Origin of the sequence: Nocardia yamanashiensis, from assembly GCF_021183565.1 — a bacterium.
GTDB lineage: Bacteria > Actinomycetota > Actinomycetes > Mycobacteriales > Mycobacteriaceae > Nocardia > Nocardia yamanashiensis.
In genome coordinates, this window is the sequence record NZ_CP089226.1 from 7,599,189 (window position 1) to 7,826,168 (window position 226,980).

At 67.7% G+C, this 226,980-nt stretch carries 218 protein-coding genes, 2 tRNA genes, 5 pseudogenes and 1 riboswitch (2 of these 226 running past the window's edge); of the genes and pseudogenes, 141 read left to right on the forward strand and 84 right to left on the reverse strand.

Annotated features, from left to right (window positions below):
• From LTV02_RS34935 to LTV02_RS34955, 5 genes are all read right to left on the reverse strand, one after another.
• A protein-coding gene (locus LTV02_RS34935) for an aldo/keto reductase (RefSeq protein ID WP_233035840.1) crosses the window boundary here: on the reverse strand, positions 1 to 495 show its 5' portion. The gene continues 393 nt to the left of window position 1, outside the view; only the first 495 of its 888 coding nucleotides appear in the window; the start codon lies at positions 493 to 495; its stop codon lies beyond the left edge, outside the window.
• 63 nt (positions 496 to 558) lie between these two features.
• A complete protein-coding gene (locus tag LTV02_RS34940) occupies positions 559 to 1,560 on the reverse strand; it encodes an ABC transporter substrate-binding protein (protein WP_233035841.1) in 1,002 nt (333 codons plus the stop codon).
• Positions 1,561 to 1,694: 134 nt separating this feature from the next.
• On the reverse strand, positions 1,695 to 2,579 hold the full coding sequence (locus tag LTV02_RS34945; protein ID WP_233035842.1) for an ABC transporter ATP-binding protein: 885 nt from the start codon (positions 2,577 to 2,579) through the stop codon (positions 1,695 to 1,697).
• A complete protein-coding gene (locus tag LTV02_RS34950) occupies positions 2,576 to 3,604 on the reverse strand; it encodes a FecCD family ABC transporter permease (RefSeq protein ID WP_233035843.1) in 1,029 nt (342 codons plus the stop codon). The genes LTV02_RS34945 and LTV02_RS34950 overlap by 4 nt, the downstream gene beginning before the upstream one ends.
• Before the next feature lie 31 nt (positions 3,605 to 3,635).
• Positions 3,636 to 3,751, reverse strand: a riboswitch (cobalamin riboswitch).
• Between the two features lie 111 nt (positions 3,752 to 3,862).
• A complete protein-coding gene (locus LTV02_RS34955) occupies positions 3,863 to 4,447 on the reverse strand; it encodes a TetR/AcrR family transcriptional regulator C-terminal domain-containing protein (RefSeq protein WP_233035844.1) in 585 nt (194 codons plus the stop codon).
• A gap of 107 nt (positions 4,448 to 4,554) precedes the next feature.
• On the opposite strand from LTV02_RS34955, the gene bioB reads away from it, so the two are divergent.
• The 3 genes from bioB to LTV02_RS34970 are packed head-to-tail and all read left to right on the forward strand — an operon-like array spanning position 4,555 to position 6,545.
• Entirely contained in the window at positions 4,555 to 5,592 is a 1,038-nt protein-coding gene (bioB, locus tag LTV02_RS34960; RefSeq protein WP_233035845.1) for a biotin synthase BioB, read from the forward strand.
• A gap of 12 nt (positions 5,593 to 5,604) precedes the next feature.
• Positions 5,605 to 5,826 (forward strand): biotin synthase auxiliary protein BsaP, encoded by a 222-nt coding sequence (gene bsaP, locus LTV02_RS34965; RefSeq protein ID WP_233035846.1) that lies wholly within the window; start codon positions 5,605 to 5,607, stop codon positions 5,824 to 5,826.
• Positions 5,826 to 6,545: a DUF2567 domain-containing protein gene (locus LTV02_RS34970; protein WP_233035847.1), complete on the forward strand. Its 720-nt coding sequence runs from the start codon at positions 5,826 to 5,828 to the stop codon at positions 6,543 to 6,545. The genes bsaP and LTV02_RS34970 overlap by 1 nt, the downstream gene beginning before the upstream one ends.
• 399 nt (positions 6,546 to 6,944) lie before the next feature.
• Here LTV02_RS34970 and LTV02_RS34975 read toward each other — a convergent pair whose 3' ends face one another.
• On the reverse strand, positions 6,945 to 7,790 hold the full coding sequence (locus LTV02_RS34975) for an NUDIX hydrolase (protein WP_269821585.1): 846 nt from the start codon (positions 7,788 to 7,790) through the stop codon (positions 6,945 to 6,947).
• A gap of 77 nt (positions 7,791 to 7,867) precedes the next feature.
• On the opposite strand from LTV02_RS34975, the gene nadA reads away from it, so the two are divergent.
• From nadA to nadC, 3 genes are all read left to right on the forward strand, one after another.
• Entirely contained in the window at positions 7,868 to 8,905 is a 1,038-nt protein-coding gene (gene nadA, locus LTV02_RS34980; protein WP_067717142.1) for a quinolinate synthase NadA, read from the forward strand.
• A 114-nt stretch (positions 8,906 to 9,019) separates the two neighbouring features.
• A complete protein-coding gene (locus tag LTV02_RS34985) occupies positions 9,020 to 10,735 on the forward strand; it encodes an L-aspartate oxidase (RefSeq protein WP_233035848.1) in 1,716 nt (571 codons plus the stop codon).
• 232 nt (positions 10,736 to 10,967) lie between these two features.
• Positions 10,968 to 11,828, forward strand: a complete 861-nt coding sequence (gene nadC, locus LTV02_RS34990; RefSeq protein ID WP_233035849.1) for a carboxylating nicotinate-nucleotide diphosphorylase — start codon at positions 10,968 to 10,970, stop codon at positions 11,826 to 11,828.
• A 3-nt stretch (positions 11,829 to 11,831) separates the two neighbouring features.
• Here the strand turns inward: nadC and LTV02_RS34995 are convergent, their stop codons facing one another.
• On the reverse strand, positions 11,832 to 12,317 hold the full coding sequence (locus LTV02_RS34995; protein ID WP_067717697.1) for a tellurite resistance TerB family protein: 486 nt from the start codon (positions 12,315 to 12,317) through the stop codon (positions 11,832 to 11,834).
• A 170-nt stretch (positions 12,318 to 12,487) separates the two neighbouring features.
• Complete coding sequence (locus LTV02_RS35000; protein ID WP_233041845.1) at positions 12,488 to 13,657, reverse strand: winged helix DNA-binding domain-containing protein; 1,170 nt, start codon at positions 13,655 to 13,657, stop codon at positions 12,488 to 12,490.
• An 824-nt stretch (positions 13,658 to 14,481) separates the two neighbouring features.
• Here LTV02_RS35000 and LTV02_RS35005 point away from each other — a divergent pair.
• Complete coding sequence (locus LTV02_RS35005) at positions 14,482 to 14,769, forward strand: hypothetical protein (protein ID WP_233035850.1); 288 nt, start codon at positions 14,482 to 14,484, stop codon at positions 14,767 to 14,769.
• Positions 14,770 to 14,889: 120 nt separating this feature from the next.
• Here LTV02_RS35005 and LTV02_RS35010 read toward each other — a convergent pair whose 3' ends face one another.
• Entirely contained in the window at positions 14,890 to 15,738 is an 849-nt protein-coding gene (locus LTV02_RS35010) for a helix-turn-helix transcriptional regulator (RefSeq protein WP_233035851.1), read from the reverse strand.
• Positions 15,739 to 15,900: 162 nt separating this feature from the next.
• On the opposite strand from LTV02_RS35010, the gene LTV02_RS35015 reads away from it, so the two are divergent.
• The 10 genes from LTV02_RS35015 to LTV02_RS35060 all read left to right on the forward strand — a co-directional run bounded on the left by LTV02_RS35015 (position 15,901) and on the right by LTV02_RS35060 (position 23,992).
• Entirely contained in the window at positions 15,901 to 16,935 is a 1,035-nt protein-coding gene (locus tag LTV02_RS35015; protein ID WP_233035852.1) for an aldo/keto reductase, read from the forward strand.
• 70 nt (positions 16,936 to 17,005) lie between these two features.
• Positions 17,006 to 17,293: a putative quinol monooxygenase gene (locus LTV02_RS35020; protein ID WP_233035853.1), complete on the forward strand. Its 288-nt coding sequence runs from the start codon at positions 17,006 to 17,008 to the stop codon at positions 17,291 to 17,293.
• A gap of 191 nt (positions 17,294 to 17,484) precedes the next feature.
• Positions 17,485 to 17,835 carry a DUF6412 domain-containing protein gene (locus LTV02_RS35025; protein ID WP_233035854.1) on the forward strand — a complete coding sequence of 117 codons (351 nt, stop codon included), beginning with the start codon at positions 17,485 to 17,487 and terminating at the stop codon, positions 17,833 to 17,835.
• A 93-nt stretch (positions 17,836 to 17,928) separates the two neighbouring features.
• Positions 17,929 to 18,786 (forward strand): membrane protein insertase YidC, encoded by an 858-nt coding sequence (gene yidC / locus LTV02_RS35030; protein ID WP_233035855.1) that lies wholly within the window; start codon positions 17,929 to 17,931, stop codon positions 18,784 to 18,786.
• A 284-nt stretch (positions 18,787 to 19,070) separates the two neighbouring features.
• Entirely contained in the window at positions 19,071 to 20,408 is a 1,338-nt protein-coding gene (hisD, locus tag LTV02_RS35035) for a histidinol dehydrogenase (protein WP_233035856.1), read from the forward strand.
• Positions 20,405 to 21,535, forward strand: a complete 1,131-nt coding sequence (locus LTV02_RS35040) for a histidinol-phosphate transaminase (RefSeq protein WP_233035857.1) — start codon at positions 20,405 to 20,407, stop codon at positions 21,533 to 21,535. The genes hisD and LTV02_RS35040 overlap by 4 nt, the downstream gene beginning before the upstream one ends.
• Before the next feature lie 14 nt (positions 21,536 to 21,549).
• A complete protein-coding gene (hisB, locus tag LTV02_RS35045) occupies positions 21,550 to 22,164 on the forward strand; it encodes an imidazoleglycerol-phosphate dehydratase HisB (RefSeq protein ID WP_233035858.1) in 615 nt (204 codons plus the stop codon).
• Entirely contained in the window at positions 22,161 to 22,796 is a 636-nt protein-coding gene (hisH, locus tag LTV02_RS35050) for an imidazole glycerol phosphate synthase subunit HisH (RefSeq protein WP_067717098.1), read from the forward strand. The genes hisB and hisH overlap by 4 nt, the downstream gene beginning before the upstream one ends.
• A gap of 155 nt (positions 22,797 to 22,951) precedes the next feature.
• Positions 22,952 to 23,485: a hypothetical protein gene (locus LTV02_RS35055; RefSeq protein ID WP_233035859.1), complete on the forward strand. Its 534-nt coding sequence runs from the start codon at positions 22,952 to 22,954 to the stop codon at positions 23,483 to 23,485.
• A 54-nt stretch (positions 23,486 to 23,539) separates the two neighbouring features.
• Complete coding sequence (locus tag LTV02_RS35060) at positions 23,540 to 23,992, forward strand: MarR family winged helix-turn-helix transcriptional regulator (protein ID WP_233035860.1); 453 nt, start codon at positions 23,540 to 23,542, stop codon at positions 23,990 to 23,992.
• Between the two features lie 4 nt (positions 23,993 to 23,996).
• On the opposite strand, the gene LTV02_RS35065 is transcribed toward LTV02_RS35060, so the two are convergent.
• A complete protein-coding gene (locus LTV02_RS35065) occupies positions 23,997 to 24,362 on the reverse strand; it encodes a hypothetical protein (RefSeq protein ID WP_233035861.1) in 366 nt (121 codons plus the stop codon).
• 155 nt (positions 24,363 to 24,517) lie between these two features.
• On the opposite strand from LTV02_RS35065, the gene LTV02_RS35070 reads away from it, so the two are divergent.
• The 8 genes from LTV02_RS35070 to hisI all read left to right on the forward strand — a co-directional run bounded on the left by LTV02_RS35070 (position 24,518) and on the right by hisI (position 30,894).
• Positions 24,518 to 25,519, forward strand: a complete 1,002-nt coding sequence (locus tag LTV02_RS35070; protein ID WP_233035862.1) for a hypothetical protein — start codon at positions 24,518 to 24,520, stop codon at positions 25,517 to 25,519.
• 31 nt (positions 25,520 to 25,550) lie between these two features.
• Positions 25,551 to 26,075, forward strand: a complete 525-nt coding sequence (locus LTV02_RS35075; protein ID WP_233035863.1) for a hypothetical protein — start codon at positions 25,551 to 25,553, stop codon at positions 26,073 to 26,075.
• Positions 26,076 to 26,125: 50 nt separating this feature from the next.
• Positions 26,126 to 26,857 (forward strand): bifunctional 1-(5-phosphoribosyl)-5-((5-phosphoribosylamino)methylideneamino)imidazole-4-carboxamide isomerase/phosphoribosylanthranilate isomerase PriA, encoded by a 732-nt coding sequence (gene priA / locus LTV02_RS35080; RefSeq protein WP_067717073.1) that lies wholly within the window; start codon positions 26,126 to 26,128, stop codon positions 26,855 to 26,857.
• A gap of 5 nt (positions 26,858 to 26,862) precedes the next feature.
• Positions 26,863 to 27,675 carry an inositol monophosphatase family protein gene (locus tag LTV02_RS35085; RefSeq protein ID WP_067717070.1) on the forward strand — a complete coding sequence of 271 codons (813 nt, stop codon included), beginning with the start codon at positions 26,863 to 26,865 and terminating at the stop codon, positions 27,673 to 27,675.
• Complete coding sequence (gene hisF / locus LTV02_RS35090) at positions 27,672 to 28,445, forward strand: imidazole glycerol phosphate synthase subunit HisF (protein WP_067717068.1); 774 nt, start codon at positions 27,672 to 27,674, stop codon at positions 28,443 to 28,445. Before LTV02_RS35085 ends, hisF begins: the two co-directional genes overlap by 4 nt.
• 82 nt (positions 28,446 to 28,527) lie before the next feature.
• Positions 28,528 to 29,940, forward strand: coding sequence for an outer membrane protein assembly factor BamB family protein (locus LTV02_RS35095; protein WP_233035864.1), 1,413 nt, complete (start codon positions 28,528 to 28,530; stop codon positions 29,938 to 29,940).
• Between the two features lie 15 nt (positions 29,941 to 29,955).
• Complete coding sequence (locus LTV02_RS35100) at positions 29,956 to 30,480, forward strand: hypothetical protein (protein WP_233035865.1); 525 nt, start codon at positions 29,956 to 29,958, stop codon at positions 30,478 to 30,480.
• Positions 30,481 to 30,525: 45 nt separating this feature from the next.
• Positions 30,526 to 30,894, forward strand: a complete 369-nt coding sequence (gene hisI / locus LTV02_RS35105) for a phosphoribosyl-AMP cyclohydrolase (RefSeq protein WP_233035866.1) — start codon at positions 30,526 to 30,528, stop codon at positions 30,892 to 30,894.
• A gap of 17 nt (positions 30,895 to 30,911) precedes the next feature.
• On the opposite strand, the gene LTV02_RS35110 is transcribed toward hisI, so the two are convergent.
• The 5 genes from LTV02_RS35110 to LTV02_RS35130 all read right to left on the reverse strand — a co-directional run bounded on the left by LTV02_RS35110 (position 30,912) and on the right by LTV02_RS35130 (position 34,508).
• Positions 30,912 to 31,382, reverse strand: coding sequence for a MarR family winged helix-turn-helix transcriptional regulator (locus LTV02_RS35110; RefSeq protein ID WP_233041847.1), 471 nt, complete (start codon positions 31,380 to 31,382; stop codon positions 30,912 to 30,914).
• A 189-nt stretch (positions 31,383 to 31,571) separates the two neighbouring features.
• The gene (locus LTV02_RS35115; RefSeq protein WP_233041849.1) at positions 31,572 to 32,168 is read right to left on the reverse strand and encodes a permease; all 597 of its coding nucleotides are present in this window, start codon (positions 32,166 to 32,168) and stop codon (positions 31,572 to 31,574) included.
• 50 nt (positions 32,169 to 32,218) lie between these two features.
• Complete coding sequence (locus LTV02_RS35120) at positions 32,219 to 33,439, reverse strand: glycosyltransferase 87 family protein (RefSeq protein WP_233035867.1); 1,221 nt, start codon at positions 33,437 to 33,439, stop codon at positions 32,219 to 32,221.
• A 218-nt stretch (positions 33,440 to 33,657) separates the two neighbouring features.
• Complete coding sequence (locus LTV02_RS35125; protein WP_067717053.1) at positions 33,658 to 34,116, reverse strand: peroxiredoxin; 459 nt, start codon at positions 34,114 to 34,116, stop codon at positions 33,658 to 33,660.
• An 86-nt stretch (positions 34,117 to 34,202) separates the two neighbouring features.
• A complete protein-coding gene (locus LTV02_RS35130; protein ID WP_067717050.1) occupies positions 34,203 to 34,508 on the reverse strand; it encodes a hypothetical protein in 306 nt (101 codons plus the stop codon).
• Between the two features lie 189 nt (positions 34,509 to 34,697).
• Here LTV02_RS35130 and LTV02_RS35135 point away from each other — a divergent pair, with 189 nt between their 5' ends.
• The 12 genes from LTV02_RS35135 (at position 34,698) to LTV02_RS35190 (ending at position 47,768) form a co-directional block, all read left to right on the forward strand.
• On the forward strand, positions 34,698 to 36,242 hold the full coding sequence (locus LTV02_RS35135) for an anthranilate synthase component I (RefSeq protein WP_233035868.1): 1,545 nt from the start codon (positions 34,698 to 34,700) through the stop codon (positions 36,240 to 36,242).
• Positions 36,239 to 37,339, forward strand: a complete 1,101-nt coding sequence (locus tag LTV02_RS35140; RefSeq protein WP_233035869.1) for a TIGR02234 family membrane protein — start codon at positions 36,239 to 36,241, stop codon at positions 37,337 to 37,339. Before LTV02_RS35135 ends, LTV02_RS35140 begins: the two co-directional genes overlap by 4 nt.
• A 150-nt stretch (positions 37,340 to 37,489) precedes the next feature.
• Positions 37,490 to 38,308, forward strand: a complete 819-nt coding sequence (gene trpC, locus LTV02_RS35145; protein ID WP_233035870.1) for an indole-3-glycerol phosphate synthase TrpC — start codon at positions 37,490 to 37,492, stop codon at positions 38,306 to 38,308.
• A gap of 8 nt (positions 38,309 to 38,316) precedes the next feature.
• A complete protein-coding gene (gene trpB, locus LTV02_RS35150; RefSeq protein ID WP_233035871.1) occupies positions 38,317 to 39,597 on the forward strand; it encodes a tryptophan synthase subunit beta in 1,281 nt (426 codons plus the stop codon).
• A complete protein-coding gene (gene trpA, locus LTV02_RS35155) occupies positions 39,594 to 40,394 on the forward strand; it encodes a tryptophan synthase subunit alpha (protein ID WP_067719656.1) in 801 nt (266 codons plus the stop codon). The genes trpB and trpA overlap by 4 nt, the downstream gene beginning before the upstream one ends.
• Positions 40,395 to 40,566: 172 nt before the next feature.
• A complete protein-coding gene (gene glpT, locus LTV02_RS35160; RefSeq protein WP_233035872.1) occupies positions 40,567 to 41,943 on the forward strand; it encodes a glycerol-3-phosphate transporter in 1,377 nt (458 codons plus the stop codon).
• A gap of 67 nt (positions 41,944 to 42,010) precedes the next feature.
• Positions 42,011 to 43,141, forward strand: coding sequence for a prolipoprotein diacylglyceryl transferase (gene lgt / locus LTV02_RS35165; protein ID WP_233035873.1), 1,131 nt, complete (start codon positions 42,011 to 42,013; stop codon positions 43,139 to 43,141).
• 45 nt (positions 43,142 to 43,186) lie between these two features.
• Positions 43,187 to 43,666, forward strand: a complete 480-nt coding sequence (locus LTV02_RS35170) for a TM2 domain-containing protein (RefSeq protein ID WP_233035874.1) — start codon at positions 43,187 to 43,189, stop codon at positions 43,664 to 43,666.
• A gap of 201 nt (positions 43,667 to 43,867) precedes the next feature.
• A complete protein-coding gene (locus tag LTV02_RS39535; RefSeq protein WP_067720041.1) occupies positions 43,868 to 44,623 on the forward strand; it encodes a transporter substrate-binding domain-containing protein in 756 nt (251 codons plus the stop codon).
• Positions 44,624 to 44,629: 6 nt separating this feature from the next.
• A complete protein-coding gene (locus LTV02_RS39540; RefSeq protein WP_233035875.1) occupies positions 44,630 to 45,328 on the forward strand; it encodes an amino acid ABC transporter permease in 699 nt (232 codons plus the stop codon).
• 90 nt (positions 45,329 to 45,418) lie between these two features.
• On the forward strand, positions 45,419 to 46,840 hold the full coding sequence (gene pyk / locus LTV02_RS35185; protein ID WP_084535429.1) for a pyruvate kinase: 1,422 nt from the start codon (positions 45,419 to 45,421) through the stop codon (positions 46,838 to 46,840).
• 13 nt (positions 46,841 to 46,853) lie between these two features.
• Positions 46,854 to 47,768, forward strand: coding sequence for an acyl-CoA thioesterase (locus LTV02_RS35190; RefSeq protein ID WP_233041850.1), 915 nt, complete (start codon positions 46,854 to 46,856; stop codon positions 47,766 to 47,768).
• A gap of 111 nt (positions 47,769 to 47,879) precedes the next feature.
• Here the strand turns inward: LTV02_RS35190 and LTV02_RS35195 are convergent, their stop codons facing one another.
• The 4 genes from LTV02_RS35195 to bla all read right to left on the reverse strand — a co-directional run bounded on the left by LTV02_RS35195 (position 47,880) and on the right by bla (position 50,804).
• Entirely contained in the window at positions 47,880 to 48,242 is a 363-nt protein-coding gene (locus tag LTV02_RS35195) for a hypothetical protein (protein ID WP_233035876.1), read from the reverse strand.
• 168 nt (positions 48,243 to 48,410) lie between these two features.
• Entirely contained in the window at positions 48,411 to 49,106 is a 696-nt protein-coding gene (locus LTV02_RS35200; protein ID WP_233035877.1) for an arsenate reductase/protein-tyrosine-phosphatase family protein, read from the reverse strand.
• A 51-nt stretch (positions 49,107 to 49,157) separates the two neighbouring features.
• Positions 49,158 to 49,817: a monooxygenase family protein gene (locus LTV02_RS35205; RefSeq protein ID WP_084535433.1), complete on the reverse strand. Its 660-nt coding sequence runs from the start codon at positions 49,815 to 49,817 to the stop codon at positions 49,158 to 49,160.
• 87 nt (positions 49,818 to 49,904) lie between these two features.
• Positions 49,905 to 50,804 carry a class A beta-lactamase gene (gene bla / locus LTV02_RS35210; protein ID WP_269821586.1) on the reverse strand — a complete coding sequence of 300 codons (900 nt, stop codon included), beginning with the start codon at positions 50,802 to 50,804 and terminating at the stop codon, positions 49,905 to 49,907.
• Positions 50,805 to 50,983: 179 nt separating this feature from the next.
• Here bla and LTV02_RS35215 point away from each other — a divergent pair, with 179 nt between their 5' ends.
• From LTV02_RS35215 to LTV02_RS35230, 5 genes are all read left to right on the forward strand, one after another.
• Positions 50,984 to 51,790: a ferritin-like domain-containing protein gene (locus LTV02_RS35215; protein ID WP_233035878.1), complete on the forward strand. Its 807-nt coding sequence runs from the start codon at positions 50,984 to 50,986 to the stop codon at positions 51,788 to 51,790.
• Between the two features lie 14 nt (positions 51,791 to 51,804).
• On the forward strand, positions 51,805 to 52,149 hold the full coding sequence (locus tag LTV02_RS35220) for a hypothetical protein (RefSeq protein WP_233035879.1): 345 nt from the start codon (positions 51,805 to 51,807) through the stop codon (positions 52,147 to 52,149).
• A 92-nt stretch (positions 52,150 to 52,241) separates the two neighbouring features.
• Positions 52,242 to 52,442 (forward strand): pentapeptide repeat-containing protein, encoded by a 201-nt coding sequence (locus tag LTV02_RS39730; protein ID WP_408639309.1) that lies wholly within the window; start codon positions 52,242 to 52,244, stop codon positions 52,440 to 52,442.
• 94 nt (positions 52,443 to 52,536) lie between these two features.
• A complete protein-coding gene (locus LTV02_RS35225) occupies positions 52,537 to 53,100 on the forward strand; it encodes a hypothetical protein (protein WP_233035880.1) in 564 nt (187 codons plus the stop codon).
• Positions 53,101 to 53,154: 54 nt separating this feature from the next.
• The gene (locus LTV02_RS35230; RefSeq protein WP_233035881.1) at positions 53,155 to 53,790 is read left to right on the forward strand and encodes a hypothetical protein; all 636 of its coding nucleotides are present in this window, start codon (positions 53,155 to 53,157) and stop codon (positions 53,788 to 53,790) included.
• A gap of 260 nt (positions 53,791 to 54,050) precedes the next feature.
• On the opposite strand, the gene LTV02_RS35235 is transcribed toward LTV02_RS35230, so the two are convergent.
• Positions 54,051 to 54,794, reverse strand: coding sequence for a TRADD-N-associated membrane domain-containing protein (locus LTV02_RS35235; protein ID WP_233035882.1), 744 nt, complete (start codon positions 54,792 to 54,794; stop codon positions 54,051 to 54,053).
• A gap of 316 nt (positions 54,795 to 55,110) precedes the next feature.
• On the opposite strand from LTV02_RS35235, the gene LTV02_RS35240 reads away from it, so the two are divergent.
• Entirely contained in the window at positions 55,111 to 55,788 is a 678-nt protein-coding gene (locus tag LTV02_RS35240) for a hypothetical protein (RefSeq protein WP_233035883.1), read from the forward strand.
• 89 nt (positions 55,789 to 55,877) lie between these two features.
• Here the strand turns inward: LTV02_RS35240 and LTV02_RS35245 are convergent, their stop codons facing one another.
• Complete coding sequence (locus LTV02_RS35245; RefSeq protein ID WP_233035884.1) at positions 55,878 to 57,194, reverse strand: hypothetical protein; 1,317 nt, start codon at positions 57,192 to 57,194, stop codon at positions 55,878 to 55,880.
• 306 nt (positions 57,195 to 57,500) lie between these two features.
• On the opposite strand from LTV02_RS35245, the gene LTV02_RS35250 reads away from it, so the two are divergent.
• The gene (locus LTV02_RS35250) at positions 57,501 to 58,214 is read left to right on the forward strand and encodes a tyrosine-type recombinase/integrase (protein WP_233035885.1); all 714 of its coding nucleotides are present in this window, start codon (positions 57,501 to 57,503) and stop codon (positions 58,212 to 58,214) included.
• 42 nt (positions 58,215 to 58,256) lie between these two features.
• On the opposite strand, the gene LTV02_RS35255 is transcribed toward LTV02_RS35250, so the two are convergent.
• A tRNA-Leu gene (locus LTV02_RS35255) sits at positions 58,257 to 58,343 on the reverse strand.
• Positions 58,344 to 58,563: 220 nt separating this feature from the next.
• Between LTV02_RS35255 and LTV02_RS35260 the strand changes: the two genes are divergently transcribed.
• From LTV02_RS35260 to LTV02_RS35285, 6 genes and pseudogenes are all read left to right on the forward strand, one after another.
• Positions 58,564 to 59,187, forward strand: coding sequence for an ANTAR domain-containing response regulator (locus tag LTV02_RS35260; protein WP_067719675.1), 624 nt, complete (start codon positions 58,564 to 58,566; stop codon positions 59,185 to 59,187).
• Between the two features lie 462 nt (positions 59,188 to 59,649).
• A pseudogene (locus tag LTV02_RS35265) lies at positions 59,650 to 60,645 on the forward strand (branched-chain amino acid ABC transporter substrate-binding protein); the annotation flags it as partial.
• Between the two features lie 98 nt (positions 60,646 to 60,743).
• Positions 60,744 to 61,772: a branched-chain amino acid ABC transporter permease gene (locus LTV02_RS35270; RefSeq protein WP_067719681.1), complete on the forward strand. Its 1,029-nt coding sequence runs from the start codon at positions 60,744 to 60,746 to the stop codon at positions 61,770 to 61,772.
• On the forward strand, positions 61,769 to 62,977 hold the full coding sequence (locus LTV02_RS35275; RefSeq protein WP_067719683.1) for a branched-chain amino acid ABC transporter permease: 1,209 nt from the start codon (positions 61,769 to 61,771) through the stop codon (positions 62,975 to 62,977). Before LTV02_RS35270 ends, LTV02_RS35275 begins: the two co-directional genes overlap by 4 nt.
• 80 nt (positions 62,978 to 63,057) lie before the next feature.
• Positions 63,058 to 63,915: pseudogene (locus LTV02_RS35280) on the forward strand (ABC transporter ATP-binding protein); the annotation flags it as partial.
• Between the two features lie 150 nt (positions 63,916 to 64,065).
• Complete coding sequence (locus LTV02_RS35285; protein ID WP_233041853.1) at positions 64,066 to 64,761, forward strand: ABC transporter ATP-binding protein; 696 nt, start codon at positions 64,066 to 64,068, stop codon at positions 64,759 to 64,761.
• A gap of 126 nt (positions 64,762 to 64,887) precedes the next feature.
• Here the strand turns inward: LTV02_RS35285 and LTV02_RS35290 are convergent.
• Positions 64,888 to 64,960 (reverse strand) — tRNA-Trp (locus tag LTV02_RS35290).
• Positions 64,961 to 65,138: 178 nt separating this feature from the next.
• On the opposite strand from LTV02_RS35290, the gene LTV02_RS35295 reads away from it, so the two are divergent.
• The 5 genes from LTV02_RS35295 to LTV02_RS35315 all read left to right on the forward strand — a co-directional run bounded on the left by LTV02_RS35295 (position 65,139) and on the right by LTV02_RS35315 (position 72,453).
• Positions 65,139 to 65,447 carry a hypothetical protein gene (locus LTV02_RS35295; RefSeq protein WP_233035886.1) on the forward strand — a complete coding sequence of 103 codons (309 nt, stop codon included), beginning with the start codon at positions 65,139 to 65,141 and terminating at the stop codon, positions 65,445 to 65,447.
• On the forward strand, positions 65,447 to 67,963 hold the full coding sequence (locus LTV02_RS35300; RefSeq protein WP_233035887.1) for a TPR repeat region-containing protein: 2,517 nt from the start codon (positions 65,447 to 65,449) through the stop codon (positions 67,961 to 67,963). Before LTV02_RS35295 ends, LTV02_RS35300 begins: the two co-directional genes overlap by 1 nt.
• A gap of 155 nt (positions 67,964 to 68,118) precedes the next feature.
• Positions 68,119 to 68,727 carry a hypothetical protein gene (locus LTV02_RS35305; RefSeq protein ID WP_233035888.1) on the forward strand — a complete coding sequence of 203 codons (609 nt, stop codon included), beginning with the start codon at positions 68,119 to 68,121 and terminating at the stop codon, positions 68,725 to 68,727.
• 58 nt (positions 68,728 to 68,785) lie between these two features.
• Positions 68,786 to 71,524: a DNA polymerase I gene (polA, locus tag LTV02_RS35310; RefSeq protein WP_233035889.1), complete on the forward strand. Its 2,739-nt coding sequence runs from the start codon at positions 68,786 to 68,788 to the stop codon at positions 71,522 to 71,524.
• 506 nt (positions 71,525 to 72,030) lie between these two features.
• Positions 72,031 to 72,453 (forward strand): 2-isopropylmalate synthase, encoded by a 423-nt coding sequence (locus LTV02_RS35315; protein ID WP_067719693.1) that lies wholly within the window; start codon positions 72,031 to 72,033, stop codon positions 72,451 to 72,453.
• Positions 72,454 to 72,625: 172 nt separating this feature from the next.
• Here LTV02_RS35315 and trxA read toward each other — a convergent pair whose 3' ends face one another.
• On the reverse strand, positions 72,626 to 72,991 hold the full coding sequence (trxA, locus tag LTV02_RS35320; RefSeq protein ID WP_067719697.1) for a thioredoxin: 366 nt from the start codon (positions 72,989 to 72,991) through the stop codon (positions 72,626 to 72,628).
• 229 nt (positions 72,992 to 73,220) lie between these two features.
• On the opposite strand from trxA, the gene LTV02_RS35325 reads away from it, so the two are divergent.
• The 4 genes from LTV02_RS35325 (at position 73,221) to LTV02_RS35340 (ending at position 77,116) form a co-directional block, all read left to right on the forward strand.
• Positions 73,221 to 74,303: an isocitrate/isopropylmalate dehydrogenase family protein gene (locus LTV02_RS35325; protein WP_233035890.1), complete on the forward strand. Its 1,083-nt coding sequence runs from the start codon at positions 73,221 to 73,223 to the stop codon at positions 74,301 to 74,303.
• A gap of 153 nt (positions 74,304 to 74,456) precedes the next feature.
• The gene (locus tag LTV02_RS35330; RefSeq protein WP_233035891.1) at positions 74,457 to 75,362 is read left to right on the forward strand and encodes an ABC transporter substrate-binding protein; all 906 of its coding nucleotides are present in this window, start codon (positions 74,457 to 74,459) and stop codon (positions 75,360 to 75,362) included.
• Positions 75,363 to 75,368: 6 nt separating this feature from the next.
• The gene (locus LTV02_RS35335) at positions 75,369 to 76,322 is read left to right on the forward strand and encodes an amino acid ABC transporter permease (RefSeq protein WP_067719706.1); all 954 of its coding nucleotides are present in this window, start codon (positions 75,369 to 75,371) and stop codon (positions 76,320 to 76,322) included.
• 41 nt (positions 76,323 to 76,363) lie between these two features.
• Positions 76,364 to 77,116, forward strand: coding sequence for an amino acid ABC transporter ATP-binding protein (locus LTV02_RS35340; protein ID WP_157762527.1), 753 nt, complete (start codon positions 76,364 to 76,366; stop codon positions 77,114 to 77,116).
• A 54-nt stretch (positions 77,117 to 77,170) separates the two neighbouring features.
• On the opposite strand, the gene LTV02_RS35345 is transcribed toward LTV02_RS35340, so the two are convergent.
• Positions 77,171 to 78,013, reverse strand: coding sequence for an alpha/beta fold hydrolase (locus LTV02_RS35345; protein ID WP_233035892.1), 843 nt, complete (start codon positions 78,011 to 78,013; stop codon positions 77,171 to 77,173).
• Entirely contained in the window at positions 78,010 to 78,441 is a 432-nt protein-coding gene (locus tag LTV02_RS35350; RefSeq protein ID WP_233035893.1) for a helix-turn-helix domain-containing protein, read from the reverse strand. Before LTV02_RS35350 ends, LTV02_RS35345 begins: the two co-directional genes overlap by 4 nt.
• Before the next feature lie 149 nt (positions 78,442 to 78,590).
• Between LTV02_RS35350 and LTV02_RS35355 the strand changes: the two genes are divergently transcribed.
• Positions 78,591 to 79,064: a DUF4383 domain-containing protein gene (locus LTV02_RS35355; protein ID WP_233035894.1), complete on the forward strand. Its 474-nt coding sequence runs from the start codon at positions 78,591 to 78,593 to the stop codon at positions 79,062 to 79,064.
• A gap of 35 nt (positions 79,065 to 79,099) precedes the next feature.
• Here LTV02_RS35355 and LTV02_RS35360 read toward each other — a convergent pair whose 3' ends face one another.
• Positions 79,100 to 80,023, reverse strand: coding sequence for a LysR family transcriptional regulator (locus LTV02_RS35360; RefSeq protein ID WP_233035895.1), 924 nt, complete (start codon positions 80,021 to 80,023; stop codon positions 79,100 to 79,102).
• Positions 80,024 to 80,094: 71 nt separating this feature from the next.
• Here LTV02_RS35360 and LTV02_RS35365 point away from each other — a divergent pair, with 71 nt between their 5' ends.
• The 4 genes from LTV02_RS35365 (at position 80,095) to LTV02_RS35380 (ending at position 83,335) form a co-directional block, all read left to right on the forward strand.
• Entirely contained in the window at positions 80,095 to 81,462 is a 1,368-nt protein-coding gene (locus LTV02_RS35365) for an FAD-binding oxidoreductase (protein WP_233035896.1), read from the forward strand.
• A 139-nt stretch (positions 81,463 to 81,601) separates the two neighbouring features.
• A complete protein-coding gene (locus tag LTV02_RS35370) occupies positions 81,602 to 82,474 on the forward strand; it encodes an SPFH domain-containing protein (RefSeq protein ID WP_233035897.1) in 873 nt (290 codons plus the stop codon).
• On the forward strand, positions 82,474 to 82,638 hold the full coding sequence (locus LTV02_RS35375; protein ID WP_169815404.1) for a hypothetical protein: 165 nt from the start codon (positions 82,474 to 82,476) through the stop codon (positions 82,636 to 82,638). Before LTV02_RS35370 ends, LTV02_RS35375 begins: the two co-directional genes overlap by 1 nt.
• Positions 82,639 to 82,747: 109 nt before the next feature.
• A complete protein-coding gene (locus LTV02_RS35380; protein ID WP_233035898.1) occupies positions 82,748 to 83,335 on the forward strand; it encodes a hypothetical protein in 588 nt (195 codons plus the stop codon).
• A gap of 10 nt (positions 83,336 to 83,345) precedes the next feature.
• Here LTV02_RS35380 and LTV02_RS35385 read toward each other — a convergent pair whose 3' ends face one another.
• Positions 83,346 to 84,896: a serine/threonine-protein kinase gene (locus LTV02_RS35385; RefSeq protein WP_233035899.1), complete on the reverse strand. Its 1,551-nt coding sequence runs from the start codon at positions 84,894 to 84,896 to the stop codon at positions 83,346 to 83,348.
• Between the two features lie 40 nt (positions 84,897 to 84,936).
• Positions 84,937 to 85,809: a class I SAM-dependent methyltransferase gene (locus tag LTV02_RS35390; protein WP_233035900.1), complete on the reverse strand. Its 873-nt coding sequence runs from the start codon at positions 85,807 to 85,809 to the stop codon at positions 84,937 to 84,939.
• Between the two features lie 282 nt (positions 85,810 to 86,091).
• Here LTV02_RS35390 and rpsA point away from each other — a divergent pair, with 282 nt between their 5' ends.
• On the forward strand, positions 86,092 to 87,561 hold the full coding sequence (gene rpsA / locus LTV02_RS35395; RefSeq protein ID WP_067720052.1) for a 30S ribosomal protein S1: 1,470 nt from the start codon (positions 86,092 to 86,094) through the stop codon (positions 87,559 to 87,561).
• 263 nt (positions 87,562 to 87,824) lie between these two features.
• On the forward strand, positions 87,825 to 88,457 hold the full coding sequence (locus LTV02_RS35400; protein WP_233035901.1) for a TetR/AcrR family transcriptional regulator: 633 nt from the start codon (positions 87,825 to 87,827) through the stop codon (positions 88,455 to 88,457).
• Here LTV02_RS35400 and LTV02_RS35405 read toward each other — a convergent pair.
• Positions 88,403 to 90,661: an MMPL family transporter gene (locus LTV02_RS35405; protein ID WP_233035902.1), complete on the reverse strand. Its 2,259-nt coding sequence runs from the start codon at positions 90,659 to 90,661 to the stop codon at positions 88,403 to 88,405. The two genes, LTV02_RS35400 and LTV02_RS35405, sit on opposite strands and share 55 nt — an antisense overlap.
• A 235-nt stretch (positions 90,662 to 90,896) precedes the next feature.
• On the opposite strand from LTV02_RS35405, the gene LTV02_RS35410 reads away from it, so the two are divergent.
• The gene (locus tag LTV02_RS35410) at positions 90,897 to 92,429 is read left to right on the forward strand and encodes a phospholipase C (protein ID WP_233035903.1); all 1,533 of its coding nucleotides are present in this window, start codon (positions 90,897 to 90,899) and stop codon (positions 92,427 to 92,429) included.
• A 595-nt stretch (positions 92,430 to 93,024) separates the two neighbouring features.
• A pseudogene (gene coaE / locus LTV02_RS35415) lies at positions 93,025 to 93,954 on the forward strand (dephospho-CoA kinase); the annotation flags it as partial.
• Positions 93,955 to 93,964: 10 nt separating this feature from the next.
• Here coaE and LTV02_RS35420 read toward each other — a convergent pair.
• Positions 93,965 to 94,489 (reverse strand): DUF402 domain-containing protein, encoded by a 525-nt coding sequence (locus LTV02_RS35420; protein WP_084535443.1) that lies wholly within the window; start codon positions 94,487 to 94,489, stop codon positions 93,965 to 93,967.
• Positions 94,490 to 94,680: 191 nt separating this feature from the next.
• Here LTV02_RS35420 and LTV02_RS35425 point away from each other — a divergent pair, with 191 nt between their 5' ends.
• Positions 94,681 to 95,109, forward strand: a complete 429-nt coding sequence (locus LTV02_RS35425) for an Ig-like domain repeat protein (RefSeq protein WP_067719745.1) — start codon at positions 94,681 to 94,683, stop codon at positions 95,107 to 95,109.
• Between the two features lie 75 nt (positions 95,110 to 95,184).
• On the opposite strand, the gene LTV02_RS35430 is transcribed toward LTV02_RS35425, so the two are convergent.
• Entirely contained in the window at positions 95,185 to 95,712 is a 528-nt protein-coding gene (locus tag LTV02_RS35430) for a DUF402 domain-containing protein (RefSeq protein WP_233035904.1), read from the reverse strand.
• 347 nt (positions 95,713 to 96,059) lie between these two features.
• On the opposite strand from LTV02_RS35430, the gene uvrB reads away from it, so the two are divergent.
• The gene (gene uvrB, locus LTV02_RS35435) at positions 96,060 to 98,225 is read left to right on the forward strand and encodes an excinuclease ABC subunit UvrB (RefSeq protein WP_233035905.1); all 2,166 of its coding nucleotides are present in this window, start codon (positions 96,060 to 96,062) and stop codon (positions 98,223 to 98,225) included.
• Between the two features lie 120 nt (positions 98,226 to 98,345).
• Here uvrB and LTV02_RS35440 read toward each other — a convergent pair whose 3' ends face one another.
• Positions 98,346 to 98,822 (reverse strand): VOC family protein, encoded by a 477-nt coding sequence (locus LTV02_RS35440; protein ID WP_233035906.1) that lies wholly within the window; start codon positions 98,820 to 98,822, stop codon positions 98,346 to 98,348.
• Positions 98,823 to 98,877: 55 nt separating this feature from the next.
• Between LTV02_RS35440 and LTV02_RS35445 the strand changes: the two genes are divergently transcribed.
• The 3 genes from LTV02_RS35445 (at position 98,878) to LTV02_RS35455 (ending at position 101,085) form a co-directional block, all read left to right on the forward strand.
• Positions 98,878 to 99,741: an AraC family transcriptional regulator gene (locus LTV02_RS35445; protein WP_233035907.1), complete on the forward strand. Its 864-nt coding sequence runs from the start codon at positions 98,878 to 98,880 to the stop codon at positions 99,739 to 99,741.
• Between the two features lie 84 nt (positions 99,742 to 99,825).
• Positions 99,826 to 100,242, forward strand: coding sequence for a DoxX family protein (locus LTV02_RS35450; protein WP_233035908.1), 417 nt, complete (start codon positions 99,826 to 99,828; stop codon positions 100,240 to 100,242).
• 390 nt (positions 100,243 to 100,632) lie between these two features.
• Entirely contained in the window at positions 100,633 to 101,085 is a 453-nt protein-coding gene (locus LTV02_RS35455; protein ID WP_233035909.1) for a universal stress protein, read from the forward strand.
• Between the two features lie 143 nt (positions 101,086 to 101,228).
• Here LTV02_RS35455 and LTV02_RS35460 read toward each other — a convergent pair whose 3' ends face one another.
• Positions 101,229 to 103,553: a HelD family protein gene (locus LTV02_RS35460; protein ID WP_233035910.1), complete on the reverse strand. Its 2,325-nt coding sequence runs from the start codon at positions 103,551 to 103,553 to the stop codon at positions 101,229 to 101,231.
• Positions 103,554 to 103,760: 207 nt separating this feature from the next.
• Complete coding sequence (locus tag LTV02_RS35465; protein WP_332909547.1) at positions 103,761 to 105,098, reverse strand: diguanylate cyclase domain-containing protein; 1,338 nt, start codon at positions 105,096 to 105,098, stop codon at positions 103,761 to 103,763.
• A gap of 173 nt (positions 105,099 to 105,271) precedes the next feature.
• On the opposite strand from LTV02_RS35465, the gene LTV02_RS35470 reads away from it, so the two are divergent.
• Positions 105,272 to 106,468 (forward strand): beta-ketoacyl synthase N-terminal-like domain-containing protein, encoded by a 1,197-nt coding sequence (locus LTV02_RS35470; protein WP_233035911.1) that lies wholly within the window; start codon positions 105,272 to 105,274, stop codon positions 106,466 to 106,468.
• On the opposite strand, the gene LTV02_RS35475 is transcribed toward LTV02_RS35470, so the two are convergent.
• Positions 106,465 to 108,195, reverse strand: coding sequence for a sensor histidine kinase (locus tag LTV02_RS35475; protein ID WP_233035912.1), 1,731 nt, complete (start codon positions 108,193 to 108,195; stop codon positions 106,465 to 106,467). The genes LTV02_RS35470 and LTV02_RS35475 overlap by 4 nt on opposite strands.
• Before the next feature lie 302 nt (positions 108,196 to 108,497).
• On the opposite strand from LTV02_RS35475, the gene LTV02_RS35480 reads away from it, so the two are divergent.
• From LTV02_RS35480 to LTV02_RS35490, 3 genes are all read left to right on the forward strand, one after another.
• Positions 108,498 to 109,289, forward strand: a complete 792-nt coding sequence (locus LTV02_RS35480) for a hypothetical protein (protein ID WP_174567228.1) — start codon at positions 108,498 to 108,500, stop codon at positions 109,287 to 109,289.
• Positions 109,290 to 109,452: 163 nt separating this feature from the next.
• Positions 109,453 to 112,509, forward strand: coding sequence for an excinuclease ABC subunit UvrA (gene uvrA, locus LTV02_RS35485; RefSeq protein ID WP_233035913.1), 3,057 nt, complete (start codon positions 109,453 to 109,455; stop codon positions 112,507 to 112,509).
• 146 nt (positions 112,510 to 112,655) lie between these two features.
• Positions 112,656 to 113,009 (forward strand): cupin domain-containing protein, encoded by a 354-nt coding sequence (locus LTV02_RS35490; protein ID WP_233035914.1) that lies wholly within the window; start codon positions 112,656 to 112,658, stop codon positions 113,007 to 113,009.
• A gap of 5 nt (positions 113,010 to 113,014) precedes the next feature.
• Here the strand turns inward: LTV02_RS35490 and LTV02_RS35495 are convergent, their stop codons facing one another.
• From LTV02_RS35495 to LTV02_RS35525, 7 genes are all read right to left on the reverse strand, one after another.
• The gene (locus tag LTV02_RS35495; RefSeq protein WP_233035915.1) at positions 113,015 to 113,806 is read right to left on the reverse strand and encodes an SDR family NAD(P)-dependent oxidoreductase; all 792 of its coding nucleotides are present in this window, start codon (positions 113,804 to 113,806) and stop codon (positions 113,015 to 113,017) included.
• Positions 113,807 to 113,885: 79 nt separating this feature from the next.
• Complete coding sequence (locus LTV02_RS35500) at positions 113,886 to 114,737, reverse strand: helix-turn-helix transcriptional regulator (RefSeq protein ID WP_233035916.1); 852 nt, start codon at positions 114,735 to 114,737, stop codon at positions 113,886 to 113,888.
• Positions 114,738 to 114,806: 69 nt separating this feature from the next.
• Positions 114,807 to 116,822, reverse strand: a complete 2,016-nt coding sequence (locus LTV02_RS35505) for an ATP-binding cassette domain-containing protein (RefSeq protein WP_233035917.1) — start codon at positions 116,820 to 116,822, stop codon at positions 114,807 to 114,809.
• Positions 116,823 to 116,856: 34 nt separating this feature from the next.
• Positions 116,857 to 118,050, reverse strand: coding sequence for a type III polyketide synthase (locus tag LTV02_RS35510; protein WP_408639443.1), 1,194 nt, complete (start codon positions 118,048 to 118,050; stop codon positions 116,857 to 116,859).
• Positions 118,051 to 118,149: 99 nt separating this feature from the next.
• Positions 118,150 to 119,613: a fatty acid desaturase gene (locus LTV02_RS35515; RefSeq protein WP_067719774.1), complete on the reverse strand. Its 1,464-nt coding sequence runs from the start codon at positions 119,611 to 119,613 to the stop codon at positions 118,150 to 118,152.
• A 384-nt stretch (positions 119,614 to 119,997) separates the two neighbouring features.
• Positions 119,998 to 120,825 (reverse strand): LppX_LprAFG lipoprotein, encoded by an 828-nt coding sequence (locus tag LTV02_RS35520; protein WP_067719776.1) that lies wholly within the window; start codon positions 120,823 to 120,825, stop codon positions 119,998 to 120,000.
• A gap of 382 nt (positions 120,826 to 121,207) precedes the next feature.
• Positions 121,208 to 122,719, reverse strand: coding sequence for a DUF6301 family protein (locus LTV02_RS35525; protein WP_233035918.1), 1,512 nt, complete (start codon positions 122,717 to 122,719; stop codon positions 121,208 to 121,210).
• A gap of 132 nt (positions 122,720 to 122,851) precedes the next feature.
• On the opposite strand from LTV02_RS35525, the pseudogene LTV02_RS35530 reads away from it, so the two are divergent.
• From LTV02_RS35530 to LTV02_RS35540, 3 genes and pseudogenes are all read left to right on the forward strand, one after another.
• A pseudogene (locus LTV02_RS35530) lies at positions 122,852 to 123,025 on the forward strand (class I SAM-dependent methyltransferase); the annotation flags it as partial.
• A 49-nt stretch (positions 123,026 to 123,074) separates the two neighbouring features.
• Positions 123,075 to 123,278 carry a hypothetical protein gene (locus LTV02_RS35535; RefSeq protein ID WP_233041928.1) on the forward strand — a complete coding sequence of 68 codons (204 nt, stop codon included), beginning with the start codon at positions 123,075 to 123,077 and terminating at the stop codon, positions 123,276 to 123,278.
• A gap of 5 nt (positions 123,279 to 123,283) precedes the next feature.
• Entirely contained in the window at positions 123,284 to 123,910 is a 627-nt protein-coding gene (locus tag LTV02_RS35540; RefSeq protein WP_233041857.1) for a TetR/AcrR family transcriptional regulator, read from the forward strand.
• Positions 123,911 to 123,989: 79 nt separating this feature from the next.
• Here LTV02_RS35540 and LTV02_RS35545 read toward each other — a convergent pair whose 3' ends face one another.
• Positions 123,990 to 125,450, reverse strand: a complete 1,461-nt coding sequence (locus tag LTV02_RS35545) for a DUF6301 family protein (RefSeq protein ID WP_233035919.1) — start codon at positions 125,448 to 125,450, stop codon at positions 123,990 to 123,992.
• 99 nt (positions 125,451 to 125,549) lie between these two features.
• Entirely contained in the window at positions 125,550 to 125,933 is a 384-nt protein-coding gene (locus LTV02_RS35550; protein WP_233035920.1) for a DUF1844 domain-containing protein, read from the reverse strand.
• 350 nt (positions 125,934 to 126,283) lie between these two features.
• Here LTV02_RS35550 and infC point away from each other — a divergent pair, with 350 nt between their 5' ends.
• The 5 genes from infC to LTV02_RS35575 all read left to right on the forward strand — a co-directional run bounded on the left by infC (position 126,284) and on the right by LTV02_RS35575 (position 130,110).
• Positions 126,284 to 126,958 carry a translation initiation factor IF-3 gene (gene infC / locus LTV02_RS35555; RefSeq protein ID WP_084535447.1) on the forward strand — a complete coding sequence of 225 codons (675 nt, stop codon included), beginning with the start codon at positions 126,284 to 126,286 and terminating at the stop codon, positions 126,956 to 126,958.
• Between the two features lie 66 nt (positions 126,959 to 127,024).
• On the forward strand, positions 127,025 to 127,219 hold the full coding sequence (rpmI, locus tag LTV02_RS35560; protein WP_067719787.1) for a 50S ribosomal protein L35: 195 nt from the start codon (positions 127,025 to 127,027) through the stop codon (positions 127,217 to 127,219).
• Between the two features lie 100 nt (positions 127,220 to 127,319).
• Positions 127,320 to 127,700, forward strand: a complete 381-nt coding sequence (rplT, locus tag LTV02_RS35565; RefSeq protein WP_067719790.1) for a 50S ribosomal protein L20 — start codon at positions 127,320 to 127,322, stop codon at positions 127,698 to 127,700.
• Between the two features lie 40 nt (positions 127,701 to 127,740).
• A complete protein-coding gene (locus LTV02_RS35570) occupies positions 127,741 to 128,538 on the forward strand; it encodes a TrmH family RNA methyltransferase (RefSeq protein WP_233035921.1) in 798 nt (265 codons plus the stop codon).
• A gap of 75 nt (positions 128,539 to 128,613) precedes the next feature.
• A complete protein-coding gene (locus LTV02_RS35575; RefSeq protein WP_233035922.1) occupies positions 128,614 to 130,110 on the forward strand; it encodes an APC family permease in 1,497 nt (498 codons plus the stop codon).
• A gap of 34 nt (positions 130,111 to 130,144) precedes the next feature.
• Here the strand turns inward: LTV02_RS35575 and LTV02_RS35580 are convergent, their stop codons facing one another.
• Positions 130,145 to 130,717 carry a TetR/AcrR family transcriptional regulator gene (locus LTV02_RS35580; protein ID WP_233035923.1) on the reverse strand — a complete coding sequence of 191 codons (573 nt, stop codon included), beginning with the start codon at positions 130,715 to 130,717 and terminating at the stop codon, positions 130,145 to 130,147.
• A gap of 104 nt (positions 130,718 to 130,821) precedes the next feature.
• Between LTV02_RS35580 and LTV02_RS35585 the strand changes: the two genes are divergently transcribed.
• Complete coding sequence (locus LTV02_RS35585; RefSeq protein WP_233035924.1) at positions 130,822 to 132,225, forward strand: MFS transporter; 1,404 nt, start codon at positions 130,822 to 130,824, stop codon at positions 132,223 to 132,225.
• A 57-nt stretch (positions 132,226 to 132,282) separates the two neighbouring features.
• On the opposite strand, the gene LTV02_RS35590 is transcribed toward LTV02_RS35585, so the two are convergent.
• From LTV02_RS35590 to LTV02_RS35605, 4 genes are all read right to left on the reverse strand, one after another.
• Positions 132,283 to 132,867 (reverse strand): TetR/AcrR family transcriptional regulator, encoded by a 585-nt coding sequence (locus tag LTV02_RS35590; RefSeq protein WP_233035925.1) that lies wholly within the window; start codon positions 132,865 to 132,867, stop codon positions 132,283 to 132,285.
• A gap of 17 nt (positions 132,868 to 132,884) precedes the next feature.
• Positions 132,885 to 134,003 carry an agmatine deiminase family protein gene (locus tag LTV02_RS35595; RefSeq protein ID WP_233035926.1) on the reverse strand — a complete coding sequence of 373 codons (1,119 nt, stop codon included), beginning with the start codon at positions 134,001 to 134,003 and terminating at the stop codon, positions 132,885 to 132,887.
• A gap of 119 nt (positions 134,004 to 134,122) precedes the next feature.
• Positions 134,123 to 135,202, reverse strand: coding sequence for an agmatine deiminase family protein (locus LTV02_RS35600; protein WP_233035927.1), 1,080 nt, complete (start codon positions 135,200 to 135,202; stop codon positions 134,123 to 134,125).
• Positions 135,203 to 135,395: 193 nt separating this feature from the next.
• Positions 135,396 to 135,809, reverse strand: coding sequence for a GtrA family protein (locus LTV02_RS35605; RefSeq protein ID WP_233035928.1), 414 nt, complete (start codon positions 135,807 to 135,809; stop codon positions 135,396 to 135,398).
• Between the two features lie 157 nt (positions 135,810 to 135,966).
• Between LTV02_RS35605 and LTV02_RS35610 the strand changes: the two genes are divergently transcribed.
• The 7 genes from LTV02_RS35610 to LTV02_RS35640 all read left to right on the forward strand — a co-directional run bounded on the left by LTV02_RS35610 (position 135,967) and on the right by LTV02_RS35640 (position 143,759).
• On the forward strand, positions 135,967 to 136,155 hold the full coding sequence (locus tag LTV02_RS35610; RefSeq protein WP_233035929.1) for a hypothetical protein: 189 nt from the start codon (positions 135,967 to 135,969) through the stop codon (positions 136,153 to 136,155).
• Positions 136,156 to 136,323: 168 nt separating this feature from the next.
• Positions 136,324 to 137,385 carry a phenylalanine--tRNA ligase subunit alpha gene (gene pheS / locus LTV02_RS35615; protein ID WP_233035930.1) on the forward strand — a complete coding sequence of 354 codons (1,062 nt, stop codon included), beginning with the start codon at positions 136,324 to 136,326 and terminating at the stop codon, positions 137,383 to 137,385.
• Between the two features lie 34 nt (positions 137,386 to 137,419).
• Entirely contained in the window at positions 137,420 to 139,921 is a 2,502-nt protein-coding gene (gene pheT, locus LTV02_RS35620; protein WP_233035931.1) for a phenylalanine--tRNA ligase subunit beta, read from the forward strand.
• Between the two features lie 100 nt (positions 139,922 to 140,021).
• Positions 140,022 to 141,404, forward strand: coding sequence for an MFS transporter (locus LTV02_RS35625; RefSeq protein ID WP_408639310.1), 1,383 nt, complete (start codon positions 140,022 to 140,024; stop codon positions 141,402 to 141,404).
• Between the two features lie 9 nt (positions 141,405 to 141,413).
• Positions 141,414 to 142,172: an alpha/beta hydrolase gene (locus tag LTV02_RS35630; RefSeq protein ID WP_233035933.1), complete on the forward strand. Its 759-nt coding sequence runs from the start codon at positions 141,414 to 141,416 to the stop codon at positions 142,170 to 142,172.
• A gap of 9 nt (positions 142,173 to 142,181) precedes the next feature.
• On the forward strand, positions 142,182 to 142,691 hold the full coding sequence (locus tag LTV02_RS35635) for a PspA/IM30 family protein (RefSeq protein ID WP_233035934.1): 510 nt from the start codon (positions 142,182 to 142,184) through the stop codon (positions 142,689 to 142,691).
• A 36-nt stretch (positions 142,692 to 142,727) separates the two neighbouring features.
• Positions 142,728 to 143,759 (forward strand): hypothetical protein, encoded by a 1,032-nt coding sequence (locus tag LTV02_RS35640; RefSeq protein ID WP_233035935.1) that lies wholly within the window; start codon positions 142,728 to 142,730, stop codon positions 143,757 to 143,759.
• A gap of 60 nt (positions 143,760 to 143,819) precedes the next feature.
• Here the strand turns inward: LTV02_RS35640 and LTV02_RS35645 are convergent, their stop codons facing one another.
• Genes LTV02_RS35645 through LTV02_RS35655 form a run of 3 tightly spaced genes read right to left on the reverse strand, consistent with a single transcriptional unit; the run spans position 143,820 to position 146,058 of the window.
• On the reverse strand, positions 143,820 to 144,230 hold the full coding sequence (locus LTV02_RS35645) for a RidA family protein (protein WP_233035936.1): 411 nt from the start codon (positions 144,228 to 144,230) through the stop codon (positions 143,820 to 143,822).
• On the reverse strand, positions 144,227 to 144,991 hold the full coding sequence (locus LTV02_RS35650; RefSeq protein WP_233035937.1) for an IclR family transcriptional regulator: 765 nt from the start codon (positions 144,989 to 144,991) through the stop codon (positions 144,227 to 144,229). The genes LTV02_RS35645 and LTV02_RS35650 overlap by 4 nt, the downstream gene beginning before the upstream one ends.
• A complete protein-coding gene (locus tag LTV02_RS35655) occupies positions 144,988 to 146,058 on the reverse strand; it encodes a sugar kinase (protein ID WP_233035938.1) in 1,071 nt (356 codons plus the stop codon). The genes LTV02_RS35650 and LTV02_RS35655 overlap by 4 nt, the downstream gene beginning before the upstream one ends.
• An 87-nt stretch (positions 146,059 to 146,145) precedes the next feature.
• On the opposite strand from LTV02_RS35655, the gene LTV02_RS35660 reads away from it, so the two are divergent.
• The 6 genes from LTV02_RS35660 to LTV02_RS35685 all read left to right on the forward strand — a co-directional run bounded on the left by LTV02_RS35660 (position 146,146) and on the right by LTV02_RS35685 (position 153,356).
• Positions 146,146 to 147,786 carry a type III PLP-dependent enzyme domain-containing protein gene (locus tag LTV02_RS35660; protein WP_233035939.1) on the forward strand — a complete coding sequence of 547 codons (1,641 nt, stop codon included), beginning with the start codon at positions 146,146 to 146,148 and terminating at the stop codon, positions 147,784 to 147,786.
• A 10-nt stretch (positions 147,787 to 147,796) separates the two neighbouring features.
• Positions 147,797 to 149,413 carry an N-acyl-D-amino-acid deacylase family protein gene (locus LTV02_RS35665; RefSeq protein WP_233035940.1) on the forward strand — a complete coding sequence of 539 codons (1,617 nt, stop codon included), beginning with the start codon at positions 147,797 to 147,799 and terminating at the stop codon, positions 149,411 to 149,413.
• A 322-nt stretch (positions 149,414 to 149,735) separates the two neighbouring features.
• Positions 149,736 to 150,353 (forward strand): bifunctional 4-hydroxy-2-oxoglutarate aldolase/2-dehydro-3-deoxy-phosphogluconate aldolase, encoded by a 618-nt coding sequence (locus LTV02_RS35670; protein WP_233041859.1) that lies wholly within the window; start codon positions 149,736 to 149,738, stop codon positions 150,351 to 150,353.
• On the forward strand, positions 150,350 to 151,864 hold the full coding sequence (locus tag LTV02_RS35675; RefSeq protein WP_233035941.1) for a GntP family permease: 1,515 nt from the start codon (positions 150,350 to 150,352) through the stop codon (positions 151,862 to 151,864). The genes LTV02_RS35670 and LTV02_RS35675 overlap by 4 nt, the downstream gene beginning before the upstream one ends.
• 73 nt (positions 151,865 to 151,937) lie before the next feature.
• A complete protein-coding gene (locus tag LTV02_RS35680) occupies positions 151,938 to 152,303 on the forward strand; it encodes a DUF6188 family protein (protein ID WP_067719839.1) in 366 nt (121 codons plus the stop codon).
• A 330-nt stretch (positions 152,304 to 152,633) separates the two neighbouring features.
• Positions 152,634 to 153,356 carry a helix-turn-helix domain-containing protein gene (locus LTV02_RS35685; RefSeq protein WP_233035942.1) on the forward strand — a complete coding sequence of 241 codons (723 nt, stop codon included), beginning with the start codon at positions 152,634 to 152,636 and terminating at the stop codon, positions 153,354 to 153,356.
• 8 nt (positions 153,357 to 153,364) lie between these two features.
• On the opposite strand, the gene LTV02_RS35690 is transcribed toward LTV02_RS35685, so the two are convergent.
• Together LTV02_RS35690 and LTV02_RS35695 are read right to left on the reverse strand one after the other, a co-directional pair.
• Positions 153,365 to 153,859 (reverse strand): nitroreductase/quinone reductase family protein, encoded by a 495-nt coding sequence (locus LTV02_RS35690; protein ID WP_233035943.1) that lies wholly within the window; start codon positions 153,857 to 153,859, stop codon positions 153,365 to 153,367.
• A gap of 80 nt (positions 153,860 to 153,939) precedes the next feature.
• Entirely contained in the window at positions 153,940 to 155,403 is a 1,464-nt protein-coding gene (locus LTV02_RS35695) for an LCP family protein (RefSeq protein WP_408639444.1), read from the reverse strand.
• 290 nt (positions 155,404 to 155,693) lie between these two features.
• On the opposite strand from LTV02_RS35695, the gene argC reads away from it, so the two are divergent.
• Genes argC through LTV02_RS35725 form a run of 6 tightly spaced genes read left to right on the forward strand, consistent with a single transcriptional unit; the run spans position 155,694 to position 161,514 of the window.
• Positions 155,694 to 156,761, forward strand: a complete 1,068-nt coding sequence (gene argC, locus LTV02_RS35700) for an N-acetyl-gamma-glutamyl-phosphate reductase (protein WP_233035945.1) — start codon at positions 155,694 to 155,696, stop codon at positions 156,759 to 156,761.
• Complete coding sequence (argJ, locus tag LTV02_RS35705; protein WP_233035946.1) at positions 156,758 to 157,969, forward strand: bifunctional glutamate N-acetyltransferase/amino-acid acetyltransferase ArgJ; 1,212 nt, start codon at positions 156,758 to 156,760, stop codon at positions 157,967 to 157,969. Before argC ends, argJ begins: the two co-directional genes overlap by 4 nt.
• Positions 157,966 to 158,865 carry an acetylglutamate kinase gene (gene argB, locus LTV02_RS35710; protein ID WP_233035947.1) on the forward strand — a complete coding sequence of 300 codons (900 nt, stop codon included), beginning with the start codon at positions 157,966 to 157,968 and terminating at the stop codon, positions 158,863 to 158,865. Before argJ ends, argB begins: the two co-directional genes overlap by 4 nt.
• The gene (locus LTV02_RS35715; RefSeq protein ID WP_233035948.1) at positions 158,862 to 160,058 is read left to right on the forward strand and encodes an acetylornithine transaminase; all 1,197 of its coding nucleotides are present in this window, start codon (positions 158,862 to 158,864) and stop codon (positions 160,056 to 160,058) included. Before argB ends, LTV02_RS35715 begins: the two co-directional genes overlap by 4 nt.
• Positions 160,055 to 160,996 (forward strand): ornithine carbamoyltransferase, encoded by a 942-nt coding sequence (argF, locus tag LTV02_RS35720; RefSeq protein WP_067719862.1) that lies wholly within the window; start codon positions 160,055 to 160,057, stop codon positions 160,994 to 160,996. Before LTV02_RS35715 ends, argF begins: the two co-directional genes overlap by 4 nt.
• Positions 160,993 to 161,514: an arginine repressor gene (locus LTV02_RS35725; protein WP_067719865.1), complete on the forward strand. Its 522-nt coding sequence runs from the start codon at positions 160,993 to 160,995 to the stop codon at positions 161,512 to 161,514. The genes argF and LTV02_RS35725 overlap by 4 nt, the downstream gene beginning before the upstream one ends.
• Here LTV02_RS35725 and LTV02_RS35730 read toward each other — a convergent pair.
• The 6 genes from LTV02_RS35730 to LTV02_RS35755 form a co-directional block, all read right to left on the reverse strand.
• Positions 161,511 to 162,281, reverse strand: a complete 771-nt coding sequence (locus tag LTV02_RS35730) for a helix-turn-helix transcriptional regulator (RefSeq protein WP_233035949.1) — start codon at positions 162,279 to 162,281, stop codon at positions 161,511 to 161,513. The genes LTV02_RS35725 and LTV02_RS35730 overlap by 4 nt on opposite strands.
• On the reverse strand, positions 162,278 to 162,958 hold the full coding sequence (locus tag LTV02_RS35735) for a helix-turn-helix transcriptional regulator (protein ID WP_233035950.1): 681 nt from the start codon (positions 162,956 to 162,958) through the stop codon (positions 162,278 to 162,280). The genes LTV02_RS35730 and LTV02_RS35735 overlap by 4 nt, the downstream gene beginning before the upstream one ends.
• A 272-nt stretch (positions 162,959 to 163,230) precedes the next feature.
• Positions 163,231 to 163,992 carry an MmyB family transcriptional regulator gene (locus LTV02_RS35740; protein ID WP_233035951.1) on the reverse strand — a complete coding sequence of 254 codons (762 nt, stop codon included), beginning with the start codon at positions 163,990 to 163,992 and terminating at the stop codon, positions 163,231 to 163,233.
• Entirely contained in the window at positions 163,992 to 164,792 is an 801-nt protein-coding gene (locus LTV02_RS35745; RefSeq protein ID WP_233035952.1) for a helix-turn-helix domain-containing protein, read from the reverse strand. The genes LTV02_RS35740 and LTV02_RS35745 overlap by 1 nt, the downstream gene beginning before the upstream one ends.
• 176 nt (positions 164,793 to 164,968) lie before the next feature.
• On the reverse strand, positions 164,969 to 167,071 hold the full coding sequence (locus LTV02_RS35750; protein ID WP_233035953.1) for a serine/threonine-protein kinase: 2,103 nt from the start codon (positions 167,069 to 167,071) through the stop codon (positions 164,969 to 164,971).
• A gap of 171 nt (positions 167,072 to 167,242) precedes the next feature.
• Positions 167,243 to 167,995 carry an MBL fold metallo-hydrolase gene (locus tag LTV02_RS35755; RefSeq protein WP_233035954.1) on the reverse strand — a complete coding sequence of 251 codons (753 nt, stop codon included), beginning with the start codon at positions 167,993 to 167,995 and terminating at the stop codon, positions 167,243 to 167,245.
• A 72-nt stretch (positions 167,996 to 168,067) separates the two neighbouring features.
• Between LTV02_RS35755 and LTV02_RS35760 the strand changes: the two genes are divergently transcribed.
• The 7 genes from LTV02_RS35760 to argH all read left to right on the forward strand — a co-directional run bounded on the left by LTV02_RS35760 (position 168,068) and on the right by argH (position 175,201).
• Complete coding sequence (locus LTV02_RS35760) at positions 168,068 to 168,652, forward strand: TetR/AcrR family transcriptional regulator (protein WP_233035955.1); 585 nt, start codon at positions 168,068 to 168,070, stop codon at positions 168,650 to 168,652.
• 54 nt (positions 168,653 to 168,706) lie between these two features.
• Complete coding sequence (locus tag LTV02_RS35765; RefSeq protein WP_233035956.1) at positions 168,707 to 169,276, forward strand: TetR/AcrR family transcriptional regulator; 570 nt, start codon at positions 168,707 to 168,709, stop codon at positions 169,274 to 169,276.
• Positions 169,273 to 169,818, forward strand: a complete 546-nt coding sequence (locus LTV02_RS35770; RefSeq protein WP_233035957.1) for a hypothetical protein — start codon at positions 169,273 to 169,275, stop codon at positions 169,816 to 169,818. Before LTV02_RS35765 ends, LTV02_RS35770 begins: the two co-directional genes overlap by 4 nt.
• Before the next feature lie 67 nt (positions 169,819 to 169,885).
• Positions 169,886 to 171,535, forward strand: a complete 1,650-nt coding sequence (locus LTV02_RS35775; protein ID WP_233035958.1) for a hypothetical protein — start codon at positions 169,886 to 169,888, stop codon at positions 171,533 to 171,535.
• Between the two features lie 85 nt (positions 171,536 to 171,620).
• On the forward strand, positions 171,621 to 172,823 hold the full coding sequence (locus tag LTV02_RS35780) for an argininosuccinate synthase (protein ID WP_233035959.1): 1,203 nt from the start codon (positions 171,621 to 171,623) through the stop codon (positions 172,821 to 172,823).
• 39 nt (positions 172,824 to 172,862) lie between these two features.
• Entirely contained in the window at positions 172,863 to 173,780 is a 918-nt protein-coding gene (locus tag LTV02_RS35785) for an SAM-dependent methyltransferase (protein WP_233035960.1), read from the forward strand.
• The gene (gene argH, locus LTV02_RS35790) at positions 173,777 to 175,201 is read left to right on the forward strand and encodes an argininosuccinate lyase (protein WP_233035961.1); all 1,425 of its coding nucleotides are present in this window, start codon (positions 173,777 to 173,779) and stop codon (positions 175,199 to 175,201) included. Before LTV02_RS35785 ends, argH begins: the two co-directional genes overlap by 4 nt.
• Before the next feature lie 81 nt (positions 175,202 to 175,282).
• Here argH and LTV02_RS35795 read toward each other — a convergent pair whose 3' ends face one another.
• On the reverse strand, positions 175,283 to 176,212 hold the full coding sequence (locus LTV02_RS35795) for a LysR family transcriptional regulator (protein WP_233035962.1): 930 nt from the start codon (positions 176,210 to 176,212) through the stop codon (positions 175,283 to 175,285).
• Between the two features lie 108 nt (positions 176,213 to 176,320).
• Here LTV02_RS35795 and fdxA point away from each other — a divergent pair, with 108 nt between their 5' ends.
• From fdxA to LTV02_RS35810, 3 genes are all read left to right on the forward strand, one after another.
• Positions 176,321 to 176,656 (forward strand): ferredoxin, encoded by a 336-nt coding sequence (gene fdxA / locus LTV02_RS35800; RefSeq protein WP_233035963.1) that lies wholly within the window; start codon positions 176,321 to 176,323, stop codon positions 176,654 to 176,656.
• A 176-nt stretch (positions 176,657 to 176,832) separates the two neighbouring features.
• On the forward strand, positions 176,833 to 178,899 hold the full coding sequence (locus LTV02_RS35805) for a M13 family metallopeptidase (protein WP_269821587.1): 2,067 nt from the start codon (positions 176,833 to 176,835) through the stop codon (positions 178,897 to 178,899).
• Between the two features lie 58 nt (positions 178,900 to 178,957).
• Complete coding sequence (locus LTV02_RS35810) at positions 178,958 to 179,398, forward strand: GNAT family N-acetyltransferase (RefSeq protein WP_233035964.1); 441 nt, start codon at positions 178,958 to 178,960, stop codon at positions 179,396 to 179,398.
• A 13-nt stretch (positions 179,399 to 179,411) separates the two neighbouring features.
• On the opposite strand, the gene LTV02_RS35815 is transcribed toward LTV02_RS35810, so the two are convergent.
• Positions 179,412 to 180,191, reverse strand: coding sequence for a helix-turn-helix domain-containing protein (locus LTV02_RS35815; RefSeq protein ID WP_233035965.1), 780 nt, complete (start codon positions 180,189 to 180,191; stop codon positions 179,412 to 179,414).
• Between the two features lie 151 nt (positions 180,192 to 180,342).
• A complete protein-coding gene (locus LTV02_RS35820) occupies positions 180,343 to 180,744 on the reverse strand; it encodes a DUF4440 domain-containing protein (RefSeq protein WP_233035966.1) in 402 nt (133 codons plus the stop codon).
• Between the two features lie 64 nt (positions 180,745 to 180,808).
• On the opposite strand from LTV02_RS35820, the gene LTV02_RS35825 reads away from it, so the two are divergent.
• On the forward strand, positions 180,809 to 181,456 hold the full coding sequence (locus LTV02_RS35825) for an NUDIX hydrolase (RefSeq protein WP_233035967.1): 648 nt from the start codon (positions 180,809 to 180,811) through the stop codon (positions 181,454 to 181,456).
• Positions 181,457 to 181,506: 50 nt separating this feature from the next.
• On the opposite strand, the gene LTV02_RS35830 is transcribed toward LTV02_RS35825, so the two are convergent.
• Entirely contained in the window at positions 181,507 to 182,475 is a 969-nt protein-coding gene (locus LTV02_RS35830) for an AurF N-oxygenase family protein (RefSeq protein WP_233035968.1), read from the reverse strand.
• A gap of 34 nt (positions 182,476 to 182,509) precedes the next feature.
• On the reverse strand, positions 182,510 to 183,655 hold the full coding sequence (locus LTV02_RS35835; protein ID WP_233035969.1) for an acyl-CoA dehydrogenase family protein: 1,146 nt from the start codon (positions 183,653 to 183,655) through the stop codon (positions 182,510 to 182,512).
• A 107-nt stretch (positions 183,656 to 183,762) separates the two neighbouring features.
• On the opposite strand from LTV02_RS35835, the gene LTV02_RS35840 reads away from it, so the two are divergent.
• Positions 183,763 to 184,305: a TetR/AcrR family transcriptional regulator gene (locus LTV02_RS35840; RefSeq protein WP_233035970.1), complete on the forward strand. Its 543-nt coding sequence runs from the start codon at positions 183,763 to 183,765 to the stop codon at positions 184,303 to 184,305.
• A gap of 128 nt (positions 184,306 to 184,433) precedes the next feature.
• Here LTV02_RS35840 and LTV02_RS35845 read toward each other — a convergent pair whose 3' ends face one another.
• Positions 184,434 to 184,859 carry a hypothetical protein gene (locus tag LTV02_RS35845; RefSeq protein WP_233035971.1) on the reverse strand — a complete coding sequence of 142 codons (426 nt, stop codon included), beginning with the start codon at positions 184,857 to 184,859 and terminating at the stop codon, positions 184,434 to 184,436.
• Between the two features lie 222 nt (positions 184,860 to 185,081).
• On the opposite strand from LTV02_RS35845, the gene LTV02_RS35850 reads away from it, so the two are divergent.
• Complete coding sequence (locus LTV02_RS35850) at positions 185,082 to 186,257, forward strand: serine hydrolase domain-containing protein (RefSeq protein WP_233035972.1); 1,176 nt, start codon at positions 185,082 to 185,084, stop codon at positions 186,255 to 186,257.
• 10 nt (positions 186,258 to 186,267) lie between these two features.
• Here LTV02_RS35850 and LTV02_RS35855 read toward each other — a convergent pair whose 3' ends face one another.
• Together LTV02_RS35855 and LTV02_RS35860 are read right to left on the reverse strand one after the other, a co-directional pair.
• Positions 186,268 to 187,407 carry a serine hydrolase domain-containing protein gene (locus tag LTV02_RS35855; protein ID WP_233035973.1) on the reverse strand — a complete coding sequence of 380 codons (1,140 nt, stop codon included), beginning with the start codon at positions 187,405 to 187,407 and terminating at the stop codon, positions 186,268 to 186,270.
• A gap of 168 nt (positions 187,408 to 187,575) precedes the next feature.
• Positions 187,576 to 187,758 (reverse strand): hypothetical protein, encoded by a 183-nt coding sequence (locus LTV02_RS35860; RefSeq protein WP_067719936.1) that lies wholly within the window; start codon positions 187,756 to 187,758, stop codon positions 187,576 to 187,578.
• A gap of 220 nt (positions 187,759 to 187,978) precedes the next feature.
• Between LTV02_RS35860 and LTV02_RS35865 the strand changes: the two genes are divergently transcribed.
• On the forward strand, positions 187,979 to 188,302 hold the full coding sequence (locus LTV02_RS35865; protein ID WP_233035974.1) for a DMT family transporter: 324 nt from the start codon (positions 187,979 to 187,981) through the stop codon (positions 188,300 to 188,302).
• A 10-nt stretch (positions 188,303 to 188,312) separates the two neighbouring features.
• Here LTV02_RS35865 and ilvA read toward each other — a convergent pair whose 3' ends face one another.
• Entirely contained in the window at positions 188,313 to 189,527 is a 1,215-nt protein-coding gene (gene ilvA / locus LTV02_RS35870; RefSeq protein ID WP_067720097.1) for a threonine ammonia-lyase, read from the reverse strand.
• 96 nt (positions 189,528 to 189,623) lie between these two features.
• Here ilvA and LTV02_RS35875 point away from each other — a divergent pair, with 96 nt between their 5' ends.
• From LTV02_RS35875 to LTV02_RS35890, 4 genes are all read left to right on the forward strand, one after another.
• The gene (locus tag LTV02_RS35875) at positions 189,624 to 190,124 is read left to right on the forward strand and encodes a pyridoxamine 5'-phosphate oxidase family protein (RefSeq protein ID WP_233035975.1); all 501 of its coding nucleotides are present in this window, start codon (positions 189,624 to 189,626) and stop codon (positions 190,122 to 190,124) included.
• Positions 190,121 to 190,561, forward strand: coding sequence for a hypothetical protein (locus tag LTV02_RS35880; protein WP_233035976.1), 441 nt, complete (start codon positions 190,121 to 190,123; stop codon positions 190,559 to 190,561). The genes LTV02_RS35875 and LTV02_RS35880 overlap by 4 nt, the downstream gene beginning before the upstream one ends.
• Positions 190,562 to 190,671: 110 nt before the next feature.
• Complete coding sequence (locus LTV02_RS35885) at positions 190,672 to 191,190, forward strand: hypothetical protein (RefSeq protein WP_233035977.1); 519 nt, start codon at positions 190,672 to 190,674, stop codon at positions 191,188 to 191,190.
• Between the two features lie 156 nt (positions 191,191 to 191,346).
• Complete coding sequence (locus LTV02_RS35890; RefSeq protein WP_233035978.1) at positions 191,347 to 192,849, forward strand: NCS1 family nucleobase:cation symporter-1; 1,503 nt, start codon at positions 191,347 to 191,349, stop codon at positions 192,847 to 192,849.
• Between the two features lie 30 nt (positions 192,850 to 192,879).
• Here LTV02_RS35890 and idi read toward each other — a convergent pair whose 3' ends face one another.
• From idi to LTV02_RS35905, 3 genes are all read right to left on the reverse strand, one after another.
• Complete coding sequence (idi, locus tag LTV02_RS35895; RefSeq protein ID WP_233035979.1) at positions 192,880 to 193,449, reverse strand: isopentenyl-diphosphate Delta-isomerase; 570 nt, start codon at positions 193,447 to 193,449, stop codon at positions 192,880 to 192,882.
• The gene (locus LTV02_RS35900; RefSeq protein WP_067720100.1) at positions 193,446 to 194,318 is read right to left on the reverse strand and encodes a geranyl diphosphate 2-C-methyltransferase; all 873 of its coding nucleotides are present in this window, start codon (positions 194,316 to 194,318) and stop codon (positions 193,446 to 193,448) included. The genes idi and LTV02_RS35900 overlap by 4 nt, the downstream gene beginning before the upstream one ends.
• A gap of 199 nt (positions 194,319 to 194,517) precedes the next feature.
• A complete protein-coding gene (locus tag LTV02_RS35905; protein WP_233035980.1) occupies positions 194,518 to 195,927 on the reverse strand; it encodes a family 2B encapsulin nanocompartment shell protein in 1,410 nt (469 codons plus the stop codon).
• A gap of 404 nt (positions 195,928 to 196,331) precedes the next feature.
• On the opposite strand from LTV02_RS35905, the gene LTV02_RS35910 reads away from it, so the two are divergent.
• From LTV02_RS35910 to LTV02_RS35925, 4 genes are all read left to right on the forward strand, one after another.
• Positions 196,332 to 199,247, forward strand: coding sequence for an AMP-binding protein (locus LTV02_RS35910; RefSeq protein WP_067719972.1), 2,916 nt, complete (start codon positions 196,332 to 196,334; stop codon positions 199,245 to 199,247).
• Between the two features lie 13 nt (positions 199,248 to 199,260).
• A complete protein-coding gene (locus tag LTV02_RS35915; RefSeq protein WP_408639311.1) occupies positions 199,261 to 199,911 on the forward strand; it encodes a class I SAM-dependent methyltransferase in 651 nt (216 codons plus the stop codon).
• 283 nt (positions 199,912 to 200,194) lie between these two features.
• Positions 200,195 to 200,779 carry an RNA polymerase sigma factor gene (locus LTV02_RS35920; RefSeq protein ID WP_233035982.1) on the forward strand — a complete coding sequence of 195 codons (585 nt, stop codon included), beginning with the start codon at positions 200,195 to 200,197 and terminating at the stop codon, positions 200,777 to 200,779.
• Positions 200,780 to 200,820: 41 nt separating this feature from the next.
• Positions 200,821 to 201,273 carry a peroxiredoxin family protein gene (locus LTV02_RS35925; RefSeq protein ID WP_233035983.1) on the forward strand — a complete coding sequence of 151 codons (453 nt, stop codon included), beginning with the start codon at positions 200,821 to 200,823 and terminating at the stop codon, positions 201,271 to 201,273.
• Between the two features lie 56 nt (positions 201,274 to 201,329).
• Here the strand turns inward: LTV02_RS35925 and rffA are convergent, their stop codons facing one another.
• Together rffA and LTV02_RS35935 are read right to left on the reverse strand one after the other, a co-directional pair.
• The gene (gene rffA / locus LTV02_RS35930; RefSeq protein ID WP_233035984.1) at positions 201,330 to 202,469 is read right to left on the reverse strand and encodes a dTDP-4-amino-4,6-dideoxygalactose transaminase; all 1,140 of its coding nucleotides are present in this window, start codon (positions 202,467 to 202,469) and stop codon (positions 201,330 to 201,332) included.
• Positions 202,459 to 203,541 carry a glycosyltransferase gene (locus tag LTV02_RS35935; RefSeq protein WP_233035985.1) on the reverse strand — a complete coding sequence of 361 codons (1,083 nt, stop codon included), beginning with the start codon at positions 203,539 to 203,541 and terminating at the stop codon, positions 202,459 to 202,461. The genes rffA and LTV02_RS35935 overlap by 11 nt, the downstream gene beginning before the upstream one ends.
• Before the next feature lie 296 nt (positions 203,542 to 203,837).
• Between LTV02_RS35935 and LTV02_RS35940 the strand changes: the two genes are divergently transcribed.
• Genes LTV02_RS35940 through LTV02_RS35950 form a run of 3 tightly spaced genes read left to right on the forward strand, consistent with a single transcriptional unit; the run spans position 203,838 to position 206,728 of the window.
• The gene (locus LTV02_RS35940; RefSeq protein WP_233041862.1) at positions 203,838 to 206,030 is read left to right on the forward strand and encodes a hypothetical protein; all 2,193 of its coding nucleotides are present in this window, start codon (positions 203,838 to 203,840) and stop codon (positions 206,028 to 206,030) included.
• The gene (locus LTV02_RS35945; RefSeq protein ID WP_233035986.1) at positions 206,027 to 206,497 is read left to right on the forward strand and encodes a GtrA family protein; all 471 of its coding nucleotides are present in this window, start codon (positions 206,027 to 206,029) and stop codon (positions 206,495 to 206,497) included. Before LTV02_RS35940 ends, LTV02_RS35945 begins: the two co-directional genes overlap by 4 nt.
• A 9-nt stretch (positions 206,498 to 206,506) precedes the next feature.
• The gene (locus LTV02_RS35950; RefSeq protein WP_233035987.1) at positions 206,507 to 206,728 is read left to right on the forward strand and encodes a Trm112 family protein; all 222 of its coding nucleotides are present in this window, start codon (positions 206,507 to 206,509) and stop codon (positions 206,726 to 206,728) included.
• A gap of 22 nt (positions 206,729 to 206,750) precedes the next feature.
• On the opposite strand, the gene LTV02_RS35955 is transcribed toward LTV02_RS35950, so the two are convergent.
• The 4 genes from LTV02_RS35955 to LTV02_RS35970 all read right to left on the reverse strand — a co-directional run bounded on the left by LTV02_RS35955 (position 206,751) and on the right by LTV02_RS35970 (position 210,487).
• A complete protein-coding gene (locus tag LTV02_RS35955) occupies positions 206,751 to 207,359 on the reverse strand; it encodes a TetR/AcrR family transcriptional regulator (protein ID WP_233035988.1) in 609 nt (202 codons plus the stop codon).
• Positions 207,356 to 208,144 carry an ABC transporter permease gene (locus LTV02_RS35960; protein ID WP_233035989.1) on the reverse strand — a complete coding sequence of 263 codons (789 nt, stop codon included), beginning with the start codon at positions 208,142 to 208,144 and terminating at the stop codon, positions 207,356 to 207,358. The genes LTV02_RS35955 and LTV02_RS35960 overlap by 4 nt, the downstream gene beginning before the upstream one ends.
• On the reverse strand, positions 208,141 to 208,881 hold the full coding sequence (locus tag LTV02_RS35965) for an ABC transporter ATP-binding protein (RefSeq protein WP_408639312.1): 741 nt from the start codon (positions 208,879 to 208,881) through the stop codon (positions 208,141 to 208,143). The genes LTV02_RS35960 and LTV02_RS35965 overlap by 4 nt, the downstream gene beginning before the upstream one ends.
• A gap of 85 nt (positions 208,882 to 208,966) precedes the next feature.
• Positions 208,967 to 210,487, reverse strand: coding sequence for a multicopper oxidase family protein (locus tag LTV02_RS35970; RefSeq protein WP_233035991.1), 1,521 nt, complete (start codon positions 210,485 to 210,487; stop codon positions 208,967 to 208,969).
• Between the two features lie 302 nt (positions 210,488 to 210,789).
• Between LTV02_RS35970 and LTV02_RS35975 the strand changes: the two genes are divergently transcribed.
• Positions 210,790 to 211,848: an NAD-dependent epimerase/dehydratase family protein gene (locus tag LTV02_RS35975; protein ID WP_233035992.1), complete on the forward strand. Its 1,059-nt coding sequence runs from the start codon at positions 210,790 to 210,792 to the stop codon at positions 211,846 to 211,848.
• A 199-nt stretch (positions 211,849 to 212,047) separates the two neighbouring features.
• On the opposite strand, the gene LTV02_RS35980 is transcribed toward LTV02_RS35975, so the two are convergent.
• The 3 genes from LTV02_RS35980 to LTV02_RS35990 all read right to left on the reverse strand — a co-directional run bounded on the left by LTV02_RS35980 (position 212,048) and on the right by LTV02_RS35990 (position 215,595).
• Positions 212,048 to 213,082 carry a sensor histidine kinase gene (locus tag LTV02_RS35980; RefSeq protein WP_233035993.1) on the reverse strand — a complete coding sequence of 345 codons (1,035 nt, stop codon included), beginning with the start codon at positions 213,080 to 213,082 and terminating at the stop codon, positions 212,048 to 212,050.
• Between the two features lie 219 nt (positions 213,083 to 213,301).
• Complete coding sequence (locus LTV02_RS35985) at positions 213,302 to 214,018, reverse strand: response regulator transcription factor (protein WP_233041863.1); 717 nt, start codon at positions 214,016 to 214,018, stop codon at positions 213,302 to 213,304.
• Positions 214,015 to 215,595, reverse strand: coding sequence for a hypothetical protein (locus LTV02_RS35990; protein ID WP_408639313.1), 1,581 nt, complete (start codon positions 215,593 to 215,595; stop codon positions 214,015 to 214,017). The genes LTV02_RS35985 and LTV02_RS35990 overlap by 4 nt, the downstream gene beginning before the upstream one ends.
• Before the next feature lie 124 nt (positions 215,596 to 215,719).
• Between LTV02_RS35990 and LTV02_RS35995 the strand changes: the two genes are divergently transcribed.
• The 5 genes from LTV02_RS35995 (at position 215,720) to LTV02_RS36015 (ending at position 220,407) form a co-directional block, all read left to right on the forward strand.
• On the forward strand, positions 215,720 to 216,385 hold the full coding sequence (locus tag LTV02_RS35995; RefSeq protein WP_233035994.1) for a glycosyltransferase family 2 protein: 666 nt from the start codon (positions 215,720 to 215,722) through the stop codon (positions 216,383 to 216,385).
• 455 nt (positions 216,386 to 216,840) lie between these two features.
• Positions 216,841 to 217,551, forward strand: a complete 711-nt coding sequence (locus tag LTV02_RS36000) for a TIGR04282 family arsenosugar biosynthesis glycosyltransferase (RefSeq protein WP_233035995.1) — start codon at positions 216,841 to 216,843, stop codon at positions 217,549 to 217,551.
• A 49-nt stretch (positions 217,552 to 217,600) separates the two neighbouring features.
• Positions 217,601 to 218,740, forward strand: coding sequence for a molybdopterin-dependent oxidoreductase (locus LTV02_RS36005; RefSeq protein ID WP_408639445.1), 1,140 nt, complete (start codon positions 217,601 to 217,603; stop codon positions 218,738 to 218,740).
• The gene (locus tag LTV02_RS36010; protein WP_233035997.1) at positions 218,737 to 219,171 is read left to right on the forward strand and encodes a hypothetical protein; all 435 of its coding nucleotides are present in this window, start codon (positions 218,737 to 218,739) and stop codon (positions 219,169 to 219,171) included. Before LTV02_RS36005 ends, LTV02_RS36010 begins: the two co-directional genes overlap by 4 nt.
• 9 nt (positions 219,172 to 219,180) lie before the next feature.
• A complete protein-coding gene (locus LTV02_RS36015) occupies positions 219,181 to 220,407 on the forward strand; it encodes a low temperature requirement protein A (protein WP_233035998.1) in 1,227 nt (408 codons plus the stop codon).
• A gap of 45 nt (positions 220,408 to 220,452) precedes the next feature.
• Here the strand turns inward: LTV02_RS36015 and LTV02_RS36020 are convergent, their stop codons facing one another.
• Positions 220,453 to 221,172: a DsbA family oxidoreductase gene (locus tag LTV02_RS36020; RefSeq protein WP_233035999.1), complete on the reverse strand. Its 720-nt coding sequence runs from the start codon at positions 221,170 to 221,172 to the stop codon at positions 220,453 to 220,455.
• Between the two features lie 180 nt (positions 221,173 to 221,352).
• Here LTV02_RS36020 and LTV02_RS36025 point away from each other — a divergent pair, with 180 nt between their 5' ends.
• The 3 genes from LTV02_RS36025 (at position 221,353) to LTV02_RS36035 (ending at position 224,214) form a co-directional block, all read left to right on the forward strand.
• Positions 221,353 to 222,540 (forward strand): NAD(P)/FAD-dependent oxidoreductase, encoded by a 1,188-nt coding sequence (locus LTV02_RS36025; RefSeq protein ID WP_233036000.1) that lies wholly within the window; start codon positions 221,353 to 221,355, stop codon positions 222,538 to 222,540.
• 79 nt (positions 222,541 to 222,619) lie between these two features.
• Complete coding sequence (locus LTV02_RS36030) at positions 222,620 to 223,525, forward strand: RNA polymerase sigma-70 factor (RefSeq protein ID WP_233036001.1); 906 nt, start codon at positions 222,620 to 222,622, stop codon at positions 223,523 to 223,525.
• Positions 223,526 to 223,578: 53 nt separating this feature from the next.
• The gene (locus LTV02_RS36035; protein ID WP_233036002.1) at positions 223,579 to 224,214 is read left to right on the forward strand and encodes a DNA-3-methyladenine glycosylase; all 636 of its coding nucleotides are present in this window, start codon (positions 223,579 to 223,581) and stop codon (positions 224,212 to 224,214) included.
• 17 nt (positions 224,215 to 224,231) lie between these two features.
• Here the strand turns inward: LTV02_RS36035 and LTV02_RS36040 are convergent.
• Positions 224,232 to 225,560: pseudogene (locus tag LTV02_RS36040) on the reverse strand (2-isopropylmalate synthase); the annotation flags it as partial.
• A 217-nt stretch (positions 225,561 to 225,777) separates the two neighbouring features.
• On the opposite strand from LTV02_RS36040, the gene LTV02_RS36045 reads away from it, so the two are divergent.
• Both LTV02_RS36045 and LTV02_RS36050 read left to right on the forward strand, forming a co-directional pair.
• On the forward strand, positions 225,778 to 226,449 hold the full coding sequence (locus LTV02_RS36045) for a FadR/GntR family transcriptional regulator (RefSeq protein WP_233036003.1): 672 nt from the start codon (positions 225,778 to 225,780) through the stop codon (positions 226,447 to 226,449).
• Between the two features lie 148 nt (positions 226,450 to 226,597).
• Positions 226,598 to 226,980 carry the 5' portion of a DoxX family protein gene (locus LTV02_RS36050; protein WP_233036004.1) on the forward strand. 43 nt of this gene lie beyond the right edge of the window, so the window shows 383 of its 426 coding nt (coding positions 1-383); its start codon is at positions 226,598 to 226,600; the stop codon falls past the right edge of the window.

The window sequence follows — 226,980 nt, forward strand, 5'->3', positions numbered from 1 at the left end:
GATATGCCGCGCCTTGCCCTCCTCGACGAGCTGCTTCAGCGCGCCGATCTGATCCTCGAGCGGGTACGCCGGATCCAGGCGATGCAGCTGCAACAGGTCGATACGGTCCACTTTCAAACGGCGCAGGCTCAATTCGGTCTGCTGGCGCAGGTAGGCGGGGTGCCCGAGCGGTACCCATTCGACCGGGGAGGGCCGCAGCACGCCGACCTTGGTGGCGATCACGACCTGATCGGCGTACGGGTGCAGCGCCTCCGCCACCAGTTCCTCGTTCTCGCCGAGCGCGTACGAGTCGGCGGTGTCGATGAGGTTCACGCCCAGCTCGACGGCCTTGCGCAGCACGGCCTTCGCCGATTCCCGATCGGCCGGCGCCCGCCAGATATGGCCCATGCCCGCCTCGAACCCCGGCTCCGGGGCGGCGGCCAGCCGCATGGTGCCGTAGCCGAGCCGGTCGACCGTGAGATCGCCGCCGAGTTCGAATGTGTTCGCCATCGCCATATCCCTTCGCACTGTGGTTGCGGTGGGGTTGAACTCGGCGGCGGTCCGGGGCATTCCCGGCGGCTAGCGGACCGTGTCGTCGAATGCCGGGCGGATGCCGGAGCGCGGCGCCAGGTTCCAGGTCTCGAGCTGGACGCGGACCTGTTCGGCGGCATCGATGTTCAGCGGGCCGCTGGTCCACAGCGCGTACGGCAGGTTCAGGAACCGGCCCGCCGTGACCGCGCGCAGATTCTGGATGCCAGGCTTGGCACGCAACAGGTCCACCTTCTGCTGGAAACTCTGCGGCGGATAGTCCACGAAAACGATGGCATCCGGATCGGCCGCCGCCAGCCGCTCCCAAGACACCGCGGTCCAGGTGTCGGATACGTCTTCCAGTGCGTTGCGGGCGCCCGCGGCTTCCAGAATCGCCTGTGGCGCACCGAATTTCCCGCTGGAGAAGACGGTGTCGGAGGCGCTGTCGAACACGAAGATCGTGGGGGTGCGCTCGGGTCGCGGCGCGGCCCGCAATGCCGCGAGCCGGCGGTCGATATCGGCGGTGAGCTGCGCGGCCCGCTCGCTCCTCCCGGTGATGGCCCCCAAATCCGTGAGATCGGTCCGCAGTGCCGTCCACGCGTCGGTGATCCCGCGTTCCCCATCGGCCTGCCGGCAGCTCTCGGTCAGCACATACGGCGCGGCGCCCGCTGTCCGCAGCGAATCCGGCGTCAGGTTCGTCGCCTCGGAGTATCCGTAGTTCCAGCCCGCGACCATCACATCCGGCCGCTGCGCCAGCACCGTCTCCCGCGAAGGGTATTCCGGCGCAACCTGATTCAGCCGGTCCACCGCATCGCCGTAATGCCGCCGCAGCGTGTCGGCATCGCGCTTCAGGCTGGACACCGCCGCCACCTGATCCTGTGCGCCCAGCGCCAGCGCCATGGAGATCAGGTTCCCGTCGTTGACGAACATCCGCTGCGCCGGCGCCGGAAACGCCGCCTCCACACCGCAATTCCGCACGGTCAGATTCCCGCTCGCCGCCTGCGGACTCCCGCACCCCGCCACCGCGATCGCCACCACGGCCGCGGCCCCCACGACTCGCCCCGACCGGGTTCCTTTCGCCGACCTGCGTTTCGCGACTCGCTGCGCGGAGCCGGGCTTCGCTCCGCGTGCTACCGCGCCGCCGTCCGTGATCGGCGTAGCAGTCGCCGCGAATCTCGTAATCCTCTTCACGCCTGAGCCTTTCGCGCAGTGATCAGCAAATGTGTTTCCCCGGTCTCCGGATGCGCGACCCGCGTCGCGCCCACCCCGAAAACCTTCTCGAGCACCTCGTTCCGCAGGGCTACCCCCGGCTCCGCCAGCGGTTCGGCCCGCCCGTCGTGCACGACCAGCACCCGGTCGCAATACCGGTCCGCCAGCGCCAGCTCGTGCAGGCTCATGACCACGGTCCGCCCCAATCCCCGCGCCAGTTCCAGTAATTCGAGCTGATGCGTCACATCGAGGTGATTGGTCGGCTCGTCCAGCAGCAACACCGGCGTCTCTTGCGCCAGCGCCCGCGCCAGCATCACCCGCTGACGCTCGCCGCCCGACAGCCGATGCACCGCCCGTCCTTCGAACCCCGCCAGATCCACCCGCCGCAGCGCCTCCGCCACCACGGCCCGCTCCCCGTCCCCGCCCGCACCCCACGGCGGCAGATACGGCGTCCGCCCCAGCGCCACCAGCTCTCCGGCGAGCAGATCCTCCGGCGGCCGCTCGTCCTGCCCGACCATCGCCACCAGCCGCGCCCGCTCCCGCCCCGAAATCCGATGCACCGCATGCCCGCCCACGCGCACCGCACCGTGGACCGGCGCGGTCAGCCCGGCCAGCGTCCGCAACAGCGTGGTCTTCCCGCACCCGTTCGGCCCGACGATCCCCACCACCTCACCGGGCTCGACGGCGAACTCGACGCCCGCCACCACGGTCTGCCGCCCCGCCGCACAAGCCAGCCCGCGCACCTCGATGCCGACCGCCCCGGCGGATCGGGCCGCGATTTCCGTGGTGGCGTTCGTGTCCGATGCGGCGCGCCGGAACCACCGGTGGGCCGAGGCGCCCGCTGCGTTCCGCCGCCGCCTCATGCCGCACCGAACCGGTAGCGGCGGCGGCCCATCAGGAGCAGGAAGGCCGGTGCGCCGATGAGGCCGGTGAGGACGCCGACCGGGATTTCGGTGGGGCGCACCAGGACCCGGGTGGCGGCGTCGGCGGCCACCAGGAAGATCGCGCCGCAGAGGGCGGAGGTGGGGAGCAGGATGCGGTGGCGGGGGCCGACCAGGAGGCGGGCGGCGTGCGGGACGACCAGGCCGACGAAGCCGATGCCGCCGGAGACCGCCACCAGCACGCCCACCAGGATCGCGAGCAGGATGAACAGGGCGATTCGCAGCTCGCGCACCGGGACTCCGATGGAGGCGGCCGCGTCGGGACCGAGATTGAGTGCGTCGAGCCAGTTGGCGGCCAGCATGAGGGCGGCCGCGCAGGCGGCTACGACCGTGGCGGGGAGCAGGATTCGGGTCCAATCCGCGCCGGAGAGGCTGCCCAGCAGCCAGAACAGCACCGATTGGGCGGCGGCGGGATCACTGCTGCGGAAGATCAGGTAACTGCTGAAGGCGGCGAAGGCCGAGCCGAGCACGGTGCCGGTCAGAACCAGGCGCAGCGGCGTCAATCCGCCTTGGGCCAAGGCGATCACGAACACCGCCGCGGCGGCGAGCAGGGCACCCGCGAGGGCTCCGGCCGACAGCGCCCAGAGTCCGGCGCCGGCGAACACCCCCGAGGTGATGACCGCCGCCGCACCCACTCCCGCGCCGGAGGACACCCCGAGCAGGTAGGGATCGGCGAGCGGATTGCGCACCAGGGTCTGCATGGCCGCTCCGGCGAGCGCGAGGCCCGCGCCCACGATGGCGGCGAGCACGGTGCGCGGCACCCGCAATTGCCACACGATGGTGTCCAGCCCGGAATTCGCGGCGTCCCCGCTGATCCGCCGGACCAGTACGTCGACGACCGAGCGCACCGGCACGATCTCCGCACCGAACCCCGTCGCCACCACCATGGCGACGATCAGCAAACCCCCGAGCAGGGGTATCCACAACGATGTCCGCGCACGGCTCATCGACCTAGCTCCACAGGCAAATCGCGGCCTCTCCAGAGTTCCTTCGGCAGGGGAGGTCTGACTCGCGCGCGAAACCCGCACGCTCACAGTGGCGCGACCGCTCCGGATTCTCACCGGATTCCCGCACCTGCCAACGACAACGCCGAAACTCTACCGTCCGGTCTCGAACGTCCACGCCACCACCTTTATTGAAAACTATTTCCAATAAAGGTGGTGGCGCCCGTCGCGGGGTGCGTGCGGGGGTGATCCCGCCGCGGCTCAGCGCACGCGGGTGCCGAGCAGGTGACGGACGCCCGAGACGAAGAGTTGCAGGCCGAAGTCGAACCGCGCCGTCGCATCCACGGTGTCGTGCAGCGGCGAATTCTCCTCGGTGAGCGCGCCCGCGGAATCCATCTGGATGCGCGACTGCTCGTCCACGGTCTGACCGAGCACGTAGTACAGCAGCGTGAACGCCGCGAGATCGGCTTCCTCCCTGGTCATTCCGGCGCGAATGGCGGCCGAGGCCAGGCGCTCGCGGCCCTTGGAGGTGGTGAGCCGGGAGGCGTAGGTGGACGAAACCAGTTCCGCCCCATCGCGATAGGTGAGCAGGCAGGACCGCAGCCGGTGCGCGAGCTCGGTGATCTGACTCGACCACTCGGTCGCCTCGACGGCCTCGTCCATGGGCGCGAGAATCCGGTCCGCCACCGCGCCCAGCAGCGCCTGCTTATTGGGGAAATGCCAGTACAGCGCCCCGGGCTGGACATGCAGCGATCCGGCCAGCCGTCGCATGGTGAGATCCGCGAGGCCGTACTGATCGAGAATGGCGATGGCCCCGTCGACCACATCCGTGCGGTGCAGTTGCACTGATTCCGACCCCTTCGTGTTCCGGCTCACGTTTCCGGCTGCTAGCCTACCCTGAACACCGTTCAAGTTGCTCGGCCTACGGGGCCGGACGAAGGGATTTGCGCGCCATGACCCAGGCAGCCGTCACCACCGAAGCCGCCGGCCCGGCCGGCGACGACATTCTCGCCATCGCCCGCGAGCAGGTGCTCGAACGCGGCGTCGGCCTGAACCAGGAACAGACCCTCGAGGTGCTGCGGCTGGGCGACGACAAGCTCGAGGAACTGCTCGCCCTCGCGCACGACGTGCGCATGAAGTGGTGCGGTCCCGAGGTCGAGGTCGAGGGCATCATCTCGCTCAAGACCGGCGGCTGCCCGGAGGACTGCCACTTCTGTTCGCAGTCCGGCCTTTTCCAGTCGCCGGTGCGCGCCGCGTGGCTGGACATCCCCTCGCTGGTCGAGGCCGCCAAGCAGACCGCCAAGACCGGCGCGACCGAATTCTGCATCGTGGCCGCCGTGCGCGGACCCGATGAGCGCTTGATGGCGCAGGTCGCGGCCGGCGTGGAGGCCATCCGCAACGAGGTCGACATCCAGGTCGCCTGCTCGCTCGGCATGCTGAACCAGGATCAGGTGAATCAGCTGGCCGCCATGGGCGTGCACCGCTACAACCACAATCTCGAGACCGCGCGCTCGCACTTCCCGAACGTGGTCACCACCCACACCTACGACGAGCGCTGGGAAACCCTGCGCATGGTGCGCGAGGCCGGTATGGAGGTCTGCTGCGGCGGCATCCTCGGCATGGGCGAATCCCTGGAGCAGCGCGCCGAATTCGCCGCCGACCTGGCGTCGCTGGAGCCGGACGAGGTGCCGCTGAACTTCCTCAACCCGCGCCCGGGCACCCCCTTCGGCGACCTCGAGGTGCTGCCGGCCGCCGACGCGCTGCGCGCCGTGGCCGCCTTCCGCCTCGCGCTGCCGCGCACCATCCTGCGTTTCGCGGGCGGTCGGGAGATCACCCTCGGCGACCTCGGCGCCAAGCAGGGCATTCTCGGCGGCATCAATGCCGTCATCGTCGGCAACTACCTGACCACCCTGGGTCGTCCCGCCGAATCGGATATCGATCTGCTCGGCGAACTGAAGATGCCGATCAAGGCGCTGAACGAAACGCTCTGAGATAGTAGGAAGATGGTCGTGGACATCGAGGAGCGATACAACCCGTTCACGGGTAAGCGCGTGGTGCCGGGTCTGGACGACCCGATTCCACCTTCCGCCGCACTGGGATTGGAGCCGCCGCGCTTCTGCCAGCAGTGCGGCCGCCGGATGATCGTGCAGGTCAGCCCCGACGGCTGGTGGGCGAAATGCTCCCGGCACGGGGTGCTCGACTCCAGCGATCTGGAACGCCGCTAGTGGCAGCCACCGTGGCCGGCGCCGCGCCCGGGAGGCTATCCGCCGAGGTCGTCAAGCGGGAGGGCCGGGCCGCGGCGCTGGTCTTCCTCGCTGTCGCCGCGTTCAGCGCGCTGGGCGGGGTGGTGTGGGCGTATCTGGCTCCCGCCGAACAGCTTCTGGTGGTGGAGCCGGATCGCGGGGCGCCGCTGACGGGGGAGAGCACGCATCGGTTCGATGCGGTGGCCATCTACGTGCTGATCGCCATGGTGGTCGCGGTGCTGACCGCGGTGGCGACCTGGCGGTGGCGGCGGGTGCGCGGGCCGATCCTGCTGGTCGGTCTGCTCGCCGGTGCGGCGCTTGGCTCTTCGCTCATGCGCTGGGTGGGGGAGGCGGTGGCCGAGCAATTGCACACCCGGCCGGCGCATCCTCCGGTGAAGTCGATCGTGGAGATCGCGCCCATCGTGGAAGGCTGGCCGGTGCTGCTGGTGCAGCCGCTGCTGGCGGCGCTGGTCGTGCTGATCATGGCCGCGCTCAGCACATCCGACGATCTGGGCAGTGGTGAGTACCTGCCGTTCGGTGGGGAACTGCCGCAGCCCGAGGTCGTCGCACCCGGCTTCGGCACCGCCATGACCTACGGCCCGTATGCCAATGGCGCTCCGGCGCAACCGCTCGGCCCGCGCGATCCCGTGGTGCCGTTCGAGGCTCCCGGCGCCGTGCCGGAATCCGATCGCACCCGCTGAGATTCGCCGCACCGCGATCCGCGCACTGCTCGCCGGGCGCGCGGAAATTCACTGGCACCTGTCGGTGGGCGCCCTTACCGTGGAGCCGGACTTCACGGATGTAAGGGGGACCGGCCATGGGCGCCGTCGCTTCTCAGCCCGGTCCCGCCCCGGAAACCGCCGGGGAGCGACCGGGTCTCACCGCGTGGCGGCAGCGCCACGAACTACGCCGATCCAATGCGGCGCAACCCGTTCCGAGCGGACGGGCATACAAGCGCGCCGACAAACACCGCAAGCGCGATCGCGATTAGTCAGCGCCCGTCATCCCGACCTGTTTCCCCGTCATCCCGGCATGCTTTGAGCCGGGATCCACACGGTATGGATTCCGGCTGAAAGCATGCCGGAATGACGAAGTGGCGGTTAGCTGGGCGGTCGCAGGGCCGCGAATTCGTCCGTCACCCGGATCTCCGAGTCGGTGAATCGGTAGACCGCCGCGGGCCGTCCGCCCGCACGCCCGGGAGAAGCCGTCGCACCGGTCGGAGTGATCACCTTGCGCCGGGACAGGACTCGTTGCAGGTTCGTGGTATCCACGTCGTAACCCAGTGCCGCGCAATAAATCTCGCGCAGCGTGGACATGGTGAATCGCTCCGGCGCGAGCGCGAAGGCGATGTTCGTGTACGAGAGCTTCGCCGCCAGCCGGGTGCGCGCGTGCTCCACGACGATGCCGTGATCGAAGGACATGGCGGGCAATGCCGACACCGGATGCCAGCGGGTGTCCGGCGGCAGTTCCGGCTCCGCCGTCAACGGCACCAATCCCAGATAGGCCGAGGCGATCCGGCGATCCCCGGGCACCCGATGCGGATCGCTGAACACCGACAGCTGCTCCAGATGCGTCAGCTCCCGCACATCGACCTTCTCGGCCAGCTGCCGCGCCGCCGAGGCGTCCAGGTCCTCGTCGTCGCGCAAGCGCCCGCCGGGCAGCGACCAGGTGCCCTTCGCCGGGTCCAGCGCCCGCTCCCAGAGCAGTACCGCGAGTTCGGTGTGCTGGCCGGGCGGGCAGCGCTGGGTGACGGCAGCGGCCTTGCCGTCGGTTCCGGCGGTATTGCGTCCAGCGGCCGCGGAACTTGGCGCTGAACCGCGATTCGCATGTCCTGCACCACTTTCCGATCCGGTGCTAGCACTTCTACCTGCACCGACGGCGTCCGGGAAGCGACGAACCTGGAACACCGCGGTGAGCGTTTCGTGGATGGTGCTACTATGGGGCACGTTTTCGATTCTAAGTCGAAAACCGGTTGTATGCGAATCGGCGAAGCTGCCGGGCGCATGAGAGAAGGAGCCATGCCATGGCTGCACTAGGTGCGACGATCGCGCTGTCCGAGCGCATCGTGGACGGCCCGTCGGGTTTCGCGGGCGTCGAGGCGACGCCCGAGTGGGCGGCGGAGATCAAGCGGCTGGCGCGCGAGCGCAATGCCACCATCCTGGCGCACAACTACCAGCTGCCGGAGATCCAGGACGTGGCCGACCACGTGGGCGACTCCCTGGCGCTGTCCCGGATCGCGGCCGAAGCGCCCGAGGACACCATCATCTTCTGCGGCGTGCACTTCATGGCCGAGACCGCCAAGATCCTCAGCCCCGAGAAGACCGTGCTCATCCCGGATCAGCGCGCGGGCTGCTCCCTGGCGGACTCAATCACCGCCGAACAGCTCGCCGAATGGAAAGCCGAGCACCCGGGCGCGCTGGTGGTCTCCTACGTCAACACCACCGCCGCGGTGAAGGCGCTCACCGACATCTGCTGCACCTCCTCCAATGCCGTCGACGTGGTCGCCTCCATCGACCCCGACCGCGAGGTGCTGTTCCTGCCGGACCAGTTCCTCGGCGCGCACGTCAAGCGCCTCACCGGCCGCGAGAACATGCACATCTGGATGGGTGAGTGCCACGTGCACGCCGGCATCAACGGCGACGAGCTCAACGAGCAGGCCCGCACCCACCCGGATGCCGAACTGTTCGTGCACCCCGAATGCGGTTGCGCCACTTCGGCGTTGTACCTGGCCGGTGCGGGCGAGTTCCCGGCCGACCGCGTGCACATCCTGTCCACCGGCGGCATGATCGACGCCGCCAAGGCCGCCAAGTCCAAGCAGGTGCTGGTCGCCACCGAGGTCGGCATGCTGCACCAGCTGCGGAAAGCGGCCCCGGGCATCGACTTCCAGGCCGTCAACGACCGCGCCTCCTGCGCCTACATGAAGATGATCACCCCCGCCGCCCTGCTGCGCTGCCTGGTGGAGAACCGCGACGAGGTGCACGTCGACCTCGAGACCGCCGCCCGGGCCAAGAGCTCCGTGCAGCGCATGATCGAGATCGGCAACCCGGGCGGCGGCGAGTAGCCATGGCCCCCGCCGGGGCCGTGGGCATCGGCGTGGAAGAACTTCACCAACCTTCGGCCATGCGTCCATCATGGCGGCGGGTACGCACGGTCTCCCCGGGAAGGGGTGGATGTAGTGAACACATCCGTATCGATCACCTGGGAAGCCGAGGCCGACCTGGTGGTGGTGGGCGGCGGCGTCGCGGGTCTGACCGCGGCGCGCACGGCATCGCTGCGCGGGTTGCGCGTGCTGACGCTCAGCAAGGGCGGGCCCACCGACACCTCCACGCAGTACGCGCAGGGCGGGATCGCCGTGGTTGCGCCGCACGGGGATTCGGTGGAATCGCATGTGCACGACACCGTGGTGGCGGGGGCCGGGCTGTGTGATCCGGCGGCGGTGCGCTCCATTGTCGAAGGCGGCGTGGATGCCGTCGCGGCGTTGACCGATCTGGGCGCGGTGTTCGATCTCGGCCGGGACGGGGAGGTTTCGCGGACCCGGGAAGGCGGGCACAGCACCCGGCGAATCATTCACGCCGGGGGCGATGCCACCGGAGCCGAGGTGCAGCGGGCCTTGAACGCGGCCGGGCTGCCGGTGCTGTTCGGGGCCGCCGTCCTGGACATCGTGACCGGACCCGAAGGGGTGCGGGGCGTGATCGCGGTGTCGGAGCAGGGATTCGGCGTGGTGCACACGCCCGCCGTGCTGCTGGCCACCGGCGGGCTCGGGCAGTTGTACGCCTGCAGCACCAACCCCGCCGGGGCCACGGCCGACGGCATCGCGCTGGCGCTGCGGGCGGGTGCGCTGGTGTCGGATCTGGAGTTCCTGCAATTCCATCCGACCGTGCTGTTCACCCCCGGCGGGCTGGGGCGGCGGCCGCTGATCAGCGAGGCCGTGCGCGGCGAGGGCGCGACTCTCGTGGATTCCCAAGGTGAATCGGTCATGGCGGGCGTGCACGAACGCGGAGATCTCGCACCCCGCGATATCGTCTCGCGCGCGATCGCCGCCCGGATGCACACGCTCGGCACCGACCACGTCTACCTCGACGCCCGCCGCCTCGACGGCTTCGCCCAGCGCTTCCCCAACATCACCGCCTCGTGCCTGGCAGCCGGAATCGACCCGCGCAACACCCTCATTCCGGTCGCCCCCGCCGCCCACTACCAGTGCGGCGGCGTAGTCACCGACACCTCCGGCCGCACCGCAGTCCCCGGCCTCTACGCCGCCGGCGAGGTCGCACGCACCGGCCTGCACGGAGCCAACCGCCTCGCCTCCAACAGCCTCCTCGAGGGCCTGGTGGTCGGCGAACGCGCCGGTGCCGCCGCCGCCGAACGCGCCGGCAAAGCCGCCGCCATCTCCGAAGTCGGCCCCCTCCGCTTCCCCCGCGCCGACCGAAAACTCCTGCAAGAACTCATGACCGAACGCGCTTCGGTAGTCCGCGACGGCGACGGCCTCCGCTCCGCCGTCCTCCGCATGGTCGGCCTCATCTCCGACGTCAGCGCCCCCGACCTCCCCGTCCGCTTCGCCCTCGGCAAGGCCACCCCGCCCGCATCGCCGAACGGACAAGCCCCGGACGCCGCCACGGAAAACTCCGATTCGGCCCCAGCACGTTCGGATTCCGCCGCCGCGGTGATCCGCGAACTCGAGGACTCCGCACTGACCCTCACGGCCCGAGCCCTCCTGCTGGCCGCCGCCGCCCGCACCGAAAGCCGCGGCTGCCACACCCGTTCCGACCACCCCGACCCGCGCGAGGAACTCCGCCGCAGCACCGCGGTCCGCCTCGGCGCCGACGGCCGCCCCAAACTGATCACCGACGGCTGGGCGGAAGACCCCGCGCCCTCGATGCGGTCCGCGTCGTGAGTCGCGCTGTCCACCGCAGGTCGGGAGGCGGCGACGCCGCCCGCGCCGGTCTGCACCCCGCCGCGGACTTCGGTGGCCCGTCGGCAGCCCCGCTGCCGACGCCCGTCCCGGGCGGAGGGCCTGCCGCCCGTCACCACCGACCCGGCATACCGACCGGTCGCGGCAGTCGGGTTTCCCGGCGCGGCGACTTCATCCGGCACGCTTCACCTTTCACGCGAGAAGGAACGTTGTAATGGCACTCGATTCCGCATTGGATCGCGACGAGGTCGTCGCGCTGATTCGTACCGCGCTGGACGAGGATCTGCGGTATGGGCCCGATATCACCACGGTGGCGACGGTTCGGGCTGACGCGGTGGCGAAGGCGGCCATGGTGTCGCGGCAGCCGGGGACGGTGGCCGGGCTGGATGTCGGGCTGCTGGTCCTGGACGAGGTGATCGGGGCGGGCAATTATGAAGTGAGCGAGCGGGTCGCGGACGGGACCCGGGTGCAGCCGGGGGATACGGTGTTGCGGCTCGTCGCGCCTACGCGGCAGTTGCTGACCGCGGAACGCACGCTGCTGAACATCGTGTGCCATCTGTCCGGGATCGCCACCGCGACCTCCGCGTGGGTGGATGCGGTCGAGGGGACCGAGTGCAAGATCCGGGACAGTCGTAAGACGCTGCCCGGGCTGCGGGCGTTGCAGAAGTACGCGGTGCGAGTCGGCGGGGGCGTGAATCACCGCATGGGACTGGGTGATGCGGCGTTGATCAAGGACAATCACGTGGTCGCGGCCGGGTCCGTGGTGGCCGCGTTGCGCGCGGTGCGTGAGCTGAATCCGGAGATCGAGTGCGAGGTCGAGGTGGACAGCCTCGAGCAGCTGGACGCGGTGCTGGCCGAGGACGTGCAGCTGGTGCTGCTGGACAACTTCCCGTTGTGGATGACGCAAGCCGCGGTGCAGCGGCGCAACAAGACCGCACCGGGGACGAAACTCGAGTCCTCCGGCGGCCTTTCCCTCGAGATGGCCGCCGACTACGCCCGCACCGGCGTCGACTATCTCGCCGTCGGCGCCCTCACCCATTCGGTGCGGGTGCTGGACCTCGGTCTCGATATGTGAGTCTCAGAGCCCGAACTCGCGCGGGTCCAGGTGCAGCACCTGGCAGGCCTCCTTGACGGCGGCGATCTCGTTGGCATCGAAATTGCCGTCCGCATTGCCGATCATGATGCCCATCTGCACCACCGCGCGGGCCTCGGTGTCCTTACCGGTGGCCTTGGCGATCTGCTGCATGACATAGGCGCGCCCGAACGCCGGATCCATGGTGATCCGATTGCAGTTGTCCTCGAACAACGTCCGCAGTTCGTCGGTGGGGAAATGCTGCAGGATGGAATCCGAGCCGATCAGCTGCGCCACCCGCATGCGCTCACCCGGATCGATGCTGCCGTCCGCCGCCGCGACCAGCGCGCAGATGCCCATGGTGGCGTCCCGGAACGTGCCGCCGCGCAGATCGTTTCGCTTGGCCAGTAGTTGTTCTCGCCATTTCGGCGCGCTGTCCATCAATTTGCTGATGGACGTGGCATGCGAGATGAGGCGATTGAGGAAAGCCATGACACACTCCGAGAATTCTTCCCGGACCGACACCACAACCCCCGTGTCCAGGTCCGGACTGCGCGACGTTACAAGCAGACCCTAACAGCCGGTCGGCCGGTAGGGACACGAAAATTATTCGGCGACAATCCTACTCGTATCGGCCGCGGTACGGGGGCGTGACCAGCGAGTTAAGTGGTGAGTTCGCGTTCGAGCGGAGTACGGAAGCGTGGGATGGGCCGTACTTCGCCGTACCAGGCGCGCAGGCGTTCGGCTTCGGCGGCGATGGCGGCGGTCGCTTCCGCCCCGGCGTCCTCCAATAGCTTCCAGACGATCTCGCCGTCGGCGCGCTGCGCCCAGCCGCCGACAATGTGCCCGTTCCACCAAATGGTCGGTCCGACATTGCCATTGCGATCGAACAGCGCCGGGCCGTGCTCGCCGAGATACCAGTCGCGGGACTGCCAGCCCATCGGCGTCGGATCGAGCGCGGGCAGCAGCGCGGCCCACGGTTCCGGTTCCGGGGTCGGTTCCAGGTCGTCGGACAGCACCAGCCCGGTGGTGCCGTCCAGGTCCACCTCGGTGACATCCAGTGCCGCCAAGGTCTTCTTGACCTCGCCCGCGGTCCAGCCGGTCCACCATTTGATATCGCTCACCGGCGCGGGCCCGAAGGTCCACAGCCACCGCCGCACCAGTTCGGCGCGCGCCCGGTCCGCCGCGAGCGCCGGAATCCCCTGCGGCACCCACGATTCCACCGGCGCCCAAGTGTATTGACTGCTGCCCCAGGACCCGTTCGGCCGCCCGCGCACGATCCGGCCCTCCGCGCCGAGGGTCACCAGCACCCAGGTGGTGATGCTGGTCGGCTTCGAATACGGCTTCCCCGGCGCGGTATCCACCTGCGTCCGTAGTCGCGGCACATCCTTGCTCAATTGCGCGCCCGTCGCGGCTCCGCGCGTCAGCAGCGCCGCGTGCGTCTCGGCTTCGACCTCGGCCCACCACGCGGCGACATCCCCTTCGACCGCCCCGAACTTCGCCAGATACCCCGCATACGTCTTGCGCTGCTTGAGTGCCAAGCCGTCCCCGCACGAAGCCTGCAAGGCGGGAACCAGATCCAGCGGTGCGACGAACATGGTCCGCCGCATGGCGAGCATCCGAAGCAGCGTCCGATCCTCGTACAGCGCCTTCTCCACGTGCCCCGGCTCGGCGGTCCGGCTGCGCGCCGCGATCGACAGGAAAACCGTCGCCGGATCGGTCGCATGCAGGACAACCATCGACCGCACGATCGCATCGACATCGTCGCTGCGCTGGGCCATGGCCAGCCGATGCCGAACCCCCACCCGAGCCCGCCGCTCCGCCACACTCATCGCACGCACGATCGGAGGGTAACCGCTCCCACCGACACGCCCCGCTATCCCCGCGCCCGCGCCTGCGGTTCCCCGCGCAGCGGCGCGGACGAGCGGCCCAGGGTGTGTGCGACATGCCGAGGCGTGTTGGTGCTGCGCGATGCGGCAGGTGTGGTGCTACATCCGGCGGCACGGTGCGGTTGCTAGGTATCTCGGCAGGGGTGCAGGTGCCACGTGGCGCGGCGCGTGGTGTGACACCTGGTGGACGCCGACGGCGCGGGTGCGCTGAAGCGGGGGTGGGACGTGCGATGATGCCGCGATGCGAGGTCGGAGCGCAGGGGCTGTGGTCGGGGCGGTAGTGGCAGTGCTGGTTGCCATGGGCGGTGTGGCGCTGGGGGTTTCGGCCGCTTCGCGGGCCGGTGCGGATCCCGTGGGCGGCGTGCGGGTCGATATCCGGGACGTGTCGTTGATCGTGGACGGGGAGACCGCGACGGGGCGGGTGTACGAGCCGTATCGGGAGCGGCCGGGGGATGTGGAGGCGCGGGATCTGATCGTGGCGGTGCACGGGCATGCGGGGAGCGCGGCCGACTTCGAGGGGTATATGAGTTCGATCGTGCGCAATACCGGTGCGCCGCTACTCACCATGGATCAGCGGTCGGCGGAGAGCGTGTGGCGGACGGGGGAGTGGAATGTGTGGGCGGGCTGGCGGGACACGGTCGGCGCCACGCAGTGGTATCGCGGTGCGCACCCGGCGATTTCACGGACCGTGCTGTGGGGGTGGAGTCAGGGCGGGGTGACCAGCTGGCTGGTTCTCGCGTTTCCTGCCCGCGGTCGCCCTGTCGGACATGTTCGTCCACCAGCAGGACATCCGGCGTCCCCTCGGGTACGAGCGAAAAGTACCGGCGGACCGCATGATTCAGGTCCTCGGCAGCCCCGACCCGTTCGCCTTCCCGCGCCGCTATCTCAAGGGACTGCGCTGGGAAGCCTCGGATGTGCAGTGGGCCAAGGGTTCCGGCCCGCTGGTACGCGGCCCCGGCGAAGCGCTCGCCCTCGCGATGGTCGGCCGCCCCGCCGCGCTCGATTCGCTGGCCGGCGACGGCGTGCCCGAACTACGCCGCCGGATTACCGGCTGAAGTTCTCGGTCGATCGGGTTCGGAGCGATGCGCGCGGGCCGACGCTCGGCCGATCGATCGCGGGAGTGCCGGGGCGGCACGCAAACGTGCGGTTGCCATCTTCGCCGCGACGGACGCCGGTCAGCGCCTGACGTTTTCGGCGGCCAGGCCCGCGAGTAACTGTAGCGCCGTGGCGCTGGGGGAGTCCGGTTCCACCGTGTGCGCGACCAGCGCCTGATCCGGATCGTCGGGCAGGCGCAGGGTTTCGAAGCCGAGATCCAGCCGGCCCACCACCGGATGCAGATACACGTATCGGCCGTGCGTCTTGTCCTTGAGTTCATGCTCTTCCCAACGGCTTTCGAACTCCGGACTGCCCCGGCGCAATTCCTCGATGAGTGACGCGATCGCGTCGTCACCGGGATTGCGGGCCGCGTCCAGGCGCAGATACGCGACCACGTCCGCGGCCTTGGCGGGCCAATCCGCGTACAGCTCGCGCATGCCCTCGTCCAGGAACACCAGCCGGGCCAGATTGCGCTCCCCGGGCGGCAGCGCGCCGAAATCGGTGATCAGCGCGGCCGCCAGGCGATTCCAGGCCAGTACGTTCGTGCCCCGGCCCACGATGTAGGCGGGCACGTCGGCGGCCGAATCCAGCAACCGCTTCAACCCCGGCCGCACCTGCTGTTCGGCGTGCGGCTCCTCACCCGACCAGGGGCGGGCCAGCCGGTAGAAGTGTTCGCGCTCCAAGGGATTCAAGCGCAGCGCCCGCGCCACCGCGTCCAGCACCGACTCCGAGAAATGCAGCGTGCGGCCCTGCTCCAGGCGCACATAGTGATCCACGCTCACCCCGGCCAGCAGTGCCAGCTCCTCGCGGCGCAGGCCCGGCACGCGGCGGCGCGCACCGTGATCGACCAGGCCCACCTCGGCGGGGGAGAGCCGGGCGCGGCGCGAGCGCAGGAATTCGCCGAGTTCGGCACGTCGATCCAAGGTCATGTCACCCAGTATCCCGGGCGCCGGCGAGCGCATCCTGGTCATCCCGTGCCCAGGCTCGCGCGGCACTGTTTACCCCGCTTGCGGACCGCGAAAGTAGTGGTCACAGCCGGAACGAGCCGGCCCCGGAGCAGTCCTCCGGGATGCAGCATCAGGAGATATCGAATGACCAACACCCGTCCCTTCGGCGACACCGGCATGGACATCACCCCGCTCGGCTTCGGCACCTGGGTCATCTCGGGACCGAACTGGGAGTACTCGTGGGGCGCCACCGACGACGCCGATTCCATCGCCGCCATCCGGCACGCGGTCGAATCCGGGATCAACTGGCTCGACACCGCCCCCGCCTACGGGCTCGGCCACGCCGAAACCCTGGTCGGGCGGGCGCTTTCCGGCATTCCGGAAGCCGATCGGCCGTACCTGTTCACCAAGACCGGCCTGATCTGGGAGGACGGCGACGACCGGCAGGGGCCGCCGCGCCGCGTCATGCGGCCGGAGAGCGTGCGCGCCGAACTGGAAGGTTCGCTGCGCCGGTTGAACGTCGAGCAGATCGACCTGTACCAGGTGCACTGGCCGGACACCGGCGCGGTCTTCGTCTACGGCGGGGAGGGCGAGAGCATCGCCACCCCGACGCCGCTGGAGGAGTACTGGCAGGTCATGGCCGACCTCAAGAAGGAAGGCAAGGTCCGGGCGATCGGGCTGTCCAATCACAGTGTGGCCGAACTGGATCGGGCCGAAGCCGTCGCGCACGTCGATGCCATCCAGCCGCCGTTCTCGGCCATCAACCGCTCCAATGCCGATGAGATCGCCTGGGCGCACGCGCATTCCACCGGCGTGATCGCCTACTCGCCCATGCAGTCCGGGCTGCTCACCGGCGCGTTCACCGCCGATCGGGTGCTCGCGGCCGACGACTGGCGTTCCGCCAACCCGGATTTCACCACCAACCTGCCCGCCAACCTCGCCCTGGTGGACGCCTTGCGGCCGATCGCGGCCCGGCACGGTGCGTCCGTGGCCGAAGTGGCGCTCGCCTGGGTCAATGCCTGGCCCGGACTGACCGGGGCGATCGTCGGCGCACGCACGCCGGCGCAGATCGACGGCTGGATCGGGGCGCTCGCGCTGGAGCTCACGGCCGCCGACCTCGAGGAGATCGCGACCGCCATCCTCGCCACCGGTGCGGGTTACGGCCCCGCCCGGCCCTGACCCGAACCGCTTCTGCTGGAATCGATTCGGCTTTCCCTTGAACAGACCGTCACCCAACCGAGGAGCACCCATGTCCCTGCACGTCGTCGCCGAACTGCGCGCCGAGTCCGGCCAGGAAGACCGCCTGCGCACCGCTCTCGAATCCATGATCGAGCCGTCGCTGGCCGAACCCGGCTGCATCTCCTACCAGCCCTACGTCAACCCCAACGACGCCGCCCAGATGGTCGTGGTGGAGGAATGGACCGGCGCCGCCGCCCTCGAAGAGCACTTCGCCACCCCGCATTTCAAGCACGTGGCCGAGGTCCTGGAAGGCATCCTCGCCGAGCCGCTCACCATCCGCCGCCTCGTTGCGGAGTAGCGGACCAGCGCAGCTTTCCCGAGCTCCTGGCCGGGATCCAGCACGCCGTGGAAGTCGCACCGGCGGGTGGATTCCGGCCGAAGCCGAATGTCGGCCATGTTCCGAAGCCGGCCGCGCGGCGTGCCCTCGTGCACGGTGCGCCCGTCCTCGTATCGGCCCACACCATCGGTGCCGAGCCGAGGGTGTGACGAATGCCCGGGCAACAGCAGGTGCCGACCGCGGTGATCGTCGGTACGCTCACCAGTGTGATGACGCGGATTCGATCGACAGTGCTGCTGCTGGGCGCACTCGTCATCGCCGCGTGGGCCGTGCTGTATCTCGCTGCGGCCGAACCCAATTCGCTGATCGTGCTCGGTGCCGCGGCCCTGGTCGCCGTCACCGCCGCCATGCTCTCGGCGCAGCGGCTGCCGATCCACCTCACCGCGAACGCCGGACCGCCGGAATCGGCCGGTCAGCGTCGCCGCGGCGCCTACCTGCGGCAGAGCAATCCCGACACCGCGGGGCGGCCACGCCCACGAGCGCCGGGGACCCTCACCGCCTGACCCGGGCCTGTCACGGCCGGGCCGGGCTTTCCACTGCCCCGAACCCTTTTCGCCCCCGCGTCCGCGCGCGGGCACTCGCAGTGAGGTCCCCTCGTGCTCGATTTCATCTATTACCCCGTATCCGCCGTGCTCTGGCTCTGGCACACGGTCTTCGCGTCGGTGCTCGGCGCGTTCAGCGGCGTGGCCTGGGCGCTGGCCATCGTCTTCCTCGTCATCACCCTGCGCGCACTGTTGTTGCGCCCCTTCCTCGCTCAGCTGCGCTGGCAGCGCGGCCTGACCCGCATGCAACCGCAGCTGGCCGAGATCAAACGCAAACATGCCGGTGACCTGCAGCGGCAGAGCCTGGAAATGCAGAAGTTGCAGCGTGAGCACGGCGTCAGCATGCTGGGCGGCTTCCTGCCCATGGTCGCTCAGATCCTGGTGTTCCTCGGCCTGTTCCACGTGCTGCGCTCGTTCCAGAACCCCGACGTCGCCAACTACGTCTTCGGCCCCGGGCAGGTGCGCTCGTTCCTGGACGCGGACCTGTTCGGCGTCCCGCTCACGGCCACGCTCACCAATGGCGCGGCGTCCACCGTCGCGGTGGCCGCGGTGGCCATCCCGCTCATGCTGCTGGCCGCCCTCGCCACCCATATGACGGCCCGGTCGGCCATCGCCCGGCAACGGGAATCCGGCATCGAGCCGACCCAGCAGACCGCGATCATGAACATCCTGTCGCTGTGGGTCTTCCCGCTGGGCGCGCTGCTGTCCGGCCTGATCTTCCCGATCGCGATCCTGCTCTACTTCCTCGCCCAGAACGCCTGGACCTTCGCCCAGCAATACGTCGTGCACCGCAACGAAACCCACACCGCCACCGAGCCTGCCCCGGTCCCGGCGCAACCCGTGAAATCCCTCCCGCCTCGCCCTGGTCAGCGCCCGGCGGCACGAAAGCGCCCCGCGAAGCGCCCCGCCTGACCCGCGGCGCCCGGCAATCCCACGCCCGCGAGCGGCCCGAGCGTGTCCAGCGACCGGATCCCCGGGTCCGGCCCGGGCTCGGACCGCATTTCGCGGGCCCGGGGGCACGACCAGGCGACGGCCCGGGGTGTGAGCTGGGTCGCAGCGGGTGCGACGCGGCCGGCCCGGGCCGGTCCAGCGGATAAGCGCTGGCGGTGACCGGATAGTCTGGTAGCTGGTCGTGAGCGGTATTCGATGCCTGCGCGGCCTCCGTGAATCAGCACAGACAAGGACTCTTGAGCGCTATGACAAGCCGCATCGAGCTCGCCCGCGTGGATCTGCGCGGTCGTACTCCCACTGCTGCCGAACTGCGCGCGGCACTGCCGCGTGGGGGCGTCGACGTGGACTCGGTGCTGCATCATGTGCGGCCGGTCGTGGAAGCGATTCGCGATCGAGGGGTCGAGGCGGCGCAGGAGTACAGCGAGAAGTTCGACGGGGTGCGGCCCGCGTCGGTGCGGGTGCCCGCGGCCGAGCTGGAAAAGGCGCTCGCCGAGCTGGATCCGGCGGTGCGGACCGCACTGGAGGTCGCCATCGAGCGGACCCGCAAGGTGCACAACGATCAGCGGCGGACCGACAAGACCACGCAGGTGGTGCCGGGCGGCACCGTCACCGAGCGGTGGGTGCCGGTCGAGCGGGTCGGGCTGTACGTGCCGGGCGGCAATGCCGTGTACCCGTCCTCGGTCGTGATGAATGTGGTTCCGGCGCAGGCCGCGGGCGTGGACTCGCTGGTGGTGGCCTCGCCGCCGCAGGCGCAGTTCGGCGGGCTGCCGCACCCGACGATCCTGGCGGCCGCGCAGTTGCTGGGCGTCACCGAGGTGTGGGCGGTCGGCGGGGCGCAGGCCGTGGCGTTGCTGTCCTACGGCGGCATCGATACCGACGGGGCGCAGCTGGAACCGGTGGACATGATCACCGGGCCGGGCAATATCTATGTGACCGCGGCCAAGCGGCTGTGCCGGGGCCTGGTCGGCATCGACGCCGAGGCCGGGCCGACCGAGATCGCCATCCTGGCCGATGCCACCGCCGATGCGGCGCACGTGGCCGCCGACCTGATCTCGCAGGCCGAGCACGATGTGCTGGCCGCCAGCGTGCTGGTCACCGACAGCGTCGAACTCGCCGATGCCGTGGACGCCGCGCTGACCGCGCAGATGGCGGTGGTCAAGCACCACGATCGCGTCGCGGAAGCGCTGTCGGGCAAGCAGTCCGGGACCGTGCTGGTCGACGACATCGCCCAGGGGCTGCGCGTGGTGAACGCCTACGCGGCCGAGCACCTGGAGATCCAGACCGCCGACGCCGCCGGGGTCGCCGCCCAGGTGCGCAGTGCCGGAGCGGTTTTCGTCGGCGCGTGGTCGCCGGTCTCGCTCGGCGACTACTGCGCGGGATCCAACCACGTGCTGCCGACGGCCGGATGCGCCCGGCACTCTTCGGGTTTGAGCGTGCAGACCTTCCTGCGCGGCATCCACGTCGTCGAATACTCCGAGGACGCCCTGAAGGACGTCGCGGGACACGTGGTGGCGCTGGCCAATGCCGAAGACCTGCCCGCGCACGGTCAGGCCGTGTCGATCCGGTTCGGAGAACTGTCGTGAGCGCTGTGACCGTCCCCGGTTCGAACATCACCCTCGACGATCTGCCGCTGCGGGACAACCTGCGCGGCAAGAGCCCTTACGGCGCACCGCAATTGACGGTGCCGGTGCAGCTCAACACCAACGAGAACCCGCACCCGCCGAGCAGAGCGCTGGTCGACGATGTCGCCGAATCGGTGCGCGCCGCGGCGGCCGATCTGCACCGGTACCCGGATCGCGACGCGGTCGGGCTGCGCGGTGATCTCGCCGCCTACCTGACCGGGCAGACCGGCATCGCCGTCGACACCGCGAACGTGTGGGCGGCCAACGGCTCCAACGAGATCCTGCAGCAGCTGTTGCAGGCCTTCGGCGGACCCGGGCGCAGCGCACTGGGTTTCGTGCCGTCGTATTCGATGCACCCGATCATCTCCGAGGGCATCGACACCGAATGGGTGGAAGCCAAGCGCAACGGCGACTTCTCCCTCGATATCGACTACGCCCTCGCGGTGATCGCCGAACGCCGGCCCGACGTGGTGTTCGTGACCAGCCCCAACAATCCGACGGGGCACAGCATTCCGGGCGCGGACCTGGAGCGGATTCTCGCGGCCGCACCGGGCATCGTGGTGGTGGACGAGGCGTACGGGGAGTTCTCCAGCGCGCCGAGCGCCATCGGGCTGATCGATCGGTTCCCGGCGAAACTCGTTGTCAGCCGCACCATGTCGAAGGCGTTCGCCTTCGCCGGCGGGCGGCTCGGTTACCTGGTGGCGGCTCCGGCCGTCATCGACGCCATGCTGCTGGTGCGCCTGCCGTACCACCTGTCGGTCGTCACCCAGGCCGCCGCCCGTGCCGCGCTCCGGCACGCCGACGAGACCCTCGCCAGCGTCGCCGAGCTCGCCGCCCAGCGCGATCGTGTCGCGATCGCCCTGCGCGGCATGGGTTTCGAGGTCGTGCAGTCCGACGCCAACTTCCTGCTGTTCGGCCGCTTCACCGACGCGGGCCGGGCCTGGCAGCGCTACCTCGACGACGGCGTGCTCATTCGCGACGTCGGCATCCCGCACTATCTGCGCGCCACCATCGGCCTGGCGGCCGAGAACGACGAATTCCTCCGCGTCAGCGAGAAACTGGCGTCCGACGAGCTGATTCAGCTGTGACCACGGAAGCGACCATGGACCGTATCGCCCGGGTGGAACGCACCACCAAGGAATCCAGCATCGTCGTCGAGATCAACCTCGACGGCTCCGGCAAGACCGATATCGCCACCGGCGTGCCGTTCTTCGACCACATGCTGACCGCGCTCGGCCAGCACGGCAGCTTCGACCTGACCGTGCACGCCAAGGGCGATATCGAGATCGAGGCACACCACACCGTCGAGGACACCGCCATCGTCCTGGGCCAGGCGCTCGCGCAGGCGCTCGGCGACAAGAAGGGGATCCGCCGCTTCGGCGACTCCTTCATTCCGATGGACGAGACCCTGGCTCAGGCCATCGTGGACGTCTCCGGGCGGCCGTACTGCGTGCACACCGGCGAGCCGGAACACATGCTGCACACCATCATTCCGTCGGCGGGTCCCGGCGCGTCCTACTCGACCGTGCTCAACCGGCACGTGTTCGAGTCCATCGCGCTCAACGCCCGCATCGCCCTGCACGTGCGGGTCCTCTACGGCCGCGATCAGCACCACATCACCGAGGCCGAATTCAAGGCGGTGGCAAGGGCTTTGCGCGCCGCCGTCGAATACGATCCGCGCGTGACCGGTGTCCCGTCGACCAAGGGAACCCTGTGACCAAGAAACTCGCCCTCCTGGACTACGGCTCCGGCAACCTGCACTCCGCGAGCCGCGCGCTGGCCCGCACCGGCGCCGAGGTCACCATTACAGCCGATCCCGAAATCGCCTTGGCCGCAGACGGTCTCGTCGTCCCCGGCGTCGGCGCCTACGCCGCCTGCATGGAGGGCCTCAAGTCCGTCCGCGGTGACCGGATCATCGGCAAGCGCCTCGCGGGCAGCCGCCCGGTTCTCGGCATCTGCGTCGGCATGCAGATCCTCTTCGAACGCGGCGTCGAATTCGGCGTCGAAACCGAAGGCTGCGCCGAATGGCCCGGCACGGTGGAACGCCTGGACGCCCCCGTCCTCCCGCACATGGGCTGGAACACCGTGAAAGCCCCCGAGGACTCGGTCCTCTTCGCCGGCATGGACGCCGACACCCGCTTCTACTTCGTCCACTCCTACGCCGCCCAGCACTGGGCCTGGAACGACAACGACAGCCAGATCGCCCCCGCCAAGCTCACCTGGGCCGAACACGGCGTCCCGTTCCTGGCGGCCGTCGAGAACGGCCCGCTGAGCGCCACCCAATTCCACCCGGAGAAATCCGGCGACGCCGGCGCCCAGCTCCTGCGCAACTGGGTCGACTCCCTCTGAACCCACGAAACCCCCGCCACCGGCGGGGGTTTCGCATATCCGGCCGCGGCCGCCGGTCCGCCCGATATCAGGGTTGACCCCGAGTGGAAATGCGGGCGAACACCGGATCCGCCCGGCGGGCCAGCAGCCTAGTTTCGAGTGACGAGGAGGTCGTCATGAGATCCACAGCGGTTCCGCTGGGCGTCATCGGCTTCTACTCGGTGGTGGCGAGCTTCGCCTTCGCCACCACCGCGGCGGAGACGATGTTGCTGTACCCCAATATTTTCAAGGACATTCCCGACTCCCTGGCGCAGACCCAGGACTTCATGAGCGTGGTCGCGGTCGGCGACGTGATGCGGCCGATGGGCGGTGCGCTGACCCTGTGCGCCCTCGCGGCCGTCATCGTGGCGTTGTGGTACCGCATCGGCCGCGGCTGGCTGGCGGCATCGCTGCTCTCACTGATCAGCGGCCAATTCCTGCTGTCGATCCTGTACCAGTGGCCACGCGCGAACATCCTGTTCGACGACCGAGACCAGCACACCCGAGCCGAAATCGACCGTGCGGCATCCGAATTCCTGATCGCGCAGGGCTTCCGGATCGGGGCCGCGCTCTTGACCGCGGTATTCGCCGTGGCCGCCGCACTGGTCTGCTACCGGGCCCGGGTGCTGGCCAAGGCGAGCGTGCCGGCAGGTGCGATGGCGCGGGTCTAGCGCGGGCGAAAGCGGGTCGTGGGTGCCACCAACGAACTTTGGTAGATTCCAGCGATGGACATCGCGCCCGAGGGAGCGTCCGGCAGATTGCGCGCCCTGCCCACCCGCTTGATCGGCCAGGTCGCCATTCTCGCCAATCGCGCCACCGAAAAAGCCTTGGCCGACACCGGATCCCGCCGATACCACTACGCCCTGCTCGCCACCCTCGACGAGAACGGCCCGCTCAGCCAGGCCGAGGTGGGCCGCCGGACCGGCATCGACCGCAGCGATGTGGTCGCCGCGGTCAACGATCTCGCCGACCGCGGCTTCCTGCTCCGCGCGCCGAACCCCTCCGACCGGCGGCAGAACATCCTCACCCTCACCGCGGCGGGCCGCGCCCACCTCCGCGACCTCGACGATCGCCTGGAAGCCGCTCAGGCCGAACTGCTTCCGGGCTTCACCGCCGCCGAACGCGCCAACCTCGTCCTCACCCTGACCCGGGTGCTGGAGAGTCACGCGCGCGATTGAATCGTCAGTTGGCGTGCGACTGGTTGAAGTCCTGCCACGGCGAGCAATTGTCCGAACGGCTCTGCGACGGGCAGATCATGAAACCGGTGACGCGGCGGCCGTTCGGCGTCCGGCCGGAATGCGCGAGCGCCGAATCGCCGGACTCGTGCGCGAACAGGTACTGGTAGCCCTTCCAATCCTGGCCCTCGAAGGTGTACTTGAGGGTGGCGTCGCTGCCCGCCGGCGCCCACACCCACACCCAGCTGCCGTCGGCCTCCGCCTGCGCGCCGTTCCATTCGTAATGCACCTTCGCCGCGGCGGTTCCGGTGGCGAGCGCCAGCGTCGCGCCCAGGGCCGCCACGGTGGTGAGAAGGGTTCGCATCGTCGTCATGTCCGCTCCTTGCCGGTATGTCGCCCGGTGTCTCCGGGCTCGGACAGCAGATTCCCGGCGGCGGCCGTGCGGACGGAAGTGCGGAGATCGAAAACGGACTGCGGAAGTCATTGTGGCCAGGTAGTTTTCGATCATCCCGGGTTAGAATTCCGGACGTGGTGGAGGCGTCGGAGCAAGACGAATTCGACGCGGGGGAGCTGTACGCGACGGCGGCCGCGGTGCGCAGCCGGGAGGATTTCGGCGCCCTGCTCACCGCGAGCGCGCGGGCGGGGCGGATCTCGGTCGGGGCGATCAAGACCCAACTGGGCGGCACCCGCAGCGTCTACGACTGGTTCACCGGAAAGACGCTGCCCCGTGACGCACGCGACGCGCGGCGGCTCGCGGACCTGCTCGGGCGCGTGCTGGCGCGGCGCTACCCCGACCTGGATGTGGCCGATCCGATCTTCGACGCCTGGCAGCGGCTCGCCGAGCAACGGCAGGAAGACGCCGCGGTCCGCGCGCTCTCGAACCGGCGGCCGAATGCCGGTATGCGCTCCAAGGATTCGCGGGATGCGGTGCCGGTCGACACGCCCGATGGTGGTTACGCCGCCGGCGGGTCTCGGGTCGATCTCGTGCGGCGGACGTCGGCGGCGAGTGCCCGCGCGGGTCGCGGTCGGCGGCTCGCGGCGGTGGCGGTCTCGGCGGTGATCGGCTTCGCGGCCGCCTTCGCCATCACCCGCCTGGCCGTCACCCCGGACCCGATCCCGAAGCTCTCTTGCGCCGAATCCGCGAATGTCGATGCGGGCCACGGCTTCGTGCAGTTCGGCATCGCCTACGGTCCACCGGGAGATCCGTATCCCAAGCAGCACACCGAGATACGGATACAGACGCACGAATCGGGTGGGTGGATCGTGTACGCCTATCTGGCGAAGCCGAGTTCGGAGCGCGACCAGATCCGGCTGGAGTGGAGTGATGTGCAGAAGCCGGAGGACGATCAGGTGCATCGGTGCGACGGGCGGGCCGTCAATCTGGTGCAGCAGACGACCGGGATCCTGGCGCGCGGTCCGCGCGGTGAGCCGCGGTGGTTCCGGGCCTGCGGCACGGTCGCGACGGAATTTCAATGGCCGGGACGCGGCCTGACCGCCTGCACGGGATGGAATCGACCCGATGACTATTGAACGGCCCTCGCGCCGAACCATATTCGCGTGTGTGCTGGCGACCTTGGCGGGGGCGGCGGCGGGTATCGGCGTGGGCATCGGCTGGGACGACTGGACCGATCCGGCGAGTTCGTTCACGCCCAACACGACCTCACCGCTGCTGGCTTTCGGAATGTGCGGGGAACGGCTGCAACCCGATCCGGCCGTCCCGTCCGTGACCGTCGGCGACCCGTCGACCGCCTTCGACACGCCCATCCGGAACCGGCAGATCGAATTGCGCGCCCAGCGGCATCCGGAATACGGGTGGATCGTCTGGGCGGAGCTGGTCGCGTCGGCTTCGCCGCAGGACCATCTGTGGCTGGACTGGACCTACACGCGCGAGCAGGACACCAACCCGGCGCTGTGGCGGATGTGCGAACAGCCCGTCACCGCCGGCCGCGCCACGCCCGCGCTGCGGGTGTACGACGACCACGGCCGGTCACGGTGGTTCCAGGCGTGCGGGCAGGTGCCGCCGCAGGATCGCGGGTCGCGGGCCTCGGGGACCTTCTGCACGCAGGATTGGAACCGGCCGAATTGACCGGTCGGCCCGGAAACGGGGGATCGAGGGGTAACCAATAAGATGCTTGCGTGAGTCTTGTGCTGCTACCTGCCGTCGATGTCGCCAATGGTGAGGCCGTGCGCCTCGTTCAGGGAGAGGCCGGCAGCGAAACCTCCTACGGTTCGCCGCGCGACGCCGCCCTGGCCTGGCAGCACGCGGGAGCCGAGTGGGTGCATCTGGTGGATCTGGACGCGGCGTTCGGCAAGGGCAGCAACCGGGACCTGATCGCCGGGGTGATCGGTGAGCTGGATGTGAAGGTCGAGCTGTCCGGCGGGATTCGCGACGACGAGTCCTTGAAGGCGGCCCTCGCGACCGGGTGCGCGCGGGTGAACATCGGCACCGCGGCCATCGAGAACCCGGACTGGTGCGCGCGGGCCATCGGCGAATACGGCGACAAGATCGCGGTCGGGCTGGACGTGAAGCTCATCGACGGCGAATGGCGGCTGCGCGGGCGCGGCTGGGTCACCGACGGCGGCGACCTGTGGGAGGTGCTCGAACGCCTGGAGCGCGACGGGTGCTCGCGGTACGTGGTCACCGACGTCTCCAAGGACGGCACCCTGACCGGGCCCAACCTGGAACTGCTGAGCCAGGTCGCCAATGCCGCCGAAGCGCCGGTCATCGCCTCGGGCGGCATCTCGGTGCTCGACGATCTGAAGGCCATCGCCACCCTGGTGGAGGAAGGCGTCGAAGGCGCGATCATCGGTAAAGCCCTGTACGCGGGCCGGTTCACCCTGCCCGAAGCCCTGGCCGCGGTTCGCTAGCGCCGATGGAACTCGCCGAGCTGCTCACCATCGCCAGCGATGTGCTCGACACTGCCGCACCGCGTTTCGTGGAGGGGATCGGCGCTCCCAGCGCAGTCCAGAAGGGGCGCAACGATTTCGCGACCGCCCTCGACCTGGAGCTCGAGAAGCAGATCTCGGCGCAATTGGCCGAGCGCACCGGAATCCCGGTGCACGGTGAGGAATTCGGCGGACCACAGCTGACCTCCGGGACGGCGTGGGTGCTCGATCCCATCGACGGGACCTTCAATTACTCACAGGGACACCCGCTCTGCGGCATGCTGCTGGCGCTGGTCCGCGACGGCGTGCCGGTGCTCGGCCTGACCTGGCTGCCCATGCAGGGTCAGCGCTATGCCGCGGCCGTCGGCGGGCCGGTGTTCCTGAACGGAAAACCGTTGCCGCCCTTGGAAGCCGCGAAACTCTCGGACTCCATGATCGGCTTCGGCACCTTCAATATCGACGGCGCGGGCCGCATCCCTGGCATCTTCCGGTTCAACCTGCTGGGCGCGCTCAGCCGCCTGTCCGGCCGCCTGCGCATGCACGGCTCCACCGGAATCGACCTGGCCTACACCGCATCCGGCGTGCTCGGCGGCGCGGTCGTGTTCGGCCACCACCCCTGGGACAATGCCGCGGGCGTCGCCCTGGTGCGCGCCGCCGGCGGCGTCGTCACCGACCTGCTGGGCCGGGACTGGACCATCGAATCCGGTTCGGTGCTCGCGGCCGCCCCCGGCGTGCACGAAGAACTACTGGACATGATCACCGTCACGGCCGATCGCGTCCGAGGAGAGGTATCGCAATGAGCTTGGCAGTCCGTGTCATCCCCTGCCTGGATGTCGACGCCGGCCGCGTCGTCAAGGGCGTCAACTTCGAGAACCTGCGCGACGCGGGCGATCCCGTCGAACTCGCCGCCACCTACGACGCCCAGGGCGCCGACGAACTCACCTTCCTGGACGTCACCGCCTCCACCGGCGACCGCGGCACCATGATCGACGTCGTCACCCGCACCGCCGAACAGATCTTCATCCCGCTCACCGTCGGCGGCGGCGTCCGCACCGTCGAAGACGTCGACCGCCTCCTGCGCGCCGGCGCCGACAAGGTCTCGGTCAACACCGCCGCCATCGCCCGCCCCGAAGTCCTGCGCGAAATGTCGGAACGCTTCGGCTCCCAGTGCATCGTGCTCTCGGTGGATGCCCGCACCGTCCCCGAAGGCGGTCAACCCACCCCCTCCGGCTGGGAAGTCACCACCCACGGCGGCAAACGCGGCACCGGCATCGACGCCGTCGAATGGGCCATCCGCGGCGCCGAACTCGGCGTCGGCGAAATCCTGCTCAACTCCATGGACGCCGACGGCACCAAAGCCGGCTTCGACCTCCCCATGATCCGCGCCGTCCGCGCCGCCGTCTCCGTCCCCGTCATCGCCTCCGGCGGCGCCGGCAAGGTAGCCGACTTCGCCCCCGCCGTCCAAGCCGGCGCCGACGCCGTCCTCGCCGCCAGCGTCTTCCACTTCGGCGACCTCACCATCGGCGAAGTCAAAACCGCCATGCGCACCGAAGGCCTCACCGTCCGCTGACCCAGCTCCGGAAAGGCGTCGCTTGACCACCGATCCGGCTCCACCCCAACCCGAGCCCGACCCGTCCGAGTCGAATCCCGCGGTGACCCAACCGGATCCGGCCGCCGTCGCCGCGCAGTCCGCGGATTCCGCCGATGCACCGGAAACGGGCGGCGTCTCGAACCCGCGCGGAGGCAAGTCCGACGACGCACCTTCGCGGCGGAAGCTGCATGCCGGTGTCGCGGTCGGTGCGGTCGGCGCGGGACTCGTGCTTGGCGGCACGCTGCTGGCCGCGTACAGTCGGTTCTGGTCCGAAGGCCGTGACCTGTCGGACTGGGCTGCAGTAGGCCGGGATTGGCTGGGTAAGTTCCGGATTCCGACTGCCGGTCTGTCCGAGAGCTGGGGGGCCTTCGCCCTGGTGATCGGCGTGATCATGCTGGCTGTCGTGGCGGATCTGGTGCGTCGCGCTTCGGCCGCCGAGCCGTCCGACCGAGTGAGTACATGGGTGTTCGGCATCGGAGCGGCGGCGCTGGCACTGGGCGGCTACGCCCTCTCCCAGCACCTGATCGGCGTCGTCGACGATATCGGGTTCTACTATCCGCTGTTCGATCGTCTGCCGACTGCGGCCGGCGCGATTCTACTGATCTTGCTCGGCGCAATCCTTGCCATCGGGCTGTGCCGCCCGGCGGCTGTGCGAGCGGCGGGGAAGCGGACGCTGGTCATCGGTGCCGCTGCGGGCCTGTTGATTTCGGCGGGTGTAGCCGGCACGGCCGTGTACGCCGGTGACGACGATCGGCGCGTCGATCACACCACCGTTGCGGCCGTGCCGGTTCCCGCGGCGCCCACCCGCCTCGGCACCGAACGGTATCGAGTCCCGGTGCCGCTCATGGCCATCAGTCGTCAAGCCGGTGATATCGCCACCGCCGGAACCGGTTTCGTGCTGGCCGACACCGCAGGTCTGACCGCCTATGACGGTGCGACAGGCGCTCCCCGCTGGCACTACCGGCGATCGGATGTCGTCGACGGCGATCGCAACGGGGTGAGCTATGTGAGCGGCTCGTTGCTTTCGGCAGACGGCGGCACGGTGGTGCTCGCCCAGTGGTACAACGCGGGACTGACCGCCTTCGATGCCATTACCGGTGAGTTGCTGTGGACCCGCTCCGAATTCGCCGATGCGACCGGACAACTGCTGGTCGACAGTTCGCGATTCGAATCCGAACAGACTGCGTGGCGGCCGGTGCTTGCGGTAGGTGATGGACCGGGGACATTGGCCGCCACCGACGGCAGTCGGCTGGCCCGTTTCGACGCGCGCACCGGGAACCGGATGTGGGTTGTGGAACTGTGCCGGGCGAATCATTGGTACGTGGCGGTCACCGGCGTCGCGATCTCCCGGATCGCGCACTGCGGTGCGAATCGAGGCGTGGTCACCGCGCTGGATCCGGTCACCGGTGCGGTGATCGGCGAGCGCACCTGGGAATTGCGCGAACACGACGGTGGTTTCGCCCCGCAAGTGTAGCAGTATGGCGATGCTTTGGTCATCAGATTCGATACGGCGGCCGATGCTTTCGCGAAGCTGGTCGTCGCCAACCCGCGGCGGTTGGCCGACGCGACGGTGGTGCCCGGTGGCACCGGCGATATTCTGGCGGTCGACCCCACCGGGACGGATCTGCTGCTGATTCCGCGAAATACCCCGTACGACGGCGATGTGCTCGAGGTCCGCAGGGTGCACGATCCGCGCTCGGCATACCGTCTCGCCGGTATCGAGGAGCGAGGCTCGGCCGGTATCCGGCCGCCGGACCTCTTCCTCACCGATCAAATCGTCGAAGCCAACTACTTCGGCCTGTCCGGTCCGGAATTCCACCCCGAGGTGCGGGCCTGGAATCGTGCCGACGGCTCGGCCGCGGAATCCCAGGTGCTCTCGGGCGCGGCCGTGGGGCAGGCGGGCGAGGATGCGCCGTTCTGCAAGGTATCCGGCCCGCGGGTGGTGCCGGGCGCGACCCTGGTGTTCTGTTCATGGCGGGACCGCGTCGAGCTCATCGGCTTCAACCCGCACTGACCGCCCGATCGTTGCCGTCCGGAACGACCTTGCTATAACCGAGGCATGAGCCTCGACCCCGCTATCGCCGCCCGTCTCAAGCGCAATGCCGAGGGGCTGTTCGCTGCCATCGCGCAGGAGAAGAGCACCGGGGATGTGCTGATGATGGCTTGGATGGATGACGAGGCCCTCGCTCGGACGATCGCGACGCGGAAGGGGACGTACTACTCGCGGTCTCGGGAGCAGTACTGGGTGAAGGGGGAGACCTCGGGGCATACGCAGTATGTGCACGAGGTGCGGTTGGATTGTGATGGGGACACCGTGCTGCTGATCGTGGATCAGGAGGGGGCGGCCTGCCACACGGGGACGCATACCTGCTTCGATACCGATGTGCTGCTGGCGCAGGGGGATGTGCTGCTGGGGGGCGCGGAGTAGCTGGGGCGCGGGCGTTCTCAGTGGACGGGGGGTCGTCCGGAGCGGCCCAGGCCGCGGGCCATGCCCTTGTCGAGCTGGGCGACCAGGGTCTCGCCGAGTTCGAGCAGCTGTTTGGTCTGTTCCTTGTCGAGGCCGTCGAAGACGAGGCCGCGCACGGTTTCCAGATAGCCGGGGGCGGCTTCGGTGACCTTGCGGAAACCGGCCTCGGTCAGGACCGCCTGGGCGCCGCGCCGGCCGGCGATCGAAACGCGTTGCGCCCAGCCGAGGCGTTCGAGTTTGGAGATCACGTGCGAGAGGCGCGATAGCGATGCGTTTGCCTTCTGGGCAAGCTCACTCAGTTGCAATCGGTGCCCTGGTTCTTCGGAGAGCAGGGTCATCACGAAGTATTCGAAATGGGTAATCCCGGACTCGCGTTGCAGCTGAGTGTCCAGTGCGGCGGGCAGGCGAGTGGTGAGGGCCACGAGGGTACGCCAAGCTCGCTGTTCCATCGGATTCAACCACTTGGTCACCGTGCGCGCCCTCTCGTAGCAGCCAAGTGACTTGTTGTGCCGGTGGCTCTGTCGGCTGGCGGAAGAGGAACGGCGAGTCACCCGCACGTTGAAGTTTGCCACGATTTCGCTCAACCGTCACGGGGTTGCTCAATGACGTGACATCGATCACGCGTGTCGCCACGCGGCTCAGTTCGCGCCGAGGTCCGGGGGATTAGCTGGGATTTCCGGCGACACGCGCTGCTTTTCTTGTTCCGCCCGTTGTTTCTCGGCACGATGCCGGCGGAATCGCCTGCGCACCACCAGAAATGCCACCAGCAGGAACAATACGGCGGCGGCGATGGCGCCGGTCATCGCCGCTCCGCGAAAGGCCGGCGCGTCGACATCGAGAATGCGTTGTCCGGCGTGTGCGGCATTGGAGTTGCCGAGCACGATGGTCAGCGTCATCAAATTCGGGACGGCGAGCACGACGGCCAGCACGGCGGAAGCGCCCGCAATAAACGGACCACCCCGTTTTTTCCAAGTGGTGCCCGCGAACAGGAACAGCAAAAGCGGGATCAGCGTGCACAGCAATCCGATGATCAAGCCGTACCAGATGCCCTTGGAGAAACTGCCCGACACCATTTCCGCGATGCGCTGCGCCCACCAACGCGGAATGAACGCCGCCAGAATCAGATAGGCGATCCACAGCACGAGCGCCAGCAACAGCAGGGCAATGATGCGATTGCGCCACGTGACGAAGGACGAACTCTTCCGTTCCGGCTGTTCCGTACTGGGCGTAGTCATGTCAGCAGCGTATGCCGGAGGCGCCGGACAGGGCCGGAACGCCACTCCGGCTACGCCCCAGCGCCGCCGCGGACCAGCGCCCAGCCGCGCCGGACGCCGACGAACCGCAGCGCCGCGCCGAGAATGATCAGATACACGATCACGTACATGTTCAGCAGGATCGGCGAGACCGGCCACGACGGCGGGAACAGGAACCAGCCCACCACCACCCAGGTCTCGGTCCAGTGGTAACTCCACGCCCCGGCCGCCAGATACAGCGCCCCGGCCGCACCCCACCAGCGCGGTGCGGACTGCGCCCGGTGCACGCAGTACACGAACAACGGCACGAACCACACCCAATGGTGATTCCACGCGAACGGCGAGACCGCGCACGCCGTCATCCCGCTCAGCGTGACCCCGAGCAGCCGCTCCCCGCGCTGGTACAGCGCCGCGCTCACCAGCAGCCCCACCACCGCGACCGGCACCGCCAGCAGCAGCCAGTACCGCATCTGCACCGGATGATCCAGCAGATGCGCGACCGCCCCGCGCAGTGACTGATTGGCCGGCTGGGTATCGGGCGCGATCCGGTCCGAATGGAAGAACGTCGAGGTCCAGTACTGCCGCGAATCCGCCGGCAGCACGATCCACGCGATCAGCACGGTCGCCAGGAACGTCGCCGCCGCCGTGAGGGCCGCCCGCCACTGCCGCAGGACCGCGAACTGCACCACGAAAAACAGTGGCACCAGCTTGATTCCGGCCGCGATCCCCACCCCGATCCCGCGCGCCCGGCTGCCGTCCGGCCGTGAGAATCCCAGCAGCACCAGCGCCATCAGAATCAGATTGATCTGCCCGTAGTACAGCGTCGACCGCACCGGTTCCAGGAAGGTGCAGGTCAGGGTGATCAGCGCGCTCACCGCCGCGAGCCGCCGAGTCAGCGTGTACCCCAGCAGTTTCCAGCACAGCAGCACACATCCGAACAGCATGACCAGGTTCAGCGCCGCCCAGGTCCCGTTCACCCACCCCCACGGCACCGCCGCGATCGGCAGGAAACTCAAGGTGGAGAACGGCGTATAGGTGTAGGACAGCCCCGCCAGCGTCGGATCCTCGTACAGCGGGATATCGCGCAGCACCCGCAGCGCCCCGTCCCGGTAGATGTGCGTGTCCAGCCCGCCCGCCAGCATCCCCACTTCGCGCAGGTGGGGATCGACCGTGGCGAACAGCAACACCCCCGACAGCACCGAGGTACAGGCGAGGATGAAAAACGTTGTGCGCCCGAAGTTTTGCGCAGGCACCCGTCCATCATCCCGCGATGGCGCGCCAGCGTCCTCCGTTCTCGCACCGGTGGTGGTCGTGCTGGTCAAGCTGTGCCCCCTCGGAATTCGAATTCACGTCAGGTCGCTCGAGCAGGCGCGCACCGGATCAGGGTGCGCTGAAAGACAGATCCAGGGTTTCGAAATCGGTGACCCGCGGCGGCTGCGGGAAGGCCCGCCCGGCCGGGGCGGGCGGGAAGTCAGCCCCGGGTCCGCAGGAATTCGAGCGCTTCGTCGGCGTGCACGTTGGCGCGCAGCTCGCTCGAGATGACCTTGGCGATGGTGCGGTCGGGATCGATGACGAAGGTGGTGCGCTTGACCGGGACCAGGGCGCCGAGCAGGCCGCGTTTGACGCCGAATTCGGCCGCCACCTTCGCGCCCTGATCGGAGAGCACGGGGTAGCCGAGGGACTGCTTCTCGGCGAAGCCGGACTGCACGTCCACCGAATCGGCGCTGATGCCGACGCAGGTCGCGCCCAGGGCCTTGAATTCGCTTGCCAGATCCCGGAAATGGCAGGCTTCGGCGGTGCAGACGGGGGTGTTGGCGGCGGGGTAGAAGAAGAGCACCACCGGGCCGTCGGCCAGGAGGGATTCCAGGGTCCGCGGAGCGCCGGATTGATCGGGGAGAGAGAAGTTCGGGGCGAGCTGGCCAGCCTTCATGTTAGGCAGACTAACTGAATGAGGGTCCCGGGAGCGCAACCCCCGGGACCCCCGAAAAACCGGGTCACCCACCGTGAGCCCGTGGATCACACGCCGATCAGGGCGGCGACTTCCGGGTTCTTGATGTCCATGACATCGAGGATGCCGTGCGCCCGCAGGAACGGCTTCAGCTCCCGGATCCGATCGGTGTGCTCGGCGTACTCGTCCGGGAAGCTGCGCGGATCCAGCGCCTCCAGGGCCTTCACATACGTGACGAAAGAGGCGATGGCGGAATACTTGCCACCACCGTTCATGCTCATCATCCGCGGCGGCTGGCCCGGCATCATGCCGTGACCGACCTGCGGAGCTGCGTGCCGTGGACCCTCCGGTGCGACCGGTTGCGAGGGGTACATCTGTGTTGAACTCCTCTCGAATGGGATACCGCGTGCGACCTCTCCAAGTACTGCTGAGCAGAGTCTTCTGCCGGAGCAGGATGCCGCGAGTGTAGTGATGACCGCTTCAGGTATTCGCGGCGGAGGGTCCTGCGGCTGGGAGGGGATAGCGATTTATATCCCGGCCCCCGGGCCTGGAATGATGTGGTCATGCACGGCTCGCCTAATGACAACACCACGTCCCGGGAACAGTTCCGTGAGCTCGCGGCCGACCACCGGGTGGTCCCCGTGACCCGAAAGGTGTTGGCGGACTCGGAGACTCCGCTCTCGGCCTATCGCAAGCTGGCGGGGGACCGGGCCGGGACCTTCCTGCTGGAGTCCGCCGAGAACGGGCGCTCCTGGTCCCGATGGTCGTTCATCGGCGCGGGCAGCCCGTCCGCGCTGACCGTGGTGGACGGCGAGGCGGCGTGGCTGGGGCAGACGCCGGCCGACGCGCCCGTGGGCGGTGACCCGCTGGTCGCGCTGCGGGAGGCGCTGGAGGTGCTGCGCACCGAGCGGGTGCCCGGGTTGCCGCCTCTGACCGGCGGCATGGTGGGGTATCTGGGCTATGACGCGGTGCGGCGCATCGAGCGGCTGCCGGTCCTCGCGGCCGACGATCTGCGATTGCCCGAGATGGTGCTCATGCTGGCCACCGACCTGGCCGCGTTCGACCATCACGAGGGCGCGATCACGCTCATCGCCAATGCCGTCAACTGGAACGGCACCGACGAACGCGTGGACGAGGCCTACGACGATGCGGTGGCGCGGCTGGATCGCATGACCGAGGCACTCGCGGCGCCCGCCGATTCCACGGTCTCGGTGTTCGACCGCCCCGAACCGAACTACCGCCGCCAGCGCACCTCCGAGGAATTCGGGGCGGGCGTGCGCCGCCTGGTCAAGGAGATCGAGGCGGGCGAAGCGTTCCAGGTGGTGCTGTCGCAGCGCTTCGAGATGGAGTACGGCGGCACGCCCATCGACCTGTATCGCATGCTGCGGGCATCGAACCCGAGCCCGTACATGTACCTCATGCACATTCCGGACGGTTCCGGCGAGACCGCGTTCTCCATCGTCGGCTCCAGCCCCGAATCCCTGGTCACGGTGAAGGACGGCGTCGCCACCACGCACCCGATCGCGGGCACCCGCTGGCGCGGCGCCACCGAAGAGGACGACCTGCTTCTCGAGAAGGGCCTGCTGGCCGACGAGAAGGAGAACGCCGAGCACCTCATGCTCGTCGATCTCGGCCGCAACGATCTGGGCCGCGTCTGCGAACCCGGCACCGTGCGCGTCACCGAATACCGCCACATCGAGCGCTATTCGCACGTCATGCACCTGGTGTCGACGGTCTCCGGCCGCCTCGCGCCCGGCAAGGTCGCCCTCGACGCGGTCAACGCCTGCTTCCCCGCCGGCACCCTCTCGGGCGCACCGAAGGTCCGCGCCATGGAACTCATCGAGGAACTCGAACCCACCCGCCGCGGCATCTACGGCGGCGTGGTCGGCTACCTCGATTTCGCCGGCGACGCCGACACCGCCATCTGCATCCGCACCGCCCTCCTCAAGGACGGCACCGCCTACGTGCAGGCGGGCGCGGGCGTGGTCGCCGACTCCGACCCGGAATACGAGGACGTCGAATCCCGCAACAAGGCGATGGCGGTCCTCAAAGCCGTCGCCGCCGCGGAAACCGTCCGCGCCTTCCGTCCGGGAGAGTCGGCGCAATGAGCGATCCGGAGGGTGATCCGGCCTCGGCCGGGAGCACGAAGCGCCCGGCTGCGGCAGCGCAGGAACAGGCGAGTTCTGCTGCTGCGCAGCAGAACTCGGGGGCGAGCCGGAGCGAGGGCGGCGTCGCTGCCGGCCAGGTGGATGCCGCCGAATCGGATACGGCGAAGGCCGCCCGGGGCGCGCACGAGGCCGGAACCGATTCAGCGGCCGAGCGAGACCGATCGGCGGCAGAGCTGCGCGCGGCAGCCCATGACGCCGCCGAGCCGGAAGCTGATCGGGCGCAGGCATTGTCCGACTTGCGGGCAGCTGCCGATGACGCTGACGCGGCCGAAGCAGCCGCGGCGCAGGCCGAGGCGGATGCGCGGGCGGCCGAGACCGATGCCGCGAGTGCGGGACGTAGACCTATCGGCGCGGTGGTGCTGCTCGCAGTCGCGGCGGCCGCGCTGTGGGGGTCTTCGCGCATGACGTGGGCCAGCCTCGAGATCACCAGCGACTATGGGTTGCCGCGCACCAAGGATCTGGACGGCGGTGTCTGGTTCGGGGCGTTGACGCCACTTGCCTTGGTCTTCCTGGCCACCATCGCGGCCGTCTTCGCCACGCACGGCTGGGCGCGGCGGGGGATCGGCGTCGTGGTCGCGGTGCTGGCGGCGGTCGCGGCTGTGCCCGGGTACGCGGTTCTGGTCGGGCGCGGGAACACCGCGGAACGGGCCGCGCGACTGGCCGAATTACACGGAGGCGACCACGCGGGCGCGGTGACGACCTCCACCCTGCCCGCGGTGCTGTCGCTCGCGGGCGCGGTGGCCGCCTTCCTGGCCGGTCTGCTGCTGGTCCGGACCTCGTCGACGGCCGCCAAGATGTCCGGCAAGTACGACAATCCGGCCAAACGGAAGCTGTCGGCGGCCGAGCAGGTCGCCGAGCATCACGTGCGTTCGCAGCAGGCCGAATACGGGTCGCCGCAGGGCGGTGAACAGCAGCTTTCCGGCCGCGTGCTGTGGGATGCGCTCGACGAAGGCGTCGATCCGACCGATATCGAAACCAATACCCCTGCCGCACACGATGATCCAGGTAGCGGGGACGCGGGTCACCACGCCCGCTGAGCAGGTGGGGGACCGGAACCCGGTCGCCCGGACAGACCCGGCGTCAAGCACGGGAACATAGCCATTTACTCTTTATCAGCATCGGTGAGACAGCGCCTGGGGGGATTTCTCAGGCAGCAAGTCCGTCTCCCCAGAAAGGATTCGAGCCAGATGACGGTACTCGACTCGATTCTCGACGGGGTCCGCGCGGATGTGGCCGCGCGCGAAGCCCTCCTGGACTTCCAGGCTGTGAAGGCCGCCGCCGCCAAGGCCCCTTCCCCGCGTGACGCCAAGGCCGCGTTGCACGCGGACGGTATCGGCGTCATCGCCGAGGTGAAGCGGGCCAGCCCCTCCAAGGGCGCGCTCGCGGACATCCCGAACCCGGCCGACCTGGCCCGCGCCTACGAGGACGGCGGCGCCCGCATCATCAGCGTGCTGACCGAGCAGCGCCGTTTCGGCGGTTCCCTCGCCGATCTGGACGCCGTGCGCGCCGCGGTCGACATCCCGGTCCTGCGCAAGGACTTCATCGTCGGCCCGTACCAGATCCACGAGGCCCGCGCGCACGGCGCGGACGTGATCCTGCTGATCGTGGCCGCCCTCGAGCAGGCCGTGCTGGAATCCCTGATCGATCGCGCCGAATCGCTCGGTATGACCGCGCTGGTCGAGGTGCACACCGAAGAGGAAGCCGACCGCGCCCTGCTGGCCGGGGCCAGCGTGATCGGCGTGAACGCCCGCAATCTGAAGACCCTCGAGGTGGATCGCGACGTGTTCTCGCGTATCGCCCCCGGCCTGCCCAGCGAGGTCATCCGCGTGGCCGAGTCCGGCATTCGCGGCACCGCGGACCTGCTGGCCTACGCCGGTGCGGGCGCGGACGCCGTGCTCGTCGGCGAGGGCCTGGTCACCAGCGGTGACCCGCGCGCCGCGGTGGCCGAGCTGGTCACCGCCGGAACCCATCCCTCCTGCCCGAAGCCGGTCCGGCGGGGCCGGTGAAAGAGCCGATGACACAGACGAACATCCCCGGTAAGAACACCCTCGGCCTGCCCGAGGCCAGTGCGGGCGTCGCGCACAAGAGCGCGCACGAACCGGATACCGGCGGCCATTTCGGCGTCTACGGCGGCCGCCACGTGCCCGAGGCGCTGATGGCCGTGATCGAAGAGGTCACCGCCGAATACGAGAAGGTGCGGCTGGACCCGGGCTTCCTGGGCGAGCTGGACCGCCTGCAGCGCGACTACACCGGCCGTCCCTCGCCGGTGTTCGAATGCAAGAACCTGGCCCCGCACGCGGGCGGCGCGCGCATCCTGCTGAAGCGGGAAGACCTGAACCACACCGGATCTCACAAGATCAACAACGTGCTGGGCCAGGTGCTGCTCGCCAAGCGCATGGGCAAGACCCGCATCATCGCCGAGACCGGCGCGGGCCAGCACGGCGTCGCCACCGCCACCGCGTGCGCGCTGCTCGGCCTGGAATGCATCATCTACATGGGCGCGGTCGACACCGTGCGCCAGCAGTTGAACGTGGCCCGCATGCGGCTGCTCGGCGCCGAAGTCGTCAGCGTGACAACGGGTTCGCAGACGCTCAAGGACGCCATCAACGAGGCGCTGCGCGACTGGGTCACCAATGCCGACCGCACCTACTACTGCTTCGGCACCGCCGCGGGCCCGCACCCGTTCCCGCTCATGGTGCGCGACTTCCAGCGCATCATCGGCCTGGAGGCGCGCGAGCAGGTGCAGGCCATGACCGGCCGCCTGCCCGATGCCGTAACCGCTTGCGTCGGCGGCGGTTCCAATGCCATCGGCATCTTCCACGCCTTCATCGACGATCCGTCGGTGCGCCTGATCGGCTACGAGGCCGCGGGCGACGGCGTCGAAACCGGCCGCCACGCCGCCACATTCACCGGCGGCTCGCCCGGCGCGTTCCAGGGCGCGTACTCGTACCTGTTGCAGGACGAGGACGGGCAGACCATCGAATCGCATTCCATCTCCGCGGGTCTGGACTACCCGGGCGTCGGCCCGGAGCACGCCTACCTCAAGGACACCGGCCGGGCCGAGTACTACCCGATCACCGATACCGAGGCCATGGACGCGCTCATGCTGCTGAGCCGCAGCGAGGGCATCATCCCGGCCGTCGAGTCGGCGCACGCGGTCGCGGGCGCGCTGAAGCTCGGCCGGGAGCTGGGCGAAGGCAAGATCATCGTGGTGAACCTGTCCGGTCGCGGCGACAAGGACATGGACACCGCGGCCCGCTGGTTCGGGCTCTTCGACAAGGAGGCCGAGGCGTGAGCCAGCAGTCCCGTCTCGCCAATACCTTCGCCGCGGCCCGCGAGGAGAACCGCGCGGCCCTCATCGGCTACCTGCCGGCCGGTTACCCGGATCTGCAGGGCTCCATCGACGTGTGCCGCACCATGGTCGAATCCGGTTGCGACATCATCGAAGTCGGCGTCGCCTACTCCGATCCGGTGATGGACGGCCCGACCATTCAGCGCGCTGCCGAACAGGCTCTCGCGGGCGGCGTGCGGGTGCGCGACGTGTTCAAGGTCGTGGAGGCCATCTCCCAGGCCGGCGGCAAGGCCGTGGTCATGACCTACTGGAATCCGGTGCTGAAGTACGGCGTCGAACCCTTCTCCCGCGATCTCGCGGCGGCGGGCGGTCTCGGGCTCATCACGCCGAACCTGATTCCGGAGGAGGCCGACGACTGGTTCATCGCCTCGTCCACCCACAATCTGGATCGCATCTTCCTGGTCGCGCCGTCCTCCACCGAGGAGCGCCTGGTCAAGACCCTGGAAGCCTCGCGCGGATTCGTCTACGCCGCCTCCACCATGGGCGTGACCGGCGCCCGCGACGCGGTATCGGACATGGCTCCGGCGCTGTGCGCCCGGGTGCGCGCGCACTCCGACATCCCGATCGGCGTCGGCCTGGGTGTGCGCAATGGCGCGCAGGCCGCCGAGATCGCTTCCTACGCGGACGGTGTCATCGTCGGTTCGGCGCTGGTGAGCGCCGCCGCCGAGGGCCTGGGCGCGGTCGCGAAGCTGACCGAGGAGCTCGCCCACGGCGTGCGCTCGGCGGGCGTCGCCTCGTAATTTCCCGAACGGCGAAGGGCGCGTATCGAACTCGATACGCGCCCTTTTCGCATTCCGCAGAATGGTCTGTGGCTACTGTTTGGCAAACTAACGAAAATGGTCGAATTCGTTTGTCAAGCATGCTTTATCGCCCTTAACCGTGCGATTTGAGGAGGCGCTGAGAAGTTAGTTAATGTTCAGCAATATGTTGAGCATTCTCGCACCCGCACCTCACAAGGAGCGGTTGCCCGACAACGAGGTCGATCCGCTCTACAAGCGGCTGCGCTGGCAGATCTTCATCGGCATCTTCTTCGGGTATGCCGCGTACTACCTGGTTCGCAAGAACTTCGCGCTGGCCATCCCGTACCTCACCGACGGCGAGCACGGCGATTACTCCAAAGGCCAGATGGGCCTGGTGCTTTCGGCTATCTCGCTGTCCTACGGCATCTCCAAGTTCGTCATGGGGCTGATCTCCGACCGCTCCAATCCGCGCGTCTTCCTGCCGCTGGGCCTGGTGCTGTCGGCGAGCGTCATGCTCTTCATGGGCTTCGTGGAATGGTCCACCTCCAGCGTGCTGATCATGTTCGTGCTGCTGTTCGTCTGCGGCTGGTTCCAGGGCATGGGCTGGCCGCCGTCCGGGCGCACCATGGTGCACTGGTGGTCGCAGAAGGAACGCGGCGGCATCGTCTCGGTGTGGAACACCGCGCACAATGTCGGCGGCGGCCTGCCGCCCCTGCTGTTCCTGATCGGCATGGCCTGGTTCCACGACTGGCGCTCGGCGTTCTACATGCCCGCGTTCCTGGCCATCGCGGTCGCGATCTTCGCGTACTTCATGATGCGCGACACCCCACAATCGGTGGGCCTGCCGCCGATCGAGGAGTACAAGAACGACTACCCGCCGGATTATTCGGCCAAGGACGAGCAGGAGCTCACCGCCAAGCAGATCTTCCGGCAGTACATCCTGCCCAACAAGCTGCTCTGGTACATCGCGTTCGCGAACGTCTTCGTGTACCTGCTGCGCTACGGCGTGCTGGACTGGTCGCCGACCTATCTCAAAGAGGTCAAGCACTTCACCCTGGACAAGTCCTCGTGGGCGTATTTCCTCTACGAGTACGCGGGCATCCCGGGCACGCTGCTTGCGGGCTGGATGTCGGACAGGGTGTTTCGCGGCAATCGCGGCGCCACGGGCGTGTTCTTCATGGGCCTGGTGACGGTGGCGATCATTGTGTTCTGGATGGCTCCCGCCGACAGCCCCGGCATCAGCATGGCGTGCATGATCGTGATCGGCTTCCTGATCTACGGTCCCGTCATGCTGATCGGCCTGCACGCGCTCGAACTGGTGTCGAAGAAGGCTGCGGGCTCGGCGGCGGGCTTCACCGGCCTGTTCGGCTACCTCGGCGGCTCGGTCGCGGCCAGCGCCGTAATCGGTTACACCGTGGACCATTTCGGCTGGAACGGCGGTTTCGCGATTCTCATCGGCGGCGGTATCGGAGCGGTGCTGTTGCTGATTCTGACCATGGTCAGCGAGAAGAAGCACAAGGAACAAATGGAACTGGTGGAGGCGCGCTGACGACGGCGAGTCGCGGCGTGGCGACCGGCAGCGGTGCTCTCGGATCAGATTCCAGTACGGTGGGCGCGTGACCTTACGAGCCCTTGCCGAGAGCACCGGCGCCGACGTTCTGGCCTACATTCCCAGCCCCGCCCGCGGCGTCTGGTACCTCGGACCCTTCCCGCTGCGGGCGTACGCGCTGTGCATCATCATCGGCATCGTCGCGGCCATCTGGCTGGGGGAGAAGCGCTGGCAGGCGCGCGGCGGACAGGCCGGCATGGTGCTGGACGTGGCCATGTTCGCGGTGCCGTTCGGTCTGATCGGCGGGCGGCTGTACCACGTGGCCACCGACTGGGAGAAGTACTTCGGGCCGGGCGGGCGCCCGGGCGACTTCTGGAAGGTGTGGCAGGGCGGTCTCGGCATCTGGGGCGCGGTGGCGCTGGGCGCGTTCGGCGCCTGGATCGCCTGCCGCATGTACCGAATCCCGTTGCCCGCCTTCGGTGATGCGGTGGCGCCCGGCATTCTGCTGGCGCAGGCCATCGGGCGGCTCGGCAACTACTTCAACCAGGAGCTCTACGGCCGCGAGACCACCCTGCCGTGGGGTCTGGAGATCTACGAGCGGTACTCCGGCGCCACCCCGGACATGATGAACGGCACCTCGTCCGGCGTGATCATCAAGATCGTGCAGCCCACCTTCCTGTACGAGATGGTGTGGAATTTGCTCGGCGTGGCGGTGCTGCTGTACCTGGATCGCAAGTTCCGGATCGGGCACGGGCGGCTGTTCGCGCTGTACGTGGCGATCTACTGCTTCGGGCGGTTCTTCGTCGAGCTGCTGCGCGATGACGAGGCCACCCACATCGCGGGCATTCGCATCAACTCCTTCACCTCCGCGGTCGTATTCCTCTGCGCCGTCGCGTATTTCGTGTTCGCGACCAAGGGCCGGGAGACACCGGAGCAGCTGCGGCCGGGCATCGAGCGGCCGTGGCCGTGGCAGCTGGGCGCGCTGCGGGCCTTCGGCGCGGCGGGCGCGGTGGCATCCGAACCGGCGGGCACGGTGGCATCCGAACCGGAGGCCGGCTCCGAATCACCGTCCGACGGCAACGAATCCGGCGAGCCCGGCGATAACACCGCAGAATCCGGCGATTCCGAGCCGGTGGCGAAGGACGATGTGAAACTCGACAAGACGGACAAGGTCGACTCGGGCAAGAATGACTCCTGACCACCCGGTATCGGGCTGACCGGCCCGGCGTTTCAGGAGGATCGAGTGACCGACCCGTTCAACAAACAGCCCGAACAGGGCCCGCAGTACGGCGCGCCCGGCACGGGCCCGCAGTACGGTCAGCCGCAGCAGCCCTACGAGCAGCCGCAGTTCGACCAGCAGCAGCCCTACGGCGCGCAGCCGCAGCCCCAGTACGGTCAGCCGCAGTACGGCCAGCAGCCCTACGGCGCACCGGGTTACGGTCAGCCCACGCCCTACGGCGCGGATCCGGAGGCGCCCTTCGGCCGCAATGTGTTCGGCGTTCCGTACTCGGACAAGAGCAAGCTGACCGCGGGCCTGCTGCAGATCTTCCTGGGCGGCTTCGGCGTCGGCCGCTTCTACCTGGGCTACAGCACCATCGGCGTGCTGCAGCTCGTCGTCACCATCGTCACCTGCGGGGTCGGCAGCATCTGGGGTCTGGTCGACGGCATTCTGATCCTCGTCGACAAGGTGCCGGACCCGCAGGGCCGCCCACTCAAGGACTAGCGCCGGGCGCGCGACACACCGACTTCGGCGGGCACCACCGGGCAGGGCGGTGCCCGCCCGCCGCTATCATCACCACCGGAAAACGCGCAAGGTTTACGCGCGACGTGAGCATTGTCGTGCCGAGTGGTCGGATTGTGGCGTACCCTTTGCCGGTTGTTTGTCGCGTGGTCGTACCACGCTCGAGGAGAGGTGTTCCCCGCCGTGCGTCGTCGTAAGCTCTTCGCCGCCCTGGCCGCCGTCGTGGTGGCCGCCGGTATCACCGCCTGCAGCAGCAGCTCCGACTCCGACACCCTGAAGGTCGGCACCGAGGGCACCTACTCGCCGTTCAGCTACAAGGAGAACGGCGAACTCACCGGGTACGACATCGAGGTCATCAAGGCCGTCGGCGACAAGATCGGCCGCAAGGTCGAGTTCGTCACCACCACCTGGGATTCCATCTTCGCCGGTCTGGAAGCCAAGCGCTTCGACCTGGTCGCCAATCAGGTGACGGTGAATCCCGAACGCACGCAGAAGTATTCGCTCTCGGATCCGTACACCACCTCCGAGGGCGTCATCGTCACCAAGACCGGTGACTCCTCCATCCACGCGCTCGCCGACCTGAACGGCAAGAACTGCGCGCAGTCCTCCACCAGCAACTGGTCCAAGGTCGCCTCCGGCGCGGGCTGCAAGGTGGACAGCGTCGAGGGCTTCGTACAGGCCGTGCAGCTGCTCAAGACCGGCCGCGTGAACGCCACCGTCAACGACACCCTCGCGGTGAACGAGTACATCAAGAAGAACGGCACCGGCGATGTGCAGGTGGGCGGCAAGACCGGTGAGATCAGCAAGATGGCCTTCGCCGCGCGCAAGGATTCCCAGGATCTGACCGACAAGATCAACAAGGCGCTCGGCGAGCTGCGCGCCGACGGGACCCTGGCCAAGATCTCCGAGAAGTACTTCGGAACCGACGTCAGCAAGTAACCCGATATGCCGATCGCGCTGAGCGACACCCTGGCTCTCGACGACGCGACCTGGTCGCTGATCCGGGAGAACCTGTGGCCGATGCTGAAGGCCACCGTCGAGATGACGCTGCCGCTCACCGCGATCAGCTTCGTCATCGGCCTGACCATCGCCGTGTTCGTGGCGCTGGCCCGGATGTCGAAGATGTGGCCGGTGCAGGCGGCGGCCCGGTTCTACATCTCCATCATTCGCGGCACGCCGCTGCTGCTGCAGCTGTTCATCATCTTCTACGGCCTGCCGAATCTCGGGATCGTCTTCGACCCGTTCCCGGCGGCGGTCATCGCCTTCAGCCTCAATGTCGGCGGGTACGGCGCGGAAATCGTTCGCGCCGCCATCCTTTCGGTCGCCGAGGGGCAATGGGAGGCGTCCTACGCGGTCGGCATGAGCCATGCGCAGGCCCTACGGCTGGTCATCCTCCCGCAAGCCTCGCGCATCGCGGTGCCGCCGCTGTCCAACACCCTCATCTCTCTGGTGAAGGACACCTCGCTGGCCTCCACCATCACCGTGACCGAGTTGCTGAGAACTGCCCAGGACGCCGCCGCGCCGACCTTCGACTTCTTCTGGCTCTATACCGTGGCGGCTGCCTACTACTGGGTAATCTGCCTGATCTTGGGCTTCGGGCAGTCCCGGCTGGAGACCCGCCTGGCGCGGCACGTAGCCCGCTGACCCGGTGTTTGCTGAACTGTAGGTGTATATCTTTCGCGACAGCCCGTGCCCGTTCAGCGGGACGAATGTCACAGGTCTAGGGTTGTTCTCGTGATGCGACGAACGAAGATTGTGTGCACTCTCGGGCCGGCTGTGTCGTCCGAGGACCGTATTCGTGAACTCGTCGAGAGCGGCATGGACGTGGCGCGGCTGAATTTCAGCCACGGCGAGCACTCCGATCACGCCGAGAACTACAAGAAGGTGCGTCAGGCCAGCGATCTGCTCGGCCGCGCCGTCGGCATTCTCGCCGACCTGCAGGGACCGAAGATCCGTTTGGGACGGTTCATCGAAGGCAAGACGGTGTGGGCTACCGGAGAGGAAATCCGGATCACCGTCGACGATATCGAGGGCACCCACGATCGCGTCTCGACCACCTACAAGCAGCTCGCGGAAGATGCCAAGCCGGGTGACCGGCTGCTCGTCGACGACGGCAAGGTCGGCCTGACGGTCGAACGCGTGGACGGCAACGACGTCGTCTGCCGCGTGACCGAAGGCGGACCGGTCTCCAACAACAAGGGCGTCTCGCTGCCCGGCATGGACGTGTCGGTTCCGGCCTTGTCGGAGAAGGACATCGAGGATCTGGAGTTCGCCCTCAAACTGGGCGTGGACTTCATCGCGCTGTCCTTCGTGCGATCGCCCTCCGATGTCGAACTCGTGCACGAGGTGATGGACCGGGTCGGCCGGCGGGTGCCGGTGGTGGGCAAGCTCGAAAAGCCGGAGGCCATCGACAATTTGGAGGCCATCGTGCTGGCCTTCGACGCCATCATGGTGGCGCGCGGCGACCTCGGCGTGGAACTGCCGCTCGAGCAGGTTCCGCTGGTGCAGAAGCGCGCCGTGCAGATGGCGCGCGAGAACGCCAAGCCGGTCATCGTGGCCACCCAGATGCTGGAATCGATGATCACCAACTCGCGCCCGACCCGCGCCGAGGCCTCCGACGTGGCCAATGCGGTGCTCGACGGCGCGGACGCGGTCATGCTCTCCGGTGAGACCTCGGTCGGCGACTACCCGATCGAAGCGGTGCGGACCATGGCGCGCATCGTGCACGCCGTGGAATCCGAATCCTCCACCCGGGTGCCGCCGCTGACCCACGTGCCCCGCACCAAGCGCGGCGTCATCTCCTACGCCGCCCGCGATATCGGCGAGCGCCTCAATGCCAAAGCGCTGGTTGCCTTCACCCAATCCGGCGACACCGTGCGCCGCCTCGCGCGCCTGCACACCCCGCTGCCGCTGCTCGCCTTCACCCCCCAGGCCGAGATCCGCAGCCAGCTCGCTTTGACATGGGGCACCGAAACGTTCATCGTTCCTCCGGTGAAGGACACCGACGAGATGATCCATCAGGTCGACAACGCCCTGCTGGCCATCGGGAGGTATCACAAGGGTGACCTCGTGGTCATCGTGGCGGGCTCCCCGCCGGGTACCGTCGGTTCCACCAACCTGATTCACGTGCATCGCATCGGCGAGGAGGACCACTAGGGTGAGTGCGTCACTGGGCGCGGAGCCGTCCGCTGAAGCGGTAGCGGATCCGGAGGGGACCGGTCTATCCGACGATCTCCGGGTCCTGCTGCGGATTCTGGATCTGGCGGAAGAGGGCCCCGACATCTTCATCGGGCAGCATCCCGAGAAGGTGTGGAGCCGGACCTTCGGCGGCCAGCTGGTCGCGCAGGCGATCGTCGCCGCGGGCCGGACCGTCGGACCCGAGCGCCCGGTGCACGCCGTCAACGCGCATTTCGTGCGCGGCGGCGATACCAAGAAGCCGATCGAATACCACGTCGACCGGCACCGCGACGGGCGCTCGTTCGCCAATCGCACGGTCACGGCCTACCAGGACGGGCAGGAACTGTTCGTCATGCTGGCGGCCTTCCAGGACTACGGCAAGGGGCTCGAGCACGGGACCCCGCTGCCGGAGGTGGCGGATCCGGAAGGGCTGCCGCGCGTGGAGGAGTCGTTCGCCGGGCTGGAAGACAAGCTCGAAATGTTCGTCAACGCACCGCATCCCATCGATATGCGGTACACGAACGACCCGGCCTGGATCATGAAGGGCAAGGGCGAGAGCCTGGACTACAACCGGGTGTGGATGCGGACCGACGGGCCGCTGCCCGAGGATCCGATCATTCACGTTGCGGCGCTGGCGTATTCGTCCGACACCACGGTGCTGGATTCGATCATCACCACGCACGGGCTGTCGTGGGGGCACGACCGGATCCTGGCGGCGACGGTGAACCATTCCATCTGGTTCCATCGGCCGTTCCGGTTCGACGACTGGTCGCTGTACGCGACGGAATCGCCGGTGGCGGCGGGGTCGCGCGGACTGGCGCGCGGGCATTTCTACTCGCGCGGCGGGGATCTGCTGGCGACCACGGTGCAGGAAGGCGTGATCCGGCACTTCCCGCCGCGCCGCTGAGTCTCTTTCCGAACCTCGCGGGTCACGCTGACAAGGCGTGGCCCGCGTTGTTCTTCATCCTCCGCGCCACCGGCCCGCATCCATCAGGATGCGGGCCGCATCCGTTTTGCGTCAGATGAGTTCCCGGTTCTCTTCGAGCTCGAAGTTCTCCCGTTGCAGCGCGTGCACGATGTACGGGATGGGTTCGTCCGCCGAGAGGCCGAGGATCAGCTGCTGTTCCAGCTTGGCGATCCCGGCTTTGGTGAGCTGCCGGGCCTCGCCGACGAGGGAAAGGGCGATCTCGTACGTTCGCCGGTCCCCGGGCTCGTCGTCCGGATTGTCCAGACGCCATTGGGTTTCCAAGACGGTGTGCGTCGGATCATCGCATTCGACCGGAAGCGTGAACCTCCAGGCGAAGATATCCCGATCCGCCACATGGTCGTCGACAATGCGGCACACCGTCTGAACGACATGATCGAGAGTCTGCGGTGTCACGTAAACATGGAGCGAAACATCCGAAATTCGTTTCGGCATGTCCTTGATCCTGTTCCTGTGTCGAACCACCGGCCGGCGGTGGTGTTCCGCGCGGAAGTGTAGCTCTTTACCGGACCAAGCGGGCAGACAGGTGCATTGACACGCAGGGTTTCGTTGCGACTTCGATGCCTAGTGCGCCGAAGTTCCGGTGCGCGAAGCATGTTGGGCGCCCGGCTCGCCCGCCGGTCCGACCGGTTTGCCCGGCTGGGCGGGTTTGCCGGATTGTCCACGGCCGCCGGGCAGTACGAGCAATTGCGGGCGCTGATCGCCGCCCTCGCCCCGGGGATCGATGGTGGCCTGCGGGTGCTGATGGGCGTGCAGCGCGAGCAGCAGCGGCACCAGGGCTTCGGCGATGCGATCGCCGACCTCGCAGAACGCCTGTGCGGACAGCCCCACCGGATCGGAGATGTTCTCCCGGCCCACATAGGCGAGATCGTCACGCGCGGCGTGCAATCCGACCACCGTGCGGGCGCCGCTGACCTTGGCGATGCGGTAGGCCTCGAGCAGGGTGAAAGTGCGGGGGAGGGCTTCGGGCACCAAGTCGCGCACCTGCTCGCGCAGTTTGTCGGTCATGGTGAGCACCAGGTCGGCGCGGTGCACCATTTCGGGTTTGAGGCGGCGGGCCTTGAAATTGCCCGGATCGCCGCCGAGCCCGGTGATGGTCTGCGCGGCAAGCGGTTCCACCGGGAAACCGACCAGCGCGCGCACGCCGGCGCTTTCGGCCGATAGGTCATCGAGTCCGTGGTCGGCGGCCACCGCGAGGGTCAGTCGTTCGGCAATGACGGACCGGCAAACGTTTCCGCTGCACACGAACAGCACATGCATGGGCACAACGTATGCCCTTCGTGTTTTGTTCGAAACGCTTCCGTGACCGAATCACACCTTTTGACCGGGATGTTCATGATGCGGTCGGGTGTCGGACGCATGCTGTTCGCTATTACGTACCGATTGGTCCAAGGGGCAACATGTCAACGCCCCTGGAATGTGAGCATGCAGGTTCGCGCTCAGCAAATCAATAGCGGGCGTGAACAGGTTCGATTCGTAGAGTTCCGACTCCTCGACCACCGGTGCGATTTCGGTGCGCGCGCCGTGCACCCGCCCGCGTGTGGAGAACAGCCGCCCGCGCGCCGGGACCATGGGCGCGAACTTCGCCAGTCCCGCACCGGGACCCATATCGTCGTACACCGAATCGATGCCGCCGCGGGCGAAATACGCCTCGTGCCAGAAACCGGTGCCGCCCGAATCCTTCAGGAACTGCTGCCACCAGATGCGGTGCGGTTCCGAACGGGTCCAGCGCTCCAGGCTTTCCAGATCCCGCCAGTACTGCCGGGCGCCCCAATGCGGCGGGAACATCGACCACACGATGTCCTCGTGGGCGAGCAGGCCGTCCGGGCGATCGTGATGGGACCGATACAGTTTGGGCCCCACCCCGAGCAGCCGCAGTATTCCTTTGGGTTTGCGGACCCGCATACCCAGCAGAATCACCACCAGATCCGGATATTCCGAAAGATCGGCCGTCACCCTGTGTACCCGCATCGGCGACCTCCCAAGATTTTCGTCGCTTTGCCGGGTTGTACGAGTAGCCGGGGTGAACGGTTCGAAACATCGGTGAATCAGTCGGTATCAGTTCAGCATCGACACCACCGCGCGGGTGGCATCGGCCAGCAATGCGTTGTCGGCCTTGGCGTCGGTCCCCGTTTTGCTGCTCAGCAATGCGATGACGACCGGCACGCCCTTGTCGGTCCAGGTCACGGCCACGTCATTGGCGCCGCCGCGTTCGGTGGTCCCGGTCTTGTCGCCCACCGTCCACCCCTGCGGCAGTCCCGCTCGAATCCGCTGTCCGCCAGTCGTATTCGCGAGCAGCCAGCCCTTCAGCATTTCCCGCTCCGGCTCGCCCAGCGCATTCCCCAGCACCAATTTCTCGTAGTCCGCCGCTACCGCCGCCGGTGAAGTGGTGTCCCGTTCGTCCCCCGGCGTATCGGTATTCAACTCGGTTTCCCAGCGGTCCAGCCGTGAAACGGAATCGTCCAGTGAACGCAGAAACGCCGTGAATTCGCCCGGTCCGCCCTGCAATCGCAGAATCAAATTCCCCGCCGTATTGTCACTGACCGTGATCGCGGCCTGGCACAATTCGGCCACCGTCATCCCCGTTTCCACCCGCTGTTCGGCCACCGGCGAATTGGCCACCACCTCGTCCGCCCCGAACCGGATCACTTGATCGAAATACCCGCTCGACAACGGATAGTCCTTCAGCAGCGCCCCGCAAGCCAGCGCCTTGAACGTGGAAGCCATGGCGAACCGCTCCCCGCTCCGATAAGCCACCTCCCGCCCGCTCTTGGTATCCACCGCATAAACCCCCAGCCGCGCCCCGTACTTCTCCTCCAGCCCCCGCAAAGTCGTTTCCCCCGCCGACCCCGCCCCCGCCATGTTCTTCGCCCCCGCGGCCCCCTCACTGCTCCCGCACCCCGCCAACGCCGAAACCACCACGAGCCCCGCCGCCAACCCCCGCCACCCGAACCGCATCCGACTCCCTCTCCTAAGCGAACCCATCCGATCGCGCCCCACCCTGCCACACCACTTCCCCTGCCCCACCCCGAGTTTCGATTCCGCCCTCCACCGAATCTCCACACCGACCCCCACCCATTCCCACACCCCCTCCCTACCCTCGAAACCCGAACCCCGGCCCCCACAGGGAGACCCACATGCCCGACCCCACCGACTTCACCCGCTGGACCATCGAATTCGAAGCCAGAGCCACCGCCCGCCGCGCCGCCGGCGACCCCGACTGGACCCGCGGCGCCACCCTGCACCCCGTGCTCATCCGTAGCATCCAGCGCTTCCAGGTGGGTGAAGACGGCGACGGAGCGAACCTCATCACCAAAGCCGACGCCGCCGGCGACTCCACCTACGCCGCCGCCGTCCGCCTCTTCGTGGCCGAAGAACGAAACCACGCCCGCCTGCTGTCTCACCTCTTGAATTCCGCAGGCGCGCAAACGATCCCCTCTCACTGGACCGATAGGGTGTTCGTCCGTCTCCGCCGCGCCCTGGGCCTGCGCCTGGAACTGATGACCCTGATGGTCGCGGAGGTGATCGCCCTCGGCTACTACCAAGCCCTGCACGAGGGCGCCCCCGATCCCCTGACCGCCCAGGTGGCGGCCCTCATCCTCGACGACGAACGCCGCCACGTCCCCTTCCACACGCAACGCCTGCGTCAATCCTTCGCCGCGACCACCGGCACCGTGCGAACTCTCGGCACCTGCGCCTGGTGGCTGGTCTTCCTCGGCGCGACCGTGGTCGTGGCCCTCGACCACGGCCCCGCTCTACGCCGATTGGGCGTCAGCCGAACGCGATTCGCCGCCGGCGGCCTCGCACTGTTCCGCGATATCGTCCGCGTCGCGACGAACGGCCGATTCCGCGACCGATGCGCTGCGGGCCGCGTGCCCCTAGGGTCCGTCTCGCCGTCGCACTTCGTGATCGGCGGCGACGCGACGGAGGGAATCGGGCCATGAACATTTTCGCCCAAATGGAAATCGACAGTGCCATAGGCGAACTGGTGGTGGACCAGTTGACTCCCGACGCCGCGCGAGCGGTACTCCACGTCCACGCCGACGGCCCGAAACTGAAGGTCGACTTGGCTTCCGACACGCAGGGCGCGTTCCCCGGCTCCTCCGAACTCTCCGCCGCTCTCCTGAGACTCTTCGCCCTGCATCATGAACAAGGCACCGGCCTGCTCGGTGTCACCTACGAGTTCACCAGAAACCCCGACGACACCTGGGCCATGGGGCAGAGCTTCGACTACGGCGATCCCGAACCTCACTACCGCCCGGGCCGTCGGCGCGGCCTGCTCCGCTGGTTCGGCCGCGGTTAGATATCGCGTTTTCGTTTCGGGGCGTGGAGGTTTCGAACGAGAAGAGGGTCGTCCCGGAAACTCCGGGACGACCCTCTGTTTCTCGGTGCCGAGTGTGGGACTCGAACCCACACCTCGCGAAGGCGAGTTTTCGAGGATCCAACCTGGCCGGAGCGATCTTGGGCCAGGGCGACCTGGGTGGAGCGGACTTCACGGAGACTGACCTGAGCAAGCCGTTCATCGATCCGGCAACTGTGCTGGAGGGAGCCGATTTCAGTGGCGCGAACCTGACGAAGAGTCGCGGCGCACGATGACGAGCCGCGGAATCTGCGAGATGATCGGACTTCGAGACGGCGACGATCTCGGGGCTCCAGTCCCGGTCGCGCCGCCCGGGGGAGGAGTCTCGTGATGTCGCAGTACCTGCCACTCATCGGAGTGCTCGTGGGCGGACTGCTCACGTTCGCGGGCGGATTTGTCGCGGAACTCGTGCGCTGGAACCGAACTCAGGCGGTCCGATGGGACGAACGCCGCCAAACGGCCTACGCCGATTATGCGTCTGCCGTCAAAGCCGAAACCATCCTCTACCTGAAGATTGCCAACGCGAAAGGTGTCTTTCCCGCCCAAAACCCAGGAATCGCAGACCTGCCCGCCTTGCTGCCCTTGCTGACCGAAGCCGAGCACACCCGCACCGAACGCTTCGCTATCGTCCAACTGATCGGTGCAGCCCAGGTGGTCGACGCCGCCCGCGAATGGCAATCCTCCGTCTGGCGCCTCGGCGCGATACTGGCCCCGGAGTTTTCCGGCGGCCGCCTCCATTTCGAGGAGCTCTACGACGCGGCGACAACTGCTCGCTTCGAGTTCTATCTGAAGGCTCGCGTGGACCTGGGTGTCTCCAGCGACCTGACACCTCCGATCTCCCTCTCCGATTGGACCACCCGTTGGTCGGTGAACGGGTCGAACCCGAATCCGTGAGACTGTTGCCCGACGGTCGGAAGTTGCCCGGAGGAACTGTGAGAATCGGGTGGTATGAGCCTTGATTGGACGAGTGTCGCCGTGTCGGCCACTACCGCGACGGCGACGCTGGGGGGTGCGGCGCTGACGCAGTTCTTCGGGATCCGGAGCAAGCGGGTCGATGCGCGGTTGCAGAGTGCGGTGCGGGCGGAGGAGCGGGCGGAGACGGCGCGGAAGGAGGAGTTGAGCGAAAAGCGTTCCTGCCATGCGGCTCTCAATACTTCCGTGCATTACTTCCGGGCCGTCGCGCGCCGCTACCTGGCGAGGAAGGGCACGCCGGATGCGGATGTCACGAAACTCGAGGCGGCGTGGGAAGCGTTGCGGGAGAACTACGCGCACGCGCAGATGGTGCTGTCCGATCGTGCGCTCGATGTCGCGTCGGAGGTCACCCGGTACGTCGAGGTCGGACATCGGGACGTGCTCGATGTCGATCCCGCCGATGCCGATCGGGTCGCGAGGATCGAGGGTTTTCTCGCCGACGATATGGGGGCCGCCGTGCGGTTGTTGCGACGGGCGCTGCGGGAGGATCTCGGGATCGCGCCGCCCGCCGAGGTCGATATCGACGCGCGGCTGGTCGACCTGCGGGCGGCGCGCCGGAGCTATCAGGGTTCCCCGGCTCCGCGGCGTCCCGCCCGGCCGGACCACTGGTGAAAGCGCTGCCGTAAAGGATTGTCCCGCAAGGAATCAGGCAAAGCGCCGCAGTTTCGGAGCAGTACGTCCGCGAATACGACGAGGGTCGTCTCGGAAACTTCCGAGACGACCCTCTCGCTTGGTGCCGAGTGTGGGACTCGAGCCCACACGTCCTTCCGGACAACGGTTTTTGAGGTTGACCTTCTCGACGTTTGGGGATTGTTGGTGGTGACTGGTGAGTTCGTGGTCGGGCCGCTGAGCAGCGGGTTTATGTGTTGGTCTTAGCTGGATAGGTTGCGGGTATTGAGGGCTGCTGCGTACCGCCGACGTACCATAGCTCCTCCCCGGGAGGTGGAACGCGGCTTCGCGCCCTGTCGGCTGACGCCAGGTTGTCTCGTTGGCTGCGCATTGTGAACTGCACTGCGACCGTTCTGACTTGACGTGTTCCGGTCCTGATTTTCCGGATTTGAGAGAACGGTCTCCAGCATGCCCTCTGGACCGCCAATCAGGTGAATGGCCATGGCGACATGCAGATGGTCTCGGACGGAGCTGTCTTCCGAGATCTCGCGGGCGAGGACTAGGGATTCTTCAAACTGCCGATCTTGACGGAGCTTGTCAAAGAACGTGATCAGCAGCTCGCGACTCTGGTTCGACGTCCGGAAGAACAGTGCCGCAACCGCCTCGAAGATTGTCGCGGCGACAAGTTGAATCCCCGCCACACCGATCTGATCGAAGCCCTTGCTGCCGACGGTATAGAGCGCCCACACGATCACCCCAAAACCGATGGTGGCCGCGCCCAATGAGAAGAGAAAGCTGATCTGGGACTGGAGTAGGCTGCGCGAGTGGTACTGGTTGAACAGTGCCGCGTTGGATACGACCGCGGCTTCTGTTGCTGATGCTGATGTACCTCCGCTCGCGAGGATACGTGTTCGCTCGATCTCCGCGTCGAGTCGAATCCTCTCGGCCCGCGACTCGATCAACGGGACTCCGAACTGGTTAATAGCCGCAGCAACGGCGGCGAACACACCACCTGCTCCTACAGCGGCGACAAGGATTTCTAAGACTCCAGACACCCAACTAATCCAACACGAGATGGGTGCGGGTGTCTGCCGGGATCGAAATCAGCACTAGGGGATACAGGAGCTCGGACCCCTGGCTGCAGTTCAGTGCAGCCCGCTTCGTTGATGGCGAACACCCAACTATCGGACTGGCCGTGTCATCGTGAATGTTGCTGTGCTGCAATGCTTCTCCGCCGCATACTTAGAGGTATTTCGATAGGATGGGGGTATCTCTTCGGCCGGTTCTCGGTTACCTCTTACGCGGTGAAATTTGAGGAATCTCATGTTCATCGGTGGACCATTGGCAACCGCAATCGATCGGGTCTGGGACGGCATCCGCCGGCGCCACCCCGATGTCCCCGAAGCGGTGGTCGCGATCGCTTCGGGCTCGACCGGCCGCGGTCGCGCGGTGCGGCTCGGGCACTTCGGGCCGGACCTGTGGAGCCGCTCCGGCACCGCCATGCCGGAATTGTTTCTCGGTGCTGAGGGTTTGGCCGCTGGTGCCCACGATGTGCTCGCTACTCTGCTGCACCAGGCGGCCCACGGAATCGCTGTCGTGCGTGAGGTGCCTGCAGTGAGTGATGGCGGCCGGTATCACAACGGCAAGTACCGGCAGATCGCCGAGGAACTCGGCCTTATCGCCGAGCGTGCGCCACGCACAGGCTGGTCGATGACCAGGCTGCCGGATTCCACCGTGGCCGAGTATCGGCGCGAAATCGGTGTTCTGGACAGGGCGATCGTGGCTTACCGCCTGCCCGAACCAGTTGGCGAGGAAACCAAGTCGGCTGCCGAGGATACTGTCGACGCCGACTATGCGGCACCGGGGACCAAGTCGGCTGATCGCAACGGCAGCCCGCTCATCTGCCGATGTGAGCCGCCGCGCCGGATTCGCGCACACAAGACGATCATCGCCGCCGGGCCCACCCTCTGCGGGATCTGCGGGCAGCAGTTTGCTCAATAATGCATCGATGAAGTCTCTCCCTCGTAGGAGGGGATCAGGAATCCCTCCTACGCGGTGATTCCAAGCCGACTTGGTGGCAGAGCATCGAACTATTGCTGGAGGAATGGACCTATGGCTTCCCGAACTGTCTTCGCCTCAATGGGGATCGTGATCGGTGGGCCCTCGTAGACCACGTTGTATCCCTGCGCCGTGACAGTCCACGAAGCAGTCACCTCAGTCAATGACTTGTCGACAAGGACCAGGACTACATCGTCAAGCTGATTCTTCCACGGGGGATGGGGTCGAAACCGCTCGATGTCGATCGTGACTGTGACCGTGTCGTCATCGGATTCCCAGTGGATCGCATAGCCTTTCGGTCGCGCGGCCTGCAGGAGACTTGCGTCGATGAGATACCCACTTGCAGTGGGGAATACGGGCGGCAGCACCCTCGCGATGTCGAAGTGCTCGGCGCTGCGCGAATCGATTCCACGTACACCGTTGATCGTGATGTAGACCTGCACATCGTTGAAGAAGCCGCCTGACAGGTTCTTCACACGAAAACTGAGTGCTGGGCCGACGGTCGCGGCGAGATAGTCCAGGCAATCTGGCCAAGACGTGCGAACTTCGGCCTCCCATCGCTGAAGGTGCTTCTCAAGCCTGTCGCCAGTCGGTCGTGGCTGTTTTCGGTAGACGTTGTTCAGCGTCGAGAGTTTCAGCTCCAGATAGGCGTCAGAATTCTCGGGCTGTTCCTCGGCATCCTCCCGAGCTTTCCTGGTGCCGTAATCGAGGTGGGTTTCGAGCACTTCGGCGCTGTCGGTGAAGTAGCCGGCACTGCCGCCGATGCTCAGCTCGACCTCGATCGGTAGCGGGCCTGGGTCGATGCCCAGATAGTGCTTGCGCACAGGGTGCATACGCGGCCTGTCGAGGATGCCCATGATCCGTTCGAGGTGGTACAGCTCAATGGCAATGCCGCCCCCCAACTCCTTCAGATCTTCCCGCTGGGACAGCAGAAGTTCCTGGTTAGTAACGAACGCAAAACCTTTCGGGGCATACTTCTTGGCTGCTTCCAAGTCGGCTTTGAACTTGTTGGTGATCGTGGTGATGGTCTGCTGGTCGCGGGGGAAGTACACCCCCGCTATCCATGGCTCACCGTTCCGAGTGATGTGGAAGTCTCTTCCTCCATCTTTCCCACCGAGTGGGTGTGAGGGATCTATGTCGCCGTATCCCTCACTGTCCAGAATCTGGCCAGCCAGGCGTTCTGATGGCGTCTGGCCATAGGTCCATTCGCGCAGCCGATGCCAGGTCTCGTCCTGCCTTGTCATAGCAGCAGTTGTACTCGAAGCGTCGAGGAAGTCGATCTGCGGCTCCCCTTGCCGCGCGCAGGCTTCAGAGTTACTGCGTAAGAGGGGATCCTGCTGCTCTGGCACAGGTTGGTCAGATCCTCGGCCTCACAGACGAGACGAACATACCTCCCGCATAAGAGGGAATGTCTTCCCTTCGTAAGAGGTGGTCCCTTCGTTGTGGTTTTACCCGGAACCCGGCACGCACCGCATCGTGATGTTTGCTCTCAACCCTCCCCGTTGTGGTCTGCTTCCAACGCAACTCACATGCCAACGCAACATCCGCGCCCACCCGTCCCCTTGTGGTCCCTCTTGTGGTCTTTTCGAACCTCTCACTCTCTGTCGCGGTCTGGCAGTACCAGGTTCGAGGGCCGTGGGCTGTCGGCGTCGCGGGTGATCCAGTCCTATCAGGTGCTCAGCCAGGTGTTGCGCTATGCGATCAAGGCCAAGCGCCTAGCGGCGAACCCGGCTGAGGAAATCGATCTCCCGGCGCTGGTGTCTGGGGAACGGCGGTACCTCACCCACCTCGAAGTGATGCGGCTTGCGATGGCCGCCGGCCGGTTCCGGCCGCTGGTGTTGACCCTGGCCTACACGGGGATTCGCTTCGGCGAGGCTATTACGTTGAGGGTCTCGTCGGTAAACCCTGAAACGCAGCGGATCACCGTGGCTCGTTCGGCTACTCCTGTTACCGGTCAGGGCTACGTCGAGACCGACACTAAGAACCACACCACCCGCGCCGTACCGATCCCCGCAACCTTGGCGAAAGAACTAATGGTGCTGCTCGAAGACCATGAGCCCGATGCCCTGGTCTTCCCAAGTCATAAGGGCGGGTTTTTGACCTCCACTGAGTTCCGGTGGGTCTTCGATCGGGCGGCCCGGGATGTCGGGTTAAAAGGGGTTGTGCCGCACGGGCTTCGGCACACAGCTGCATCGCTGGCGATCAGTGCGGGGGCGAATATCAAAGTGGTGCAACGGATGCTGGGGCACAAAACTGCGATGCTGACCCTGGACCTGTACGGTCACCTGTTCCCGGACGATCTCGATGCTGTGGCTGAGGGGATGGAGTCCGGCGCGCAAGCTGCTGCGTACCAGCTGCGTACCGCATAACAAAAGGGCTGTTTCGGTGATCACCGAAACAACCCTTTGCCTTGGTGCCGAGTGTGGGACTCGAACCCACACGTCCTTCCGGACAACGGTTTTTGAGACCGTCGCGTCTGCCAGTTCCGCCAACCCGGCGCACCGGATGGAAAGCATAGCGGGTTCGGGTCGGGAGACCAAAAGGGGGCGGGGACACGCGGGTGACGTTGTGATACTGGTCGGTTTGCGCTGGGTAGATGGGTTGTGTGGGCGGGTGGACGGTACTCTTTGGGTTACTCGGGTGCGTGCCGATCCCACGAGGGTGGCGTCGGACCGGTGGTCTCGGGTGTTGAGTATGCGAAGCGACAGGGGTTCATCTATGGGAACGACAGCAGGGGGCGGTTCGAAGAAGGATGCCGCGGCGTCCGCCCCCAAGCGGGTGGTGGTTGCCGAGGACGAGGCGCTCATCCGGATGGACCTCGTGGAGATGCTCTCGGAAGAGGGTTATCTGGTGGTGGGGGAGGCGGGCGACGGTCAGCAGGCCGTGGACCTGGCGGAGGAGTTGCGTCCGGATCTGGTGATCATGGACGTGAAGATGCCACGGCGGGACGGGATCGACGCGGCGGCCGAGATCGCCTCGAAACGTCTTGCGCCGGTGGTGATCCTGACGGCGTTCAGTCAGCGGGATCTGGTGGAGCGGGCACGCGACGCGGGGGCGATGGCGTACCTGGTGAAGCCGTTCACCAAGTCCGATCTGGTGCCGGCGATCGAATTGGCGGCGAGCCGCTTCCATGAGATCGCCGCATTGGAAGGCGAAGTCGCGAATCTGACCGACCGGCTGGAAACACGCAAGCTGGTCGAGCGTGCCAAGGGTGTGCTCATGCAGACCCAGGGCCTATCGGAACCGCAGGCGTTCAAGTGGATTCAGCGTACGGCCATGGACCGTCGCACCACCATGAAGGCTGTTGCCGAGGTGGTGCTGGAGAATCTGGCGCCGAAGTAAGCCGGATTTGCTCCGTTATAGCCCCTCTGTTGCCACCGATATGCGGAACTGCTTTACGCAGTGGTAACACGAGGGGCTCTTTCAATGGTTGCGATGTCACATGGATGATCCGAATGTGATGCGGAGCTAACGTGGTGGGGATATGTTCTGAGCCAGGCCGATAGATGAGGCGGCCCGCCCGGCAAGCCGGGGGAGCACAGAACATAGAGGTGAATCGTGCTTGGTTCAAAGACGCGCGGCTCTGTGAGCAGTAGGCGACGGTGGCGCACGGTGCAGGCTGCGGTCGCAGTCGGAGCGGCGGTCGCGCTCACGGTGGCCGGCTGCAGCAGTTCGTCGACCGACGACACCGGTAAGAAGAACCGGTCCAAGCTGGTCGAGTTCGTGAAGTCGTACGACGGCCCGGGCCTGGCTCGCAATTACAAATGGGGCTCCAACGGTGAGCTCGAGAAGGCCCTGATCTGGATGTACAAGGTCGACGCCTCGGGTGAGATCAAGCCCGTGGTGCAGATCGACAGCACCGGCAAGGAGGTGGCCGCCACCGATCAGGCCGCCGCCGCCAAGGCCGCCGGTGACGGCAAGGCCACCTGCACCGAGCAGTCCATCGCGATGGCGGGCCCGCTGACCGGCCCGAACGCCAACCTCGGCCTGAACATCGTGCGCGGCGTGCGGCTCGCGCTCGACGAGTTCAACAAGGCCAACCCGGGCTGCAAGGTCACCCTCAAGGAGTTCGACACCGAGGGCAATCCGCAGAAGGCCACCCAGGTCATCCCGACGATCATCAACGACAAGTCGATCGTCGCGCTCATCGGACCGACCTTCTCCGGCGAGACCAAGGCGACCGGTCAGGTGCTCAGCGAGGCGAACCTGCTCGCGCTGACCCCGTCGGCCACCAACCCCGACCTCACCAAGAACAACTGGAAGACCTTCTTCCGTGGCCTCGGCAATGACGCGGTGCAGGGCCCGGCCGTGGCCAAGTACCTGCAGACCAGCGGCAAGTACAAGAAGGTCTGCGTGGTCAAGGACAACACCGAGTACGGCACCGGCCTGGCCAAGAACCTGACCGAAACTCTCGGCCCGATCGCCGACGCCGGCTGCGCGGCGGACGTCAAGGAAGGCGACAAGGACTTCTCGGCGGTCGTCTCCAAGCTCAATTCCGCCAAGCCGGACGCCATCTACTACGCCGGTTACTACGCCGAAGCGGCCCCGCTGGTGCAGCAGCTGCGTTCGGGCGGCGTGACCGCGGAATTCATTTCCGCCGACGGCACCAAGGACGTCGAGTTCGTGAAGCAGGCCGGTAATGCCGCCACCGGCGCGTTGCTCTCCTGCCCCTGTGGCCCGGCGCCGGATTCCTTCGCCGCCGCGTACAAGGCGTCGAGCGGTTTCGACGCGGGCACCTATTCGACCGAGGGCTATGACCTGACCACCATCGTGCTGAAGGGCATCGCGGCGGCCGGCAGCAAGTAGTTCCACGTATTCGGAGAACAGCGTGTGCCGGGAATCCGGTGAGACCCACCGATTCCCGGCACACGCGTCTTCCTCGACGGCGAGAGTAGCGAATGAGTTTTCCCGTTGCGACGACCCTGCTCGCGGGGTCGATCGAATTCAACGTATCGGGGGTGGTCGACCAATTCTGGCGGCTCACCGTGGACGGTTTGTCCTACGGATCCATCTATGCCTTGGTCGCGGTGGGCTACACGCTGGTCTACGGCGTGCTGCGGCTGATCAATTTCGCCCATTCGGAAATTTTCATGGTGGGCATGTTCGGCCAGTATGTGGGCTTGATGGCGCTCGGGTTCGAACCCAGCGGCAATGCCTATTCCAAGGGCTTGATACTGACCGTCGTCTATCTGTTGCTCGCGATGCTGATCGGTATGGCGGTGGCCGGTGGCGCCGCCGTCGGCCTGGAGCGCGTCGCGTATCGCCCGCTGCGTAAACGCGGTGCGAAACCCCTGATCTTCCTGATCACCGCGATCGGCATGTCGTTCGTGCTGCAGGAGTTCGTGCACTACGTGCTGCCCAAGATCTCGCCGCGGCTGGGCGGCACCAATGCCCAGCAGCCGATCATCCTGGTGCAGCCGACCGAACAGTTCTCGATCTTCGGAGCGCCGGTCACGAACATCACCCTGGTGATCATCCTGGCCGCGGTCGGCCTGGCCGTGGCGACCGAATTGCTCATCAACCGAACCAAATTCGGCCGCGGCATCCGCGCGGTGGCGCAGGACCCGGACACCGCGACGCTGATGGGCGTCTCGCGGGAGAAGGTCATCATGCTCACCTTCCTGGTGGGTGGTCTGCTGGCCGGCGCGGCGGCGCTGTTGTACACCTTGAAGATTCCCAACGGCGTCATCTATTCCGGCGGATTCATTCTCGGCATCAAGGCGTTCAGCGCCGCGGTGCTGGGCGGTATCGGCAACCTGCGCGGCGCGCTGCTGGGCGGGCTGATCCTGGGCCTGGTGGAGAACTACGGCCAGATCCTGCTCGGCACCCAATGGCGTGACGTGGTCGCGTTCCTGGTCCTGGTGGTCGTGCTCATGTTCCGCCCCACCGGCATTCTGGGTGAGAGCCTCGGGAGGGCGCGCGCATGACCGAGACAGTGAAACGCGGTGTGGGCGACAAACTTCGAACCTGGTGGGGCGGTTTGTCGCGGCCCGCGCAATGGGGCGTCGGAATTCCGGCGCTCATCCTGCTGGCGCTGCTGCCCCTGTATCCGCCGCCTTTGATCGATACTCCCGGCACCAGCTTCGGCGGCGTCATGGCGCAGTTCGCGATGGTCGCGCTCATCGCCATCGGCCTGAATGTCGTTGTCGGCCAGGCGGGTCTGCTGGATCTGGGCTATGTCGGCTTCTACGCGGTCGGCGCGTACACCGTCGGTCTGCTCACCAGCCCGAACAGTCCGTGGAATCAACTCGACGAAGGCGGCTGGCTGAAGCCGGGCTGGGCCTGGTGGGCGTGCGTGCCCATCGCCATCGCCATCACGGCGATCTCGGGCCTGATCCTGGGTTCGCCGACGCTGCGTCTGCGCGGCGACTACCTGGCCATCGTGACGCTCGGCTTCGGTGAGATCGTGCGCCTGATGGCCGACAATCTCGGCGAGATCACCAATGGCAGTTTGGGTTTGGCCGGTATCGCCTATCCGCGGGTGGGTGTGTCCGACGATCACCCGACCGGCTACTTCTCCTCCGGCAACCTCGGCGACACCGATGTGACCAGCCCCGTGGACCGCGCCAATTCCGGCACCTGGTGGTTCTGGCTCGGCATGGTGCTGGTGATCCTGGTGCTGCTGGTGGTCGGCAATCTGGAGCGCAGCCGGGTGGGCCGCGCCTGGGTGGCGATCCGCGAGGACGAGGACGCCGCCGAGATCATGGGTGTGCCGACCTTCAAGTTCAAGCTGTGGGCGTTCCTGATCGGCGCGTCGATCGGCGGACTGTCCGGTGCGCTGTACGCGGGCCAGGTGCAGTTCGTGGCGCCGCCCGGGTTCAACATCATCAACTCGATGCTGTTCCTGTGCGCGGTGGTGATCGGCGGCCAGGGCAACAAGCTGGGCGTGATCGTGGGCGCGTTCCTGATCGTGTACCTGCCGAACCGCTTCATGTCGGTGCAGATCGGCGGGCAGTCGCTCGGTGACTACAAGTACCTGTTCTTCGGTATCGCATTGGTGGTTGTGATGATCTTCCGGCCGCAGGGGCTCTTCCCCGCGCGTCAGAAACTGCTTGCCTACGGACGGCAGGTGTACCGGGCGGTGCGCAAGCCCGCGCCGGTTCCGGCCGAGACCGCCGGAGCGGCGTCATGACCGGGCCCGGCGGCGCGCTCTTCGACAACGAGGACATGGCGGCGGGCTATCAGGCGCCGCCCGAGGAAGCCAGCGCGGGCATGCTCGACGTGACCGAGGTGCTGCCGATCTACTCCGACGAGAAGGTCGTCGCCGAGGTCGTCGCACCGCATCGCGAGATCGAAACCGCCGTCGGCGCACCGCTTTTGCGCACCGAGGGGCTGACGGTGAAGTTCGGCGGCCTGACCGCGCTGGACGATGTCAGCTTCGAGATCAAGCGCGGTGAGATCCTCGGGCTGATCGGGCCCAACGGCGCGGGCAAGACCACCTGCTTCAATGCCATCACCGGCGTGTACCGGCCGGCCGGCGGCACCGTGTTCTTCGACGGCAAGCCGCTGACCAAGTCCAAGCGCAACGAGATCACCCGGCTCGGCATCGCCCGCACCTTCCAGAACATCCGGCTCTTCAACGAGATGACGGCGCTGGAGAACGTGGTGGTCGGCGCGGACGCCCGGCATCGCACCTCGGTGCCCGGCGCGGTGTTCCGCACCGCCCGGCATCGGCGCGAGGAGCACGACGCCATCGAACGAGGCATGGCGCTGCTGGAATTCGTGGGCATCGCGCCGCACGCGGTGGAGAAGGCGCGCAATCTCTCCTACGGCGATCAGCGCCGCCTGGAGATCGCCCGCGCCCTCGCCACCGAACCCAAGCTGCTGTGCCTGGACGAGCCGGCGGCGGGCTTCAATCCGAGCGAGAAGTCGGCGCTCATGGAGCTCATCCACAAGATCCGCGACGACGGCTACACGGTGCTGCTGATCGAGCACGACATGCGATTGGTCATGGGCGTCACCGACCGGATCGTGGTGCTGGAATTCGGCCGGAAGATCGCGGACGGGTTGCCGGAGGATATCCGGGAGAATCCGGCGGTCATCAACGCCTATCTGGGCGTGCCGGACGACGGCGCGAAACCCGTTGCGCCCGAACCGGAGATCCGCAAGATCGCGCCCTCGCCCGCCGACACCACCACCACGACGGTCTTCGAACCGATCCGGGACCTCGAACCGCCCGCGCCGGAGCCCGCTCCCGCGCCGCTGCTCGAAGTCGACGATATGACCGTCAACTACGGCAGAATCGAAGCCCTGCACGGGATTTCGCTGTCGGTGGGTCAGGGCGAACTGGTGACGCTGCTGGGCGCGAACGGCGCCGGCAAGACCACCACCATGCGCGCCCTGTCAGGTCTGCTTCCGCTCACCCGGGGCCGAATCCTGTTCGAGGGCAAGGACATCACCCGGATGAAGGCGCACGAACGCGTTGTCGCGGGCCTCATCCAAGCCCCCGAGGGTCGCGGCGTCTTCCCCGGTATGACGGTGCAGGAGAACCTCGACATGGGTTGCCACGCCCGGCCTTTCGATTCCAAGGCCGAGTACGGCGAGACCCTCGACTGGGTGTTCGACCTGTTCCCCCGCCTGGCCGAACGCCGCAAGCAGGTCGGCGGCACCCTCTCCGGCGGTGAACAGCAGATGCTCGCCATCGGCCGCGCCCTGATGGCCCGCCCGAAGCTGCTGCTCCTCGACGAACCGTCGATGGGCTTGGCCCCCATGGTGATCCAGCAAATCTTCAAGATCATCGCGGATATCAACGATCAGGGCACCACCGTCCTGCTCGTCGAACAGAACGCCCAGCAGGCCCTCACCCGCAGCGACCGCGCCTACATCCTGGAAACCGGCGAAGTAACCAAAACCGGCGACGGTGCGGCCCTGCTCCACGATCCGGCGGTCAAATCCGCCTACCTCGGCGTGGGCTGACCCCGCCGGGAACCTCGGGCCGGTCGCGCGTGCAGGGCGACCGGCCCGAGCCGTTTCACCGAGACGTCAAGCGCGAAAACCACTTCGGGCCGGCCACTCATCCGAGTGACCGGCCCGAAGCTCTTGCAGGGGCGACAGGACTTGAACCTGCAACCTGCGGTTTTGGAGACCGCTGCTCTGCCAGTTGAGCTACGCCCCTTGGCGTGCGGTCACGCTACCAGGATCGCGCCCGGGAACGGAAATCGGTTTCCCGTGTCCGCTCGTACGGCGCGCCCGACCATATGTGGCATACTCTGCGCAAATCCAGATCGAAACTGGATAAGTAGTGATCAGATCCCCGTACGGGTTGTCTGCCGCGCATTGAGGGGATGCGATACATGCTGGAAGCTGATATTCAGCAATTGCGGGCGCTGACCGTGCAGGTGAATACCGCCGCGACCGCCATCGACGGCATCGATGTGCGGACGTCCGGCAATGCCATCGGCGAACTACTGCCCGGATCCGGGCTCGGCCCGGTCTGTGCCCAGGCGGGCGAGTTCATCGAAGGCTCCTGGCTGCGCATCGCCCAGCGGCTGCAGAAACTGTCCGGGATCGTGACCACGGCCGCCGACGACTACCAGGTCACGGACGAGGAGTTCGCGAAAAGGCTGGCGGCCATGGAATTCCAGGTGCGAGGGGCGCACTGATGCCCACCCGCAGCCAGGTCAAGGACTGGGACAAGGGTCTCGGCAAGCTGTCGGAATGGGCCACCGAGATCGAAACCGACACCCAGGGCTACGAAACCCAGCTTGGTTCGATGGTCACCGGATTCCGCGGCACCCGCTGGACCGGCCGCGCCAAGGACGCCGCCGAGCACCGCTTCACCGAGGAGGAGCGCGAAGGCCGCAACCTCAGCCAGGAAATCCGCGATGTCGCCGCGGCTGTCCGCGCCGCCGACGTCCGACTCTCCAACGAACGCCGCATCCTGCTCGGCCGCGTCGACGACGCCGAAGGCGACACCTCCACCCCCATCCGCCTCACCGTCGACGACAACTGGAAGATCGGCACCCAGATCGTCGGTACCGTCTCCGACGAAGACCGCGCCAAGTTCGAAGAACGCAAAACCCACCACCAGGGCCTCATCGACCTCGCCTACACCAGCCTGACCGGCGCCCTCACCGAGGTCGCCACCGCCATTACCGCCGCCACCCAGGAAGTCCGCGTCCGCGGCGACCAGATCGGCAATGGAATCGAAGCCGCCCCAACCGATTTCAGCGATGCCGGGAAGGTCGGCAATGAGGACGGCAAGGCGATTCAAGGCGCGATCCGGCCCGACGGTACCTACGACACCGACGCGCTCGACCGTATCGCGAGCCATATGCCGCAGAGCATCCTCAGCGACAAAGACCTCCAGACCATGGCCCAGGGCGGGGATGTGTCTTCCCTGCCCGCTCCGCTGCAGGACTACTACCGCGAGTTCTACAAGGCTGCGGGCAAGGACGGCATCCTCGCGATGAGCGAGTACCTGAAGGGGCAGGAAACAGCGGGGAATCCGCTCGCCGCCGCTCGTCGCGACACCCTCGCCAACGGTCTGGCGGTCATGTCCAACGAGCACGTCGGGACCGGCCGCAACGCCGATGGAACTCTCCGCTCACCCGGCGGCTACCAGCAACTGCCCCAGGATCTGCGCGACTTGGTCTCGACGCGGATCGGCGGCTCCGACGGCAATGCGGGGCGCTACCCGAACGCCGCGCCGCTGGATTCGGGCCGAGCCCGGTTCCTGCTGGAATCCCAGCAATTCGGTGACTTGATCAAACAGGCGAGCCCCGGATACACGCCGGGCATCGAATTCTCACGCGAACTCACCCGCCAGGCCGCGACGTTCGCCGCGCTCGACGGCAGCTCCCTCAACCCGAACGTGCCGGGCGGCAACATCCCCCGCGGATCCCTCGAATCCACCATGCGTGACTACCTCGAGGTCTCCGGCCGCAATCATGTCGCCACCACGCAGCTTCTTACCGGCCAATCCGAGCCGGGTTGGCCCCCAATGGAATCCGGTTACGACCCGAAGAGGGTCATCCAACCCCTCCTGAACTACGACTGGACTGACTCCGGGGGCAAGCAAGCACCCCAACTTTTCTCGTGGATCGGCGAGGATGCGGTGGAGCGACCCGCCGCGGGCGGGCACCCGGGTGTCACACTCTCGGAATCCCAATTGGCTGGGAAGGCCGCATCGGGGTTGGTCAGCCTGCTGACCCAGGACGGTCCGGGCAAGGGAGATTCCGGTCTCTTCGCCGACTTGATGGATATGCCCGGAGTCGACAAGCATTCGCTGGGGCAGGTGAATCCCGGACTGACGCAGCAACTCGCCGGCGCCCTGATCCCCTATCTCGATTCCATGGCGCTGGCGCCGGAGGGCATGGATCGAACCCACAGTTTCGAAATGCCGGACGGCGCCGAACGCGACCTGAGCGCGGTCCGGCTGTCGACGCTGTTCAACTCCGATCCCACCGCGGCCGGAGCATGGAATGGCGCCATCGCCGATCGAGTAAACGACTACGCCGGGCAGTACGCCGCGTTGCACGGGCAACCGTCGAACGATCGCTTCGCGCTGGCGGACGCCGCCGGTCGCCTGCTCGGGTATCAGGATCAGGGCGCTCGCGCGGAAGCATTCGATCGCGGTCTGAATATCGAGGAAGCCGAGAAGCAGCGTGTCGAGCGGATCAAGCTCGGCGTCGACATCGCCGGCACCGTGCTGTCCGGTGGAATCGGTGAGAAGGCCTGGGCTGGAGGCACATTCGTCGATGTCGCCGCCAAGATGATCGCTGATGGCGTAAAGGAAGACGACACGTCGATTCCCGCGCCGCATCAGCGAATCGACAATGACGATGCCCGGGCCCAGAACTTCTATCGGATGCTGCAGGAGATGTCGAGGAACAGTCCGGGGTTCTTCGATGCCGTTCCGCGGAACGCGGCTCCAATGTCGCCCGAATGGCTCGAAGACGGACATCTGCGGGACTATGGCGACATCGTCGGACCGGGCGGTACCGACCGTAACGCACGCAACACGTCGGCCTTCACCTCGACCGCTGACGGTTGGCTGAACGGGCTGGATGTGAAACCTGGCGACTTCTTCCAGCAGACCGATATCCGCCGCCAGTCCTATTTCGGTTTCACGAGTTCACGGGATGACTACAGCAGTCGGGTACTGAAAGGAAACTGATGTCGCGATCGTTTCTCCGGTGCTGTGCCTGGATCGGGATCGGATGCCTGTCGGTGACGGCTTCCGCCTGCGGTGCGGACACAGCTGACGGCGATGAACCCGGCAATGCCACACCGCCGTGGGCGATTTCGTTTCGATGGTCCGCGGAACCCGGGGTGGATCTGGAGTCGCGCGAATCGCAGAAGGTCCGGGCAGCGATCGAAAGCAACACCATCGCGGAGTACCTGAATGTGGACTACGGCTATCCGGGATGGTCCGCGGAGCCCTGGGCGGTCGGAGTCGAGGCGAGGCTCGCGCATCCGGAGGTGGCGGGCATCGGTACCGCGTATCTGCACATTGTCCCGGTCGAGACTCCCAGCGGTGTGGTGACCGTCGTGTGCAAGGACATGACCGGGACGGCGAAGAAGTCGGGTGAGAGTTACCCCTATCCCGATGCATCGGATCCGCGACAGGCGCTGGAAGTGATCGCAGTCTCGACGAGGACAGGCAGCCCCCGGCCCACGATGGAAGGCACGCATCCCTCGAAAGTCCCTCCGGGCCCGGCGATTCCAGGTCCCGCGAACCGCTCCGCGCGTCCGGCCGGCAATGTTTTCAGCGGATATCTTCAGGTCAACTATCCGGGCACCCTGAACCCGCCGCCCTATGCTGATGCGTGCACTGCGTGGACCGAGTCCCGCTGGGGCGGTACCCGGCCCCCAACACCGACCCGTTCCGTCGCCGAGCCCCCGAAGATCGAACCCTTCTCGCCTGGCTGGCCGGGCTGACAACACGGGTCGTGCCCGGTGGCGACGGATGTCGGTGGGGCTCCCTAGACTCTCTGGCGTGACCCCTGCCTCTACCGATCAGCGTCCGAGTGCCGTGTCCGCGACAAACGCCTCCACCGAGCAGCCGACCCTGCTGCTGCTGGACGGTCATTCGCTGGCTTATCGCGCGTTTTACGCGCTGCCGGCGGAGAACTTCAAGACGCAGAGTGGGCAGACCACGAATGCGGTGTACGGGTTCACGGCGATGTTGATCAACCTTTTGCGGGACGAGAAGCCTACCCATGTGGCGGCGGCTTTCGATGTGAGCCGGAAAACGTTCCGGACCGAGGCTTATCCGGAGTACAAGGCGAATCGGGCTACCACGCCGGATGAGTTCCGGGGGCAGGTGGAGATCACGCAGGAGGTGCTGGGGGCGCTGGGGATTCCGGTGATGGCCATCGACGGGTATGAGGCGGATGACCTTATTGCCACGTTGACCACGCAGGCGGTGCCGCAGGGGTACAAGGTTTTGATCGTTACCGGGGATCGGGATTCGCTGCAGTTGGTGAATGACGATGTGACGGTGCTGTATCCGAAGAAGGGCGTTTCGGAGCTCACCCGGTTCACGCCGGCGGCGGTCGAGGAGAAGTATGGGCTGACGCCGGCGCAGTATCCGGATTTCGCGGCGCTGCGCGGGGACCCGAGTGACAATCTGCCGGGGATTCCGGGGGTGGGGGAGAAGACCGCTACCAAGTGGATTCGGGAGTACGGGGATCTCGAGACGCTGGTGGACAAGGTGGACACCGTGAAGGGCAAGGTGGGGGATGCCTTGCGGGCCAATCTGTCCAGTGTGGTGCTGAACCGGCAGCTGACCGAGATGGTGAAGACGGTGCCGCTGCCGTACGCGCCGGACCAGCTGGCCATGCAGCCGTGGGATCGGGACAAGATCCACCGGCTGTTCGACGACCTGGAATTCCGGGTGCTGCGGGATCGGCTGTTCGACACCCTCGCGCCGGTGGAGCCGGAGGCGGAGTCCGGGTTCGAGATCAGCGGTGCGGCGCTCACGCCCGGGTCGGTGGCCGACTGGCTCACCGACCATGCCAAAGCCGGTGAGCGGCACGGGGTTTCGATCGTGGGCACCGGTACGCCCATTCACGGGGATGTGAAGGCGATCGCGCTCGCCGCCGCCGACGGTGAGGGCGCGTACATCGATGTGGTCGCGCTGACCCCGGAGGACGAGAAGGCGCTGGGCGCGTGGCTCGCCGATCCGGATGTTCCGAAGGCCGTGCACGAGGCCAAGGCCGCCATGCACGCGCTCGCCGGACGCGGGTGGAAGCTGGGCGGTCTCACCAGCGATACCGCGCTGGCGGCATACCTGGTGCGCCCGGGACAGCGCACCTTCAACCTCGACGACCTGTCGCTGCGCTACCTGAGTCGCGAACTGCGCGTGGAGGATTCGGGCGAGGCCCAGCTGTCGCTGCTGGACGAGGAAGGCGCGGCGGACGAGGAGATCGCCAAGGGCGAGATGCTGCGCGCCCGCGCGGTCGCCGATCTCGCCGATGCCTTCGACGCCGAACTCGAGCGCATCGAATCCACCGCCCTGCTGCGGGATATGGAACTGCCGCTGCTCACCGTGCTCGCCGAGCTGGAACAGGCCGGCATCGCGGTCGATTCGGCGCAGCTGGAAGAACTGCAGCGCGAATTCGCCGACCGGGTCGCCGAAGCCGCCGAAGCCGCCTACGGCGTGATCGGCAAGCAGATCAACCTCGGTTCGCCCAAACAGCTGCAGGTGGTGCTGTTCGACGAACTCGACATGCCCAAGACCAAGCGCACCAAGACCGGCTACACCACCGACGCCGACGCCCTCGAAGGGCTGTACGAGAAGACCCAGCACCCCTTCCTGCAGCACCTGCTCGAACACCGCGACGCGACGCGGCTGAAGGTGACCGTGGACGGCCTGCTCAAGTCGGTCGCCGACGACGGCCGCATCCACACCACCTTCAACCAGACCGTCGCCGCCACCGGCCGGCTGTCCTCCACCGAGCCGAACCTGCAGAACATTCCGATCCGCACCGACACCGGCCGCCGCATTCGCGACACCTTCGTCGTCGGCCCGGGCTACGAATCGCTGATGACCGCGGACTACAGCCAGATCGAAATGCGGATCATGGCGCACCTGTCCAAGGACGAGGGGCTCATCGAAGCGTTCAACTCCGGTGAGGACCTGCACAATTTCGTGGCGTCCAAGGCATTCGACATTCCGATCTCCGATGTCGATCCGGAACTGCGCCGCCGCATCAAGGCCATGTCCTACGGTCTGGCCTACGGCCTGTCCGCGTACGGCCTGTCGCAGCAGTTGAAGATCAGCGCCGACGAGGCCAAGGTCCAGATGGACGTCTACTTCAACCGCTTCGGCGCCATTCGCGACTATCTGCAGGATGCGGTCGAGCAGGCCCGCAAGGTGGGCTACACCGAAACCCTCTTCGGCCGTCGCCGGTATCTGCCGGATCTGGACTCCAGCAACCGGCAGCGCCGCGAGGCAGCTGAACGCATGGCGCTCAACGCCCCCATTCAGGGCACGGCCGCCGACATCATCAAGGTCGCCATGATCGACACCCAGCAGGCCATCCGCGCCGCCGGCCTGAAATCCCGCATGCTGCTGCAGATCCATGACGAACTCGTCTTCGAGGTCGTCCCGGGTGAACGCGAACAGCTGGAAGCCCTTGCCCGCGAGCACATGTCGAAGGCCATCGAGCTTTCGGTGCCGCTCGAGGTGTCGGTCGGCGTCGGCCGCAGCTGGGACGCCGCCGCGCACTGAGCGTTTCGTCCCCGGCGTGTCTCAATGCGCTCCGGATCGTCCGGAAACGCCCGCTCTCCTTCGGGAGGCGGGCGTTTTCGTATTGTCCGAACAGTCGGAAAATAGCTCTGAGCGGCGGGTGTTCACGAAGCGTTCGGTATCGGGTCCGGCGGGGTTTGCCGACTGTGACACCCGGCACTCCTAATCTGGCACTGACATACCGGGTGACCTGCGACAAAGTTACTCGTGGGTCGATTGCGAATATGGTTGCCATCGACGAGGAGTGCCCTTATGCTCGGTGCCGTGCCGAATCCCGTCTACAGTCGCAAGCTTGCGCGAGGTGTCGCCGACCGCGACCGTGCAACGCTTCTTCCGCTCACCGCGATGGTGACTGTAGCGCGCGTACTCGTAGTTCTCCGCCGTAGCGGGGTCTGATTCGGACCGGCCCCTCGCTGCGGCCGCTTGAACACTTTTACCGCTGGTCCCCTCTGCCATTTCTCTGGAAGAAGTCGGGAAGACCTAGTTCAATGACCATCACACTTGATGCCCACACGTTCATCGCCGCTGCCCCCGCGAGCCTGAAGGCCGAGGCCAGCAGCCTGACCCCCGCCGAGTTCAACGACCGGTACTGCGAGCACAGCGGTCCGATCAAGCTCAGCGACTGGACCTCCATCGGCCGGACGGCGACGCTCGAAATCGCCGACCACCTGCGCACTTTCGTGGCGACGGGTAGCCCGGTGGCGGCGCTCACCTCCGCTCTCTACGACGAGGGCTACCCGGTGGAAATTCTGCAATTCCATCAGCGGCGTACCGAATCCGGCATTGCGACTTTCGTGCAGTGCGAATTCAACGGCCGGCGCGGTTGGGGAGCGGCACTGGCGGACGACTCCGCCGAGTCCACGATCCGCGCGATGATCGCCGGGATCAACCACCTCGGTTCGCGCTTCTGAAAAACGAAACCCGCCCCCGCTACTGACGTAGCGGGGGCGGGGTCGTGTTGTAGGGAGAACGCCGCACCTGTCGATACGAGTAGGGGCGGGGTCGCGTTGTGGAGGCGAGGCCGCCCCCGGCTACCGAGGTAACGCGGGGGCGGCATCGTGAATACCGTTGTGGCAGTGGGTTTTACTGCGCCTGCTGCTCGGCGAGCTGCTTGCGCACCTCTTCCATGTCGAGCGCCTTGACCTGACCGATCAGGTCCTCGAGGGAATCGGCGGGCAGCGCACCCGGCTGCGCGAAAACGAGCACGCCTTCACGGAACGCCATGATGGTCGGGATGGAGCGGATGTTCGCCGCCGCCGCCAGCCCCTGCTCGGCCTCGGTATCGACCTTGCCGAACACCACATCGGGGTGCTTCTCGGACGAGGCCTCGAAAGTCGGGGCGAAGGCGCGGCACGGTCCGCACCAGGCAGCCCAGAAATCGACGAGCACGACGTCGCTCCCGGTGACGGTCTCGTCGAAGTTCTGCTCGGTCAGGGTCTTGGTGGCCATGGTGTCCTCTCGTGGTCGGTTCACCCGGTCCAACACCGGGCCCCGCAGCTATGTTCCTGGCGTGACCGGCCACTCCCGGGCCCGTCACCGTCCCATCGCCGGTTACCCACAACGGTAGCCCGGGAATCGTGCCCGGCCGCCATGCGCACCCGGTCGCGCGCAGGTTGCGATATGTGCGCGGGCGTGTGCCTACTCGGCGGGGAAGCGGCAATTGCGCGAGGATAGCGGGATGAACGACAGCGAGACCTTACGGCTGGGATTGATCGAAGGGGACGGCATCGGGCCGGAAGTCGTGCGCGCCACCCGCGCGGTGGTCGACGACGCCATCGAGGTCGTGGGACTGCCGCCGGTCGAATGGGTGCCGCTGCTCATCGGGCACGCCGCCATCGCCGAATACGGGAATCCGGTGCCGGAGGAGACCCTCAAGGCCCTCGAAGGGTTCGACGCCTGGATCATGGGGCCGCACGACAGCGCCTCCTACGGGCCGGAGCACCGGATCGGCCTGCCGCCCGCGGGGGCGGTGCGCAAACGCTTCGGGCTGTACGCCAATATCCGCTGGGCCCGCACCCACGAGGGCGTGCGCGCGGTCGCCTCGGATATGGATCTGATCATCGTGCGGGAGAACAGCGAAGGGCTCTACGCCGACCGCAATATGTTCGCCGGTTCGGGCGAGTTCCGGCCCAGCCAGGACATGGCCCTGGCGGTGGGCGTGTTCACCCGCCCGGCCATCGAGAAGATCGCGCATCAGGCTTTCAAGATCGCCAGCCGGCGGCGCAAGAAGGTCACCGTGGTACACAAGGCCAATGTGCTGCCCATGACGATGGGCCTGTTCCGGGACGTGTGTTTCGAGGTGGCGCTGGACTATCCGGACGTCGAGGTGACCGACGAGCACGTCGACGCCATGGCCGCGCTGCTGGTCCGCACCCCCGCCGATTTCGATGTCATCGTGACCGAGAACCTCTTCGGCGACATTCTCTCGGATCTGGCCGGCGAACTGAGCGGTTCGCTCGGTATGGCCGCCTCGCTCAACAGCTCCGATACCCAGGCCATGGCGCAGGCCGTGCACGGCGCCGCACCCACCCTGGCCGGGCACAATCGGGCGAATCCGACGGCGCTCATACTGTCCGCGGTCGGCATGCTGCGCTGGCTGGGAACCCGGGATTCGCACAGCGCGCTCTACCGGGCCGCGGAACGAATCGAACACGCGGTAGCGGAGACGTTGCGGGCCGGGGTCGCCACATCCGATTTGGGTGGGTTAGCATCTACGACCGAATTCACCGAGCAGGTGCGCGCCCGGCTGCACCGCTGGTGAGCGCGCACTTCCGGGACCGGGCGTGTTCGGCCACGCGACAGCGTGTCGCCGATTAATGTTCGGTTACCGACCCGCACGGACGGTCCGACCCGCCTAAGTTTCAAATGGCGGGCGACGCCCGGATGTCGCGCAACCGAACTGTGGAGGACTGCTGTGTCTGTTCGTAACTCACTCCGCGGGCGTGCCCTGCGGGCCGCCTGTGTACTCGCCGGCGGCGCCCTCGCGCTCACCGCGTGTACCAGCAACTCCGAGACCACCCAGCCCGAGGCGGGCAAGGTCGACGTCGCCAAGGTCGACACCATCGCGGGCAAGGTGCCGGACAACATCAAGTCGACCGGCAAGCTGACCGTCGGCGTGAACGTGCCCTACCAGCCGAACGAGTACCGGGACCCGAGCTCGGGCAAGATCGTCGGCTTCGACGTGGATCTGATGGACGCGGTCGCCAAGGTGCTCGGCCTATCGGCGGACTACAAGGAAGCCGACTTCGAGAAGATCATCCCGGCCATCGAGGCGGGTACGTACAACCTCGGCATGTCCTCGTTCACCGACAACAAGGAACGCGAGAAGACCGCCGACTTCGTCACCTACTTCAACGCGGGCAGCCAGTGGGCCCAGCAGAAGGGGAAGACGATCGATCCCGACAATGCCTGCGGCAAGCGAGTCGCGGTGCAGCGCACCACCGTTCAGGACACCGACGAGATCCCGGCCAAGTCCGCCAAGTGCGTGGCCGCCGGTAAGCCGGAGATCACCAAGGTGGCCTACGACGAGCAGGCCCAGGCCGCGCGCGCTCTGGTCGACGGTCAGGTGGACGCCTTCTCCGCCGACTCCCCGGTGACCGCGTACGCCGTCAAGCAGGCCGGCGACAAGATCGAGCTGGCGGGCAAGATCTTCGACTCGGCCCCCTACGGCTGGCCGGTCCAGAAGGGCTCCGCGCTGGGCCCGGTGCTGCAGGAAGCCGTGCAGTACCTGATCGACAACGGCCAGTACAAGAAGATCGCCGAAGCCTGGGGCGTCCAGGAGGGCGCGATCTCCAAGTCGGTCATCAACGGCGCCTCGTAATCGATCATGTCGCAGGACGAGACCAATCCCGCAGCCTCGGCTGCGACGGTCGCGGCGAGCACCGAGCCCGAGCCGATCAAAGCGATTCCGCTGCGACGGCCGGGCCGGTGGATCGCGGCCGCGGTAATCCTCATCGCGCTGGGCCTGTTCGTCTACGGCGCGGCCACCAACGAGGCCTACCACTGGAACACCTACTTCAAGTACCTGGGCGATGTGCGAATCGCCAAGGGCGCCTTGGTGACCCTGGAACTGACCGTGCTCGCCATGGCGATCGGCGTGGTGCTGGGCGTGGTGCTGGCGGTCATGCGGCTGTCGCCGAATCCGGTGCTGCGCTCGGTGTCCTGGGCGTACCTGTGGATCTTCCGCGGCACCCCGGTGTACGTGCAGCTGGTGTTCTGGGGCCTGTTCCCCTCGCTCTACAAGACCATCACCGTCGGCGTGCCGTTCGGCCCGTCGTTCGCGCATTTCGATGTGCAGCACTGGTCCGCGCCGTTCTTCTTTGCCATGATCGGCCTGGGTCTCAACGAGGCCGCCTATATGGCCGAGATCGTGCGCGCCGGCATCAATTCCGTCGGTGAGGGCCAGCGCGAGGCGTCGGTGGCGCTGGGCATGTCGTGGACGCAGACCATGAGCCGCACGGTGCTGCCGCAGGCCATGCGGGTGATCATTCCGCCCACCGGCAACGAGCTGATCTCCATGCTCAAGACCACCACCCTGGTCACCGCCATCCCGCTCACCACCGACCTCTACGGCCGGGCGCGGGACATCTACAGCGTGAACTTCCAGCCGATTCCGCTACTGCTGGTCGCCGCCACCTGGTACCTCGCGGTCACCAGCGTGCTCATGGTGGGCCAGTACTACCTGGAGCGGTACTACTCGCGGGGCCTGTCGCGGCAGCTGACCGACAAGCAGTTGCGGGCGCTGGCCCAGATGCAGCGATCGGCGGTGGAGGGCCAGTGAGTCTCGATATGTCCAAGGGCGCAACGGGTTCCGGCGAGCTCATGGTGGCCGCCGACCGGGTGTGCAAGAACTTCGGCGCGCTGCAGGTGCTCAAGGGCATCTCGCTGGAGGTCAAGCGCGGCGAGGTGCTGTGCCTGATCGGGCCCTCGGGTTCGGGCAAGTCCACCTTCCTGCGCTGCATCAACCATCTCGAGCAGGTCAATGCCGGACGGCTCTACGTGGACGGCGAACTCGTCGGCTACCAGGAGAAGAACGGCAAGCTCTACGAGCTGCACCCGCGCGAGGCGGCCCGGCAGCGCCGCGATATCGGCATGGTGTTCCAGCACTTCAATCTGTTCCCGCACCGTACGGCGCTGGAGAACATCATCGAGGCGCCGACCCAGGTCAAGAAGATCAAGAAGGCCGATGCGGTCAAGCGGGCCAAGGAGCTGCTGGCCCGAGTCGGCTTGGCGGACAAGGCCGATGCCTATCCGGCGCAGCTGTCCGGCGGGCAGCAGCAGCGGGTGGCCATCGCGCGTGCCCTGGCCATGGATCCCAAGCTCATGCTCTTCGACGAGCCCACCTCGGCGCTGGATCCGGAGCTGGTGGGTGAAGTGCTCGGCGTCATGCGGGAACTCGCCGCCGACGGCATGACCATGGTGGTGGTGACGCACGAAATGGGCTTCGCCCGTGAGGTCGCCGACCAGCTGGTGTTCATGGACGGCGGCGTGGTGGTGGAAGCGGGCGATCCGCGCGAGGTGCTGGCCAATCCGCAGCACGATCGCACCAAGGCGTTCCTGTCGCGGATCCTCTGACGGCACAACGACATTCCGCCCCGCTCCGGCACCTCGGAGCGGGGCGGAGTCCGTTCAGGACGCGGTGAGGAAGTCCAGCACGGTGGCGGTCTGGCCGAAGACGGCGTGACCGACGCCGGGCAGTACCCGCACCGTGTGATCGGGGACGAATTCGCCGATGCGGCGGGCGGTTTCGGCGGAATCGAGCATGACGTCCCGATCGCCGACGATGGCCAGCACCGGCATGGGCAGGTGCGCCAGCTGTTCGTCGGTGAACCGGGGGAGCCGTTCGGTGCGCGGGTTGAAGTGCTCGAAGATCAGGACCACCTCGTCGAGCACCGGTTCCAGCTCCGGGCCGGACAGGCCGGTGACTACGCTCGCGGATCGGCGCAGGTCGTGGCGGCCCAACAGACGCGGGATGATCGATTTCAGGAGCCAGCCGTAGCGCTGCCTGCCGATGCCGCCGGGGCACAGCAGGGCCAGCTTCTCGACCTTGTCCGGACGCCGGACGGCGTAATCCATTGCGGTCCAGCCGCCCAGCGACATTCCGACGAACGCCGCCCGCGAAATGCCCAGTCCGGCAAGGACATCGTCGATCCACTCCGCGACGGCCTCGGTGCCGAGCACCGGACGCGACGGAGCACTGCCGCCCGGTTCGCCGGGCATATCCACCGCGTAGGTGCGGAAATGCCGGGACCAGGCGGCGATATCGCCGAGCCAGGCGGTCGAGTTCGCGCCGGAACCGTGCAGCAGCACCAATGGCGGCGCGTCGGCCGGGCCGGAGATCACGACGAAGATATCGCCCGCACGGGTCGGGATCTCGCGGTGCTCGGCGGGGACCGGCCACTGCGCGAGCCGGGCCTGATAGCGGCGCGCGACGGTCTCGGCGCCGGCCTCGGATTTGTAGATGGCGCTCATGAACCGAGCACTCCCTCCATGTATTCGAGCAGCCGGGCGGTTTCGCCCAGGCCGCCGACGATGATCACTTTCAGGCGGGCGCGTTCCGCGTCGTAGAAGGTCTGGAAGCGCAGCGGCTGATCGTTCGGGTGGCGATTGCCGGTGGCGCCGGTGAGCAGGCTGCTGAGCCGGTCCACGGTGGCGCGGTCCACGGCATCGATCTCCACGATGCTGGAGACCTCGGCGTGCCGTTCCCGGGCGGCGGCCTCGCGCGCGGTGGCGGGGGCCGGGCCGCCGGTGAAGGCTTCCAGGTCGGCCTGATTGATGCGGTACTGCTTGCCGATGCGGGTGGCGGGCAGCTTGCCGTCGCGCACATAACTGCGAACGGTGCGCACGTGCAGGCCGAGACGTTCGGCGACGTCTTCCACGGAGTACAGGCGATCAGTCACGTGAACTACCTTAAACATCCCTATCTGAAGGCGCAATAGGGAGTGATAGGGAAGTTTGCGTACTACTTCTCTCGAACCTTCCCCGGCGGCGCGCAAATCAACTACCTTTCGTAGTAGACATCTCTGTCGCCTGTCTGGGAGGTAGCGCCATGCGAGCGCTGGCAGTACCGGAACACCGAATCACCTTGCCCCAATGGAGTTTTCTGCAATGGGCGGTGCTCGTCGTGGGTGTCGCGCACATCGTGTGGGCCATCGCCGGCTGGATCGCCGAACCCAGCTTCGCGATGGGCGAGCACGCGCCCGCCACCCAGATCCTGGGCATGGACTACAACGCCTGGCACGGGCTGGCCGGGCTGCTGCTGTTCGGGCCCGCGCTACCGGCCGCGACCCGCAAGAGCTGGGCGGCCTGGTACTGCGTGCTCGCGGCCCTGGGCGGCGGGTTCGGCGTCGGCATCTGGGCGCTGTTCTCGCACAATGTGCTGGTGTTCAGCTTCCCCAACCACATCACCGACGGCATCATGCACCTGGTCACCGGGGCGGGCCTGCTGGCGCTGGTGGTGGTGCAGGTGGCGTGGGACGGTGGGCTGCGGCCGGTGTTCCTACCCGGCGCGGCCACGGCGTGAGCGTCGTCGCGGCCAGTGCCCGAGCGCGTTCGCGGTTACTGCCCGATCGCCATCGCGGCCGGATCCTTCCAGTTCGCCAGTGCGATACGGAGTTGTCCCAGTAGCACTTTCGCGGGCGGGCTGAGCGGCCGCTCGGTATTCCAGGCCAGCACCAGCCGTCCGCTCATCTGCGGATCGATCTCCAGTATGCGCACCCCGAGCGCGGCGGCGTCGGCGGCCGGAATCGGCGGCACGATGGCGATGCCGAGCCGGTAACCGGCCAGCCGCATGAGCAGCGGGGGAGCGCCGGCCTCGAAGGCGAAGTTCGGGGTCAATCCGGCGGCGTGGCAGGTGTTCTCGAAGCGGCCGCGGATGCCGGTGCCGGGCGGCAGGCAGATGAGTGGGTGCTCGCACAGTTCGGCGAGACCGATCCGGTCGCCGAAACCCGGGGCCTGCACGGCGACGGCCGCGACCAGCCGGGTGGTCAGTACCGTCTCGGTGCCGATGGCCGGATCCAGTTCGTCGCCGGACAGGCTCATCAGGGCGATATCGAGGGCGCCGCGGCGCAGCGCCGCGTACATGGCTTCGGAGGTGTCCTCGGTCAGCGAGATGCCGATCTGCGGATGATCTTGGTGAAAGGCGCTCAGCTCCTTGGCGATATCGAGTTCGCCGTCAGCGGCGCCCGCGATCAGGCCCACCCGGACGTGCCCGCGGAGCAGGCCGGTGAATTCGTCCGCGGTGTGGGTGATCCGCTCCGCGGCGGCCAGTGCCGCGCGGGCCAGCGGCAGTACCGCTTCGCCGACCGGGGTCAGCGTCACCGACCGGGTCGAGCGGAGCAGCAGGGGCTGGCCGAGTTCCTTCTCCAGCTGTTTGATCTGCGCGCTGAGTCCCGGCTGGGCGAGATGCAGGCGGGCGGCCGCGCGGGTGAAGTTGGCTTCGTCCACGACGGTGACGAAGTAGCGCAGCTGCCGCAGTTCCATAACTGCTGATTCTAGCTGCGAGAAAATCTATCTGTTGGAATTATCAATCGGTGGCGAGCAGAGTCGAAGGCATGACATCGAACGCCTCGAACACCGAACTGCCCGCCACCACCGGCCCGCTCTGCCAGCCCGGCGATCCCGGGTACGACGCCGAAATCGCGGGCTTCCAAACGGCTTACACGCATCGCCCGGCCGTGGTCGTCGGCGCGGTGCACGCCGAGGATGTGCGCGCGGCCGTGGAATACGCGGCGCGGCACGGACTTCCGATCGCGGTGCAGGCCACCGGGCACGGCCTGTCGGTCGCCGTCGAGGGCGGCGTGCTCGTCAATACCGCTCGTATGAAGGACATCCGGATCGATCCGGCCACCCGCACCGCCCGCGTCGCCGCCGGGGTGCAGGCCGGTGAACTGATCGAAGCCGCCGCCGCGCACGGCCTCGCGCCGCTCAACGGCTCCTCGCTGTCGGTCGGCGTGACCGGGTACGTCCTGGGTGGCGGCATCGGGATTCTGGCCCGCGAATTCGGTTATGCCGCCGATCATGTGCGGGCGGTGGAACTGGTCACCGCGGACGGCCGGCTGCGGCGGCTGGAACCCGGCGACGAACTGTTCGGCGCGGTACTCGGCACCGGCGGCAATTTCGGCGTGGTGACCGCGCTGGAGCTCGAATTGCTGCCCATCGCAACGGTTTACGGTGGTCAGCTGCAGTTCGACACGCCGCTGGTGGCGCGGGCGCTGGAGGCTTGGCGGCTGTGGACCACCGATCTGCCGGACGCCATGACCTCGGCGTTCACCGCGCTCACCTTCCCGGACATCCCGCAACTGCCGCCGCACCTGCGCGGGCGGTATGCGGCGACGATCAATATCGCCTACACCGGATCCCCCGAAGACGGGGAACGGCTGGTCGAACCGCTGCGTGCGGTCGGTGCGCGGCTGGTGGACGACCTGCGGGTGATGCCGTACACCGACAGCCACGCCATCTACCGCGACCCCGATTCCCCGCACGCCTACATCGCCACCAATGCCCTGCTGTCCGAACTGCCCGCCGAGGCCACCGACGCCTTCCTGGAGCTCACCGGACCGGATGCCGCCGTGCCGGTGGTGGCCGGATTCCGGCACCTCGGCGGGGCGCTGCGGCGGCGCGGGCCCGGCGCGGTCGCCGTCGGCCATCGCGAGGCGGAATACGTGGCGCGCGTCCTCGCCATGCCCCGGCCGGACAATGCGGCAGCCATCGACGAGCACTTCGGTCTGATCCGAAAGACCTTGGAGCCCTGGACGATCGGCCACAACTTGAACTTCCTCTACGGCGGCGGCGACCGGGCCGATGAGGCGCAGACCCGGGCCGGATTCGACCCGGGCACCTACGACCGCCTGGCCGCACTCAAGACCGAATACGACCCGCGCAACCTGTTCCGCGGCAACCGCAATATCCGCCCGAACTGAGGTGGCGGACCTGGATCGCCGCCGCCCTCCACTCGGGCGGCGGCGGAATCTCGAGGGGGTTCGAGGGCTAAGCCCCTGAGAGACACCAGAGTCGTTCTCTGCTATCGTCGTGATATCACTTCGATACTAGGAGAGTGTCATGGAGTTGCGTCAGGCGTTCCGGTTGAACGGTTTCTTGATGCTGGGCGTGCTGGTGCTGATCGTCGCCGGGGCGTTCGGCATCCTGGCCGCGGTATCCAGCGGAGGGGATAACCCGCCTGCCGCGGCCGGGGTCGTCCTCGCGATCGCGATCATCATCGGCATCGTCATCCTGACCGGGTTCGTGGTCGTGAATCCCAACCAGGCCAAGGTGATTCAGTTCTTCGGCCGCTACATCGGCTCGGTCAGCGAATCCGGCTTCCACTGGGTCGCCCCGTTCAGCAGCCGCCGCAATATCTCGCTCCGCGTGCGGAACTTCGAAACCCAGAAGCTGAAGGTCAACGACTCCGACGGCAATCCCGTCGAGATCGCCGCCGTCGTCGTCTACCAGGTCGTGGACAGCTACAAGGCCGCCTTCGCCGTCGACGACTACGAGGACTTCGTCCAGACCCAGTCCGAGACCGCCGTCCGGCACCTGGCCACCACCCACCCCTACCAGTCCGACGAGGCCGAGGGCACCAGCCTGCGCAACGGCTCCGAGGTCGCCGAGGAATTGACCGTCGAGCTGCGCGAACGCACCGGCCTGGCCGGCATCGAGATCCTGGAAGCCCGCATCACCCACCTCGCCTATGCCCCGGAGATCGCCCAGGCCATGCTGGTGCGCCAGCAGGCCGCGCAGGTGGTGGCGGCCCGCAGCCGCATCGTCGAAGGCGCGGTCGGTATGGTCGGCATGGCCCTGGATCGACTCGCCGAGCAGGGCGTGGTCGAACTCGATGAGGAGCGTAAGGCGGCAATGGTTTCCAACCTGCTGGTCGTGCTGTGTGGTGACCGCGCCACCCAGCCCGTCGTCAACACCGGATCGCTCTACAACTGATGTCCGCCGCCAAACGCGAGCCGAAACGCGTACTGCTCCGGCTGGATCCAGCCGTGCACGACGCCATCGCCAAGTGGGCGGCCGACGACCTTCGCAGTATCAATGCTCAGATCGAGTACGCCCTGCGCTTGGCCTTGAAGCAAGTCGGCCGGGAACCGAAATAGCATCGAACCCCTTGCGCCCCCGCATCATTCGATACGGGGGCGCACTGCTGTCCGCTCCGGTCGCCGACCGCCGGCGGCTGCCGCGAACCCGCCCGAATACGCTGTCCCCGTGCCACTATCGTTCGATACCGCCGGACTCCGCCAGGTCGATACCGATCGCTGGATCAGCCCCGATACCGGCGACATGTTCCATCTCCAGTACCACGACATGGTGCCCGACCTGCCCGCGCCACTGGAACAGCTCGACACCCTGCGCCGCCGATTGGCCGAGATCCACGCCCGAAACGGTTGTCTCATCGAAGCCTTCGTCATCGGCGTCGACGCCCAGCCCGCCCTGCTCCGCCTGGAGAAACTCCCGCATCCGCAATTGCCGCGCGGCCAGATCTTCGCCGCCTCCATTGTCGTGCCCAAGGATCGCTGCAGTCTGTCGCTGGCGATCCTGTGCCCCGAAGCCGGGGTGACCGGTATGCGCGAGGCCATGCTCGGCGCCCAGCTCGGCTTCGACAATTTCTACCCGCCCCACCCCTACGCCCCGGAAGTGCAGAGCAAGCTGCCCTTCCACATCGCCGACGACATCCGGTACGACCAGCAGTTCCCGGAGCATCCGCTCACCCGCGCCCGGCAGCTGGTCGCGCGCCTGGTCCCCGGTATGCGCCTGGACCCGAATTTCGCCGGGCTGCCGTCTTTTCAGCCGTGATGGACGCCGATCAGGAGACGAGTTCGGCGCTGTCGATGAGGTAGGTGTCGCCGGCGCGGGCCAATTGGGCGCGGCGGTGCTCGATGGCGGTGCGGCCGTCCTTGAAGTGGAAGGACAGGGTGTAGGCGACCGTCAATTGGGCGGAGTCGGCGGATATCGCCGAGATGGAGACGGAATCGACTGTGTCCCAGAACTTCCGGTAGTTGTCGTAGCCGCCGATGTAGGTCTGGTAGCTGGTGGTGAGACGGGACCAGGCGGTCGCCGTATCGGCGGGCAGCAGGGTGTAGTGCGCGCGGACGAATTCGGCTGCGGCGGTAGCGGGGTCTTGCGCGCCGGCCGTGGTGGTGGTCCGGGGGCCGGGAAGCGAGGTGGTCGGGTCGGTGCTCAGCAAGGGGAGGGTATTCGTGGCGGGGGCGGGCAGGTAGGCCCCGCTCGTCCGGGAGGTCGCCTGCGGTGCGGCCGTGTCCGAGGAGGTGTCGCTCGGCAGGCGGACCAGCACCACGGTCACCGCGCCGACCAATGCCACGGCGATACCGGCCGCCCAGGCCAGGGCGCTGAGGGAGCGTTGTGCCGGGTCCTGGCGGCGGGTCTCGCCGCGTGCCGGCGGGCCCAATTCGGTGTCGGCGGTAGCTGCGGTCGCGCGGGTGAGCGCGGCCGGATCCGAGCTCGCGCTCCGGTCCGCGCCGGCGAACGGAACGACCTGTGTGGCAGCGGTTCTGGCGATCGTGGTGGCATCGTCGCGGTCGTCCGCCAGCGCGGCGCGGGCGGCCGCGGCCAATGCGCCCGCCGTCGGGAACCGGTCCGCGGGCTGCTTGGCCATGCCGCGCGCGATGACCGCGTCGAAGGCGGCGGGTACGCCGACACTGCTCGCGGACGGCCGCGGCGGCGGCGTCGACAGATGCGCCGCGATCTGGCGTTCCACGCTCGTGCCCGGGAACGGTTTCGAACCGGTCATGCATTCGTAGAGCACGCAGGCCAGCGAATACACGTCCGCGCGCCCGTCGTAGTCGCCGTGGTCGAGCCGTTCCGGAGCCATATAGGCGAAGGTGCCGATGGCCGCGCCCGCCGTGGTCAGGCCGGCGTCGCCTTCGCCGCGCGCGATGCCGAAGTCGATGAGGTACGCGAAACCATCGGGGGCGGTGAGGATATTGGAGGGCTTCACATCCCGATGCACGAGCCCGGCGCGATGTGCGGCGTCGAGCGCGGCCGCGACCTGCGCGATGCAGGACACGGCGGCGGCCGGGGTCAGCGCGCCATCGGTGTTCAACAGCGTCGCCAGATCGGTGCCCTCGACCAGGCGCATATCCAGATACAGGCGGCCGTCGATTTCGCCGTAATCGTGGATGGGCACGATGTGCGGTTCGCTCAGGCGCGCCGCGACCTGCGCTTCCCGGCGGAACCGGGCCCGGTACACCGGATCGTGCGCGTACTCCGGCGGCAGCACCTTGAGCGCGACCACGCGTTCGGTGCCGGTGTCGTAGGCGCGATAGACCTGACCCATCCCGCCCGCGCCCAGCAGCCCGCGCAGGCGATAGCGGCCGAACGGGGTTTCCTCCTCCACTCGGCTAGGCCTATCACGTTCCGCGCCGGGCCGACAGCCCTCAGTTCGGTTTCTCGGTGACGAAAATGGCTGTGCCTGGGAAGATCTCGCCGCGCAACGGACTCCACTGACCCCATTCGCGGTCCAGCCATTCCGGCCAGTCCGGTTCGATGATGTCCTTCAGGACCAGCCCGGCGGCCACGATCTCGCGCACCCGGTCGCCGATGGTGCGGTGATGCTCCACGTAGGTGGGCTCGCCGTCGGCGTCCAACTCCACATAGGGCGTGCGATCGAAATAGGGGATGGCGGCGCGCAAACCGTCCGGTCCGGGATCGTCGGGGAAGATCCAGCGCATCGGATGATTCACCGAGAACACCCAGCGCCCGCCCGGCTTCAGCACCCGCCGCACCTCGCGCATCACCTGTTCGGAATCGGCCACGAACGGCACCCCGCCGAATGCCGAGCACGCCAGATCGAAGGATTCGTCGGCGAACGGCAACTCTTCGGCACCCGCTTGTACCAAGGGCACGCGCGGCCCGCCGGCGTTCATCGCCGCCACGCCGCGATCCAGCATGGCGCGCGAAATATCCAGCCCGAACGGGTGCGCACCGTGCGCCGCCAGCCAGCGTGAGCACGGCGCCGAGCCGCAGCCGATCTCCAGTACGCGCTTGTCCTCTATATCCCCGAGCAAATGCCAGTCACCTTCGTGCAACCCCTCCGGGCACCACACGAATTCGCCTGCGGGTGAATCGACTCCGAGGAAATCGGCGTGGGTTTCGTGATAGGCGTCGGCGTCCGCGTCCCACCAGCGGCGGCTGGCGCGGCGGCTGGCGGCGGAATCGACCTTGGCGCGGGTCACCCCCGTGGTGCCGAGCAGGGCGTTCGCTGCGGCGTGCCGGGCATCTTCGGTAGGCTCGGGGTGATCTTCGGGCATGGTCTCACCCTATCGACCCGCGTGGAAGTACCCGTGTTTGCTTGGTACAACACACCTCGCGTACGCTGTTTCCCGCGAGTGTCTTCTGTACCCGATTCGCAGGAGCCGAGTAGAGCAGACAATCGTGCTGTGAGTCCGCATGCTTTCCAGGGCAGCGTTGTGCTCCGTCGCAGCGATGTGCTGTTGCATGGCCAACGTTAGTTCCATCGCTGTGTGTTCGCAGCAATACCGAAAGTCCACATGTCCACTACCGACCACAATCCGTCCGGAGCCTCCCAACACATGCCCACCACTGTCACTTCGCCGCAGGTAGCCGTCAACGATATCGGCTCTGCCGAGGACTTCCTCGCCGCCATCGACAAGACCATCAAGTACTTCAACGACGGTGACATCGTCGAAGGAACCATCGTCAAGGTCGATCGGGACGAGGTCCTTCTCGACATCGGTTACAAGACCGAAGGCGTCATCCCGTCTCGCGAACTGTCCATCAAGCACGATGTCGACCCGGCCGAGGTCGTTTCCGTGGGCGATGAGGTCGAGGCCCTCGTTCTCACCAAGGAGGACAAGGAAGGCCGCCTGATCCTGTCGAAGAAGCGTGCTCAGTACGAGCGGGCTTGGGGCACGATCGAGGAGCTCAAGGAGCGTGACGAGGCCGTCAAGGGCACCGTCATCGAGGTCGTCAAGGGCGGCCTGATCCTGGACATCGGCCTGCGCGGCTTCCTCCCGGCTTCGCTGGTGGAGATGCGTCGCGTCCGCGACCTCCAGCCGTACGTCGGCAAGGAGATCGAGGCCAAGATCATCGAGCTCGACAAGAACCGCAACAACGTGGTGTTGTCGCGTCGCGCCTGGCTGGAGCAGACCCAGTCCGAGGTGCGCAGCGAGTTCCTGCACCAGCTGCAGAAGGGCCAGGTCCGCAAGGGCGTCGTGTCCTCCATCGTCAACTTCGGTGCCTTCGTGGACCTGGGTGGCGTCGACGGCCTGGTGCACGTCTCCGAGCTGTCCTGGAAGCACATCGATCACCCGTCCGAGGTCGTCGAGGTCGGCAACGAGGTCACCGTCGAGGTTCTCGACGTCGACCTGGACCGCGAGCGCGTCTCCCTGTCGCTCAAGGCGACCCAGGAAGACCCGTGGCGTCAGTTCGCCCGCACCCACGCCATCGGCCAGATCGTGCCCGGCAAGGTCACCAAGCTGGTTCCGTTCGGTGCGTTCGTGCGCGTCGAAGAGGGCATCGAGGGCCTGGTGCACATCTCCGAGCTGGCCGAGCGCCACGTCGAGGTCCCGGACCAGGTCGTTGCCGTCGGCGACGACGCGATGGTCAAGGTCATCGACATCGACCTGGAGCGTCGCCGGATCTCGCTGTCGCTGAAGCAGGCGAACGAGGACTACACCTCCGAGTTCGACCCGTCGAAGTACGGCATGGCCGACAGCTACGACGACCAGGGCAACTACATCTTCCCCGAGGGCTTCGACTCCGAGACCAACGAATGGCTCGAGGGCTTCGAGAAGCAGCGCGAAGAGTGGGAGACCCGGTACGCCGAGGCCGAGCGTCGCCACAAGATGCACACCGCTCAGATGGAGAAGATGGCCGCGGACGCGGCCGCGGAGGCCGCCAACGGTGGACCGTCCAACTACTCCTCGGAGAGCGGCGCGCAGGCGGCCGGCTCCTCCTCGTCGGCCGAGCCGGCCGGTGGGTCGCTGGCGTCCGACGCCCAGCTCGCCGCCCTGCGCGAGAAGCTGTCGGGCAACGCCTGATTCGCGTCTCGTCGCGTGAGCGATAGCTAGACAGAAGGAAGCCCCCGGGTCCTGACGGACCCGGGGGCTTTCTCGTGGGGAGGGAAGGAAAGCGTCCGCGTCGCAACCGAGCCGGGGCATTCCGATGGCGGGCGAGGCCGATGCGGCCATGGCGTCCCGACGGCGGGCGGGAGCAGGCGCAACGGCCGGGCCTTCCTCCAGCGCGGGGCAGCCCGATGCGGTTCGGCACGCGGCCGAATTCCGCCGGGTATCCTCGAATGGATATGTCCGAGTCCGTCGTGGAGTCGCCCGGATCCCTGTGGGAGCGACGCAAAGTCGAGGCCATGAGCCGTATTCAGCGGGTGGCGCTGGACCTGTTCGACGAGTACGGGTATCGCGATGTGACGGTGGAGCGGGTGGCCGCGGCGGCGGGGGTGTCGCCGAGTTCGATCTACCGGTATTTCGGGACCAAGGAGATGCTGGTCCTCTACGACGAAGCCGATCCGCAGGTGCTGGACGTGCTGCGCACCGCGGGCGGCGGCGAGGTACTGGATTTCGGTGCGCTGCTGGCCATCGCGCGGCCGCTGGTGCCGGTGCTCACCGAGGCCATGATCACCGAGGATATGGAGAACCGCACCCGGTTGCGCATGCAGCATGTGCTCACGATTCCGGAGGTGCGGGACCGGCAGACCCGGCAGATGCGGGAGCTGGAGGACCAGTTCCGGCTGTTGTTCGCCGAGCGCAGCGGCCGCGACGCCAATGATCTGACGGTGCGGATCGCGGCCGCCACCTCGATCTGGGGCTGTATGGCGGCCCTGAACCATTGGGCGGGAACGGGTTTCGAACGCCGCCTGAAGGATGTCTACGACGAGGCGCTGGATTCGATCCTGTCCGCGCTGGAGGCCGTCGTCTCCTGAGTGCGGCGCAGGCGCGGCAGCCACCAGTTCCAGCGGCCGAACAGCTGCATGAAGGCGGGCACCAGAATCAGCCGCACGATCACCGCGTCGATGGCGACGGCCACCGCCAATGCGAAGCCGATCTCCTTGAGCTCCAGCACATCCGCGGTCACGAAACTGGCGAACACCGCCACCATGATGGCCGCCGCCGCGGTGATCGGCCGGGCGGTGCGCTGGAGTCCCTCGGCCACGGCGGCGGTGTTGTCGGGATTGCGATCCCAGGCCTCCTTCATCCGCCGCACCAGGAATACCTCGTAGTCCATGGACAACCCGAACAGCACCGCGAACACCAGCATGGGCAGATACACCTGAAGGAATCCGGCGCTGTGGAACCCCAGCAGCGATTCACCGAACCCGCCCTGGAACACCGCGACCGTGATCCCCAGCGCCGCACCGGTCGCCAGCAGATTCAACGCGATCGCCTTGACCGCCAGCACGATACTGCGGAACGCGTACACCAGGAAGGCCAGCGACACGGTCAGCACCAGCGCGATCACCCACGGGAAACGCGTGGTGATCAGCTCGGAGACATCCGCGAAGGTCGCCGGCACCCCACCGACCTTCACCTCCGCGGCTTCGAGATCACCGGCGCGGGAACGGATATCCGCGGTCAGCTCGGCCACGGTGGTGGAATCGAAGGCATCCTCGGGCACCACCATGGCGAGCATGCGCCCGCCGGCCTGCTGCGGCACCACCGAGGCGATGCGCGGATCGCGGTTCAGCGCGGCGATGAAGTTATTGGCGTCCACGAAACCGTTGCCGGACAAGGCCGTATCGCCGGGCCCCGACACCGCGAGCTGAATGGGGGAGAGCAGACCGGGTCCGAAGTTCTCCTGCACCAGCCGGGTCGCCCGCCCGGACGGATGATCGCCAAGCGAACCCAATCCCATATCGATGCCGTACTTGATACCGGTGAGCGGCAGGGCGGCCGCCGCCAGCAATGCCACGCCGGCCGCGCCGAACAGCACCGGACGCCCCATGACGGTGTGCGCCCAGCGCGTCCACGCGCTCGAAGCGGTGGCCGCGCGCGTCTCGGCCGGCCGCAATCTCACCGGCAGCGCACCACGATTCACCGCCGGGCCCAGCGTGGCCAGCACCGCGGGCAGCAGCGTGAACGCGGCGGTGAGCGTGCCGATCACCGCGGTGACCACGCCGACCGCGACACCGTTGAGCATGGGCAGCCCGACCACCACCAGCGCGCACAGCGAGATCATCACGATCAGCCCGGAAGCCAGGATGGTGCGCCCGGTGGTGTCGAGCGCCGCCCCGACCGCGGCCTGGATGTCCTTGCGCGCCTTGCGATCCCGCACCCCGCGCCGGGTCAGCTCCTCGTTGAACCGGCTCACGATGAACATGGCGTAGTCGATGGCGGTCCCGGTGCCGATCATGGTCGCCACCGACAACACCAGTGAATCGAAGGTGAGAAAGCTGGTGAGCCCGAACAGCACGCCCACCGCCAGCGCGATGCCCGCCGCGGTCACCGTGATCGGGATGCTCGCCGCGGCCACCGCGCCCAGCGCGAGCACCAGCACCAGCGCCGCCACCGGCAGGCCGATGCTCTCCCCGCGCTGCATATCCGCGGTCTCCATGCGCATGAGCGCGCCTTCGACCGGCGCGTACCCGGCGACCATGGCGTCCACGCCGGAAGCGGCGACCGGGTTGAGCGCGGTCTGCAAGCGCTCGGCGACATCGACCCGCTCCGACATATCGCCGTTCAACCCGGCGATGCCGAACGCGGTGTGCCGGTCGGCCGAGATCTGCAGCTTCGCATTGCCCTCGAACGGCCCGATCGCGCCCGCGATGCCCGCCGTCGCCCGCGCCTTCCCGATGGCGTCGTCGATGGCCGCGCGGAATTCGGGGGAGTCGGCGGTATAGCGCTCGGAGTGGAAGACGATGAGGTCCTGCTCGGTCCCGAAGGTCGAGAAGTGCTCGCCGGCAAAGCGTTCCACCTCCGCCGATTCCGAGCCGGGCACGCCGTAATCCGGTGCGCCGAGCCGCTCGTGCAGCGCCGGGTAAGCCGCCCCGCACACCACGACCAGCAGCAACCACACCCCCAGCACCACGCGCCGATGCCGGGCCATGCGCATCCCCCAGCGCCCGACGAAACCGAGCCGCTCCGCCGGGACGGGCGCGGCGGGCCGGGCTGGTGCGGCGGATCGTGTCATGGTCCCCTCCGGATCCGGATACCTGAAAGTCACTCTCAGGTATTGCCCATCAGCCTAGGAGCGCTGGCTCACACCTGCAAGTGACTGTCAGGAATTCGACATTTTCCTTGCACGACTCGCCATTCCGGGTTCGCCGCCGCGACATGACGCCGCGGTTGGATGCAACCGGCACGCTCAGCTGACATGATCTGGGCGCGTTGCGCATTGCAGACTCAGCGGAAGGTTTCTTCGGAACATGGGCGTCTTCGCCGGTTTGAACAGACGAGATTTTCTGGCGAAGGCCATGGCCGCGGGTGGTGTCGCCGCGCTGGGCGCCTATGCGAATCCGATCATCGAGCGCGCCTACGCCGCCGATCCGGCGGGTATGGGCGGGCTCGGCGATATCGAGCACTTCGTACTGCTCATGCAGGAGAACCGCAGTTTCGACCACTACTTCGGAACCCTCTCCGGGGTACGGGGTTTCGACGATCCTTCCGCGTCCTGGCAGCAGTACGGCTGGACCCCGGGCGTCGGACCGGCCGCCGACGGCTACGTACTCCCGTTCCGTCTGGACACCGAACGCGGCGCGACCCTCGACGGCGAATGCATCAACGACCCGGATCACTCCTGGGCCGCCATGCACGAAGCCTGGAACGGCGGCGGCAACGACCGCTGGATGCCGATGTCGATCAAGTCCGTCGGTCCCGGAAACGCCCCGGCCGCAATGGGTTACTACACCCGCGCCGACGTGCCCGTGCATCACGATCTGGCCGACGCGTTCACCGTCTGCGACAACTACCACTGCTCGGTGCTGGGCCCGACCGACCCGAACCGGCTGTACTGGATGTCGGGCACCATCGACCCGGACGGGATGAACGGCGGCCCGCTGCTGGAGACCCCGGCGCTGATCCCGCAGAACGCCTACAGCTGGCGGACCATGCCGGAGAACCTCTCCGCAGGCGGCGTGAGCTGGAAGATCTACAACAATCGCGATCTGGGGCCGCTGTCCTCGGTCATCCTCGACGGCATGCTGGGCTGCTTCAAACAGGCCGCCGACCCGAATTCCGAACTGGCGCGGCTGGGTAAGGCCCCGGTCTACCCGAACGACTTCGCCGCCGACGTCGCCGCGAACCGGCTGCCCGCCGTGTCGTGGGTGATCCCGCCGCTGTTCAACTGCGAGCATCCGGCGCTGCCGCCGGCCCTCGGCGCGGTCGGCATCATGCAGGTGCTCGACATCCTCACCTCGAATCCGGCGGTGTGGGAGAAGACCGCGCTGATCATCAGCTACGACGAGAACGGCGGCTTCTTCGATCACGTGACGCCACCGACCCCGCCGCCCGGCACGCCCGGCGAGTACGTGACCGTGCCGCTGGACCGGGTGTCGAAGTCCATGGGCATCGCCGGGCCGATCGGACTCGGCTACCGGGTGCCGTGCCTGGTCGTCTCGCCCTACAGCCGCGGTGGCCTGGTGGCGTCGGAGACCTTCGACCACACCTCGCAATTGCGTTTGCTGGAACGGCGTTTCGGCGTCGAGGTGCCGAACCTGACCGCGTGGCGGCGCGGCGTCACCGGCGATATGACCTCGGCCTTCGATTTCGCGGCGCGCCCGGACAGCACGAAACCGGCCTTCGCACCGGCGGATCGGAAGGTGCAGGCCGCGCTCGCGCAGTGCGGGCCGAACGTGGCCCTGGGTACGGCGACGGTCGGCACGCCGTATCCGGTGCCGCCGAACTCGATGCCGGTGCAGGAGCCGGGGACGCGCCGCCGCCCGAGCGGTCTGCTGGTCTGAATCCACCGCCGCGGGGCCGTCTTTCGAGCCGACGGCCGCCGGGCACACGACAACGGCCCAGTCCGCAGGGGCTGGGCCGCGGGTGCGAGAAGATCAGCCGACTGTCGCCGGAACCCAGTGGGCCGCTGTCGCCGCGGATTCGGACCGTTTTCGCATGGCCGCGAAGCTGTGCCGAGCCGGATTGATCAGCATGGAAAGCCACGAACGGCGGTGCTCGGCGAGCATCGCCGCGACCGCGGGAATCTGGATGCAGTGCATCGTGCCCGGCAGTCCCAGACGGTGGCGACCCGTCTGGATGTTTCTGGTGCCCAATGATGTTCCTTCTCTTGCGTTTTACCGGCCTGGAATCGCCTCCGGCGAACCTTAGCCGAACAAAAGTGTGTGTCACCGTATTTTGCGCGACATTCGCCCCGGCGTGTCGGAATGTTGCCGACGTACGGTCGGGATTGGTTGAAAAAGTTGCGAATTGGTCTCGTCGATATCACGGAATGGGCAAGTACTGCATGTGCAGGTGAAATTGCCCCGGCGAGTGGGTAATCGGTTCGTTTGAGCGCCCTGAAGTGAAGCACTCGCAGGTAGATGCGAGACTGGGGCCATGTTGCGAATCGGCCTCACCGGAGGCATGGGTGCGGGCAAGTCCACCGTCGCGCGATTGCTCGTGCAGCGCGGTGCGGTATTGGTGGACAGTGATCTGATCGCTCGCGAGGTGGTTGCCCCGGGTACGCCCGGATTGGCCGCGCTGGCCGAGGCTTTCGGTCCGGATATTCTCGCCGCCGACGGCAGTCTCGATCGTCCGGCCCTGGCGGCCAAGGCTTTCGCCAGTGACGAAGCGCGCCGGACGCTCAATGGGATCACGCACCCGCTGGTCGGTCAGCGCACCAACGAGCTCATCGCCGCCGCCCCCGCCGACGGCATTGTGGTGCAGGATATTCCGCTCCTGGTCGAGAACGGCCTGGCCCCGTTCATGAACCTGGTGGTCATCGTGGACGCCGCCGAGGAGACCCGGGTCCGGCGCCTGGTCGAATTCCGCGGAATCGACGAGGCCGACGCCCGCGCCCGCATCGCCGCCCAGGCCACCGATGAGCAGCGCCGCGCCGTCGCCGATGTGCTGCTGGACAACAATGGCGACAACGGCGTGATCGACGCCGAGGTGCACCGGCTCTGGGACGAGCGCCTGATCCCGTTCGAGCGCAATCTCCGCAACGGCAATCCGGCCCCGCTGCCGGAACTGCCGGTGGTGGAGGCGAATCCGGAATGGCCGGCGCAGGCCGGGCGCCTGATCGCCCGGCTCGCCGTGGCATGCGCGGCCGACGCCCAGCGCATCGAGCACGTCGGCCCGACCACCGAACCGGGCAAGCCGGCCGCCGATATTCTCGACATCCGCGTCACCGTGGCGAGCACCGAGGTGGCCGACGGGCTCCGGGATCGCTTGGCGGCCATCGGTTTTCCGCCCATCGATACGGGGGAGTGGCTGCACGCGAGCGCCGACCCGGGCCGGCCGGCGATCGTCAGCCTGACGGTGGACTGATCCCGCGCTACTTCCAGGTCAGCTTGATGCCGTGCGCTTCCAGCCACGGTTCGAGCAGGTGGCCGTGCGCGGCGATGCCGTCGATGACCGCGGTGGCGGTCTCGATCGCCTTCTGGGCTTGGGCCAGGTCGAGGTAACCGGCCGAGTGGGCCGCGAGCAGCTCGTCCACGTCCAGCAGCTCGACCTCGCGATTGCTGCGCACCACCAGATCCAGATAGTGGTCGACCGACTTCCAGGTACCCGGCTCCACCTGGGCGAATTCGCCGAGGTCGATGTAGTAGTCCTGATCGCGCAGGTCCGCGGGCGTGAAATGGAAGACCGTCACGCGAATGGAAAGGCTGGGCAGCAGCCAGGATTCGATGTAGTGGAACTCCGGATGATCGGAGGGACGCGCCATGTACAGCCCCCAGGGCTCGACGTGGTAGCGCTCCACCTGCCGCACGAATCCCTTGGGATCGATATTGGTGAGCTCGTCGACATGGAAGTACTCCACCTTGGGCCGGTGCAGGTCCACCGTGGGGGCGTGAGTCATGCCTCTCAGGATCGCGGTTCGAGCGGCGGTCGTCCAGGGGAGCGAGTGTTGCGTCGCCGACAGCTTGCTGGGCGGCCGGGCGCGGTTCGGGCGAATTTCGCCGAAACCCGATCTGAAGCGTGCGTATTTCGCTAATGTGCGGCTGACCCGCCGCACCTGGGCGGGGGAGCACAACAAAGGGAAGTACCTGCATGAACGCACAGAAGGCCCGGGTTCGTCGGGTCGGTATGGGGCTGTCCACCTTCGGCGCGCTGACCGCGACCATGGTGCTGGCCGCGCCCCAGGCCGGCGCGTGGGTGGGCAATCTCGAGGTATCGGGCAGCGACCACAAGGTCGGCTGCCAGTACACCCTGACCGCGTCGGTCGAGGTGGACCGGTTGTCCACGGTGAAGTTCACCGACAACGGCAAGGACATCCCGGGCAGCCCGGTGTCGCCGTCGTTGCTGAGCAACAAGGTGACCCTGAAGTGGACGCCGGACACCGCCGGATCGCACAAGATCGAGGCGCGGCAGATCCTGATCAGCGACTCCATTACCGTCCAGGTGGGCGCGAGCAGCGGCACCGGCAGCTTCGGCTGCGGCGGCGGACTGGGCGGGCTGATCCCGAGCCTGTCCGGCTAGGCCGGCAAGTCCTGACCAACGAGAACCGCCCGGGCCGAGCGCAAGACGGTCCGGGCGGTTTTTCGTATTATCCGCTCACAGCCAGGTCAGTGCGATGCCTTTGGTGGCGAACCAGCGATCCACATCGTGACCGCAGCCCGCGATGCCGTCCACCACGTGCGCGGCCCGCTCGATGGCCTGATGGGTGCGCGCGGTGTCGAAGTGACCCGCCGCGTGCGCGGCCAGCAGTTCGTCGATGCCCACCAGTTCGGGGACTCGGCCGGGCCGGGCGACCACGTGCAGGTAGTGCCCCTCGGCCCGCCACTTCTTGGGCTCGACCGGCCCGTAGTCGCCGATGTCGAGGTAGTAGGTCTGCCCGCGGTCGTGGCCGGGTCGCAGGTGGTAGACGGTGGCGCGCAGCGACAGCTCCGGTAGCAGCCACGATTCGATGTAGTGGAAGCGCGGGTTGTCCACCAGGCGCTCGACGTACAGGCCCCACGGTTCGGCGTGCAGCCGCTCGACCGGGTGCAGATAGCCGTGGTGATCGGTCCAGGACAGCTCGGCCAGATTGAAGAATTCGAGTCTGGGGCGGTGCGGGGAAGCCGAGTGGTTGGTGCCGCTCATCCGATGGGGGTCCACTCCATTCGTGGAATTGCGCTGTGGCATACGAAGACCGGTCATCGTCACGCCCTTCTCGACTCGTCCGACCAGCCAGATCAGGTTACACCTGCGGGCTGGGAACGGAACCCCTCTGAGCGAAAAGGAATTTCACTGTCATCGGCTCGAAATTTTCGTGAAGTATGTTGCAAGACGGGATAATTCGGACATTTGTGAACTGATCGGTTTGTTCGATCGGGTGGCGTGCCCGCCGCCGCCCGTCCGGCGCTCCGGAGGGCCCGGTGTGACCGGATGCATACCCTGTCGGCTCGGCCGGGCGGAATCTGTCGGTGGGTCGTCCTAGGCTGGTGAACATGGCTTTCGCAACCGAGGTTCCCGGCGACCTGCCGCTGGCGCATTCCGAGCACCGGCCGATCGGCGAGATCGAGCGGCTCGGGGGACAGTTCCAGGTGGTCAGCGACCATGTGCCGGCCGGTGACCAGCCCGCCGCCATCGCCGAACTCGAGCGCCGCATCAAGGCCGGCGAGCGGGATGTGGTGCTGCTCGGCGCGACCGGTACCGGTAAGTCGGCCACCACCGCCTGGCTCATCGAGAAGTTGCAGCGCCCGACCCTGGTCATGGCGCCCAACAAGACGCTGGCGGCCCAGCTGGCCAACGAGCTGCGCGAGATGCTGCCGAACAACGCGGTCGAGTACTTCGTCTCGTACTACGACTACTACCAGCCCGAGGCGTACATCGCGCAGACCGATACCTATATCGAGAAGGACAGCTCGGTCAACGACGATGTGGAGCGGCTGCGCCACTCGGCGACCTCGAGCCTGCTCTCGCGCCGCGATGTCGTGGTGGTGGCCTCGGTCTCCTGCATCTACGGACTCGGCACGCCGCAGTCCTACCTGGACCGTTCGGTCACCCTGGAGGTCGGCGGCGAGATCGACCGGGACCGGCTGCTGCGTTTGCTGGTCGATGTGCAATACACCCGCAACGACATGTCCTTCACCCGCGGTTCCTTCCGGGTGCGCGGCGACACCGTCGAGATCATCCCCTCCTACGAGGAATTGGCGATCCGCATCGAATTCTTCGGCGACGAGGTCGAGGCGCTGTATTACCTGCATCCGCTCACCGGCGATGTGGTGCGCAAGGTGGATATGGTCCGCATTTTCCCGGCCACGCATTATGTCGCCGGTCCCGAACGCATGGAACGCGCGGTGCGCGATATCGAAGCGGAACTCGAGACCCGGCTCGCGGAATTGGAGAAGCAGGGCAAACTACTGGAGGCGCAACGACTTCGGATGCGCACCCAATACGACCTGGAAATGATCAAACAGGTCGGCTTCTGCTCGGGTATCGAGAATTACTCGCGGCATATCGACGGGCGTGGTCCCGGCACCGCGCCGGCCACCCTGCTGGACTATTTCCCCGAGGACTTCCTGCTCGTCATCGACGAATCGCATCAGACGGTGCCGCAGATCGGCGCCATGTACGAAGGCGATATGTCGCGCAAGCGGAACCTGGTCGAATTCGGCTTCCGGTTGCCGTCGGCCGTCGACAACCGGCCGCTCACCTGGGAGGAGTTCGCCGACCGGATCGGGCAGACGGTGTACCTGTCGGCCACGCCCGGCCCGTACGAATTGGGCCAGGCGGGCGGCGAATTCGTCGAACAGGTGATCCGCCCGACCGGTCTGGTGGATCCGCACGTGGTGGTGAAGCCGACCAAGGGCCAGATCGACGATCTGGTGCACGAGATCCGGCTGCGCACCGAACGGGACGAACGGGTGCTGGTCACCACGCTCACCAAGAAGATGTCCGAGGATCTCACCGACTATCTGCTCGGGCTGGGCGTGCGGGTGCGATACCTGCATTCGGAGATCGACACCCTGCGCCGGGTGGAATTGCTGCGGCAGCTGCGGCTCGGCGAATACGACGTGCTGGTCGGCATCAACCTGCTCCGGGAGGGTCTCGACCTGCCCGAGGTCTCGCTGGTCGCGATCCTGGACGCCGACAAGGAAGGGTTCCTGCGGTCGGGCACCAGCTTGATCCAGACCATCGGCCGCGCGGCGCGCAATGTGTCCGGTGAGGTCCACATGTACGCGGACAAGATCACCGACTCCATGCGGCACGCCATCGACGAGACCGATCGCCGCCGGGCCCGGCAGATCGCCTACAACGAAGAGCACGGGATCGACCCGAAACCCTTGCGCAAGAAGATCGCCGACATTCTCGACCAGGTGTATCGCGAGGCCGAGGACTCCGAGGTCGAGATCGGCGGCTCGGGCCGCAATGCCAGCCGCGGCCGCCGCGCCCAGGGTGAACCGGGCCGTGCCGTCAGCGCCGGGGTGTACGAGGGCCGCGATATCAAGTCCATGCCGCGCGCCGAACTCGCCGACCTGGTCAAGGACATGACCGAGCAGATGATGAATGCCGCCCGCGAACTCCAGTTCGAGCTCGCGGGCCGCCTCCGCGACGAGATCCAGGACCTGAAGAAGGAACTACGAGGCATGGATGCGGCGGGCATTCAGTAGCCGCCTCCCCGAGCCTCCAGCGGGCGGCGAAGGGCCGTTGGCACATGGCAACCCGTGCCGACGGCCCGCCACCCTGCCGATACTGGGCGTACCCGGCAAGTTGCCCTCGCCTGCGCCAAATCAGTTGTTGCGCGAGTTGGCCATCCAATCGGTCACTCGGCGCTCGGCCTCTTCGCGTGACACGTCCTCGACGCGGGTCATGACCACCCAGCGGTGACCGAACGGGTCCATGACGCGCCCGTAGCGGTCGCCGGTGACGAAGGTCTGCGGCTCGTCCACGTAGCGCGCCCCGTTTTCGCGGGCGAGTTTCGCGACCGCGTCGACGTCGGGGCAGTAGTGGACGATGCTGGTGTGCACCCAGCCTTCCTCGGGGGCGCGCACGCCCTCGTCGGGCATGGGCATGCCGATCTGAATGGTGGAATCGCCGATCAGCAATTCGGCGTGCGCGGGCTGACCATCGGGAAGATCGTTGCGGCTCACCACCTGCGCGCCGAAGACGGTGGAGTAGAAGTCGATGGCCCGGTTGCCGTCGGGAACGGCCAGGAAGCAGGTGATGGAGTGGTAGTTCTCGGGAATCGGATGCACTGTCTCGCTCATGTCCCCAACTCTCGTCCGGGCCGCCCGCTCGTTCTTGTAAGAAAGCGACACCCCCATGACTGACAGCATTCCCGGCCGGTTCCACCCGCGCCCGGTCCCGCCGCCGGAAACCGCGAAAGGCATTCTGCGGCCGTGGGAACAGCTCCGCACCGGCAACCACCGCCGGCTCGCGGCGGGGGAGCGGGTGTGCCGCTATGTCGAGTGGTACTGGGCCGTCAGCTGGGACCTGCGCGGTATGCCGCCCTACTACGCCGAGGTGCTGCCGTTCCCGGCCGTCAATCTGACCTTCGAACGCGAACACGACCACACCGGCGGCTTCGTCACCGGCGTCTGGAGTACCAAGTACACCCGCGAATTGACCGAGGAGGGTGAGACATTCGGCGTGAAGTTCCGGGCCGGCGGGTTCGGCGCCTTCACGGGTCTGGACGTCGGCGCGCTCCGTGACACCTCGGTGCCGCTTCTGCAGGTGCTGCCCGCGGCGGCCGGCCTGTCCGAAAGAGTCCTGGCCGAGCCCGAACTCGAGGGCCGCCGCGCCGTGGTCGAGGACTTCCTGGTCGGCGAGTTCGAGCGGCGCGGCGTCGCCGACGACGAGTCCTATCGCCTGGTGCTGCGGATCATCGAAACGATGGAGCAGGACCGCGACCTGACCCGGGTGGATCAGCTCACCACCCTGTTCGACATCCCCATCCGCACCCTGCAACGCCTGTTCCGCCGCTATGTCGGCACCAGCCCGAAGGCCGTGCTGCGCCGCTACCGGCTGCAGGACGGCGCGCACCTGCTGGCGGAGGGCCGCACCACCGATCTGGCCGCGCTGGCGCTCGACCTCGGCTACTTCGATCAGGCGCATTTCACCAACGAGTTCACCAAGGAGATCGGTATGGCTCCGCTGGATTACGCCCGCACCTCGCTACCCTCCTGACAAGATCGAGTATGGGAATAGCCCACCTTCCTGATGAGTTGGTTGCCGTATCACCCAATGGCGGTTTCATCGAAGGAGTGGGCCATGGACGTGCTGGTTTTGATCGGACGAGTGCTGTTCGTCCTGCTGTTCCTCAGCTCCGGCTTCGGCCATATCGCACAGGCCGACGCGATGGCGCAGTACGCGAAGTTCAAGGGCGTGCCCATGCCCAAGCCGGCGGTGCTGGCCTCGGGCGTGCTGCTGATCGCCGGCGGACTGAGCGTCCTGCTCGGCGTCTGGGCCGACCTCGGCGCGCTGCTGCTGTTCGTCTTCCTGCTCCCGACGGCGTTCCTCATGCACGCCTTCTGGAAGGAAACCGACCCGCAGGCCAAGCAGACCGAAATGGTCTCGTTCAACAAGGATCTGGCGCTGGCGGGCGCGGCGCTCATGCTGTTCGCGTTCTTCGCCTACGTCGGCACGGATCTCGGATTGACCATCACCGGACCGCTTTTCAGTCTCTGAACCGGCCCCGGATCGGCCGCATCGATGACGGCGTTAGTATTGCCCGTCATCGATCGGCCGAAGGGATAGGGAACGCATGCAGATCCTCAGCGTGATTCTCGGCTGGTTCTGGGCCGACTATCGCTAACGTGTGACGAACCTCCCAGCGCCGCAATAAGGTTCGCGATTTCTGTGCCTTCTCACAATCGTTCGCCTTTTTGCTGGTAGTCAGGGTCGTTCACGGGCCGCTCCGGGAATGTGTCCCGGAGCGGCCGCGCCACGCAAGTGTGATGTGTTGCGATATCGAAAATTTCCGTCGGTTATGCCGCTATTGTCAGGCGAAGTTGCCGCGGTGGTAACCGCACCACGCGGGGGAAACCGTGGCCCCGACCCTTGTACTTGGAGGAGAGAATGACCGCCTACCGGACGATCGTCGTCGGTACCGATGGCTCGGACTCGTCGTACGTCGCCGTCGAGCGGGCCGCGGCTCTGGCCGGCGACGAGGGTGCGACGCTGTACATCGCTTGCGCGTACTACCCGACCGACGACCGCGATGTGGCCGCCGCCGCCGACGTGCTCAAGGACGAGGCCTACCAGGTGCGCGGTTCCGCGCCCACCAGCGAGATCCTGCGCGTGGCCCGGGACAAGGCGACCGCCGCCGGCGCCACCAATATCGTCGAGAAGGCCGTCGTCGGTGAGCCCGTCGAGTCGCTGCTGAGCCTGCTCAAGGAGGTGGAAGCCGATCTGCTCGTGGTCGGCAACCGCGGCCTCAACACCCTCGCCGGCCGCCTGCTGGGTTCCGTCCCGGCCGACGTGGCCCGCAAGTCCCGCGCGGATGTGCTGATCGTGCACACCGTGCGCTGAGCGGGAGGAATTTCGGGGGCAGGCCCCCGAACCCCCTGAAAGCCGAAGAACGAAGCGGCCGTACCCGGTTGGGTACGGCCGCTTCATCGTTCGAGTGCCGGTCTTCACCCGGCCCGGGGCTCGGGGGCGCGCCCCGAACCCGCTCACCGCAGCCGGTGCAGGACCTCCGGGAGGTCGGCGGTGTGCACGACGGCCAGGCGCTGGGTGGCGCGGGTGAGGGCGACGTAGAGGTCGTTCATGCCGCGCGGGGATTCGCCCAGGATGCGGTGAGGTTCGGCGAGGATGACGGCGTCGAACTCCAGGCCCTTCACATCGTGGACGGTGAGCACGCGCACCGAATCACCGTTCAGGTGGCCCAGTTCCGGCATCAGGTCGTGCGGGACGATGACGGTGGTGGTGCCCGGATGGTCGGCTTCGGCGTCCACCAGCCGCTTGATCTCGGTGGACAGTTCGTCCGCGTTCACCCGGTGCGCGGTGGGCCGGAAGCCCGAATCGCGGATGGAGCGCGGAATCGACACGCCCGGGTCGATCTCGGCCAGCACATCGGCGGCGATCGCCATGATCTCCGACGGCGTGCGGTAGTTGACCGTGAGCTCGGTGAGCTTCCACCGCTTGGCTACATACGGTTCCAGGACCTGCTGCCAGGACGACGCCCCGGCCGGATCGCCGGTCTGCGCCACATCCCCGACCGCGGTGATCCAGCGATTGGGGATGCGCCGCATCACCATTCGCCACGCCATTTCCGAAAGCTCCTGCGCCTCATCGACGATGACGTGCCCGTAGGTCCAGGTGCGGTCCCCGGCGGCGCGCTCGGCGGTGGTCTGGCTGGTGCGCACCTGCTGGCGTTCGGCGAGCTGAGAGGCGTCGATCAGGTCGTAGGCCATGAGCAGTTCGGGATCGAGTTCGTCCTCGAGATCCTGTGGCGCGGAACCGGTCAGGATGTCGAGGGCGTCCTGCGCCTCGGCCAGCTGGGCGCGCCAGCGGCGGCGGGCGCGTTCGCGTTCCTCGGTGTCGTCCACGCCGAGCAGTTCGGCCAGCTCGTCCAGCAGCGGCGCGTCGGCATCACTGAATTCCCCGTGGTCGGGGCGATATAGCTCCTCCCGATCGGCGGCGCTCAGCTGTCCGGCGGCACTGGCGAGCCGCTTCGGGTCGGCCCACAGCCCGGCCAGCACGTCCTGCGGGCTCAGGATCGGCCACAGTCCGGCGATGGCGCGCTGGATATCGGCGTCGGCCCGCATCTCGTCCCGGATCTCGGTGAGATCGGTCTGGCTCAACAGGTTCCGCCCGCCCAGCGGATTGGCCCCGATGGCCTGCGCCAGCTGATCGGTGAGCGCGTCCACCACACCCGCCGCGAACACCGGCCGCGCCAGATTGTGCGGCCGCCGCGAGGACCGGGCCCGCCCGCGCGCCTTGGTGACGATCTTGCGGTCCAGGGTCAGGTCGTGTCCGTCGAAGTGCAGCCGGATCGGCTCCGACGGCACCTCCTGCCAGTCCCGCACGCCCTTCTTCAGCACCTCGAGCATGTCCAGGGAACCCTTGAGCTCGCCCGCGCGCAGCGAATCCTCCAGCGTCGCCTGCACTCCCGGATATAGATTGCCGATGGTCGAGAGCAGCACCCCGGTCTCGCCCAGCGACGGCAGCACCTGCCCGATGTAGTCGAGGAAGGTCGAGTTGGGCCCGATGATGAGCACGCCGGCCTTGTCCAGCTGCTGCCGGTAGGTGTACAGCAGGTAGGCCGCGCGATGCAGCGCCACCGCGGTCTTACCGGTGCCCGGCCCGCCCTGCACCACCAGCACGCTCTTGTGCTCGGAGCGAATGATGGCGTCCTGCTCGGACTGGATGGTCTCGACGATGTCGTTCATATGCCCGGTGCGGGCGGCATTGAGCGCGGACAGCAGCGCGCTCTCGCTGCCGACGCCGCTGTCGTCGTTCACCACGCCGTCGCGGCGTGCGGCATCCAGGTCGAGGTATTCGTCGTTGACCGCGGTCACCTTGCGATTGCGCGAACGAATATGGCGGCGGCGGGTCACCCCGTCGGGCGCGGCGGTGGTGGCGAGATAGAACGGGCGGGCCAGCGGTGCGCGCCAGTCCAGCAGCAGCGTCTCGTAGTCGGCGGACTCGTCGAGAATGCCGATACGCCCGATATAGCGGTAATCGCCGCTGCCATTGCTGCCGTTGGCTTCGGCAGGCGATCCGTCGCCGCTGACGCCATCGGCCAGGTCGATACGCCCGAAGCACAGACCGTGTTCGGCCGCATCGTATTTCGACAGATCCTCCGAATACAGCTGCGTGTAGGACTCACGCTCACTACGCGCCTGCGGCGTGCCACCCGTCTCCAGCAACACCGTCTTCAACCGCCGCTGTGCATACGCGCGCATACCGTCCAACTGCTGGTAAAGCTTCGTCAAGTACTGCTGTTCACGCTCCAGATCCGGGGATTCCGCCGCGGCGGGATCGGACGCGGACACAGGGCGCTCCTCAGTCAGGTCGGGCAAAACGGAACTCCTTGATCACCACGTCTGTCGCGTGCGCACGACTCGCGAACCATCGAAGAACAGAGTTGTCGATTCTAGTTCGCGAATCGCGCCGCTGCCGTATCCGCAGGTAAACGTGATGGTGGCAACTCCACGACCGCCACTCGCATACCCGCTGACCAGCCGTGCAACCGTCCGGTTTCAGGAAGCGTGGGTGTTGTCGGTGCGTCGGATGAGCTTCCCGCTGTCACGGTGACTGGGCGGCTTGGCGCGGTACATGGCGATATCCGCGTCGTGCAGCACCGCCTCCGGCGTGCGCGTCTCACCCGACCCCAGGCGCGTGATGCCGATCGAGGCGTTCACCTGGATCCGATGCCCGCGCGCGATGATCGGCTCGGCCATGGCCTGCTGCAAGCGCCCGGTCAGCAGGGCCAGATCCTCGTCACTGGTCCGCCCCGACAGCAGCACCAGGAATTCGTCGCCGCCGATCCGCCCTACCACATCGTCGGACCGCAGCCCGCGCTGCAACCGCTGCGCCACGATCTGCAACACCGTGTCGCCGATGGCATGCCCGAGTGTGTCGTTGATGGCCTTGAACCCGTCCAGGTCGATGAACATGACCGTCGAGACCGGCAGCGCCTCGGTGGTGCCCAGCGCGGCGGCCAGCCGCGACAGCACCAGCGCCCGATTGGCCAGCCCGGTCAGCGGATCGTGCGTGGCCTGGTACTCCAATTGCCTTCGGCTGGCCCGGAATTCGGTGATGTCGTTGAAGGAGGACACGGTGGGGGAGTTGGGGTCGGCCGGATTCAGCACCCGGCAACTGGTTGACAGCCAGCGGCGTTGCCCGTCGGGCCGGTCCACGCCGAAGACGAAGCGGGTCACGGCTTCTCCGGTCGCCATGGTGCGCACGATCGGGTACTGGTCGGCCGGCAGCGGCTGGGCATTGGCATCCAGCAGCGACAGCGGCAGTTCGGTGTACGGCACGCCGATCAGATCCGGCCCGTTCCAGCCGAAGATGCGCAGCGCCGCCGGATTGATGGATTCGATCTTCCCGCTCCGGCTGATCACCACCACGCCCTCTTCCAGCTGCGAGACCACGGTGGTGAAGAACTGCTCGGCGCGCCGCTGGGCCGCCTCGGCCCGGCGCTGCGCGGTCAGATCGTGCAGCACCACCTGATAGGCCAGCCGGTCGTGCCAGGCGGTGAGCACGGAAACGGTCTCCACGTCCACGGTGCCGCCGTCGCAGCGCAACAGCGTCATCTCGGCGGGTTCGGAGGCGGTTCCGGTGATGGTGAGCCGGCGAATGCGATCCAGCATCCCCGGCAGCGAGGCCGGGTCCACGAAAATGGTGACCGGCTGCCCGATGATCTCCTCGGCCGATCCGGCGGCCAGCATCCGCACGGTCGCCGGGTTGGCGTAGACCACTCTGCCGCGCTCGTGGACGACTACGCCATCGGGGCTGTAGTCGACCAGGGACCGGTAACGCTGGGCCAGTTGCTCGGCATCGGTCGGTGCGTTTGCCCGATCGTTACCCACCACCACTTGCACCCCCTGATCGTCATTGCGACATGTCGTTGGAGCACGGCACCAAATTGTTGTCGGAGCGATTGCTGGCACATCGCGCCGAGGGTATTGAATGAATCACAGTTCCGCACAGCATCGGCCCGAGAGTGGTGATCATTACGGGCACCGGATCGAGAAGGAGCGATGCAATGCCTGGCACCATCCCCAACCCGCCCACCGCTGAGCAGCACCAAGATCATATGACCATTGCCGGAATCGGCGCCGTCACCGGGTACGGGTGGGGCCGGGAAACCCTCTGGGAAGGTTTGCTGAGCGGTAAGCCAGCGGCCCGGCTCTATCCAGGGTACGGGCCGGAACGGGATCGGCACGGCTGGGTTGCCCGCGTGCCGGACGGCGGCGATCCGGAAATCGGTCCGAGCCGGTATGTGCGCGCGGTCATGGAGTCGGCGCGCGAGGCCGTCGCCGATGCCCGCGCCCGCGGCTGGCGGCAGGGCCGCACGGTCGGTCTGCTGCACGCCATCGTGCTGGGCAATGTGTACGAATGGCGGGACTTCTACGTGGTGGACGGGGCGCGCCGGCGTTCGCGCGACTATCTGCGGCTGCTGCCCTCCACCCCGGTGTCGATGCTGATGAGCGAGTTCGGTTTCCACGGGCCGTCGATGAATGTCACCGCGGCCTGCTCCTCCGCCAATGTGGCATTGCTCACCGCGCAGCTGTGGCTGGCCCAGGGTTTCGCCGACGATGTGATCGTGGTCGCCACCGATCTGTCCGCCACCCCGGACATGGTGGAGCCCTTCGTCGCGCTCGGCGCGGCCGTCGACGACACCGATCCGCTCGACGCCTGCCGCCCGTTCCAGGAAGGCAGCCGCGGCTTCGGATTCGGCGAGGCGTCCACGGCTTTCGTGGTGACCCGCGAGGCCGACGATCCGTATGTGGCGGTGCTCGGCGGCGGCATGTCCAACGACGGCTACCACGTGATCTCGGTGGAGCCGTCCTACGAGCAGATCTTCGACTGCGTGCGCCGCGCCCTGGCCAATGCCGATGTGCGGCCGGAGGAAGTGGCGTACCTGAACACGCACGGTTCCGGCACCCAGCAGTGCGACGACGCCGAAACCGCTTTGCTGGCAGCGCTGTTCGACAACAACCCGCAGGTGGTCGCCACCAAACCCTTGACCGGGCACTGTCAGGCGGCCGCGGCGGGGGTGGAGGTGGCGGCCATCGCCATGGGTTACGAGCGCGGCCTGGTGGTGTCCTCCCCGATCGTCGCGCCGGCGCACGCCCGGCTGGTCGACGGCGTGGCGCCGCATACCGGCGGCATCACGGTGAAGACGGCTCTCGGTATGGGCGGCCACAATTCGGCGCTGGTGCTCGGCCCGATCGGTTAGTGCAGCGGCACCGACCAGTGCAGTTTCGTCCCGGTCTCCTCGCCGTCGGCGTCGCGGCGCGGGTACACGGCCAGCCGTCCGCCCGATTCCTCCGCCCGCCGGGCGAGATTGGTCAGCCCGCTGGGCGTGATGTCGTCCGGAATGCCGCAGCCGTCGTCGGACACCAGAATGGTGAGATCGTCGGCCACCCCGATATCGATGGTGATGGTGCCCGCCCCCGAATGCCGCACGGCATTGCTGACCGCTTCGCGCACAACGGCTTCGGCGTGATCGGCGAGGCTGGGTTCCACCACCGACAGCGGTCCGGTGATGTGCATGAGGGCGCGGATCTCGGTATTGGTGGTCTGCTGTTTGACCGCGCGCTCGATGCGCTGGCGTAGTCGGGTGGAATGCCCGTCGCCGCCGTGCAGGTCGAAGATCGAGGTGCGGATCTCCTCCACCACGTCCTGCAGATCGTTGATGGTGTCGGAAAGCCGTTGCCGCACTTCGGGCACCCGGGCGCGCGGGACGGTGCCCTGCAGCGAGAGCCCGATGGCGAACAGCCGCTGGATCACGTGATCGTGCAGGTCGCGGGCGATGCGGTCGCGATCGGTGAGGATGTCGAGCTCGCGCATGCGCCGCTGCGCCACCGCCAATTGCATGGCCAGCGCGGCCTGATCGGTGAACGCGCCGATCAATTCCACCAATTCGTCGGAGTAGGGCATGGATTCGGCGGTGCGCAGCGTGATCAGCACGCCCAGCGTGGAGTCCGGGGTGTGCAGCGGCAGCACCAGCGCGGGGCCGAGATCGGGGATGAACCGGCCCAGATCCACCTGTTTGGCATCGTCGAAACGCAAAGGGGTGCGGGTGTTCAGCGCCTGGCCGACCGCGGTGCCGGTGGTGCGCACGGTCGGGTTGGCGGGATCCTCGCCCGGCCCGGACCATTGCGCCACCACCAGTTCGGTGACCTCCTCCGGCGGCGCGTCCGGATCCGGCACCACGGCCAGCAGCGCGCGCTGCGAGGCGGTGAGTTCCCGAGCGTGCTCGACCACGTGGGCCAGTACCTGATTGGGTTCGGTGCCGGCCAGGAATTCGGTGGCGATATCGCGGGTCGCCTCGATCCAGGCCTGCCGGGTGCGCGCGGATTCGTAGAGCCGGGCATTGTCCACCGCGATACCGGCGGCGGCGGCCAGCGCCTGCAACAGCACCTCGTCGTCCTCGGTGAACGGATGTCCGCCGGATTTCTCGGTGAGATACAGGTTTCCGAACACCTCGCCGCGAATCCGCACCGGCACGCCCAGGAAACTGCGCATGGGCGGATGATGCCGGGGGAAGCCGACCGAGGCCGGATGCCGGGCGAGATTGTCCAGCCGGATCGGCTCCGGCGTGCTCAGCAGCAGGCCCAGCACCCCGTGGCCCTGCGGCAGATCGCCGATCAGCGTGCGGATCTGCTCGTCGATGCCGTGATAGATGAACTGGGCCAGTTGTTTGTCGTGCCCGCGCACCCCGAGCGCGCCGTAGCGGGCGTCGACCAGTCCGGTGGCGGCCCGCACGATGGTTTGCAGGGTCTGGTCCAGATCGAGGCCGGAGGTCACCGCCAGCATGGCTTCGACCAGCCCGTCGATACGGTCGCGAGCGTCGATGATCTGCTCTACCCGGTCCTTCACCTCGGTGAGTAATTCGCGTAATCGCAGCTGCGACAGCGTTTCACGCACTGAGTAGGGACCGGTGCGTGGGGCGTCGTGCATGGTTGTCCTGCTGTCCGGCGGAGGCGCACACGGCATCGGGTATTTTACGGCCCACCCGATTGCCGGAGGGTTGTTCTGTCGAACGTGACTGTCCCACAGCCGGTTCGAGGCGCGGCAACTATTTGCCAACCTTTTACCGGAATGATTTCCCGGAAAGTGGTCCGGATTGGGACTTTCGGCACTGTCGGCGCGGCACCCCCGCGTGATGGCATGAATGCGGGTTGCCGGGTCGGGAAACGGGAAGTGGGTCGGCTATGGGCGCGTCGGAAGTGTGGTCGAGTGGGATCGATCCGGATTTCGTCGTGACCACACGCGGACCCGTCCCACCCGCGGAGGTGACCCGACTGGTGCGCGGCCTCGGCCGGATCCTGCGCCGGCACGGGCTGGACGGACCCGTCAGGGCCCGCCTCGACTGGCCCGGTACCGAGGGCGAAACCACCTTGGTACAAGCCGGAATCCGGGCGCTGGGGAAGGCGTACCGGGTTCAGGTCGCCGGGCCGGGACGGTTTGCGACCACGTTCGCGTTGGAACGCCTCGACCTGCGACTGGGCTGCCCACCGGACGAAACGTCCCGGCCCTGGCCGGACCCGGCACGACCGGACCTGGGTGTGGTGAGCGCACCCAGTCCGATTGTGCGGCGCAAGGATTGCCTACTACAGGTGTCCACGCCCACCGCCGCCGCCAAGGTGCTCGATGCCCTGGACTACGACGCGCACCTGTTCACCGACGCCGATTCCGGCTTGGACGCGGTGGTGTGCTGGGCCGGCGCCGGGGCGGTGCGCACGCTGCGCCAGCACCGGGATCCGGTGCCGGTGCTGCTCGAGGACGAAGCCGCCGCGGTGCTGTGCGGGGGCGGGCTGCCGTATCTGTTCTTCACCGATCCGGATACCTTGCGCGGGCGGTTGCTCTACCGCCGATTCGACGGCGACCTGACCCTGGTCACCGCCGCCGACGCGGCGGAGCGGCCGCGCGAACGCGCGCTCGCGCCCCGGGCCATCACCACCGGATGCGTGCGCCGGCCGCTGCCGGAGCTACCCAGCGCGATCGGCGCGACCGAGAACCTCGCCGAGCCCGCGTATCCGAAAGCGGTGTGACCCCCGTCATTCCGGCATGCCGAAAGCGCGCAGGGATGCCGGCCTTGGGGAAATAAACACGCTTTGACCAGCGTTCAGGCTTCTTGAACCGAACTTGTCGGTGGGCACGCCTAGCATGGCGTCGGGGGTAGTTCTGGATGCCGAAACGTTGGAAGGACGGCTAGTGGCGGATCGCCTTACGGTGCGCGGAGCACGGGAGCACAACCTCAAAGGGGTCGATCTCGACCTACCCCGTGACAGCCTCATCGTATTCACCGGTTTGTCCGGGTCGGGCAAATCCTCGCTGGCCTTCGACACCATTTTCGCGGAAGGCCAGCGCCGCTACGTCGAATCGCTGTCCGCCTACGCGCGCCAGTTCCTCGGGCAGATGGACAAGCCGGACGTGGACTTCATCGAGGGCCTGTCTCCGGCGGTGTCCATCGACCAGAAGTCGACCAACCGCAATCCGCGCTCCACGGTCGGCACCATCACCGAGGTCTACGACTATCTGCGCCTGCTGTTCGCGCGCGCGGGCATTCCGCACTGCCCGACCTGTGGTCACCTCATCGAGAAGCAGACCCCGCAGCAGATCGTGGACCAGGTGCTCGCCATGGAGGAGGGCATCAAGTTCCAGGTGCTCGCGCCGGTGGTGCGCACCCGCAAGGGCGAATTCGTCGATCTCTTCGACCAGCTGCACTCGCAGGGCTACTCCCGCGTCCGGGTGGACGGCGTGGTGTATCCGCTGACCGACCCGCCCAAGCTGAAGAAGCAGGAGAAGCACGATGTCGAGGTGGTCGTGGACCGCCTCGCCGTGAAGCCCAGTTCCAAACAGCGCCTGACGGATTCGATCGAGACCGCGCTGCGGCTGGCCGACGGCATCGTGGTGCTGGACTTCGTGGATCGCGACGAGCACGCGCACGACCGCGAGCGGCGTTTCTCCGAGCGGCTGGCCTGCCCGAACGGGCACCCCCTCGATATCGAGGATCTGGAACCGCGTTCGTTCTCCTTCAACTCGCCCTACGGCGCCTGCCCGGACTGCACCGGTCTCGGCATTCGCAAGGAGGTCGATCCGGATCTGGTCGTGCCGGACCCGGAGCTGAGCCTGGCCGACGGGGCCATCGCGCCGTGGTCGCGCGGGCAGACCGCCGAGTACTTCACGCGCCTGTTGTCCGGTCTGGCCGAGGCCATCGGTTTCAGCATGGACACCCCCTGGCAGGATCTGCCGGCCAAGGCCCGGAAGGCCGTGCTGGAGGGCAGTTCCGAACAGGTCCACGTTTCCTATACCAACCGGTACGGCCGGAAGCGTTCCTACTACGCCGATTTCGAAGGCGTCATGCCGTTCCTGCAGCGGCGCATGGATGCCACCGAGTCCGAGGCCATGAAGGAGCATTACGACGGGTACATGCGGGATATCCCGTGCCCCGTCTGCAATGGCGCGCGCCTGCGGCCGGAGATCTTGGCCGTCACCCTGGCCTCGCGTGGCGGGCACAAGTCGATCGCCGAGCTGTCGGACCTGTCCATCGGCGAGGCCGCGGACTTCCTGAACTCGCTGACCCTCGACGAGCGGCAGGCCGCCATCGCCGCCCAGGTGATCAAGGAGATCCAGGCCCGCCTGGGCTTCCTGCTGGACGTCGGCCTGCAATACCTGACCCTGTCGCGCGCGGCCGCCACCCTCTCCGGCGGCGAAGCGCAGCGCATCCGGCTCGCCACCCAGATCGGTTCCGGTCTGGTCGGCGTGCTGTACGTATTGGACGAGCCGTCCATCGGCCTGCACCAGCGCGACAACCGGCGGCTGATCGAAACCCTCACGCGGCTCAAGAGTCTCGGCAACACCCTCATCGTGGTCGAACACGACGAGGACACCATCCACGCCTCGGACTGGGTGGTCGACATCGGCCCGCTCGCCGGTGAGCACGGCGGGCAGGTGGTGTACTCCGGACCGTACGAGGGCCTGCTGAAGGATCAGCGATCCCTCACCGGCGCATACCTTTCCGGGCGCGAACGCATCGAGGTCCCGATGGTGCGGCGGCCGCTGGACAAGAAGAAGCAGCTCACCGTGGTCGGCGCGGTCGAGCACAATCTGCGCGGCATCGACGTGAGCTTCCCGCTGGGCGTGCTCACCGCGGTCACCGGCGTCTCCGGATCCGGTAAGTCCACGCTGGTCAACGACATTCTCGCGACCGTGCTGGCGAACAAGCTGAACGGTGCGCGCCAGGTCCCCGGCCGGCACACCCGGGTGAACGGGCTCGACCATCTGGACAAGCTGGTCCAGGTCGACCAGTCGCCCATCGGCCGCACCCCGCGCTCCAACCCGGCCACCTACACCGGCGTCTTCGACAAGATCCGCACCCTGTTCGCGGCCACCACCGAGGCCAAGGTGCGCGGCTACCAGCCCGGCCGCTTCTCCTTCAATGTGAAGGGCGGCCGCTGCGAAGCCTGTTCCGGCGACGGCACTTTGAAGATCGAGATGAACTTCCTGCCGGATGTCTACGTCCCCTGCGAGGTCTGCCACGGGGCGCGGTACAACCGCGAAACCCTGGAAGTCCACTACAAGGGCAAGACCATCGCCGAAGTCCTGGACATGCCCATCGAGGAAGCGGCCGACTTCTTCGAACCGGTGACTTCCATCCACCGCTACCTCAAGACCCTGGTGGACGTCGGCCTGGGCTACGTGCGCCTGGGCCAGTCCGCGCCGACCCTGTCCGGCGGTGAGGCCCAGCGCGTCAAGCTGGCCGCCGAACTGCAGAAGCGCTCCACCGGCCGCACCGTCTACATTCTCGACGAGCCCACCACCGGCCTGCACTTCGAGGACATCCGCAAGCTGCTGACCGTCATCAACGGCCTGGTGGACAAGGGCAATACGGTCATCGTCATCGAGCACAACCTGGACGTCATCAAGACCTCCGACTGGGTCATCGACATGGGTCCCGAAGGCGGCTCCGGCGGCGGCATGGTCATCGCCCAGGGCACGCCGGAAGACGTTGCCGCCGTGGCGGAAAGCTACACCGGCCAGTTCCTGAAGGAAGTCCTGGCGGCCGGCGAAGCCACCGCGCCGAAGGCCCCGGCGAAGAAGGCGGTCGCCAAGAAGGCCGCCGCCAAGCCGACGGTGGCAGCCTCGGCCAACGGCTCGACCGCCAAGAAGTCGACCGCGAAAAAGGTCGCCGCCCCGAAGGATCCGGACCAGGCGGCCGCGGCGAAGAAGGCCGCAGCGGCTCGCCGGAAGGCTGCCGCCCTGCGCTGACATCCGGTGCGGGAGTCTTCCCCTCGTCATCCCGGCATGACGAGGGGAAGGCGAGCGTGCCGGCATTCCCGCACACCCCACCGACAATCCGTGCCAGTCGTCGAATCACCCCGCCCGAGGGCACCTGTCCTGACTAGGCTGGATTGGTGTCCGAAGATCAACTCCCACCCGCTGTGACCCGCTCGGTATTGCTGAATGCCGCTTTCGCACAAGCGAAACGGGTTTCCCGGGTGGAAGTGCGCCGCATCACCATGCCCGCCGGAACCACAGCTGGACTGCACGTGCACAACTGCCCGGTGGTGGGCAGTATCGAGGCCGGTGCGGTGGCCTTTCGAATCGAAGGCCAGCCGGAACGGACACTGCGGCCCGGCGATGTGTTCTTCGAACCGGAGGCCGCTCGTATCACCCGCTTCGACGCACTCGACGAGGACGTCACTTTCCTCGGCTACTTCCTGCTCGGCGCCGATCAGTCGCCGGGGATCGAATTCCCCGGCGACTGAACCGTTTACAGCATCGGGGCCGGTATGGCGGCGACGAATCCACCGTCGATGACCAGGTCCTGGCCGTTCACGTAGGACGCCTCGTCGGAGGCCAGGAAGGCGACCGCGTGCGCGACATCCTCGGCGGTGCCGGTGCGCCCGGCGGCCACGGCCGTGACCACCTCGGCGTGCGCCTCGGGGGAGACATTGTCATGGAACATGGGGGTTTCGATATAGCCCGGGCTGACCGAGTTGACCCGAATTCGCCTGGGAGCCAGCTCCGCCGCGAGGGTGTGAGCCAGGTTGTGCACCGCCGCTTTGGTAGCCGAGTACAGAGATGCGCCCGGCATGCCGCGATGCAGCGTCCAGGACGCGTTGATCACGATCGAGCCGCCGTCGGCGAGCAGCGGCAGGGCCCGCTGGATCGTGAAATACACGCCCTTGAAGTTGATTCCGACCACTCGGTCGAACTCGTCCGGGGTGACCTCGCCGATCGAATCGAAGCCCGCCACACCGGCATTCGCGAAGACCACGTCGAGGCGTCCGAAGCGAGCCCGGACGGTCTCGACCAGCGAGTCAAGCTCACCGAGCTCGGCCACATCGCCGCGCACCGCGAGAATGCGCTCGGCCGCCTCGGCCGCGTCGAACCTCCTGCCGAGTTCCTCGGCCGCCGCGTCCAGGCGTTCCTTGTCGCGTCCGGTGATGACCACCCGGGCGTCCTCCGCCAGCAGCCGGTTCGCGGCGGCCAGTCCCATACCGCTGGTGCCGCCGGTGACGAGGGCGATCTTGCCGTTGAATCGAGAATTGCTGTGCGTCATGACATTCAGCATTCCGAGCCGGGGAAGGGGCGAACAGTGCGCAGTCAACCTGGGTCCGGCAACACCAGGCAGCCGGAATTCACGCGGTGACGAGCCGCCCGGGCAGCAGTTCGGCCAGCCGTTCCTCGGTACCGGTGCCCGGCCGCGGGTTGTACAGCTCCAGATACCACTCCGGATGGTCGATGACGGCGAGAGTGGTCTTGTCGAAGATCAGATCCCCGGCTTCCGGATGCTGCACCGCCTTGCGGGTGCGGGTGGGTGCGGCGACATCGTGCCGTGCCCACAGTTCGGTGAATTCCGCACTCGCCCGGCTCAATTCGCCGATCACCCGTTCGAACCCCGGATCGCCGGGAGCGTAGGCCGCATCGGCGCGATAGGCCGCCACCACTTCCGGTGCGACGATCGCCCATTCGGTATGCAGATCGCGGTACTGCGCATTGGTGAAGAAGCTGATGAGGCAGTTGTGATCGCCGTCGTCGTAGCCGAACACCGCCCGCGTGCCGTCGTTGATGGCCAGGATGTTCCAATATCGATCCCGCAGGATCGCCGGGCGCGGTGCCCAGGAATCCAGCAGCCGGCGCAGTTCGGGTTCCACCCGCGCCCCCGGAACCTGGTGCGCCCGTGGCGGATTCAGTCCGGTCAGCACGAAAAGATGGGTCCGTTCGGCATCGCTCAGCCGCAGCGCCCGGCTCACCGCCTCGAGCACGTCGGCCGAGACATTGATATCGCGCCCCTGCTCAAGCCAGGTGTACCAGGACACCCCGACCCCCGCGAGCTGCGCGACTTCCTCCCGCCGCAGCCCCGGCGTGCGCCGCGCCCCGGACGACACCAGCCCCACCTCGCCGGGCGTCAGTCGCGCGCGGCGGGTGCGCAGGAAATCCCGGAGCTGGGCACGCCGGAGCTGTTTCGAAGCTACTGGTTCGCTGGCCATGCCGGAATACAACAGTGCCCGGTCCGGACTTAGTCCGGACCGGGCACCGCCGTCACTGCTGAACTGCGCTTACTCCGCCGCGACGGCCGTGGCCTCGCTCTTCTCGGCCAGCTTGCCGAAGTCGAGCTTGACCAGCTGGTCGGCGAGATGGAAGTAGCGGTCGTCGTGGGTGATCACGATGATCGTCTTCCCGCGCGCCTTGAGATCGGTGAGGATCTCGCGGTAGAACACGTCGCGGAACTTGGGTTCCTGGTCGGCGGCCCATTCGTCGAAGAGCAGGATCGGGCGGTCTTCCAGCAGCGCGGTCAGCAGAGCGAGGCGCTTGCGCTGGCCCTGGGAGAGCGCGATGGTCGACAGCACACCGTTCTCCACCGTCACCTTGTGATCGATCTGCAACTCCCGCAGGTACTTTCGCACCTGCTCGTCGATGCCCGGCTCGAAGCCCAGGTAGTCCTCGAAGAGATGGAAGTCGGTGAACACCGCCGAGGTGTGCTGGCGGAACCACTCGATGTTCTGGTGATTGATCTGCTCGCCGTTGAGCGCCAGGAAACCGGTCTGCGGCACGTAGAGCCCGGTCAGCAGCTTGGCCAGGGTGGACTTGCCGCTGCCGTTGCCGCCGACGATGAAGGTGATCTGCCCCGGCTCGAAGGTGAGATCGATGGGGCCGAGCTCGAAACCGTGCTCCCCGTTCGCTTCCGGGGGCCGGCGATCCATCGGCAGCGGACGGCCGTCGTGCCCACCGTGGTTGAAGAACCGGTGCCCGTTGACATCCGGACCGGTCGCTCCCGGAGGACCGGCGGGACGCCGCCCCTTCGGATGCGGCGGCGGACCACCGGGACCGCCGTGGCCGGGACCACCGGGACCACCCGGACCGGGGTGACCGCCGGGACCGGGATGGCCCGGGCGTCCGTCCGGACCTTCCTGTCCCGCAACGCCTTCCGGCCCGTCACCGGCCGCGAGCTGCGCCCGGGTAGCGGCCGGATGCAGACCCGCCCCACGCGGACCGCCGCCCATTCCGGGCGGGCCGTCCGGCGGGCCACCCGGAATGGGCGGCACCGTCGACGGCGGTTCGAAGCGGTAGCTGTAGCCGGCGTTCACCAGCTCCAGCCGCGCCGAATCCACCGGCGGCCGATCGTCGTACGGCAGGTTCTCCTCGTTGTGCATGGATTCCATGTCGAGGTTCATGGTCCGGATCTTGCTCAGCGCCACGTCGCCGCGCAGCAGGTCCGGAATCCGGTGCATGAAGTTCTGCATCGGCATCGACAGGAAGGTGGTGACCAGCACGTAGCCGACCATCACGCTCTGATCCAGCTCGAACCAGCGCGCGATCCCGAACAGGATGAGCGCCATGGTGCCCAGCTGCAGCAGCTGGCCGAAGCCCTGCCCGATCGAGAACTTGGAACCCGCCTCGACATTCTGGTCGCGCAGGCTGCCCGCGGTGCCGAGCAGGTGGCGGTCCATGAAGTCCCGCCGCCGGCCGCGGTGCAGCTTGAGCTCCTTGATGCCGAGCGTCACGGCCTGGTACGACCGCAGCAGCGAGTCCTCGTTCTCCCGCGCTTCCTTGTACAGCGTGCGGACGCGCTTGAGAATCACTTCCACGCAAGCGATTCCGAGCAGGGTGCCCGCGACGGTGACCGCGAAGACGGTCCCGGACACGATCACCAGGTACACGAAGCACCCGACGATGGTGGCCAGGTCGACGCAGATGCTCGGGATGGCGGTCGCGGCCTGCGACAGCGACCGCACATCCTCGGTGAGCGTGGCCATGAGCCGGTGCATGCCCAGCCGTTCCAGCTGCTCGAGCGGCGCCGACACGATGCTCGAGCTCAGATCCGACCGCAGCCGGTAGATCGCGTCCTGGGCCAGACGGATCAGCAACACCTGCGAGACCACGCCACTGACCAGGATGACCAGCGCCGTGACGACGAAGGCTTGGACGGAGACGGGCGGGTGCGGCGGAGGTGACACGACACCGCGGATCAGTGTCACCAGGTAGGTGTTCGCCACGCCGGCAATGAGACCCGCGGCGACGACGGCGACGATCCGCACCCAGGAGATCGAGATGAGGAATCTGATGAGTTGCATGATTGCTGCTCTCTGAAACGGCAGGTGTTCGCCGTTACCGGCGGACGATGTCGAAGATCACGCCTTCGAGAGTCACACCCGGAGCGAAGGAGAAGGCCACGCCGGTCGAGATCGGCTTGTCGGTCTCCGACTGGGCGATCATCTGCTCCAGCACGAAGATCAGCGAGACGCTGAGCATATTGCCGTGCTTGGCCAGGATATCCCAGCTGGGGGCCGCCACATCGGGCGAAATCCCCAGCGAGGCAATGGACTGCTCGATGATCTTCGGCCCACCCGGGTGGATGGCCCACAGATCGACATCGCGCTTGGTCATGCCGTGCCGCTCCAGCACCTGCGTGACCACCGGGTTCACCCCGCGCAGAATGTACTGCGGCAGGTTCTCCGACAGATCGCAGGTGATGCCGTTGTCGTTGACGCCCAAGACGATTCCGTCCTCGGCGTCGTCGAACAGGTAGCTGAAGCTGTCCCGGATGACGACCTTGCCCGGGGCGAGGGGCTGCTGCACCCCGCCGGCGCCGATGACCACCGCGCCGCAGCCGTCACCGAAGAGGCTGTGGATGATGACGTCATTGATGTTGTCGTCGAAAACCGCGTTCACCGAGCTCAATTCGAGGCAGATGACCAGCGACTTCTTGTCCGGGTTGGCGCGCACATAGTCGGTGGCGGTGCGGATCGAGTTCATGGCCGCGGCGCAGCCCATGAAGTTCACGATCACGCGGTTCACCGCCGGCGACAGTCCGAGCTGCTTGACCACGGCCACGTCGACGCCGGGAGCGATGAAACCGGTGCTGGTGGCGAAGACCACCTGGCCGATATCGCTTGCCGTATCGGCGATTCCGGCGATGGCGCGTCGGGCCACGTCGACCGCCAGCGGGGTGGCGAGCTCCTTGAACAGGTGCATCCGCTCCCGGATGGTGCCCGGCTTCTTGCTGTAGGCCAGGAATTCGGGATCGACCGGATTGACCGCCAGGTGCCGGGTGTCAATCTTGGTTTTCTGGTACACCCGCGGAATTCGCGCGCGCTGGGTAGGATCAGAGAACAATTCCGCGACCTGAGCGGCGGCATCGGACTGATCGAAGACCTGTGCCGGCGAACCGGTTGCGACGCTTTCGATCACAGCGATGGTGGTCGGCGGCGCGGGCGGCAGCTGGGCCAGGTCGAAGGTCTCGCTCCCCGTCGTGTAGCGGGTTGCCGCGAAAGGCTGAGCGCCCCCCTCATCAATGGTGATAGACACGAACTTTCTCCCCTCGGATTTCAGTGCAATAGAAATTCGATCTTGGTGCGGTCGGCGCATGTTGACCGCACCCCGATCCTTCCGGCCCGGTGTTTAGACCGTTCCGATCCCCGTGAAGCCCTGCACCGTGTAGACGACGCAAGTCTTCAGAGCAAGCGGCGAGAAATGCTCTCGCATGAAGCCCCAGTTCCGTTCCTTCGCATCGTCGGAAGGAGCCAGGAGGTAGACCTTGACCTGCTTGGGCAGCCGGTCGGTGAAGAAACTCTTCGCGGGCAGCCACTCGACACCGAACTTCGCGGCCTCCTCGCGGACCACGTCCTCGCTGGCGATATTGGCGAAACCGCTTCTCTGATAAGGCAAGACGTGATGAGCGCGGTGCGAGCTCAGGCCGGCCGACAGGAAGCAGTCGACGTAGCGGTTGCCGACCACCTTCAGGTCGTACGCCTGCTCCAACTGGTTGATACCCCAGTCCTCGGTATTCGTTTCGATTTCCTCGGTATCCATCTCGAAGTCGTGCGAAGCCACGACCAGGAAGGTGGAGATCCACAGGCTGATCACGAACTGCAGCACCCAGGCCCAGATATCGCCCATCACCAGGAACAGCACGAACTCGCCCACCAGCAGGAAGCGCACGCCGAAGGAACCGATGAAGTGCGGCAGCGCGCCCTTCCAGGTGCCGTACATGTCCTTCACGCCCACCTTGCGGGTGAGCCGGCAGACATCCAGCAGACGCATGATCATGCCGGTCATGGTGTGACCGAACTTGTGCGCGGTGTGGATCGGGATCCGGAACAACCGGGGGATCCGCACCATCATGGTGAAGACGTTCTTCTTGATGTCGACTTCGCTCTGCGTGTGCGGGTGATGCAGCAGCGCGTGCCCGTCCGCGGTCACGAAAGACAAAGCGACATAGTTCAAGTCGAACGCGTTGACGCAGATCTTGTTCCAGCCCTTCTGGGCTCGATGGATCGCGTAGTGGCCGAAGCCGGCCAGCGAGGAGCGCAGCAGCACCATCGCGATCACGAAGACCGGCAACGGCATCCAGTCGCGCTCGAACAGCCGCAGGCCCTGCACCGCGAAGTACAGCACCGCCAGGATCGCGACCGTGATGTTGAAGTAGGTGTCCATCCGCTTGATGCGGGCGGCCAGCTCCGGCTCCTTGAGCCGGGCCTTCACCTTGTGCAGCAGGTCTTCCTTGTTGCCGAAGTTGTACTTGGGGGTGTCGCGCCAGGAGTCGAAACCCTCGTTGAAAAGGAAGTCGGGAGCGTTGGCCTTGGGATGGATATCTTCGGGCAGCGCATCACGATTCAGCGCGTACCGCTCGATCATCCGGCCGATGGCTTCCGGATTCTTGTGGTAAGAACCGATGATCGAAGTGATGTCACGGTTCTTGGTGCGGCCGATGAAGAACTCGCCGCCGGGATGCTTGGAAATCCAGTCGTTGAGGTCGTAGGCTTTGCCGTTGTAGACCCACACGTTGGTGAGCGGCGGCGGGCCGTCGAGAGGCGGGCGCTGGAAATCCCGCTCCTCCACCTCCGGCCGTTCGTCCGTCGTCATGATGTTCCTCCACACGCACTTACACAGTTCGAGCGTTCCGACTGTATAGTCGTTGCCCCACCTTGCATTTCACTGAACAATCTCTTAAACCACCAGCGGCGTCAGTCCGGGCATCCGTCGTGGTGACGGACCTGCCTGCTCACAGCGCGTCGTACAGGTGATGACGACTTCATCGTGAACCCCCGGGCAAAGTGTTTCGACGGCGGCCGAAACACGCTGGCTTCCAACACATTGGACCCCTAAGCATGCGGGTCCGAGTCACGCTTTGTCCGAAAAACGAAAGCCGATCCGGTCAAGCGGGGGCGACAGTGGCTGCCGCCGCTCCGCTCCGCCCGGATCGGCTCCGCACTATTCGACGAGCTCCGGCCTAGCCTGGTGCGCTGATCAGCTGCCGGGCTTGGTCACGGTGACCGGCTTGCCCCAGTCGGACAGGGTCACGGTGACGGTGCCGTTGTCCTTCTTGATGACGGCCTGCACCAGGTTCGGGCCGGTGCCGGGCGACGCGGCGGTCGACGGCAGGGTGGTCGCGGTGCCCGACGGCGGGGCGACGTCCTTGATCCAGACGGTGATCGGCAGGGTGCCGCCGCCGTCGCCGAGCTTCGGCACGACCGGGTCGATGACCGAGGCGTCGATGGTGCCGGAGACCTTCACCGCGTCCACGCCGTTGACCTTCTCGCGGGCCTCGGTCTTCGGGTTCTGGATCTTGGCGATCACGTTCGCCAGGCCCTTGTCCTTGTCCAGGATGATGCCCGGATCGTAAACCTGTTCGGCCGGACCGACCTTGGAGTACGCCGAGCCGTCGCCGGCGTACAGGGTCTTGTCCACGACCAGGAACTTGGTGGAGGTGTACTCGGCCTCCGGCTTCAGCTTCACCTCGGCCTCGCCGATCGCCTGCCCGGCGCCCTGCGGCTGGTTGGTGACATCGGCCTTGACGCTCTTCACAGGGAGGGTCGACAGGTCCTTGGCGGTCAGGGCCAGGTGCACCGCCTGCAGGGTCTGCGTGGTGCGAGCCGATTCCTGGACGATCTGCGCGCCCTCGGGCAGCGGCGTATTGGCGGCCACCGAGGAAGAGGTGGAGCCGCCCTTGTCGTCATCGGACGAGCAACCCGCGACGAACCCGACGAGCAGGCCCGCGGCGAGGACGGCGGCGGCACCGCGACGGCGCAGCCGTCGACCGGTCGAAGTGTTTCCTTGAGATATCACGTCATTCATCTACAACCCCCGAAGAGTCAGATCATGTTCGTACGGGCAGCGGCCGCTGCCCGTCGTAGTATGCAGTACTTCGTACGTGCACGCGTAGATCGCCCGATATTCCGGCATCCGCGCAGCACCGTCGTGCAATGCGCCGAAACCCGAACCCGCGGTCTCGCACGGCATTACGTTTCCTGGATCGGGCGCGTCGGGCAACTCATTAACAACATCGGCTGCGCGCCGGGCGTGGACGGGCGTGTCGAAGGTGTTCGGGCGCACAGCATCCGGGGAGTGTTCCGATGGCATCCGAATGGCAATCGATCTTCGGCAGAAGGGTTCCGCCTAGATTAACTTATTTGTGAACTCTCATTACCATCCCGCAACTTTCTCGCTAACAAGCCGCTCATTTTCCGCGCACCAATCCGGTCTCGAAAGTCCGGAGCTCCTGCGGCGCCAGCAGGCTCCAGGCCTCGCAGCGGAGCTTTCCGGGCCGCTTCACCCCGCTCGCCCGCAGCGCGGTATGCGTGGCGTGCGCGATCCGCGCCCCGGCCGCCGCCGTCGGCTCGTACTCGGTCACCTGCCACTCGCCCTCGTCATCGAGCACCTCGACGCCGCACCCGGCCGGACCGAACCAGCCCTGCACGATCCGGCTGTCCGGATCCTTCCGGCGGCTGATCATCCAGACCACGGTGTTCGCGAAGGGTTGCAGGACGGGTAGATCCGCGGCCAGGGATTCGAACAGCGGATACAGCAGATCGTCCAGCCGGGCCCAGCTGCGGGCCATGGGCTCCGGGAAGTGGTCCGCGGATACGGATTCGGGCAGTTCCGGGTCCAAATCGCCCGGGGTGATCACCCAGGATCGGGTCCGGTCCCACGGACGGTCGTCGTACTCGTCGTCGCGCCCTTGCTCGATCTCCCAATGGCGCTGCGCTTCAACGGGCTTCGTTGGTGTCATTTCGAGAGTCAGCTCCGGGTGTCCGCTCTCGAGTAGTCGGGACAGCTTGAACGTCACGTCCGGGCGCCGCCAGCTCGCCCACGCATCGGGACCGCCGACCAGTGTCGGGATGCCGAGCAGGCGAACGCATTCGGTCAATGCCTCCGCGTATGCCGAATCGCCGACGGTGGCGGCCAATGGCTGGGCGAGGATCAAGCGGTCGAAATCGCCGAAGCCGAAGCGCTGTACCGCGGTCAGGTGGAGCGTGCCCTCGGCGCGCAAGGAGATGAGCGCCTCGTCCGATCTGGATTCGGCCTCGACAATGGCCTGATTGCGTCGAGCGCCCCGATGGTCGGTCAGTTCCCTGGCTTCGACCGGCCAGCCCGCCGCGCCGACCACGCGGGTGACATCTGCTCGGGACCAGTATCCGGGATCGGTCTCGGTCAGCAGTGGAATCGCAGCCAGGAACGGAGACCAGTCGATTCGGTCTTTGAGCAACTGCTCGAATGTCGATTCCGGAGTTGCGGGCATGCGACCGAGCGGTCTTTCCAAGTGCAGTAGCACGGCGCCGCGGCTGAAGCTCAGACCCACGGTGACCGACGGCAGCGGCCAGCGCGGATGAAGCGTGCCGGGACCGGCCTCGGTCGGTCTGTCGAGGATGAGCCGCAAGGCGGCTGCCAAATCATCGAAGGTGTCCAGCAGTGCGGAACGATCGGCGTGCTTCCCGTACTGTCCCATATCGACGAGGATCCGCTCGAGGGTTTCGCTGTCCGGGTCGAAGGCTGCCTGGGCCACGTAGGCGCCCTCCGGCCCGAGCCGCATCGAGAGCACGTTGCCGGGATAGCCGGAAACTGGTGCGCTCCAGCCGATCCGCTCGGCGAAGCGCGCGACATCCGCCGTGTGCCAGGTCCAGTCGAAATGCGCGGCCGTCTCGGCAACAGCCACCGCGCCGGGCAGGTCGACCCGCTTCCGCTTCCCCACAGTTCTCCTTGCGCTCGGTGGTGAACGCTAGTGCCCGCCACCGACATCCGGAATCGGTCGGTGCATAGGTATTGACCGTCGCAATTGACTCGGCTGGCGGCGCGGCGGGCAGCGGGCGGATCCGCGACGGGTGTGGATCTGTCCGGGCCGATGCTCGCCCGCGCGGGGGAGCTGGCACTCGAGGAAGGCGTCGGCAATGTCCGCTTCGAACGGGGTGACGCGCAGGTCTTTCCGTTCCCGGGCGCCGGATTCGATGCCGCGCTGAGCCGTTTCGGCATCATGTTCTTCGCCGATCCGGTCTCGGCCTTCGCCAATATCGCGCGCGCCCTGCGCCCCGGCGGCCGCCTGGCCTTTCGTGACCATGCCGGACATCCCCGACGCCACCGAATTCATCACGGCCTGGGGCCCGCTGCGCTACCACCGCATGCTGTCCGGTTTCGCCACCGACGACCGGGTCCGTACCGCCGTCTCGAATGCCCTGCGCCCCTTCGCCACCCCCACCGGCGTCCGCCTGCGCGGCACCGCCTATCTGGTCACGGCCGCCACCCCACTACCGTGATCCGCATGTCCCCGAGAAAGGCAGCGGCGTTGCGCGACAGCGCGGACGAACACGGACTCCGCGCCCACCTCGTCACCACCGCGCAACGCCTCATCGCCGAGCAGGGCGCGGCCGGTCTCACCGTCCGCGCCATCGCCCGCGCGGCCGGCGTCGCCGACGGCGTCCTCTACAACCACTTCGCGGACAAGGACGACCTCCTCACCGCCGCGGTGACCGCCCACGTTGTCGCCGCCCACGCCGCCCTCGGCGATCTCCCATCCCCCGGCACGGCCACCGTCGAACAGAACCTCCGCACCTATCTCCGCGCCGGCCTGGCCCTCCATCGCGCCGTCCTCCCCGTCTTCGCCGGCCTGCTCGCCACCCCGGCGGTCCTGACCCGCTTCGCCGAATCCGAAGCCCGCGACAGCGATTGGCGTGCCCACCTGACCCGCTACCTCAGCACCGAACAGGAACTCGGCAGGATCGCGCCCGCAGCGGATATCGACGCGGCCGCCGCCATCCTGGTAGGCATCTGCCACGACCAGGTCCTCACCACACTCCTCTCCGGTGCCCGCCCCCACCCACCCCGCCAACTCGACATCGACGCGATCATCGCCACCCTGCTCACCGGAATCGCCCAGCGCGACACCTGATTCCGTATTTCCGGATGGCCAGATGCTGGATGCCGGTTGTCGTGGCTCGGCGGGGTGCGGAAGCGCCGGGCGGATGAACTCACCTGTGGCGCAGGCCGGTTCGGAGGCTCCACAGGTGCTGGGGTTGGCCGGCGGCGAACGCGTGGCACCACAGTTGATCGGGGGTGGTGATGCCGTGGCCGTGCAGGGTTGCCAGGACCGCCGCGGCGATGCGGTCGCCGGATTCGGCGCCGGGCGGGAAGTCGAGCATGCAGGGCAGGCCCTCGGGTTCCTGGAATTCCAGGCGGCAGTCGGTATCCCGGAACCAGCCTTGGGCGAGCCAGCCGTCCGCCGCGCGGCCGGTGCCCAGGCTCCAGACCACGCAGCCGGCATACGGATGTAGTTGCGGCATGTCGGCCGCCATCGAGTGGAAGAGGGTCTTCAGGAAGTACTCGAAGTCCGACCAGTCGGTGACCTGACGTTCCGCGCCCGGCCATTCGAAGTCCATGGCGGCCCGCAGCGATTCGTCCTCGCGATCCGGGACGACGCTCCAGCAGGCGTCGGGAATCCAGTCCTCGCTCCACTTCTGGTTCAGATACGCCTCTTGCTCGGTGGCCTCGGTCGGCTGTACTTCGAATCGGAGACGAGCCGGTTGTGCGAGCTCGCGCGAGAGCGTGAAGATCGCTTCGGGGCCGCGCCACCGGGCGAACGCGTGCGGTCCGCCGACCAGCGGGGGCGCGCCCAGCAGCCGTACGCATTCGGCCAGCGCCGCACGGTACGCCGCGTCGATCACCGCGGGCGCGAGGGACTGGCTCACCTCGATGCGCATGAACTCACCTGATCCGGATCCGGATCCGGATCCGGTCAGCGGCCGCTGGGCGCGATCGGCGAGCAGACGCGCCGATGCGTCCGGCGTCGTCAGGTCGGTTCGAATGTCACCGGCTCGGTTCACCGCCGGTGCACCCCACCCGACCGATTCCGCCAGCTCTGTCATCTCGGCACTCGTCCAGGCGCCGGGAACCGCTTGCACCAGCAGCGATATCGCCTCGACCAGCGGCGACCAGTCGCTCAACCGCGCGTATCCGGCCGCGGCGTCGGCCCGCTCCCGCCGGGCCCGGTCGAACCCGGCGCGCGGCCGCACCGTCAGATACACGCCGGAATCATTGTGCTGCAAGGTGATCGCCGCGAACTCGCTCACCCACGATGGCCCGTGCTCACCCTCGGCGGGCTCCTCGGGAGCCCCCAGGCGGGCGCTGACGCCGGCGCTCAACTCCGACGCGGTACGCGCGGAAGCCGCGGCGTCGTCGGATCGGAGAATCTCGAGCGTCAGATCCGACAGCGCGTTCTCGTCGAAGAAGTACGCGTTCCCCTCGATCGGCGGGACGCTCTCCGGCGCCCGGACCTTCAGCATCCGGCCGCCCCATTGCTCCTCGGGCTCCGGCCAGCCCAGCTGCCCCAGGAACTCGCGGAGATCCGCGCGCGTCCACGCCGCCTCGAACCCCGCCGCCGTGCAGGCGAACCGCACCACGTCGGCAAGCCCGGCCCCCACTGTCTCGCTCACAGTCGCGACGTTAGCAGCCGGTTCGGACAGGTGAGGGCACGAAAACGGCCCGGCGCGATCGGTATTCGATCGCGCCGGGCCGGAAGTTCGCGGAGCGGCTCAGTACACGGGGCCGGTGTACTTCTCGCCCGGGCCCGAACCCGGCGCGTCGGGGTACTCCGAGGCCTCACGGAAGGCGCGCTGCAGGGACTGCAGGCCATCCCGGATGGGTCCGGCGTGCGGGCCCAGGTATTCGACGGAGGCGGTGACCAGACCGGCCAGCGCGGTGATCACGCGGCGGGCCTCGTCGAGGTCCAGGTGCGGGCTGGCCGACGGGTCGGGTTCGCCGAGGCCGAGCTTCTCGGCGGCGGAGCTCATCAGCATCACGCAGGCGCGGCTGATGACCTCGACGGCGGGGATCTCGGCCAGCTCGCGCACGACCTCGCCCTCGATGAGGTGCTCGGTAGTATTGGCCAGCTCCTCGTTCACTGCTGCCTCACTCATGAGGTAGAGCATGGCACCGACCGGGTAGTCGCTGGTCGCGCGGGTGGGCGATTCGGAGGATCGCGAGGTGGGTGTTAGACTGACCTGCGACGACCGCCCCGGACCGGTTCCTGCGACCTAATCGGGGCATTAAGTGGAGCCCGACTCCCACCGTCAACCGATCGCTTTGCACCGCAACAGCACCAGGTTCGACGGTCCGGTCGCCCATCTTTTACCGGATGGGTTTCTCGTGCGGGTTTTTCCTGCTCGGGACGTGACGCGAGTGGTTTGCGTCCGCGATCGGTCGACTCGGGCCCCGTGTTGGAGAAATACCAACCCGGGGCTTTCGTGTTGAAATTGGGGTTGAGTTATTGCTTGCGGTCGTTGACGAACCGCTTGACCTAGGAGGCCCCATCAGCACTGAGACCCGCATCAACGATCGCATCCGCGTACCCGAGGTCCGCCTCATCGGACCGGGCGGCGAGCAGGTTGGGATCGTGCGTGTTGAAGATGCACTACGCGTCGCCATGGAGGCGGACCTCGACCTCGTCGAGGTCGCACCGGACGCGCGCCCGCCGGTATGCAAGATCATGGATTACGGCAAGTTCAAGTACGAGACCGCGCAGAAGGCGCGTGAGTCCCGGAAGAACCAAGTGCAGACCGTGATCAAGGAGCAGAAGCTCCGGCCGAAGATCGACGACCACGACTACGAGACCAAGAAGCGCAACGTCGTTCGCTTCCTCGAAGCCGGTTCGAAGGTCAAGGTCACCATCATGTTCCGCGGCCGTGAGCAGTCGCGTCCGGAACTGGGTTTCCGCCTCTTGCAGCGGCTGGCCTCCGACGTCGCCGATCTCGGTTTCGTCGAAACTTCGGCCAAGCAGGACGGCCGGAACATGACCATGGTCCTCGCTCCCCACAAGGGCGCGAAGACGCGGGTGAAGGCGCAGAACGACGCCAGCTCGGCCCCGCGCAGCAATGCGCCGGCGGCGGAAGCTCCGGCCGACGCCCCGGCTGCCGAGGTTCCGGCGGCCACCCCGCAGCAGTAATAACGAACAGCACACCGGAGGTCAGGGGGTGACCCCTGCCTCCGGCACGACAGAACTGAGGATTCCATGCCGAAGATGAAGAGCCACAGCGGCGCCTCGAAGCGATTCAAGGTGTCGGGCAGCGGCAAGCTGCTGCGTCAGCAGGCCAACCGTCGCCACCTGCTCGAGCACAAGCCCTCCACCCGGACTCGTCGTCTGGACGGCACGGAGGTCGTCGCGAAGGCCGACGTCGCTCGCGTCAAGAAGCTGCTCGCCAAGTAAATACGGCTGAGCAAGCCGCAAGCGATCCGTCAGCGGAACGCATAAAACGACCAACTCCGGGCGCAACCGCCGCGCCCGCCTATCGATCAAGGACTGAAAAGTGGCACGCGTCAAAAGGGCCGTCAACGCTCAGAAGAAGCGCCGTTCCGTTCTCGAGGCCTCCAAGGGCTACCGCGGTCAGCGGTCGCGCCTGTACCGCAAGGCCAAGGAACAGCAGCTGCACTCGCTCACCTACGCCTACCGCGACCGTCGCGCGCGCAAGGGTGACTTCCGCAAGCTGTGGATCACTCGTATCAACGCCGCCGCGCGTCTGAACGACATGACCTACAACCGCTTCATCCAGGGCCTGCAGGCCGCGGGTGTCGAGGTGGACCGCAAGATCCTCGCCGAGCTCGCCGTGTCCGACGCCGAGGCGTTCGCCGCCCTGGTCGCGGTCGCCAAGGCCGCGCTGCCGGCCGACGTCAACGCCCCGGCCGCCTGATTCGGTCTGCGTGACGACACAACATCATTCGGAACGACCCGTGGAAGCGCTCTCCGAGCGCAATCCGCGGGTCGTTTCCGCTGTCAAACTCCATCGCGGGCCGCAGCGCCGGAAGACCGGGTTCTTCCTGGCCGAGGGCGCGAACTCGGTCGAATCCGCCTTGGAGACGGGCCGTATCGAAGAGCTCTTCTATTCGATGAAGGCCGCCGAACGCGAGCACGAACTGGTCGCCGGTGCCGCCGCGCAAGGGGTGCGCACCACGCTGGTGAGCAATCGCGCCGCGGAGATGCTGGGGGAGACCGTGACCCCGCCCGGCCTGGTCGCCGTCTGCCGCCTGGTGGACGTGCCGCTGACTTCGGTGCTGGAGGCGTCCCCGCGCATGCTCGCCGTGCCCGTCGCGATCGCCGATCCCGGCAATGCCGGCACCCTGATCCGCGTGGCCGACGCGGTCGGCGCGGATGCCGTTGTGCTGGCCGGTGATTCGGTCGATCCGCACAATGGCAAGACCGTACGCGCCTGTGCCGGAAGCCTTTTCCACATTCCGGTGGCCCGGGCCCGCGGTATCGACGCCACCCTCGACGCCCTGGAGGCGGCCGGTATCGCCATCCTGGCCACCACCGCCCGCGGCGAGGTGAACCTCGACGAAGCCGACGAGATCCTCGCCGGACCGGTCGCCTGGCTCTTCGGCAACGAGGCGCACGGCCTGGACCGCGCCGTCGCCGCGCGCGCCACCCATCGCATCCGCATCCCCATTCACGGTCGCGCCGAAAGCCTCAATCTGGCCGCCGCCGCGTCCATCTGCCTGTACGCCAGTTCCCGCGTCCAGCACGCGAAGTGATCGCCGCGCGGCGGCGCCGTCGCGGCAGGTACGGCGCGATTTAGTGTGCTGGCAGGTAGCCCGTACTCTTAGCCGGTGACATCGCCCAGCACTCTGCGGTCCGGTGCGCTCTCCCTGGCATCCAGCGTGGTGATCGGGGTGGCATCGGCAGGTCCCGCGTACAGCATTACCGCCACCCTCGGTCTCGTCGTCGCGGCCGTCGGGTTGCAGGCGCCGATCATCGTGGTGCTGGCATTCGTCCCGATGTTGCTGGTGGCCATCGGGTATCGGGATCTCAATGCGGTCGAGCCGGATCCGGGCACCACGTTCGTATGGGCGACCCGGGCGTTCGGGCCGTTCACCGGATGGATGGCCGGATGGGCGATCGTCGTCTCCGATCTGCTGGTGATGGCGTCCCTGGCGCAGATCAGCTCGCAGTACACCTTCCATCTGGTGGGGGCCGACGGCATCGGCTCGGATGCGACGAGCATCTGGGTGCTGCTGCTCGGGATCGTCTACCTGGTGGTGATGACCGCGGTGGCGGTGTTCGGCATCGACGTGTCGGCGCGCTTGCAGAGCGTGCTGCTGGCGGTCGAGTTCGGGATGCTGGTGGTGTTCTCGATCGTGGCGCTGGTGCGGGTGGCCATCGGGCATGCCGCGGCCACGGCGTCCGCGTTCAGCTGGGATTGGTTCGATCCCTTTGCCATCGGGTCGTTTTCGAGCTTCGTCAACGCGCTGCTGCTGATGGTGTTCATCTACTGGGGCTGGGATTCGGCGGTCTCGGTGAACCAGGAGACGGTGGATCCGCGGCATACGCCGGGGCGGTCGGCGGTGCTGTCGACCATCACGCTGGTCGCGCTGTACCTGGTGGTCACGGTGGCGGCGCAGGCGTTCGCGGGCGCGGGCACCGAGGGGCTGGGGCTGGCCAATCCCGATCATGTGGACGATGTGCTGGGCGCGCTGGGGCAGGCGGTGTTCGGGGACAGCACCCTCGGGTCGATCGCGGTGCATCTGCTGTTCCTGATGGTGCTGACCTCGGCGGCGGCCTCCACCCAGACCACGATCCTGCCGACCGCGCGCACCACCTACTCGATGGCCGTGCATCACGCGCTGCCCAAGCGGTTCGGCGAGATCGATCCGAAGTACCGGACGCCCGCCTTCTCCACCATCGTGTTCGGCGGGGTGTCGATCGTGCTGTACGTGGCACTCAATTTCGCGTCCGGCGGCCGGTTGATCGCGGAAGCGGTCACGGCGATCGGCATCTCGATCGGCGTGTACTACGGGCTCACCGGCGTCAGCTGCGCCTGGCTGTACCGGGACCGATTCGCCACGGACCGTAGGGCTTTGGTGATGAAGGGGATCCTGCCCGCGCTGGGCGGATTCGCGCTGCTGTTCGCGGCGGGCTGGACGGCGGTCACCTCGTGGTTCAGCGCCATTTTCGTGCTCGGCGTGGGGACGCTGCTGCTCGGTGTGCCGCTGTATCTGATCCTGGCGCGCATCATGCCGCCGTTCTTCCGCGGCGAGGTGCTGGCGCGCGAGCTGCCCGCCCCGACCGAGGACATCATCGAGGCGGACGCGCCCGCGCAGCGCTGAGTGGGAGCCGAACGGTTCGGGCGCGCAACCGGTTTCAGTCGCCGGCGGCTTCGATATCGGCGAGTATCTCCTGCGCCCAGGGCGCGTCGGCGGCCCCGTCGTCGGTGACGCCCATGGCCGCCATATCGGTGAGCAGCATGCCGGTGGCCATGAACTGGCGCACCGCCAGGACCGGGGCGCCGGTCAGATCCCGGACGGTGGTGTAGATATTGCCGAAGCGGGCGCGGATGGCCCGGCCGATCTCCGGATCGACTCCGGCGGCGGCCAGCCCCTGCAGGAAGACCCGGGGCAGGTCGCGCTCGGCGAGGAAAACCTTGTACTGGCGGCCCATCGCGTGCAGGCGTTCCTGGGGCGGGGTGTCGGCGGGCAGCTCCTCGACGGCCGCGCGGAACAACTCGTCGATCCGGTCGCAGACCCGGGCCAGCACTGCCAGGAACAGCTGCTGCTTGGTGCCGAACAACCGGATCACATACGGCTGCGATACCCCGGCCCGGCGTGCGATCTCATCGGTTTTGGTTGCGGCGTAACCAGATTCGGCGAAGGCGGTGATGGCGGCCTGTAGCACTTGCTCACCGCGTTCGGTGGCGGTCATCCGGGTTCTGGTCATGCCCCTCATCCTCCTCGATGTGGTCGCGTATTGACATGTTATCAGTCAATGCATACTCTTCGATTCATAAGTTATCAGTCGATAACAACAAAGGAATCGCCGGTATGACCACCACCCTCACTTCCACGCCCCGTACGGCGGACACTCGACGCCGGCCGCTCGCCGCCGTCCTGGCCGCCGTGGGCATCCCCATGTTCATGGTCACCCTCGACAACCTCGTGGTGACCAATGCGCTGCCGGTCATCAAGACCGAGCTCGGTGCCTCGCTGGCGGACCTGCAATGGTTCGTGAACGCCTACGCGCTGTCCTTCGCCGCGCTCATGCTCACCGCCTCCGCGCTCGGCGACCGGATCGGCCGCAAGCGCGTATTCCTCATCGGCATCACGCTTTTCACGCTGGCCTCGGCCGCCTGCGCCCTCGCCACCGATCCCGGGATGCTCATCGCGGCCAGGGCGGTGCAGGGCTTCGGTGCGGCGGCGGTCATGCCGCTGTCGCTACCGCTGCTGTCGGCGGCGGTGCCGGAGAAGCTGCGCAGCGCCGCCATCGGCATCTGGGGCGGCATCTCCGGGCTGGGCGTGGCGCTCGGCCCGGTGGTCGGCGGCGCGGTCGTCGACGGCCTGAGCTGGCAGTGGATCTTCTGGATCAATGTGCCCATCGGCCTGCTGGCGGTGCCGTTCGCGGCCCGCGTCCTCGGTGAATCCTTCGGCGAGGCGAAGCGTTTGGACCTGCCCGGGCTGGTGCTGTCGGCGGGCGGCGTGCTCGCGGTGGTGTGGGGCGTGATCCACGGCGCCGACGACGGCTGGACCTCGGCGAACGTACTGGGCGCGCTGCTCGGCGGCGCGGTGCTGCTGATCGCCTTCATCGGCTGGGAATGGCGTTCCCCCGAACCCATGCTGCCACTGCGGCTGTTCAAGTCCCGCGGGTTCAGCGTCATCAACGCCATCATGGTGACCTTCTCCATGGGCGCCTTCGGCTCGATCTTCCTGCTGGCGCAGTACTTCCAGGTGGTGCGCGGTTACTCCCCGCTGGAATCCGGCATCCGCACCCTGCCCTGGACCCTCGCCCCCATGTTCGTCGCGCCGCTGGCCGGGCTGATCGTGGACAAGGTGGGCCCGCGCGTCCTGGTCGGGATCGGTCAGGCGTTCCTGGCCATCGCCCTCGGCTGGATGTCCCTCATCACCAGCGTGGACGTCTCCTACAGCGCCTTCCTGCTCCCGTTCGTCCTGGGCGGCATCGGCATGGGCCTGACCTTCGCTCCGTCCTCCACCGTCGTCATGGCCAGCAGCGCACCCGCCGACCAGGGCATGGCCTCGGGCACCACCAGCACCATCCGCGAAGTCGGCGTCGCCCTCGGCATCGCCGTGCTGGCCTCCGTATTCTCCTCCTACGGTGCGTATCTCACCCCGCAGAGCTACGTGGACGGCCTGGCCCCCGCCGTCGGAGTCGGCGCGGCCATCGTCGCGGTCGGCGCCGTCATCTCGCTGCTGCTACCCGGTCGCAAATCCTGAAATCGCCGCCGCCTGTGCCCCTGCCGGAATCGGCAGGGGCACAGGCGTTTCCGGAAGTCAGTGGGCGGGTGCGCTGCCCAGTTCGGCGGTGATCGCGCCCGACAGCAGGTGGCGAGCGCGGTCCAGGGACAGCGAGCCGCTGTGCCAGCGCTCGGAGAGTCCCTCGATGAGGGCGGTGAGCCGTTCCGCGGCGGCTGCGGCATCGACGGCGGCGGGGATGGTGCCGGTGTCCTGGGCGGCGCGAACGAGGGTGGCGATATCGGTGTTCCAGGACGCGGTGGTGGCGGTCAGGGGGGCCCGCAGGTCGGTGTTGAATACCGCGCTGGCGCGCAATTCGCCCCAGGCGATGGAGGTTTCGCGGACGTCGTCGCGGTCCTGTAGTTCCGCGAGCAGTGTGGCCTCGAGCTGGGTGCGCGGGTCGGCGGAATCGATCCAGGCGTCGTCGGTGTAGGACTGGGCGCGGTGGTTGACGTGGGCGAGGGCGGCGTGCAGGACTCCCGAGCGATCTTTGAAGTGGTAGTAGATCAGTGCGGTGGAGACGCCGGCCTCGGTGGCGAGCTTGTCGATGCGCAGGCCGCGGACGCCGTCCTGGGCGATGACGCGGACGGCGGCTTCCAGAATCTGAGTGGCGCGGTCTGACACGGTTGTCACCTTATGGGTTAGTGGGCGGGCTCTTGCTGGGTGGTGCAGTGGATGCCGCCGCCACCGGCCGCGATGGCGTCGATGTTCAGCTGCACGATCTGCCGGTCGGGGAACAGCCGGGCCAGGGTGTCGTGGGCGGCGGCGTCGGCGTCCGCATCGCCGAATTCGGGGGCGATGACCGCGCCGTTGCAGACGTAGAAGTTGATGTAGCCGGCCGCGAAATCGTCGCCCGGGTTCGCGTAGCGCAGGTCGGTGGGCGCTTCCAGGGTTTCCACCTCCAGCGGGCGGCCCTGCGCGTCATTGGCGTTGTGCAGGATCTCGAGGTGGGTGCGGGTGATGTCGTAGTCGTAGGACTCCTCGTTGTTGTCGAGCCCGGCCACCACCACCCCCGGGCGGGCGAAGCGGGCGTAGAAGTCGGTGTGGCCGTCGGTGATGTCCTGACCGGCGATACCGGGCAGCCAGATCACCTTCCGGATGCCCAGCAGCCGGTCCAGTTCGGCTTCGACCTCGGGCTTCTTCCAGCCCGGATTGCGATTGGCGTTCAGCACACAGGATTCGGTGATGATCGCGGTGCCCTGCCCGTCGACCTCGATACCGCCGCCCTCGAGCACCAGATCGGTGTGCACGGTCCGCACGCCCGCCCGATCGTCCACGAACGCGGCGACCTTGGCGTCGCGCTTGTGCTTCTGCTTGCCGCCCCAGCCGTTGAAGTTGAAATCGACGCCGCCCCAGCCGTTTTCGCCGCGCACGAACACCGGTCCGGTATCGCGCATCCACAGGTCGTCGATATCGGTGGCGATCAGCTCCACGTTCGCGCCGCCGATCAAGCAGCGCGCCAGACCCATCTCGTCGGGTCGCACCAGCATCGACACCGGCTCGAAACGCGCGATGGCGACGGCGATACCGGCCAGATCGCGCCGCACCTGCGGCAGCAGTTCGTCGCCCCAGATCGGTTCGCTCGGGCCGAAAGCCATCCAGGTGCGCTTGTGCGGATCACCTTCCTCCGGCATCGCCCAGCGGCTGCCGTCGCTTCCGGAACCGCCCGAATCGGACTCCGACAGATCGTCGCAGGCGGTGGCCAGCAGCCCGCCCACGGCCACCAGCAGGCTCGATTGCATGAATCGGCGTCGTTGCATCGCGTATCTCCTCGCGTCTGTCAGGCCGCGTGCGGGCAACCCGAACGCTAGTCGCTGACTAACTTTTTGATCAAGATTGGTGAGACGGGTGTCTCGGCGCGCCCGGTCGCGGGCGGGTGCTAGCGGGCGGGTTCCTGCTGGGTGGTGCAGTGGATGCCGCCGCCACCGGCCGCGATGGCATCGATGTTCAGCTGCACGACGCGCCGGTCCGGGAACAGTCGCGTCAGGCTCGACAGCGCCGCGTTGTCGGCCTGCGGATCCCCGAATTCCGGAGCGATGACCGCGCCGTTGCAGACGTAGAAATTGATGTAACCGGCTGCGAAATCATCGGATTCGAACTGCGGCCGCACTCGCGACGGCCCGGCCAGCACCTCGACCCGCAGCCGCCGGCCCCGGGCATCGGTGGCCTCGTGCAGGATCTCGAGATGCTGTCGGGTGACGTCGTAATCGAAGGAATCCGGATCGTTGTCGAGTCCCGCGACCACCACTCCCGGCCGCGCGAACCGCGCGTAGAAATCGGTATGCCCGTCGGTGATGTCGTACCCCGCGATCCCCGGCAGCCAGATCACCTTCGAAATGCCCAGCAGATACGCGAGTTCCTCCTCCACGTCCTGCCGCTTCCATCCGGGATTGCGATTGCGATTCAGCACGCAGGACTCGGTGATGATCGCCGTGCCCTCGCCGTCGACCTCGAGCCCGCCGCCCTCCAGCACCAGATCGGTCTCGAGCGCCTCCACCCCGGCCCGCCCGCAGATCTGCCCCGCCACTTCCGCGTCCCGCCGGTGCGACTGCTTGCCGCCCCACCCGTTGAAGTTGAAATCGATCCCGCCCCAACCGGATTCGCCGCGCACGAACACCGCCCCGGTATCCCGCGCCCAGATATCGTCCAGCACCGCCTCGACCAACTCCACCCCGGGCCCGGTCAACTCCCGCGCGATCGCCATGTCCTCGGCCCGCACCAGCATCGACACCGGCTCGAACCGCGCGATCGCATTGGCGATATTCGCCAGATCCCGCTGCGCCTGCGGCAACAACTTGCGTCCCCACACCCGCTCGGTCGCCCCGAACGCCATCCAGGTCCGCGCGTGCGGCTCGCCTTCCTCGGGCATCACCCAACGCCGCTCGTCCTCGCCGGCCTCGTTCCCGAGAATGCCGTCGATGATCGCCCAGCCCCGGTTCAACAATCCACGTCTGCCCATTTTCCCGATCCTTGCTTCCCATGCTCTCGGCCGAATCTCGAATCGATCACGAACAGTGAGGTCAGCGACCGATCGGCAACCCCAAACTACCTCTGACTAAAAATTTGGTCAAACACTGTGCGCGGTGTCACGCGCCCGGCCCGATGGCGGGCGCGCCGGGCCGATCGGCGCGCCGCCGGGCGGCGAGCGGGCATCAGAAGACGAAGCCGCGCAGGGCTACGAAGCGCAGGCCGCCGACCGCGGCCATGATGCCCACCACGGCCGTGGACTGGGCCAATTCGTTCAGGCCGGGGGCCCAGGAGCCCAGCCCGGCCAAGGCGCCGGTGCTGATCAACAGGCCGATCAAGGCCAGCCCGCCGCCTTCGTACTGGGCCTTGAACCAGCCGACCCGGCCGGCGGCATTGAAGGTCAGTTTGCGGTGCAGTTCGTTGGCGATGACGGTGCTGACGATGGAGCCCGCGGTGTTGGCGACCAGGGGGCCGATGCCGTTCATGGACATGAACAGCAGGACGTAGGCGACATTGCTGGATCCGCCGACCAGGGCGAAGCGGATCAACTGGGCGAAGACGTGGTCGCCGCGCAGGTAGCGGATTGCCGTGCTGTTCATGAGGACCACTGTCGGCGGGGGCGCTTACAGCGGACTGACATCGTGCTGACATCGGCGCTGACAGCGGGGGATCCGCCGGTCAGGGGGCGTAACGGACCGGCCGGGAGGCCGATGCAGAGGGCATCGAGGGGCGGGCGATCTACGGCGGGTGAGCGGTATGCGTGGGCGATTACGGCTGGTGCGGCCGATTCTGGGTGTGATGGCGTCCGCGGCGCTGGTCACCGCCGGCTTGCTGGCGTTCGATTACAGCGAACCGCAGGAGCCGGCGTGCAATTTCACGGTGCCGCTCGCGCCCTACACCACGGTGACTCCGACGACGCCGCACTGGCTGGACGCCGGGAACTGAACGTCAGGCCGCGGGCGCGCGCCTGCTCGATCTCGTTGCATTTGCGTGCGCGCGGCCTGCGGAAATCCAGGTGAAGCGGGCTGATTACAAGGCTTACGATGCGACCAGCAAGAATGGGAGCCAGGCAATCCGCCTGACCCATACCGCCCAGGGGAGAGACGAAGCATCGTGGCCGACGATATCGACCGTGCCGAGCAGACCGCGGCTTTGAGTGAGGAATCGCTCGCCGCTGCCGCGGAAGCCGCCGAGAAGGCGTTTGCCGCCGCCAGCACCCTGGACGAGCTGGCGGCCGCGAAAACCGAGTACATGGGCGGTAAGTCGCCGATCTCCCTCGCGCAGCGGTCGCTCGGCACCCTCCCGAAGGAAGCGAAGGCCGAGGCCGGTAAGCGCGTGAACGTGGCGCGTGGGCGGGTGTCCGCCGCCTACGAGACCCGCCAGGCCGAGCTGCTCGCCGAGCGCGACGCGGCGGTGCTGGTCGCGGAGGCCATCGACGTGACGGTGACCGCGCGGCGGGAACCGGTCGGCGCGCGGCATCCCATCGCGGTGTTGTCGGAGCGGGTCGCGGACGTCTTCGTGGCGATGGGCTGGGAGGTCGCCGAAGGTCCCGAGGTCGAGACCGAGCACTTCAATTTCGATGCCCTGAACTTCCTGCCGGATCATCCGGCGCGCACCATGCAGGACACCTTCCACATCGCGCCGGAGGGTTCGCGCCAGGTGCTGCGCACCCACACCTCGCCGGTACAGGTGCGGTCCATGCTGTCGCGCGAGCTGCCCATCTACGTGGTGTGCCCGGGCCGTACCTTCCGCACCGATGAGCTGGACGCCACCCACACCCCGGTGTTCTCGCAGGTCGAGGGCCTGGCCGTCGACAAGGGCCTGACCATGGCCCACCTCAAGGGCACCCTGGACGCCTTCGCGCGCGCCCTGTTCGGCCCGAACACCACCACGCGCATGCGGCCCAGCTTCTTCCCCTTCACCGAACCGTCCGCCGAGGTGGACGTGTGGTTCGAGGACAAGAAGGGCGGCCCGGGCTGGGTCGAGTGGGGCGGCTGCGGCATGGTGAACCCGAAGGTGCTCATCGCCTCCGGCATCGACCCCGAGGTGTACAGCGGTTTCGCGTTCGGCATGGGCCTGGAGCGCACCCTGCAGTTCCGCAACGGCCTGTCCGATATGCGCGACATCGTCGAGGGCGATGTGCGTTTCACCGTGCCGTTCGGCATCCAAGCCTGACCCGACCCTTCGATACGAGGAAGCGAAACGTCAAGTGCGAGTAGCGCAATCCTGGCTGACCGAAATCCTGCAGCGCACCACCCCCGGCTGGTCGGTGACGCCGGAGGAGCTCGACGCCGGTTTCGTCCGGGTCGGGCTGGAAGTCGAAGAGGTCGATCCGGTGACCCCGATCGGCGGCGAGATCGAGCGTCCGCTGGTGGTCGGGCGGGTGCTGGAGATCACCGAGCTGACCGAGTTCAAGAAGCCCATCCGCTTCTGCAAGGTCGACGTCGGCAATCCGGAACCGCAGGAGATCGTCTGTGGCGCCCGGAATTTCGCCGTCGGCGATCTGGTCGTCGTGGTGCTGCCGGGCGGTGAACTGCCCGGCGGTTTCAAGATCTCCTCGCGGAAGACCTACGGGCACACCAGCAATGGCATGATCTGCTCGGTCGCCGAACTCGGCATCGGCAAGGATCACTCCGGCATCCTGGTGCTGGAACCGGGCACCGCGGAGCCGGGCGCGGACGCCAATGTGGTGCTGGGCCTGGACGATACGGTCATCGAGCTGGCCATCACTCCCGACCGCGGGTACGCCTTCTCGGCGCGCGGCCTGGCGCGAGAACTGGCCTGCGGGTTCGACCTGGAGTACAGCGATCCGGCCGTGCGCCTGCTGCCGGACTCGGAGACCGAAGCCTGGCCGGTGAAGATCGAACCGGAGTCGCTGTGCACCCGTTTCGCGGTGCGCCGGGTCACCGGGATCGATCCGAAGGCCGTGTCGCCGTGGTGGTTGCAGCGCCGGCTGCTGCTGTCGGGCGTGCGTCCCATCTCCCCGGCCGTCGACGTCACCAACTACGTCATGCTCGAGCTGGGCCAGCCGCTGCACGCCTTCGACGCCGCCAAGGTGCGCGGCGGGTTCGTGGTGCGGCGCGCCAACAAGGGCGAGACTCTGCGCACCCTCGACGAGGCCGAGCGCACCCTGGACGCCGAGGACGTGGTGATCGCCGACGAGTCCGGCGTCATCTCCCTCGCCGGCATCATGGGCGGCGCCAGCACCGAGGTCGGCGCGGACTCGACCGACATCCTCCTCGAGGCCGCGACCTGGAACCCGGTCGCGGTGGCGCGCACCGCCCGCCGCCACAAGCTCGGCTCGGAGGCCAGCCGCCGCTTCGAACGCGTGGTGGACCCCGAGGTGAACCTGGCCGCGCTGGATCGCGCCGCCACCCTGCTGGCCGAAATCGCCGGTGGCACCGTGGAATCCGTGCTCACCGACGTGCGCGTGCCCACCCCGGGCCCGCAGCCGATCAGCATGGACATCGACCTGGCCGACCGCACCGCGGGCGTGCAGTACGAGCGCGGCGCGGCCACCCGCCGCCTGCAGCAGGTCGGCTGCACCATCGAGGTCGGCGTCAGCGAGACCGGGCACGGTCAGCTGGTCGTCACCCCGCCGACCTGGCGGCCCGACCTGACCCAGCCCGCCGATCTGGTGGAGGAGGTGCTGCGCCTGGAAGGTCTGGACAAGATCCCGTCGGTGCTGCCCACCGCCCCGGCCGGACGGGGGCTGACCGCCGAACAGCGCCGCCGCCGGGCCATCAGCAAGGCCGTCGCTTTCGAAGGCTGCGTCGAGGTCCCGGCTCCGGTCTTCATGTCCGGCACCGTGTTCGACACCTGGGGCCTGGACGCGGACGACCCGCGCCGCAACACCATGCGCGTGCTCAACCCCCTCGACGTCGATCGCGCCGAGCTGTCCTCCACGCTGTTGCCGGGCCTGCTGGAGATCGCCGCCCGCAATATCTCGCGCGGTGAACGCGATCTCGCCATCTACGCCATCGGCCAGGTCACCCTGTCCACCGGCAAGACCGGCGCGGTCGCCCCGCTGCCCGTCGACCGCCGTCCCACCGAGGACGAGATCGGCGTGCTGCTGGATTCCCTTCCGCTGCAACCGGTCCGGATCGGCGCGGTGCTCACCGGCAAGCGCGAACCGCGCGGGCCGTGGGGTCCGGGCCGTGCCGTGGCAGCCGCCGACGCGTTCGCGCTGGTGGACGCCATCGGCGATGCCGCGGGCCTGACCATCGAGCGGCGCGCGGTGGCCTACCTGCCGTGGCATCCCGGTCGCGGCGCGGAGCTGCTGGTGGACGGCGTCGTCGTCGGCCACGCGGGCGAACTGCACCCGGCGGTGCTGGAGCGTTCGGGCCTGCCCCCGCGCACCTGCGCCATCGAACTCGACCTCGATGCCCTCCCGCTGCGCGAAGTCCGTCCGGCCCCGGTCATCTCGGCCTTCCCGGCGGTGCTGCAGGACGTGTCCATCAGCGTCGAGAAGACCGTCCCGGCCGCCGCCGTGGAAGCCGCCCTGCGCACCGGCGCGGGCGAGCTCCTGGAAACCATCTCCCTGTTCGACGTCTACGAGGGCGCGCAGGCCGGCGAGGGCCGCAAATCCCTCACCTACGCCCTGCGTTTCCGCGCTACCGACCGGACGCTGACCGAGGACGAGGCCAGCGCGGCGCGGGACGCGGCAGTGGCGCAGGCCGCCGACACGGTCGGCGCGGTGCTGCGCGGCTGACGCCGGAACCGTTCGGGCACACCGGATTCGACGCCCCGGTGATCACGGCACTGCACCGTGATCACCGGGGTTTTCCTTTTCCGGCAGTCCAATTGGTGGGATGAATACGCGGGAAGTCTGTAAGCGGGCGCATAGCCGGGTGCAGAATACCGGGGTGGAAGCTGATGTGGTGGGGCGCGCGACGCTGCGCAAGGTGACCCTGCGGCTGGTGCCGTTCCTGGGGTTGCTGTATTTCGTGAACTATCTGGACCGGGTGAACATCGGCTTCGCCGGACCGAACGGCATGAAAACCGATCTCGGTTTGAGCGAGACGGCGTTCGGGTTCGCCTCCGGGATCTTCTTCATCGGATACCTGCTGCTCGAGGTGCCGAGCAACCTGGCGCTGCACCGCTTCGGCGCGCGCCGCTGGATCGCCCGAATCCTGTTGACCTGGGGCATCATCGCCTCGGCCATGGCGTTCGTGCCCAACGGCACGACGCTGGTGGTGCTGCGGTTCCTGCTCGGCGTCGCCGAGGCCGGTTTCTTCCCCGGCATCCTGCTGTACCTGACCTATTGGTTCCCGCAACGGCATCGGGCGCGGATCGTGGCCCTGTTCATGACCGCCGTGCCGATCTCGACCGCCCTCGGCGCCACGTTGTCCAGCCTCATCCTGCAGTACGGCGACGGCGTCTTCGGCCTCACCGGCTGGCGCTTCATGTTCCTGGTCGAAGGCCTGCCCTCGCTGGTGCTCGCGGCGGTCACCTGGTGGTATCTCACCGACCGCCCGGATCGGGCGAGCTGGCTCGAACCCGCCGAAAGGCAATGGCTGGCAGCCGAACTCGAAGCCGAACAGGCGAAAGCCGAAGCGGCCGAGCACTGGACGCTGCGCAAGGCGCTCACCCATCCGCGCATCCTCGGCCTCGCGCTGGTCTACGGCGGCATCGTCTATGGCTTGTACGCGCTCGGCTTCTTCCTGCCCACCATCATCAACGGCTTCCAGGAGCAGTTCGGCACCCACTATTCGGTGGTGCAACGGGGCTTGATCAATGCCGTGCCCTATGTGATCGGCGCAGTGGTGATGGTCTGGTGGAGCCGCCACGGCGACCGCACCGGCGAACGCGCCTGGCACGTGGCGCTCCCCGCCCTGGCCGGCGGCCTGGCCATCCCGGTGACCCTGTATCTGGGCAACCCCTTCGCCGCCATGGTCGCCGTGACGGTGTGCGCGGTCGGCGTGCTCGCCGCCCTCCCGACCTTCTGGGCCCTGCCCAGCACCTTCCTGTCCGGAGCCGCGGCCGCCGGCGGCATCGCGCTGATCAACTCCATCGGCAATATCAGCGGCTTCGCCGCCCCGTACATCACCGGCTGGCTCAAGGACTGGACCGGCACCCAGAAGGCCGGGCTGTGGGTGGTCGGCTTCGCCATGGTGGGTTCGGCGGTGGGCGTGCTGCTGTTGTGGCGCGGCACGCGGTCGAGCGGGGTCGGCGCGCGGGCCGAGGTGGGGTAGGAAAGGGGGATGCGGCATCCGGCTACTCCGATACTCAATGCGCTGACCTACCTTCCGGATCGGCGGATCGTGGCGACCCCGGAACAGTTCGGGGTGGGGTACGAGGACCTCATGCTGACGACCGCCGATGGGGAGAGGATCAACGCCTGGTTCGTGCGGGCGGCGGGGAAACCGTTGGGGCACTTGCTGTTCGCGCACGGGAACGCGGGGAATATCGGGGATCGGTCGCCGGTGCTGGCGTTGCTGTCGGCGGTGGGGTTCGATGTGCTGGTCTTCGACTACCGGGGGTTCGGGCGGAGCAGCGGGCGGCCCGGTGAGGCGGGGACCTATCTGGATGCGCGGGCGGCGCGGGAAGCGCTGCTGGCGCAGCCGGGAGTCGATCCGGAACGGGTTGTGTACCTGGGGAAGTCGCTCGGGGGCGGGGTGATGACGGAGCTTGCGACCGTGCACCGGCCCGCCGGACTGGTGCTCATGTCCACGTTCACCGGTCTGCGGGCGGCGGCAGGGGCGGTGTATCCGATCCTGCCGAAGGTGTTCGTGCCCGATGCCTATCCGTCGCTGAAGCGGATGCGCCAGGTCCGCTGCCCGGTGCTGGTCATGCACGGAGAGGCCGATGAGATGCTGCCGGTGGCGATGGGCCGGGCCCTGTTCGCGGCCGCGCCGGAGCCCAAGGAATTGATTGTGTATCCGGGGGCCGGGCACAACGATCTGATCGGGATTCCGGGCTGGGCGGAAACCCTGGCGGCCTGGGTGGCCGGGCTTGCGTAGCCTGGCTGCATGAGCCATGCCGAGGGACTTGCTGCGGAACTGGGGAAGTTGTCGGATGCCGAGCTGGCCGCGGTGGTCGGGGCGGCGACGGATGGGCGGGCCGGGCTGGCGGCCCTGCACGAGGTGGCGCTGTCGGTGGCGGTGACCGTGGGTCATGCCCCGCATATCGATAATGTGATGCCTGACACGCCGGAGCCCGCCGAGTCGTCTCGCGCGCTGATGACCGATACGTTCCAGCAGGTCGGGACGGGTCCGGTGGTCGATGCCGAGCTGGTACCGCCCGCGGGTATCCCGGTTGGGCCGGGGGTCGCGGGGTATACGAACAACGGTGTCCCTACTTTCGAGTCAGTTCGCGATAAGGTCGAGCAGCGCTACGGCACCGCGCAGGGGATGAGCGAACTGGATTCGCAGACGCCGGTGGGTCGCAGCGTGGAGGAACAGTGGGACGCGCGGGAGAAAGCCGCGCGGGAGCGCCTGGAACAGATTCGGAAGTCGGTGCACCGCAGCGACAAAGGCTGAGATCCGGGGCTCCGTCATATCGGATGGGTGGAAACTGTGACCGAGCCACGGGAAATCGCCGAACGGCTGCTCGACCTGCAGGTCGATTGGATCTTGTCGGAAGTGACCGGTGAGCGCTTCGCCGAGGTGATCGCGCGGGACACCGACGCCGTCATCGGCGTCGCCGACACCATCATCTTCCGCGACGTGGTCGAGATCGACCAGGCCAAGGCCACCGTCGCGACCATCATCGACCTGATCGGCGGCTCGCCGGTGCTGGGCGAGATGGTCGGCGCGCTGGCGCCGGCGCTGTACGACGAGATCGCCTCCAACAAGGACTACACCCTCGGCGACGTGGTCGAGCGCGAGCCGGTCGAGCAGCTGCTGGAGAAGATCTTCGGCATGCACCAGGCGCAGGAGCGCATTCTCGAGCGCCTCACCGAGAGCCCGCTCATCGCCACCGTGGCCGCCAAGTTCGTGGACAAGCTGGTCGACGATCTGATGGAAGCCAACAAGCAGATGGCCTCCAAGATCCCCGGCGTGGGTTCGCTGGTGTCCATGGGCACCAATGCCGCCAAGTCGGCGCGCAAGGCCGCGGAGAAGGCGGGCGGCTCCTTCATCGGCGAAATGGCCGGTAAGGGAGCGCAATTCGCGCTCAAGCGGACCAATAACGCCATCCGCGACATGCTGCAGGACGCGCCCGTGCACGATGCGGCCATGGAGTTCTGGGATCTGCACGCCGGGGAGCCGGTCGCGGGTCTGCGCGAATACCTCTCGCAGCAGGACCTGAAGGACCTGGCGCTGATCATCTACCGGATCGCGCTGACCACGCGCGAGAAGGAGTACTTCGGCGTGCTGGTGGATCAGGGCGTGGAGGTGTTCTTCGAGAAGTACGGCGATCACACCCTCGCGGCCATGCTGCCGGAGCTGGGGCTGTCGGGCGAGGCCATCTCGAACGAGATCCTGCGCTACGGCCCGGCCGTGGTGGAGGCCGCCAAGCGGAACGGCGTGCTGGCCAAGCTGGTCCGGGAGCGGCTGGAGCCGTTCTACCTGTCGGAGCCGGTGCTCGCGGCCATCGCCGGGAAGTAGTTCGGTACGACACTGGGCCGCTCTCCTGAAAAGGAGTGCGGCCCAGTTGCTTTCAAGGAATCAGCCCTCGACGATGGCGATGCCGTCGATCTCCACCAGCATCTCCTCGCGCGGCAGTCCGGTGAAAACCGTGGTGCGGCTGGGCAATACGCCGCCCGGCGTGGTGTGCTCGGTGACGAACTTCCCGTACGCCTCGTTCATGATCGGGAAGTCTTCCCGCTTGGTGAGATACACCCGCAGCATCACCACATCGTCGAAGCTCGCCCCGCCCGCCTCGACGATCGCCTTCACGTTTTCGAGGGTCCGGGTCGTCTGCGCCGCGACATCGCCCGGGAACAGGTATTCGCTGGTCACCGGATCCACCGGCCCCTGCCCGGACACCTGCACGAACGGCCCCTTGCGCACGCCCTGGGAGAAGGTGTGGGCGGGCGCGGGCGCGTTCTCGGTGCGGATGGCGATCTTCTCGGTCATGCGTTGCCTTTCTCGGGGCTCGGGCTCCAGCCGAGCTCGGTGGATACGGCCTCGCCCGTCGCCCGCACGCGGGGCAGCAGGCCGAGGACCTGGTCGTGATCGAGCAGCATGTCCGGCACCGACATGGACAGCGCGGCGACGACCGCGCCGGTGCCATTGCGAATCGGGACGGCCACGCAGTTGATGAAGCTCTCGTGCTCCTCGTGGTCCTCGGCGAAGCCTTGGGACGCAACGAGTTCCAGCTCCGCGAGGTACTGCTGGGGATCGCGGATGGTGCGTTCGGTGAACTTGCGATAGTCGAGCCGCTGGGCGATGCCCGCCCACTGCTCGCGGGGTAGCCCGGCCACCAGTATCTTGCCGACGGCCGTGCAGTGCAGGGCCGCGGGGCGGCCGATGCGGGAGTACATGCGCACGCTGTGGGTGGCGTCGAGCTTGTCGATGTACACGGCTTCACCGGATTCGTAGGTGGCCAGGTGCACGGTCTGCCCGGTGTCGTGGTTCAGCGCGGTCAGATGCGGGCGCGCGATGGTGCGCACGTCGCGGCCCTCGAGGGAGTGATTGGCGAGTTCGAAGAGCCGGGTGCCGAGCCGGTAGCGGTGTTCGCTGTCGTGGGTGACGAAGCGCTGCGCCTCCATGGTCTGCAGCAGGCGCAGCACGGTGGATTTGTGCACGCCGAGCGTAACCGCCAGCTGGTCCAGGGACTTCGGCTCCTCGCCGAGCTGTACCAGGAGGGTGAGGGCGCGCTGGAGACTCTGGCTCATGAGGGGACATTCTCGGGTACGGCCGCGAAGGTGCGGTAATGCATGCCCGCCCATTCCTCGGCGGTGACGGCGGCGAGGGATTCCAGCAGGGCCAGGGGCGGTAGTTCGGCGACGTCGCCGGTGCCGGTGAGGGCGGCGGCGGCGCACAGGTGGCCGAAGCGCAGCAGTTGTTCGTGCGGGCGGTTCTGCAATAGCGCAGCCAGGTAGCCGCCCGCGAAAGCGTCTCCCGCGCCGATTCTTTCGGTGACCTCTAGGGTGAGTGCGGGGACCTCCAGGCGCTCGCCGCCGAGGAATCCGGTGACCGAATGCTTGTCGTTCTTGACGATGAGATGCCGGGGTTCGGGGAAGGCCGCGCGCAGCTGATCGGCATCCTCCAGGCCGAAGACGGCGAGCGCCTCGTCCGCGCCCAGGAAGACCACGTCGCTGCCGCGGATATGGTCGGCCAGGATCTCGGCGGCCACCGCCGTACGCCGATCCCACAGCGCCGGACGGTAATTCAAATCGAAGCTGATCAGCCGCCCGTCGCGCGGATGCGCCAGCAGCGCTTCGGTCAGCGCGGTGGCACTCGGCGACAACGCGGTGGTGATACCGGTGAAGTGCACCAGCCCTGCCCCGCTGATCAATGCGTGCGCCGCTTCGAGGTCGGCGGGGGAGAGGGCGCTGGCGGCGGATCCGGTGCGGTAGTACAGCATTCGGCTCGCGCCGGCTGGCAGATCGTGCGGGCGTCCCGATCCGCTGCCGCGTTCCTTCACGTAGACGGCGGTCGGCCGCGCCGGATCGACGGTCACCGCGGAGGTGTCCACGCCCCGTTCCGCGAGCTGCCGCACCAGGTATCGCCCGAACCCGTCGTCACCCACCCGCGACACCCAGGCCGTGGGCACCCCCAACTGGGTCAGCACCCCCGCCACATTCGCCTCCGCTCCCGCCGCGCCGCGCTCGAACACCGGCGAGTCCTCCAGCGGCCCGGGACGCGCGATCAACACCGCGAGCCCCTCGCCCACGGTGACGGCCTGCGCGGTCGGCTGGATCACACCGATCTCCTTCGAATGCTTGCGGGTTTCGGACATTACGTGCAGACTAACCACGAGAAACACGATGTGCAACAAGCGTTGCAAATTATGCAATGCAGGTTTGCTCTGATTGGAAGGAGCGTCGTGGCCTCCGACAATGCCGTCGCCCCCGCCCCCGGTGATCTCTCGGCCTTCGCCGACACCGTGCTCGGCCCGCAGCACAAATCGCTGCCCCCGGCCGCCTGGGGCCTGACCGTGCGCGAATACCTGGCCACCGCACCCCATCTCGACGATCTGCAAACCCCCGTGCTGACCATCGACCGCGCGGCCCTGGACAACAATCGCGCCGTCATGGCGGACTGGGCCGACGCCGCCGGTATGAAGCTGGCCCCCCACGGCAAAACCACCATGTCCCCCCAGCTCTGGCGCGAACAGCTGGAAGCCGGCTCCTGGGGCATCACCCTGGCCACCGGCTGGCAAGCCCAGGTCGGCCGCTCCTTCGGCCTGAACCGCATCATGCTCGCCAACGCCCTCCTCGACCCCGCCGGAATCCGCTGGGCCGCAGAAGAAATCGCCGCCGACCCCACCTTCGAGCTCTACAGCTGGGTGGACAGCGTCGCCTCGGTCCGCGAAATGGAACGCCACCTCGAATCCGCACCGGAGGGTGTCCGCCTGTCCGTGCTGGTGGAGCTCGGCGGCCCGCACGGTCGCACCGGCGCGCGCGGACTCGCCGCCGCGCACGAGGTCGCGGACGCCGTCCACAAGTCGCCGCGCCTGATGCTCGCGGGCGTAGGCGGTTATGAAGGCGCACTCGCTCACGACCGCACGCCCGCGGGCCTGGCCACCGTCCGGCAGTATCTTGACGAACTGTCGATACTGCATCGCGAACTCGCCGATTCGGGTCGCTACGACGAGTTCGTCACCGTGCCCGGTGACGTTGCGGGCGCTTCCAGCGGTGACGATGCCGTTGTCGCCGGTGCCGGGGACGGATCGGAGTCCGGCGCCGGCGTTCCGCGCGGAGGCTCCGGAGCGCCCGGCGACGTGGATGCCGGGCCGATGCGCGCCGCCGCAGACGAATCCGAACAGCCCGGGCGCGATGTCCGATCGGTATGCGGCGAGGCCGGCGATCCGGTCACGGAACCTACCCGGACTGGGGCGACCGACAACGATTCCGGCCGCGTGGATGCCGCCCGAGCGGGCGACGGGCACAGCCCCAGCCGCATTGTGCGACGGAGCGCGATCGTCACCGCAGGTGGTAGCGCGTATCCCGATCTCGTGGTGGAGCGGCTCGGCGCGCTGGCGGACGAGGCCGGCGCGCAGGGTGTTCCGACGACCGTGGTGCTGCGGTCGGGGGCCTATCTGGTGCACGATGACGGGTTCTACTCGGGGATTTCGCCGTTGGCGCAGGGGGTGGCGGAACATCCGCTGCGGTCGGCGATGCACGGCTGGGCGCGTTCGGTGTCCCGGCCGGAAACGGAATTGGCGCTTCTCGATGCGGGTAAGCGCGATCTTCCGTTCGATGAGGGGCTGCCGGTCCCGCAGTTGGTTGCGGGACCGGTGGCGCCGGAATTGCCTGCGGGGGCTCATGTTTCGGCGTTGAACGATCAGCATGCCTTTCTGCGGTTGCCCGGGGGCGGGGACGCGGATGTGCCGGTGGGGAGCGTGGTGCGGCTGGGGTTGTCGCATCCGTGCACGGCGTTCGACAAATGGCGGCTGATACCGGTGATCGACGATGCGGGGGCCGAGCGGCCGCGCGTGGTCGATTTCCTGCACACCTTCTTCTGAGCGGAACATGATGGCCGAGTTACTGATTCGCGATATCGACGTCGTCGACGGTTCGGGCGGGGCGGTGTTCCGGGCGGATGTGGTGGTGGACGGCGGGCGGATCGCCGCCATCGCCGCACCGGGCACCGTCGCCGGGGCCGACCGGGTGCTCGACGAGGGTGAGAACCTGGTGCTGGCGCCGGGATTCATCGATATGCACGCGCATTCGGATCTGCATCTGCTGACCGATCCGGGGCATTTCCCGAAGCTGAGCCAGGGCATCACCACCGAGGTCATCGGGCAGGACGGGCTGTCCTACGCGCCGATCGACGAGCCGACCCTGGACGTGGTGCGCCGCCAGATCGCCGGGTGGAACGGCAATCCCGCCGACCTCGACTTCTCCTGGCGGACCGTCGCGGAATACCTGGACCGCCTGGACGGCGCGGGGATCACGCCGAACGCGGCGTATCTGGTCCCGCAGGGCACGCTGCGGCTCATGGTGGTGGGCAGCGAAAAGCGTGACGCCACACCGGAAGAGATCGCGAAGATGCGCGAGCTGCTGGCACAGGCTTTGCATGAAGGTGCGGTCGGCATGTCCAGCGGACTCACCTACACGCCCGGAATGTACGCCGACACTTCGGAACTCGCGGCCCTGTGCGAGGTGGTCGCGGAGTTCGGCGGCTTCTACGCCCCGCACACCCGCTCCTACGGCAAGGGCGCATTGGACGCCTACGCCGAGATGATCGAACTGTCCCGCCGCACCGGCTGTGCCCTGCACCTGACCCACGCCACCATGAATTTCGGCGAGAACCGCGGCCGCGCACCGGAATTGCTCGCCATGATCGACGCGGCCCTGGACGACGGCTGCGATATCAGCCTCGACACCTACCCCTACCTGCCCGGCTCGACCACCCTGTCGGCCCTGCTGCCCAGCTGGGCCATGTCAGGCGGACCGGACGCCGCCCTGGCGCGCATCGCCGACCTCGACACCCGCCTGAAGATCGTCGCCGACGTGAACATCCACGGCTCCGACGGCTGCCACGGCGTGACGGTGGAATGGGAAACCATCCAGATCAGCGGTGTCGCCAACCCCGAACTGAGCAGCTGCGTCGGCAAGACCGTCGCCGAACTGGCCGTCGAACGCGACCTGCCCCCGGTAGAGATCTTCTTCGATCTCCTCACCCGAGACCAGCTGGCCACCACCATCCTTCAGCACGTCGGCCACGAGGAGAACGTGCGCGCCATCATGCGCCACTCCCGCCACATGGGCGGCACCGACGCCCTCCTGGTCGGCGACCGCCCCCACCCCCGTGCCTGGGGCACCATGCCCCGCTACCTCGGTCACTACACCCGCGACCTCGGCATCCTCACCCTCGAGGACTGCGTCCACCACCTCACCGGCCGCCCCGCGCAACGCCTGCGCCTGCGCGACCGCGGCCTGATCCGCACCGGCTACGCCGCCGACCTGGTCCTGTTCGACCCGGTGGCCGTCACCGACACGGCGACCTTCGAGCAGCCCAAGCAGCAGGCCGAAGGCATTTCCTATGTCCTGGTGAACGGTGAATTCGCCTTGGACGCAGGCAAACCCACCGGCATTCGCGCCGGACGCGCACTGCGCCTCGACGCGGTGCGAGGGGATACCCGTTGACCGCCCCGCGACAGGCCGAACCGGCGCCCGGCTCCGCGATCGGCATCGCTCGTGCGGCGGCTCGGCGACGCCTTCGCGCGGAGTCGGCTGCCGATCCCGGTTACCTCGCCCGGAGTCGCGCCTTATCGCGCACAGTTGGCCCGCCCGCAGTGGATTCGGACGCGTGCACTGCTGACTCGGCGATTGCGGCAGCGCCGGAGGCGGCAGCACGGCAGCGTTTTTCATCTCACCGCACCGGGTTCGGCGCCGTCATCGCCGATGCGGCGCATCCCCGACCGATACGCGTGGCCACCACGCGGAAGGAGTTGTCTTGACCACCGCAATGGAGGCCATTCTGGCGGACCGGGCGCTGACCGTGGTGCGCGCGCCGGAGATACCGGACCCGGTGGCCTTGGCCGACGTGCTCGCCGGCGCCGGGATCCGGGCCGTGGAGCTGACTTTCACCACGCCGGGCGTATTGGATTGCCTGCGTGAGGTTTCCGCGGCCGGACGGGCGGTGATCGGCGCGGGGACAGTGCTGAGCCGTGAGCAGGCCGAGGCCGCCATCGATGCGGGGGCGCGGTTCCTGGTCACGCCGGGTGTCACCGCTCCCGTCGCGGCGGTGGCCGCGCAGCACGACATTCCCGTTGTGATGGGCGCTTTCACGCCCACCGAGGTGATGCGCGCCCTGGACCTGGGCGCGGCCGCCGTCAAGATCTTCCCGGCCCGGGCGCTCGGCCCCGGCTATCTGAAGGATTTGCGCGGTCCGTTTCCGGGCGTGCGCTTGATCCCCTCCGGCGGGGTCAATGCCGGTAATGCGGCCGAGTTCCTCGCCCACGGCGCGGTCGCGGTCACCGCCGGCACCGATGTCGTCCCGCCCGCCTCCGTCGCGGCGGGCGACTGGCCGGAAATCGCCGCGCGCGCCGCGGCTTTCGTTTCATCGCTGGAAGGTAAACCATGAGCGCCACCGTCGACTGGCTGCGCACCACCACGCCGGGACTGCTGCTGCTCTGCGGTCTCTCGATCGCCGTGCTGTTGATCGCCATCATCCGGTTCAAACTCGAACCGTTCATCGCCCTGCTGCTCACCGGCCTCGGACTCGCCCTCGCGGCGGGCCTGCCGGTGGCCAAGATCGTGGGCACGCCGCTGAAAGCCGGTGAGTCCCTGCTGGAAACGGGCTTCGGCGGCATCCTCGGCCACATCGCCGTCATCATCGGCTTGGGCACCGTGCTCGGCGCGATCCTGGAGCGATCCGGCGGCGCGGACGTACTCACCGAGAAACTGCTGAAGGTGTTCGGCGAGAAGGGCGCTCCGGTCGCCATGGGCCTGCTCGGGCTCATCTTCGGCATCCCGGTGTTCTTCGATATCGGCATCTTCGTGCTCGCGCCGCTGGTGTACGTGGCGGCCAAGCGCGGCGGGCGCTCGCTGGTGCTCTACGCCATGCCGATGCTGGCCGGCCTGTCCATGACGCACGCCTTCCTGCCGCCGCATCCGGGCCCGGTCTCGCTGGGCGGACTGCTCGGGGTGAGCCTGGGCTGGCTCATCGTCATGGGATTCGTCTGCGGCATCCCGGGATTCATCGCCGCCGGCATCGTCTGGGGCGGTTGGATCGGCAAGCGGGTGCACGTGGAGGTGCCCGAGGAATTCCTGGTACGCAAGGACAACGGTGACGAGCCGAACGGCGCCGCGCCCACCCCGGGTGACGGCACCGGCTCCGCGCCGGGCGAAAGCGGTTCCGCCGCTACCGCCGCCGCGACAGCTACCACCACCGCGACAGCCACCACCGTGACCAAGCGCCCGCCCTCGGTCGCCTTGATCGGCGGCATCATCGCCGTCCCGCTCATCCTCATCCTGGGCGCGACCTTCGGCAGCCAGCTGCTGATCGCCAATTCCAAACCCCTGCAGGTGCTGACCTTCCTGGGCACCCCGGCGGTGGCCCTGCTCATCACCGTCCTGATCGCCTTCTACGTGCTCGGCCTGCGCCGCGGCTCCTCCGTCCAGGAACTCAGCGCCATCACCGCCGAATCCCTGCGCCCGGTCGGCATGCTGCTGCTGGTGGTCGGCGCGGGCGCCTTCTTCGGAAAGGTGATCTCCGCCACCGGCATCGGCACCGCCCTGGCCGAAACCATGTCCGCCGCCGGGCTTCCGGTGATCGTGCTGGCCTATCTGATCAGCTGTGGCCTGCGCATCGCCCAGGGGTCGGCGACGGTCGCCATCGTCACCACGGGCGGCATCGTGGCCCCGCTGGTCGCCGGGCACGACTACTCGCAGGTCTCGCTCGCTTTGATCGCCATGGCCATCGCGGCCGGGTCCATCATTCTGAGCCATGTCAACGACGGCGGTTTCTGGATCATCAGCAAGTACTTCAACCTGACGGTGAAGCAGACGCTGCAGACCTGGACGGTGCTGGAAACCGTGCTGTCGGTGGTCAGTTTCGCGGTGGCCGCGCTGCTGTTCGCGGTGCTCAGCTGAGCTGTTCGCCGTGCCGGGCCGGGGGTATTCCGGCAGAGTGGACCTCTCACCCACTCTGATACGGAGATTGCTCATGGACATACCGATCACCGGTGCAACTCTGACGGTGCGGTCGTCCAGCCCCCTGCTCGTCCTCGAGGCGGGCGCGTACGAGCTACATATCGAAGGCGAACTGGCGGTGCACAATCCGGCCGGTCCGACCATTCACCGCATCCCCGGTGAGCCGCACACCGACGAACTCGTCGCCGCGCTCACCGGGGCAGTGGTGTCCGCGGTGGTGAACGACGACGGGGAATTGCGCATCGATCTGGATTCCGGGCATCGCCTGGTGGTGGAACCGGATCGCTACTTCGAAGCCTGGACCGTCACCGCGCCCGGCCGCTTCCTGGTGGTCTGCATGCCCGGCGGCGAATTGGCGGTCTGGACGCAGGAGTCCTGAGCTTGCGCCGCGGCGGTGGGCTGTCAGGAGCTCACTCGCCACGGCGTCGGCCCGTGTGGGATACCGCTCAGCACGTACGACGGAACCCACCGTCGGCATCGACGAGGCCCGCGTTCATGCCGTCCCCTCGCGGGCATCCGTGGTGATGGCCATGCGATCCGCACGACCGAAACAGAGCATCCCGATCCGGAGGGGTGCACGTCAAGGCGGGAGTGTGTCCCAAATTGTCCCACCTGAGCGGTTCGCGAATGTTCTACATGGTTTGCTATACGTCATGCGCATACCGGATGCGACGGTATGGCGAATCGGTTCGAGAGAGGCAGGAGAACGGTGGCCGATACGCACGCCGGGATCGCGAATTATCTGCGGGAGCGCCGTGAGGTCGCCGGACTGAGCCGGGCCGAACTGGGCCGCCGGGCCGGGGTGTCCGAGGCGCTGATCCAGAAGATCGAACAGGGCAGCCGCACGCCCACCGCCACCGCCCTGGCCGCGCTCTACGAAGCCCTGGACGTGCCGCACCAGTACCGTGAGCACGCCGCCGCCGTGCTGCAACCGGGCCTGGCCGGGCTGGCCGCCTATCACGAAGCGCCCGAACCGGCCGAACTCGCCTTCCTGCACGGCCTGCCGAATCCGGCCTGCTACCAGACCATGCCCGCACTGGACGTGATCGCCGCCAACGAGGCGTACCTGCGCTGGTTCCCGGGCCTGGTGGTGGGCGGCAATGTCATCGAATGGATGCTCTTCGATCCACGGTCGCGCGAAGCCATCTCCGAGTGGGATTACACCGCGCACATCATGGTGCATAGCTTCCGCTACATGTCGGCCGGCAATACCGCTCCCGAACGAGTCGCCGAGATCGTCGCGGCCTGCGGGCAGTCGCCGGACTGGGATCGCTTCTGGCACACCGATATCGCGCCCGCCGACATTCCGCGCAAGCCCACGAGCATGCGCTCGCCCGACACCGGCGAATGGGTGCCCATGTACATCCAGCTGTTCCGCTACGAGATGCCGCGCCGCCCCTGGTGGATGTACTCGGTGGTGCCGATTCCCTGAGCCGGCCGTCAGCTCGCCTTGCGCAGCACCGCGATCGGGAAGCGCCGCTCGCTCAGCGCGCGATAGGTGGCGAACTCCTGATATCCGGCGACGAGCAGCTTCCAGAGCCGCTCGTACTCGGCGTCATCGTCGACCACGTGCACCTCGACGGCCCAGCGATCCGGTCCCACCTGCACTTCGGGTCGCGGCGTGGTGACCAGGTTCCGCCACCAGTTGGGCAGGTTCGGATGCCCGCCGTTGGACCCGCACACCAGCAGGTCTTCGCCGTCGCGGACCAGCATGAGCATGACCGGCCGCGGCTCCCCGGATTTGCGCCCGGTCACGATCAGCCGGAACACCGGTTTGCCGGAGAGCGTGGTGAACCGGGTGCCGCCGAACCGGTCGTAGAGGCGGGCGTGCAGGCGCGCGTAGAACCGCGCGGCCGCGCCCAGGTATTTGGTCGAGTAATGGTTGAACCGTCCCGCCAGCGTGAGCTGTCCGTTTCCGGAAGTATTGTCGGCCATCTGTTTTCCTCACGCCGAGCCGTCGTCTCGGAACTCACCATACACAGCGTCCAGTGAATCGCCGGGCCGTACCGGCGCGGTCAGTTCACGCAGGGAATGCTGCCGCCCAGATCGGTGACGACCGGTTTCCCGGAGTCCGGCACATCCGAGGTCGAGGTGGTGGGCGTCTTGGACACGGTGGTGGTCGGGGTGGCCGCGGTGCTGGCCGCCGCGCTCGGATCGAGCGAGTCCGGCAGCTGGAAGTCGGTGCCCAGCACCAGTTTCACCCGCCCGAGCTCGACATTCGGCGACGAGGCGACGGGGACGCCGCCGAGCATGTCCGACAGCTGCTTGGCATCGGTCTCCGCGCCCGTGCCGTAGTAGACGATGGTCGAGGAGCCGTCGGCATAGGTGCCGTTGCTGACCTGACCGGTGGCGAAACCCTTGGCGCCGAACGACTTCGACACCTGCGCCGCCATGCCCGGGGTGCCGGTGGCATTGACCACGTCCAGGGTGGAGGTCGGCACCGTGGTCGGCGTGGTGGGGGTAGCCGACGGTGTGATGCCGAAGGCCGCCTGCACTTCCTTCTTGATGGCCTTCGGATCGATGATGTTCACGTCCTGGCCGTTGATGTTGTCGTAGCGCAGCACCGGCAGCGTGCGGAATTCGATGCTGGGGGAGTCGGCGCGGCCCAGCGTGGTGAGGAATTTCAGCAGATCCCAGTCGTCGGACACCACCACGTCGCGGTGCGCGGCCTCCATCAGCTCCTTCATCCGGGTGACATTGAGGATGGTCCCGGAATCCTTGAGCGACTTGGCGACCGAGGTCAGGAACGCCTGCTGGCGGTGCGTGCGATCGAGGTCGCCATTGGGCAGGCCGTGGCGCTGGCGCACGAAGGACAGGGCGTTGGCGGCATCGAGATGCTGGGGTCCGGCGGGGAACACCGCGCCGGAGTAGTAGCTGTCGTCGACCGCGTTCTTGAGGCAGACATCCACGCCGCCGAGCGCTTTGGCCAGATCGTAGAAGCCGACCAGGGACACCTCGGCGAATTTGTTGATGGGCACCCCGGTGAGCGTCTTGACCGCGGCGCGCACCGAATCGCGACCGGCCTCGCGGCCCTGGCGTTCCAGTTCCACCTTGTCGGTCATGCCCTGCGCCTTGAGCTTCTCCTCGGTGTAGTACTTCTTCAGCCCGTAGGTTTCCTTGATCTTGGCGTGGTCGTAGCCGGGGATGCCGGTCACCGCCACGTAGTCGTCGCGCGGGATGGAGAAGGCCACGATCTTCTTCATGTCCTTCGGAATGTGCATGAGGATCAGCGAATTGGCGTTGTAGCCGCCTTCGGAGCCGTCGCCGGCGTGCAGCTGATCGAGAATGTCCTTGGGCAGATCGTTGCCGTTCAGGTCCTTGCGGGTGTCCAGGCCGATGATCAGCAGGTTGATATCGCCGGCCAGGGAGCGGTCTTCCTCCGGGATGATGTTGGTGCGGGTGAAGCCCGATTCCGCGGCGGTCTCGCCCCACCAGGTCACGCCCGTGATTCCGAGCACACCCACCGCGACGAGCGCCATGACGCCGCGTCCGCTGTTGCGCAGCCAGGCCCGGTCGGGCTTGTCGCCGGTGGGCGCGTCGGCCTTGCGATGGCTCGCGCGCCGTCGCCCGGTTGCCGGACGTTCGCGCGGTGACCGGCCGGATGCGGGCGCTGCCGAACTCCGGCTCGCGTCGCGGGCGTCGCGGATGGCCGGGATCGGTTCGGTGTTGTCTTCGTACATGGCCCTGTCGAGTCTGCCGGAGCGAACGGGGTGCTGTCGGATTCGAACCCACCTGTGAATGAGCTTGCACAGTCGTGCATAATCATCACATGGCGGATACCTCGGTTGGGCCCACATTGCGGGTCGCGGTGGCTGGTGCGAGCGGGTACGCGGGCGGTGAAGTCCTGCGCCTGTTGCTCGGACATCCAGATTACCGAAGCGGGCGTATTCAGATCGGTGCGTTGACCGCGGGATCCAATGCCGGTTCCACGCTGGGGGAATTGCAACCGCATCTGCTGCCGCTGGCCGACCGGGTCCTCGAGGCGACCACGCCCGAGGTGCTCGCGGGCCACGATGTGGTGTTCCTCGGCCTGCCGCACGGGCAGTCCGGCGCTATTGCCAAAGCGTTGCCGGAGTCCACCATCATCATCGACTGCGGCGCCGATTTCCGGCTCACCGACGGTAAGGCCTGGGAGAAGTACTACAAGTCCGAGCACGCGGGCAGCTGGCCCTACGGTTTGCCGGAATTGCCCGGCGGCCGGGACAAACTGCGCGGCGCCACCCGGATCGCGGTCCCCGGCTGCTATCCGACGGTGTCGAGCCTGGCGCTGGCCCCGGCCGTGGCCGCCGGCATCATCGAGCCGAACGTGAACGTGGTGGCCGTCAGCGGCACCTCCGGCGCGGGCCGCAAACTCGATGTGGGCCTGCTCGGTTCGGAGGTGATGGGCTCGCTGCGCGCCTACTCCATCGCGGGCGCGCACCGGCACACCCCGGAGATCGCGCAGAACCTCAAGGCCGCGAGCGGCGATGCCGCCCTGGACGTTTCGGTGTCCTTCACCCCCGTGCTGGCCCCGCTGCCGCGCGGCATCCTGGCCACCTGCACCGCCCCGACCACCGTGGACGCCGCCACCGCGCGCGCCGTCTACGAGAAGGCCTACGCCGACGAGCCTTTCGTGCACCTGCTGCCCGAAGGCGTGCTGCCGCAGACCGGTTCGGTGCTCGGCTCCAATGCCGTCACCCTCCAGGTGACCGTGGACGCCGACGCCGGGCTGCTGGTGGTGATCGGCGCGATCGACAACCTGACCAAGGGCACCGCGGGCGCCGCGGTGCAATCCATGAACCTGGCCCTCGGCATCGAGGAGACCGCAGGACTTTCCACCGTAGGAGTGGCACCGTGACGACAGGCAACGCTGGCAAACTGGTCCGGACCCAGGGCGTGACCGCGCCGCTGGGCTTCCGCGCCGCCGGTATCGCGGCGGGCATCAAGGTGAGCGGGAAGCCGGACCTGGCACTGGTTTTCAACGAGGGACCGGAGTACGCGGCGGCGGGCGTGTTCACCCGCAACAAGGTCAAGGCCGCGCCGGTGTTGTGGTCGCAGCAGGTGCTGAAGACCGGCCGTCTGCGCGCCGTCATCCTGAATTCCGGTGGGGCCAATGCCTGTACCGGCCCGGGCGGCTTCCAGGACACCCACGCCACCGCCGAGGAACTCGCGAAAGCCTTGAGCAACTGGGGCACCGAGACCGGCGCGGGCGAGATCGCGGTCTGCTCCACCGGTTTGATCGGTGACCGGCTGCCGATGGGCAAGCTCATTCCGGCCGTCACCGAGATCGTGCACGAGATGGGCGGCGGCCTGTCCGGCGGCGCGGAGGCGGCGCGGGCCATCATGACCACCGATACGGTGCCGAAAGAGGTCGCGTACCACCACGCGGACAAGTGGAATGTGGGCGGTATGGCCAAGGGCGCGGGCATGCTCGCGCCGTCGCTGGCCACCATGCTGGTGGTGCTGACCACCGACGTGGTCGCCACGCCGGAGCAGTTGGACGCCGCGCTGCGCAACGCGACCCGCTACACCTTCGACCGCCTGGACGTGGACGGTTCCTGCTCCACCAACGACACCGTGCTGCTGCTGGCCAACGGCGCGTCCGGCGTCGCGCCGTCGCAGGACGAGCTGAACGCGGCCGTGCTGGCGGTCTGCGACGATCTGGCCGAGCAGCTCATGGGCGATGCCGAGGGCATGACGAAGCGCGTGCACATCACCGTCCAGGGCGCGGTCAGCGAGGACGAGGCGCTCATCGGCGCGCGGGCGCTGGCGCGCGACAGCCTGGTCAAGACGGCGTTCTTCGGGTCCGATCCGAACTGGGGCCGGGTGCTGGCCGCCATCGGCATCGCGCCCATCGAACTGGATCCGGACCGGATCTCGGTGTCGTTCAACGGTTCCCCGGTGTGCGTCGACGGCGCGGGCGCGCCCGGCGCGCGCGAGGTGGACCTGTCCGGGATGGATATCGCGGTGCTGGTGGACCTGGGCCTGGGCGATGGCACGGCCACCATCCGCACCACCGACCTCTCGCACGGGTACGTCGAAGAGAATTCGGCGTACAGCTCATGAGCACTGTGCACGAAGAACTCTCGGCCTTGGACAAGGCGCACGTTCTAGCCGGCGCGCTGCCGTGGCTGCAGAAGTTCCGGGGCAAGATCGTGGTCGTCAAGTACGGCGGCAATGCCATGGTCGACGAAGAACTCAAGCAGGCGTTCGCCGCCGATATGGCGTTCCTGCGCACCGTCGGGGTGCACCCGGTGGTGGTGCACGGCGGCGGCCCGCAGATCAGCGCCATGCTGAAAAAGCTGGGGCTGCAAGGGGAATTCCGCGGCGGCTTCCGGGTCACCACCCCCGAGGTGATGGATGTCGTGCGCATGGTGCTCTTCGGCCAGGTCGGCCGCGAACTGGTCGGGCTGATCAACGCCCACGGCCCGTACGCGGTCGGCATCTCCGGTGAGGACGCGCACCTGTTCACCGCCACCCGCCGCACCGTGCAGGTCGACGGCGAGGCCACCGATATCGGCCTGGTCGGCGATGTCACCTCGGTGAATCCCGATGCGGTGCACGACCTCATCGCCGCCGGGCGCATCCCGGTCGTCTCCACCATCGCGCCGGACGTGCACGGCGTGGTGCACAACATCAACGCCGACACCGCGGCGGCCGCACTGGCCGAGGCCATCGGGGCGGAGAAGCTCGTCGTCCTCACCGATGTCGAAGGGCTGTACACCAACTGGCCCGATCGGTCGTCGCTGACCTCGCGCATCGACACCGCCGAACTCGCCGACTTGCTGCCCCGCCTGGATGCGGGCATGGTGCCCAAGATGGAAGCCTGCCTGCGCGCCGTGCGAGGCGGCGTGCCGACCGCGCACGTGATCGACGGGCGGGTGCCGCATTCGGTCCTGCTGGAACTGTTCACCGGGGAGGGCATCGGCACGATGGTCACCCCAGCTCAGGAGAAGCCATGACGACAGCCGACATCCAGCAGCGGTGGCAGACCGCGCTGATGAACAACTACGGCACCCCGAAGATCGCGCTGGTGCGCGGGCAGGGCGCGGTGGTCTACGACGCCGACGGCAAGCGCTACCTGGACTTCCTGGGCGGTATCGCGGTCAACAGCCTCGGGCACGCGCATCCGGCGATTCTGGAGGCGGTCACCGGGCAGCTCGGCACGCTCGGGCACGTGTCGAATCTGTATGCCAGCGAACCGGTCATCGAACTGGCCGAGCGGCTGCTCGCGCACTTCGGCGACGGGCACGGCCGGGCGTTCTTCTGCAATTCCGGCACCGAGGCCAACGAGGCCGCGTTCAAGATGGCGCGGCTCACCGGCAAGACCAAGATCGTCGCCTGCGAGGAGGCGTTCCACGGCCGGACCATGGGCGCGCTCGCGCTGACCGGGCAGCCGTCCAAGCGGGAACCGTTCGCGCCCATGCCCGCCGGCGTGGTGCACGTGCCCTACGGTGACGCCGCCGCGCTGGCCGCCGCCGTGGACGACGACACCGCCGCGGTGTTCCTCGAACCCATCATGGGCGAGAGCGGCGTGGTGGTGCCGCCCGCGGATTACCTGGCGCAGGCGCGGGCCATCACGAAAGAGCATGGGGCGCTGCTGATCCTGGACGAGGTGCAGACCGGCATCGGCCGCACCGGGGCGTTCTACGCGCACCAGGCGGCGGGCATCGTGCCCGATGTCATCACCCTGGCCAAGGGGCTGGGCGGCGGGCTGCCGATCGGCGCGGTGCTCGCGCAGGGTGACGCGGCCGAACTGCTGCAGCCGGGGATGCACGGCACCACCTTCGGCGGCAATCCCGTCTGTGCCGCAGCGGCTCTGGCGGTGCTGCGCACCATCGACGAGGAAGGGCTGCTCGCGCACGTCGAGTCCGTGGGCAAGATCCTGGTCGACGGCATCGAAGAGCTACATCACCCGCTCGTCGACCATGTGCGCGGCGCGGGGCTGCTCATCGGCATCCAGCTCACCGAGGACGTCTCGGCGCAGGTGAACGATGCCGCGATCGAGGCCGGTTATCTGCTGAATCCCGCCAAGCCCAATGTGATTCGACTGGCTCCGCCGCTCGTGCTCACCGAAACCCAGGCCGGCAACTTCCTGTCCGACCTGCCCGGCATTCTCGACGCGGCGCAAGCCAAGGCGAAGGAGACCAAGTGACCATCCGGCATTTCCTGCGTGACGACGACGTCACCCCGGCCGAGCAGGCGGAAATCCTCGCCATCGCAGCGGAATTGAAGGCCGCGCCGCTCTCGCGCAAGCCCCTGGCGGGTCCGCGCGGCGTCGCGGTCATGTTCGAGAAGAACTCGACCCGCACCCGCTTCTCCTTCGAGATGGGCATCGCGCAGCTCGGCGGGCACGCGGTGGTCGTGGACGGCCGCGATACCCAGCTGGGCCGCGAGGAGACCCTCGCCGATACCGGCCGGGTGCTGTCCCGCTATGTCGAGGCCATCGTGTGGCGCACCTTCGAACAGGTGCGTCTCGACGAGATGGCCGGAGCCGCAACGGTTCCCGTGGTGAACGCGCTCTCCAACGAATTCCATCCCTGCCAGGTCCTCGCCGACCTGCAGACGCTGAAGGAGCGCAAGGGCGACCTCACCGGCCGCAAGCTCGCCTACCTCGGCGACGGCGCGAACAATATGGCGCACTCGCTCATGCTCGGCGGCGTCACCGCGGGGCTGCACGTGACCATCGCCGCGCCCGAGGGTTTCGAGCCGTTCCCGTGGATCGTGGACCTGGCGCAGAAGCGGGCCGCCGAGACCGGGGCGAGCATCACCTTCACCGATGACCCGCAGGCCGCCGCCGACGGCGCCGACGCGCTCGTCACCGACACCTGGATGTCCATGGGCCAGGAGAACGACGGCCGCGATCGCGTCGCCCCGTTCCGGCCGTTCCAGGTGAACGCCGACCTGCTGGCGCGTGCCGCGTCGGATGTGACCGTGCTGCACTGCCTTCCGGCGCATCGCGGGGAGGAGATCACCGACGAGGTCATCGACGGCCCGCACAGCGCGGTCTGGGACGAGGCCGAGAACCGCCTGCACGCGCAGAAGGCGCTATTGGTCTGGCTGCTGGAGAAGTACGACGGCGGACGCGCGTGAGCACCGGCGAACGACGCCCGGCGACCGGCAGATCGGGTGCGGCCATCGCCCGCACCCGCGCCGGTCGCCAGGCCCGCATCGTCGCCATCCTCGCCCAGCACGAGGTGCGCAGCCAGACCGAACTGGCCGCGCTGCTCTCCGGTGAGGGCATCGAGACCACCCAGGCCACGCTGTCACGGGACCTGGACGAGCTGGGCGCGGTGAAGTTGCGCGCCGCGGACGGCGGCGCGGGCGTGTACGTGGTGCCCGAGGACGGCAGCCCGGTGCGCGGGGTCACCGGCGGTACCGAACGGCTCTCCAAACTGCTCGGCGATCTGCTGGTCTCGACCGACGCCAGCGGCAATATCGCCGTGCTGCGCACTCCGCCCGGCGCGGCGCACTTCCTGGCCAGCGCGCTGGATCGGGCGGCGCTGCCGGAGATCGTGGGCACCATCGCCGGCGACGACACCATCGCGGTGATCGCCCGCGAACCGCTGACCGGGGCGGAACTGGCCGCCAAGATCGAAGGGCTGGCCTAGCTTTCGCCGGTGCGGATGCCCAGGTGCATCTGCACCCGGTCGGCGTTCACGCCCGCCGCGAAGCGGAACAGCTGCAGCTGGATGGCGTCCTGCCGCCCGGTCGCGGGATCGCGCACCAGGATGGGGCCGCGATCGCGGTGGAAGCGGACTTCGCCCGCCGCCCAGCAACGCTGGAAGTCGGGATTGCGCGACAGCTCGGCGAACAGGTCCCGGCACGAGGGCAGATCGGTGTGCTTGGTGAGGCGGCCGCGCAGCAGCGCGACCGCCAGCTCCGCCTCGGCCCGCCATTCGACCATGATGGCGCGGGCCTCCGGGCTGCCGAACACCCAGCGCAGGATATTGCCGTCCGCGACGATGCCGGGAAAGGCCGCCGCATAGGAGTCGTTGCAGGCCAGCACATTCCAGCTGATATCGACGCAGGCGGCCAGGGTGTCGCCGAAATCGGCGAGCATCGGGCCCGCGGACGCCGACACCTCGGCGCGCAGCTGCGCCACCGTCGGCACCGGCCGGAAGACGCCGCCGGAGAATTCGGTCAGCTGCCGGCGTTCGCCCTCGGTCAGCGGCCGCAGCGCGTCGAGATAGCGTTCCAGCGCGGTCAGCACCGACGTCGTGGGCCGCGAGCGGTTCCCCGCCTCCAGATGATTGATGTAGCTGGAACTGATGCCGGTGGCGAAGCCGAGCCGTTCGCGCGACAGCTTCCGATCCTCCCGGAGTTTGCGCAGCAGCCAGCCCAGGTGCGGGAGCGCGGGACCGATGGCTTCCGTCATGAGCTCGCCTCCGGCAGCCGGCGGCAGATCAGGAACCAGATCCAGCCGGGGTGGGCGGCGGATTCGTGAATGAACGAATTCACTTCGGCGGGAAAGGGTTTCCCGGTGCCCGGTTCGAGTAGATACATCGGCCGGGCGGCGCGCTCGAAGACCATTCCGGTATCCCAGTGTGCCCGGAACTCGGGGTAGACCGACATTTCCGCCAACAGTTCCCGGTGAATCTCGGGATTACCGGTGATGGCGATCATGGCCCGGAATCCGGCCACCAGATTGGCCGCCTCGTAATCCCATTCCGGGAGTGCGGTTCTGGCTTCCGGCGCGGCGAAATACCAGTGCAGCACATTCCCGATCTCGCGAATTCCCGGCGTCACCGCGGCGTAGGAGTCGTTGCACGCCAGCACGTTATAGCGGCAATCGAAATACATGGCGGGGCTGGGCTCGGCCGCCCGCAGCAGCCGCACCATATCGTCGGTGATCCCGGCGCGCAGTTCGGCCACCGTCGGCAGGTTCGGCAGCGCCAGTTCGGCCAGCTCGTAGAGGTGCCGCCGGTGCTCGTCGGAAACCGGCTCGATCGCGTGCAACTCCCGGATCAGCACCTGCACGACCTCCGCCGTCGGGCGATTGCGCCCACCCCGTTCCAGCCGCGTCACATAACTCGCGCTGACCCCCATGGCCATGGCGAGTTTCTCCCGCGAAATGCCGCGAGCATCTCGCAACCGACGTAACAAGTCCCCGAAACTCGGGGCTTGAATACCGCCAATTCTGCCGGTGTTCATCGCCCTTCCAACCATTTTTTACGCATCCTCCGGCCACCTGCCGGAACTATTGCGAACGCCGAAGCTACCACAGGTCGGCGATATTCGACGGCCGAGGCGCATCCGGACCCGGGCGGGATGGCGGCCACATTCTCGAATATCCGCGCCGTCCGGCTCCCGGGAAAAGCCGCCGTTCATCCGGCCGGCAGGTGCAGCTGGATCTGTACCCGGTCGTGATGGTCGCCGGCGGCGAGGCGGAGCGATTGCGGATGCGTCGCGTAGCGGGCGCCGGTGACCGGATGCCGGAGTTCCATCGGGCCGCGATCGCGCTGATAGCGCACCTCGCCCTCCTCCCACACCTGCCGGAACTCCCGGAACCGGGACAGCTCGGCCAAAAGGCCGGCGCACCAGGCCGAGTCGGCTTGCCGGGCGATGCGGCCGCGCAGCAGTCGCACCGCCAGTTCCGTCTCCTCGCGCCATTCGACCAGCAGCTGCTTGGATCGGGGGTCGGCGTAGAAGCAGCGCAGCATGTTCCCGTCGGCGACCACGCCCGGGAATGCCTCGGCATAGGAGTCGTTGTAGGCCAGCACGTTCCAGCCGGCGTCCAGGCAGCAGGCCGGGGCGGCGTCGAAATCGGCGAGCAGGCCGGCGGTCTGCGCGGTGACCTCGGCGCACAACTCCGGCAGGGTCGGGTCCGGGCGGACGAGACCGCCGGACAGATCGTCGAGCTGCCGCCGCTGCGCGTCGCCGAGCGATCCGGCCTGCTCCATTTCCCGCAGCAGCGCGGTCATCACCGCCGCGGTGGGGCGGCTGCGGTGCCCGGCTTCGAGCTGGGCGATATAGCTGGCGCTCACGCCCGCCGGGAACGCCAGCCGTTCCCGCGAAAGCCCGCGCTCCAGACGGAGTTTCCGCAGCAGCCGGCCGAAATGCGGCAGGGCCGGGTGGTACTGCGGCATCAGCACGCCTCCGGCGCCGGCGCCCGGCGGCCCAGGTAGAGCCAGATCCAGCCGGGGTGCGCGGCCGACTCGTGCACGAAACCGTGCACCTCGGCGGCGATGCGTTCGCCCGTATCCGGGTCGCGGTAGAGGATGGGACGGCGGTTCCGGTCGTAAAAGGATTCGTCTTCCCATTTCCCGCGAAATTCCGGAAAATCGTAGAGCTCGGTGAGCAGCTCGGTGAACGATTCGGGAGAATCGCTCCGGCCGATGGTCAGCCGCAGCCCGGCCGCCATCATCGACGCCTCGTAGTCCCATTCCGCCAGCGCTTGTTTCGCGATCGGATCGGCGAAATACCAACGCGCTATATTTCCGTCCCGCGCCAGACCCGGCATTACCTCGAAGAAGGTTTCGTTCCCGGCCAGCACGTGGTAGCGAATATCGTAATAGCAGGCCGGATTCGGTTCGGCGGCGGCGAGCAGCGCGCGCATGTCCGGGGTGATCTCCGCCCGCAGCTCGGCCACCGCCGGTGCCGTCCGGGACAGCGGCACCCCGGCCAGTTCGTGCAGATGCCGCCGTCGCACCGCGGATATCGGTGCTATCCGGTCCAGCCGGTCGATCACCACGCGCAGCACATCGGGTCCGGGATTGCTGCGCGCCCCCGATTCCAGCCGGGCCACATAGCTGACGCTCACCCCGATCGACATCGCGAGTTTCTCCCGCGAGACATTCCGTTCATCCCGCAAGCGGCGCAGTGACTCCCCGAAACTGGGCGGCCGTAAGATCCTGCGCCTACCGGGGACGTACTGCTTATCGATCACTATCTGAAACTATCAGACACGTAAAATTTCTCTCGAATTCGCCCGGATGCAATTACTGGCCGGAAATGTAAGCGAGCCCACTTTCCAAGCCGCCTCGGCAGTGTCGACGTCGCATCATGCGGCATCGAAGGAAAGTGAACACGTTTCAAGTGATCTCGAGCGCAGCCGTTTTTCCTTCAACCGTCGATGGCGAGGGCGTACAGCCGGCCGTCGCCGAGGACGTAGAGGCGATGCGTGGCGGGGTCCACGGTCAACCCCTGACCGGGGTACGCATCGGCCGGCAGTACGGCGGTGCGCGAAGTTCGTTTACCGTCCGGATCGATCGCGGTCATGACGTACTGGTCATTGCGTTTCAGGGTCAGGTACAAGGTGTGGCTGATCGGATCGACGGCGATCCGATTCGACGACGTGGCCTTGAAGCCGGAGTCCAGGTTCACGGTGGTGGTCCGACCCGAGGCCGGGTCGGCGGCCGCGATCGTCATATCCGTGGTCAGCACGTACGCGATGTGCGAGCGCGGGTCGACGGCAAGCGCCATGCCGTTCCGCACCGGCACGCTTTTCGTGACCTGCACGGTTATCGGATCGATCCAGAGCACTTCGGAATTCGACAGCTCCACGACGCTGTGGTCGCCGGTGTCGACGGCGATCGCGAGGATGAAGCTGTTCTGCCGGATCGTCGCCGCCACCGTGCGCTCGGCCAGATCGACGACGATCGCATCGCTGGTGCCGATCGGTACGATCGCGCGCCGGGCGCTGGGATCCCACGCCGGGGGCTCGGAGCCGCCGACGGGCGTGAGATCGAGGGTGCTCAGTACCGCGCCGGTGTCCGGGGCGGCGAAGGTGACCGCCTGCGTGTCGAACAGCGCCAGATAGGTACCCGCGGGATCGGCCGCCACGCCGGTGAGATTGCGCCTGCCGGTCCGGACGGTGACCGTGCTCCGGATCGCATTCGTCGCCGGATTCACCACGGTCACCGAGCAATCCGGCTCGTAGCCACCGTCCACGTACCGCTTACCCGCCACCACCATCGCCTGCGGGTCGAAAGCGAAGGCCTGTGGATTCGGGCCCACGTCGGACAGCGTCGCCGCCAGATCCCAAGCGGGCAAGCCGGTATCGCGCCGAATCCACCACACCGTCGTCGTGATCGCGAGCAGAGTTACGACGGCGCAGATCGCCACGCGCACGGATTTGCGTTGCGGCACGCCGAACCTGCCGGGTTCGCGGCGGTGCTTGGACTCTCGCGGGGTGTCCGGCGCTGGGGGAGGAGCGCCCAGGTAATAGCCCGGCGGGACGCCGCCGGCCGGGTCGGGCACAGTGACTGCGTGCCGTGCGGCGTCGGTCGACTCGCGTCGCGCCTCGGAGACCGTGGGCGCGCTCTCCGGTGCAAGGCCCGACGGATCGACGAGGGATTCGGCCGAGTCGAGTAGTGGTTCGGGCCAGGCGGTGCGCGCGCCCGGAGGCGCGGTGGTGCGCAGCGCTCGCCTGGCGGCGGCGGCCAATTCGCCCGGGGCCGGGTAGCGGTCGTCCGGGTGCTTGGCCATCCCGCGTGCCACGACGGCATCGAATTCGGTTGGCACGCCGGGCCTGATCCGGCTCGGCGCCGGGGGAGCGATCGAGAGGTGCCCCGCGATCTGCTGTTCGACCGCTTCGCCGGGGAAAGGCCTTGTTCCGGTGAGACATTCGTGGAGCACGCAGGTCAGAGCGTAGACGTCCCCGCGAGCATCGCCGCGGCCGCCGGTCAGTCGTTCCGGGGCCATGTAGGCGAAGGTGCCGATCGCCGCGCCGGTGCGGGTGACGGTGGGATCGCTCCCGCCGCGCGCGATCCCGAAGTCGATGAGGTACACGAAGTCTCGTGCGGCGACCAGGATATTGGAGGGCTTGACGTCGCGGTGGTACAGGCCGTGCCCGTGCGCGTCGTCGAGCGCGTCGGCGACCTGCTCGACAATCGCGACGGCTCGCTCCGGGGTCAGCGCACCGTCGCGCCGCAGTATCTCGCGTAGGTCGCCGCCCCGGATGAGTCGCATATCCAGATAGAGGCGGCCGTCGATCTCGCCGAAGGTGTGGATCGGTACGGCGTGTGGATCGGTCAGCCGGGACGCGGCGTACGCCTCGCGCCGGAATCGTTCCCGGAACTCGCTGTCCGCGGCCAGATTCCGGGGCAGCACCTTCAAAGCCACCAACCGGTCGGTAGCGGTGTCGTAAGCCTCCCAGACCTCGCCCATCCCGCCCGCGCCGAGCAATCCGCGTAATCGGTACGGCCCGAACCCCGTGCCCTCCATACCGGATCCTCCAGGCCAGCTCCCGCCACCGAACAGCCCCACCCTAACCGGCCGTCGCCATTCCGACCCGCCGAATTCCGCACTGTCGCTTCAAGATCAGTGGCACACCGGTGCGGGGATTTCGGACAGATCACCGCGGTGGTGTGCCACTCGACTTCGACCGTGCGCGTTTTAGTTCGGGACGGTCAGCGCGTGGCCGGGGGCGAGGACTTGGACGTCGGTATCGGGGGAGAGGTCCGCGGTTGCATCGCGGTAGAGGTCGGGGCGGTTGCGGACGGATTTCGTCATGATGCGGTCGCCGAGCGGGCCGCTGGTGAAGGCGTAGTGGATGGGGACGGCCAGGCGCGGGCGGAGCAGGCGGGTGAAGTCGGCGGCTTCGGCGGCGTCCATCACCTCCTGGCGATTGGCCAGGGGGCGGATGCGGAGGCCGTTGATGGGGAGCAGGGCCAAGTCGATTTCGGGGAAGCGGGAAGGGATTTCGTCCAGGTCGGCGATGCGGCGGGTGTCCGCGCCGAAATAGGCGGTGTGGCCGTCGGCGCGCAGGACGAACGTCACCTCGGGGACGCCGTGGCTGGCGGGGGTGGCGATCACCTCGACGGGGCCGAGATGCGTGCTCTCCCAAGGGTCCAGCTCGACGACGTTCGGGAAGCCGGCGGCGCGGACCCGGCGGGCGATGCCCTTGGCGACCGCGAACGGCACCGACTTGTCGGGGTAGGCGGCCAGGGCGTCCAGGTCGCAGTGGTCGTAATGCTCGTGACTGATCACGATGCCCGCGAGTGCGGGCAGGTCGGCGGCGGTCGCGAAACCGCGCGGCTCGCCGGGGTAGTAGAAGCGGCGTTCGGAAAACCATGGGTCGGTGAGGATCCGGGCGCCGCCGAAATCGAGCAGGACGCTGGCGTGGACGACACGGGTGACTGTCAGCATGGGGCACATCCATAAGAAGACGGGTGTCTGGTTATGGAAGTAAGTAGACAGCCGTCTTGTTATGCTGTCAAGGTGACGGAAAAGAATTCCCGGAGCCGGAACCGGCGGGGGGAGGGGGCGCGGCTGCGCGACGAGATCGTCTCGGCGGCAAGCGTTCTGCTCGAAACCCTGGACGGGCAGGAAGCGCTGTCGCTGCGGGCGGTGGCGCGTGCGGTGGGCATCGCGCCACAGAGCGTGTACCTGCATTTCGCGGATCGACGCGAGCTGCTGACCGCCGTGTACGCGGTGCGGTTCGCGGAATTGCGTGCGGCGCTGGAGGATTCGCAGCGCGATCCGGAACCCTCGGCGCGGCTGGCCGCGCTCTGCCGGGCTTATCTTGACTACGGGCTGGCGCATCCGGGTCACTATCGGGTGCTGTTCGGGACGGCCGGGACGCCCGGCTGGGAACCCACCGCCGAGCAGCTGCCCGGGCTGCCCACCTTCCAACTGCTGGTGGATGGGCTGATCGCTTGCAGCAGTGCGGATCCGAAGGTCGACGCGACCTGCCTGTGGGCCGCGCTGCACGGGCTCGTCACCTTGCGGCAGGACCGGCCCAGCTTTCCGTGGCCGGAGCCGGCGGTGCTGGTGGATGCGCTGGTACGCGGTTATGTGCGCTGAGTGATCCGGGCCTGAAGGGTTGTTTATGACTGACCAGTCATTCATAATAAATCCATGCCGAAGATCGTCGATCGCGCCGCCCGGCAGGGAGAGATCCTGGACGCCGCGGCAAAAGTGTTCGCGCGCAAAGGCTTCACCGCCTCCCGGATAGAGGACGTGGCCGCCGAAGCCGGGATCGCCAAGGGCAGCGTGTATCTCTATTTCCCCAGCCGGGACGCCCTGCTGGCCGGAGTGTTCGAGAGTTATGCCGCCCGCTCCGCCGAAGCCCTCGCCGGACTCGGCGACGGCCCGCCGCTCGACCGGCTGGCCGCACTCGTGCGCGGGGCCATCGACATGCTGGCCGCCCATCCCGACCACGCCCGCGTCCTGCTCGACGTCTGGGCCGCGAATCCGCCCATCGACATGGTCGCGGTGTATCGCGAATACCGCGGCGCCATAGCCGAATTGCTGCGCGAAGCCGGGGCGCGCGGCGAATTGCGCACCGGCATCGGCGCGGAACACGCCACCGTGCTCGTCGGCGCCATCGAGGGCTGCCTGGTGCAAGCCCTGGTGGATCCGGACCTCGCCCTGCGCGAACTGGCCGAACCGGTCATCCAGGTCTGCATCGAAGGAATCCGCGCATGAGCACGCTCGCCGAACACATGATCGCGCCCGGCGCCACGCGCGGTGAGATGATCGCCGCGCTCGGAGCCGGAATCACCGGGGCGGCAACGGTATCCGGCCTCGCCCTCCACGCCGGGCTCGACTGGTGGCGTATCGCCGTCATCGTTTTCGTCGCCTTCGATATCTTCGGCGGCGTGGTGGTGAACGCGACCGCCTCCGCCAAACGGCGCTATCACGGACCCGGCCGGGACGCCCGGCATCACCTCGGCTTCGTGGCGATCCACCTGCAGCCCTTCCTGCTGGCGTGGGCGGTCCCCGGTTTCGGCTGGGCGCCCGCCCTCGTCATCTACCTTCTCGCGCTCCTCGGCGGCGTCATCGTCACCAGCGCACCGCTGTCCCTACGCCGGCCGATCGCCTACGGCGTCACCGCGATCGGAGTCCTGGCGGCGACCTCCCTGCTCACCGTGCCCCAGGTCGCCGCCTGGTTCGCCCCCGTTCTGTTGATCAAACTGCTGCTGGCCCACCTGCTCCCGGAAGAAGCCGCCCACCCGGCGAACGCGTAACCCACGGCGAGGTGATTCCCGCGTCGGGTCCGGGTCGCGTGCGCTCGCCATATGTGACGATTGGCCCGTGCCCGACTGGACCTATCACCCGCTGCGGCCCGCGGCGAACGTGCTGCTCGGCGAACGTCGCGCCCAGCGTTTCGCCCTGCGATTCCTCTCGGCGCTGGTGGCGGTCCCCGGCGGCGGGTATGCGATCAAGCGTGTGTTCGACCATCCCGAGCCCCCGGTCGAATGGCAGGACCGGTTGGGGGCCGTCGTACCGGTCTCGGTGGCGCGCGACGCGATTCGTGTACTGCCGGTCCAGGGTGCTCGAGTGATCGAGGTCGGACCGGTCGGTCCTGATGCCGTAGCGGCGGTGCGCGCCGCCGCTATGGGCCGCCGGTGCCCCGTCATCGCCCGGGCCACCGATCCGGCTACCGCCGCGGCGCTCGACGGGAGCGTGGACGCGGTATTCGTGGAGCCCTCGGCAGGAATCGATAACGCTGGATTCGGTTCGGGCAGCGCGGCGGCGCTCGAAGGGAACGCGGACGCCGCCACAGCGGAGCCGGCTGTCGACATCGAGCTCGGGAGCGGCGGATCGCAGGAGACGGTGAATCTCGCTGCGGCCGGGTCGCCGACGCGGCGCTATCTTCGCGATCCCGATATCGCGGAAACGCTGGCGGCGCTGCGGAATTCGGATGCGCTGGTGCTGGCGCGGCCGAGTGTGCTGGTCGAGGCGGGGCCGGGATGGTTTCAGCGGGTGATCGAGGCCGCGCTATCGACCCAGCCGCCGCCGCAGACTTTGCGGGATGTGCCGATCGATCCGCGGCGGTGGCCGGGGTGGTTCTGGGGGTTGTTGGTCGGGGCCGGGATGATCGTGGCGGGGCTGGGGGCGACGGCGATCACGCTGGGACCGGTGCTGCTGTGGTACGACCGGGACTATCTCGGGACGGACGTCGACGGGTTGCACGCGATCAATCACCATCTGGTGCATTTCCTGCAGCACGATCGAATCACCATGGCGGGCAATATGATCGCCATCGGGTGCCTGTATGCCGGGCTGTCCTGGGGCGGAATCCGGATGGGCCGGGAGTGGGCGCGCAACGCGTTGCTGGCGTCCGGGTTGATCGGGTTTCCGACGCTGTTCTACTTCCTGGTGATCGGGTTCGTGGAGCCGCTGCACGTCACGGCCGCGGTGGTGCTGTTCCCGATGTGGGTGCTGGCCGTCGCACGCCGGCCGGGACCGCCGCGCTGGACCACACCGCCGCCGTGCCCGGAACCGATCCGCCGCCGCGCCCTCGTCGGGCAGTTGCTGATCGTCGCCATGGGCATCGGCGTCATGATCGGCGGCATCGTCATCTCGTGTGTGGGGCTCACCTACGTCTTCGTTCCGACCGATCTCGCCTTCCTGCGCACCGACGCGGACACCCTGCGCGCGGCCAACGAGCACTTGCTCCCGTTCATCGCCCACGACCGCGCGGGCTTCGGCGGTGCGCTCATCTCGACCGGCGCGGCCATCCTGCTGCTCGCGCTCTGGGGCTGGCGGCAGGGCGAGGCGTGGGTGTGGTGGACCCTGCTCGCGGCGGCGTTCGCCGGGTCGGCGAGTGCGCTGATCATCCACTTCTTCATTCACTACACGGCCTTCGTACACCTGCTTCCGGTGTATTTCGGCACCGTCGTCATCCTGCTGGGACTGGGTCTGGCCAGGTCATATCTGCTCGAGGGACCCCGGTTATGAATGGGCTTGCATCGTCATGCATAATCATTTGCAGCACGCCGGGGGGCTGCCGCAGAACCGGACGCAAGAATCGAGGAGCACTGACATGACCAAGCGCGTCGTACTCGCCTACTCGGGCGGGTTGGACACCTCCGTAGCCATCAGCTGGATCGCCAAGGAGACCGGCGCTGAGGTCGTGGCCGTCGCTATCGACCTCGGCCAGGGCGGCGAGGACATGAACGATGTGCGCCAGCGCGCCATCGACTGCGGCGCCGTCGAATCCATCGTGGTCGATGCCCGCGACGAGTTCGCCAACGAGTACTGCCTGCCCACCATCCAGGCCAATGCGCTGTACATGGGCCGCTACCCGCTGGTCTCGGCCATCTCCCGGCCGCTGATCGTCAAGCACCTGGTCGAGGCCGCCGAATACCACGGCGCCGACACCGTCTCGCACGGCTGCACCGGCAAGGGCAACGACCAGGTCCGCTTCGAGGTCGGCATCGGCGCCCTCGCACCCGACCTGAAGGTCATCGCGCCGGTCCGCGACTACGCCTGGACCCGTGAGAAGGCCATCGAATTCGCGGGCGAGAACAACCTGCCCATCAACGTCTCCAAGAAGTCGCCGTTCTCCATCGACCAGAACCTGTGGGGCCGCGCCGTCGAGACCGGGTTCCTCGAGGACCTGTGGAACGCGCCGACCAAGGACGTCTACGACTACACCGTCGACCCGACCGTCAACTTCGAAGCGCCCGACGAGCTCATCGTCACCTTCGACAAGGGCATCCCGGTCGCCATCGACGGCCGCCCGGTCACCATGCTCGAGGCCATCACCGAGCTGAACAAGCGGGCCGGCCGCCAGGGCGTCGGCCGCCTCGACATGGTCGAGGACCGCCTCGTCGGCATCAAGTCGCGGGAGATCTACGAGGCGCCGGGCGCCATCGCGCTGATCACCGCGCACCAGGAGATGGAAGCCGTCACCATCGAGCGCGAACTCGGCCGCTACAAGCGGCAGGTCGAGCAGCGCTGGGGCGAGCTGGTGTACGACGGCCTGTGGTACTCCCCGCTCAAGCGCGCCCTCGACGCGTTCGTGGCCGAGACCCAGCAGCACGTCTCCGGTGACGTCCGCATGGTCCTGCACGGCGGCAGCGTCGTCGTCAACGGCCGGCGCTCGGACGAGTCGCTCTACGACTTCAACCTCGCCACCTACGACGAAGGCGACACCTTCGACCAGTCCCTCGCCAAGGGCTTCGTGCAGATCCACGGTCTGTCCTCGAAGGTCGCGGCGCGGCGGGACCTCGGCAAGAAGTAGTAGCCTGCGACCGGGGGACCGGTCCAAGGAGGCGCGCCCATGCGAACCGATGACGACAGTTGGGACATCACGGAGAGCGTGGGCGTGACCGCCATCGGCGTCGCCGCCATGCGGGCCTACGAAACCCGGCGCGGCGACGCGCTTTTCCAGGACCCGTACGCGGCGAAACTGGTCTCCGCGGTCGGATCCGAGCAATGGGATGCGCTGCTGGCGGCGGCGCTCGACGGGCAGCAACCCGACGGCGGTGACTTCCTCACCGGGGTGATGGGGTATTTCCTCGTCGCCCGCACCCTGTACTTCGACGCCTACTTCGATGCCGCCGTGCGTGCCGGCATCCGGCAGTTCGTGATCCTGGCCTCCGGGCTGGACGCGCGCGCCTATCGGCTCGAATGGCCTTACGAGAGCCGCGTTTTCGAAATCGATCTGCCGAAGGTGCTGGCGTTCAAGGCGCGGGCGCTGGCTGACGATCAGCCGGGGACCGATCGCCGGGAAGTGCCGGTGGATCTGCGGCAGGACTGGCCGAAAGCCCTGCTGGACAAGGGCTTCGAACCGGAACTGCCGACCGCGTGGCTGGCCGAAGGGTTGCTGCGCTATCTGCCCGGGCAAGCCCAGACCCAACTGCTCGAACACGTGCACGCGCTCAGCGCCCCGCGCAGCCGGATGGCGCTGAACATCGGCACCGGGCGCAGTGCCCTCTCCCGCGAATCCACCGATAAACGCGCGAAAGCGTTGTCCGAGGCCGGGATTCACGCCGACCTGGAACAGCTCTGGTACCCGTGGGAAGGCCGCACCGATCCGCGCGATTGGTTCGGCATGCACGAATGGCTGGTCCTGGACGGTGACCCGGTGGCCCAGCTCGAAGATCGCGGCCGTAGCGTGCCGGAGGCGGCGCGCACCGATATGGCCGGCCACATCCTGATGACCGCAATCCGACCCGGAGGAGACAGCACACGATGACGCAGCAGAGCGGCGGAACCAATGAAGGTGCGCTCTGGGGCGGGCGCTTCGCGTCCGGACCGGCCGCGGCCATGGCGGCGCTGAGCAAGTCCACCCATTTCGACTGGGTGCTCGCGCCGTACGACATCCGCGCCTCCAAAGCCCATGCGCGCGTGCTGCACAAGGCCGGGCTGCTCACCGAGGGCGAACTGGCCGCCATGCTGGCCGGGCTGGATCAGCTGGCCGCCGACGTGGCCTCGGGCGCGTACGGTCCCGCCGAATCCGACGAGGACGTGCACGGTGCGCTGGAACGCGGGCTGATCGAACGGGTCGGCGCCGAACTCGGCGGCCGCCTGCGTGCGGGGCGCTCCCGCAACGACCAGGTCGCCACCCTGTTCCGCATGTGGCTGCGCGATGCCGCGCGGCGGGTGGCCGCCGGCGTGCTCGATGTGGTCGACGCGCTCGTCGAGCAGGCCGCCGCGCATCCGGACGCGGTCATGCCCGGCAAGACGCACCTGCAGGCCGCACAGCCGGTGCTGCTGGCGCACCATCTGCTGGCGCACGCGCACCCGCTGCTGCGCGATATCGATCGGTTGCGCGATTTCGACAAGCGGGCCGCGGTGTCCCCCTACGGTTCCGGCGCGCTCGCCGGTTCGTCGCTGGGCCTCGATCCGGAAGCCATCGCCGCGGATCTGGAGTTCGACGCCGCTGCCGCCAACTCCATCGACGCCACGTCCTCGCGCGATTTCGCCGCCGAGGCCGCCTTCGTCTTCGCCATGATCGCCGTCGACCTCAGCCGCATGGCCGAAGAGGTGATCATCTGGAGCACACCGGAATTCGGCTACATCACCCTCGCCGACGCCTGGTCCACCGGCTCCTCGATCATGCCGCAGAAGAAGAACCCCGACGTCTCGGAGCTGACCCGCGGCAAGGCGGGTCGCCTGATCGGCAACCTCACCGGGCTGCTCGCGACATTGAAGGCCCAGCCCCTGGCCTACAACCGCGACCTCCAGGAAGACAAAGAGCCGGTCTTCGACTCGGTGGCCCAGCTCGAACTCCTCCTCCCCGCCATCGCCGGCCTGGTCTCCACCCTCACCTTCCACACCGACCGCATGGCCGAACTCGCCCCCGCCGGCTTCACCCTCGCCACCGACATCGCCGAATGGCTTGTCCGCCAAGGCGTCCCGTTCCGCGTCGCCCACGAAGCCGCCGGCGGCTGCGTCCGCGCCGCCGAGGCCCGCGGCGTCGGCCTCGACAAACTCACCGACGCCGAATTCGCCGCCGTCGACCCGGCCCTCACCCCCGCCGTCCGCGAGGTCCTGACCGTTCAGGGCTCCATCGCCTCCCGCAACTCTCGCGGCGGCACCGCCGGCGTCCAGGTGGCCAAGCAACTCGAGGAAGTCCGTTCGGCGGCCACCGAACAGCGCGGCTGGTTGAACTGATGTCGCGACCGGGCCGGTGTCATCCGGCCCGGTACGACCGGTTTCGCAGCTCCGCCGGTAGTCGCGAGCGGTGCCGGACGGCTAGTGGCGGCTGGTCCGGGCGGCCTCGATGCGGGCGGCGAGTTCGACCAGGTCGGCGGCGGGGCCTTCCGGGGGTGTGCGCCGGAGCCAGACGGCGCGGAATTTCCTGGTCAGCACGATCGCATCGGTGAGTTGCACCTCGCACAGTGTGCCCGCGCGCAATTCGTGCGCCACGATCAGCCTGCTCACCACGGCCGGCGCGAGGCCATTGCGCGCGGTGGTGAGAATCGCTGCCGCCGAACCGAGTTCGGCGGCGGGCGGTGCCGGGGTTCCGTGCAGCTCCAGGGTTTCCCACACGGTGTCGCGGGTGCCGGAACCGTGCTCGCGCCACAGCAGCGGGGTGGCGGCGAGTTCCCGCCAGCTCAGCGGACGGCGGCGGGCCGCCCAGGGATGGCCGGGGGAGGCGACCACGACCAGTTCGTCGGTGGCCAGTACCCGGCTGCCCAAACCCGCTGGGGCGTGCGGTCCCTCGACGAATCCGAGATCGGCTTCCCGGTCCCGGATCGCGGCGGTCACCTGTCGCGAGTTCGCCACGTCCAGCACCACCGCCAGCTCCGGGCGCAGCTTGCGCAGGGCGGTCAGCCAGTGCGGAATGCGATGGTCGGCGATGGTCGTGGACGCCACGATCCGCAGGCTCGGGCGGGCGGCGCCGTGCAGCGCGGCGATCCCCTCGTTCACCGCTCGCGCGGCGCCCAGCAGCGGCGCCGCCAGATCCACCACGGCCTGACCCGCGTCGGTGAGCACCGAACCGGTTCGCCCGCGATCGAGCAGACGCAGCCGCACCCGCCGCTCCAGCGCGCTGATCCGCATGCTCGCGGCAGGCTGACTGATACCGTGCCGCCGCGCGGCCGCACCGAGACTGCCCAGCTCCGCCACCGACACGAGCAGATCCAGGACTTCCAGATCGGGCGTTCCCGGCGGCAAAGGCATAAGCACACCTTATGAGGTGATCGACTCCCGCCCGCTACCCGCGGCCCGCGCCGCCCGGCAGCATCATGCATGTCCGCTGCCGGCGGGCTCGAAAACCGAGGAGTTCCAATGACATTCGTGATCGGCGCCGCCTGCGTAGACGTCCTCGACAAAGCCTGCATCGAGGAATGCCCGATAGACTGCATCTTCACCGGCAGCCGCATGGCCTACATCCACCCCGACCTGTGCACCGACTGCGGCGCGTGCGAACCGGCGTGCCCGGTCGAAGCCATCTACTACGAAGACGACATCCCCGCCGACCAACGGCAATTCGTCGACGACAACGCCCGCTTCTTCACCGAAACCCTGCCGGGGCACGACGCGCCGCTCGGAACACCGAGCACCGCAACGGTGCTCGGGGGCGTCGCGGCGGACACCGCCTATGTGACCGGCTTGCCCCGGTAAATCGGGGTTCCGGCCCGGCGCTGGGAACGGGAGACGAGTGCGTCCCGGGCGCATTGCGGTGCGGGTGGTCAGGGTGGGTTCAGGGTTCGGTCAGGGTGGGTCTGCGCCATTTGCGGTAGGGATGATCATCCGACAGTTCGATTCCGGGCGGCGGGCGGGTTTCTAGGCTCGCGGATATGACTGCGTGTGAGGGTGATTCGGGCGGGTCTCGGCGGATGGATCGGCGGCGGTTTCTGATCGGGACCGCGGCGGTGCCGTTGCTGGTGTCGATGGCGGCTTGTTCGGCGGGGGGTGGGGCGAAACGGGCGGGCGGGCCGGATCTTTCGGGGATGGATGCGGGGGTGCGGCCGCAGGATGATCTTTATCGGCATGTCAACGGGGGGTGGTTGCGGGAGTATCGGTTGCCGGCGGACAAGCCTGCTTTCGGGACGTTCGACGAGTTGATCGATCGGACCGAGGATCGGTTGCGGGAGATTCTCGAAGGGTTTTCCGGTGCCGCGGTGGGGACCGATGAGCATCGGCTGCACGCTGTTTATGCGGGATGTCTCGATACGGCTGCGCGGGACCGGGCGGGGATCGCGCCGTTGTCGGATCTACTCGCCGACATCGAGAAGGCTGGCGGCAAGGGCGATCTCGCGAAGGTGATGGGACGGCTGACCGCGCTGGGGGTGCCGGGACTGATCGGTGTGCGGGTGCAGCCCGATCGTAGGGAGCCGGCGCGGCATCGGGTCTATCTGTCGCAGTCGGGGCTCGGGATGCCGGACGGCGCCTACTACCGGGACGGGCAGTATGCGGATCAGCAGGCCGCGTATCGGGTCTACCTCGAACGTATCGGGCGCGCGGCGAATATCGCGGAGGCGGAGGCGGTAGCGGCTCGCGTATACGAGGTGGAGAACCGAATCGCCGGTGGGCACGTGGATCTCGCGCAGCTCATCGAATCGCTGTCGACCTACCACGCCTACCGCTGGGCTGAACTTCGGGATCTGGCACCGGGATTCGATTGGGACGAGTGGCTCGCGGGTGTGACGGGGCGGCCTGGGCGATTCGAGACGGTGGTGGTGGATCAGCCCGGATACCTGCCCGTGGTGGGCCGGGTGTGGGCCGAGACCGACATTGCCGTGTGGCGGGACTACCTGCGGATGAAGGTGCTCTCGCGTTACGCGCCGGCCTTGTCCGCCGCGTTCACCGCAGCTCACTTCGACTGGAACGACCGGACTTTGCAGGGGACCCGGCAGCCGCCGGAGCAGTGGCGCACGGCCGTCCGCACGGTCCGGGAACGGCTCGGGGACGCGCTCGGGCGCGCCTATGCCGCACGTCATTTCCCGGCCGAGTCGAAGCGGTTGGCCGAAGCGCTGGTGGCGGATCTGCTGCGTGCGTACCGGACCGCGCTGGGGGAGGCCGGGTGGATGTCGCAGGCCACCCGGCAGACCGCTGTCGCCAAGGTGGACAAGGTGGTCGCCATGGTCGGTGCGCCGTCGCACGGCCGCGATTACACCGGGCTGGATATCCCGCAGGGCGATTTCGTCACCGCTCTACGCGCCGCCGACGCGTTCGAATTCGCTTGGCAATTGGGCAAATTGGAGCGGCCCGTGGATCGCGGCGAATGGGATTTCATGACGCCCGCCGACGTGAATGCCAGCTACAGCTGGGAACTCAACCACATCTGCCTGCCCGCCGCCATCCTGCAACCGCCGTTCTTCGATCCGGATGCCGACGCGGCCGTCAACTACGGTGGTATGGGCGCTGTCATCGCGCACGAAATGGGTCACGGGTTCGATACGGGCGGCTCCAAATACGATGCGGACGGCGTCCTGCGGGACTGGTGGACACCCGAGGACAAAGCGGCTTTCGAGGGGAAGGCGGGTCTGGTCGTGGAGCAGTACAACCCCCTCGTACCCGAAGGTCTCCGGCCGGAGCAGCATGTCGACGGCTCGCTGACCGTTACCGAGAACCTGGCCGACCTGCGCGGATTGACGACGGCCCTGGCGGCGTTCCGGCTCGCCGAACAGCGCAGGGGAGTGGCGGATCCGGACTTCCGGCCGCTGTTCCAGGCGTACGCGCGGCTGTGGCGGCTGTGCGCGACCCCGGAATACCTGGCCATGATGGTCGGGCTCGACTCGCATTCGCCCGCCGAATTCCGTGTCAACCAGGTGGTGCGCAATATGCCGGAGTTCTATACCGCCTACGGCGTTCAACCCTCCGACCGTATGTTTCTGGAAGCCGGGAAACGAGTCGCCATGTAATTCGCGCGACTGCCCACCGAACCCACTGACGAAGGACTCAGCCATCGACGAACCCGGCGTGCACCTGCGCAAGATCACCGCGGCCACCGTGTACGAAGTCTGCCGGCTCAGCACGACCCTGTCGGCCGAGCAGCGGAACATGGTCGAAGACAACGGCATATCCATCGCCGAAGCCCATTTCTCGGATACCGCCTGGTTCCGCGGTATCTACCACGGCGACGAGCCGATCGGGTTCCTCATGCTCGACCTCGGTATGGAACCCGACCAACCCGGCGTGTACCTCTGGCGTTTCATGATCGCCGGACCCCATCAGGGCAAAGGCTACGGCCGCCGCGCCCTCGAACTCGTCAGCGCCCGCCTCCGCGCCCGTGGCACGCACGCCCTCTACACCAGCTATGTCCGCGGGCCGGGCAGCCCCGAATCCTTCTACCGCGCAATAGGCTTCGAACCCACCGGCCGCCTGCTCGACCACGAAACCGAGGCCGTGCTGCGCTGGTAGCCGGATGGACCGCTCAGGCGGGCAGTACGCCGGTGATGAGCTGGATGTGCGCGGTGGGCGGGGATCCCAGCACTCCGAGGTGCTGGGTGATGACCGAGCGGATGCGGTGGGTGCGTGGTTCGCGGAGCCACAGGCGCGGGCGGTCCCGGGTGTAGGCGACGGCTCCGTCCTGCCACAGGGTGCGGAACTGGTGGTGGCTGCCCATTTCGGTCAGGAATTTGCGGGTGCGGGCCGCGCTCGCGGTACGGGCCAGACGGCCGCGCAGGACGCGGACGGCGATCGCTACCTCGTGTTCCCACTCCGGCAGGATGTGCCGGGCCCGGGCGTCGGTGAGCATCCAGCGCAGGGCGTTGCCGTTCTCCCGCATGCCCGGGAAGGTCGCGGTGTGGAGGTCGTTGCCGGCCAGCAGGTTCCAGTAGTCGTCGTAGTAGCCGACCAGGGTCGCGGGCTGGCTGGCGAGTCCGGCGCCGAGCGCGGGTTCGATGAGTGCGCGCAGTTGCTCGACTCCGGGTGGTTCGGTTTCGCCGTGTCCGGCCAGGGTCAGCAGTTCGCGGCGCTGCCCCGCCGACAGGGCGAGGGCGTGGTCGAGAACGCGCATGACCGCGGCGAGGACGTCGCGGGTCGGGCGGGCGCGGGTGCCCTTTTCGAGCTGGTTGATGTAGCTGGCGCTCACGCCGGCATTGAATGCCAGCCGTTCCCGGGAGAGTTTGCGTTCGTCGCGCATGCGGCGCAGGGCCGCGCCGAGGGTGGGCGGCGCGATCGGGTGAGTGGTGGACATGCAGAGGGCGGACATGCGCCTTCACCTCCTGGAGGTCCCGCACGCGCCGGCATCGACGCGTGCGAGGCCGCTCATCCCCGACCGAGCAGTTCGTTTGTTTCTATCCGATCTGCCCGATCCGCGGAGGACATGCCACTCGGAAGTGATCCGGTTGTGATTCGAGCGCTCAATCAGCCGCGGTTTCGTGGACACTGCGCCAGCGCAGGCCATTGCGGGCCGCGGGGTCGGGCAGCAGGACCGCGGTGGTGAGTCGGGACGCCGGGCCGTCGGGGCCGTGGTGGATCTCGCGGAACCGCGCCACCGCGCAATCGGTGGAGCTGTGCAGGACCGCGATATCGGCGATGTCGATGGTGAGGCCGGGCGCCGCATGGCCGGCCCCTCGCAGACCGCTGAGCAATTGCTCCCGCCCGATCACCGCGCCCTCCAGCGACACCATGGAGAATTCCCGGTGGACTTGCGCTTCGAACCGTTCTCGGGCATCGGTGGCGTCGGCGGTGCCGAGCCACCGGGCCAGATCATCGTGCAGGGTTCTGATTTCGCCGACGAGGGCTTCGTGATCGATTGTCACAGAAGTCATCCTATGTGTCGGGCGCGCCGGGGTCTTGTACAAAATGGCCCGGTAGATTCGGCTGATGCGGGTCGATGAGGATGGCGGCGGGAGTTCGTGGCGTGGTGTGCCCGCTGAGCAGCTGCGGGATCGGGTGGCGCGGGCGTTGGACGGGTTCTCGCGGCGGGGGATCGAGCTCGACGGGCGTAAGGCCGCCGCGGTGCTGATAGCCATCGCCGAGGGCGATGGGGGACCGGGGATCTGGCTGACCGAGCGATCGGCGGGGCTGCGGGCGCATGCGGGGCAGTTGGCGCTGCCGGGCGGAAAGCTGGATCCGGGGGAGGACGCGGAGGCCGCCGGGCTACGGGAATTGGCGGAGGAGCTGGGCATTGTCGTTTCGCGGTCGGCGGTGCTGGGATTGCTCGACGACTACCCGACGCGGTCCGGGTATGTGATCACGCCGGTGGTGGCTTGGCTCGGGCGATCGCGGGCCCCGGTGCCGAACCCCGCCGAAGTGGCTGTGGTGCATTGGATTCCGCTCGCGGAGCTGGACGTCGAGCCGCGTTTCGCCCCGGTTCCCGGGTCCGACCGGCTCGCCGTCCAGCTGCCGCTGCTGGGCGGGCACCTGCATGCTCCGACCGCCGCGATCCTGCACCAATTCCGTGAAGTCGCGCTCCATCACCGCGCGACGCGCGTCGACCACATGGACCAGCCGCGCTTCGCGTGGGAATGAACCGGCTCATCGACCCGCGGTGGCCACCGGTCGCGGTTGCTCGACTTCGCCTACGCCGAGCGCACCGGCTCGCTGCGGTAGCGGGAGGGTGCGCCGTCGATATTCAGGACCTGCCATAGCCGGCGGGTCAGCGGGTTCATCAGGCCGAGATCGGTTGCCAGGCGGCGCATGTCGCCGAAATAGCCGGAGAGGATGCGGCGGGAGTTCGGGGAGCGCCAGTAGGCGTCGGCGAAAACCTCGTCGGGGATGCCGAATTCACGGGCGAAGGACTTCGGTGGGACGGTGATCTCGCCGGCCAGCCAGCGCATGGCGATGGGGAAGGCCAGGCCGCAGATGTGCCGGAAGATCGGGTTGGTCTGGGCCAGGTGGGATTTCAGGAATTCACCGGCGAAGGAGATGTGGCGGGCTTCCTCGGCGATGTGGATCTGCATGCAGCGCAGTACCGCCGGCGGAATGTTCGCGCCGTTGCGGATGATCTCCTTCTGCAGGTGATCGATGGGTTCCTCGCCGCCGAGAATGCCGATGAACAGGATGAGGTGGGCATAGCCGCCGGCCACGCCGATCAGGGGGGACAGCGCCCGGAAATGCCGTCTACCTGCCGGGACGTCCTCGCCGATGCGGTTCACCAGCTCCTGGAACATCTGGATGTGATTGCATTCCTCGGTCATCTCGTGCATGCAGTACCGGAATTCGGGTGACCCGTTCGGCAGCTTCATGACGTACTGCATCATGCCGCGAATCAGGATGCTCTCGAACATGAGCCCGACCTTGACGGCGTAGGCCATGCGCCAGCGCCCGATGTCGATCTGCCGTTGCAGCGGCAGCTCCTGATACCAGCGGGTGCCGCCGAGCGGGTCGTAGTCCGGCAGCACCCAGCGCGGATCATCGCGATCGATGGCGAATTCCGGTGAATCCCAATCGATGTCGAGATACGGATCGAAATTGACGTCGACCGAACCCTGGGACAGGGTGGCCAGGATTTCGTCGTAGGAGTTGCCTCGCGGCGCCGCCAACGTCATTGTTGCCTCCTGGGATACTCCGGAAAGCCCGCGCTCAGAGCGAGCGGGCGATGATTTCCTTCATGATTTCGTTGGTGCCCGCGTAGATCTTCTGGACGCGGGCGTCGGTCCACATGCGCGAGATCGGGTATTCGGTCATGTAGCCGTAGCCGCCGAACAATTGCAGGCATTCGTCGGCCACCGACATGGCGCGGTCGGACACCCACCACTTCGCCATGGCCACGGTCGGAATATCCAACTCGCCCACCAGGTGCCGCGAGACGCAGTCGTCCACGAACACCCGCGCGACCCGGGTCTCGGTGGCGACCTCGGCGAGCGTGAACTTGGTGTTCTGGAACGCGAAGATCGGCTTGCCGAACGCCTGCCGGTCCTTGGTGTACGCGATGGTCTGCGCCAGTGCCGATTCCATGCCCGCCACCCCGCCGACCGCGATGATCAGGCGCTCCTGCGGCAGCTGCTGCATGAGCTGGACGAAGCCCAGCCCCTCCTGCTCGCCGAGCAGATTGGCGACCGGCACCCGGACGTCGTCGAAGAACAGTTCCGAAGTGTCCTGGCCCTTTTGGCCGATCTTGTCCAGCACCCGCCCGCGCCGGAAACCGGGCCGGTCGCCCTCGATGAGGATGAGCGAGATGCCCGCCGCCCGGTCCTCCGGATTCGTCTTGGCCACCACGATGATCAGATCGGCCTGCTGGCCATTGGTGATGAAGGTCTTCGCGCCGTTGACCACGTACTCGTCGCCCTCGCGAATCGCCTTGGTCTTGACGTTCTGCAGATCCGATCCGGTCCCCGGTTCGGTCATGGCGATGGCGCCGACCACCTCGCCGCTGGCCATCTTCGGCAGCCATTGCCGCTTCTGCTCCTCGGTGCCGTAGGCGAGCAGGTAGTGCGCGACGATGCCGCTGTGCAGGCTGGCGCCCCAGGCCGTATCCCCGCACCGCGCCTGTTCCTCGATGAGCACCGCTTCGTGCGCGAAGGTGCCGCCGCCACCGCCGTAGGTCTCCGGAATCGACATGCACAGCAGGCCGAGTTCGCCCGCCCGGTTCCACAGCTCCCGGTCGACCTGGTGCTGGGCGGCGAAGCGTTCCGCGTTCGGCTGCAGTTCCTTCTCACAGAAGGTGCGGGCGAGCTCGCGCAGCGCGTCGAGTTCGTCGGTGTGCCAGCTGGAGCGGTGAGCGGACATGGTTCTCCTCGGCGCAGGCTTGGGTACACCATGTACCCGGCGTCTGGGTACATGGTGTACCCGCAAGGCTGTCCGGCGCAAGACCCCGGGACCGATACGCTGGGCCGGTGGTGCACAGTCAGGGCAAGGTGGACAGCTTGCACGCCCGCCGGGCGGCCAGTCGCGGTGATCGGGGCGAGGAACGCCGTCGGGAGATCGTCACCGCGGCGATCGCGGCCATCGAGGAACGCGGTCCGAGCGCCAGCACCGGTGATTTCGCTACCCGCGCCGGCCTGAACCGCGCCCACATCTACCGGCATTTCGCCAGCAAGGAAGAACTCGACCGCGAGATCACCCTGCGGCTGTACCGGGAGCACAAGGAGCGCATCCGCGACGGCATCCGCACCCACGAGACGCCGATGGACGCCATCCGCGGGCCCATCACCCGGCATGTGACCTGGGCGCACGAGCACCCGAACCTGTTCCGCTTCCTGGTCAGCCGCCGCTACGCCCGCACCGACGACGAACGCCCCGGCAGCGAGAGCGCCTTCGCCTTCGAAATCGCCTCCGCCGGAAAGCGATACATCCCGGGCTTCACCGAACACCGCGATATGGCCGACGGCTTCATCGTCGCGGTGCACGGCCTGATCGACGCCTCGATCCAGTGGTGACTCGACCATCCCGACGAGACTCGCGAACGTTTGATCGAGCGCCTCGCCACGCAATCGTGGCTACTGCTGCGGCAGCGCCTCGACGAGATCGGCGCCGAGATCGTCGAGGGCTGACCGGCGTTCTCGGCTCAGCCGTTCTGGTACCCGCTGGACCCGAAGCCCTGCATCCAGCCCTTGCCGGAGCCCGAATTGCCCAGCATCACCCAGAAATTGGACCAGGCGCTGCCCGGGCCGATGAGCGCCTGCGCCGACCCGGTGGTCAGCAGATCGTTGCCGAGCGCGGACCCGGTGGTCGCGAGGTCGTAGGAACCGCTCGCGGCGATCTCGGCATTCGACGGCGTCCGGCTGGACCCGGTGTCGACCAACAGCCGGGCGAGCTGACCGGATCCGGTGCCGAGCAGGACCGCGAGATCGGAATTCAGCAGCGCCGATCCGGAGTCCGCGACGGGCGCGGCCGGTTCCGGCGAAACGACCGGTGCGGCTTGGGCATTGCCCGCACCGAGGGCGAGGGGGATGGCGATCGCGGCGCTGAGGAGCGCGATCCGATGATTCATGAGTGGTGCCTTCCTGTGTGGATGCCAACCCTAAGAAGACTCCGCTGGTATGAAACGACCATATTTCTACTGGCATGGCCACCGGGGGCCGGGCGGACCGGGCCACCCCGTTTCGCTTCGAGACCGATCGGTTCGGGTCTACGCTGGCAAACACTTCGTAACCACAATCCAGCGGACCCGGAGAACGTCATGGGATACCGGCGGGGTGTAGGGGTGATAGTCGTGGCCGTGGTGTTGACGGTCGCGGTGGGGTGTGGGTCGAGCACCGATTCCACGGCATCGCGCGAACCCGGATATGCCGCCACACTGCGGCCGATCATCGAGAAACTCATGCGGGACAATGTGATTCCGGGCGCGGCGGTGCGGGTGGAATCGCCCCGCGACGGGAATTGGACCGCCACCTTCGGCACCGGGAAGCTCGGGGCGAATGTGCCGATCACCGCCGACGATCATTTCCGGTTCGGCAGCAATACCAAGACCATGACGGTCACCGTGCTGCTGCAACTGGCGCAGGAGGGCAAACTCGCGCTCGAGGATCCGATCGGCAAATACTGGCCCGGTGTGCCCAATGGGGACCGGATCACCCTCGCTCAGCTGGCCGAAATGCGCAGCGGGCTTTTCAGTTACACCTTCGACGAGCAGTTCAACGCCGACCTCGACAATCAGCCGCAGAAGGTGTGGACTCCGGAGCAGCTGCTGGCCATCGCCTTCTCGCATCCCGTCCAATTCGAGCCGGGGGCGAAATTCGACTACTGCAATACCAATACGATTCTGCTGGGGCTGGTCATCGAGAAGGTGACCGGCAAGCCGGTGGGCGACAGTTTCCGGAAACGTATCTTCGAACCGCTCGGGCTGCACCAGACTTCGTTCCCGGCGGCCACGGACAATGCGATTCCGGATCCGCACCCGCAGGGGTACGCCTTCGGCACCAATGTCTCCACCCTCGAGACCTTCGCCCTGCCGCCGGACCAGCAGGCCGCCGCCGTGGCGGGCACACTGTTGCCGAGTGACCAAACGCTGTCCAGCCCATCGTGGACCTGGACGGCGGGCGGGATGATCTCGACCGTCGGCGATATGACCACCTATGTGAAGGCTCTCGCTGACGGAACCCTGCTCGACGCGCAGATGCAGCGGCAGCGCATCGACAGCATCGCCCCGATCGATCCGGCAAATCCGCAGATGGCCGGCTACGGCCTGGGCATCGTCAGGTTCGGCACGCATCTGCTCGGGCACGACGGCCAGATGCCGGGCTTCATGACCTTCATCGGATCCGATCCCGAGTCCGGCCTCACCATCGTGGTCGCCACCAATCTGGCCACCGTCCCCGCCGGCGAAGGCTCGGCGCTGGTCCTGGTCAAGGGCATGCTGCCGACGTTCTACCCCGACAGTCCGAAATAGATCGTGCGCGTCAGCGGGCGGGCTGCGCCGAATTGCTTTCGCACAGCGCGGAATTCAGGGCCGCTCGCATATCGGTGGCGCGGGCGTCGCTGCCGCCGGGATCGAGATTGACCATGATGGTGGCGGTGCGGCCGTCCGTCGTGGCACCACTGATGGTCGAGAAACCGAAGATATCGCCGTCGTGGCCCCAGTAACTGCCGCCGCAGGGGAGCGGGGAACTGGTCAGGCCGAGGCCGTAGGCATTGCCGCCGGCATCGCCGATCGGGCGGGTCGTCATCATCGCCTCGAGTTCGGCCGGGCGCAGTAGTCGCCCGTCGAGCAGCGCCGTGAGGAAACGCTCCATATCGCTGGTGCTGGAGATCATCTCACCGGAGGCGCCCGCGATGGACGGGTTGAATTCGGTCAGATCGATCAAGCTGCCGGCCGGTTTCGCATAGCCCCGCGGATGAGCGCCGGGAATCGCGGACAGGTCCCCGGGCACGGAGGTGTCGCGCAGTCCGAGCGGTTGCAGGATGCGCCGTTCGATCTCCGCGCCGGACGGCTGTCCCGTGACCTTCTCGATGAGCATTCCGGCCAGCAGATAGTTGGTATTGGAGTAATCCCAGCCGGTTCCGGGCGCGAACACGCGGGGGTGGGCGAGCGCGAGCCGCACCAGTTCACGCGGTTCGTAGTGAGTGGACATCGATCGCAGGACCTGGTCCATATCGAGGTACTGCACGTAATCGGGCAGGCCGCTGGTGTGCTGCAGCAACTGCCGGACACTGATCTCGTTCCCACCCTCGACGACGCCGGGCAGATACCGCTCGATCGGTGCGTCGAGCGCGAGGTGGTCCTCACCGGCCAGCTGCAGCACCACGGTCGCGACGAACATCTTGGTCATGCTGCCGATCCGGAATCGATTGTCGTCCAGCATTTCCGCGCCGGTCCGGATATCGGCCACGCCGCTCGAGAGCACCGTCCGGCCTCGTGGGCCGTGCACCGCCAGCAGCGCACCCGGCACTTCATCGGTGGTGGTCAAGCGCTGGAGGATTTCGCGGGCCTCGGTGTACCCGGCCGGTGCGGCGGTATCGGCCCGGCCTACCGCCGGACTCGCGCACAGCGTCACCGCCGCAATGCACAGAGTGCCGAAAAAGCGGGTGCGTCCAGGCATTTCTTCCTCCATCGGTGGGGTCGGACCTCATGCTAGGAAGCCGCGGTCCATATCCACCTCACCCGCGAGAGCCATCCCCGACGCCGCATCCGATACCTGAGAGCCAGGACGCAGCGAAAACAATTGCGCCCGTGGCATTCTCGATCGGGAATGCCACGGGCGATGCGCTCAACCGCGCCGGTAGTTCTGATGTTTGGCCGCCGGTACCGCTATGCGGCCGGCGTCGTGAATCTTTCCGGTGGCGGCCTGCTGCTGCTTACCAGACTTCCCCCGCCGCTCGCGCCGCGACAATCGCGGCTGTTCGGCGGGGGTCTCCACCTTGATTTCGGGGTGCGGAAACTGTTCGGGCACAGGTCCTCCTAAAGAGAATGAGCGACCGATCACCGGATGTGTGGCCGGTCGGGATCGGGAATGCGCCGCGGCGCGAAAGCGGCGGCGAGGCGTGAGCAGAGCTCACGCGAGAAGGCTCAGGAGAACAACTGAATCCACATGGGAGCCACTGTAGCGAGGCGCCCGCACGGCGCGCATCCCATTTATGAGCTGCGAGTTTGCCGTTGACTATGCTGCGGCCATGACCTTGCTGCTACTCGGACTGGCCATCGCGTGCGAGATCACCGCGACCGTATCGCTGAAGGTTTCGGAGGGGTTCAGCAAACTTGTGCCGTCCATCATCGTGGTGATCGGGTACGGGGCGGCGTTCTTCTTCCTGTCGCAGGCGTTGAAGCGGGGCATGCCGGTCGGGGTGGCGTACGGCATCTGGTCCGCGGTGGGCGTCGTTGCGGTGGCGACCATCGGGGCGCTGTTCCTCGACGAGCACCTGTCCCTGGTGCAGATCGGCGGGATCGTGCTGGTGGTCGCCGGGGTGCTGGCGCTGGAACTCGGTGGGGCGCACTGAGTTCCGGCGCTCAATCCTGGACGCGCACGTCGTATCCGGCGTCGGCCAGGGCGGTGAGGACATCGTCGCGATGGGCCGGGCCGCGGGTTTCCAGGGTGAGCAGCACCTCGACCTCCTCGATGGCGAGCCAGGCCCCGGTCCGCGAATGCGCCACATCGAGCACGCTCGCGCCGGTGCGGCCCAGCTCGGTGAGTAGTCGCGAGAGACTGCCCGGGCGATCGGAAATGGTGATGCGCGCCGACAGATAGCGCCCGGCGGCGCTGAGACCGTGCCCGACCACCCGGGTCAGGAACAGCGGGTCGATATTGCCGCCCGACAGCACCGCGCACACCGGCCCGCGCAGGTCGAGTTCCGCCGGGGTGCACGCCATCAGCGCCGCCACCGCGGCCGCCCCGGCCGGTTCGACAATGAGCTTGGCGCGTTCCATGCACAGCAGCAGCGCCTTGGACAGCGCGTCCTCGTCCACGGTCAGAATGGCCGGCGCGGCCTTCAGAATGTGCTCGAACGGCACCTCGCCCGGTAGCCCGACCGCGATGCCGTCGGCCATGGTGGCCATGCTCGCCAGCCGTTGCGGTTTACCGGCCGCGAGCGAGGCGGGCCAGGCGGCGGCCTCGGCGGCCTGCACGCCGATCACCCGCACCTGCGGCGCGAGCGCTTGCAGCGTCGCCGCGATACCGGCCAGCAACCCGCCGCCGCCGGTGGGCACCAGCACCGTGCCGACGTCAGGGATCTGCTCCAGGATCTCCAGCGCCACCGTCGCCTGCCCCGACACGATATCCAGGTGATCGAACGGGTGCACCAGCGTCGCGCCCGTCTGCGCCGCGAATTCGTGTGCGGCGGCCAATGATTCGTCGATGGTCTCGCCGACCTGATGCACCGTGGCCCCATACGCCTTGGTGGCCACCAGCTTCGGCAGCGCCGCCCCCACCGGCATGAACACCGTAGACTCGATGCCCAGCGAGGTGGCCGACCACGCCACCCCCTGCGCGTGATTGCCCGCGCTGGCCGCCACGACGCCGCGCACCCGTTCGGCCTCGGGCAGATTGGCGATCCGGTTGTAGGCCCCGCGCGGTTTGAACGATCCGGTGCGCTGCAGGTTCTCGCATTTCAACCGCACCTCGTGCCCGGTCCGCTCGGACAGCACCCGCGAGGACACCACGGGGGTCCGGCGAATGACCGGTGCCAGCAGGGTCGCCGCCGCTTCGATCCGAGCCAGGAGATCCATGGCCGCCATGGTGCCAGGAGTTAACGGGTCTGTCGCGTAACGGACGGCTTCGCGCGACCCTATTGCGCGGGCGAGTCGATGGCGGGACCGTGGCATATGGCCTCTCCCACCGCCCTGCCCGCGGAGGTCGAAACGGTCCTGGATCGGTTCTTCACCGCGGAGTTGTCCACCCACGCCCGAGACCACACCCCGATCACCACCCCGGTCGCCCCGCTGTGGCTGCCGGAACGCGGCCGCATCCTGGTGACCGCCGGCATCGGCGCGCCGCTGAAGGTCTTCAATGCCCGCCGCGATCCGAAAGTCGCGCTGCTGTACTCGAATCCGGTGGCCAGCGGACTGGATGATCCGCCCGCCGTACTGGTGCAGGGCGAAGCGGAGGTCGACCCAGGCATCAGCACGTGGGACGACGAACTGGAACGCCAGTTCACCAAGGTGTGGGCGACGCAGACCAAAGGCGTCATCGGCGCCGATCCCATCACCAAACGTATGTTCTGGTGGTACTACATGCGGCTGAAGATCCATATCCGGCCGGTGCGGGTGCGCTGGTGGCCGGGCCGCGATATGACGGCCGAACCGCGGGAGGTGACGCTGTCATGAGCCTGGCCGAGCGGATATATCCAGCGCTGCAACGCTTTCCGGACGGCGCGGTGCTCGTCGCCTACGACGCCGACGGCTATCCGGTCAGCCTGCGCTGCCGCCCCCGGCTGGAGGGCGAGACCCTGGTGATCGACCGGCCGAAATGGTTCGACGGGGTGGACGGCCCGGCCGCGCTGCTCGGGCACCGCCATGACGAACAGGGCTGGAATCTGCGGTTCGCGCAGGCCAAGGGTGTGATCGAAACCCAGGACGGCACCGTGGTTTTCCTGCCCATGGGGCTGAACGAGAACACCGGCTCGCCCGGGGCGATGATCCGGTTCGTGCGCGGCGGGCACCGGGCCGCCACCGAGTATCTGCGCCGCCGCGACCTGCCCCGCCCGCCGATTCCGTGGGACACCATCAAGGCCGCCCGCACCGCGGTATCGAAAAGGCGCTGACCAGGCACGACACGTAGCACGCAGCCGCGGTACACGGGTGTTCCGGACTAAGGTCGGACCGATCGGTCTGATTTATCGCCGCCACCCCTACCGCGGAAGCGAGCAGCATCGTGCCGAAAGCCGGGAAAGTCCTTGCCACGCTGGCGTTCTCCATCGCCGCCGGCGCGGTGCCGCTGCTCGGCGCGCCCGCCGCCCACGCCACCGTCGGCAGCTGCGGCAGCGGCGACTTCCGCTGGACGGCGGTCCGGGGCGGCATCACCATGCAACCGCAGTTCCTCACCTTCACCTCGGTGGGCCGGTTGTGGGATTGCGTGAGCACGACCGGCATCACGGGCGGCACCTTCACCGGCGTGCACACCGCGTGGTCGGACTGCATGCATCCGGCGGACGGGCCGATCACGGTCAACATCCTCTGGTCCAATGGCGAAACCAGTACCCTCGAAGGCCCCTGGCCGGTCGGCATGATGCAGCCCGCGGTCGGCCCGCTGGAGGTGATCGGCGGTCTCGGGCAGGGCAGCCGCGCGCAGATCAGCGCCACCTACGAGATGGGGACCCCGGAGCAGGTGCTGGGTTGCATGGGCGCCGGAATCCCCACCGGCGTCGGGCGTTTGACCGCCACCATCCTCTGAATCGCTGCCGCGCACGGTCTTCGGCCCCGCCGCCTCGATCTTGGGCGGAAAAGATATATCGATCCCGAAATGGACTGGAAAAAGTCGGGAAATCCAGGGGCAATAGCCGATTCCTATCTTGGTCCGACCATTACCGGATTTCGGATCGGATGCACAATGACCGATATCGCCTCTCCCGCGACGACGGCGGGGTCCCCTGCGCCCCCAGTCTACGACCCGCGCCTCACCAATGACGATCTGGCCCCCTTGCGCGAACAGCGCTGGGGCTCGTACCACATCTTCGCCTTCTGGATGTCGGACGTGCACAGCGTCGGCGGATACGTCACGGCCGGCAGCCTTTTCGCGCTCGGCCTGGCCGGTTGGCAGGTGCTGGTGGCCCTGCTCATCGGGATCACGATCGTATATTTCCTGTGCAATCTGGTGGCCGCGCCCAGCCAGCGCGCCGGCGTGCCCTATCCGGTCATGTGCCGCAGCGCTTTCGGGGTGGTCGGAGCCAATATCCCGGCCATCATCCGCGGGCTGATCGCGGTGGCCTGGTACGGGATTCAGACCTATCTGGCGTCGGCGGCGCTGATCGTGGTGGCGGTCAAGCTGTTCCCGGGCCTGGCGCCCTACGCGGTCACCGACGACTATGGCTTCCTGGGCCTTTCGCTGCTGGGCTGGGGCGCGTACCTGGTGCTGTGGGTGATTCAGGCGGCCGTGTTCTGGCAGGGCATGGAATCGATCCGCAAGTTCATCGACTTCTGCGGTCCCGCGGTCTATGTCGTCATGTTCTTCCTGTGCGGCTATCTCATCTACAAGGCCGGCTGGGGCGCCATCGACCTGCAATTGGGCGCGGTGAAGTACCACGGCTGGGACGCGCTGCCGGTGGTGCTGGGCGCCATCGCGCTGGTGGTGTCCTACTTCTGCGGGCCCATGCTGAATTTCGGCGACTTCTCCCGCTACAGCAAGTCCATGACGGCGGTGCGGCGCGGCAATCTGCTGGGCCTGCCGGTGAACTTCCTGGCCTTCTCGCTGCTGGTGGTGATCACCGCGTCGCTGACCATTCCGGTGTACGGCGAACTCATCACCGATCCGGTGGAGACGGTGGCGCGCATCGACAACACCTTCGCCATCGTGCTCGGGGCGCTGACCTTCACCATCGCCACCATCGGCATCAATATCGTGGCCAACTTCATCTCCCCGGCCTTTGATTTCTCGCACGTCAGCCCGCAGAAGATCAGCTGGCGGATGGGCGGCATGATCGCGGCGGTCGGCTCGGTGCTCATCACGCCGTGGAACCTGTACAACAATCCCGACGTCATCCACTACACCCTCGAGGTGCTGGGGGCGTTCATCGGACCGCTGTTCGGGGTGCTGATCGCCGACTACTACCTGGTGCGCAAGCAGACCATCGTGGTCGACGAGCTGTTCACCATGTCGGAATCCGGAAAGTACTGGTACCGCAAGGGTTTCAACCCGGTGGCGGTGGCGGCCACCGTGGTCGGCGCGCTCGCCGCGGTGTTCCCGGTGCTGGCCAAGAACGTGTACGGCATGCACACCGCCGCCCAGTACAGCTGGTTCATCGGCTGCGGTCTGGCATTGATCGTCTATATGGTTCTCTGGCGATTTGCCGGTAATTACGCGCTGGGCGGTAAAACCGTGCCGCAGCCAACATGATCCACACGGTCAGCCGGGACGCGGTGGTCGTCAGTTCCGGTGTGCCGCGACGGCGGCGAGTACCCCGGCGAGCCACGGCGTGTAGCGGTCCGGGTGCTCGGCCACCTCGGCTGCCAGCCGCTCCGGATCCACCCACTCGATCTCGGCGACCTCGTCCGGGTTCGGTTGCGGCGCAATGCCTTCCGCCGTGCCGATGAGCACGTGGTCGAACTCGTGCTCGACCCGTCCGGTGGCCGGATCGGATGCCCGGTAGGTGAATCGGCCGACCTCGGTCAGGTCGGCCGACAACCCCAGCTCCTCGCCGAGCCGCACGGCGGCGGCCTCGGCCACGTCCTGCCCGGGCAGCGGATGCCCGCAGCAGGTGTTTGTCCACAACAGCGGGAAACGGGTTTTCACCGCGGCCCGCTGTTGCAGCAGCACCCGGCCGGTGTCGTCGAACAGCAGCACCGAGAAGGCCCGGTGCAGCTGTCCCGGCGCGGTGTGCGCCGCCGCCACCGGCAGCGAGCCGGCCGCGTTGCCCTGATCGTCCACGAGCTCGACGAGCAGGGTTTCACGGTCGACCACCGGGGTGGCGTCGGAAGCGTCGAGAGTGCCGGTCACCGGCCTACCTTATCGGCGGCGATCAGCAGGTACTGGAAGCTGCCCTCCTTGTACGAGGTCAGGAAGGGTTTCTCCACCCCGGTCGCGAGTTCGGAGTGGGTGCGCATCTCCCAGTACGGGATGGTGGCCGGGGTGAGGTCGGTGACCGCGACCGGGACCAGATTGTTGGCCGCCAGGGCCTTGAAGTACTCGCTGCGCGGATGGATATTGCAGCCGTAGTGCGCGTCGATCCAGCTCACCGAGGCCGAGCGGGCGCCGAACACGTCATTGGAGCAGCCGGTGATGCAGACGTAGCGCCCGCCGGGTTCGAGCAGCCGGGAGAACTCGGCGAACAGCTCGTAGAGGTCCACGTACATGGTGGTCTCGTTGGTCCAGATGCCGCGCCGCGAGCCGGTGTCGAACCCGGTCTCCAGCATGTTCTTGAAATGGAACCGGACCTTGTCGTCGACGCCGCGGTCCTTGGCCTGGGCATTGGCGAAACCGGCCTGGTATTCGGAGATGGTGACCCCGTCCACCGCGCAGCCGAAGCGCTGATTGGCCATGAAACTGGTGCCGCCGCGCCCGGATCCGCCGTCCATGAGCCGATCGCCCGGCCGGACGTCGCCGAGATGGTCGAGCAGGATATCGGCCTGGGCGGTCTCGAGCCGGTGCAGATCCTTCACGATGCGTTCCTGGCGGCCCTCTTCCGGCCCTTCCAGGATCGACCAGTCCGGATCGCCGAGGCCGTAGTGGTGGTGGAAGAGTCCGTCCACCTCACCGAGCACGGTGTTCACCCGGTCGTCATTGGGATTGTTGTTCCAATACGCCGCAACGGATTTCTGATATTCGGTGCGCAGGACACCATCGGCTTCTGGCTGAAGCGCGGTCATGTCGGTCATCCTTTCGATCGTTGTAGCGGCGACTGTCGGGCTGCGCGCGCCGTCCGCACCGGGACGCCGCGGTCCCGGCGCGGCCGGTGGGTGTCTGCTCCACACCGTGCGCCGGAACCGGGGGCCGGACCCGTCGCGCTGCGCCGAGGGCGAGCGCGGCACCGTTGGTGCCCGGTGCGGGACGCGGCGGATCGTCCGATCAGTCGGACTGGCGGGCTACCAGCACGTTGTCGAGAATGCCGAGCGCGTCGGGGACCAGCACGGCGGCGGAGTAATAACAGCTGACCAGGTAGGAGATGATCGACTGATCGTCGATGCCCTTGAAGCGGACGTTCAGGCCGGGCTCGTACTCGTCCGGAATGCCGGTCTGGTGCAGGCCGACCACGCCCTGATCCTTCTCACCGGTGCGCATGGCGAGGATCGAGGTGGTCTGGTTCTCGCTGACCGGGATCTTGCCGCACGGGTAGATCGGCACGCCGCGCCAGGCGGGCACCCGATGGCCGTCCACCTCCACCGGATCCGGGTAGATGCCGCGCTTGCTGCATTCGCGCATGAGCGCCGCGATCGCCTTGGGGTGGGCCAGGAACAGTTTGGTGCTGCGCCGCATGGAGAGCAGCTCGTCCATATCGTCCGGGGTCGGCGGGCCGGACTCGGTGTAGATGCGCTGCTTCAGGTCGCAATTGTTGAGCAGGCCGAAGTCGGGATTGTTGACCAGGTCGTATTCACGCCGCTCGTACATGGCCTCGATGGTCAGCCGCAGCTGCTGCTCGACCTGATCGTGCGGATCGTTGAACAGATCGGCGACGCGGGTGTGCACGCGCAGCACCGACTGGCCGAGGCTGAGTTCGTACTCGCGCGGCGAGGCGTCGTAGTCGACGAAGGTGCCGTCGAGCAGCGGCTCCCCGGAATGGCCGGAGGAGACCACGATTTCGGCTTCACCGTATTTGTTCTGCGGGGCGGCGGGCGCGTCGGCCACCGCGGCCAGGTGCTGCGCCAGCGCCGGAATGTTCTCCGAGAGTTGCGCGAGCGCCTGCCGGGGCAGCACCAGCATGGTGGTCGGGGTGACGGTCTTGACCGTGACCGGCCAGATGGCGTCCTGGTCGACCAGCATCTCGTCACCGAAGAAGTCGCCGCCGCCGAGCATGCCGACCTTGGTGGTCTCGCCGTATTCGCCGGTGCCGATCTTGCTGAGCTTGCCGTGCACGATGAGCAGCACCTGGTCCATCGGGTTGCCGAATTCGGCGACCACCGTGCCCGGCTGCAGATCCCGCTGTTCGAAGCGCTGGGCGACCGCCGTCAGCACCTCCTCGTCGTCGAAACCGCGCAGCTGCGGCAGTTCCTGGAGCTCGAGGGGGATGACCCGCGCGCTCGAACCGTTGATGACGAACTCCACCTCGCCGTTGCCGACGGTGTGGGTGAGGCGCCGGTTGACCCGGTAGACACCGCCTTTGACCTGAACCCACGGCAGCGAGCGGGTCAGCCACCGGGAGCTGATGCCCTGCATCTGGGGTTCGGATTTGGTGGTGTGGGCGAGCCGGCCGGCGGCGGTGGTACTGAGGGTCTTGCGAACGTGGTTGGTTTCGGCCTGGGTGGGCAGTTCGATGGTCATGCTGCGTTCCTCGGATCGAAGGGCCACCGCGGGTTAACTGGCGGTGGAGTCCACGGCGAAGCGGCAGGCCGCGAAGGGGCCTGCAAGAACTAGTCAAGTGAGTGAAAAGACATGCGCAACAATGCGTTCCAGCGGTAACGATGGTAAGACTGCGAGCTATTCACGCGCAGGAAAACTCCAGAAACGGGAAATTTGCAGGTTCACATTCAGTGATTCGGAGCCGCGACCGGCTTGGCGTGGCGGGGACGTGCGGGGCCCGCATGGCGCTGCTCACAAGCCCCGCGCAGTAGGCTGGCTCTATGGCAAGCTCATCTGGACGCGTTGGGGCGGATGACGCTGGTCACAAGCAGAATAGGTCTGGGAGCACAGCCTTGAAATTCAATACGAAGTCCGTTGTGGGGCCGATGCAGCGCCTGGTGGCGACCGCCCAGAACGGACTCGAGGTGATCCGGTTCGGGGGGCTGGTTCACGAGATCGAGTCGTCGCCGTACGAGATCGTCGAGCGCAAGCGGATGTATCGGCTGCGGCATTACTTCCCGGATGCCGTCGGAACCGACCGGCCGGTCGTGGTGCTGGTGCCGCCGATCATGGTGACCGCGGAGATCTGGGACGTGAATGCCGCCGACGGGGCGGTCGGTATTCTCAATGCGGCCGGAATCGATTGCTGGGTGGTCGATTTCGGCTCGCCCGCCACCGAGGAAGGCGGCATGGACCGCGACCTGGCCGACCATGTGCTGGCGGTCAGCTCGGCCATCGACACGGTCAACGAATTGACCGGGCGCGGCGTGCATCTCATGGGTTACTCCCAGGGCGGCATGTTCTCCTACCAGACCGCGGCCTACCGCTACGGCAAGGGCGTGGAATCCATCGTCACCTTCGGCTCGCCGGTGGACGCGGTGGCCGGCATGCCGTTCGGGCTGCCGCACGGCCTGGTCTCCGACGCCGCCGACTTCCTCACCGATCACGTGCTGAACCGGCTGCCCATCACCGAATCCATGGTGCGGCTGGGCTTCCAGGCCCTGGACCCGATGAAGACCGCCAAGGCGCGCCTGGACTTCCTGCGCCAGCTGCACGACCGCGAGGCGCTGCTGCCGCGCGAACGGCAGCGCCGGTTCCTGGAAGCCGAAGGCTGGCTGGGCTATCCGGGGCCCGCGCTCACCGACCTGCTGGAGCAGTTCGTCAAGCACAATCGAATGATGCTGGGCGGGTTCGTGATTCGCGACCAGCTCATCTCGCTGGCGGAACTGAAGTGCCCGATCCTGGCCTTCGTCGGCGAGGTCGACGATATCGGCCAGCCCGCCGCCGTGCGCGGCATCGTGCGCGCCGCGCCGAACGCCGACGTGTACGAGGCCAGCATCGTGGCCGGGCATTTCGGACTGGTCTCCGGCTCCACCGCCACCAAGCACACCTGGCCGCTGGTGCGCGAATGGGTGAACTGGCTGAGCGGGCGCGGCGAACTGCCGCCGGAGATCGAGCGCATGAGCGCCGATGTGGTGCGCAAGGGCCCGACCTCGCCGCTCACCCGCGCCGTGCACGCCGTCGGCAGCCTCGCCGAGGCCGGCACCAGCCTGGGCAAGACCATCGAGGGCGTGGCCGGGCAGACCCTGCGCAGCACCGTCGAACTCACCGGTGAGGCGGCGCGCGCCCTGCCCCGGCTGACCCGCCTCGGCATGATCCAGCCGCACACCCGGATCTCGCTGGGCCGCTTGCTCGCCGAGCAGGCGCGCCGCAATCCGTCCCGGGAATGCTTCCTGTTCGACGACCGCGTGCACACCCAGCAGGCCGTGAACCAGCGCATCGACAATGTGGTGCGCGGGCTCATCTCGGTCGGCGTGCGCCCGGCCACCCGGGTCGGCGTGGTGATGGAGACCCGGCCGTCGGCGCTGGTGACCATCGCGGCGCTCTCGCGCCTCGGCGCGGTCGCGGTGCTGCTCGCGCCGGGCAGCGAACTGTCCGAGGTGGCCGCGCTGACGGGCGCCAAGTTGCTGGTCACCGACCCGGAGAACCTGTACGCCGCGGCGGCCACCGGCCATCGCGTGCTGGTGCTCGGCGGTGGCGGCGAGGCCCGGAACCTGGACGTGCCCAGCGGTTCCGATGTCGTGGACCTGGAGCGCATCGATCCGGATCAGGTCACCCTGCCGGCCTGGTACCGCCCGAATCCGGGGCTGGCGCGCGAGCTGGCGTTCATTCTGGTCACCGGCACCGGGGACAAGTTCGACGTCAAATACGTGACCAACCACCGGTGGGCGCTGTCGGCGTTCGGCACCGCCTCGGCCGCCGATCTGGGCCGCCGCGACACCGTGTACTGCCTTGCGCCGCTGCACCATTCGTCCGGTTTACTGGTGAGCTTGGGCGGGGCGGTGGCGGGTGGTTCCCGTATCGCGCTGGCGCGTTCGCTGGATCCGGCGCGGTTCGCCGAGGAGGTGCACCGCTACGGCGTCACCGTGGTCACCTACACCTGGACCATGCTGCGCGACATCCTCGACGCCGACACCTTCCCCAACGGTCACCCGCATCCGATCCGCCTGTTCATCGGCTCCGGCATGCCGGCCGGTTTGTGGCGGCGCACCCAGGAACGCTTCGCGCCCGCCAAGGTGCTCGAGTTCTACGCCTCCATCGAGGGCGATGTGGTGCTCGCCAACGTGGCCGCCGACAAGATCGGTTCCAAGGGTCGCCCGGTGCCCGGCACCGCCAAGGTCGAACTCATCGGCTACGACCCGGAAACCGACGAGATCCAGGTCGAGGAATCGGGTTTCGCGCGGCGCTGCGCCGACAACGAGGTGGGGTTGCTGATCGGCAAGGCCTCGGAGATCGTGGACGTCTCGGCCGGCGGGCTGCGCGGGGTCTTCACCTCCGGTGACGCCTGGATGCCGACGGAGAACCTCTTCCGCCGCGACAGCGATGGCGACTACTGGCTGATGGATCGCCGCGACACCGTCATCCACACCCCGCGCGGGCCGGTCTACACCCAGCCCATCGTGGATGTGCTCAACGACATCACCGCGGTGGACCTGGAGGTCGCCTACGGGCTGCCCGCCGGGGACCGCACCCTCGCGGTGGCCGCGCTGAACATCCGGCCGGGCCTGCGCCTGGAACCCAAGGACGTCACCGAAGCGATGCGCGCCCTGGCTCCCGACCAGCGCCCCGATCTGATCTACGTGGTGGACGATATTCCGCGCAGCTCCACCTTCCGCCCGTCCACCCGGGCCGTGCAGGCGGCGGGCCGCCCGCAGCCGGGCGACCGAACCTGGTGGTACAACCGCGAATCCGAGGCGTACGAAATCCTCACCCCGGAGCTCGCGGACCGCCTGTTCGCCTGATCCCGCCGGTAGTATGCGTGTGGTGAATCCCGTCGCCGCACGCGTACTGTCCACGGTCGCCGGACAGCTCGGCAATCCGCACGGAACCCTCGGCAAGCTCACCGCCCGCATTCTCAACCGCGGCAATCGATCCCTGATAGACGCCGCGGTCGACGCCGCCGAACCGGGTATCGGGGACGCCGTCGCCGATATCGGTTTCGGTGGGGGAGTGGGGCTTTCGCTGCTGCTCGCCCGTGTCGGCGCGACCGGGACGGTGCACGGCTTCGACATCTCGCCCGACATGATCGCCCGCGCCGCATCGGACCTGCGCGGCGAGATCGCCACCGGCCGCCTGACGGTCGCGCCCGGCTCGCTCACCGATCTGCCCCTCGACGACGCCGCCCTGGACGCTGCCATCACGGTCAACACCGTCTACTTCATCCCCGACCTGGCGCCCGCCTGCACCGAGTTCGCCCGCGTGCTGCGTCCCAAAAGCCGCATAGTCATCGGCGTCAACGACCCCGACGGCATGGCCAAGGCCCCGTTCACCCGCTACGGCTTCACCCTCCGCCCGGTCGCCGAGATCCGCGCCGCGTTGGAAGCAGCGGGCCTAGAGGTCGAGCACCGCCAGATCCCCGACCGGCCGTTCACCGGCCACCTGCTCATCGGCCGCCGCGCGGGCTGATCCGAGAGCCCGGTCCGCGCCGTTCGGCCTGCGCCGAATGCGCGCGGGGTCCCGAAGACTGCATCTCGAACGACCCGACGGCATGGCGAACGCCCCGTTCACCCGCCACCGCTGCACGCCTCCGTCCCGTCGGCAAGGTCCGCGCTGCGCTTGGAAGTGGCGGGCCGCGAGACTGAGCGCAGAGCGACGCCCGGGGTGGCCTGCGCCGTCGTTTTCCGGTGCTCGCCGGAAGTTGGTGCCGCGACGCGCGAATCCTTTTCGTTCGGGCCGGCCTCTTATGGTGGTGACTGTTCAAACGAAGGCCGAGAGCGTCGAGGAGTCGGGTGGAGTGGAGCGCGGGTGGGCCGGGGAACGGCTGGTCGAAGCCGCGCAGCGGGGGGACCGGGCGGCCATTGCCGCGGTGGTGAGCGGGGCGCATCCGCATGTGCGGCGGTTCGCGCATCACCTGTGCGCTTCCTCCGATGACGCGGAGGACGCCGCGCAGGAGGCGTTGATCATCCTGTATCGCAAGATCGGGACGTTGCGCGCCACGTCGGCGATCGCGTCGTGGATGTTCCGGATCGTGCGCAACGAATGCCTGCGGCGGGCCAAGGCGGTGTTCCAGGCTCCGGCCCGATACGAGTACGACGATTCCGAGATCACCGTTTCCGCGGAGGACGAAGTGCTGCGGCGGCTGGACGCGGATCAGCTCGCGGCGGCGATTGCCGGGCTGCCGCCGGTGCAGCGGCGCGTGCTGATCATGCGCGATGTGCTCGGCCATTCCGGGCGCGCGACCGCCGACGCGCTCGGGTTGAGCACGGCCGCCATGAAGTCGCAGCTGCATCGGGCGCGCGTCGCGGTGCGGGACAGTCTCGTCCTCGCGCGCTAGACCACCACCTCACTCCTCCCGTATCGAAGGGAAGCTTTGTCATGCTCATGTCCGGATCTCCCGCGCCCCGAATGGAATTCGAGGACACCACCGGTCGCCCCTGGCGACTGGCGGACCATAACGGCGAGCACAGCGTGCTGCTGTACTTCATGCGCTCGACGTCCTGCCCCGTCTGCAACCGGCACGCCCGCGATCTCGTCGCGAGGCGAAACGAATTCGACGACAGCAATGTTCGCGTCGTCATCGCAATACCCGAGGATCGGGAAACCGGCGCGGCGTGGAAAGCGAAGCACGGCATACCGTTTCCGGTGCTGGTAGGCGGCGCGGCGACCCCGCACGAGTCGATCGGCTTGACCCGCAAGGTCTTCGGTTCGATGCAGCAATCGGGCACCCTGCTCGTCGATCCCGACGGCGTCATCCGCCACATCCACGGAGCCACGGTTCCGCTCAACGGCTACGACCGGAAGGGCATCCTCGCGGCCATCCGCGGTTAGCCCGAAAACGGCCGCCGCACAGTGTGTGCGGCGGCCGGAGTCGTATTCGGGGTCCCTCAGACGGTGAACGAGGTGACGCCCTCGATCACCCGGTCCAGCTGCTCGGTGGTGAGCCCCGGCCACAGCGGCAGGCGCACAACGGTTGCCGAGAACTCCGCACTGCGCACACACGGCACCGGGGTGCGGCCCAGCTTGAGGCCCGCCGGGCTGGAATCGAGCGGAATGTAGTGGAACGGCGCGACGATGCCGAGCCCGCGCAGATGCGCGATGAGCTCGTCGCGCCGGCCCTCGCCGGGCACCCGCAGGAAGTACAGGTGCGCGGTGTGCTCGCGGTCCTCCGGGACCGTCATGAGCTGAACATCGTTGCGGGCGGCCCATTCCGGCAGCCCGGCCGCGTAGGCGTCCCACACCCGGTGCCGATTGGCCTGGATGGTGTCGAACTCGGCGAGCTGCGCGTCCAGTACGGCGGCGTTCAATTCACTGGGCAGGTACGAGGATCCGATGTCCTGCCATGAGTACTTGTCCACCGCCCCGCGTAGGAAACGCGCGCGGTCGGTGCCCTTCTCGCGAATGATCTCCGCACGGGCCATCAGGATCTCGTCGGTGAGTAGCACCGCGCCGCCCTCACCGCAGTGCACGTTCTTGGTGTCGTGGAAGCTCAGCGCGCCGATCGAGCCGATGGTGCCCAGCTGCTGCCCCCGGTAGGACCCGCCGAGGCCGTGCGCGTTGTCCTCGATGATGGCGAAACCGTGCGCGTGCGCGAGCTGCCGCAGCCCTTCCATATCCGCCGCCACCCCGCCGTAGTGGATGACCACCACGGCCTTGGTGCGCGGGGTGATGGCCGCCGCCACCGACTCCGGATCCAGATTGCCGGTCGCCAGGTCGATATCGGCGAACACCACGGTCGCCCCGCGCAACGCCATCGCCGTCGCGGTGGAGGTGAACGCGAAACTCGGCACGATCACTTCGTCGTCGGGCCCGAGTTCCAGCAGCAGCCCGCCCATTTCGAGCGCGGAGGTGCAGGAGGTGGTGAGCAGCGCGTGCGGCGCGCCGGTGATGTCCTTCAGCTTCGCGGTCGCGGCCGCGGTGAACGGGCCGTCACCGTGGCTGTGGTCCGACGACAGCACCGCCTCCACATTGGCGAGCTCGCGGCTCGCGCGGTACGGACGGCTGAAGATGATGCGGTCAGTGCTCACCCGGGTCGAGTCCCCTCGCGTTGCTGTGGATTTCACGATGGTGTTCCCGGCCGCGTTCCTCCGGACGCGGGGTCGGCGAATCCACCGTCAGATACAGGGGTTTGCCCACGAGCACGTGCAGCGCCACCCCCAGGTACTCGGCGATCAGGCCGAGCGAGAACAGGATCGCGCCGGTGCACAGCAGCAGCACGGTCATCAGCGAGGCCCAGCCCTCGGGATCGGTGCCGCTGTCGGTGAGCGCGTGATAGACCACCCACGCGGCCATCCCGCCGCCCGCGAGCGCCAGTGTCACGCCCAGCAGGCTCACCAGGCGCAGGCCGCGGGTTCCGCTGCACAGCACCATCTTCCAGAACAGCGAGAACAGCCGGCGATAGTTGTAGCCGGATTCCTCGCGGCCCTCGGCGCGCAATTGCACCGGCACCTGCGCCACATCGCTGACCACCCAGGTGAGCGCCACATCCAGGTACACGCCGTTGGACGCCACCTCGGCCAGCTGCCGGGCGATATCGCCGCGGATCAGCCGGTAGCTCTCGAACCGGGTCGAATCGGGGAAGGCGAAAACGGTCGCGAGCACGATCTTGGCGCCGCGCGAGGTGATATTGCGCAGGAAGCCGTGCGGGCGGGTATTGACCGGCTTGGAGTACACCAGGTCGGCGCGCTCGTGCAGCGCCGCGTCCAGGAAGTCGCCGATGAACGCCGGATCGTGCTGCCCGTCCTCGTCCATGGTGACGGTCCAGTCGCCGCGCGCCGCCGCCATACCGGCGATGGTGGCCGCGTCCTGCCCGAAATTGCGGCTCATCCACACCACCCGCACCTGCGGATAGGTCTGTTCGAGCTCCTGCAACACCACATCGGAGCGGTCCGGGCCGTGATCGTGCACGAGAATGATCTCGTCCACGCTGAACACCGCGCCGCCGGGCGAGGCGGTTTCGGAGCCCAGTTTGTCGAGTTCGGCGACGAGCGCCGCAATGGTCTCTTCGCCGCGATACACGGGTACCACCACCGAGACCGCGTGCACTCGGCTGCGCGGCGGGGCGGAGGTGGTCTCGTACGAACGGGACGGAATCGGCATCAGCTGGATCGACTTTCGAAGACGGTGCGTGCCGGAACTCCTCGCCAAATTACAGAGCCCGAGCCGCCGTGAACTCTAACACGGTGCAGGTCGCGATAATCGGCTCGGAGTTTGCTCACGCCATCATCATTGCGTCATCGGTCGATGCCTTCCACAGCGACGCCCTGTAGGGTCTGGAACTCGTGGTGGAAAGTGCATTTTCGACGGTGGCGCGGGCCACCGAATCCGAGGCCGAAGCAACCCACGAAACCGCACGACGTGATGTACGTCGCTGGGCGTTGTTCACCGCGCTCGGGGTGACGCTCGGCTATCTAGCGGTACTGCTGGCCGACGCCCGCCACTTCTACACCGACGACACCGAATCCCAATACACCGGTTTGTGGGTGTTCTTCGGGCGCGCTTTCCGCAATGGCGACTTCCCGCTGCTGGTGCCGCAGCAGTGGATGACCGGCAACTACACCAATGAGGAAGCGGGACTGTTCAACCCGCCGCAGCTGCTGATCGATCTGATCGCGCCCTCGGTGCCGAACCTGGCGCTGTACGCCACCGTCGTCAAGCTCGTCTTCGCGATCATCGCCGGGCTCGGCGTGTACCGCGTCTGCCTGGCCTACGGCAGCCGTCCGGAATGGGCGGCCGCGGCGGGCGTGGCGTTCCCCTTCACCGGGTTCTTCCTGTTCTTCGATTCCGCCAGCTGGATCACCTCCATGACCGGCACCGCGTGGATGATCCACGCCTGGGCGTCGGCGGTGCGGTACTCGCGCGGCAAGAGCGGGCCGATTCCGGTGTTCGTGTTCCTGTACCTGGCGATCTCGGTGCAGTACGTGTTCCCGGCGGTGGAAGCGGTGCTCATGCTGGCCGCGGTCGCGGTCGGGGAGCTGGTGGTGCGCGGGTGGAAGGCGGCCTGGGCGCCGCTGGCCCGGCTCGCGGCGGTCGCGCTGTGCGCGGGGCTGGCGGGGCTGATCACGTTCCTGCCCTCGATGCTGTCGGCCAAGGTGAGCTGGCGCGGCACCTCGCAGATCAATAACGACCAGTTCCTGACGGTGCCGTGGTCGGAATCGCTGAACGCCTCGCTGCCCTCGACCATGCCGGCGTTCACCTCCTGGTGGGGGTATGTGCAGCCGCTGCCCATGGTGTACATCGCCTGGTTCCTGATTCCGGCGCTGGCGTTCGTGGATTGGCATGCGGCGCGGCAGCAGTGGAAGCAGTTCGTGTCGATCGCGCTGTTCGCGTTGATGGCGTTGTTCTGGACCGCCGGGCCCGGGACCATCGGGCCGCTGCGGTGGCCGGCGCGCGTGCTGCCGATGCTGGCGCTGGGGTTGCTGGTGCTGGTGTGCGTGCTGCTCGGGCGGTTCGGCACGGTGCGCGGGTGGCGTAATCGCTGCGTCGCGGCCGGGGTGCTGATTCTGGCGCTCTGGGTGCGCAGCTTCTCGGCCGATCCGCACGATGTGGTCTGGCATGTGCTGTCCGCGGTCGTGGTGGCGGCGCTCGGTGCGGGTGTGGTGTGGCTGGTGCGCACCAAGGGGCTGGGCGCGGGCGTGGCGCTGACCATCGTGGCCATGTTCCCGATCGCCTACTTCCAGGTCGATGCCGCGCAGCCCAACATCATGTCCTGGAACCTGCCCGCCAATCGCGAGGAGGCCAAGGCGGCGTTCCCGAAGTTCGACACCGGGACGACCCTGCAGCTGGGCGATCGCGGGTTGCTGCAGCCCGCCGACAAGAGCCTGTCCGGCGCGTACGGTTCGCTGGTCTGGGGCAATTACGCCAAGGACCTGGAGAAGGACTACGTCAACGGCTATACGCCCAACGGCCACTTCTACTTCGGTGAAATGCTGTGCATGCGCTGGGACGGCAGCGTCTGCCCCGACTCCTACCGTCGCATGTTCGCGCCCGAACCCACCACCGGCCGCACGCTCGCCGATCTCATGCTGATCGACCGGATCGTGTTGCAGAAGGCCATGTTCCCGGATGCCGGTAACCAGCCCGCCCCCGACGGCTGGCATTTCGTGCCCGCGGCCGGCCACGAGAAGTACATCTGGGTGCTCGAACGCGACAACGGTCCCATCTCCACGGTGAACGGCCGCGTCGGCGACGCCCACAATGTCACCGCCGCCTCGATTTCCGAGACCGGCACCACCAGCCGGATCGAGGTGAGTTCCGAAACCGGTGGCCGCCTGACCCTTTCGCGCCTGGGCTGGCCCGGCTACCGGGTCACCTTGAACGGCAAGACGATTCCGTTCCACACCGTGGCCAAGGTGTTCGTGGCCGTCGACATCCCGGCGGGCACCCGGAACGCCGAACTCGAGGTGTCGTGGCGTCCGCCGGGCTGGAAGATCGGCATGGCATCCGCCGCGGCCGGTCTGGTCGGCCTGGGCCTGCTGCAATGGCTGTACCTGCGTTCGCGCCGCGACGAGGACGGCGACGACGGTGACGGCGGCGCACCGGCCACCGGCCCGCGCCCCGATCGTGAACTGGCGGACTCGCTCTCGTGACCGCCGTCGACTCCGGCCCCGCCGGACCACTGCTCAAGCTGGTCCGGCGTCAGGAGATCGCCTTCGCCCTGGTCGGCGGTTTCAACACCGTCATGGGCATGGCGTTCACCATCATGTGGCTGGCCGTCCTCGACGGCCCAGTCTCCACCGACGTGGCCGCCGCCCTCTCGGTTCCCCTGGCGTACTGCGTCAGCCTCCCCATCGCCTTCGTCCTGCACCGCACCCTCGTCTTCCGGGTCCGCGGTCAGGTCCTGCGCGACTTCATCGCCTTCGTCGGCGTCAACCTGGTCGGCATGCTCCTCAACACCGCCCTGCTCTGGTTCGCGGTATCGGTCCTCGACCTCCCCAAAAACCTCTCGGCGATAGCCGTGATGGCCCTGGTGGCGGTGGGCAGCTTCTTCGGCCACCGCCACATCTCCTTCCGCCGCCCCACCCACGATTCCCACCCCGAACCCCCGGCCCGGTAGTTTGTGACCATGTCGGAGGAAACCTTGGACGCCACCCTGCTCAGCCTGCTCGCCTGCCCCCAGGACAAAGGCCCGCTCCTGCTCGTCCACGACGACAACGGCGACGCCGTCCTCTACAACCCCCGCCTGCGCCGCGCCTACCCCATCGACAACGGCATCCCCGTCCTGCTCACCGACGAGGCCCGCGACGTGGAAGACAGCGAACACACCGTCTTCATCACCCAGGCCTGAACGCCGGCTCGGGGCCGCTGCGTCAGTGGAGCTCGATGTCGCCGGTGAAGTAGCGCTGGAGCGTCGGGCCCACGATCGCGGTGAGTTCCTCGATGGGCATCGAGGCGATGGGCTCCAGTTGGACGATTTTGCGGGTTACCAGGAGGCCGGCCAGTTGGGAGGCGGCGAGGGTGGCTCGTTTGAGGCCGGTGCCCGGGGGCGAATCCACGCGGGTGCGAACGTCTTTGAGGACTACCTCGAGGAGGAAGGTGCGGGCCAGGGCGGGGTCACCTTGGCTGAGCAGGCCGCGGAAGGCGGCGACGGCTTGGATGCCGATGGGGGAGTCCCAGACCGTCAGGACGGCTCGGATGATGGTTTCGCCGAGTCGGTCGACGGGAGCGGCCGCGATCTGGGCCAGCACCACTTCGGGGTCGATCGGCAATTCCAGTGCGGCGGCGAAGAGTTGCTGTTTGGTGCCGAAGTAGTGGTGGACCAGGGCGGGATCGACGCTCGCGGCGGTGGCGATGGAGCGGATGGAGGCCTTGTCGAAGCCCACTTCGGCGAACCGCACCCGGGCGGCGTCGAGGATCGCCTCCCGGGTGCCGGACTGTCCCGGGCGTCGGCCGCTGCGGCTGCCGTTGCCCGAGCTCACGCGGTGCGCCGTCGGAGGGTCGCCGCGCCGAGAGCCAGTGCGACGGTGGCGAATACCGCCACGATCGCCAGATCACGCCACATCTGGCCGGTGACGCCGGAGTGGGTGGAGACCTGTTGCAGGGCGTCCACCGCGTAGCTGAGCGGCAGCACATTGCTGATCGCTTCCAGCCAGCCGGGCAGCTGACCGCGCGGCACCAGCAGGCCGCAGAGGAAGAATTGGGGCAGCACGATCACGGGCATGAACTGTACGGCCTGGAACTCGGTGCGCGCGAAGGCGCTTGCCAGCAGACCCAGCGCGACGCCCAGGACCGCGTCCACCACGGCGATCAGGATCACCAGCAGGGGACTGCCGGCCGAGTCCAGGTCCAGCAGCCAGAACGCCACCACGCAGGCGATGACGGCCTGACCGGTGGCGGCCACCGAGAACGCCGTGCCGTAGCCGGCCAGCAGGTCGAACTTGGCCAGCGGCGTGGTCATCAGGCGCTCGAGGGTGCCCGAAACCCGTTCCCGCTGCATGGCGATGGCGGTGATGAGGAACATGACCACGAACGGCAGGATGCCGAGCATGGTGATGCCGACCCGGTCGAACAGGCGCGGCTGGCCGGACAGCACCGGATAGTTCTGGTACACGAAGTACAACAGGGTCATCAGCAGCGCGGGCACCACCAGGATCATGGCCACGGTGCGATGATCGGCCCGCAACTGCCGCAGAATACGCACGGTGGTGGCGGTGTAGCAGCGCAGCGGTCGCGGTCCGGCGGGACGCGAAAGGGTCGCGGTCACAGCTGTTCTCCCATTCGAATGAGCGCGAGGAAGGCGTTCTCCAGGCTGGATTCGCCGGTGTCATGCCGCAATTCGTCGGGACTGAGCTGCCCCAGCAGCCGCCCTTCCCGCATCAGCAGCAGCTTGTCGCAATGTTCGGCCTCGTCCATGACGTGACTCGAAACCAGCAGGGTGCGGCCCTGTCTCGCGAGCGCGTGGAACTGCTCCCACAGGTCCGCGCGCAGCACCGGATCCAAACCCACGGTGGGCTCGTCCAGCACCAGCAGATCCGGATTCGCCACCAGCGCGCAGGCCAGCGACACCCGGGTGCGCTGCCCGCCGGAGAGCTGATTGCCGCGATGCCCGGCATGCCCGCTCAAACCCACGGCGGCGATGGCGGTTTCGACATCGGCGGCCGAACAGCCGTACAGCGCACCGAAATACGACACATTGTCGGTGACGCTGAGGTCGTCGTAGATGCTGGGCGCCTGGGTCACGTACCCGACCTTGCGGCGCAGCGCCCGCGACCCGGCTTCGTCGCCGAGCACCCGCACCGACCCGGATTCCACGATCTGGGTGCCGACGATGCTGCGCATCAGGGTGGTCTTGCCGCAGCCGGATGGACCCAAGAGTCCGGTGATGCTGCCGCGCGGCACGGTCAGCGATATGTCCTGGAGTACCTGCCGCCCACCGCGACGCACTTCCAAGTGCTCTATCGCGATGGCGGCGGTGTCGGGCGACGTCACGGTCTGCCTCAATTCATCGAGTGTTGAATTCACTACGTGATGAATTCTGCGCGCGGGCAGCCGCCGACGTCAAGACCCTTCTGCGTGTCGCTGCGTGTCAGTGCCCGGAGTGCTGGTGGGAAGGGGGAGCGCCGGCCTGCGCGCCCGGGTCCACGACCACGAATTGGCCCATCATGCCGAGGTCCTCGTGCCAGAGCAGGTGGCAGTGGAACATGTACGGATTGTTCGGATCGCTCGGTCCGTCGAACCGCACCGCGAGTTGCACCGTGCTGTTCGGCGGCAGGAACACGGTGTCCTTCGGGCCGCTCAGGGCCGCCGAGGGTGTTGTGCCGTCCACCGCGGTGACCCGGAACTGCACATCGTGGATGTGGAAGTTGTGCGGCATGCCGTCGCGATTGCGCACCGTCCACAGTTCGGTCTCGCCGCGCGTGATGGTCGCGTCGATCCGGCTCATATCCATCGCCTTCTCGTTGATGGTGCCGAAGTCGAGGTTGAAAGTGCGCTCCCGCTCGGCATCCGATGCCTGCGGGGTGCTCGCCGGGACCAGCGTTGAAGGCAGCGCGGGTGACGGCCGCAGGGTTTCGGCCGCGCGCAATTCGAGGAGATCGAAGCGATCGTCGCCGCCGCTGAACCGGTTGCCGAAGAAATCCAGTCCCAGGTCCGGGTTTTCGCTGCGCAGCGTCACCCGCTCGCCGGGGCGCACCCGCACCACGATCTCGGCCCGCTCGCCCGGTGAGAGCCGCACGTGGTCGAGGTTCGCCGGTCGTTCCAGCAGTCCGCCGTCGGTGCCGATGAGGTCGAATGCCCGCCCGTCGGAGAATCCGAAATTGTAGATCCGGGCCGTCGAAGCGTTGAGCAGGCGCAAACGCACCAGCTCGTCGCTCACCGTCCGGTACGGGGCGAGCGTGCCATTGACCATGGTGCGGTCACCGAGCGTGCCGATATCGGCGAAAACTCCTCGCCCGTAGCCGAATTGGTCGCCCTTGAACTTCACGTCCTGCACGATGACCGGCAGATCGTCGACGCCGTAGGTGTGCGGCAGGGTGAGCGCGCTCGCGGTGTCGTCGTCGAGGATGTACATCCCCGCCAGCCCCTTGCGCACGTGAGATTCGGTGGCCCCGTGCGGGTGTGGGTGATACCAGAGCGTGGCCGCCGGCTGATCCACCGTCCACTCCGGCGTCCAGCTGCCGCCCGCCCGCACCATCTGATGCGGGCCGCCGTCCATCGCCGCCGGGAGATGCATGCCGTGCCAGTGCACCGAGGACGCCTCGTCCAGCTGGTTGGTCACCTGAACCCGCACGCGCTCACCGCGTTTCGCGCGCAAGGTCGGTCCGAGATAATCCCCGTCGAACCCCCACGTCGCGGTGCGCTGCCCCGGCCGGAACTCCTTCTGCCCCGCGCGCATGTTCAACTCGAACACCCGCGTGCCGTCCGTCTCGACCTTCGACTCGGCCAGCGGTGGCACCCACAGCTCCTCGGTGAACGCCATTCCGACGGTGGACACGTCCGCCCGCGAGTACGCCCACCCGAACCAACCGCCCACCGCCAGCACGATGACCACCACAAATGCCCCGAGCCCCAGCAGTATTCGCCGGGCCCGCGATCCTCCGCTCGCCATGCCGCTGACGTTAGGAAACCGGGTGCTCTCCCCACATCGGGCAGCGCCCGGAGATTCCCCCGGACCAGACCCTGAACCGCCCCCGAACCAACCCCTGCTCGCGGCTGCAATGGCACCGCCCCCTTCCGTGGGGCCGTGCCGCGAATCCCGAGCTGCCGCCCGATTGAAGAGGTATGTCCGATGCGCGGCTGACGAAAGTCTGACGGTCGGCGCTAACCCGGTATGTCGGGCTGCTCGATGCGCCCCGCCGCGGTCACAATCTCCGGCATGACCGCTGTTCCCACGACCGATGGAGGCCGCCCGTGCGGGTATTGCTGACCGGTGCCGCCGGATTCATCGGATCGCACATTCATCGCGCCCTGTCCGATGCCGGGCACGAGGTCGTCGCCGTCGACCTCATGCTCGCCGCCGCGCACGGGTGCGCCGCCCTGCCGCCCACCGGCATCGACCGGGTGGACGTGCGCGACCCGGGGGCCCTCGACCCCTATCTGCGCGGCGTCGATGCCGTTTGCCATCAGGCCGCTGTGGTCGGTGCGGGGGTGGACGCCCAGGACGCGCCCGCTTACGCCAGCCACAACGATCTCGGCACCGCCGTCCTGCTCGCGGCCATGGATCGCGCGAAATGCCGTCGCCTGGTGCTGGCTTCGTCCATGGTGGTGTACGGCGAAGGCCGCTACCTCGATGCCTCGGGAGCGCCCGCCGAACCCGCCCCGCGCCGCCGCGAGGATCTGGAAGCCGGGCTCTTCGACCACCTGAATGCCGACGGTGAGCCCCTGACCTGGGCGACCATCGACGAGGATGCGCCGGTGCGGCCCCGCAGCCTGTACGCGGCGAGCAAAGCGGCGCAAGAGCATTACGCGACGGCCTGGGCGGCCGCCACCGGCGGGACGGTCACCGCGCTGCGCTATCACAACGTGTACGGCGACGATATGCCCAGGGACACACCGTATTCCGGTGTTGCCGCCATCTTCCGATCCAGTCTGGAAGCGGGCGAGTCCCCGCGCGTCTTCGAAGACGGCTGTCAGGCCCGAGATTTCGTGCACGTCCGCGATGTCGCCGCCGCCAACCTCGCCGCCCTGGAGCACCCCCTGCCCGGCTTCGTCCCCCTGAACATCGCGTCCGGCGTCCCGATCACCATCGCCGAAGTAGCGTCGATCCTGGCCACCGCGCACGGCGGCAAACCACCGGTGGTCACCGGCGACTTCCGCTCCGGCGACGTCCGGCACATCGTCGCCAGCCCCGAAAAGGCCCGCACCGCACTGGGTTTCAGTGCCGTGGTCACGCCCCAAGACGGACTGGCCGACTTCGCCACGGCTCCGCTCCGGGTCGCAGTCGGAGTCGGCGCACCCAGTTGGAGGTAGCGCCCGCAGGGTCTGCTTCGGTATCGCGCGGGATTTCGAAGATGCCGGGATACCGTCGGCCGCGTCATCCCGGCATGCTTTCGGCCGGGATCTCGCATATCGAAGCAAGATTCGGGCCGCCAGCGCGCCGGAACGACCGAGTGGGAGCGTGCTGGAATCACAGGTGGGAGCACGCGTCCGAATGGCGGGCGAGTGAGTATCAGCGGGTTATGGTGGGACGGAGGAGGGGAAGACGGATTTCGAAACGTGCTCCCCGCTCGCGGTTCTCGGCATGGATCTCGCCGTGGTGCGCCTGCACCAGCCCCGCCGCGATGGCCAGCCCCATCCCGCTGCCGCTGCCGAGCGCATCGGCGGTGGGGGTGCGGGCGGCGGTGCCACGGTAGGCGATCTCGAAGATTCGCGGCAGGTCCGCCTCGGCGATACCCGGCCCGGTGTCGTCCACTCGTGCCCAAGCCCGCTGACCCTCGATGCCGGCCGACAGCGTGATGCATCCACCGGACGGCGTGTGTGCGAGAGCGTTGGCCACCAGATTGGTCAGCACTCGCCCGAGCGCACGGTCGCTGCCCGCCACCGGGATCCGGTAGTCCGGCTGCCGTGCCTCGAGGGTGATCCCCGCGCGGGCGGCGGTCGCCTGGTTCGCGGCCAGCACCTCGTCGATCACCTCGCGCAGGTCGACCGGTTCCAGTTCCAGCCGCAGGGCCCCGGCATTGATCTTCGACATCTCGAACAGGTCGTCCACCATCGCCGACAGCCGATTCGATTCCCGCACCAGCTGATTCGCGTACCGCTGCACGTCATCGGGCCGGCTCACCACCCCGTCCGCGAGCGCCTCGCCCATGGCCCGGATACCCGCCAGCGGAGTGCGCAGGTCGTGACTCACCCAGGCCACCAGTTCCCGCCGCGACTGTTCGGCGGCGCGTTCCTGGGCGAGCATCTCCTTCTCCCACACCATGGTTCGCGCCTGCGCCCGCCCCAGCAGCACGGCGGCGGGCACGGTCACTGCCGTCACCACCCCGAGCACGATGGCGGTGCGTTCCAGCGCATCGTCGAACATGAGGCCGCTCACCGCGACCACTCCGGCTAGGATCGCCACAGTCGGAATCAGCACCAGGACCACAAGGTTGGTGGTGACCGCCCGATTCCTGGTGTACCGCAGCAGGAGCGCGCCCACCAGCACCACGGGTAGCGACCCCGCGAGCGCGTACCCGACCAGCCCGGACGTGTCAGTGGGCATGGCCGCCACCGCTTCGTCGCGACGACCGCAAACCCCTGAAGGCGGCTGCCGGAATCCGGCCGACATCCCCGCGCGGCCCCCGCTGGTCCCGCTGCTCCTGTCGGTCTTGCTGCTCGCGTGGGTTTTGCTGCTGGCGCGGGATTCGGTGCTCTCGCCGGTTTTCCTGGTCCGGCCGGTCGCGGCCCGGCGTCTCCAGGCCGGGAGCGGACTGCGCCGGGCTCATCGGGTGGACTCCGGAGTGGACTCGTCCTCGCCGGAATCGACTCGGCCCCAGGCATATCCGCGCCCCCATACCGTGTCGATCAGGTGCGCGTCGCCGAGCTTGGCGCGCAAGCGCTTGATATGCACAGTGACCGTGGACAGATCCCCGAAATCCCAGCCCCACACCTGCGCCAGCAGTTCGTCGCGGCTGTATACCCGGCGCTGATGCGCGAGCAGGAAAGCGAGCAGATCGAATTCGCGGGCGGTCAGCTCCACCGGTTTGCCCGCGATGGTCACCGTGCGCGAGTCCTGCCGCAATTCCACCGTGCCGCCGCGCAATACCTGATCCGACACCGGCACGGCCCGGGCCCGCCGCAGCACGGACGCCACCCGCAAGGCCAGCTCCTTGGGGCTGAACGGTTTGGTGACGTAATCGTCCGCGCCCGCCTGCAACCCGATCACCCGATCGTCTTCCTCGCCGAGCGCGGTGAGCAGAATGATCGGCGTCTCCGGATGCGGCCCGGACCGCACCGTCCGCACCAGTTCGATCCCGTCCGGCGCGGGCATCATCACGTCCAGGACCGCCAGGTCGATGTCATTGCGCGCCAGCACTTCCGCCGTCGCCCGCCCGTCCGCGGTCTCCACCACGTCGAACCCGTCCCGTTCGAGATAGCGGCGCACCACCTCGCGCACCACCGGATCGTCGTCTGCCACCAGAATGCGCACGGTCCTCACCAATTCGTCAGTATCAGGTGGGCGATCGCCAGCGTGCCCACGGCTTGTACGGTCAGCCAGCCCCGCTGATTGTCGCGCGGCAGCAATGCGGTTCCGGCCAGCGCCCACACCTCGAACGGCAACCAGATCCGCTCGGTCTCGGCCTTGCTCAGTCCGCTGATATCGGCGGCGAGTATCGCCAGCACCCCCGCCGCCGCGACGAGGGCCGCCGGATCGGCCTCGGATCGCCAGCGCGCCAGCCATTCCCGAGCCGGGGCGATCAACGACTCGGTACGCGCGGCCGGAGCGGGTGCGGCATCGATCTCGTTGTGGGAGGAGGTAATTCGCTGGGTTTCCGGTTCTGATTCGAACGACGTGCCCACGTCGGCTCGCCGGGCGAGTGTTCGAAGCCGGACCCGCGCTCCGCCGGCGGACCCGGGCTCGTCCGGACGGGCTGCCGACCGTGCCGACCGCTGCGGCAGCAGCCGCAATCCGGCCCACACCCGGTACCCCGAGGCCGCGGTCGCCAGTCCGACCGCGCAGACCGTCGCCGCCAGATTCGCCCATACCCAATAGGAGTACGGGCGTTCGCTCGCGATGCCCTGGTAGTAGCGCTCCACCACGAGGTGATAGCCGTCGACCCACCAGAATCCGGCCGCGGTGAACGCCGCGACAACCACCGCCACGCCCAAGAGCGCGGGCAGTAATGGCCGGAAGCCGCGGGCGGCCAGCACGGCGGCGGCGGGAATCGCCATGAGTACCAGGCCGTAGCTGAGATACAGGGTGAAACCGAACAGCAGACCGGATGCCAATGCCGTCACCGGCCAATCCCGTTCGAGCCGGGTGGCGAGTGCCAGCAGTGCCACCGCCCACGCGCTCACGCCCGCGAACAGCGCGTCCGCCGATACCGCGATCCAGATGGCGGCCGGGGCCAGCACCAGGAAAGGCATTGCGGCACGGGCCCGTAACTCCGAGCCCAGCGCTCGCACGGTCACCGCCACCGCGATCACCGCGCTGGTCCCCGCGAGCAGGCACAGCGTCGCCGCCCACCCGCCGCCGCCGAGTCCGATCCGATCCAGCAGCACGAAGGTCAGCAGCGCGCCCGGCGGGTGCCCGGACACGTGCGTGGTCCACGAATCGGGCTGGAAATCCAGGATGCGGCCCGCGAATCCACTGATCATGGTCCGGATTCCGCCCACCCCGCCGACCTCGTGCAAATATTCGTCGCGGGTGGTGAGCCGGCCCGCGAACCCGCGCTGCCACCCGTCCACCATGGCCAAGGCGAAGGCCCACGCGATAGCGGTGAGCCAGCCGACGCCCAGCAGCCGCCCCCACGACAGGCGTCGCGCCAGCGCCGGACCGTGCAGCACCACGCCCGCCGCGAGGGCCACCGCGGGCACCGTGCCCCACCCGACGTGCGGCAGCCAAGCGCCGAAGATCGGTGCGGCACCGGCGTACAACGCATCCCGCCACTGTTTGCCCATGATTCGCGGCAGCAGGAACGCGGTCGCGACGAGTACGACGGCGGCCCCGGCGCACAGGCGATCGACCCGGCTGGGCACATACCGCGCGACCGAGGTCGCGGAAGCGTTCACCATGTCAGCCACCCTAGGCCCGACACGCCCGCCGACCCAGGTGAAACGGCATCGTGCCAGCTCCCGTCATACTTTCGTCATCGTGTCCGCGGCCGTGACGGGCGTCGCAGGCCGTACGGTTGCGGCCATGACCGAATCGGACGAGCAGCCCGGGGTCACCGTCGTGATCCCCTGCCGGGACGAGGCAGGCGCCTTGCCCGGCGTACTCTCCGCAATCCCTCCCGGCTATCGGGTGATCGTGGTGGACAACGGTTCCACCGACGGCACCGCCGAGGTCGCCCGCGCCGCCGGCGCCACCGTGGTGAGCGAATCCACCCCCGGTTACGGCAGCGCGGTGCACGCCGGAGTCGACGCCGCCACCACCGAACTGGTCGCCGTACTGGACGGCGACGGTTCCATGAACCCGGCCGAACTACCCCGCCTGGTCGCGGAATTCACCCCCGGCGTGGACATGGTCGTCGGCCGCCGCCGCGCCACCGTGCCCGGCGCGTTCCCGCTGCACACCCGAATCGGCAACTGGGCCTTCGCCTTCCGCCTACGCCGCCGCTACGGCCTGCCCGTGCACGACATCGCCGCCATGCGCGTCACCCGCCGCGACCGACTGCAAGCCCTCGGCCACCTGCACGCCCGCTCCGGCTACCCCCTCGCGCTCCTCACCCGCGCCGCCGACGCCGGCTGGCTGGTGATCGAACGCGACATCACCTACAGCCCCCGCACCCACGGCGATTCCAAGGTGTCCGGCTCCTGGCTCGGCACCGCACGCGCCGCCCGCGACTTCTGGAGTGTCCGATGAACCCGAAAGACATAGACCGCACCGGCTTCCCGTGGCTCCCCGCTCCCAAACGCGCACCGGCTCCCGCGGCCGGCGAATCCACGGGGGGACAAAGCGCTTCCAGCGGAGGCCCCGTCGGCGCGACAGCAGCCGATCCCGCAGTGGCGCAGACGCAATCGCGCCACCCGGTCGCACCGACGGCGGGCTACGGTGCGACGGCGATTGGGTCGAACGCCTCGGCGACTGGGCCGAACGCGACGGTGACTGGCCTGAATGCCCCGGCGATTGAGCCGAACGCGGCGGTGACTGGGTCGAACGCGGCGGTGACTGGGCGGAATGCTGTGCCGATTGGGCCGAACGCCATGGTGACTGGGCCGAACGCGACGGCAGCTGTGCCGAACGTGACGGCAGCCGTGCCGGATGCCACGCCGCCTGAACCGAATGCCACGGTGGCTGCGAGGTGGGGTGGGGCGAGTGTGCGGCGGGAGCCTATCGCCGCGACCGCGCTGGTGGTCGCGAAGTCGCCCATCGCGGGGTTCGCCAAAACTCGTCTCACGCCGCCGTTCTCGCCGGTGGAGGCCGCTTATCTGGCGGCCTGTGCGCTGCTGGATACCCTGGAAGCGGTGCGCGACAGCGGGATCCAGTATCCGATGGTGGCGTGGACCGGGGATATCGATCGGGCCGAGCGGCGGATCGAGATCGCTTCGGCGCTCAAGGGTTTCACCGTGGTTCCGCAGCGCGGGGACGGATTCGGTGAGCGGCTGGCGAACGCGCACGCCGACGCCGCGCGTTTCGGCCTGCCGGTGCTGCAGATCGGCATGGACACCCCGCAGGCGTCTCCGCGGCTGCTCGCCGAATCGGCGACCCGGCTGGTGGAAACCGGTGAGGCCGTGCTCGGGCCCGCGGCCGACGGCGGCTGGTGGGCGCTCGGGCTCAGCGATCCGCGCCCGGCCCGGCTGCTCACCGAGGTGCCCATGTCCACCGATCGCACCGGTGAGCTGACCGCGAACATGGTGCGGCGCTGCGGATTCCAGGTGCACGAGCTGCCCGAGCTCACCGATGTCGACACCTACGCGGACCTGCTCGAGGTGGCTGCTGTGGCGCACGGGCGGTTCGCGCGCACGGCGCTCGACCTGTGCTCGGCCGAAGCGACCGCGCACCCGGTGAAAACAGCGGTGTCCCTGTGAATCTCGTAGGCCCGGCCGCCCCTCGGAAAGGCCGTTCGTGGTGAATACGCTGCTACCGCCCGCGCTGAGCCGCCGCATCAGTCCCGCTCGATCGGCGGCGGTCACGGCGCGGGTCGGCATCGCCCTCGGCATCGGAGTGGTGATCGTCTTCCTGACCGGACTGATCAGCCATCTGATCCAGCATCCGCCCGAGTGGTTCTGGTGGCCGGCGCATCCGGTCTGGCTGTACCGGATCACCCAGGGCATTCACGTCACGGTCGGCGTCATGCTCATTCCGCTGCTGCTGATCAAGCTGTGGTCGGTGTACCCGCGGCTGTTCCTCGCACCCGTTTTCGGCAAGCTCACCGCGGGGATCGCCGATGTGCTGGAACGGCTTTCGGTCGCGGTGCTGATCGGAGCGATGATCTTCCAGCTGGTCACCGGCTTGTTCAATACGGCCCAGTACTACCCGTGGAAGTTCTTCTTCCCGACCACCCACTACGCCATGGCCTATGTGGCCCTCGGTGCGCTAGCCGTACATCTGGCGGTGAAGCTCCCGGTGGTTCGGCAGGCTCTCGCCCGTCCCGTCGTCGAGACCCGGCCCGAACGGGCAACAGGACTCTCACGGCGCGCCCTACTGACGGCCGCGGGGGTGGGCGCGGCCGTCGCGGGCTTGGCCATTGCCGGCCAGACCGTTCCTTTCCTGCGCTGGGTATCTCTGCTGGCTCCACGCAGTGGCGAAGGGCCGCAGGGCATTCCGATCAACCGCACCGCCGAGGCGGCCGCCGTCACCACCACGGCCCGCGCCGCCGACTACGCCCTGCGGGTCACGGTCGGCGGCGCGACCCGGACCTTCTCGCGCGCCGACCTGGAGGCGCTACCGCAGCACGACAGCGCCCTGCCCATCGCCTGTGTCGAAGGCTGGAGCGCCCAGGGGAATTGGCGCGGCGTCCGCCTGCACGACCTGCTGGCCCGCGTCGGTGAATATCGCGGTGGCGACGTCCGTTTCGTATCCCTCGAAACCACCGGCATCTACGGTTCCTCGACCCTGCCGCGCCCGCACGTGATCGACGACTCCACGCTGATCGCGCTGCGCCTCAACGGCGAAGAGCTCTCCCTCGACCACGGCTACCCCTGCCGGCTCATCGCCCCGAACCGCCCCGGCGTCCTGCAGACCAAATGGCTGAAGTCCATCGAGGAACTGACATGACCGTATTCCGTTGCGCCCTGGTGGCTTTCGGCATCGCCATTGCCGCCTACGGCATCGACCTGCTGCTGGAGATGTCCACCGCCGACCTGAAATCCGTGGCGCTCTGGTTCGTGGGCGGCATCCTCGCCGACGACCTGATCTTCGGACCGCTGGCCGCCCTGCTCGGCCTGACCGGGCACCGGCTGCTCCCCGCCCGGTGGTGGCCGGCCTGCGCGGTCGGCGCGTTCGTCTCGCTCGCCCTGGTGCTCATCGCCGTACCGGTGCTGGGCCGCGAGGGCGCGGTGCCCGGCAACGACACCGTCCTGGACCGGAACTACACGCTGGGCCTGTGCGTCGCGCTGGCCGTGGTGTGGGCGGGTGTCGCCATCCACCTGATCGCTCGTCGTGAACACGCCGCCGCACCGCTCGCGCCCGCCCCGGCGGACCTCTAATCTCTGGTCGTGACCAGCAAGGATTCCGACGCGGCCGTCGAGGCCGAGAATGCCGCCGAGGGTGGGCAGCTCCGCGCCTCCACCCTGGAACTGTTCTTCGACCTCGTGTTCGTCTTCACCATCACCCAGCTCACCCACGCCTTCACCCACCATCCCGGCTGGGCGGCGTTCGGTCAGGTGGCGCTCATGTTCGGCGTCATCTGGTGGATGTACGACGGCTACGTGTGGCTGACCAACGAGGTAGCGCCCAGCAGTTCGGCGCGGCGCACCTGGCTGCTCGTCGGCATGTTCGGATTCTTCGTGCTGGCCTTGGCGATTCCGGGCGCGTTCACCGGATCCGGGCTCGCGTTCGGCCTGGCCTATCTGCTCATCAATACCGTGCACACCCTGCTGTTCCGCGCCAACGGCGGCGCGGCGGCGGTGGCCGCGGTGCTGCGGCTGGCGCCGCTCAACGCGCTGTCGGCCGGACTCGTGCTGGCGGGCGGGCTCATTCACGAATGGCCGCGCTACGTGCTGTGGGGCCTGGCCTTCGCGCTCCAGATCATCACGCCCTATCTGATGGATCCGGGCGGGTTCGTCATCCGCACCACGCACTTCTGCGAACGGCACGGGCTGGTGCTCATCGTCGCGCTGGGCGAATCGATCGTGTCCATCGGAGCGAGCCTGACCGGCATGGACATCACCGTCGGCCTGGTCGCCACCGTCGGCCTCGGCCTCGGGCTGGCGTACGCGCTGTGGTGGGCCTACTTCGGCCTCGACGACGAACGCGGCGAACACGCCCTGGAGGCGCTGCCGGGTTCCGAACGCGGCCGCCCCGCCGTACTGGCCTACGGCTACGCCTTCTTCGCACTGCTGCTCGGCATCACCATGACCGCCGCCGGGCTGAAAATGACCATCGCGCACGGTAATACGCCCGCCACGGCCGCCGCCGCGCTCGCCCTGTCCGGCGGCGTCGCGCTCTACTTCCTGGGGCAGTGGGCATTCCGGCTGGTGCTCGGCCTGCCGCGCCCGTGGTGGCGGCTCATCGCCGCGTTCGCCGTCCTGGCCACCGCCCCGATCGGCATCGCCTGGGTGGCGTGGGGTCAGCTGCTGGTGCTGTTCGTGGTCGGCTACGCGTTCGTGATCGCCGACGACCTCATGAGCCTGCGCGCGGGCGACCACAGCGCGTACCTGCGGACCGGGGCAGGCATCCACGGCGGCGACGAAGCGGGACCCGCGGTCGGCGAAAACCCCTGACGAAAGGGCCCGGCGGTGGTGCGCCGGGCCCGAATCGCGGGTAGGTCAGGAACGTTCGGGCAGCGCGCACCCGTCCGGGCCGCAGGTGTCGGCATCGGCGACGATCTGCAGTTCCGGGGCGTGATCACTCCACGCCTGCTCCAGCGCCTGCGCGAACACCTCCGGCGGCTGCGCGCCGGAAACCCCGTACTTGCGATCGAGCACGAAGAACGGCACGCCGCGCGCACCGAGCTGCGCCGCCTCGGCCTCGTCCTTGCGCACCGCGTCGGCGAACGCCTCCGGATCCTCCAGCACCGCGCGCACCGCCGGCTCCTCGAACCCGGCATCGACGGCGACCCGCACCAGTCGTTCGGCATCACCGAAGAGCGGCTGCTGCTCCGCGAAGTTCGCCGCGTACAGCGCATCCAGCAGCGCTTCCTGCTTGCCCTGTTCGAGGGCGAAATGCAGCAGCCGGTGCATATCGAAGCTGCTGCCGAAGTCGCGGCCCGAGGTGACATAGGGCAGCCCCATCGCCTCGGCCTGCGCCCCGATACCGCGCTCGTTGGCCGCCGCCTGCGCCTCGCTGATCCCGTACTTCTCGGCAATGTGCGGCACCACCGCATCGCTGTGATCCTTCGGCAGCGACGGGTCCAGTTCGAAGGACCGATGCACCACCCGGACGGCGTCCCGATACGGGAACGCCGCCAGGGCTTCCTCGAACCGCCGCTTGCCCAGGTAGCAGAACGGGCAGTTGATATCGGTCCAGATCTCGACCTGTACGGCCATCACACCTCACTCCAACGACACTGTTTTCGCGGACCGGATGGCCCGCCACCAGGTGTTTCAACCGCCGTCCCGCACCCGGAATTCCACCGTGACCCACGTCACAGCACATGACTGTCACGTTCCCGGGGGCTCGTCTGTCCCATATCCGACCCAGCAGGAACGAGCACACGGGAGCAAGACATGAACGCCGACAACACCATTCGACAGATCGTGGTTCTGGGCGCGGGCTACACCGGCATGCTGGCCGCCATCCAGCTGGCGCGGCGCACCCGCAAGATGGCCGGGGTGGAGATCACCCTGGTGAATCCGTCGGCCCGCTTCACCGAGCGGCTGCGCATGCACCAGATCGCCGCCGGGCAGGAGCTGGCGGACCACCGGATCCCGGATCTGCTCGCCGGCAGCGGGGTCGCGTTCCATCAGGCCGCGGCCACCGCCATCGACACCGCGGCGCGCGCGATCACCCTCGATGACGGTGCGGTGCTGCGCTACGACGAACTCGTGTACGCCCTGGGCAGCGCTACCGACACCACCCGGGTGCCCGGCGCCGAAGACCACGCCTGGACGTTGAACGATCCCCGTCTGGCGCACCGGTTCTCGGTGCGGCTGACCGAACTGGCGGCACAGCGCGGGCAGGTGACCGTGTGCGGCGGCGGGCTCACCGGCATCGAAGCCGCCACCGAGATCGCCGAAGCCCATCCGGGACTGACCGTCACCCTGGTCAGCGCCGAACAGCCCGGCGCGATGATGGGGGAGAAGGCGCGCGCCCACCTGAACCGCGCCCTGGACCGGCTGGGCGTGATCCGGGTGGTCGGCGTGAAGGTCACCAAGGTGCTGCCCGACGCGGTGCGCCTGGATACCGGTGAACTGCTGCCCTCGGACCTGACCCTGTGGACCACGGGCGTCAAGGTGTCGCCGCTGGCCGCCGAGGCCGGAATCGCCACGGACGCCAAGGGACTCGTCATCACCGACGCCACCCTGCGCTCGATCTCGCACCCGGAGATCCACGCCATCGGCGACGCGGCCGCCGTCTACATGGCCTGGGGTCAGGTGCACGGCACCTGCCAGACCGGTATGGCCAGCGCCGGATACCTCGCCGCCGCGCTGGCCAGGCAATTGCAGGGCAAGAAGGTCAAGCCGTTCCGGATCGGCTACTTCCACCAGCCCGTCAGCCTGGGTCGTCGCGACGCGGTCATCCAGTTCACCAATGCCGATGACAGCCCGAAGCGCTGGTACCTGAAGGGCAAGGCCGCCGTCGCCTACAAGGAGAGCGTCTCGAGCAGCCCGGTGCCGACCTTCAAGATGAGCAAGCATGTGGCCGTGCGCGCGCAGCTGTCGAACGGTGGCCGTGCCACGCGGAAGACCGCGTGAATCCCGCGGTGGGGCCGGAATCCCCCGAATCCGGCCCCACTCGGACCGCTAACCAACTAGACCGGTAGGTATGAGTCCCATGCAGGACCGCACGACCGAAACCCCGAACCGCGACATCGACCCCTTCGTCGAACACCGTCGCCTGCTCTTCGGCACCGCCTATCAAATGCTCGGCACCGTCACCGACGCCGAGGACATCCTGCAGGACGCCTGGCTGAAATGGCATGCCGTGGACCGGGATTCGGTGGAACACCCCAAGTCCTACCTGGTGCGCACGGTCACCAATCTGGCGCTCAACCGCCTCACCTCCGCCCGGGCCACCCGCGAGACCTATATCGGCCCGTGGCTGCCCGAGCCCTTGATCACCGCGGCCGACGCCGCCCAGGAGACCGAAATGGCGGACACCGTCTCGACCGCCATGCTGGTGGTCCTCGAAACCCTCGCCCCCGTCGAACGCGCCGTATTCGTGCTGCGCGAGGTGTTCGGCTACTCGCACGCCGAGATCGCCGGCTTCCTCGACCGCCCCGAAGCCACCGTCCGCCAGATCTCGCACCGCGCCCGCAATCACGTGCACTCGCGCCGCCCGCGCTTCGACACCGATCCCGAAGCCCGCTCGGAGATCACCGAGAAGTTCATGGCGGCCTGCCACGGCGGCGATCTCAACGCGCTCATGCAATTGCTGGCCCCGGAAGTCACGCTGTGGAACGACGGCGGCGGCATCGTCACCGCCGCGCGCCGCCCGCTGCACGGACCCGATCATGTGGCGCGCTGGATCCTCGGCGTGCTGGCCAAACCCGTCTCGACCGGCTTCGGACTGGAAACCGCCGTGGTCAACGGCGAATTGAGCATTCTGTTCACGCTCGGCGACTACCGCGGCGGCGCGCTCACCTTCGATCTGGTCGACGGGCGCATGGAAAACATTCGCTTCCAGGTCAATCCGCAGAAGCTGGCCGGGCTGGCCCGCGCCGACGAGCCGGAAGCCTGAACTGGCAGGCGAATCAGCACCGCCGCCCCGTCGGCCGGGACCGCCGTACCGCGATGGCAGAATCGGGCCTCGTGTCAGCCGAGGAACTCGCCGTGGAACCATTGGCCGCCGCCCGGCGGTTGCTGGGCGCGACGCTGTGGTCGGGGCCGGTCGGCATGCGGATCGTGGAGGTCGAGGCGTACGGCGGTGACCCGGCGGGGCCGTGGCCGGACCCGGCCGCGCATTCCGGGCGCGGCCGCACGCCCCGGAACGCGGCCATGTTCGGGCCGCCCGGGGTGCTGTACGTGTACTTCAGCTATGGCATGCACACGTGTGTGAACGTCACCAGCGGCCCGGACGGGGTGGCCAGTGCGGTGCTGATCCGGGCGGGGGAGATCATCGCCGGAGTCGAGGCGGCGCGGGCCCGGCGACCGGCCGCCCGCACCGACGCCGCTCTGGCGCGCGGGCCCGGCAATGTCGGCAGTGCGCTCGGGATCGCGCTGAACGATTACGGCACCGCGCTTTTCGATCCGGCATCGCCCATCCGGCTCGAGCTCGGGCCCGAAATCACCGATCTGTCAGCCGTTTCCGTCGGCCCCCGGGTCGGCGTCAGCCTGGCCGCCGACCGGCCGTGGCGACTGTGGCTGCCGGATTCCCCGGCGGTCTCGGCCTACCGCCGCAGCCCGCGCGCGCCGCGGGCCGCGGGATAGCGCCGCTACTTCGCCGCGTAGATGCGGTGGTACAGCTCCCACAGGGTCCGCGCCGTCACCTCCGCGCCGGTGCGATCGGTGTATTCCTGTACGTGCCGGGCGAATTCGACCTGGGTCGCCCGGTCCATCGTCAATCCGTATTCGGTTTCCAGCAGATACGCGATGCCACCCTTGCCGGACTGTGAGTTCACCCGGATCACCGCCTCGTAGGTGCGGCCCACGTCCGCCGGATCGATCGGCAGATACGGTACCTCCCAAGGGATTTCACGCTCGGGCTGCCCGGAGCGCACCGCCCGCTCGCGATGCTCGGCGAACCCCTTCTTGATCGCGTCCTGATGCGTGCCCGAGAACGCCGTGTACACCAGCTCGCCGGCGTAGGGATGGCGCGGATGAATCGGCATGCGCGTGCATTCGGCCACCGTCGCCGCCACCGCGTCGATATCGGAGAAGTCGATGCCCGGATTCACGCCCTGCGCATGCAGATTCAAGGCCAGCGTCGCCAGATCCACATTGCCGGTGCGCTCGCCGTTGCCGAACACGCAGCCCTCCACCCGCTGCGCGCCGGCCAGCACCGCCAGCTCCGCGCACGCCACCCCGGTGCCGCGATCATTGTGCGGATGCACCGACAGGATCACGCTGTCCCGCCGCGCCAGATTCCGGTGCATGTACTCGATCTGGTCCGCGTACACGTTCGGCGTCGCGATCTCCACCGTCGCGGGCAGATTCAAGGTCACCGGCCGCTCGGGGGTGGCATCCCAGAGCGTGGTGATCCGATCGCACACGTCCAGCACGAAATCCGGTTCGGTCGCCATGAACACCTCGGGCGAGAACTGGAACCGCACATTGGGCATATCCCCGGCCAGCTCCAGAATGTCGCGCCCGCCCGCCATGATCAGGTCTGCCACGCCCTCGCGCGAGACGCCCAGCACGACGTCCCGCCACACCGGCGCGGTGGCGATGTACATGTGAATCACCACGGGATTGGTGATGCCGCGAAGGGATTCGACGGTCCGCTCGATCAGATCCCGGCGGGCGGGCGTGAACACCACGATGGCGACATCAGCGGGCGCGATGCCCTCCTCGGCGATCAATCGCACGAAATCGAAATCGGTCTGCGAGGCGCTCGGATACCCGACCTCGATCTCCTTGTAGCCCATGGCCACCAGCAGTTCGAAGAACCGGCGCTTGCGCACCGGATCCATGGGCTCGGCCAGCGCCTGATTGCCGTCCCGCAGATCCACCGGCACCCACAGCGGCGCCTCGGTGATGCGATTGCCCGGCCAGCGCCGATCGGTCAGCGGAACCGAAACTCGTTGGTACACATCGCGATAACGATGCGATGGCATGGGGGAGGGCTGCTGGCGATTCCAGGTCGTGGAAGTGGACATGCTCGGAATTCCTTCGCGTCGGTGAGAGAGGACCGGCGCGGCACATCGACCCGCGGACGGGGCGCCGGTCGATCAGACCCCGTCGCGGCGACGAAGGAGAAGCAGGGCACCCGTATGCATGTGGCCTAGACTAGAGGGCAATAACTCCTCAGACAAGTAGAGAGGTAGGAGAGGTATGGCGCAGGTCCAGCGGCACCCGCTCGCCGCCCAGGCCGCCGAGGTACTGCTCGGCCGGATTCGGGCGGGGGAGTGGGCGCTCGGCCACAAGCTGCCCGGGGAGACCACGCTGTCCGCGCAGCTCGGCGTCGGCCGCTCCACCCTGCGCGAGGCCATTCGCGAACTCGCGGGCAAGGGCGTGCTCGAAAGCCGCCAGGGCGCGGGCGTTTTCCTCACCGCGCTGGATGTCGCCGAGGATTGGGACACGGTGCTGCGCCGGGCCGACATCATCACGGTGATCGAGGCGCGCATCGCCATCGAAGCCGAAGGGGCCGCGCTCGCCGCCCGCCGTCGCACTCCCGCCGATCTGCGCGCCATGCTGACCGCCCTGGCCGCCCGCGCCGAAGCGGGGGAGGTGCTGGAACGACTCGTGGACGCCGACACCGCATTCCATCGCACCGTGGTCGCGGCCGGGCACAACGACGTGCTGAGCCAGATGTTCGACGCCTTCGTCCCGCGCCTGCGGCACGCCATGATCGACATGCTGCGCATCCGCCCGATGGCCGATCCGAAGGCCGACCACACCGCGCACGAAGACCTGTACGCCGCCATCCGCGCCCGCGATCCGGAGGCCGCCGCCACCGCCAGCCGTGTCCATCTCACCGCTCTGAAGGACGCCTTCGAACGCTGACCCGCGGCCCGAAAACCCTGTCCGACCACCAGTTATGGTCACGGAGAAAATTTCTTCCGCGATCGCGATGAGTTTCCGCACCGGGCTCCGTCAATACCGGCAAGCGCGCCGCACCGACCGAAACCCAAGCCCCGTAAGGACACTCGCCATGACCGCCATCACCGCCCCCGCCCAGTCCGCCGCCACCACTCCCGCCGCCACCGGCAAGACCCGCAATCGCGTGCTGTGGACCCTGCAGATCGTGCTGGCCCTGTTCTTCATCATCGCCTCGGGCCTGCCCAAGCTGGTCGGCCAGTCCGACGCCGTGCACGCCTTCGACACCATCGGCTGGGGCGACTGGTTCCGCTACTTCACCGGCGTCGTCGAGATCTCCGGCGGCATCGGCCTGCTGGTGCCCCGCCTGACCGCCCCGGCCGCCGCCGGCCTGTCCATCACCACCGTGCTGGCCGCCGCCACCCAGGCCTTCCTGCTCGATGCCCCCGCCCTCGCCCCCTTCCCGCTGGTCCTGGCGGTCGTCTTCGCCTGGATCGC

Excerpts from the sequence above, each read along its gene's own strand:
- LTV02_RS34945 (WP_233035842.1), bottom strand. The coding sequence starts at position 2,579 with ATGAGGCGGCGGCGGAACGCAGCGGGCGCCTCGGCCCACCGGTGGTTC.
- LTV02_RS34950 (WP_233035843.1), bottom strand. The coding sequence starts at position 3,604 with ATGAGCCGTGCGCGGACATCGTTGTGGATACCCCTGCTCGGGGGTTTG.
- bioB (WP_233035845.1), top strand. The coding sequence starts at position 4,555 with ATGACCCAGGCAGCCGTCACCACCGAAGCCGCCGGCCCGGCCGGCGAC.
- bsaP (WP_233035846.1), top strand. The coding sequence starts at position 5,605 with ATGGTCGTGGACATCGAGGAGCGATACAACCCGTTCACGGGTAAGCGC.
- nadA (WP_067717142.1), top strand. The coding sequence starts at position 7,868 with ATGGCTGCACTAGGTGCGACGATCGCGCTGTCCGAGCGCATCGTGGAC.
- nadC (WP_233035849.1), top strand. The coding sequence starts at position 10,968 with ATGGCACTCGATTCCGCATTGGATCGCGACGAGGTCGTCGCGCTGATT.
- LTV02_RS34995 (WP_067717697.1), bottom strand. The coding sequence starts at position 12,317 with ATGGCTTTCCTCAATCGCCTCATCTCGCATGCCACGTCCATCAGCAAA.
- LTV02_RS35000 (WP_233041845.1), bottom strand. The coding sequence starts at position 13,657 with ATGAGTGTGGCGGAGCGGCGGGCTCGGGTGGGGGTTCGGCATCGGCTG.
- LTV02_RS35005 (WP_233035850.1), top strand. The coding sequence starts at position 14,482 with ATGTTCGTCCACCAGCAGGACATCCGGCGTCCCCTCGGGTACGAGCGA.
- LTV02_RS35010 (WP_233035851.1), bottom strand. The coding sequence starts at position 15,738 with ATGACCTTGGATCGACGTGCCGAACTCGGCGAATTCCTGCGCTCGCGC.
- LTV02_RS35015 (WP_233035852.1), top strand. The coding sequence starts at position 15,901 with ATGACCAACACCCGTCCCTTCGGCGACACCGGCATGGACATCACCCCG.
- LTV02_RS35020 (WP_233035853.1), top strand. The coding sequence starts at position 17,006 with ATGTCCCTGCACGTCGTCGCCGAACTGCGCGCCGAGTCCGGCCAGGAA.
- LTV02_RS35025 (WP_233035854.1), top strand. The coding sequence starts at position 17,485 with ATGCCCGGGCAACAGCAGGTGCCGACCGCGGTGATCGTCGGTACGCTC.
- hisD (WP_233035856.1), top strand. The coding sequence starts at position 19,071 with ATGACAAGCCGCATCGAGCTCGCCCGCGTGGATCTGCGCGGTCGTACT.
- hisB (WP_233035858.1), top strand. The coding sequence starts at position 21,550 with ATGGACCGTATCGCCCGGGTGGAACGCACCACCAAGGAATCCAGCATC.
- LTV02_RS35055 (WP_233035859.1), top strand. The coding sequence starts at position 22,952 with ATGAGATCCACAGCGGTTCCGCTGGGCGTCATCGGCTTCTACTCGGTG.
- LTV02_RS35060 (WP_233035860.1), top strand. The coding sequence starts at position 23,540 with ATGGACATCGCGCCCGAGGGAGCGTCCGGCAGATTGCGCGCCCTGCCC.
- LTV02_RS35065 (WP_233035861.1), bottom strand. The coding sequence starts at position 24,362 with ATGACGACGATGCGAACCCTTCTCACCACCGTGGCGGCCCTGGGCGCG.
- LTV02_RS35085 (WP_067717070.1), top strand. The coding sequence starts at position 26,863 with ATGGAACTCGCCGAGCTGCTCACCATCGCCAGCGATGTGCTCGACACT.
- hisF (WP_067717068.1), top strand. The coding sequence starts at position 27,672 with ATGAGCTTGGCAGTCCGTGTCATCCCCTGCCTGGATGTCGACGCCGGC.
- hisI (WP_233035866.1), top strand. The coding sequence starts at position 30,526 with ATGAGCCTCGACCCCGCTATCGCCGCCCGTCTCAAGCGCAATGCCGAG.
- LTV02_RS35110 (WP_233041847.1), bottom strand. The coding sequence starts at position 31,382 with ATGGAACAGCGAGCTTGGCGTACCCTCGTGGCCCTCACCACTCGCCTG.
- LTV02_RS35115 (WP_233041849.1), bottom strand. The coding sequence starts at position 32,168 with ATGACTACGCCCAGTACGGAACAGCCGGAACGGAAGAGTTCGTCCTTC.
- LTV02_RS35125 (WP_067717053.1), bottom strand. The coding sequence starts at position 34,116 with ATGAAGGCTGGCCAGCTCGCCCCGAACTTCTCTCTCCCCGATCAATCC.
- LTV02_RS35130 (WP_067717050.1), bottom strand. The coding sequence starts at position 34,508 with ATGTACCCCTCGCAACCGGTCGCACCGGAGGGTCCACGGCACGCAGCT.
- LTV02_RS35135 (WP_233035868.1), top strand. The coding sequence starts at position 34,698 with ATGCACGGCTCGCCTAATGACAACACCACGTCCCGGGAACAGTTCCGT.
- LTV02_RS35140 (WP_233035869.1), top strand. The coding sequence starts at position 36,239 with ATGAGCGATCCGGAGGGTGATCCGGCCTCGGCCGGGAGCACGAAGCGC.
- trpC (WP_233035870.1), top strand. The coding sequence starts at position 37,490 with ATGACGGTACTCGACTCGATTCTCGACGGGGTCCGCGCGGATGTGGCC.
- trpB (WP_233035871.1), top strand. The coding sequence starts at position 38,317 with ATGACACAGACGAACATCCCCGGTAAGAACACCCTCGGCCTGCCCGAG.
- glpT (WP_233035872.1), top strand. The coding sequence starts at position 40,567 with ATGTTCAGCAATATGTTGAGCATTCTCGCACCCGCACCTCACAAGGAG.
- LTV02_RS39540 (WP_233035875.1), top strand. The coding sequence starts at position 44,630 with ATGCCGATCGCGCTGAGCGACACCCTGGCTCTCGACGACGCGACCTGG.
- LTV02_RS35200 (WP_233035877.1), bottom strand. The coding sequence starts at position 49,106 with ATGCATGTGCTGTTCGTGTGCAGCGGAAACGTTTGCCGGTCCGTCATT.
- LTV02_RS35205 (WP_084535433.1), bottom strand. The coding sequence starts at position 49,817 with ATGCGGGTACACAGGGTGACGGCCGATCTTTCGGAATATCCGGATCTG.
- bla (WP_269821586.1), bottom strand. The coding sequence starts at position 50,804 with ATGCGGTTCGGGTGGCGGGGGTTGGCGGCGGGGCTCGTGGTGGTTTCG.
- LTV02_RS35215 (WP_233035878.1), top strand. The coding sequence starts at position 50,984 with ATGCCCGACCCCACCGACTTCACCCGCTGGACCATCGAATTCGAAGCC.
- LTV02_RS35220 (WP_233035879.1), top strand. The coding sequence starts at position 51,805 with ATGGAAATCGACAGTGCCATAGGCGAACTGGTGGTGGACCAGTTGACT.
- LTV02_RS35225 (WP_233035880.1), top strand. The coding sequence starts at position 52,537 with ATGTCGCAGTACCTGCCACTCATCGGAGTGCTCGTGGGCGGACTGCTC.
- LTV02_RS35230 (WP_233035881.1), top strand. The coding sequence starts at position 53,155 with ATGAGCCTTGATTGGACGAGTGTCGCCGTGTCGGCCACTACCGCGACG.
- LTV02_RS35240 (WP_233035883.1), top strand. The coding sequence starts at position 55,111 with ATGTTCATCGGTGGACCATTGGCAACCGCAATCGATCGGGTCTGGGAC.
- LTV02_RS35260 (WP_067719675.1), top strand. The coding sequence starts at position 58,564 with ATGGGAACGACAGCAGGGGGCGGTTCGAAGAAGGATGCCGCGGCGTCC.
- LTV02_RS35270 (WP_067719681.1), top strand. The coding sequence starts at position 60,744 with ATGAGTTTTCCCGTTGCGACGACCCTGCTCGCGGGGTCGATCGAATTC.
- LTV02_RS35275 (WP_067719683.1), top strand. The coding sequence starts at position 61,769 with ATGACCGAGACAGTGAAACGCGGTGTGGGCGACAAACTTCGAACCTGG.
- LTV02_RS35285 (WP_233041853.1), top strand. The coding sequence starts at position 64,066 with ATGACCGTCAACTACGGCAGAATCGAAGCCCTGCACGGGATTTCGCTG.
- LTV02_RS35295 (WP_233035886.1), top strand. The coding sequence starts at position 65,139 with ATGCTGGAAGCTGATATTCAGCAATTGCGGGCGCTGACCGTGCAGGTG.
- LTV02_RS35300 (WP_233035887.1), top strand. The coding sequence starts at position 65,447 with ATGCCCACCCGCAGCCAGGTCAAGGACTGGGACAAGGGTCTCGGCAAG.
- LTV02_RS35315 (WP_067719693.1), top strand. The coding sequence starts at position 72,031 with ATGACCATCACACTTGATGCCCACACGTTCATCGCCGCTGCCCCCGCG.
- trxA (WP_067719697.1), bottom strand. The coding sequence starts at position 72,991 with ATGGCCACCAAGACCCTGACCGAGCAGAACTTCGACGAGACCGTCACC.
- LTV02_RS35325 (WP_233035890.1), top strand. The coding sequence starts at position 73,221 with ATGAACGACAGCGAGACCTTACGGCTGGGATTGATCGAAGGGGACGGC.
- LTV02_RS35335 (WP_067719706.1), top strand. The coding sequence starts at position 75,369 with ATGTCGCAGGACGAGACCAATCCCGCAGCCTCGGCTGCGACGGTCGCG.
- LTV02_RS35340 (WP_157762527.1), top strand. The coding sequence starts at position 76,364 with ATGGTGGCCGCCGACCGGGTGTGCAAGAACTTCGGCGCGCTGCAGGTG.
- LTV02_RS35345 (WP_233035892.1), bottom strand. The coding sequence starts at position 78,013 with ATGAGCGCCATCTACAAATCCGAGGCCGGCGCCGAGACCGTCGCGCGC.
- LTV02_RS35355 (WP_233035894.1), top strand. The coding sequence starts at position 78,591 with ATGCGAGCGCTGGCAGTACCGGAACACCGAATCACCTTGCCCCAATGG.
- LTV02_RS35360 (WP_233035895.1), bottom strand. The coding sequence starts at position 80,023 with ATGGAACTGCGGCAGCTGCGCTACTTCGTCACCGTCGTGGACGAAGCC.
- LTV02_RS35365 (WP_233035896.1), top strand. The coding sequence starts at position 80,095 with ATGACATCGAACGCCTCGAACACCGAACTGCCCGCCACCACCGGCCCG.
- LTV02_RS35370 (WP_233035897.1), top strand. The coding sequence starts at position 81,602 with ATGGAGTTGCGTCAGGCGTTCCGGTTGAACGGTTTCTTGATGCTGGGC.
- LTV02_RS35375 (WP_169815404.1), top strand. The coding sequence starts at position 82,474 with ATGTCCGCCGCCAAACGCGAGCCGAAACGCGTACTGCTCCGGCTGGAT.
- LTV02_RS35390 (WP_233035900.1), bottom strand. The coding sequence starts at position 85,809 with ATGCCCGAAGATCACCCCGAGCCTACCGAAGATGCCCGGCACGCCGCA.
- rpsA (WP_067720052.1), top strand. The coding sequence starts at position 86,092 with ATGCCCACCACTGTCACTTCGCCGCAGGTAGCCGTCAACGATATCGGC.
- LTV02_RS35400 (WP_233035901.1), top strand. The coding sequence starts at position 87,825 with ATGTCCGAGTCCGTCGTGGAGTCGCCCGGATCCCTGTGGGAGCGACGC.
- LTV02_RS35405 (WP_233035902.1), bottom strand. The coding sequence starts at position 90,661 with ATGACACGATCCGCCGCACCAGCCCGGCCCGCCGCGCCCGTCCCGGCG.
- LTV02_RS35410 (WP_233035903.1), top strand. The coding sequence starts at position 90,897 with ATGGGCGTCTTCGCCGGTTTGAACAGACGAGATTTTCTGGCGAAGGCC.
- LTV02_RS35420 (WP_084535443.1), bottom strand. The coding sequence starts at position 94,489 with ATGACTCACGCCCCCACGGTGGACCTGCACCGGCCCAAGGTGGAGTAC.
- LTV02_RS35425 (WP_067719745.1), top strand. The coding sequence starts at position 94,681 with ATGAACGCACAGAAGGCCCGGGTTCGTCGGGTCGGTATGGGGCTGTCC.
- LTV02_RS35430 (WP_233035904.1), bottom strand. The coding sequence starts at position 95,712 with ATGAGCGGCACCAACCACTCGGCTTCCCCGCACCGCCCCAGACTCGAA.
- uvrB (WP_233035905.1), top strand. The coding sequence starts at position 96,060 with ATGGCTTTCGCAACCGAGGTTCCCGGCGACCTGCCGCTGGCGCATTCC.
- LTV02_RS35440 (WP_233035906.1), bottom strand. The coding sequence starts at position 98,822 with ATGAGCGAGACAGTGCATCCGATTCCCGAGAACTACCACTCCATCACC.
- LTV02_RS35445 (WP_233035907.1), top strand. The coding sequence starts at position 98,878 with ATGACTGACAGCATTCCCGGCCGGTTCCACCCGCGCCCGGTCCCGCCG.
- LTV02_RS35450 (WP_233035908.1), top strand. The coding sequence starts at position 99,826 with ATGGACGTGCTGGTTTTGATCGGACGAGTGCTGTTCGTCCTGCTGTTC.
- LTV02_RS35455 (WP_233035909.1), top strand. The coding sequence starts at position 100,633 with ATGACCGCCTACCGGACGATCGTCGTCGGTACCGATGGCTCGGACTCG.
- LTV02_RS35470 (WP_233035911.1), top strand. The coding sequence starts at position 105,272 with ATGCCTGGCACCATCCCCAACCCGCCCACCGCTGAGCAGCACCAAGAT.
- LTV02_RS35475 (WP_233035912.1), bottom strand. The coding sequence starts at position 108,195 with ATGCACGACGCCCCACGCACCGGTCCCTACTCAGTGCGTGAAACGCTG.
- LTV02_RS35495 (WP_233035915.1), bottom strand. The coding sequence starts at position 113,806 with ATGACGCACAGCAATTCTCGATTCAACGGCAAGATCGCCCTCGTCACC.
- LTV02_RS35500 (WP_233035916.1), bottom strand. The coding sequence starts at position 114,737 with ATGGCCAGCGAACCAGTAGCTTCGAAACAGCTCCGGCGTGCCCAGCTC.
- LTV02_RS35505 (WP_233035917.1), bottom strand. The coding sequence starts at position 116,822 with ATGCAACTCATCAGATTCCTCATCTCGATCTCCTGGGTGCGGATCGTC.
- LTV02_RS35515 (WP_067719774.1), bottom strand. The coding sequence starts at position 119,613 with ATGACGACGGACGAACGGCCGGAGGTGGAGGAGCGGGATTTCCAGCGC.
- LTV02_RS35520 (WP_067719776.1), bottom strand. The coding sequence starts at position 120,825 with ATGAATGACGTGATATCTCAAGGAAACACTTCGACCGGTCGACGGCTG.
- LTV02_RS35540 (WP_233041857.1), top strand. The coding sequence starts at position 123,284 with ATGTCCCCGAGAAAGGCAGCGGCGTTGCGCGACAGCGCGGACGAACAC.
- LTV02_RS35550 (WP_233035920.1), bottom strand. The coding sequence starts at position 125,933 with ATGAGTGAGGCAGCAGTGAACGAGGAGCTGGCCAATACTACCGAGCAC.
- rpmI (WP_067719787.1), top strand. The coding sequence starts at position 127,025 with ATGCCGAAGATGAAGAGCCACAGCGGCGCCTCGAAGCGATTCAAGGTG.
- LTV02_RS35580 (WP_233035923.1), bottom strand. The coding sequence starts at position 130,717 with ATGACCAGAACCCGGATGACCGCCACCGAACGCGGTGAGCAAGTGCTA.
- LTV02_RS35585 (WP_233035924.1), top strand. The coding sequence starts at position 130,822 with ATGACCACCACCCTCACTTCCACGCCCCGTACGGCGGACACTCGACGC.
- LTV02_RS35595 (WP_233035926.1), bottom strand. The coding sequence starts at position 134,003 with ATGCAACGACGCCGATTCATGCAATCGAGCCTGCTGGTGGCCGTGGGC.
- LTV02_RS35600 (WP_233035927.1), bottom strand. The coding sequence starts at position 135,202 with ATGGGCAGACGTGGATTGTTGAACCGGGGCTGGGCGATCATCGACGGC.
- LTV02_RS35605 (WP_233035928.1), bottom strand. The coding sequence starts at position 135,809 with ATGAACAGCACGGCAATCCGCTACCTGCGCGGCGACCACGTCTTCGCC.
- LTV02_RS35610 (WP_233035929.1), top strand. The coding sequence starts at position 135,967 with ATGCGTGGGCGATTACGGCTGGTGCGGCCGATTCTGGGTGTGATGGCG.
- LTV02_RS35625 (WP_408639310.1), top strand. The coding sequence starts at position 140,022 with ATGAATACGCGGGAAGTCTGTAAGCGGGCGCATAGCCGGGTGCAGAAT.
- LTV02_RS35630 (WP_233035933.1), top strand. The coding sequence starts at position 141,414 with ATGCGGCATCCGGCTACTCCGATACTCAATGCGCTGACCTACCTTCCG.
- LTV02_RS35635 (WP_233035934.1), top strand. The coding sequence starts at position 142,182 with ATGAGCCATGCCGAGGGACTTGCTGCGGAACTGGGGAAGTTGTCGGAT.
- LTV02_RS35645 (WP_233035936.1), bottom strand. The coding sequence starts at position 144,230 with ATGACCGAGAAGATCGCCATCCGCACCGAGAACGCGCCCGCGCCCGCC.
- LTV02_RS35650 (WP_233035937.1), bottom strand. The coding sequence starts at position 144,991 with ATGAGCCAGAGTCTCCAGCGCGCCCTCACCCTCCTGGTACAGCTCGGC.
- LTV02_RS35655 (WP_233035938.1), bottom strand. The coding sequence starts at position 146,058 with ATGTCCGAAACCCGCAAGCATTCGAAGGAGATCGGTGTGATCCAGCCG.
- LTV02_RS35665 (WP_233035940.1), top strand. The coding sequence starts at position 147,797 with ATGGCCGAGTTACTGATTCGCGATATCGACGTCGTCGACGGTTCGGGC.
- LTV02_RS35670 (WP_233041859.1), top strand. The coding sequence starts at position 149,736 with ATGGAGGCCATTCTGGCGGACCGGGCGCTGACCGTGGTGCGCGCGCCG.
- LTV02_RS35675 (WP_233035941.1), top strand. The coding sequence starts at position 150,350 with ATGAGCGCCACCGTCGACTGGCTGCGCACCACCACGCCGGGACTGCTG.
- LTV02_RS35680 (WP_067719839.1), top strand. The coding sequence starts at position 151,938 with ATGGACATACCGATCACCGGTGCAACTCTGACGGTGCGGTCGTCCAGC.
- LTV02_RS35690 (WP_233035943.1), bottom strand. The coding sequence starts at position 153,859 with ATGGCCGACAATACTTCCGGAAACGGACAGCTCACGCTGGCGGGACGG.
- LTV02_RS35695 (WP_408639444.1), bottom strand. The coding sequence starts at position 155,403 with ATGGCGCTCGTCGCGGTGGGTGTGCTCGGAATCACGGGCGTGACCTGG.
- argC (WP_233035945.1), top strand. The coding sequence starts at position 155,694 with ATGGCGGATACCTCGGTTGGGCCCACATTGCGGGTCGCGGTGGCTGGT.
- argB (WP_233035947.1), top strand. The coding sequence starts at position 157,966 with ATGAGCACTGTGCACGAAGAACTCTCGGCCTTGGACAAGGCGCACGTT.
- LTV02_RS35715 (WP_233035948.1), top strand. The coding sequence starts at position 158,862 with ATGACGACAGCCGACATCCAGCAGCGGTGGCAGACCGCGCTGATGAAC.
- LTV02_RS35730 (WP_233035949.1), bottom strand. The coding sequence starts at position 162,281 with ATGACGGAAGCCATCGGTCCCGCGCTCCCGCACCTGGGCTGGCTGCTG.
- LTV02_RS35735 (WP_233035950.1), bottom strand. The coding sequence starts at position 162,958 with ATGGCCATGGGGGTCAGCGCGAGTTATGTGACGCGGCTGGAACGGGGT.
- LTV02_RS35740 (WP_233035951.1), bottom strand. The coding sequence starts at position 163,992 with ATGCCGCAGTACCACCCGGCCCTGCCGCATTTCGGCCGGCTGCTGCGG.
- LTV02_RS35750 (WP_233035953.1), bottom strand. The coding sequence starts at position 167,071 with ATGGAGGGCACGGGGTTCGGGCCGTACCGATTACGCGGATTGCTCGGC.
- LTV02_RS35755 (WP_233035954.1), bottom strand. The coding sequence starts at position 167,995 with ATGCTGACAGTCACCCGTGTCGTCCACGCCAGCGTCCTGCTCGATTTC.
- LTV02_RS35765 (WP_233035956.1), top strand. The coding sequence starts at position 168,707 with ATGCCGAAGATCGTCGATCGCGCCGCCCGGCAGGGAGAGATCCTGGAC.
- LTV02_RS35770 (WP_233035957.1), top strand. The coding sequence starts at position 169,273 with ATGAGCACGCTCGCCGAACACATGATCGCGCCCGGCGCCACGCGCGGT.
- LTV02_RS35780 (WP_233035959.1), top strand. The coding sequence starts at position 171,621 with ATGACCAAGCGCGTCGTACTCGCCTACTCGGGCGGGTTGGACACCTCC.
- LTV02_RS35785 (WP_233035960.1), top strand. The coding sequence starts at position 172,863 with ATGCGAACCGATGACGACAGTTGGGACATCACGGAGAGCGTGGGCGTG.
- argH (WP_233035961.1), top strand. The coding sequence starts at position 173,777 with ATGACGCAGCAGAGCGGCGGAACCAATGAAGGTGCGCTCTGGGGCGGG.
- LTV02_RS35795 (WP_233035962.1), bottom strand. The coding sequence starts at position 176,212 with ATGCCTTTGCCGCCGGGAACGCCCGATCTGGAAGTCCTGGATCTGCTC.
- fdxA (WP_233035963.1), top strand. The coding sequence starts at position 176,321 with ATGACATTCGTGATCGGCGCCGCCTGCGTAGACGTCCTCGACAAAGCC.
- LTV02_RS35805 (WP_269821587.1), top strand. The coding sequence starts at position 176,833 with ATGACTGCGTGTGAGGGTGATTCGGGCGGGTCTCGGCGGATGGATCGG.
- LTV02_RS35815 (WP_233035965.1), bottom strand. The coding sequence starts at position 180,191 with ATGTCCGCCCTCTGCATGTCCACCACTCACCCGATCGCGCCGCCCACC.
- LTV02_RS35825 (WP_233035967.1), top strand. The coding sequence starts at position 180,809 with ATGCGGGTCGATGAGGATGGCGGCGGGAGTTCGTGGCGTGGTGTGCCC.
- LTV02_RS35830 (WP_233035968.1), bottom strand. The coding sequence starts at position 182,475 with ATGACGTTGGCGGCGCCGCGAGGCAACTCCTACGACGAAATCCTGGCC.
- LTV02_RS35835 (WP_233035969.1), bottom strand. The coding sequence starts at position 183,655 with ATGTCCGCTCACCGCTCCAGCTGGCACACCGACGAACTCGACGCGCTG.
- LTV02_RS35845 (WP_233035971.1), bottom strand. The coding sequence starts at position 184,859 with ATGAATCATCGGATCGCGCTCCTCAGCGCCGCGATCGCCATCCCCCTC.
- LTV02_RS35855 (WP_233035973.1), bottom strand. The coding sequence starts at position 187,407 with ATGCCTGGACGCACCCGCTTTTTCGGCACTCTGTGCATTGCGGCGGTG.
- LTV02_RS35865 (WP_233035974.1), top strand. The coding sequence starts at position 187,979 with ATGACCTTGCTGCTACTCGGACTGGCCATCGCGTGCGAGATCACCGCG.
- ilvA (WP_067720097.1), bottom strand. The coding sequence starts at position 189,527 with ATGGATCTCCTGGCTCGGATCGAAGCGGCGGCGACCCTGCTGGCACCG.
- LTV02_RS35875 (WP_233035975.1), top strand. The coding sequence starts at position 189,624 with ATGGCCTCTCCCACCGCCCTGCCCGCGGAGGTCGAAACGGTCCTGGAT.
- LTV02_RS35880 (WP_233035976.1), top strand. The coding sequence starts at position 190,121 with ATGAGCCTGGCCGAGCGGATATATCCAGCGCTGCAACGCTTTCCGGAC.
- LTV02_RS35890 (WP_233035978.1), top strand. The coding sequence starts at position 191,347 with ATGACCGATATCGCCTCTCCCGCGACGACGGCGGGGTCCCCTGCGCCC.
- LTV02_RS35900 (WP_067720100.1), bottom strand. The coding sequence starts at position 194,318 with ATGACCGCGCTTCAGCCAGAAGCCGATGGTGTCCTGCGCACCGAATAT.
- LTV02_RS35905 (WP_233035980.1), bottom strand. The coding sequence starts at position 195,927 with ATGACCATCGAACTGCCCACCCAGGCCGAAACCAACCACGTTCGCAAG.
- LTV02_RS35910 (WP_067719972.1), top strand. The coding sequence starts at position 196,332 with ATGCAGCGCCTGGTGGCGACCGCCCAGAACGGACTCGAGGTGATCCGG.
- LTV02_RS35915 (WP_408639311.1), top strand. The coding sequence starts at position 199,261 with ATGCGTGTGGTGAATCCCGTCGCCGCACGCGTACTGTCCACGGTCGCC.
- LTV02_RS35925 (WP_233035983.1), top strand. The coding sequence starts at position 200,821 with ATGCTCATGTCCGGATCTCCCGCGCCCCGAATGGAATTCGAGGACACC.
- LTV02_RS35935 (WP_233035985.1), bottom strand. The coding sequence starts at position 203,541 with ATGCCGATTCCGTCCCGTTCGTACGAGACCACCTCCGCCCCGCCGCGC.
- LTV02_RS35950 (WP_233035987.1), top strand. The coding sequence starts at position 206,507 with ATGTCGGAGGAAACCTTGGACGCCACCCTGCTCAGCCTGCTCGCCTGC.
- LTV02_RS35970 (WP_233035991.1), bottom strand. The coding sequence starts at position 210,487 with ATGGCGAGCGGAGGATCGCGGGCCCGGCGAATACTGCTGGGGCTCGGG.
- LTV02_RS35980 (WP_233035993.1), bottom strand. The coding sequence starts at position 213,082 with ATGCCCACTGACACGTCCGGGCTGGTCGGGTACGCGCTCGCGGGGTCG.
- LTV02_RS35990 (WP_408639313.1), bottom strand. The coding sequence starts at position 215,595 with ATGGTGAACGCTTCCGCGACCTCGGTCGCGCGGTATGTGCCCAGCCGG.
- LTV02_RS35995 (WP_233035994.1), top strand. The coding sequence starts at position 215,720 with ATGACCGAATCGGACGAGCAGCCCGGGGTCACCGTCGTGATCCCCTGC.
- LTV02_RS36010 (WP_233035997.1), top strand. The coding sequence starts at position 218,737 with ATGACCGTATTCCGTTGCGCCCTGGTGGCTTTCGGCATCGCCATTGCC.
- LTV02_RS36020 (WP_233035999.1), bottom strand. The coding sequence starts at position 221,172 with ATGGCCGTACAGGTCGAGATCTGGACCGATATCAACTGCCCGTTCTGC.
- LTV02_RS36025 (WP_233036000.1), top strand. The coding sequence starts at position 221,353 with ATGAACGCCGACAACACCATTCGACAGATCGTGGTTCTGGGCGCGGGC.
- LTV02_RS36030 (WP_233036001.1), top strand. The coding sequence starts at position 222,620 with ATGCAGGACCGCACGACCGAAACCCCGAACCGCGACATCGACCCCTTC.
- LTV02_RS36035 (WP_233036002.1), top strand. The coding sequence starts at position 223,579 with ATGGCAGAATCGGGCCTCGTGTCAGCCGAGGAACTCGCCGTGGAACCA.
- LTV02_RS36045 (WP_233036003.1), top strand. The coding sequence starts at position 225,778 with ATGGCGCAGGTCCAGCGGCACCCGCTCGCCGCCCAGGCCGCCGAGGTA.